At 62.5% G+C, this 228,480-nt stretch carries 209 protein-coding genes, 1 tRNA gene, 6 rRNA genes and 1 pseudogene (2 of these 217 cut by a window edge); 129 read left to right on the plus strand and 88 right to left on the minus strand.

Features of this window, described 5'->3' with window-relative positions; translation table 11 throughout:
• A protein-coding gene (locus QEH68_RS00845; protein ID WP_207595709.1) for a GAF and ANTAR domain-containing protein crosses the window boundary here: on the minus strand, positions 1-363 show its 5' end (the start). It extends 378 nt beyond the left edge of the window; the window shows 363 of its 741 coding nt (coding positions 1-363); the start codon lies at positions 361-363; its stop codon lies beyond the left edge, outside the window.
• A 133-nt stretch (positions 364-496) separates the two neighbouring features.
• Here QEH68_RS00845 and QEH68_RS00850 point away from each other — a divergent pair, with 133 nt between their 5' ends.
• Positions 497-1,273, plus strand: a complete 777-nt coding sequence (locus QEH68_RS00850; RefSeq protein ID WP_207595710.1) for a sigma-70 family RNA polymerase sigma factor — start codon at positions 497-499, stop codon at positions 1,271-1,273.
• Positions 1,274-1,315: 42 nt separating this feature from the next.
• Here QEH68_RS00850 and QEH68_RS00855 read toward each other — a convergent pair whose 3' ends face one another.
• On the minus strand, positions 1,316-2,266 hold the full coding sequence (locus tag QEH68_RS00855) for a glycosyltransferase family 9 protein (RefSeq protein ID WP_280625706.1): 951 nt from the start codon (positions 2,264-2,266) through the stop codon (positions 1,316-1,318).
• An 86-nt stretch (positions 2,267-2,352) separates the two neighbouring features.
• Here QEH68_RS00855 and QEH68_RS00860 point away from each other — a divergent pair, with 86 nt between their 5' ends.
• The 7 genes from QEH68_RS00860 to QEH68_RS00890 all read left to right on the plus strand — a co-directional run bounded on the left by QEH68_RS00860 (position 2,353) and on the right by QEH68_RS00890 (position 9,166).
• Positions 2,353-2,907, plus strand: a complete 555-nt coding sequence (locus tag QEH68_RS00860) for an HAD-IIIA family hydrolase (protein ID WP_280625708.1) — start codon at positions 2,353-2,355, stop codon at positions 2,905-2,907.
• Positions 2,904-3,992 carry a glycosyltransferase family 9 protein gene (locus tag QEH68_RS00865; protein ID WP_280625710.1) on the plus strand — a complete coding sequence of 363 codons (1,089 nt, stop codon included), beginning with the start codon at positions 2,904-2,906 and terminating at the stop codon, positions 3,990-3,992. The genes QEH68_RS00860 and QEH68_RS00865 overlap by 4 nt, the downstream gene beginning before the upstream one ends.
• Positions 3,989-5,056: a glycosyltransferase gene (locus QEH68_RS00870; protein WP_280625712.1), complete on the plus strand. Its 1,068-nt coding sequence runs from the start codon at positions 3,989-3,991 to the stop codon at positions 5,054-5,056. Before QEH68_RS00865 ends, QEH68_RS00870 begins: the two co-directional genes overlap by 4 nt.
• Entirely contained in the window at positions 5,053-6,321 is a 1,269-nt protein-coding gene (locus QEH68_RS00875; protein WP_207595715.1) for a glycosyltransferase, read from the plus strand. The genes QEH68_RS00870 and QEH68_RS00875 overlap by 4 nt, the downstream gene beginning before the upstream one ends.
• A complete protein-coding gene (locus QEH68_RS00880) occupies positions 6,321-7,004 on the plus strand; it encodes an SIS domain-containing protein (protein WP_207595716.1) in 684 nt (227 codons plus the stop codon). The genes QEH68_RS00875 and QEH68_RS00880 overlap by 1 nt, the downstream gene beginning before the upstream one ends.
• Entirely contained in the window at positions 7,001-8,404 is a 1,404-nt protein-coding gene (locus tag QEH68_RS00885) for a PfkB family carbohydrate kinase (RefSeq protein WP_280625715.1), read from the plus strand. The genes QEH68_RS00880 and QEH68_RS00885 overlap by 4 nt, the downstream gene beginning before the upstream one ends.
• A gap of 66 nt (positions 8,405-8,470) precedes the next feature.
• A complete protein-coding gene (locus QEH68_RS00890; RefSeq protein ID WP_207595718.1) occupies positions 8,471-9,166 on the plus strand; it encodes an SDR family oxidoreductase in 696 nt (231 codons plus the stop codon).
• Here QEH68_RS00890 and QEH68_RS00895 read toward each other — a convergent pair.
• A complete protein-coding gene (locus QEH68_RS00895) occupies positions 9,132-10,298 on the minus strand; it encodes a glycosyltransferase family 9 protein (RefSeq protein ID WP_280625718.1) in 1,167 nt (388 codons plus the stop codon). The two genes, QEH68_RS00890 and QEH68_RS00895, sit on opposite strands and share 35 nt — an antisense overlap.
• 110 nt (positions 10,299-10,408) lie before the next feature.
• Here QEH68_RS00895 and rfaE2 point away from each other — a divergent pair, with 110 nt between their 5' ends.
• On the plus strand, positions 10,409-11,977 hold the full coding sequence (gene rfaE2, locus QEH68_RS00900; RefSeq protein ID WP_280625720.1) for a D-glycero-beta-D-manno-heptose 1-phosphate adenylyltransferase: 1,569 nt from the start codon (positions 10,409-10,411) through the stop codon (positions 11,975-11,977).
• 11 nt (positions 11,978-11,988) lie between these two features.
• Positions 11,989-13,023, plus strand: a complete 1,035-nt coding sequence (locus QEH68_RS00905) for an NAD-dependent epimerase/dehydratase family protein (protein ID WP_280625721.1) — start codon at positions 11,989-11,991, stop codon at positions 13,021-13,023.
• Between the two features lie 3 nt (positions 13,024-13,026).
• Here QEH68_RS00905 and QEH68_RS00910 read toward each other — a convergent pair whose 3' ends face one another.
• Complete coding sequence (locus QEH68_RS00910) at positions 13,027-14,109, minus strand: FUSC family protein (RefSeq protein ID WP_280625723.1); 1,083 nt, start codon at positions 14,107-14,109, stop codon at positions 13,027-13,029.
• 184 nt (positions 14,110-14,293) lie between these two features.
• Between QEH68_RS00910 and QEH68_RS00915 the strand changes: the two genes are divergently transcribed.
• From QEH68_RS00915 to QEH68_RS00925, 3 genes are read left to right on the plus strand one after another with little or no spacing between them, the layout of a single operon-like run.
• Positions 14,294-15,226, plus strand: coding sequence for a hypothetical protein (locus tag QEH68_RS00915; protein WP_207595722.1), 933 nt, complete (start codon positions 14,294-14,296; stop codon positions 15,224-15,226).
• Complete coding sequence (locus tag QEH68_RS00920; RefSeq protein ID WP_207595723.1) at positions 15,223-15,654, plus strand: phage holin family protein; 432 nt, start codon at positions 15,223-15,225, stop codon at positions 15,652-15,654. Before QEH68_RS00915 ends, QEH68_RS00920 begins: the two co-directional genes overlap by 4 nt.
• The gene (locus tag QEH68_RS00925) at positions 15,651-16,247 is read left to right on the plus strand and encodes a DUF3618 domain-containing protein (RefSeq protein ID WP_207595724.1); all 597 of its coding nucleotides are present in this window, start codon (positions 15,651-15,653) and stop codon (positions 16,245-16,247) included. The genes QEH68_RS00920 and QEH68_RS00925 overlap by 4 nt, the downstream gene beginning before the upstream one ends.
• A gap of 120 nt (positions 16,248-16,367) precedes the next feature.
• On the opposite strand, the gene QEH68_RS00930 is transcribed toward QEH68_RS00925, so the two are convergent.
• From QEH68_RS00930 to QEH68_RS00955, 6 genes are all read right to left on the minus strand, one after another.
• Positions 16,368-16,967, minus strand: a complete 600-nt coding sequence (locus QEH68_RS00930; protein WP_207595725.1) for a hypothetical protein — start codon at positions 16,965-16,967, stop codon at positions 16,368-16,370.
• 71 nt (positions 16,968-17,038) lie between these two features.
• On the minus strand, positions 17,039-17,674 hold the full coding sequence (locus QEH68_RS00935; RefSeq protein WP_280625727.1) for a hypothetical protein: 636 nt from the start codon (positions 17,672-17,674) through the stop codon (positions 17,039-17,041).
• Positions 17,661-18,296, minus strand: coding sequence for a hypothetical protein (locus QEH68_RS00940; RefSeq protein ID WP_280625729.1), 636 nt, complete (start codon positions 18,294-18,296; stop codon positions 17,661-17,663). Before QEH68_RS00940 ends, QEH68_RS00935 begins: the two co-directional genes overlap by 14 nt.
• 46 nt (positions 18,297-18,342) lie before the next feature.
• Positions 18,343-19,146: a hypothetical protein gene (locus tag QEH68_RS00945; RefSeq protein ID WP_280625731.1), complete on the minus strand. Its 804-nt coding sequence runs from the start codon at positions 19,144-19,146 to the stop codon at positions 18,343-18,345.
• Positions 19,143-20,123 carry a hypothetical protein gene (locus QEH68_RS00950; RefSeq protein WP_280625733.1) on the minus strand — a complete coding sequence of 327 codons (981 nt, stop codon included), beginning with the start codon at positions 20,121-20,123 and terminating at the stop codon, positions 19,143-19,145. The genes QEH68_RS00945 and QEH68_RS00950 overlap by 4 nt, the downstream gene beginning before the upstream one ends.
• 213 nt (positions 20,124-20,336) lie before the next feature.
• Positions 20,337-20,825, minus strand: coding sequence for an inorganic diphosphatase (locus QEH68_RS00955; RefSeq protein ID WP_024818962.1), 489 nt, complete (start codon positions 20,823-20,825; stop codon positions 20,337-20,339).
• Positions 20,826-21,037: 212 nt separating this feature from the next.
• Here QEH68_RS00955 and dacB point away from each other — a divergent pair, with 212 nt between their 5' ends.
• The 19 genes from dacB (at position 21,038) to rrf (QEH68_RS01050) (ending at position 43,599) form a co-directional block, all read left to right on the plus strand.
• Positions 21,038-22,480 carry a D-alanyl-D-alanine carboxypeptidase/D-alanyl-D-alanine-endopeptidase gene (dacB, locus tag QEH68_RS00960; RefSeq protein ID WP_280628063.1) on the plus strand — a complete coding sequence of 481 codons (1,443 nt, stop codon included), beginning with the start codon at positions 21,038-21,040 and terminating at the stop codon, positions 22,478-22,480.
• Between the two features lie 61 nt (positions 22,481-22,541).
• Entirely contained in the window at positions 22,542-23,663 is a 1,122-nt protein-coding gene (locus QEH68_RS00965; RefSeq protein WP_207595730.1) for a zinc-dependent metalloprotease, read from the plus strand.
• A gap of 119 nt (positions 23,664-23,782) precedes the next feature.
• A complete protein-coding gene (gene tilS / locus QEH68_RS00970) occupies positions 23,783-24,853 on the plus strand; it encodes a tRNA lysidine(34) synthetase TilS (RefSeq protein WP_207597417.1) in 1,071 nt (356 codons plus the stop codon).
• 31 nt (positions 24,854-24,884) lie between these two features.
• Positions 24,885-25,436, plus strand: a complete 552-nt coding sequence (gene hpt / locus QEH68_RS00975; protein ID WP_011772910.1) for a hypoxanthine phosphoribosyltransferase — start codon at positions 24,885-24,887, stop codon at positions 25,434-25,436.
• A 159-nt stretch (positions 25,437-25,595) separates the two neighbouring features.
• Entirely contained in the window at positions 25,596-26,426 is an 831-nt protein-coding gene (locus QEH68_RS00980) for a hypothetical protein (RefSeq protein ID WP_280625750.1), read from the plus strand.
• 239 nt (positions 26,427-26,665) lie between these two features.
• Positions 26,666-28,735, plus strand: a complete 2,070-nt coding sequence (gene ftsH / locus QEH68_RS00985) for an ATP-dependent zinc metalloprotease FtsH (RefSeq protein WP_280625752.1) — start codon at positions 26,666-26,668, stop codon at positions 28,733-28,735.
• Between the two features lie 10 nt (positions 28,736-28,745).
• Complete coding sequence (gene folE / locus QEH68_RS00990) at positions 28,746-29,381, plus strand: GTP cyclohydrolase I FolE (RefSeq protein WP_089593195.1); 636 nt, start codon at positions 28,746-28,748, stop codon at positions 29,379-29,381.
• 5 nt (positions 29,382-29,386) lie between these two features.
• A complete protein-coding gene (gene folP, locus QEH68_RS00995; RefSeq protein WP_280625755.1) occupies positions 29,387-30,292 on the plus strand; it encodes a dihydropteroate synthase in 906 nt (301 codons plus the stop codon).
• A gap of 11 nt (positions 30,293-30,303) precedes the next feature.
• The gene (gene folB, locus QEH68_RS01000; RefSeq protein ID WP_207595733.1) at positions 30,304-30,663 is read left to right on the plus strand and encodes a dihydroneopterin aldolase; all 360 of its coding nucleotides are present in this window, start codon (positions 30,304-30,306) and stop codon (positions 30,661-30,663) included.
• Positions 30,660-31,205, plus strand: a complete 546-nt coding sequence (gene folK, locus QEH68_RS01005; RefSeq protein WP_280625757.1) for a 2-amino-4-hydroxy-6-hydroxymethyldihydropteridine diphosphokinase — start codon at positions 30,660-30,662, stop codon at positions 31,203-31,205. Before folB ends, folK begins: the two co-directional genes overlap by 4 nt.
• Positions 31,202-31,723, plus strand: coding sequence for a DUF3180 domain-containing protein (locus QEH68_RS01010; protein WP_280625759.1), 522 nt, complete (start codon positions 31,202-31,204; stop codon positions 31,721-31,723). Before folK ends, QEH68_RS01010 begins: the two co-directional genes overlap by 4 nt.
• Positions 31,704-32,216, plus strand: a complete 513-nt coding sequence (locus QEH68_RS01015) for a PH domain-containing protein (RefSeq protein ID WP_207595736.1) — start codon at positions 31,704-31,706, stop codon at positions 32,214-32,216. Before QEH68_RS01010 ends, QEH68_RS01015 begins: the two co-directional genes overlap by 20 nt.
• Positions 32,213-33,835: a PH domain-containing protein gene (locus QEH68_RS01020; RefSeq protein WP_280625762.1), complete on the plus strand. Its 1,623-nt coding sequence runs from the start codon at positions 32,213-32,215 to the stop codon at positions 33,833-33,835. The genes QEH68_RS01015 and QEH68_RS01020 overlap by 4 nt, the downstream gene beginning before the upstream one ends.
• Positions 33,828-34,736, plus strand: a complete 909-nt coding sequence (locus tag QEH68_RS01025) for a DUF2520 domain-containing protein (RefSeq protein ID WP_280625764.1) — start codon at positions 33,828-33,830, stop codon at positions 34,734-34,736. Before QEH68_RS01020 ends, QEH68_RS01025 begins: the two co-directional genes overlap by 8 nt.
• 5 nt (positions 34,737-34,741) lie before the next feature.
• Entirely contained in the window at positions 34,742-35,644 is a 903-nt protein-coding gene (gene panC / locus QEH68_RS01030; protein ID WP_280625766.1) for a pantoate--beta-alanine ligase, read from the plus strand.
• 105 nt (positions 35,645-35,749) lie between these two features.
• On the plus strand, positions 35,750-37,261 hold the full coding sequence (locus QEH68_RS01035) for a DHA2 family efflux MFS transporter permease subunit (protein WP_207595740.1): 1,512 nt from the start codon (positions 35,750-35,752) through the stop codon (positions 37,259-37,261).
• Between the two features lie 849 nt (positions 37,262-38,110).
• A 16S ribosomal RNA gene (locus QEH68_RS01040) occupies positions 38,111-39,630 on the plus strand.
• Positions 39,631-40,170: 540 nt separating this feature from the next.
• Positions 40,171-43,328 (plus strand): 23S ribosomal RNA (locus tag QEH68_RS01045).
• Positions 43,329-43,482: 154 nt separating this feature from the next.
• A 5S ribosomal RNA gene (gene rrf, locus QEH68_RS01050) occupies positions 43,483-43,599 on the plus strand.
• The 16S, 23S and 5S rRNA genes sit together here, the layout of an rRNA operon.
• A 467-nt stretch (positions 43,600-44,066) precedes the next feature.
• On the opposite strand, the gene QEH68_RS01055 is transcribed toward rrf (QEH68_RS01050), so the two are convergent.
• Positions 44,067-44,420: a hypothetical protein gene (locus QEH68_RS01055; RefSeq protein WP_280625769.1), complete on the minus strand. Its 354-nt coding sequence runs from the start codon at positions 44,418-44,420 to the stop codon at positions 44,067-44,069.
• A 188-nt stretch (positions 44,421-44,608) separates the two neighbouring features.
• A complete protein-coding gene (locus QEH68_RS01060; protein WP_280625771.1) occupies positions 44,609-45,202 on the minus strand; it encodes an HhH-GPD-type base excision DNA repair protein in 594 nt (197 codons plus the stop codon).
• 556 nt (positions 45,203-45,758) lie between these two features.
• On the opposite strand from QEH68_RS01060, the gene QEH68_RS01065 reads away from it, so the two are divergent.
• From QEH68_RS01065 to rrf (QEH68_RS01075), 3 genes are all read left to right on the plus strand, one after another.
• A 16S ribosomal RNA gene (locus QEH68_RS01065) occupies positions 45,759-47,278 on the plus strand.
• A 540-nt stretch (positions 47,279-47,818) separates the two neighbouring features.
• A 23S ribosomal RNA gene (locus QEH68_RS01070) occupies positions 47,819-50,976 on the plus strand.
• Positions 50,977-51,130: 154 nt separating this feature from the next.
• Positions 51,131-51,247: ribosomal RNA gene (rrf, locus tag QEH68_RS01075) — 5S ribosomal RNA — on the plus strand.
• A gap of 61 nt (positions 51,248-51,308) precedes the next feature.
• Here rrf (QEH68_RS01075) and QEH68_RS01080 read toward each other — a convergent pair.
• A complete protein-coding gene (locus tag QEH68_RS01080) occupies positions 51,309-52,172 on the minus strand; it encodes a LysR substrate-binding domain-containing protein (protein ID WP_242703474.1) in 864 nt (287 codons plus the stop codon).
• Between the two features lie 71 nt (positions 52,173-52,243).
• Between QEH68_RS01080 and QEH68_RS01085 the strand changes: the two genes are divergently transcribed.
• Together QEH68_RS01085 and QEH68_RS01090 are read left to right on the plus strand one after the other, a co-directional pair.
• On the plus strand, positions 52,244-53,122 hold the full coding sequence (locus tag QEH68_RS01085) for an alkaline phosphatase family protein (RefSeq protein WP_280625774.1): 879 nt from the start codon (positions 52,244-52,246) through the stop codon (positions 53,120-53,122).
• A gap of 8 nt (positions 53,123-53,130) precedes the next feature.
• A complete protein-coding gene (locus tag QEH68_RS01090) occupies positions 53,131-53,976 on the plus strand; it encodes an EamA family transporter (protein WP_280625776.1) in 846 nt (281 codons plus the stop codon).
• Here the strand turns inward: QEH68_RS01090 and QEH68_RS01095 are convergent.
• From QEH68_RS01095 to QEH68_RS01105, 3 genes are all read right to left on the minus strand, one after another.
• Entirely contained in the window at positions 53,973-54,806 is an 834-nt protein-coding gene (locus tag QEH68_RS01095) for an alpha/beta hydrolase (protein ID WP_207595744.1), read from the minus strand. The two genes, QEH68_RS01090 and QEH68_RS01095, sit on opposite strands and share 4 nt — an antisense overlap.
• A gap of 80 nt (positions 54,807-54,886) precedes the next feature.
• Positions 54,887-55,741, minus strand: a complete 855-nt coding sequence (locus QEH68_RS01100) for an alpha/beta hydrolase (protein ID WP_207595745.1) — start codon at positions 55,739-55,741, stop codon at positions 54,887-54,889.
• Between the two features lie 9 nt (positions 55,742-55,750).
• Positions 55,751-56,647, minus strand: coding sequence for an alpha/beta hydrolase (locus QEH68_RS01105; protein ID WP_207595746.1), 897 nt, complete (start codon positions 56,645-56,647; stop codon positions 55,751-55,753).
• Positions 56,648-56,723: 76 nt separating this feature from the next.
• Here QEH68_RS01105 and lysS point away from each other — a divergent pair, with 76 nt between their 5' ends.
• The 15 genes from lysS (at position 56,724) to QEH68_RS01180 (ending at position 71,280) form a co-directional block, all read left to right on the plus strand.
• Positions 56,724-58,253 (plus strand): lysine--tRNA ligase, encoded by a 1,530-nt coding sequence (lysS, locus tag QEH68_RS01110; RefSeq protein WP_089593211.1) that lies wholly within the window; start codon positions 56,724-56,726, stop codon positions 58,251-58,253.
• Positions 58,254-58,255: 2 nt separating this feature from the next.
• Positions 58,256-58,429, plus strand: a complete 174-nt coding sequence (locus QEH68_RS01115) for a hypothetical protein (protein WP_280625780.1) — start codon at positions 58,256-58,258, stop codon at positions 58,427-58,429.
• Positions 58,430-58,558: 129 nt separating this feature from the next.
• Entirely contained in the window at positions 58,559-58,885 is a 327-nt protein-coding gene (locus QEH68_RS01120) for an Lsr2 family protein (RefSeq protein WP_172326157.1), read from the plus strand.
• 370 nt (positions 58,886-59,255) lie between these two features.
• The gene (locus QEH68_RS01125; protein ID WP_089593213.1) at positions 59,256-61,748 is read left to right on the plus strand and encodes an ATP-dependent Clp protease ATP-binding subunit; all 2,493 of its coding nucleotides are present in this window, start codon (positions 59,256-59,258) and stop codon (positions 61,746-61,748) included.
• 156 nt (positions 61,749-61,904) lie between these two features.
• Positions 61,905-63,122 (plus strand): glycosyltransferase, encoded by a 1,218-nt coding sequence (locus QEH68_RS01130; RefSeq protein WP_280625783.1) that lies wholly within the window; start codon positions 61,905-61,907, stop codon positions 63,120-63,122.
• A gap of 117 nt (positions 63,123-63,239) precedes the next feature.
• Positions 63,240-65,357, plus strand: a complete 2,118-nt coding sequence (locus tag QEH68_RS01135) for a prolyl oligopeptidase family serine peptidase (RefSeq protein WP_280625785.1) — start codon at positions 63,240-63,242, stop codon at positions 65,355-65,357.
• An 83-nt stretch (positions 65,358-65,440) separates the two neighbouring features.
• Positions 65,441-65,950: an amino-acid N-acetyltransferase gene (locus tag QEH68_RS01140; RefSeq protein WP_207595750.1), complete on the plus strand. Its 510-nt coding sequence runs from the start codon at positions 65,441-65,443 to the stop codon at positions 65,948-65,950.
• 166 nt (positions 65,951-66,116) lie between these two features.
• Positions 66,117-67,565 carry an FAD-binding oxidoreductase gene (locus tag QEH68_RS01145; protein WP_207595751.1) on the plus strand — a complete coding sequence of 483 codons (1,449 nt, stop codon included), beginning with the start codon at positions 66,117-66,119 and terminating at the stop codon, positions 67,563-67,565.
• A 12-nt stretch (positions 67,566-67,577) separates the two neighbouring features.
• Complete coding sequence (locus QEH68_RS01150; RefSeq protein WP_207595752.1) at positions 67,578-67,766, plus strand: hypothetical protein; 189 nt, start codon at positions 67,578-67,580, stop codon at positions 67,764-67,766.
• Positions 67,767-67,949: 183 nt separating this feature from the next.
• Positions 67,950-68,951: a dihydroxyacetone kinase subunit DhaK gene (dhaK, locus tag QEH68_RS01155; RefSeq protein ID WP_207595753.1), complete on the plus strand. Its 1,002-nt coding sequence runs from the start codon at positions 67,950-67,952 to the stop codon at positions 68,949-68,951.
• A gap of 2 nt (positions 68,952-68,953) precedes the next feature.
• Positions 68,954-69,616 carry a dihydroxyacetone kinase subunit DhaL gene (gene dhaL / locus QEH68_RS01160; protein WP_280625790.1) on the plus strand — a complete coding sequence of 221 codons (663 nt, stop codon included), beginning with the start codon at positions 68,954-68,956 and terminating at the stop codon, positions 69,614-69,616.
• Positions 69,613-70,287 (plus strand): dihydroxyacetone kinase phosphoryl donor subunit DhaM, encoded by a 675-nt coding sequence (gene dhaM, locus QEH68_RS01165; protein WP_280625792.1) that lies wholly within the window; start codon positions 69,613-69,615, stop codon positions 70,285-70,287. Before dhaL ends, dhaM begins: the two co-directional genes overlap by 4 nt.
• Before the next feature lie 90 nt (positions 70,288-70,377).
• On the plus strand, positions 70,378-70,554 hold the full coding sequence (locus QEH68_RS01170; RefSeq protein ID WP_035760998.1) for a CsbD family protein: 177 nt from the start codon (positions 70,378-70,380) through the stop codon (positions 70,552-70,554).
• A 101-nt stretch (positions 70,555-70,655) separates the two neighbouring features.
• A complete protein-coding gene (locus tag QEH68_RS01175) occupies positions 70,656-70,916 on the plus strand; it encodes a DUF4235 domain-containing protein (protein WP_280625794.1) in 261 nt (86 codons plus the stop codon).
• 4 nt (positions 70,917-70,920) lie between these two features.
• On the plus strand, positions 70,921-71,280 hold the full coding sequence (locus tag QEH68_RS01180) for a VOC family protein (RefSeq protein ID WP_089593224.1): 360 nt from the start codon (positions 70,921-70,923) through the stop codon (positions 71,278-71,280).
• Between the two features lie 45 nt (positions 71,281-71,325).
• Here QEH68_RS01180 and QEH68_RS01185 read toward each other — a convergent pair whose 3' ends face one another.
• Positions 71,326-71,838 carry a VOC family protein gene (locus tag QEH68_RS01185; RefSeq protein WP_280625797.1) on the minus strand — a complete coding sequence of 171 codons (513 nt, stop codon included), beginning with the start codon at positions 71,836-71,838 and terminating at the stop codon, positions 71,326-71,328.
• A 77-nt stretch (positions 71,839-71,915) separates the two neighbouring features.
• Here QEH68_RS01185 and QEH68_RS01190 point away from each other — a divergent pair, with 77 nt between their 5' ends.
• Positions 71,916-72,740, plus strand: coding sequence for a helix-turn-helix domain-containing protein (locus QEH68_RS01190; RefSeq protein WP_280625799.1), 825 nt, complete (start codon positions 71,916-71,918; stop codon positions 72,738-72,740).
• On the opposite strand, the gene QEH68_RS01195 is transcribed toward QEH68_RS01190, so the two are convergent.
• The 3 genes from QEH68_RS01195 to QEH68_RS01205 all read right to left on the minus strand — a co-directional run bounded on the left by QEH68_RS01195 (position 72,700) and on the right by QEH68_RS01205 (position 75,775).
• Entirely contained in the window at positions 72,700-74,085 is a 1,386-nt protein-coding gene (locus QEH68_RS01195; RefSeq protein WP_242703477.1) for a cation:dicarboxylase symporter family transporter, read from the minus strand. The two genes, QEH68_RS01190 and QEH68_RS01195, sit on opposite strands and share 41 nt — an antisense overlap.
• 143 nt (positions 74,086-74,228) lie before the next feature.
• Positions 74,229-74,711, minus strand: coding sequence for a hypothetical protein (locus QEH68_RS01200; RefSeq protein ID WP_207595759.1), 483 nt, complete (start codon positions 74,709-74,711; stop codon positions 74,229-74,231).
• 113 nt (positions 74,712-74,824) lie between these two features.
• The gene (locus QEH68_RS01205) at positions 74,825-75,775 is read right to left on the minus strand and encodes an A/G-specific adenine glycosylase (protein ID WP_280625802.1); all 951 of its coding nucleotides are present in this window, start codon (positions 75,773-75,775) and stop codon (positions 74,825-74,827) included.
• 114 nt (positions 75,776-75,889) lie between these two features.
• Between QEH68_RS01205 and QEH68_RS01210 the strand changes: the two genes are divergently transcribed.
• Positions 75,890-76,612, plus strand: coding sequence for a hypothetical protein (locus QEH68_RS01210; protein ID WP_280625803.1), 723 nt, complete (start codon positions 75,890-75,892; stop codon positions 76,610-76,612).
• Positions 76,613-76,649: 37 nt separating this feature from the next.
• On the opposite strand, the gene disA is transcribed toward QEH68_RS01210, so the two are convergent.
• The 6 genes from disA to QEH68_RS01240 all read right to left on the minus strand — a co-directional run bounded on the left by disA (position 76,650) and on the right by QEH68_RS01240 (position 86,712).
• Entirely contained in the window at positions 76,650-77,726 is a 1,077-nt protein-coding gene (gene disA / locus QEH68_RS01215; RefSeq protein WP_024819020.1) for a DNA integrity scanning diadenylate cyclase DisA, read from the minus strand.
• Between the two features lie 235 nt (positions 77,727-77,961).
• On the minus strand, positions 77,962-79,869 hold the full coding sequence (gene atzF, locus QEH68_RS01220; RefSeq protein ID WP_280625808.1) for an allophanate hydrolase: 1,908 nt from the start codon (positions 79,867-79,869) through the stop codon (positions 77,962-77,964).
• Positions 79,866-83,582, minus strand: a complete 3,717-nt coding sequence (uca, locus tag QEH68_RS01225; protein ID WP_280625810.1) for an urea carboxylase — start codon at positions 83,580-83,582, stop codon at positions 79,866-79,868. The genes atzF and uca overlap by 4 nt, the downstream gene beginning before the upstream one ends.
• Entirely contained in the window at positions 83,579-84,235 is a 657-nt protein-coding gene (locus tag QEH68_RS01230) for an urea amidolyase associated protein UAAP2 (protein WP_280625812.1), read from the minus strand. The genes uca and QEH68_RS01230 overlap by 4 nt, the downstream gene beginning before the upstream one ends.
• Positions 84,232-85,119: an urea amidolyase associated protein UAAP1 gene (locus QEH68_RS01235; RefSeq protein ID WP_280625814.1), complete on the minus strand. Its 888-nt coding sequence runs from the start codon at positions 85,117-85,119 to the stop codon at positions 84,232-84,234. The genes QEH68_RS01230 and QEH68_RS01235 overlap by 4 nt, the downstream gene beginning before the upstream one ends.
• Positions 85,120-85,170: 51 nt before the next feature.
• Positions 85,171-86,712 (minus strand): amino acid permease, encoded by a 1,542-nt coding sequence (locus QEH68_RS01240; RefSeq protein WP_280625815.1) that lies wholly within the window; start codon positions 86,710-86,712, stop codon positions 85,171-85,173.
• Positions 86,713-86,939: 227 nt separating this feature from the next.
• Between QEH68_RS01240 and QEH68_RS01245 the strand changes: the two genes are divergently transcribed.
• Positions 86,940-87,665: a helix-turn-helix domain-containing protein gene (locus QEH68_RS01245; RefSeq protein ID WP_280625818.1), complete on the plus strand. Its 726-nt coding sequence runs from the start codon at positions 86,940-86,942 to the stop codon at positions 87,663-87,665.
• Here QEH68_RS01245 and QEH68_RS01250 read toward each other — a convergent pair.
• Genes QEH68_RS01250 through QEH68_RS01265 form a run of 4 tightly spaced genes read right to left on the minus strand, consistent with a single transcriptional unit; the run spans position 87,662 to position 91,596 of the window.
• Positions 87,662-88,285 carry a Pr6Pr family membrane protein gene (locus QEH68_RS01250; protein ID WP_207595769.1) on the minus strand — a complete coding sequence of 208 codons (624 nt, stop codon included), beginning with the start codon at positions 88,283-88,285 and terminating at the stop codon, positions 87,662-87,664. The genes QEH68_RS01245 and QEH68_RS01250 overlap by 4 nt on opposite strands.
• Positions 88,286-88,339: 54 nt before the next feature.
• Positions 88,340-89,713, minus strand: coding sequence for a DNA repair protein RadA (gene radA / locus QEH68_RS01255; protein ID WP_207595770.1), 1,374 nt, complete (start codon positions 89,711-89,713; stop codon positions 88,340-88,342).
• A 32-nt stretch (positions 89,714-89,745) separates the two neighbouring features.
• Positions 89,746-90,444, minus strand: coding sequence for a phosphatase PAP2 family protein (locus QEH68_RS01260; RefSeq protein ID WP_280625820.1), 699 nt, complete (start codon positions 90,442-90,444; stop codon positions 89,746-89,748).
• 24 nt (positions 90,445-90,468) lie between these two features.
• Entirely contained in the window at positions 90,469-91,596 is a 1,128-nt protein-coding gene (locus QEH68_RS01265) for an FUSC family protein (protein ID WP_280625822.1), read from the minus strand.
• Between the two features lie 247 nt (positions 91,597-91,843).
• Here QEH68_RS01265 and pstS point away from each other — a divergent pair, with 247 nt between their 5' ends.
• From pstS to pstB, 4 genes are all read left to right on the plus strand, one after another.
• A complete protein-coding gene (gene pstS, locus QEH68_RS01270) occupies positions 91,844-92,965 on the plus strand; it encodes a phosphate ABC transporter substrate-binding protein PstS (RefSeq protein ID WP_207595772.1) in 1,122 nt (373 codons plus the stop codon).
• Between the two features lie 136 nt (positions 92,966-93,101).
• Positions 93,102-94,034, plus strand: coding sequence for a phosphate ABC transporter permease subunit PstC (pstC, locus tag QEH68_RS01275; protein ID WP_089593240.1), 933 nt, complete (start codon positions 93,102-93,104; stop codon positions 94,032-94,034).
• Positions 94,035-95,138: a phosphate ABC transporter permease PstA gene (gene pstA, locus QEH68_RS01280; protein WP_280625826.1), complete on the plus strand. Its 1,104-nt coding sequence runs from the start codon at positions 94,035-94,037 to the stop codon at positions 95,136-95,138.
• Positions 95,139-95,196: 58 nt separating this feature from the next.
• The gene (gene pstB / locus QEH68_RS01285; protein ID WP_011772968.1) at positions 95,197-95,976 is read left to right on the plus strand and encodes a phosphate ABC transporter ATP-binding protein PstB; all 780 of its coding nucleotides are present in this window, start codon (positions 95,197-95,199) and stop codon (positions 95,974-95,976) included.
• 159 nt (positions 95,977-96,135) lie between these two features.
• Here the strand turns inward: pstB and QEH68_RS01290 are convergent, their stop codons facing one another.
• Together QEH68_RS01290 and QEH68_RS01295 are read right to left on the minus strand one after the other, a co-directional pair.
• Positions 96,136-97,152 carry an inorganic phosphate transporter gene (locus QEH68_RS01290; protein ID WP_207595774.1) on the minus strand — a complete coding sequence of 339 codons (1,017 nt, stop codon included), beginning with the start codon at positions 97,150-97,152 and terminating at the stop codon, positions 96,136-96,138.
• 1 nt (position 97,153) lies between these two features.
• Positions 97,154-97,771: a nuclease PIN gene (locus QEH68_RS01295; protein ID WP_089593243.1), complete on the minus strand. Its 618-nt coding sequence runs from the start codon at positions 97,769-97,771 to the stop codon at positions 97,154-97,156.
• Positions 97,772-97,966: 195 nt separating this feature from the next.
• Here QEH68_RS01295 and QEH68_RS01300 point away from each other — a divergent pair, with 195 nt between their 5' ends.
• Positions 97,967-98,701 (plus strand): hypothetical protein, encoded by a 735-nt coding sequence (locus QEH68_RS01300; protein WP_207595775.1) that lies wholly within the window; start codon positions 97,967-97,969, stop codon positions 98,699-98,701.
• Positions 98,702-98,935: 234 nt separating this feature from the next.
• Here QEH68_RS01300 and QEH68_RS01305 read toward each other — a convergent pair whose 3' ends face one another.
• A complete protein-coding gene (locus QEH68_RS01305) occupies positions 98,936-99,595 on the minus strand; it encodes a hypothetical protein (protein ID WP_207595776.1) in 660 nt (219 codons plus the stop codon).
• Between the two features lie 239 nt (positions 99,596-99,834).
• Between QEH68_RS01305 and QEH68_RS01310 the strand changes: the two genes are divergently transcribed.
• A tRNA-Lys gene (locus QEH68_RS01310) sits at positions 99,835-99,907 on the plus strand.
• A gap of 74 nt (positions 99,908-99,981) precedes the next feature.
• Here QEH68_RS01310 and QEH68_RS01315 read toward each other — a convergent pair.
• The 3 genes from QEH68_RS01315 to QEH68_RS01325 all read right to left on the minus strand — a co-directional run bounded on the left by QEH68_RS01315 (position 99,982) and on the right by QEH68_RS01325 (position 102,533).
• On the minus strand, positions 99,982-100,752 hold the full coding sequence (locus QEH68_RS01315; RefSeq protein WP_280625831.1) for a hypothetical protein: 771 nt from the start codon (positions 100,750-100,752) through the stop codon (positions 99,982-99,984).
• Positions 100,753-100,888: 136 nt separating this feature from the next.
• Positions 100,889-101,932 carry a tyrosine-type recombinase/integrase gene (locus QEH68_RS01320; RefSeq protein WP_280625832.1) on the minus strand — a complete coding sequence of 348 codons (1,044 nt, stop codon included), beginning with the start codon at positions 101,930-101,932 and terminating at the stop codon, positions 100,889-100,891.
• Positions 101,925-102,533, minus strand: a complete 609-nt coding sequence (locus QEH68_RS01325; protein ID WP_280625834.1) for a helix-turn-helix transcriptional regulator — start codon at positions 102,531-102,533, stop codon at positions 101,925-101,927. Before QEH68_RS01325 ends, QEH68_RS01320 begins: the two co-directional genes overlap by 8 nt.
• A 324-nt stretch (positions 102,534-102,857) precedes the next feature.
• Between QEH68_RS01325 and QEH68_RS01330 the strand changes: the two genes are divergently transcribed.
• A complete protein-coding gene (locus tag QEH68_RS01330; protein WP_280625836.1) occupies positions 102,858-103,451 on the plus strand; it encodes a hypothetical protein in 594 nt (197 codons plus the stop codon).
• A gap of 1,050 nt (positions 103,452-104,501) precedes the next feature.
• Here the strand turns inward: QEH68_RS01330 and QEH68_RS01335 are convergent.
• Positions 104,502-104,759, minus strand: a complete 258-nt coding sequence (locus QEH68_RS01335; RefSeq protein ID WP_280625839.1) for a hypothetical protein — start codon at positions 104,757-104,759, stop codon at positions 104,502-104,504.
• Positions 104,760-105,383: 624 nt separating this feature from the next.
• On the opposite strand from QEH68_RS01335, the gene QEH68_RS01340 reads away from it, so the two are divergent.
• From QEH68_RS01340 to QEH68_RS01350, 3 genes are all read left to right on the plus strand, one after another.
• Positions 105,384-106,646: a choice-of-anchor P family protein gene (locus QEH68_RS01340; protein WP_280625841.1), complete on the plus strand. Its 1,263-nt coding sequence runs from the start codon at positions 105,384-105,386 to the stop codon at positions 106,644-106,646.
• Positions 106,647-106,831: 185 nt separating this feature from the next.
• Positions 106,832-106,975: a hypothetical protein gene (locus QEH68_RS01345; RefSeq protein WP_280625843.1), complete on the plus strand. Its 144-nt coding sequence runs from the start codon at positions 106,832-106,834 to the stop codon at positions 106,973-106,975.
• Positions 106,976-107,123: 148 nt separating this feature from the next.
• Entirely contained in the window at positions 107,124-107,957 is an 834-nt protein-coding gene (locus QEH68_RS01350) for a hypothetical protein (RefSeq protein WP_280625844.1), read from the plus strand.
• Between the two features lie 450 nt (positions 107,958-108,407).
• Here the strand turns inward: QEH68_RS01350 and QEH68_RS01355 are convergent, their stop codons facing one another.
• A complete protein-coding gene (locus QEH68_RS01355) occupies positions 108,408-108,731 on the minus strand; it encodes a hypothetical protein (protein WP_280625846.1) in 324 nt (107 codons plus the stop codon).
• A gap of 377 nt (positions 108,732-109,108) precedes the next feature.
• Between QEH68_RS01355 and QEH68_RS01360 the strand changes: the two genes are divergently transcribed.
• The 5 genes from QEH68_RS01360 to QEH68_RS01380 all read left to right on the plus strand — a co-directional run bounded on the left by QEH68_RS01360 (position 109,109) and on the right by QEH68_RS01380 (position 113,709).
• Positions 109,109-109,675 carry an alpha/beta hydrolase gene (locus tag QEH68_RS01360; protein ID WP_280625848.1) on the plus strand — a complete coding sequence of 189 codons (567 nt, stop codon included), beginning with the start codon at positions 109,109-109,111 and terminating at the stop codon, positions 109,673-109,675.
• A 23-nt stretch (positions 109,676-109,698) separates the two neighbouring features.
• Complete coding sequence (locus QEH68_RS01365; protein ID WP_280625850.1) at positions 109,699-110,295, plus strand: hypothetical protein; 597 nt, start codon at positions 109,699-109,701, stop codon at positions 110,293-110,295.
• Between the two features lie 201 nt (positions 110,296-110,496).
• Entirely contained in the window at positions 110,497-111,318 is an 822-nt protein-coding gene (locus QEH68_RS01370) for a hypothetical protein (RefSeq protein ID WP_280625852.1), read from the plus strand.
• Positions 111,319-112,024: 706 nt separating this feature from the next.
• Positions 112,025-113,038: a hypothetical protein gene (locus QEH68_RS01375; protein WP_280625854.1), complete on the plus strand. Its 1,014-nt coding sequence runs from the start codon at positions 112,025-112,027 to the stop codon at positions 113,036-113,038.
• A gap of 185 nt (positions 113,039-113,223) precedes the next feature.
• Positions 113,224-113,709 (plus strand): hypothetical protein, encoded by a 486-nt coding sequence (locus tag QEH68_RS01380; protein WP_280625856.1) that lies wholly within the window; start codon positions 113,224-113,226, stop codon positions 113,707-113,709.
• Positions 113,710-113,776: 67 nt separating this feature from the next.
• On the opposite strand, the gene QEH68_RS01385 is transcribed toward QEH68_RS01380, so the two are convergent.
• Positions 113,777-114,397, minus strand: a complete 621-nt coding sequence (locus QEH68_RS01385) for a class I SAM-dependent methyltransferase (RefSeq protein ID WP_280625858.1) — start codon at positions 114,395-114,397, stop codon at positions 113,777-113,779.
• 135 nt (positions 114,398-114,532) lie between these two features.
• Between QEH68_RS01385 and QEH68_RS01390 the strand changes: the two genes are divergently transcribed.
• Positions 114,533-116,068, plus strand: a complete 1,536-nt coding sequence (locus QEH68_RS01390; protein ID WP_280625860.1) for an alpha-N-arabinofuranosidase — start codon at positions 114,533-114,535, stop codon at positions 116,066-116,068.
• A 3-nt stretch (positions 116,069-116,071) separates the two neighbouring features.
• Here the strand turns inward: QEH68_RS01390 and QEH68_RS01395 are convergent, their stop codons facing one another.
• Both QEH68_RS01395 and QEH68_RS01400 read right to left on the minus strand, forming a co-directional pair.
• A complete protein-coding gene (locus QEH68_RS01395; RefSeq protein WP_280625862.1) occupies positions 116,072-116,446 on the minus strand; it encodes a hypothetical protein in 375 nt (124 codons plus the stop codon).
• Between the two features lie 114 nt (positions 116,447-116,560).
• The gene (locus tag QEH68_RS01400) at positions 116,561-117,118 is read right to left on the minus strand and encodes a GAF and ANTAR domain-containing protein (protein ID WP_242703604.1); all 558 of its coding nucleotides are present in this window, start codon (positions 117,116-117,118) and stop codon (positions 116,561-116,563) included.
• Here QEH68_RS01400 and QEH68_RS01405 point away from each other — a divergent pair.
• The 5 genes from QEH68_RS01405 to QEH68_RS01425 all read left to right on the plus strand — a co-directional run bounded on the left by QEH68_RS01405 (position 117,002) and on the right by QEH68_RS01425 (position 120,364).
• Positions 117,002-117,307 (plus strand): hypothetical protein, encoded by a 306-nt coding sequence (locus tag QEH68_RS01405; RefSeq protein ID WP_280628066.1) that lies wholly within the window; start codon positions 117,002-117,004, stop codon positions 117,305-117,307. The genes QEH68_RS01400 and QEH68_RS01405 overlap by 117 nt on opposite strands.
• Before the next feature lie 237 nt (positions 117,308-117,544).
• Positions 117,545-117,952: a RidA family protein gene (locus tag QEH68_RS01410; protein WP_207595832.1), complete on the plus strand. Its 408-nt coding sequence runs from the start codon at positions 117,545-117,547 to the stop codon at positions 117,950-117,952.
• A 57-nt stretch (positions 117,953-118,009) separates the two neighbouring features.
• Positions 118,010-119,014 (plus strand): LacI family DNA-binding transcriptional regulator, encoded by a 1,005-nt coding sequence (locus QEH68_RS01415; RefSeq protein ID WP_280625864.1) that lies wholly within the window; start codon positions 118,010-118,012, stop codon positions 119,012-119,014.
• An 18-nt stretch (positions 119,015-119,032) separates the two neighbouring features.
• Positions 119,033-120,133 carry a D-TA family PLP-dependent enzyme gene (locus QEH68_RS01420; RefSeq protein ID WP_280625866.1) on the plus strand — a complete coding sequence of 367 codons (1,101 nt, stop codon included), beginning with the start codon at positions 119,033-119,035 and terminating at the stop codon, positions 120,131-120,133.
• Positions 120,134-120,157: 24 nt separating this feature from the next.
• The gene (locus tag QEH68_RS01425; protein ID WP_223941739.1) at positions 120,158-120,364 is read left to right on the plus strand and encodes a ribbon-helix-helix protein, CopG family; all 207 of its coding nucleotides are present in this window, start codon (positions 120,158-120,160) and stop codon (positions 120,362-120,364) included.
• 148 nt (positions 120,365-120,512) lie between these two features.
• Here the strand turns inward: QEH68_RS01425 and QEH68_RS01430 are convergent, their stop codons facing one another.
• On the minus strand, positions 120,513-121,034 hold the full coding sequence (locus QEH68_RS01430) for a flavin reductase family protein (protein ID WP_207595836.1): 522 nt from the start codon (positions 121,032-121,034) through the stop codon (positions 120,513-120,515).
• A 201-nt stretch (positions 121,035-121,235) separates the two neighbouring features.
• On the opposite strand from QEH68_RS01430, the gene QEH68_RS01435 reads away from it, so the two are divergent.
• From QEH68_RS01435 to QEH68_RS01470, 8 genes are all read left to right on the plus strand, one after another.
• A complete protein-coding gene (locus tag QEH68_RS01435) occupies positions 121,236-121,538 on the plus strand; it encodes an urease subunit gamma (RefSeq protein ID WP_089593256.1) in 303 nt (100 codons plus the stop codon).
• A 9-nt stretch (positions 121,539-121,547) separates the two neighbouring features.
• Complete coding sequence (locus tag QEH68_RS01440) at positions 121,548-121,901, plus strand: urease subunit beta (RefSeq protein ID WP_207595838.1); 354 nt, start codon at positions 121,548-121,550, stop codon at positions 121,899-121,901.
• Positions 121,898-123,628, plus strand: coding sequence for an urease subunit alpha (ureC, locus tag QEH68_RS01445; RefSeq protein WP_280625879.1), 1,731 nt, complete (start codon positions 121,898-121,900; stop codon positions 123,626-123,628). The genes QEH68_RS01440 and ureC overlap by 4 nt, the downstream gene beginning before the upstream one ends.
• Positions 123,629-123,645: 17 nt before the next feature.
• Entirely contained in the window at positions 123,646-124,119 is a 474-nt protein-coding gene (gene ureE, locus QEH68_RS01450; RefSeq protein WP_207595840.1) for an urease accessory protein UreE, read from the plus strand.
• 141 nt (positions 124,120-124,260) lie between these two features.
• Positions 124,261-124,932: an urease accessory protein UreF gene (locus tag QEH68_RS01455; protein WP_280625882.1), complete on the plus strand. Its 672-nt coding sequence runs from the start codon at positions 124,261-124,263 to the stop codon at positions 124,930-124,932.
• Positions 124,933-124,953: 21 nt separating this feature from the next.
• Positions 124,954-125,571: an urease accessory protein UreG gene (gene ureG / locus QEH68_RS01460; protein ID WP_207595842.1), complete on the plus strand. Its 618-nt coding sequence runs from the start codon at positions 124,954-124,956 to the stop codon at positions 125,569-125,571.
• Between the two features lie 218 nt (positions 125,572-125,789).
• On the plus strand, positions 125,790-126,662 hold the full coding sequence (locus QEH68_RS01465; RefSeq protein WP_348537387.1) for an urease accessory protein UreD: 873 nt from the start codon (positions 125,790-125,792) through the stop codon (positions 126,660-126,662).
• On the plus strand, positions 126,662-127,717 hold the full coding sequence (locus QEH68_RS01470; RefSeq protein WP_207595843.1) for a nickel transporter: 1,056 nt from the start codon (positions 126,662-126,664) through the stop codon (positions 127,715-127,717). The genes QEH68_RS01465 and QEH68_RS01470 overlap by 1 nt, the downstream gene beginning before the upstream one ends.
• Here QEH68_RS01470 and QEH68_RS01475 read toward each other — a convergent pair.
• The gene (locus QEH68_RS01475) at positions 127,695-128,672 is read right to left on the minus strand and encodes a serine hydrolase domain-containing protein (protein ID WP_280625888.1); all 978 of its coding nucleotides are present in this window, start codon (positions 128,670-128,672) and stop codon (positions 127,695-127,697) included. The genes QEH68_RS01470 and QEH68_RS01475 overlap by 23 nt on opposite strands.
• Positions 128,673-128,820: 148 nt before the next feature.
• Here QEH68_RS01475 and QEH68_RS01480 point away from each other — a divergent pair, with 148 nt between their 5' ends.
• Together QEH68_RS01480 and QEH68_RS01485 are read left to right on the plus strand one after the other, a co-directional pair.
• The gene (locus tag QEH68_RS01480) at positions 128,821-129,330 is read left to right on the plus strand and encodes a sigma-70 family RNA polymerase sigma factor (RefSeq protein ID WP_280625890.1); all 510 of its coding nucleotides are present in this window, start codon (positions 128,821-128,823) and stop codon (positions 129,328-129,330) included.
• 5 nt (positions 129,331-129,335) lie between these two features.
• Entirely contained in the window at positions 129,336-130,370 is a 1,035-nt protein-coding gene (locus QEH68_RS01485) for a hypothetical protein (RefSeq protein WP_280625892.1), read from the plus strand.
• A gap of 66 nt (positions 130,371-130,436) precedes the next feature.
• On the opposite strand, the gene QEH68_RS01490 is transcribed toward QEH68_RS01485, so the two are convergent.
• Positions 130,437-133,181 carry an alpha-amylase family glycosyl hydrolase gene (locus QEH68_RS01490; RefSeq protein WP_280625896.1) on the minus strand — a complete coding sequence of 915 codons (2,745 nt, stop codon included), beginning with the start codon at positions 133,179-133,181 and terminating at the stop codon, positions 130,437-130,439.
• 380 nt (positions 133,182-133,561) lie between these two features.
• Between QEH68_RS01490 and QEH68_RS01495 the strand changes: the two genes are divergently transcribed.
• Positions 133,562-133,759, plus strand: a complete 198-nt coding sequence (locus QEH68_RS01495) for a hypothetical protein (protein ID WP_207595847.1) — start codon at positions 133,562-133,564, stop codon at positions 133,757-133,759.
• Complete coding sequence (locus tag QEH68_RS01500) at positions 133,756-133,986, plus strand: hypothetical protein (protein ID WP_207595848.1); 231 nt, start codon at positions 133,756-133,758, stop codon at positions 133,984-133,986. The genes QEH68_RS01495 and QEH68_RS01500 overlap by 4 nt, the downstream gene beginning before the upstream one ends.
• Before the next feature lie 74 nt (positions 133,987-134,060).
• Here QEH68_RS01500 and QEH68_RS01505 read toward each other — a convergent pair whose 3' ends face one another.
• The 5 genes from QEH68_RS01505 to QEH68_RS01525 are packed head-to-tail and all read right to left on the minus strand — an operon-like array spanning position 134,061 to position 138,878.
• Positions 134,061-135,110 (minus strand): beta-propeller fold lactonase family protein, encoded by a 1,050-nt coding sequence (locus tag QEH68_RS01505; protein WP_280625899.1) that lies wholly within the window; start codon positions 135,108-135,110, stop codon positions 134,061-134,063.
• Positions 135,111-135,112: 2 nt separating this feature from the next.
• The gene (locus QEH68_RS01510) at positions 135,113-135,943 is read right to left on the minus strand and encodes an aldo/keto reductase (protein WP_280625901.1); all 831 of its coding nucleotides are present in this window, start codon (positions 135,941-135,943) and stop codon (positions 135,113-135,115) included.
• A 30-nt stretch (positions 135,944-135,973) separates the two neighbouring features.
• On the minus strand, positions 135,974-137,053 hold the full coding sequence (locus tag QEH68_RS01515; protein ID WP_280625903.1) for an NAD-dependent epimerase/dehydratase family protein: 1,080 nt from the start codon (positions 137,051-137,053) through the stop codon (positions 135,974-135,976).
• Complete coding sequence (locus QEH68_RS01520) at positions 137,050-138,021, minus strand: aldo/keto reductase (RefSeq protein ID WP_207595852.1); 972 nt, start codon at positions 138,019-138,021, stop codon at positions 137,050-137,052. The genes QEH68_RS01515 and QEH68_RS01520 overlap by 4 nt, the downstream gene beginning before the upstream one ends.
• A 35-nt stretch (positions 138,022-138,056) precedes the next feature.
• Positions 138,057-138,878, minus strand: a complete 822-nt coding sequence (locus QEH68_RS01525) for an aldo/keto reductase (protein WP_207595853.1) — start codon at positions 138,876-138,878, stop codon at positions 138,057-138,059.
• A gap of 216 nt (positions 138,879-139,094) precedes the next feature.
• On the opposite strand from QEH68_RS01525, the gene QEH68_RS01530 reads away from it, so the two are divergent.
• Entirely contained in the window at positions 139,095-139,979 is an 885-nt protein-coding gene (locus QEH68_RS01530) for a helix-turn-helix transcriptional regulator (protein ID WP_280625907.1), read from the plus strand.
• A gap of 59 nt (positions 139,980-140,038) precedes the next feature.
• On the opposite strand, the gene QEH68_RS01535 is transcribed toward QEH68_RS01530, so the two are convergent.
• Positions 140,039-140,248 (minus strand): dodecin, encoded by a 210-nt coding sequence (locus QEH68_RS01535; protein ID WP_011773002.1) that lies wholly within the window; start codon positions 140,246-140,248, stop codon positions 140,039-140,041.
• A 108-nt stretch (positions 140,249-140,356) separates the two neighbouring features.
• Positions 140,357-141,163, minus strand: coding sequence for an SDR family oxidoreductase (locus QEH68_RS01540; protein WP_207595855.1), 807 nt, complete (start codon positions 141,161-141,163; stop codon positions 140,357-140,359).
• Between the two features lie 160 nt (positions 141,164-141,323).
• On the opposite strand from QEH68_RS01540, the gene QEH68_RS01545 reads away from it, so the two are divergent.
• The gene (locus tag QEH68_RS01545) at positions 141,324-141,755 is read left to right on the plus strand and encodes a universal stress protein (RefSeq protein WP_024819067.1); all 432 of its coding nucleotides are present in this window, start codon (positions 141,324-141,326) and stop codon (positions 141,753-141,755) included.
• An 80-nt stretch (positions 141,756-141,835) separates the two neighbouring features.
• Here the strand turns inward: QEH68_RS01545 and QEH68_RS01550 are convergent, their stop codons facing one another.
• The 7 genes from QEH68_RS01550 to QEH68_RS01580 form a co-directional block, all read right to left on the minus strand.
• Positions 141,836-143,512 (minus strand): thiamine pyrophosphate-binding protein, encoded by a 1,677-nt coding sequence (locus QEH68_RS01550; protein WP_280625919.1) that lies wholly within the window; start codon positions 143,510-143,512, stop codon positions 141,836-141,838.
• Complete coding sequence (locus QEH68_RS01555) at positions 143,509-144,300, minus strand: cyclase family protein (protein ID WP_280625921.1); 792 nt, start codon at positions 144,298-144,300, stop codon at positions 143,509-143,511. Before QEH68_RS01555 ends, QEH68_RS01550 begins: the two co-directional genes overlap by 4 nt.
• Before the next feature lie 7 nt (positions 144,301-144,307).
• Positions 144,308-145,945, minus strand: a complete 1,638-nt coding sequence (locus QEH68_RS01560) for an NAD(P)/FAD-dependent oxidoreductase (protein ID WP_280625923.1) — start codon at positions 145,943-145,945, stop codon at positions 144,308-144,310.
• A gap of 32 nt (positions 145,946-145,977) precedes the next feature.
• Positions 145,978-147,735 (minus strand): flavin reductase, encoded by a 1,758-nt coding sequence (locus tag QEH68_RS01565; protein ID WP_280625925.1) that lies wholly within the window; start codon positions 147,733-147,735, stop codon positions 145,978-145,980.
• 30 nt (positions 147,736-147,765) lie between these two features.
• A complete protein-coding gene (locus QEH68_RS01570) occupies positions 147,766-149,004 on the minus strand; it encodes a styrene monooxygenase/indole monooxygenase family protein (RefSeq protein ID WP_207595860.1) in 1,239 nt (412 codons plus the stop codon).
• A gap of 39 nt (positions 149,005-149,043) precedes the next feature.
• Positions 149,044-149,832, minus strand: coding sequence for an SDR family oxidoreductase (locus QEH68_RS01575; protein ID WP_280625927.1), 789 nt, complete (start codon positions 149,830-149,832; stop codon positions 149,044-149,046).
• Between the two features lie 124 nt (positions 149,833-149,956).
• Positions 149,957-150,106 carry a hypothetical protein gene (locus QEH68_RS01580; protein WP_207595862.1) on the minus strand — a complete coding sequence of 50 codons (150 nt, stop codon included), beginning with the start codon at positions 150,104-150,106 and terminating at the stop codon, positions 149,957-149,959.
• Between the two features lie 212 nt (positions 150,107-150,318).
• Between QEH68_RS01580 and QEH68_RS01585 the strand changes: the two genes are divergently transcribed.
• Positions 150,319-151,242, plus strand: a complete 924-nt coding sequence (locus QEH68_RS01585; protein ID WP_280625930.1) for an AraC family transcriptional regulator — start codon at positions 150,319-150,321, stop codon at positions 151,240-151,242.
• Positions 151,243-151,256: 14 nt separating this feature from the next.
• On the opposite strand, the gene QEH68_RS01590 is transcribed toward QEH68_RS01585, so the two are convergent.
• The 4 genes from QEH68_RS01590 to QEH68_RS01605 all read right to left on the minus strand — a co-directional run bounded on the left by QEH68_RS01590 (position 151,257) and on the right by QEH68_RS01605 (position 153,983).
• Positions 151,257-152,045 (minus strand): Fic family protein, encoded by a 789-nt coding sequence (locus QEH68_RS01590; protein ID WP_280625932.1) that lies wholly within the window; start codon positions 152,043-152,045, stop codon positions 151,257-151,259.
• A 35-nt stretch (positions 152,046-152,080) separates the two neighbouring features.
• The gene (locus QEH68_RS01595) at positions 152,081-152,269 is read right to left on the minus strand and encodes a hypothetical protein (RefSeq protein WP_280625934.1); all 189 of its coding nucleotides are present in this window, start codon (positions 152,267-152,269) and stop codon (positions 152,081-152,083) included.
• A 136-nt stretch (positions 152,270-152,405) separates the two neighbouring features.
• Entirely contained in the window at positions 152,406-153,107 is a 702-nt protein-coding gene (locus QEH68_RS01600) for a FadR/GntR family transcriptional regulator (RefSeq protein ID WP_207595865.1), read from the minus strand.
• A 72-nt stretch (positions 153,108-153,179) separates the two neighbouring features.
• Positions 153,180-153,983, minus strand: a complete 804-nt coding sequence (locus QEH68_RS01605) for an alpha/beta hydrolase (protein ID WP_280625936.1) — start codon at positions 153,981-153,983, stop codon at positions 153,180-153,182.
• Between the two features lie 129 nt (positions 153,984-154,112).
• On the opposite strand from QEH68_RS01605, the gene QEH68_RS01610 reads away from it, so the two are divergent.
• The 5 genes from QEH68_RS01610 (at position 154,113) to QEH68_RS01630 (ending at position 159,454) form a co-directional block, all read left to right on the plus strand.
• Positions 154,113-155,636, plus strand: coding sequence for a four-carbon acid sugar kinase family protein (locus QEH68_RS01610; protein ID WP_280625938.1), 1,524 nt, complete (start codon positions 154,113-154,115; stop codon positions 155,634-155,636).
• A gap of 26 nt (positions 155,637-155,662) precedes the next feature.
• Entirely contained in the window at positions 155,663-156,565 is a 903-nt protein-coding gene (locus tag QEH68_RS01615; RefSeq protein ID WP_207595868.1) for an NAD(P)-dependent oxidoreductase, read from the plus strand.
• A gap of 102 nt (positions 156,566-156,667) precedes the next feature.
• A complete protein-coding gene (locus QEH68_RS01620) occupies positions 156,668-158,134 on the plus strand; it encodes a GntP family transporter (RefSeq protein WP_280625941.1) in 1,467 nt (488 codons plus the stop codon).
• Positions 158,134-159,009, plus strand: coding sequence for a class II fructose-bisphosphate aldolase (locus tag QEH68_RS01625; protein WP_280625943.1), 876 nt, complete (start codon positions 158,134-158,136; stop codon positions 159,007-159,009). The genes QEH68_RS01620 and QEH68_RS01625 overlap by 1 nt, the downstream gene beginning before the upstream one ends.
• Before the next feature lie 52 nt (positions 159,010-159,061).
• Positions 159,062-159,454, plus strand: a complete 393-nt coding sequence (locus QEH68_RS01630) for a DUF1304 domain-containing protein (protein ID WP_207595871.1) — start codon at positions 159,062-159,064, stop codon at positions 159,452-159,454.
• Positions 159,455-159,469: 15 nt separating this feature from the next.
• Here the strand turns inward: QEH68_RS01630 and QEH68_RS01635 are convergent, their stop codons facing one another.
• The gene (locus QEH68_RS01635) at positions 159,470-159,889 is read right to left on the minus strand and encodes a VOC family protein (RefSeq protein ID WP_207595872.1); all 420 of its coding nucleotides are present in this window, start codon (positions 159,887-159,889) and stop codon (positions 159,470-159,472) included.
• A 159-nt stretch (positions 159,890-160,048) separates the two neighbouring features.
• Here QEH68_RS01635 and QEH68_RS01640 point away from each other — a divergent pair, with 159 nt between their 5' ends.
• A complete protein-coding gene (locus QEH68_RS01640; protein WP_280625946.1) occupies positions 160,049-161,413 on the plus strand; it encodes an acyltransferase in 1,365 nt (454 codons plus the stop codon).
• Complete coding sequence (locus tag QEH68_RS01645) at positions 161,410-161,766, plus strand: GNAT family N-acetyltransferase (protein WP_280625948.1); 357 nt, start codon at positions 161,410-161,412, stop codon at positions 161,764-161,766. The genes QEH68_RS01640 and QEH68_RS01645 overlap by 4 nt, the downstream gene beginning before the upstream one ends.
• A 3-nt stretch (positions 161,767-161,769) precedes the next feature.
• On the opposite strand, the gene QEH68_RS01650 is transcribed toward QEH68_RS01645, so the two are convergent.
• Positions 161,770-162,387: a hypothetical protein gene (locus QEH68_RS01650; protein WP_280625950.1), complete on the minus strand. Its 618-nt coding sequence runs from the start codon at positions 162,385-162,387 to the stop codon at positions 161,770-161,772.
• A 108-nt stretch (positions 162,388-162,495) separates the two neighbouring features.
• On the opposite strand from QEH68_RS01650, the gene QEH68_RS01655 reads away from it, so the two are divergent.
• The 3 genes from QEH68_RS01655 to QEH68_RS01665 all read left to right on the plus strand — a co-directional run bounded on the left by QEH68_RS01655 (position 162,496) and on the right by QEH68_RS01665 (position 175,475).
• The gene (locus QEH68_RS01655; RefSeq protein WP_280625952.1) at positions 162,496-164,148 is read left to right on the plus strand and encodes a sigma-70 family RNA polymerase sigma factor; all 1,653 of its coding nucleotides are present in this window, start codon (positions 162,496-162,498) and stop codon (positions 164,146-164,148) included.
• A gap of 244 nt (positions 164,149-164,392) precedes the next feature.
• The gene (locus tag QEH68_RS01660) at positions 164,393-174,955 is read left to right on the plus strand and encodes a hypothetical protein (RefSeq protein ID WP_280625955.1); all 10,563 of its coding nucleotides are present in this window, start codon (positions 164,393-164,395) and stop codon (positions 174,953-174,955) included.
• Between the two features lie 91 nt (positions 174,956-175,046).
• Positions 175,047-175,475, plus strand: a complete 429-nt coding sequence (locus QEH68_RS01665; protein WP_026541746.1) for a hypothetical protein — start codon at positions 175,047-175,049, stop codon at positions 175,473-175,475.
• 49 nt (positions 175,476-175,524) lie between these two features.
• On the opposite strand, the gene QEH68_RS01670 is transcribed toward QEH68_RS01665, so the two are convergent.
• Positions 175,525-175,902: a hypothetical protein gene (locus QEH68_RS01670; RefSeq protein WP_280625959.1), complete on the minus strand. Its 378-nt coding sequence runs from the start codon at positions 175,900-175,902 to the stop codon at positions 175,525-175,527.
• Positions 175,903-176,198: 296 nt separating this feature from the next.
• Between QEH68_RS01670 and QEH68_RS01675 the strand changes: the two genes are divergently transcribed.
• From QEH68_RS01675 to QEH68_RS01690, 4 genes are read left to right on the plus strand one after another with little or no spacing between them, the layout of a single operon-like run.
• The gene (locus tag QEH68_RS01675) at positions 176,199-177,761 is read left to right on the plus strand and encodes an aspartate aminotransferase family protein (protein ID WP_280625962.1); all 1,563 of its coding nucleotides are present in this window, start codon (positions 176,199-176,201) and stop codon (positions 177,759-177,761) included.
• Positions 177,758-179,113, plus strand: coding sequence for a lysine N(6)-hydroxylase/L-ornithine N(5)-oxygenase family protein (locus QEH68_RS01680; RefSeq protein ID WP_280625965.1), 1,356 nt, complete (start codon positions 177,758-177,760; stop codon positions 179,111-179,113). The genes QEH68_RS01675 and QEH68_RS01680 overlap by 4 nt, the downstream gene beginning before the upstream one ends.
• Positions 179,110-179,700 carry a GNAT family N-acetyltransferase gene (locus QEH68_RS01685; RefSeq protein ID WP_207595879.1) on the plus strand — a complete coding sequence of 197 codons (591 nt, stop codon included), beginning with the start codon at positions 179,110-179,112 and terminating at the stop codon, positions 179,698-179,700. The genes QEH68_RS01680 and QEH68_RS01685 overlap by 4 nt, the downstream gene beginning before the upstream one ends.
• Positions 179,697-181,535, plus strand: coding sequence for an IucA/IucC family siderophore biosynthesis protein (locus tag QEH68_RS01690; RefSeq protein WP_280625968.1), 1,839 nt, complete (start codon positions 179,697-179,699; stop codon positions 181,533-181,535). Before QEH68_RS01685 ends, QEH68_RS01690 begins: the two co-directional genes overlap by 4 nt.
• A 56-nt stretch (positions 181,536-181,591) precedes the next feature.
• Here the strand turns inward: QEH68_RS01690 and QEH68_RS01695 are convergent, their stop codons facing one another.
• Complete coding sequence (locus tag QEH68_RS01695) at positions 181,592-182,629, minus strand: hypothetical protein (RefSeq protein WP_280625971.1); 1,038 nt, start codon at positions 182,627-182,629, stop codon at positions 181,592-181,594.
• Positions 182,630-182,649: 20 nt separating this feature from the next.
• Positions 182,650-182,886 carry a hypothetical protein gene (locus QEH68_RS01700; RefSeq protein ID WP_280625973.1) on the minus strand — a complete coding sequence of 79 codons (237 nt, stop codon included), beginning with the start codon at positions 182,884-182,886 and terminating at the stop codon, positions 182,650-182,652.
• Positions 182,887-182,944: 58 nt separating this feature from the next.
• On the opposite strand from QEH68_RS01700, the gene QEH68_RS01705 reads away from it, so the two are divergent.
• The 7 genes and pseudogenes from QEH68_RS01705 to QEH68_RS01735 all read left to right on the plus strand — a co-directional run bounded on the left by QEH68_RS01705 (position 182,945) and on the right by QEH68_RS01735 (position 189,063).
• Positions 182,945-183,724, plus strand: coding sequence for an SDR family NAD(P)-dependent oxidoreductase (locus tag QEH68_RS01705; protein ID WP_280625975.1), 780 nt, complete (start codon positions 182,945-182,947; stop codon positions 183,722-183,724).
• Between the two features lie 170 nt (positions 183,725-183,894).
• Positions 183,895-185,637, plus strand: a complete 1,743-nt coding sequence (locus QEH68_RS01710) for a sigma-70 family RNA polymerase sigma factor (protein ID WP_280625981.1) — start codon at positions 183,895-183,897, stop codon at positions 185,635-185,637.
• Positions 185,638-185,849: 212 nt separating this feature from the next.
• Complete coding sequence (locus tag QEH68_RS01715) at positions 185,850-186,695, plus strand: DEAD/DEAH box helicase family protein (RefSeq protein ID WP_280625984.1); 846 nt, start codon at positions 185,850-185,852, stop codon at positions 186,693-186,695.
• A 924-nt stretch (positions 186,696-187,619) separates the two neighbouring features.
• Positions 187,620-188,009: a hypothetical protein gene (locus QEH68_RS01720; RefSeq protein ID WP_280625986.1), complete on the plus strand. Its 390-nt coding sequence runs from the start codon at positions 187,620-187,622 to the stop codon at positions 188,007-188,009.
• Entirely contained in the window at positions 187,979-188,518 is a 540-nt protein-coding gene (locus QEH68_RS01725) for a DNA-processing protein DprA (RefSeq protein WP_280627951.1), read from the plus strand. Before QEH68_RS01720 ends, QEH68_RS01725 begins: the two co-directional genes overlap by 31 nt.
• Positions 188,484-188,747, plus strand: a pseudogene (locus QEH68_RS01730) (single-stranded DNA-binding protein); the annotation flags it as partial. The gene QEH68_RS01725 and the pseudogene QEH68_RS01730, both read left to right, overlap by 35 nt.
• A gap of 10 nt (positions 188,748-188,757) precedes the next feature.
• Complete coding sequence (locus tag QEH68_RS01735) at positions 188,758-189,063, plus strand: hypothetical protein (RefSeq protein WP_280625988.1); 306 nt, start codon at positions 188,758-188,760, stop codon at positions 189,061-189,063.
• A 122-nt stretch (positions 189,064-189,185) separates the two neighbouring features.
• On the opposite strand, the gene QEH68_RS01740 is transcribed toward QEH68_RS01735, so the two are convergent.
• Positions 189,186-189,488, minus strand: coding sequence for a hypothetical protein (locus tag QEH68_RS01740; protein ID WP_280625990.1), 303 nt, complete (start codon positions 189,486-189,488; stop codon positions 189,186-189,188).
• A 1,136-nt stretch (positions 189,489-190,624) separates the two neighbouring features.
• On the minus strand, positions 190,625-191,101 hold the full coding sequence (locus tag QEH68_RS01745; protein WP_280625992.1) for a hypothetical protein: 477 nt from the start codon (positions 191,099-191,101) through the stop codon (positions 190,625-190,627).
• Between the two features lie 78 nt (positions 191,102-191,179).
• On the opposite strand from QEH68_RS01745, the gene QEH68_RS01750 reads away from it, so the two are divergent.
• The 3 genes from QEH68_RS01750 (at position 191,180) to QEH68_RS01760 (ending at position 192,949) form a co-directional block, all read left to right on the plus strand.
• The gene (locus tag QEH68_RS01750) at positions 191,180-191,704 is read left to right on the plus strand and encodes a recombinase family protein (RefSeq protein ID WP_280625994.1); all 525 of its coding nucleotides are present in this window, start codon (positions 191,180-191,182) and stop codon (positions 191,702-191,704) included.
• A 61-nt stretch (positions 191,705-191,765) separates the two neighbouring features.
• A complete protein-coding gene (locus QEH68_RS01755; RefSeq protein ID WP_280625996.1) occupies positions 191,766-192,359 on the plus strand; it encodes a hypothetical protein in 594 nt (197 codons plus the stop codon).
• A gap of 365 nt (positions 192,360-192,724) precedes the next feature.
• On the plus strand, positions 192,725-192,949 hold the full coding sequence (locus QEH68_RS01760) for a hypothetical protein (RefSeq protein WP_280625999.1): 225 nt from the start codon (positions 192,725-192,727) through the stop codon (positions 192,947-192,949).
• 196 nt (positions 192,950-193,145) lie between these two features.
• Here QEH68_RS01760 and QEH68_RS01765 read toward each other — a convergent pair whose 3' ends face one another.
• Positions 193,146-194,219, minus strand: coding sequence for an FUSC family protein (locus tag QEH68_RS01765; protein WP_207595883.1), 1,074 nt, complete (start codon positions 194,217-194,219; stop codon positions 193,146-193,148).
• A 133-nt stretch (positions 194,220-194,352) separates the two neighbouring features.
• Here QEH68_RS01765 and QEH68_RS01770 point away from each other — a divergent pair, with 133 nt between their 5' ends.
• On the plus strand, positions 194,353-194,823 hold the full coding sequence (locus QEH68_RS01770; protein WP_207595884.1) for an SRPBCC family protein: 471 nt from the start codon (positions 194,353-194,355) through the stop codon (positions 194,821-194,823).
• Positions 194,820-195,335 (plus strand): GNAT family N-acetyltransferase, encoded by a 516-nt coding sequence (locus tag QEH68_RS01775; RefSeq protein ID WP_280626003.1) that lies wholly within the window; start codon positions 194,820-194,822, stop codon positions 195,333-195,335. The genes QEH68_RS01770 and QEH68_RS01775 overlap by 4 nt, the downstream gene beginning before the upstream one ends.
• Positions 195,336-195,346: 11 nt before the next feature.
• Here the strand turns inward: QEH68_RS01775 and QEH68_RS01780 are convergent, their stop codons facing one another.
• The 3 genes from QEH68_RS01780 to QEH68_RS01790 are packed head-to-tail and all read right to left on the minus strand — an operon-like array spanning position 195,347 to position 197,327.
• Positions 195,347-195,766: a VOC family protein gene (locus tag QEH68_RS01780; RefSeq protein ID WP_280626006.1), complete on the minus strand. Its 420-nt coding sequence runs from the start codon at positions 195,764-195,766 to the stop codon at positions 195,347-195,349.
• A gap of 9 nt (positions 195,767-195,775) precedes the next feature.
• Complete coding sequence (locus QEH68_RS01785) at positions 195,776-196,399, minus strand: FMN-binding negative transcriptional regulator (protein ID WP_207595887.1); 624 nt, start codon at positions 196,397-196,399, stop codon at positions 195,776-195,778.
• Between the two features lie 7 nt (positions 196,400-196,406).
• On the minus strand, positions 196,407-197,327 hold the full coding sequence (locus QEH68_RS01790) for a DMT family transporter (protein WP_280626008.1): 921 nt from the start codon (positions 197,325-197,327) through the stop codon (positions 196,407-196,409).
• Here QEH68_RS01790 and QEH68_RS01795 point away from each other — a divergent pair.
• A complete protein-coding gene (locus QEH68_RS01795; RefSeq protein WP_207595889.1) occupies positions 197,326-198,741 on the plus strand; it encodes a PLP-dependent aminotransferase family protein in 1,416 nt (471 codons plus the stop codon). The genes QEH68_RS01790 and QEH68_RS01795 overlap by 2 nt on opposite strands.
• A 156-nt stretch (positions 198,742-198,897) precedes the next feature.
• Here the strand turns inward: QEH68_RS01795 and QEH68_RS01800 are convergent, their stop codons facing one another.
• From QEH68_RS01800 to QEH68_RS01820, 5 genes are all read right to left on the minus strand, one after another.
• Positions 198,898-200,532, minus strand: a complete 1,635-nt coding sequence (locus QEH68_RS01800; RefSeq protein WP_280626011.1) for an MFS transporter — start codon at positions 200,530-200,532, stop codon at positions 198,898-198,900.
• Positions 200,533-201,310: 778 nt separating this feature from the next.
• Positions 201,311-204,538 (minus strand): type I restriction endonuclease subunit R, encoded by a 3,228-nt coding sequence (locus QEH68_RS01805; RefSeq protein WP_280626013.1) that lies wholly within the window; start codon positions 204,536-204,538, stop codon positions 201,311-201,313.
• Between the two features lie 64 nt (positions 204,539-204,602).
• The gene (locus tag QEH68_RS01810; RefSeq protein WP_280626015.1) at positions 204,603-205,814 is read right to left on the minus strand and encodes a restriction endonuclease subunit S; all 1,212 of its coding nucleotides are present in this window, start codon (positions 205,812-205,814) and stop codon (positions 204,603-204,605) included.
• Entirely contained in the window at positions 205,811-207,439 is a 1,629-nt protein-coding gene (locus QEH68_RS01815) for a class I SAM-dependent DNA methyltransferase (protein ID WP_280626017.1), read from the minus strand. Before QEH68_RS01815 ends, QEH68_RS01810 begins: the two co-directional genes overlap by 4 nt.
• Entirely contained in the window at positions 207,439-209,490 is a 2,052-nt protein-coding gene (locus QEH68_RS01820) for a hypothetical protein (protein ID WP_280626020.1), read from the minus strand. The genes QEH68_RS01815 and QEH68_RS01820 overlap by 1 nt, the downstream gene beginning before the upstream one ends.
• A 286-nt stretch (positions 209,491-209,776) precedes the next feature.
• On the opposite strand from QEH68_RS01820, the gene QEH68_RS01825 reads away from it, so the two are divergent.
• Positions 209,777-211,192 carry a DUF2130 domain-containing protein gene (locus tag QEH68_RS01825; protein WP_280626023.1) on the plus strand — a complete coding sequence of 472 codons (1,416 nt, stop codon included), beginning with the start codon at positions 209,777-209,779 and terminating at the stop codon, positions 211,190-211,192.
• A gap of 56 nt (positions 211,193-211,248) precedes the next feature.
• Here QEH68_RS01825 and QEH68_RS01830 read toward each other — a convergent pair whose 3' ends face one another.
• Complete coding sequence (locus QEH68_RS01830; protein ID WP_280626025.1) at positions 211,249-212,025, minus strand: putative protein N(5)-glutamine methyltransferase; 777 nt, start codon at positions 212,023-212,025, stop codon at positions 211,249-211,251.
• A 303-nt stretch (positions 212,026-212,328) separates the two neighbouring features.
• On the opposite strand from QEH68_RS01830, the gene QEH68_RS01835 reads away from it, so the two are divergent.
• A complete protein-coding gene (locus QEH68_RS01835) occupies positions 212,329-212,562 on the plus strand; it encodes a hypothetical protein (RefSeq protein ID WP_207595895.1) in 234 nt (77 codons plus the stop codon).
• Positions 212,563-212,596: 34 nt separating this feature from the next.
• Complete coding sequence (locus QEH68_RS01840; RefSeq protein WP_207595896.1) at positions 212,597-212,857, plus strand: hypothetical protein; 261 nt, start codon at positions 212,597-212,599, stop codon at positions 212,855-212,857.
• A gap of 91 nt (positions 212,858-212,948) precedes the next feature.
• On the opposite strand, the gene QEH68_RS01845 is transcribed toward QEH68_RS01840, so the two are convergent.
• Positions 212,949-215,504 (minus strand): ATP-dependent DNA ligase, encoded by a 2,556-nt coding sequence (locus QEH68_RS01845; RefSeq protein ID WP_280626028.1) that lies wholly within the window; start codon positions 215,502-215,504, stop codon positions 212,949-212,951.
• 38 nt (positions 215,505-215,542) lie between these two features.
• Between QEH68_RS01845 and QEH68_RS01850 the strand changes: the two genes are divergently transcribed.
• The gene (locus QEH68_RS01850; protein ID WP_280626030.1) at positions 215,543-216,409 is read left to right on the plus strand and encodes a Ku protein; all 867 of its coding nucleotides are present in this window, start codon (positions 215,543-215,545) and stop codon (positions 216,407-216,409) included.
• A gap of 161 nt (positions 216,410-216,570) precedes the next feature.
• Here the strand turns inward: QEH68_RS01850 and QEH68_RS01855 are convergent, their stop codons facing one another.
• Both QEH68_RS01855 and QEH68_RS01860 read right to left on the minus strand, forming a co-directional pair.
• Positions 216,571-217,284, minus strand: a complete 714-nt coding sequence (locus tag QEH68_RS01855) for a DUF6766 family protein (RefSeq protein ID WP_207595906.1) — start codon at positions 217,282-217,284, stop codon at positions 216,571-216,573.
• Positions 217,285-217,289: 5 nt separating this feature from the next.
• Entirely contained in the window at positions 217,290-217,814 is a 525-nt protein-coding gene (locus QEH68_RS01860; protein WP_207595908.1) for a DUF6328 family protein, read from the minus strand.
• 116 nt (positions 217,815-217,930) lie between these two features.
• On the opposite strand from QEH68_RS01860, the gene QEH68_RS01865 reads away from it, so the two are divergent.
• Positions 217,931-218,152 carry a hypothetical protein gene (locus tag QEH68_RS01865; RefSeq protein WP_280626038.1) on the plus strand — a complete coding sequence of 74 codons (222 nt, stop codon included), beginning with the start codon at positions 217,931-217,933 and terminating at the stop codon, positions 218,150-218,152.
• A 109-nt stretch (positions 218,153-218,261) separates the two neighbouring features.
• Here the strand turns inward: QEH68_RS01865 and QEH68_RS01870 are convergent, their stop codons facing one another.
• On the minus strand, positions 218,262-218,432 hold the full coding sequence (locus tag QEH68_RS01870) for a hypothetical protein (protein WP_207595912.1): 171 nt from the start codon (positions 218,430-218,432) through the stop codon (positions 218,262-218,264).
• 311 nt (positions 218,433-218,743) lie between these two features.
• Here QEH68_RS01870 and QEH68_RS01875 point away from each other — a divergent pair, with 311 nt between their 5' ends.
• From QEH68_RS01875 to QEH68_RS01890, 4 genes are all read left to right on the plus strand, one after another.
• On the plus strand, positions 218,744-219,223 hold the full coding sequence (locus QEH68_RS01875) for a DNA starvation/stationary phase protection protein (protein ID WP_024819119.1): 480 nt from the start codon (positions 218,744-218,746) through the stop codon (positions 219,221-219,223).
• Positions 219,224-219,265: 42 nt separating this feature from the next.
• Positions 219,266-220,252 carry a DNA topoisomerase IB gene (locus QEH68_RS01880; protein ID WP_280626044.1) on the plus strand — a complete coding sequence of 329 codons (987 nt, stop codon included), beginning with the start codon at positions 219,266-219,268 and terminating at the stop codon, positions 220,250-220,252.
• 77 nt (positions 220,253-220,329) lie between these two features.
• Entirely contained in the window at positions 220,330-220,890 is a 561-nt protein-coding gene (locus tag QEH68_RS01885) for a hypothetical protein (protein WP_207595915.1), read from the plus strand.
• Between the two features lie 6 nt (positions 220,891-220,896).
• A complete protein-coding gene (locus QEH68_RS01890) occupies positions 220,897-221,484 on the plus strand; it encodes a TetR family transcriptional regulator C-terminal domain-containing protein (RefSeq protein WP_207595917.1) in 588 nt (195 codons plus the stop codon).
• A 100-nt stretch (positions 221,485-221,584) separates the two neighbouring features.
• Here QEH68_RS01890 and QEH68_RS01895 read toward each other — a convergent pair whose 3' ends face one another.
• The 5 genes from QEH68_RS01895 to QEH68_RS01915 all read right to left on the minus strand — a co-directional run bounded on the left by QEH68_RS01895 (position 221,585) and on the right by QEH68_RS01915 (position 226,905).
• The gene (locus QEH68_RS01895; RefSeq protein ID WP_017197107.1) at positions 221,585-221,863 is read right to left on the minus strand and encodes an HPr family phosphocarrier protein; all 279 of its coding nucleotides are present in this window, start codon (positions 221,861-221,863) and stop codon (positions 221,585-221,587) included.
• Positions 221,864-221,963: 100 nt separating this feature from the next.
• On the minus strand, positions 221,964-223,973 hold the full coding sequence (locus tag QEH68_RS01900) for a fructose-specific PTS transporter subunit EIIC (RefSeq protein WP_280626052.1): 2,010 nt from the start codon (positions 223,971-223,973) through the stop codon (positions 221,964-221,966).
• Positions 223,970-224,962 (minus strand): hexose kinase, encoded by a 993-nt coding sequence (locus QEH68_RS01905; protein WP_207595921.1) that lies wholly within the window; start codon positions 224,960-224,962, stop codon positions 223,970-223,972. The genes QEH68_RS01900 and QEH68_RS01905 overlap by 4 nt, the downstream gene beginning before the upstream one ends.
• The gene (locus tag QEH68_RS01910) at positions 224,959-225,750 is read right to left on the minus strand and encodes a DeoR/GlpR family DNA-binding transcription regulator (RefSeq protein WP_280626056.1); all 792 of its coding nucleotides are present in this window, start codon (positions 225,748-225,750) and stop codon (positions 224,959-224,961) included. The genes QEH68_RS01905 and QEH68_RS01910 overlap by 4 nt, the downstream gene beginning before the upstream one ends.
• A gap of 723 nt (positions 225,751-226,473) precedes the next feature.
• The gene (locus QEH68_RS01915) at positions 226,474-226,905 is read right to left on the minus strand and encodes a hypothetical protein (RefSeq protein ID WP_207595923.1); all 432 of its coding nucleotides are present in this window, start codon (positions 226,903-226,905) and stop codon (positions 226,474-226,476) included.
• 175 nt (positions 226,906-227,080) lie between these two features.
• On the opposite strand from QEH68_RS01915, the gene QEH68_RS01920 reads away from it, so the two are divergent.
• The gene (locus QEH68_RS01920) at positions 227,081-227,854 is read left to right on the plus strand and encodes a GAF and ANTAR domain-containing protein (protein WP_280626058.1); all 774 of its coding nucleotides are present in this window, start codon (positions 227,081-227,083) and stop codon (positions 227,852-227,854) included.
• Between the two features lie 215 nt (positions 227,855-228,069).
• Positions 228,070-228,480 carry the 5' portion of a hypothetical protein gene (locus QEH68_RS01925; protein ID WP_207595925.1) on the plus strand. The gene runs 45 nt beyond the window's last position, so 411 of the gene's 456 nt are visible here — the first part of the coding sequence; its start codon is at positions 228,070-228,072; the stop codon falls past the right edge of the window.

Consider the following 228,480-nt stretch of genomic DNA (forward strand, 5'->3'; position numbering starts at 1 on the left):
CACGGAACGAAGGCCATGGTCGGTGATGGCCTCGTTATATTCCGGCCAGGTGTCGTCTTTTTCAAAGTCGGGAATATGGACCTGGGTGCCCTCGCGGCAGGCATGCAGGCAGGGCCCGTCGGCAAACGCGTATTGGACCTCATCCAGTTGCCGTGCACGTTCGCTGCTGCTGGCCACTGTGCCGGCTGTGCGGTGACGCATCAGCGTGATTCCGCAGTAAACCTCGTGGTCAGGGCTGCTGAAGATACTTGCTGAGTGCCGGGCCAACTCCTCAAGGAACGCCTCGACGTCAGGCGTGCCCAGCAACAAATCCTGAATATCGGACAGGACCGTACTCGGCTCTGCGAGTTGTGGTTCTTCCATGTAAATCTCCGATTCGGTGGACGCGGCTACCTTTTGAGCCTAACCCCGTTGAAAGCTAATAGTAAGTGTGCTTCTCTTTTTAAAGAGTCTTGCCGTGGGCTCACCTAACCAGCAGGTAGAGGATTGAAGCCCCATGCGACAGATCCCACGCTTTGACGTCCCCTCACGTCCCCCCGCCAACGCACCGCAAGGGAGCATCCAGCAAAGCTTTCAGGACAGCCTGATCCTGGACCACCTCAATCTGGCCAAGTCCATTGCCTCCAGGTACTCGGCCCACACCCACGACCTCGACGACGTCAGGCAGGTCGCGTACATGGGCCTCATCAAGGCTTCGCGGGGTTATGACGAATCAAAAGGCGTTAGTTTCCCTGCCTACGCCGCGCCCACGATCGCCGGCGAGGTCAAACGTTACCTCCGCGATCATTGCTGGGTGGTGCGCCCTCCGCGAACCATTCAGGATGTCCGCCGCCAAGTGCTGGCGCGGACGGAGGAAATGACCCAAACTCTGCAACGAACGCCAACGCCCGAGGAAGTGGCCCAGGACCTGGCCCTGGAGCCGTGCCAGGTGCGCGAAGCACTGATGGCCGGCACCAGCAAACGCCCGGATTCCCTGGATGCTCCAGTATCCGAGGGCCGCGAGGGCCTCCAAGGCTCGCTTTCGGCTTTCGGGTGCCCCACGGACCGCCTCGAGGACGTGCTGGCTCTCCGCAACGCCATCCGCGGACTGAGCGCCGAGGACCGGCACTTGCTCTACCGCCGCTACTACCGCGAGGAAACGCAGTCCACCATCGCCGAGGCCCTGGGGATGTCGCAAATGCAGGTATCGCGCAAGCTGTCCAAGATCCTCGTTTCCCTTCAAACCCAACTGCTGGACGAACAAGCCCATTTGCAGGACGGGACTGCCCCCTAGAATCCGATGATCACAACCCGCGTTACCGCCGGAAGAGGGTCCCTATGTGCCCAGCCTCTCCACGGCGTCCACAACGTCGCGGACGCTGACGGCCAAAAGCGCCGGATCAGGATCGGCTGAGAACACATCACCGCGGCGGAGTTCGACGGCGGTCAGCACCTTGTGCGGTCCGGGCGGCGGTCCCCATTCTTCCGCGGGGGCGGGGCCGAACAGCACCACGGACGGGCGCCCATAGGCGGACGCCAAGTGCGCTGCACCGGTATCGGCGGATACCACCAACCGCGCTTCGGCGATGGTGGCCGCGAACTCGGCAAGGCCTTGCCGCCCGGCCAGCAGGCCGTCGTCGAGGTTTGCTCCTTTGAGTTTCGCCAACGCGGCTGTCTGCTCAGCGCGCCCGCGCTCCGACGCGCCACCAGTGAGCACTACGTCGTGCCCGGCTGCCGCGAGTTCCACCGCCACGTCCGCGAACCGATCCACGGGCCACAGCCGGCTGCCGTAAGCCGCGCCCACGTGGATCACGGTGGCTCCCGGGCGCGACGAAGGGACAGCGGGGAGGTTCAACCGGTAGTCCAGGGGGTCGGCTTCGATGCCGTGCCAGTTGAGCAGTCGGGTCCAGCGCTCGCGTTCAGGCAAGCCCGAGGTCCAGGCCGGTCCATCGATCCCGGGTGCCTCGTGCGCGACCACCCGGTTGGCCCCCAGTTCCTCGATCCGGAGGCGGCTCTCGGCGCCGTTTCCGTGCAGGTTCACGGCAATGTCCACGGCCCCGTGCGGGACGGTCAGGGGGTCGTCGAGGCCCGGGGTAGGCAAATGATGGATGCCGCCCACCAGTTCCAGGGCCTCGGCGATCCAGGCCGGTGCAGCGTACAGAATGCGGTGTTCGGGAAAGGCCCGCCGCAGGCCTCGAAGCGCCGGAACTGCGACCAAAAGGTCACCGAGCTTCAAGGCGCGCAGGGCAAGCAAAAGAGGTTGATCGTTGCGTTCAGCTGTATTCATGGTGGCCTCCCGCTAGGAGTCTAGCGGCACGAAACTTCTCACCGCCGCACTGTTTAGCGTCCGGAGAACCGGGGAACGTTGCGGGTATGGGAGGAACCGGAACGTTGAAGGCGGTCCTGTTTGACCGCGATGGAACGCTGGTGGTTGACGTGCCTTACAACGGCGACCCGCAGCTGGTGCGGCCCATGGACGGCGCCCTTGCGGCGCTGGAAGAAGTGCGCAGGGCAGGGCTTGCCACAGGGGTCCTCAGCAACCAGTCGGGCGTTGCCCGTGGGCTGCTGTCGATGGACCAGGTGGATGCCGTCAACCAGCGGGTGGAACAGTTGTTGGGCCCGTTCGACGTGTGGCAAGTATGTCCGCACGGGCCCGAGGACAGCTGCGAATGCCGTAAACCTGCGCCGGGCATGATCTTGGCTGCCTGCCATGCCCTGGGCATCGAACCGTCCGAGGCTGCCTATGTTGGCGACATCGGTACTGACATGGACGCAGCCGCGGCAGCTGGTGCCCGCAGTGTGTTGGTGCCCACGGAGATCACCCTGCACGAGGAGATTGAGGCTGCGGCCAATGTGGCCGTGGATCTTGGCCACGCGGTGGAGATCCTTCTCTCCGGGGTACCGGAAGAACAGGACACCCCTGTATGAGCCGGATCCTGGTAGCCCGCCTGGACAGCATGGGCGACGTCCTCCTTTCAGGACCCGCCCTGCGTGCTGTGGCCAACGGAAACAGGCCGGATGGCAGCCGCCCAAACGACGTGGTCCTGCTTTGCGGTCCCGAAGGGTCAAGCGCGGCGGAGATGCTGCCCGGAGTCACCGAGGTTTACACCTGGGCCTGCCCCTGGATCGTGAACCCCGCACCCCCTGCAACCGAAGCGACGGCCCGCCGGCTGATCGACTTTGTCCGCAATTCCCGCATCGAGGAAGCCTTGATCCTCACGTCCTTCCACCAATCCCCCCTCCCGCTCGCACTGCTCCTGCGCTTGGCAGGCGTCAAGAAGATCACGGGTGCGTCCACGGACTATGCAGGCTCCCTGCTGGACGTCCGGCTCAAACCCGGCGAAGACTTCCCCGAGGACCAGCCGGAAGCGGTCCGTGCCCTCACCATCGCTGAGGCCGGTGGCTACGTTCTTCCCGACGGCGACGACGGGAAACTGCGCATCACTCCGGGGGCGGACCCGGGCGGAGTGGCGGACGAACTGGCTGAAGGTGGCCCGTACATCGTGGTCCACCCGGGAGCCGCAGCACCCGCCAGGGCGTGGCCGGCCCTCCACCACGCCGCCACCGTGGAACTGCTCGAAGCATACGGGCATCGTGTGGTGGTCACGGGAGGTCCCGGGGAAACGTCCCTCACCGCAACGGTGGCAGGACCTTCGGCCAGGAACCTCGGCGGCGGAACCAACCTGCGGACGCTGGCAGCGGTACTTGCCGGTGCCGCCGTCGTGGTGACCGGAAATACAGGTCCCGCCCATCTGGCTGCAGCGGTGGGTACGCCGGTGGTCTGCCTGTTCGCACCCGTTGTCCCTGCGATCCGCTGGGCACCTTACGGCGTTCCGCTGGAGCTGCTCGGCGACCAGGAAGCGGGTTGCAGGAACAGCCGCGCACGCATTTGTCCTGTTCCCGGGCATCCCTGCCTGAGCTCGGTATCCCCGGAACAGGTTGTCGAAGCTGTTGAAAGGCTCCTGGGAGGCGTGTCGTCACTGTCCACTCGTCGGAAGGTGTGGAAACCATGAGGATCCTGGTGTGGCATGTGCACGGCGGATGGATGGAGGCATTCGTCCGTGGCCGGCATGAGTACCTGCTGCCAACATCGTCCGACGGCGGCGCGTGGGGTTTGGGGCGTGGGGGCCGTGAGTTGCCCGCTGCCGCCCGGGAAGTTGACCTGGAGACGCTCGATCCGGACAGCGTCGATGCCGTCGTCCTCCAACGGCCCGAGGAGATCACTGCGGTGGCCCGCACGCTGGGCCGGCGCCCGGGCCACGACCTCCCAGCCGTCTACCTCGAACACAACACCCCCAAGGGCGACGTCCCGTTCACGCTTCATCCCTTGGCGGACCAGGGCAGCATCCCGGTGGTCCATGTGACCCATTTCAACCAGCTCTTCTGGGACACGGGCTCGGCGGCCACCACGGTGATCGAGCACGGCATCCCCGACCCCGGGCACCTGTACACGGGCGAACAGGTAGAGATGGGCGTGGTGATCAACGAACCCGTCAGGCGTGGCCGTGTCACGGGAACCGACCTCCTGCCCGGATTCGCCGGCGTGGGTCCGCTGCGGGTGTTCGGCATGGGGACGGAGGCGTTGCCGGAAGCACTGAATCTCAAGGGATTTGGTCTTAGCGAAAAACGGCTCCACATTGCCGGTGACGTGCAGGCGCCCAAACTCCATCAGGAACTGGCACGCTGCCGCCTGTACCTGCATCCGTTGCGGTGGACGTCGTTGGGGTTGGCCCTGCTGGAAGCCATGCATCTTGGCATGCCGGTGCTGGCACTGGACACCACCGAGGCGGGCCGCGCCGTACCGCATGGCGCAGGCCTCGTCTCCAACGACGTCGACGACCTCCAAAAGTTCGCCCGGCGGCTGCTGGACGACCCCGACGACGCGTACGCCATGGGGATCATCGCCCGTGAGGCCGCCTTGCAGCGCTACGGACTCGGTAGGTTTCTTCGGGCTTGGGACGAACTCCTGGCCGACCTGCCCCAGCACACCCACGGAGGAAGCCGTCCGCAACCCGGCACGGCTTTCGCCAGCCATGACACAGAAGCCAGCCATGATACTGAGAGGACGCACCCATGAAAATCTCCATGGTCTCCGAACACGCCAGCCCACTGGCTGCATTGGGAGGCGTTGATGCCGGCGGGCAGAACGTCCATGTGGCCGCGCTTTCGTCAAGCCTTGCTGATCGCGGCCACCAGGTCACGGTGTACACGCGGCGCGACGATCCGGACCTGCCCGCAAAGGTGCAGGTTGGTCCGGGACTCACCGTGGTCCACGTCGACGCCGGCCCTGCCCGCCGCATTCCCAAGGACGGGTTGCTGCCGTATATGGGTGCGCTGGCGGACGGGATCTGCGCGGACTGGGCCGGCCAGTTGCCGGACGTGGTCCATGCGCACTTCTGGATGTCCGGCCTTGCAGCCATTCAGGCCTCCCGGCGCGCCGGAGCACCAGACCCCGTGCCTGTAGTGCAGACCTTCCACGCCCTGGGTTCGGTGAAGCGCCGCCATCAAGGGTCCGCAGACACCAGCCCGCCGGCCAGGGAGTGGCTGGAACCCTGGGTTGGCCGCACGGCTGACTGGATCATCGCCACGTGCCCCGACGAGGTCTTCGAGCTCAAAGCCCTGGGCATCAGCCGGTCCAAGGTCTCCATTGCCCCCTGCGGCGTGGACCTCACGCTGTTCCCGGGAACCTCCGACGCCGAACCCAAGTCACGGACGCATCGCATCCTGAGCGTAGGGCGCCTCGTGCAACGGAAGGGCGTGGACACGGTGATCCAGGCCCTCCCGATCCTCGCTGAGGCAGGCTTCAAGGACGTGGAGCTGTTGATCGTTGGTGGCTCCGGCGACGCCCTGACACTTGAGGAAGACCCGGAAGCCCAACGGCTCCATGCGTTGGCGAAGGAACTCGGGGTGGAGGACAAAGTGACCATGCGTGGGCAGGTTCCACGCGATGCGATGCCCGGCATTTTCCGCAGCGCCGACGCCGTGGTCTGTGCGCCTTGGTACGAGCCGTTCGGCATTGTGCCGTTGGAGGCCATGGCCTGCGGAGTGCCAGTGGTTGCGGCTGCAGTGGGCGGACTCCGGGAGACCGTCGTCGACCAAAAGACCGGGCTGCATGTCCCGCCGCGTGATCCGGAAGCCCTCGCCGAGGCACTCGGCAAGCTGCTGGCCGACCCGGAGCTGCGCGCCGACATGGGCCGGGCGGGCGCTCGCCGGGCACGCTCCCGCTACTCCTGGGAACGCGTTGCCGCCGACACCGAGAAAGCCTACCGATCCGTCCTGGCGGCCGGGCTGTCCCGGCAATCCGAGCAAGTCCTGGAACCATTGGAAGGAACGGCGCTGTGATGATCAAAGGCCTTGCGACCACCGGGTCCAGCACCTCGACCACTGTCCAGGCGCGCTGGGTACCCAACGTCACCGACCCTACCCACACCGCCGAAGTCACCACACACCTGGACAACGTCCTGCCAGCGCTGGAGTCGCTGCGCTCGCAGTCCGGGCGCCTGTCCGCATGGGGAACCGAACTCGCCACCAGGCTGCTCTCCGGACAACGACTGCTGGCGGCAGGCAACGGCGGCTCAGCTGCTGAGGCGCAACACCTGACAGCTGAACTGGTGGGCAGGTTCGACGAAGAACGCGCGCCCTTCTCCGCCATCTCCCTGCACGCAGAGTCCTCCGCCGTCACCGCATTGTCCAACGACTACGGCTACGAGGAAGTCTTCGCCCGGCAAGTCAGGGCACATGGACGGGCGGGCGATGTGCTTCTCCTTCTCTCCACCAGCGGACGCAGCCCCAATCTGCTCAAAGCCGCCCGTGCGGCAAGGGAACGCGGCATCGCAACGTGGGCTCTCACCGGTCCGGGCCCCAACCCCCTTTCCGATGCCTGCGATCAAGCCATCACCGTGGACGCCATCGCCGCCAACGCCCAGGAAGGCCACCTCATCGCAATCCATGCAGTGTGCCGGGCCTTCGATGCCGAGGTCGCCCAGCGCGCAGGTTCAAGCTCCTTCGGGGCGGGGCAACCATGAGGATCACAGTCGTAGGCGACGTCCTTCTGGACGTTGACATCAACGGGGCAGCCACCCGGCTCAGCCCCGACGCGCCGGTACCGGTGGTGGACGTCGGAGACATCCGGCGTCGTGCAGGAGGCGCCGGGCTCGTGGCCACCGTGTTGGCCCAGGACGGCCACAGCGTTTCGCTGGTCACCGCACTATCGGACGACGACGGCGCCAGCCACCTCAAGCGCGCCCTGTCCGGGGTGTCTGTGCTCACCGGAGTCCCGCTCGCCCCCACGCCCACCAAGACACGGGTACGGATCGGGACACACCCGATGGTCCGGTTCGACGAAGGGTGCGCCCCCGCCCCTGTTCCCGCCAGCACGGGGGAGATGCTCGCAGCCATCGCCTCGGCGGAAGCCATTGTGGTGGCCGACTACGGCCGGGGAATGACCGCCAACACCGAGATCCGTGCCGCGCTCGCCGATGCTGTGCGCCGCGTCCCCGTGGTGTGGGATCCGCATCCTGCCGGTTCCGAGCCCGTGCAAGGCGTCGCCGTCGTGACGCCGAACCTTGCCGAGGCCATCGCGGCGGCGAAAGCGGCCGGGCTGGAACCGTCCACGGGTGCCGGGGAAGCAGGCCGGTACCTGCTCGAAAGATGGGGAAGCAGCGCCGTTTTGGTGACCAGGGGTGCGGACGGGGCGCTCTTGATGTCAGCCGGAGCCGCGCAGGGTATCCCCGCCCCCAGAACCAACGTCAGCGACCCCTGTGGAGCCGGCGACCGACTGGCCGGTAGCCTTGCCGTGCACTTGGGGTCAGGGATGGACCTCGCACAGGCCGCCGCCCGGGCAGTGGAGGATGCGTCCGCCTTCCTGGCCGGGGGTGGAGCGGCGGCGTTGGCGGTGGTGACCGAAGCGTCCGACGCCGGCCCCGTCGTCGAGCTTAAAGGTCTGGAACTCGTGGGAGCCGACGACCTTGACCCGGATGGTGTCCAGCTGGCTCGGGCGGTGCGGGCCGGAGGAGGCACTGTGGTGGCCACGGGCGGATGCTTCGATCTCCTCCACGCCGGTCACGCCCGGACGCTGGCCGCCGCGCGTGGCATGGGCGACTGCCTTATCGTTTGCCTGAATTCCGATGAATCGGTCAGGCGGCTCAAGGGTCCACATCGGCCAATCGTCAGCGTGGAGGACCGCGCGGAGTTGCTGCTGGCACTCGAATGCGTCAACGCCGTGGTGGTTTTCGGCGAGGACACTCCCGAAGCCTGCCTCACCGAACTGCGGCCCGATATTTGGGTCAAGGGTGGCGACTACACCCCCGAAGAATTGCCGGAAGCCCGCTTGGTGGCGGGTTGGGGAGGGCGCTGCGTCACTGTGCCCTTCCATCCGGCACGCTCCACCAGCGGCCTGGCTGCAGCCCTGGCCAAGGTCAGCTGACAACAACACCGTCAGCTGAGAACAAGCACCCAAGCACCAAGCAACCGATCAACCGAGAGGAACCGCATGAACACGCAAACACCTGGTCGCGTCATCGTCACTGGAGGCGGCTCCGGCCTTGGCGCTGCGATCGTGGAAGCCATCCGCGACGCCGGTGGCACGCCCTTCGTCTTCGACCGCGATGTCAGCAACGTCTCCGGGGCCAAAGCCCTGGAAGTGGACGTCTCCAACCGGGAAGCAGTGGAAGCCGCCGTCAAGGAGGCCGCCGACACCCTGGGCGGGCTCGATGGCGTGGTGACCGCGGCAGGCATCGACCGCTGCGGCAAGCTGGGCGATGTCCCTGCCGCCGAATGGGAAAAGGTCATTGGCGTGAACCTCCTGGGCACGGTGTCCGTAGTCCGGGCGGCCTTGCCGTACCTCAAGGAATCCCGCGGACGGGCCATCACCATTGCGTCCACGCTGGGTTTGAGGGCACTGCCGGATGCGACTGCCTACTGCGCCTCGAAGTTCGGTGTGATCGGCTTCAGCCGCGCATTGGCTGCCGAAACCGGGGGAGTCATCGGCGTCACCACCATCATCCCGGGCGGTATGAAGACCCACTTCTTCGATGATCGGGATGAGCAGTACAAGCCGCAGGACGATTCCAAACTGAACGATCCCGCCAATGTGGCGCAGGCAGTGGTGTTCGCGCTCTCGCAGCCGTTCGGCAGCGAAGTCCGCGAGCTGCTTATCTGCCCCGCAGAAGAAGGCTCGTGGCCGTAAGGTCCAGCACGTCCTGAACAACGTCGGCCACGGCGATGCCCTCGATGAGGGTGTCGTCGTGGCCGCAGTGCGGTGCCGTCCATCCCACCTGGGTCACGTCCGCTCCGCAGCGCGGGCACTGCGTAGCCCACGACATATGGACGCGGTGCAAGGCCCGCCCTCGAGGGCCCGCATTGAACGCGTTCCCCACCCAATAGATCCCTACCGTCGGGGTCCCCACTGCCTGGGCAAGGTGCCGGGGACCGCTGTCACTGGCGAGCATCACCGTGGCTTCACCCAGGAGTGCCGCCAAGTCTCCGATCTCCAGTTCGCCGGCCACGGAGCGCACGGCCTGCCGCTGGTTCTCCGCCAGTTGCCTGCCCGCGAGCTCGGACACTTCCTGCGTCAGCGCCTTCTCCGAACGGTCGCCCACAATCAACACTTGCGCACCTTCCCGCACTAAGGTTGCCGCCGCTTCAGCAAAATACGATGCCGGCCACCGCCTCCGCGGATCGGTGGCACCCGGATGGAGCACCACCAACGATGTCCGCTGATGGTCCTTGAAACCCGCAATGTTCCGTTGATGTTCCAGCGTCGGGAGCAGGGGAGGGGCGACGATCGACGGAGCGCCGGCCAGGCCTGCGACCTCCAACCAGCGGTCCGGTTCATTCTGGTAGTAGACGTAATCAAGGTTCCGCTCCAGCCGTTCCGCGTCCCGGGTGCGCGTGCCCACGGTATGCCGGGCGCCCAGGCGGAGCAGGAAAGGGTTGGAGAAGCGCCCTCCGCCGTGCATCTGCAACGCGATGTCGAATTTCCTGGCACGCATGGCCTCGAAAAAGGCCTCTTGCGCCGCGATGTCCCCAGCATCATCCTCGAAGCGCTCGCCGTTGCGCGGACCGTCGTGGACGCCCCGCGTCACTGGCAGCATTTCGACGTCGTCTACCGGACCTTCCGTCGCGGCAACCACTGCCGCGTGGATCGGTGTGCCCAGGACGGTGATGGTGGCAGCAGGGTAGGCCTCCTTGAGGGCGTGGAGGGCAGGGAAGGTGTAGATCAGGTCGCCCAAGCCGCCACCCCTGAGGACCGCAATCCGCTTCACGTCGCTGAACATTTCCAGCACGGGTCCGACGCCGGGCTTGGGAGGAAGATTCATGAGCAATTCCTTCTTCAGGGTGGCGGAAACTCCCGGGCCGGGCGTGTGAAGCGCCTGCCGCGGGGTACCTGAGGGGAACAGGAAACTGTCGCCCAACCGGAAGGTACCCCATGGCACGCCTATCCAATCAAGAAGGCCTGGCCAATCAAGAAGGCCTGGCTGACTGGTTGCCGGGCCGCTTGGCCGAGGAACGTCCTGTTGTGACGGTCATCGGCGATTCCATACTGGACGGCTGGTGGGATGGGACCATTGAGCGGTTCTGCCGCGAAGCTCCGGCTCCCGTTGTCCAGGTCCAGCGCCGCGACTTCGCCCCGGGAGGAGCCGCCAACACGGCGATGAACCTCGCTGCGATGGGGGCGGAGGTTCGTTTCATTTCGCTGATCGGAGAGGACCCGGCGGGCCGCACGCTCCTTGACCAGCTCCGCTCGGCAGGGGTGGACGTTTCGCATGTGGTCTCGCACCCCGCGATGACCACCACCACCAAATTCCGGGTGAGCAGTGGCGGGCAGGTCATGCTGCGGCTGGACGACTCGGCAACCGACCTTCCGGCCGAAGGCCTCCGCCACATGGCCGATGCCATTCCCGAAGCACTTCCCGGCTCGTCGGCCGTGGTCCTCTGCGACTACGGGGCGGGTGCTTTGGAAGGAGCTGTGCGCGAGGCCATTCTTGAAAATTTGGGGCCGGGGAGTGAGGGCGGGCAATCCACCCCAGCAGTGGTTCGGCAGGACATCCTGGTGGTAGTGGACGCCCACTATCCCGGACAGTGGGCCGACCTCAAACCTGACCTCGCAACCCCAAACGCCCAGGAAGCGGCCAGATTGCTTGGGACCGAGTTGCCCGGAGGCGCTGCCAGGTGCCCCTTCGTGGAAGCCCACGCAGACCAGCTCCTTCGCGCCTCAGGTGCGGGCGCCGTCGTCGTGACGTTGGACCGGGAGGGCACGCTGACGGTTCGCCCCGGCGGCACCTCCCAGGAGCCGGCCACCCACCGAACGTGGGCGCGACCCCAGGCGGAAAAACAGGCCTCGGGCGCCGGGGATACCTTCGTGGCCGCGTTGACCATTGCCCGTGCTGCCGGATTGCCGCTGACCACCAGCGTGGATCTGGCCCAGGCTGCAGCAGATGTTGTCGTCCACCGGCCAGGCACCTCCGTCTGCACCACCGACGAACTCGCCAAGCACCTCCGGGGCTTTGCGGATACAGCACTGACGGACGCCGAGTTGGCGCGGCAGGTGGAGGAGCACCGCAGGGAGGGTAAGCGGATTGTGCTCACCAACGGGTGCTTCGATGTCCTTCACCGCGGCCACACCCGATACCTCAACCAGGCCAAGCAGTTGGGTGATGTACTGGTGGTCGCACTGAACAGCGATTCTTCGGTGCGGAAGCTCAAGGGCCCGGACCGGCCGGTCAACCATGAAGCTGACCGTGCGGCAGTCATCGCTGCCCTGAGTTGCGTGGACCATGTCATCGTTTTTGATACCCCCACTCCCATACCGCTCATAGACCTCCTGCAGCCCGACATTTACGCCAAAGGCGGCGACTACACGCCGGAGATGCTCCAGGAAACCGTGGCCGTGGAGCGCTATGGCGGCACCGTGACCATCCTGGACTACGTGGCCGAGCACTCCACAACAGCCGTGCTGGAGCGCATCCGCGCTACGGGCGACGGTCCGCAAACCTAAGGAACGATGCCATGCGTATTGTGATCACCGGTGCCACCGGGCACGTTGGCACCGAAGTCCTGAAGCGGCTCCAGGCTGCGCGCTCGGAAGAAGGAGCAGACCTTGACCTTGTGGGCATTGTCCGTCGGCAGCCCGACCAGGATGCGCCTCCCTACCAAGGGGTCGAGTGGCACACTGTGGACATCGGCGATCGCAAGGACCAGCCTGCGCTGGAAGCTGCCCTGGCCGGAGCCGACGCCGTGGTGCACCTTGCCTGGTTGATCCAGCCGAACCACAACCGCGAACTGCTTCGCCGGACCAACGTGGCGGGAACGGCCCACGTGTTGGCCGCAGCCCGGAAAGCCGGGGTTGGGCACGTTGTGTGTGCTTCGTCCGTGGGTGGCTATTCACCAGCACCCAAGGACCAGCGGACCAAGGAGGGTTGGCCGGCGGCGGGTATCCGCACGTCCCACTACAGTGCGGACAAAGCCGCGCAGGAGAGGATCCTGGACAGCTTCGCGAAGGAGAACCCGGAGATCGTGGTGGCCCGTCTTCGTCCTGCGTTGACGTTCAGCGACGGGGCAGGCAGCGAAGTAGGCCGGTACTTCCTGGGCCGGGTGCTACCGCGGCTGGTTCCCCGCAAGCCCTGGTTGCCGCTGCTGGCTCTTCCCAAGGAACTGGTGTTTCAGGCTGTACACGCCGCCGACGTCGCCGACGCCTATTGGCGCGCGCTGGAGCGCAAGGCCGAAGGTGCCTTCAACATCGCCGCAGAACCCGTGATCGACCCCAACGCCTTGGCGTGGATTTTCAAGGCCCGGCGGTTGCTGCCGTTCCCGCTTCCGGTGCTTCGCGCCGCCGTCGAGGTCAGTTGGCGTCTCCGTTTGCAGGCGACGGACGGCGGGTGGGTGGATATGGCAGCCAATGCGCCCATCATGGACACTTCCCGGGCACATGGTCTCCTGGGCTGGTCGCCGAAGCATTCCTCGCTGGAATCACTGGCGGAAATGCTCGACGGGATCGGTGCAGGAAAGGGCCGCAAAGCCTCGCCGCCACTGCATCCGCGCTAGCCCTTACTCGGCCGTCAGCACTACCGTGAGGATCCGGCGGAGGCTCATGGCGACGGACGCCGGTGCGTTCACCGGTGCATGATCGGCGGCAGCGCCGGCTACAGCATCGCTGAGGGCAGAGATGCTGTCCTTCGCTGCGGCCAGGCGGTTGGCGAGTTCCCCGGACTCTGCATCCCGCCAGCGATCGATCACTGCGGCTACCGCTTCCAAGGATTCAGCCAGGTTTCCCACTACTGAGTCGGGGATGACCGTCCCTGCACCTTCTTCCCAGATGGCGCTTGCCAGGACATCGGTAATGTCCTGGACGTGGAACGTGAGCCGCTCAAGGGTCCTTAATCCGGCGAGGTCGCCGGGGATCCGGGTTGCCCGACGGCGGGACCTGGGGTTTGCTTTGGCGCTCAGCTCTGCCTGGTGAACGGCAGTCCGCACGGCTGCGGCGGTGAGCGAAAGGTCGTCACTGCGGCTGGCCCAGGCCTCGTGGTCGGGTGGCCAGGACTCCTGCATGGCTGCGGCCATGTCCTTCAGTTGACGGGACAAAGCTCCCTGGTGTCCGGCGATCGCGGGATCAATGTCGTCAAGGTGCAGGGGTGGAAACACGAGCCAGTTCACGGCGAAGCCGACAGCAACCCCCAACCCCATTTGAAGAACGTAGGCAAACGAGAATCCTTCAGCGTTGGAATCACCCAGCACCAGCACGAACAACGCCGCCATGGGGATCCATTCGGACGCTGTCCCCAGCCGTGGGAGACCGCCAATGAGAACGCCAAGTCCAACCACCAGGGCAACGGCCAAGGCGGTCGGTGCGGCCACGGTGGTGATGGCGAAGGCCATGCCGATGCCCAACACCAGCCCGGCCAGGCTTTGGAGCCCATGTTTGGCGGAGTCGGCAACAGTGGGGTGCATGCTGACCAGGGCGCCCAGGGGCGCGTAGTACGGGTACGCAGCGGCGGAGCCGGGCATGAAGGGCGCGAGGTACCAGGCGAGGCCTGCTGCAGCGGCCGTTTTGGCAGCGAACAGGAGTCGGTGGCGGGTGACAGTTTTTCGAAGCGCGGGAATCAGCCGTCGCCTCGCGGGCAGTTGGCTCATCACCCCAACATTCGCAGGTATGGTCCCGGCTGTCGAGCCGAAAGCGCAGAACGTGAGCAGGGACATCAATTCGTTCGATTGGGTGATTAGAACCCCCGCAAACGGGTACACACCCATTGATAGTAACGATACTTACTATCCCGGCTGCTGTCCGCAGCCTGCCAACTGTGGAAAGAGAGCGATAATGACTGAGAGCAAATCGCCGCAGGACGGAAGCTTCGCGGCGCCAACCACCGGTGCCCATGCAGGCACCGAACCGTTCACGGGAAATTACCTGGATTCAGCCGACGTTGAGACCCAAACGGCTGGTACCACCGGCATCAGTGGTACCCCCACTGGCTCCGGAACAGGCTCCGCCAGTTCCGGCAAGGTGGATACTGCCAAGGAAGAAGCCGCAGGTGTGGCCGGTGCCGTAGGCGACGCCGCCGGCGGAGTTGTAGACACCGCCAAGACCGAAGCCGGGCATGTTGCCCACGAGGTTAAGGTGAATGCCCGCCAACTGCTCACGCAGACCAAGGGCGAGCTGGCCGATCAGGCCCAAGCACAGCAGCAGCGTGTGGCCGAAGGGTTGCGGTCTATCTCGGACGAACTCTCCACCATGGCCAACTCGACTGAAAACGGTGGTGTGGCGACGGACCTGGTCCAGCAGGCAGCCCAGCGTTCCTCCTCTGTTGCCCAGTGGTTGGAAGGCCGGGATCCCGGTTCCCTGTTGGATGAAGTCAAGGGCTTCGCCCGCCGTAAGCCAGGAACGTTCCTGCTGCTGGCTGCAGGAGCCGGCGTCCTCGCCGGCCGTCTGGGCCGGGGCATGGCAGGCAACGCCTCCGACGCAGCCTCAGCAAACGCTACCCCAGCCACCACTGAGACGCCTCGAGCTGTCTACTACCCGACGCAGGGCGGTGCCGTGACTCCTCCCGCCGTGGACCTTCCCGGACCGACGGCCACCACCGCTGGATACGGTTCAGCCACCACCACCGGATACGACGCCGGTACCACCGGTGGTTACGACGGATCCACCCTCCCTTACCCGGAGACTGAAGCCGGCGGAGTTAAGGCCCAGGGCGACCCGCTTGCCGGACCGCTTGATCCCGATGACCCGCAGTACGGAGGACCCCGATGAGCAGTCCCGCCGATCTGCCCCCCACAGAAGCCCACGTGAAGGCGGAAACCCTTCCCCTCGGCGAGATCCTGAGCGACCTGACGCGTGATGTTTCCACGTTGATGCGCCAGGAAGTGGAGCTGGCCAAGGCGGAGCTGAAAGAGTCCGCCACCAAGGCAGGCAAGGGCGCAGGGATGCTGGGCGGAGCTGCATACGCCGGCCACATCACCGTGCTGTTCTTGTCCATTGCTCTTTGGTGGGCCTTGGGCCAACTTGTTGGACTCGGATGGTCCGCTGTAATTGTCGCGGTCATCTGGGGAATCGTCGCAGCCGTTTTGGCTGCCAAGGGCCGCAAGGAACTGAACACCATCAAGGGCATGCCCCAGACCGCTGAGACGGTCAAAGAAATACCCCCCGCTTTGAAACCGAACACTGAGGAGACACGATGACGCAGAACCCCGACGCCCTGCGCGCCGATATCGAAGAAACTCGCCGGCGGCTCAGTACCAACGTTGACGCCGTGGCTGACAAGGTCACGCCTTCGCACATCGTCAACCGCAGGGTGGACAAGATCAAGACCGCTGTGTTCGGCGCCCGCGACGACGTCAGTGACGCTGCAGGCAACGCTGCCCACCGGGCCGGGGACGCTGTCTCCGGTATGGCCGGCACCGTTTCCGGGGCCGTATCGGACATCGGTGACGCGCCGCAGGCAATCACCCGCAAGGCCCAGGGCAGCCCTATCGCCGCTGGCCTGATCGCGTTCGGAGCAGGCTTGTTGGTGTCCTCGCTGTTCCCGGCCTCTGAAAAGGAGCGCGAAGCAGCCCAGGCCGTCAAGGAAGCAGCCCAGCCACTGACCGATGAGCTGAGCCACGCTGCCCAGGAAGTCGCCGAGCACCTGCGCGAGCCAGCGCAGGACGCAATGCAGAACGTCAAGGACAGCGCCACGGAAGCCGCCGCCAACGTCAAGGACGAAGGCCAGGCAGCAGCCGCCGATGTCCAGGACCGCGCGCAGACGGCCAAGGACAACGTCAGCAACCAGTAAGTTCCACCGCTGACCCAACTGAGTCGCAGCAGATGCCCTTTTGAGCTTTCAAAACGGCATCATCTGCGACTCAGTTGGTTTAACGCTGCGTTCCTGGGATGTGTCGGGCTGGGTCTTGGATCAGCGCACTTCCAGGATCATCTGCAGTAAGCGGGCTGCGGCAGGCCGGGCTGCGTGTTCCTCGGACCACTGCGCACGGGCCAGGGCCTTGCTGACGGCCTGCGTGGTGATGCCCAGCTCCTGGGCCACGGCTTTTTGCTGGCCTCGGACGCCCGGTGTGAGCAGGTCAAGGACCCGCCATTCCGCTGCGCTGCGGTGTTGGACGATGTGTCCCAAGAGTCGCAGCACAGCTTCGGCTTCTGAAGCCAACGCGGTCAAAGGTCCGTCCACTGCCACCGGGATCCGCTCTTTGCCGTTGCGCAGCCTGTCGACGGCCCGCCGCGCGTAGACCAGGCCGTGGCCCGACGCGTCCTTCACCAGGTTGGGCAGCGGCTCATTGATGGGTCCGACGCCGATCCCTACATACCATTGGCTGGACCGGAGCGCGATCAAGGCAGTCTCCACGGCCTGGTGGCCCGATTCGACGATGCCCTGCACCTCGTCCTCAACCGAGCGGTCAAAGTCGAGCCGCGCAGGAATGTGCCGCAGGTCCTTGAGCAGCTGCGGCACGAGGTCGCCGTCGCGCCGGCTGTCGCGTTGGTTGATAGTGAGAGTGAACATAGTGGATCACATGCTACCGGCTGGTAGACGGTCTGCAAGGGCAAAATTCGCCCATTGTTCAGTCCAGCCGTTCAGTCGAGCGCCGTCCGCCCGGTAAGGACGACGGCGGGCAGCGCACCTGCCGCTGCCCGTGCCGCGCCGGGCGTTCCTGCATCATTCATCGCCCCGTGGATAGCGAGGACCAATGGGGCGGGATCCTGGTTCGAAGCGAAGACCCAGAACGTGTCGCGGGCTTGGAAAACCACGGCACTCCGGCCTCCAGCACCCAGGGAAACCTTCCGGCGTGCCACCAATCGGCGGTCGGGATCGGTGCCGTCGGAGGTGGTCACGGCCTTGATGGTTCCGGGCGTAATGTCGGCCCAGGGAATCACCACGCGGGTGTGTTTCTGCGAGTACTTGGCGACCATCCCGCCGTCGAAGACCAGCAACTTCCGGAAGCTGCCCAGAAGCGTCATGGACCACAGCACCACACCCGTGAGAATGCTGGTCAGCACAAAGAAGGCGGGATCGTTGAAGTGCCCGGCTTCCCGGGTGGATCGGATGGGGCTGACGAACTCTGCGATGGTCCCAAAAATGAACCCCACCACGAGGCAAGGGATGAGGACCTTCCAGTAGATGTGCCGGGACGACGCTACGCAGCGGAGCTGTCCCAGGCCGGGGGCGAGCTCGCGCTCAACACGGCGGACCAGCCAGTTACGGCCGTGCATCCGGGCGCTGGCCGTAGAGGTTGGGCAGGTCCTGCCGATCGGCCGCAGCGGCTTGTTCGGCGGCGGGGACCTTGGGGTCCGGAACCGGTGCCTGGCCCTGCGCAATGCCGGAGCGGCGGTCGATGGCGGCGAACTTCGGATCCCAGGTGTCGTCTCCGCCACCACTGATGGCGGAAGCGATGAGCATCACCACGAAGAACGGAAAGAAGGACCAGCAGATGGCGCGCCATCCGCCCAGCCAGGCGCCCGCCGTCGTGCCGTTCTTGATCCGCACCGAGCGCATGCCCGCAGCGGCGTCGCCTACGCTGCCCACGGTTCCCCAGATCATTCCGTAGACCAACAGGCCCACGAACCACAGGACAACGTAGAGGGTCAGCCACAAACCGTCGTTGTAACCGATTGCCGAGCCGCTGTTCATCATGGACTCACGGACCACCGCGGCAATCGCGGCCAGGATCACGTAGCCCACCAGGAAGACGACGGCATCCAGGACGCGACCCCAGAAGTGGGCACTACCCGAAGCCTTGACGAAGTATGCGCCGGTGTCAGGATGGCGGCGAACGGGGCGGCCGTTGACAGGATCAAGCAGCCCAGTGAGGGTGGTGGACTTGGAAGTGCTCATGAGGGACTTTCAGCTCGACGGCGGTGTGCAGCTTGGGTGCGGAACGTCAGGCCAGTCCGGCCAGTCCGCCCAGGACGCGGGCCAACGATGCCGCAGAGGTTTCCTGCAGCTCGAACGTTACTGATTCCGCCTGCTCCGGGCCGGATTCTGGCGAGCCCTCCACGCGGGGGGTGAGAACGTGGACGCCGGACGGACCGGTGTACACGGTGACAGTGGGGAATTCGTTGGTATTGGAATTGAAGGCCACAACGTTGCTTGCGGCCTGGGTGTCGGCCAAGGCGGTAGCGGCGTGTGCCTCGAACTGGGCTTCAGTGTAAAGGGCAGGCTCAGTATCGCGGGCGGCAGCCTGCTGGGGGTCGACGAATTCGGCCAAACGCGGAACCAGTTGGTCACGGGTGACCACGGTGAAGCCGTGCAAGCCGCTTTCGTCTACTTCCTCGAGCAGAACACCTTCGTCGTGAAGGTAGCCGTAGAGCCAACGTTTGCCGGTGGACACCGTGCGTTCCACGGAGACAACGCTGCTGCCGCTGCGGCGCAGGGTGAGGGCGCCGGTGATTTCTTCCGTGGCGTGCAGGCGGGAAGGCTCGGTCTCGCCCTCGAAGACCACCGGATACACGAGTTCCTTGGCGAGCAGGCCGCGCAAGGCGATGGCGCACATCAGCTCCTTGCTGGCGTCCTGGGCCGAAAGCCACGGCAGCGCCACCAGCTGTTCGTGCTGAACGCCGTCCAGGGCTACAACTTCTTCATCGGTCAGCGTAGGCAAGGGCGCACCGACGGCGCTGGCCGTGGCCAGGACCTTGGCTGCGGCCTCGATGTCCCTCTGGGTCCATTTCATGGTGCTGGTGGTCATCCGAATATCCCTCCGACAAAGTTTCCGACTGACTTGGCGGCGTCACTGACCCCGTCTGCCACCTTACTGCCTGCGTCCTTGACGAAGCCCGCCACCTCCTTGGCGCCGTCGGCGATGTAGCTGCCAGGGTTGCGTGCGAAGTTGCTGATGGAGTCCCAGTTGTCGGCTACGAGGTTGCCCAGCGCCCACGCGCCGGCGACGATGCCCGCACCGATCACGATCGGAGCACCGATCGGCCCCAGCAAGGCGGCCCCGCCGGCCGTCATGAGCATGATGCTGCCAACGCCACCCACCACGGACAAGCCGCCGGCAACGCGGTCGCCGGTGCCGCGCCAGCCATCGTGCTCGGGGTTGATCATGTCGCTGATGCCGCCCACGATGTTCAGCGGTGCCGCCAGCGCCCCGGCCACACGGAGGCCCTTGGAGAACTTGCTGGCATCCTGGAACGCCTGGCTGTAAGGGATGTTGGCTTTGAGGTCGGTGAGGACGTCAGTGACTTTCTCGCCGTTCCTCAGCGCGGTCATGGCGTCGCGGACAACCGTTCCGCCGGCCCGCCAGTTGGTCAGGACCTCGCGGGTCTTCACCCATTCCGCGTTGCCCAGCTTGAGGTATTTGTAGGCCGTCCACAGCGGGGCAGCCAAACCCTTGACGCCCATCGCGGTGTCATAGACGTCCTTGAGGACACCCACCGACGAGCCCGAGCCATCATTGTGGCTGGCGAACTCCTGCTGGTTGGCGTGCTTCTTCAGCTGGCTGGCATTCTCGCGCAGCATGGTGGCGGCCTTGACCAGGCTCTGCCGGTGCTGGGAGTTCCAATCGCCCTTGAACACCGTAGCGTCCCGGCCCTGCCACGCTGTTGTGGAATTGATGGCGTTGGACAACTGCGTGCTTTGCAGGCTGATGGCGTCGGCAGCTTTGCCCATCACGCCGGCCAGACTGCGTAGCTGCGTGATGTCCGCGCCGTAGAACCCAGCCATATGAACCCCCTGTGTAAGGCATCGAAAAGTCTCGTCCCAGCCTAAGCGGACCCGGGAGCTACCGCGATGGGGAGACATGCCCATGTGTACAGTCCGGGCAAAAGACGTTAAAGAACGACGGCGGCTGGTGCGGTTCGCAGGGAACCGCACCAGCCGCCGTCGAGCATCACGTGCAAGTACGCGACGCGGAAGCGTAACGCGAAGGACTAAGCCCTAGTGTGCTGCCGGAACGTAGCGCTTGATGGAAGCTTCCAGCTCGGCTTCGGCAGCGGCGCGGTCGCCCCAGCCCTCGGCCTTGACCCACTTGCCGGGCTCCAGGTCCTTGTAGCGCGTGAAGAAGTGCTCGATTTCCTTGATCAGGAACTCGCTGACGTCGCTGACTTCCTGGATGTGGTCGAAGCGTGCGTCAACGGGGACGCAGAGGACCTTGGCGTCTCCGCCGCCGTCGTCGGTCATGTTGAAGACGCCGATGGGGCGGGATTCAACGATGACGCCCGGGTGGAGGTCGAAGTCCTGCAGGAGCACCAGTGCGTCCAGCGGATCGCCGTCTTCGCCCAGGGTGTTCTCGAAGAAACCGTAGTGCGTGGGGTACTGCATGGAGGTGAAAAGGACGCGGTCCAGGCGGACACGGCCGGTTTCGTGGTCAACTTCGTACTTGACGCGCGATCCCTTGGGGATCTCGATGGTCACGTCGTGCTTCATGGAATGCTCCTTGACGGGTGTGGGTGGGGCGTCGCTCCGCCGAAGCGGCCGTCACGGGTGACGGTGCCTCAGGCAGGCTGCTCAGCCCGGGGCTGGCGGCAGGCAAAAGGACAGCCGGTGCCGCCGACTACTATTGAGGATATAGCGAGAGGCCCGGGTTTCTTGAACCGGCGGGGACATTTCAGGACTGACAGGACCAAGCAACTTCCATGATGGGCGTTAAAAACGGGGATACCCGCTGGGTATCTGCGGCGTGGGGGCGCTTGAAATGGCCGTTGCTGTTGGCCGGAGTCCTGCTGTGCCTCGGTGCCGTGGTGGTGGCCGGTATGGTGCCGGGCCTGCTGACCATGCCCAAGCCGTCGCCTTCGGTTCCCGCTTGGCACCAGGAGCCGGACCGCTTGGCTGACGTCAGCGGAGTGCTTCCCCTGGACGCCAATGCCCCCGTTCCCACGCCCGCTGAGGTTGCCCGGCAGCTTGACGCCACCCTGAAACCGGCCGGCGGGGGCAGTATCAGTGGCATGGTGATGGACGCGTCCACCGGCAAGGTCCTCTTTGACCGTGACGCCAACGCCAACCGGATCCCGGCCTCCAATATGAAGTTGCTGACCGCCGTGGCTGCGCTGAAAGCCCTCGGTCCGGAGGCGCGTTTTACCACCCGGGTGCTCGCAGCCGAGGATCCCTCCACCGTGGTGCTGACCGGCGGAGGGGACGTACTGCTGGGTGCTTCAGCATCGGATCCGTCGGCGGTTCTTGGACGCGCCGGTTTGGCTTCGCTGGCCTCGGATACTGCGGCGGCTTTGGCTGCGGCAGGCGTCAAGGGACCTGTCACCGTGCGAGTGGACGATTCACTCTTCGCCGGCGCACCCCTTAACCCTGCGTGGAGCCTGGACGACGTCGCCGCCGGCGAGACAGCACCGTTGTTTTCCCTCGCGTTGAACTCAGGCCGCTATGCTCCGGATGTCGTGACCGGTCCACGCCCCCAGGATTCCGCCGTCACCAGCGCCGAGGCGTTCGCCGAGCAGTTGGCGGCTGCCGGCGTTGCGGTGGGTCCCGGCGTCGAACGCGGCAAAGGCCTCCCCGCCAAGGTGCTGGCGGCCGCCGAATCAGCCACAGTCAGCGATCAGGTGGACCTCATGCTTGAGTCCTCGGACAACTTCCTCGCCGAGGCGCTGGGGCGGATGACCGCCTTGGCTTCCGGTCAAAAGGCCACGTACGACGGCGCCACCGCGGCCGTGCGCCAACGGTTGGGGGAGCTGGGGATCGCCACCGGTTCGATGCAATTGGCCGACGTCTCCGGACTGGCCTTGGAAAACCAGGTCAGTGCCCGCCAGTTCGCCGAGGTGGTCCGTGCCATCACCAGCGGACCGGACCTCTCCCTGCGCACCGCGCTGGACGGGTTCCCGGTGGCCGGCCTGACCGGAACCCTGGATGACAGATATGTGGACGCCTCTACCGCGGAGGGCGCCGGGCTGGTCCGGGCCAAGACGGGGACGCTCAATACGGTGATCGCCCTGAGTGGTTACGTGGTGGACGCCGACGGGCGGTTGTTGGTGTTCTCCTTCATCGGCAACGACCTTGAACCGGGGGCTGCTGCCAACAAGGTGGCCATGGACCGGTCGGCGTCGGTGTTGGCCTCGTGCGGTTGCCGGGGCTGAATGCTCCGCGTGGAGCGAACTTAAGAGCCCGCTGTCAGTCTCGTGTGGTGTGATGGTCCGTATGGTGTCATCTGCCCGCGATTCGTCAGCAGGGGCCCCGTCCCTGATCAATTGGGACCTGGCCGCCTCTACGGCTGCCCGGCTTGCCCCTCCCGGTCCGGAGCTTAGCGCCGGGGAGATTGGCAAGGCGGTGGAGAACCTGCGCTTCAACGCGGACATCTCCGTCCCGCACGTCCACGACATCACCGGGTTGGACGCTGCCCGGGATCTGCGTGACTCGCACGTCCTGGTGGTGGACCGCGCTTCCTGGTCCAAGGCCAACACGCAGAGCTTCGCGGTGATGCTCCAACCCGCGTTGAAAACGATGCTGGACAGCCGCAGCGGAGTGTCCATGACCCCAGCCGCAGCCGCAGCCAGCGGTGCCATCACCGGCACCCAGCTTGGCGCTGTGCTGGCCTTCCTTTCCAGCAAGGTCCTTGGCCAGTACGATCCCTTTGCTGCCCTGGCCCCTGAATCCAACGTTCCGCCCGGTGGCCGGCTCCTGCTCGTAGCGCCGAACATCATCTCCGTGGAGCGCGAACTCAACGTCCACCCGGACGACTTCCGCCTCTGGGTCTGCCTGCATGAACAAACACACCGCGTGCAATTCGCTGCCGCGCCGTGGCTCCGGCACCACATGCTCGACGAAATCGAGAAGCTCAGCGGCAACCTCCTGGGCAACATGGACTCCCTGGTGGAGCGCGCTGGTGCGGTGGCCAAGTCCCTGCGTGACCGCACTCCCTCAGACAAGACTCCGGGCCGCGGCGCCATCCTGGACCTCCTCCAGAACCCTGAGGAGAAGGCGTCCCTGTCCCACATCACGGCCGTCATGAGCCTCCTCGAGGGCCACGCCAACGTGGTGATGGACGCTGTGGATTCGAGCATCGTTCCTTCGGTGAAGACCATCCGCCAGCGCTTCAACGAGCGCGGCAAGGACCGCGGGGTAGTGGAGAAGTTCATCCGCAACCTCCTCGGCCTGGACGCCAAGATGCGCCAGTACACCGATGGCGCCAAGTTCGTCCGCGAAGTCGTAGCCGTGGCAGGCATGGACGGCTTCAACAGGGTGTGGGAATCTGCCGACTTCCTCCCCACCGAAGAAGAGATCCACAACTCCAAGCTGTGGCTTGAGCGGATGGGCCTTTGAGCATTCCTTCCGGTTCCGCCGCCGCTGGCTCCGGCGTCGATTCCGCTGCCGGTCGCGGCGGTAAGGGTCGACGGCGGCCCGGGCGCCTTGCGCCGGTGGTCGGCAAGGCGCGGAAACAGTTGCAGAACGCCTTGGCCTCCGCGGGTCATCCCCAGCGGGTGCTCGTAGCCTGCAGCGGTGGGCCGGATTCGTTGGCTTTGGCAGCCATAGCCGCGTACTTCGGCCGGCGTGGCCACGTCGATGGACATCCGGTAACGGTTGCCGGTGTGGTGGTGGATCATCAGCTGCAGCCGGGCTCTGCAGAGGTCGCCTCCCGGACTGCCGCGGTGTTGCGCGAGCTGGGTCTGTCTCCGGTGGAGGTGCGCACTGTGGAAGTCGCGGCCACTGGGTTCGGCCCTGAGGCCGCGGCCAGGGATGCCCGCCATGCTGCGTTGGAATCTGCTGCCGCGGACCTGGCGTGTGATGTGATCCTTCTTGGCCACACCCTGGACGACCAAGCCGAGCAGGTGTTGCTGGGCTTGGCCCGTGGTTCAGGGACTCGGTCTTTGGCGGGGATGAGGCCTGCCCGCGGTCGCCTTCTCCGCCCTTTCCTGGGCCTTCGCCGAGCCGAGACTCTGGAAATTTGCGAGGTCGAGGAACTTTCGCCTTGGCACGATCCCAGCAACGCCGACCCTTCCTTTGCCCGGTCCCGGACCCGCGTGGAAGTCATGCCTGTCCTGGAAGAGAAGCTGGGGCCGGGGGTCGCCGAGTCGCTTGCCCGGACCGCCGCAATACTGCAGCAGGATGCCGATTTCCTCGAAGATCTGGCCAACGAGACCTATCTCTCACTTGTCCAGCGTGAAGACGGCGGGGCATGGCTTCCGGAAGACGCCGTACGTGAGCTGCCCGCAGCGCTGAGGTTCCGGGTCATCGCGAAGGCTGCCGCCGACGTCGGGGGTCAACAACCTGGCTACGGACGGCTCCAAGCCGCGGAAGCGCTGCTGCGGCGACAAGGGTCGGCTGGACCCGTGGAGCTTCCCGGCCACGTCAGTGTTTACCGGTTGTCCCTGAGCGATTTGGAGCAGGAGCGTTCGGTTTCCGCCGGTGCTCCGGCTGCCAGTAGTCCGCGCGATTCGGCCGGCGCCGGTCCCCGCGAAGCCGCGCGCTGTGGGAAGCTAGTATTCCGGCATCAGAAACCGTCCCAACAGTAGCCGCACCCGAGCATCAAAACAGGAGCCATTGGTGGATTCAAACGACGTCCAGGCAGATCTCAAGCACGTTCTTTACACCAAAGAGCAGATCCAAACGCGCATCGCGGAACTCGCAGCGCAGATCGACAAGGACTACGAGGGCCGCGACATCTTGATCGTCGGTGTCCTCAAGGGTGCGGTCATGGTCATGGCTGACCTGGCGCGCGCCCTGCACAGCCACGTCAGCATGGACTGGATGGCTGTCTCGTCCTACGGTTCCGGTACCCAGTCTTCCGGCGTGGTCCGGATCCTCAAGGACCTTGACACCGACCTCATGGGCAAGGATGTTCTGATTGTTGAGGACATCATCGATTCCGGACTGACCCTTTCCTGGCTCAAGTCCAACCTCGAATCCCGTGGCACGGCCAGCGTCGAGATCTGCACGGCCTTCCGCAAGCCGACCGCCGCCAAGGTGGAGATCGACGTCAAGTACGTTGGCTACGACATCCCCAACGAGTTCGTGGTGGGCTACGGCCTCGACTACGCCGAAAAGTACCGCAACCTGGACTTCGTGGGCACCTTGGCCCCGCACGTTTACGAGTAAATACCCCGTCGCCTTCCGCCGCATCACGTTCCGCCAACGTATCTGTCATCTCTGGGTGCGTTGGGCAGGGCGGGTGCGGCGTTCGCGTTAACGGCTTCATCCTTTGGATGGCCGCATTCAAGGGGTGCCCCGGGGGAGGTCCCGGAGCTACACTGAACCATGACCGGTGCCCCTGCCCGTCTCCTGGCATGGCTCGTCGTCTTGTCGACGTTTCTCACGGCCTGCACTCCTGCGGTAGACGTCAACGGGACAGCTGCCGCCCAGTCCAGTGCGGCCGCGTCGGCCCCGCCAATCGCCGGGGACGTCGCAACTCCTGCGCCCGCCACCGTCCCCACACTGCCTCCTGCGCCTGCTCCGCCTCCCGTGCCTGCACCTCCACCGCCGGTACCCCAGGCTTTCGCGCTGAACCTCTACCAAGAGGGTGACTTCGTGCCGCAGTACACGTTTGATTGGTGCGTAGCCGCGAGCATCCAGATGGCACACAACCTCATTGACGATACGGGCGGCGCGTCTTGGGCAGCCCCCGCACAGCAAAGCGAGCTGTGGGAGATGGCCCGCGTCCGGTCATCGAATTCATTCAACGGTGCCAACCCCCGGGGCTGGGCGCAGGTGCTGACTGAGGTTGGAATGGGCCCGTACTCGGTGGTCAGCGTCGCGACCTACGAGGACACGCTGCAGACGGCGGCGCGTGCCATAGCGGAAACTGGCCGGCCAGTGGGGTTGGTCATGTGGAGCGGCCGGCATGCTTGGGTGATGAGCGGCTTTGAGTCCATGGGTGATCCCGCGCAGTTCCCCGAGTTTCAGGTAACGGGGATTCGCGTCCTGGATCCGCTTTATCCCCACGGCAGCGGGCAGTGGGGTCCCTCTCCGGAGCCCAACAGCCTGCTTACTCCGGAGCAGTTGGCCACACAGTTTGTGGTCCGTGAACCCCGGCGCTGGAGTACGGACCTGCCCGCTGGTTATTTGCTGGTGCTTCCGGTCGCAGCCTGACCAAGCAGCATCGAGACCACTCGGAAGCAACCAAGGTGGTGCACTGCCCACCAAGCCTAAACCCCTGTCCCAGCGCCCTCGAGGCGAGTATCCTGTGTACGCCCAGAGGGAACTTTTGGACTTTCCGGTGCGTGAATTACTGGGAACGGTGTATAGCTTGAAACTGAAGCAGCACCACTCGCGCGCAGAAGTTGCGCCTTGCAGCACTACCAGGAGGGACGGGGCAAAACCCCGATCAGATGAAAGCTAAGAGTTTCTTCAAGGGCCCGGGCATCTGGATTGTTGTCGTCGTTGGCTTGCTCCTGGTGGCATTCGCAACACTGGCTCCGGGCGGTTCAACGCGCATTGACACCAAGGAAGGCCTGGAGCTCCTTTCCCAAAGCGGGAAGGTTGAGCAGGCCAAGATCTTCGACGCCGAAAACCGCGTTGACCTGGTGCTCAAGGACAACCTGAACCTGGACGGCCAGGACAAGGGCAAGAACGTTCAGTTCTTCTACGTCACGGATCGTGGTCCGGATGTGGTGAAGGCAGTCACCAACGCCAACCCGGAAAAGGGCTTCACGGACCAGCCGATCGAGAACAACTGGTTCTCCGGCCTGTTCTCGCTGCTCATCCCGGTGCTGCTCCTCGGTGTGCTGTTCTGGTTCCTGCTTTCCCGTATGCAGGGCGGCGGCTCCAAGGTGATGCAGTTCGGCAAGTCCAAGGCCAAGCTGGTCAACAAGGACATGCCGCAGGTGACCTTCTCCGACGTAGCCGGTGCGGACGAAGCTGTGGAAGAGCTCCAGGAAATCAAGGAGTTCCTCCAGGAACCGGCCAAGTTCCAGGCTGTTGGCGCCAAGATCCCCAAGGGTGTGCTGCTTTACGGCCCTCCAGGTACCGGTAAGACGCTGCTTGCCCGCGCTGTTGCAGGCGAAGCCGGCGTTCCCTTCTTCTCCATCTCCGGCTCGGACTTTGTTGAAATGTTCGTCGGCGTTGGTGCTTCCCGCGTCCGTGACTTGTTTGAGCAGGCCAAGGCCAGCTCTCCGGCCATCATCTTCGTGGATGAGATCGACGCCGTTGGTCGTCACCGTGGTGCCGGCATCGGCGGCGGCAACGACGAACGCGAGCAGACGCTGAACCAGCTCCTCGTGGAGATGGACGGCTTCGACGTCAAGACCAACGTCATCCTCATCGCTGCCACCAACCGCCCGGACGTCCTGGACCCCGCGTTGCTGCGCCCGGGCCGCTTCGACCGCCAGATCACCGTGGAAGCCCCGGATATGATCGGCCGCGAGCAGATCCTGAACGTTCACGCCAAGGGCAAGCCCATGGCGCAGGGCATCGACCTCAAGGCTGTTGCCAAGAAGACCCCGGGTTACACGGGCGCTGACCTGGCCAACGTCCTGAACGAGGCCGCACTTCTGACCGCGCGTTCCAACGCCAACCTGATTGACGACCGCGCACTGGATGAGGCAATCGACCGTGTCATGGCCGGCCCGCAGAAGCGCAGCCGCGTCATGAAGGAACTCGAACGCAAGATCACCGCGTATCACGAAGGTGGGCACGCTTTGGTTGCCGCTGCCCTTCGTAATTCGGCACCGGTCACCAAGATCACCATCCTTCCCCGTGGCCGCGCACTCGGCTACACCATGGTGATTCCTGAGGACGACAAGTACTCGATCACCCGTAACGAACTGCTGGACCAGATGGCCTACGCCATGGGTGGCCGCGTTGCTGAGGAAATCGTGTTCCACGACCCCTCCACCGGTGCTTCCAATGACATCGAGAAGGCAACCTCCACAGCCCGCAAGATGGTCACGCAGTACGGCATGAGCGAACGCGTTGGCGCTGTGAAGCTGGGCCAGGGCGGCGGCGAGCCGTTCCTCGGCCGCGACGCCGCACAGGAACGCAATTTCTCCGACCAGATCGCCTACGTGGTGGACGAAGAAGTGCGTCGACTCATCGACCAGGCGCACGACGAGGCCTATGCCATCCTCACGGAAAACCGGGACGTCCTGGACCGTCTGGCACTGGAACTCCTTGAACGGGAAACCTTGAACCAGGCTGAGATTGCCGAGATCTTCCATGACATCCGGAAGCGTGATTTCCGTGAGATCTGGCTGTCCAAGGAATCCCGTCCGGTCCAGTCCATCCCGCCCGTGGAAAGCCGGGCAGAAAAGGCTGAACGCGAAGCCCAGGAGGAAGCCAAGCAGGCGCGTCTGGACGAACCCCTGGACGTCGTCGCTCCGCACCCGCAGGGGGTCAGCAGCCAGGACTCCTTCCAGGCACCGCGACCTGACGGCGGCAACGACTCCACGCATCACGGCTAAGCTATCTGCCGTGACTCATTTCGACGACGACGACGACCTCGCCGCCGCCCACGGCTCCGCCGCGGGCTCCAAGCACGCCCATAAAGTAGACCGTCCGCGCATTGAAGCGGCGGTCCGCGAGATCCTCTTGGCTATTGGTGAAGACCCTGACCGTGGCGGCCTCCAGGACACGCCCAAGCGCGTGGCCAAGGCGTACGCCGAGGTTTTTGCCGGGCTCCACCAGCATCCGGCGGATGTCCTTTCCACCACGTTCGACCTCGATCATGAAGAGCTCGTCCTGGTGAAGGACATTCCGTTCTATTCGACCTGCGAGCACCACCTGGTGCCGTTCCACGGAGTGGCGCATGTCGGTTACATCCCGTCACATGACGGGAAGGTGACAGGCCTCAGCAAGCTGGCGCGGTTGGTCGACATCTACGCGCGCCGGCCGCAGGTGCAGGAGCGCCTCACGACGCAGATCGTTGAGGCGTTGGTGAAGCACCTCAACCCGCGTGGTGCCATTGTGGTCGTCGAATGTGAACACATGTGTATGTCCATGCGCGGCATCCGCAAGCCCGGCGCGAAGACCGTCACCAGTGCGGTGCGCGGTCAGCTCCATGACCCGGCCACCCGCGCCGAGGCCATGAGCCTCATACTCGGAAGGTAATCTCTATGGACTCCCTCGCTGCAGCACCCGGAACCGGCCCGGCCACAAGCCCGTTGCCGGTTCTCCGTAAGCCGCGGCCCGCGGCCAGGTTCGAGGACCTGCCGACGGACCGCACGCTCGTCATGGGAATCCTCAATGTCACCCCGGATTCCTTCAGCGACGGCGGCACCCACCGGACGCCGGACACGGCCATCGCGCTTGGTTTGCGCATGTTTTACGCCGGCGCGGACATTATCGACGTCGGTGGCGAGTCCACGCGCTCTGGCGCCGAGCCGGTTTCCCCGGAAGAAGAACAGCGCCGTGTCATTCCGGTGATTCAGGCGTTGGTCAAGGCTGGCGCGCTGGTCAGCATCGACACGATGCACACGTCCACGGCCGCCGCGGCAGTGGAGGCTGGTGCGGCCATCATCAACGATGTTTCCGGCCTCACCATCGAGCCCGGTATGCCGGAGCTCGTAGCCCGGACCAAGGTCCCGTACATCCTTACGCACCGCCGCGGCGATGCCATGACCATGGACAGCCTGACGGACTACCACAACGTGACCCAGGACGTGGTGGCTGAAATCAGCGGCGTCCGCGACAAGTTGTACGCAGCGGGCGTTGCCCCGGAGCAGATCATCATTGATCCCGGAGTCGGTTTCTCCAAGAACGAGGACCAGAACTGGGAAATCCTCAAGAACCTTGATCAGCTCTTCGGGTTGGGCCACAAGGTGATGGTGGCTGCTTCCCGCAAGCGGTTCCTCGGTTCGCTGCTCACTGTTGCGGGCAAGTCGGCTGCTCCGCTGGAACGCGACGCCGCCACCGCTGCAATCACCGCTTTGAGCGCCGCCAAGGGCGCCTGGGCTGTCCGCGTCCACGACGTCGGACCCAGCCTTGACGCCGTCAAGGTCGCCGCCCGCATCGCACGCTGATAGGAAACGCTGTGGACAGGATCACGCTGACGGGCGTCACCGCCGTGGGTTATCACGGGGTGTTCGATTTTGAGCGCCGTGACGGCCAGCCTTTCGTGGTGGATGCAGTGCTCCACACGGATTTCACCAAGGCCGCGGAGACAGATGACCTGCAGTACACAGCGCACTATGGTGAAGTTGCCGAGCTGATCACCCGGCACATCGAGGGCGAGCCCTTGAACCTGATCGAGGGTCTGGCCGTCAGGATCGCGGAGGGCATCCTCGCGAACTACAGCGTGGCCGCCGTCGACGTCACCGTCCACAAGCCCAAGGCTCCCATTGAGGTGCCGTTCGGCGACGTTACGGTCAGTGTGCACCGGGAGCGATCATGACATCCGGCTACACCAAGGCCATCCTGGCCCTCGGCAGTAACCTGGGGGAGCGCAACGACACCCTTTCCACTGCGGTTGCGGCCTTGGTGGATCCGCCGGAGGTGCGGCTCCTTGGAGTTTCCCCGGTGGTGCAGACCAAGGCAGTCGGTGGTCCGGAAGGGCAGCCGGACTTCCTGAACATGGTCATGGCCGTGGAAACCACGTTGACCCCGCTGGAACTCTTGAGGCATTGCCACGACGTCGAACAGCAGCACCACCGTACGCGCGAGGTTCGCTGGGGTCCCAGGACGCTGGATGTGGACATCGTCGTGTTCGGCGACGTCGTCAGTGACGATCCCATTCTTACTCTTCCCCATCCGCGGGCAGCTGAGCGTGCATTCGTGCTCTATCCGTGGTCGTTGTTGGAACCGCACGCACAGTTGAACGGGCGCAGTGTTGCTGAGTTGGCTGCCGACGCCGCTGACATGCCGGATATCCGGCGCTTCGATGGTTATGGCGACGTAGCCGGCGTGCCTGCGACGGGAGCAGTGGAACAGCCATGAAAGCATTGCGCCCGGTGGTTCTGGTGCTCATCGCCGTCATCGCTGCGGTCATTGGCTGGTTGGCAACCGCCACCACCAACCGCTTCAGCATGCCCACCCCGGTCCTGCCGGTATCCGCGCTGGTGACCATGGCCGTTATTGCCGGCCTCACACTCATCATGGGCATTCGTGTGCTGCGCTGGCGCAACGGCAAGAAGAAGAACCTGCTCAATCCGATTCTGGCGGCCAGGACATTGATCCTTGCCCAGGCCTGCGCCTATGCGGGAACCTTGCTTCTTGGCTGGCATGCCGGAATCTCGATGGACCTTCTCCGGATCGGCAGCTTGCGCGGCGGCGAGGGAATACTGTGGAACGCCTTGCTGATGGGCGGCGGTGGCGTGGTCATGGTGGTGGTTGGGCTCGTGGTGGAGCGTTTCTGCCGGATCCCACCCGAGGATCTTGAAGGTGGCACTGCCGGACCGGGGCCCCGTCGCGGCGAAACCAAAGGCGAAGGCGAGTATGCATACCGAGGCGATTGATCCTCCCGGCGTCCAGTGGCTTCGGGTTTCCCCGAAGTACGTCACCGTGCGGTTGGTGGAGTGGGCCATCGGCAATGTCCTGATGCTGACAGTCCTCAGTTTGCCGCTCATATTCGTGCTGCTGGGTTGGTGGCGTTGGCCTCCTTTGTGGCTCGCCATCACGGTTCCCGCAGTGATGCTGGTCCTGGCGCTGTGGCGGCTGGTGTTGATTCCCCGCCAGGTACGCGCCATCGGCTATGCAGAACGCGACGACGACCTCCTCATCCGCCGCGGCATCTTCTTCCAACGCACCATGGTGGTTCCCTACGGCCGGATGCAGTACGTGGACGTTGCGGTTGGTCCGGTTGAACGCAGCTTGGGACTGTGCACGCTCAAACTCCACACGGCATCGACCGGAACCAACGCGCACCTGCCTGGTCTTCCGGCAGAGGAAGGCGCACGGCTGCGCGAACAGCTTTCGGCCCGTGGAGAAGCCAGGCTGGCCGGGCTGTGAGCCCGGAAGGCAACGCGGCGGTGAGCCTGCCGGATCAACCGGAAACAAAGGTCGACGGCGGCTGGAACCGCGTCCACCCGGCATCACCTTTCGTTCGTGGCTGGGTGGCGCTGGCCGCCGTCGGGTTCTTCTTTGGCCGTGACGCATTCGAACGCATGTTGCAGGGCAGGGATTTTCTGGATCCAAACCTGAACGGCCGTGTGCCGTGGCTTTTGGCCGGCGGCGCCGTGGTGCTGCTGTTGACGGTGGGCAGTTTCATCCTGAGCTGGTACTTCACGCGTTACCAGGTGGCCGAAGGGTACGTGCGCGTCAACACTGGTTTCCTGTTCAAGCAGCAGCGGCAGGCCAGATTGGACCGTGTCCAGGCCATCGACATTGTTCAGCCGCTCTTGGCGAGGATATTTGGCCTCGCTGAACTCAAATTTGAAGTGGCCGACGCCGGCGAGTCGGCGGTGCGGCTCGCTTACCTTCCGCTCGCCCAGGCGAAGCAATTGCGCGCCACCATCCTTGCGCGGGCGGCCGGCGTTGTCAGCGAGCCCGGTAAGGAAGAGGAAATTCCTGAGGCACCCGAGCATGTGGTGCTGTCTGTGCCTCCGGCACGGCTCATTGGATCCCTCGTGTTGAGCGAGCAAACCGTCGGAATCCTGGTCGGTGCCGCTGTGGTGGTAGCTGTCTCTGTTTTCACAGAGAACCAGACGCTGTTCTTGGCGCTCATCCCCGGCATCCTGGGCATCGGCGCAGCCTACTGGAATTCCTTCAACAAGGGCTACAACTTCACGGCAGCCATTTCGCCGGACGGTATCCGCCTTCGATACGGTCTCCTGGACACCCAGGCGCAGACCCTGCCTCCCGGACGCATCCAGGCAGTCATGGTGACGCAGCCGCCTCTCTGGAGGATCTTTGGCTGGTACCGGATGCACGTCAACGTGGCGGGTTATGGGGTATCGGGCAGTACCGAGGGTGCCGCCCGGACCATGCTGCTGCCCGTCGGAATGAAGCCCGATGTCCTGCGGATGATGTCCTTGGTGCTGCCGGACCCGGGGGTTGAGGACCCGGAGCGCGTCTTCACGGCCGGACTGGATGGGTTGGCTCCGGCCGCGCCCGACGCCGCCCCGACAGATGAATTTGTCACCACACCCCGCCGCGCACGGTTGCTTGCTCCACTTGGCCGGCGCCGCAACGGATTCCTTGCCACGCGCACGGCGTTGTTGATCCGATCCGGCCGTTGGTGGCACACGCTGGTCCTTGTGCCGCATCAGCGGACGCAGTCCATGGCGCTCCACCAGGGGCCGCTGGCTCGCCGCTTCGGAGTGGCCGACCTTGTCCTCCACACCACCGCCGGACCTGTTTCTCCCAGGGTCTTCCAAGCTGATGCGGCCCAGGCCGTGGAACTCTTCGACCAACAGGCTGCCCGCGCCCGGGAAGCCCGGAAACGGCAGACGAGCGAGCAGTGGCTGGCGCAGGTGGCACCGCAGGCCCCGGAGGTTGCAGCCGCAGCGGAGGTTGCGACCACAGCGGAACAGCCGCCCCCGCCGGCACAATCCGCACAGCCGGCCCGGCCAATCCAGCCGGAACACCCCCACACTTCACCGCAACAGGAGGACCGCCACGATGGCTAGGCCAGGACGACTCGGAGTCGGAATCATCGGCGCCGGCAAGGTGGGTGCCGTGTTGGGTGCCGCTTTGCGCGCGGCCGAGCACGCCGTCGTCGGGGTTTCTGCTGTGTCGGAGGCGAGCCGTGAGCGTGCCGAAAACCTGCTGCCCGGTGTTCCGGTCCTGGAGATCCAGGACATCGTGGAGCGTTCGGAACTGGTGCTGTTGGCCGTCCCGGACGACGCCCTCGGGGAGTTGGTGGCGGGGCTCGCCAAGCTGGGCGCCTGGCAGCCGGGCCAACTGGTGGCACACACGTCCGGCCGGTTCGGCGTGGGAATCCTCAACCCTGTCCGTGCGGTGGGCGCGATCCCGCTGGCGCTGCACCCGGCCATGACTTTCACGGGCATGAGCTTGGACCTGACCCGGCTCATGGATTGCACTTTTGGTGTTACCGCGGATGCGGCCATGCTGCCGATCGCTCAAGCCCTCGTGGTGGAGATGGGTGCCGAACCGGTGGCCATTGCCGAAGCCGACCGCACCCTCTACCACGCGTCCCTTGCGCATAGCTCGAACCACATGGTCACGCTGGTGGCCCAGGCATCCCAGATGCTGCGGGAGATCGGCGTCGAAAACCCGGAGTCCATGCTGGGTCCGCTGTTGCGCGCCACACTGGAGAACGCCCTTGCATCCGGCGAATCGGCGCTGACCGGTCCGGTGGCGCGTGGAGATGTGGGTACCGTTTCCGCGCATGCCCAGGCACTGAAAGAGTACGACGGCGGTGCGGGCGGCGATGTTCTCGCGGCCTACCAGGCCATGGCGCGGGCCACCGCACGCAGGGCGGAAAACCGCGGGCTCCTGCGGCCCGAACAACTGAATGAGATCGACGAAGCCTTGGGTGCCGACCCCAAGTCGCCGGAAGGACACTGAACAGCATGGCCATCAAACTCGTGACCACCGCGGCGGAACTGCGTGCTGAAAGTGCACGCTTGCTGGCATCGAAGGGCGGGAATTCGCAGGGATTGGTCCCCACCATGGGTGCCCTGCACTCAGGCCACGCGGCACTGGCACGGACCGCCGCGGCCGAGAACGACGTGGTGGTGGCCACCATCTTCGTCAACCCGCTGCAGTTCGGCGACGCCGTTGACCTGGACCGCTACCCGCGCACGCTCGACGCCGACATGGCCCTGCTGGACGCCGAAGGCGTTGACCTGGTGTTCGCGCCGTCCGTTGACGAGGTGTATCCCGGCGGACAGCCCCTGGTGCGGGTAACCTCCGGACCGTTGGGTGAAAAATGGGAAGGTGCTTCGCGCCCCGGTCACTTTGACGGCGCCCTGACCGTAGTGGCCAAGCTGCTGCACTACGGACTTCCCGGAGGTGCTGCCGTTGACGGCACGACGGCGGCCTACCGGGCTTACTTTGGCCAGAAGGACGCGCAGCAGTTGGCTTTGGTGAAGCGGATGGTCTCGGACCTGAACTTCCCGGTGGAGATCGTTCCTGTGCCCATCGTTCGCAGTGAGGACGGCCTGGCGCTTTCAAGCCGAAACAGGTTCCTTTCCGATGAGGAACGAGAGGCCGCCCTTGTGTTGTCGCGGGCTTTGCGCCTTATTGAGTCCCGGGCAACCGCGCACGAACCACTGGACCTGGACTCCGCCGTCGCGCTTGTTGAATCCCAACCGTTGGTGGAACTGGACTATTTCGACGTCGTCGACCCCAACACCTTGGAACCGCTCGCCGAAAACTGCAAGGAGACACCGTTCCGCGGGGAAGGGCTGGCGATCATCGCGGCGAAGGTGGGGCCTGTGCGGCTCATCGACAACGCTCCTTTGTTCTCCTAGCGTTAGGAATTTTTCTACTGACGGGAATTGGATAGGCCTTTAGACTGTTCTAGTCTTCACCGGCATCGATCGCCGGACACCAAATCCAACCCTTGGGGAACCCTCATGTCTACCGACGTCACGTCCGACGCCAACGGCAAGCCTGAATCCGGAGCATCCGGTTCGGTCGCCTCTGTAGAGGCAACGCCTTACCAGGCCCCGCCGGCTCCGGCGTCGCAGGCGCCGGTTTCCGGGAAGATGTCCCGTGAATCCGTGACGGTCATCGTCACCCTTTTGGTGGCAACCTTCGTGGTGATCCTCAACGAGACCATCATGAACGTCGCCCTCCAGCGCCTCATGACGGACCTCCAGGTGAGTGCGTCCACTGTGCAGTGGCTGGCTACCGGCTTCATGCTGACCATGGCCGTCGTCATTCCCACGACAGGGTTCATCCTTCAGCGGATGAGCACCCGCGGGGCGTTCATGCTGGCCATGGGTCTCTTCAGCGGTGGTACTTTGCTGGCCGCCTTGGCGCCGGGTTTCCTGGTGCTTTTGCTGGCGCGCATCGTTCAAGCCGGCGGCACTGCCATCATGCTGCCGCTGTTGATGACCACCATCCTGACGCTGGTACCCATGTCCAAACGCGGAGCCGTCATGGGCAACGTCAGCATTGCCATCTCGGTTGCTCCGGCTATGGGCCCCACCGTTTCCGGCATCATCCTGGACCACTTCTCCTGGCGCTTCATGTTCGTATTCGTGCTGCCTGTTGCCTTGGCGGCTTTCGCGATAGGTGCCAAGTACCTCACCAACGTGGGGGAGCGCGAGAAGACCACGCTTGACGTGCCTTCCGTTATCCTCACTGTTCCCGCTTTCGGTGGCCTGGTCTACGGTCTGAGCCAGATTGGTGGCGCCGAGGCCGGCGTTGTTCCCGTTATCGCGCTGGTGGTTGGTGTCCTCTGCCTGGCACTTTTTGTCTTCCGGCAGCTCAAGCTCCAGAAGTCCGACGCCCCGCTGCTGGATCTTCGTGCCTTCAAGTTCCGCATGTTCACGGTGTCCACGCTGCTGATGGTGGTAGCCATGATGGCCCTGTTCGGCGGTGTGATTCTGTTGCCGCTGTACCTGCAGAACACCTTGCACCTGCAGCCGTTGGAGACTGGACTCGCACTGCTGCCGGGCGGTTTGGCCATGGGCCTGCTGGGTCCGGTCATTGGACGGATTTTCGACAAGGTTGGCCCCCTGCCGCTCACCGTCACCGGTTCTGTGCTCATGGTCCTGACGCTGTGGCAGTTCTCCCGCCTGGATGAGGGAAGCTCGCTTGGCTGGGTCATTGCCCTGCACGTCACCCTGAGCCTTGGCCTTGCCCTGCTCTTCACGCCGGCGTTCACCACTGGCTTGAACCCGCTGCCGCCGCACCTCTACTCGCACGGATCGGCGATCATCAGCACCGCGCAGCAGGTAGCCGGTGCAGCCGGTACGGCGCTGCTGGTGTCCATCTATGCGGTGGTTTCTGCATCTTCGAACCAGGTCGCCGGCATGCAGGCGGCGTTCATGGCCGCCACTGTTATCGCGGTTGCTGCTGTGGTGCTCGGCGCCATGATGCGCAAGACCGACGGTGCCGCAGGACACGGCGGCCACTGACCCCGCGGTTGCTGACGACCGGTTTCCCGCAAAGCTCTCCCACCGTGGTGGGGGAGCTTTGTTGGTTAACGGGGTGGCGCCGTTGGTAGGGGGTGGCGCCCTTGGTTAGGGGTGGCGGTCGGTCGTGCAGCGTCCACCTTCCGACGCTCGCTCACATCCCGCGGGTTTGATGGCGTCGCTCGCTCACATCCCGCGGGTTTGATGGCGTCGCTCGCTCACATCCCGCGGGTTTGATGGCGTCGCTCTCTCATGTCCCGCGGGTTTGGTTGGGGTTCGACGGCGGTGGTGGCGTGGTGTGGTGTCGGTGGTTGTTGTGGGGCGGGGTTGTGTGACGGGCTTCACTTGGGCTGGTTTGGGGTGTGGTGGGGTGGTTTTGGGGGTGTTTTCCTTGTGTTGGCGGGGTTTTTGGGTGGTGTTGGGGTGGATTTGGTGTGGGGGTGGGGCGCGTGTAAAGTTATTCGAGTCGCCGCCGCTGATGCGGAAAGATGGCGACCGACTCCCTTCAAATTGCCGGTTTCGGTGGTGCTTTTGTGTGCTGCTGGTTGGTGTGGGAGGCCCGGGTTCTGGTTTGCTTTGTGCGGCTGGTTCGGGTAAGTTTGAAAAGTTGCTCCGGAGCGATCCTGGACCCTTGTGGGTGTGGGTGGTGCCGGTAGTGTCTGTTGTTTGAGAACTCAATAGTGTGCCAAGTTTGTTGATGCCGATTGTTTTATTGATTGGTTGAAATTATGGCTGGATCATTGCGCACCCCCGTGTGTGGTGGTCTGGTTTTCAGCTGGTTTCGAATTTTGTGCAGCCGTGCCGGCCGTTATTTCCGGTGGGTGTGGTTGTGTCTGTTTGATTTGTTTTTCTTCAACGGAGAGTTTGATCCTGGCTCAGGATGAACGCTGGCGGCGTGCTTAACACATGCAAGTCGAACGATGATCCCAGCTTGCTGGGGGATTAGTGGCGAACGGGTGAGTAACACGTGAGTAACCTGCCCTTGACTCTGGGATAAGCCTGGGAAACTGGGTCTAATACCGGATATGACCGTCTGACGCATGTCAGGTGGTGGAAAGCTTTTGTGGTTTTGGATGGACTCGCGGCCTATCAGCTTGTTGGTGGGGTAATGGCCTACCAAGGCGACGACGGGTAGCCGGCCTGAGAGGGTGACCGGCCACACTGGGACTGAGACACGGCCCAGACTCCTACGGGAGGCAGCAGTGGGGAATATTGCACAATGGGCGCAAGCCTGATGCAGCGACGCCGCGTGAGGGATGACGGCCTTCGGGTTGTAAACCTCTTTCAGTAGGGAAGAAGCGAAAGTGACGGTACCTGCAGAAGAAGCGCCGGCTAACTACGTGCCAGCAGCCGCGGTAATACGTAGGGCGCAAGCGTTATCCGGAATTATTGGGCGTAAAGAGCTCGTAGGCGGTTTGTCGCGTCTGCTGTGAAAGACCGGGGCTCAACTCCGGTTCTGCAGTGGGTACGGGCAGACTAGAGTGCAGTAGGGGAGACTGGAATTCCTGGTGTAGCGGTGAAATGCGCAGATATCAGGAGGAACACCGATGGCGAAGGCAGGTCTCTGGGCTGTAACTGACGCTGAGGAGCGAAAGCATGGGGAGCGAACAGGATTAGATACCCTGGTAGTCCATGCCGTAAACGTTGGGCACTAGGTGTGGGGGACATTCCACGTTTTCCGCGCCGTAGCTAACGCATTAAGTGCCCCGCCTGGGGAGTACGGCCGCAAGGCTAAAACTCAAAGGAATTGACGGGGGCCCGCACAAGCGGCGGAGCATGCGGATTAATTCGATGCAACGCGAAGAACCTTACCAAGGCTTGACATGAACCGGTAATACCTGGAAACAGGTGCCCCGCTTGCGGTCGGTTTACAGGTGGTGCATGGTTGTCGTCAGCTCGTGTCGTGAGATGTTGGGTTAAGTCCCGCAACGAGCGCAACCCTCGTTCTATGTTGCCAGCGCGTTATGGCGGGGACTCATAGGAGACTGCCGGGGTCAACTCGGAGGAAGGTGGGGACGACGTCAAATCATCATGCCCCTTATGTCTTGGGCTTCACGCATGCTACAATGGCCGGTACAAAGGGTTGCGATACTGTGAGGTGGAGCTAATCCCAAAAAGCCGGTCTCAGTTCGGATTGGGGTCTGCAACTCGACCCCATGAAGTCGGAGTCGCTAGTAATCGCAGATCAGCAACGCTGCGGTGAATACGTTCCCGGGCCTTGTACACACCGCCCGTCAAGTCACGAAAGTTGGTAACACCCGAAGCCGGTGGCCTAACCCTTGTGGGGGGAGCCGTCGAAGGTGGGACCGGCGATTGGGACTAAGTCGTAACAAGGTAGCCGTACCGGAAGGTGCGGCTGGATCACCTCCTTTCTAAGGAGCTGCTAGCAGCTGTTCCGTGTTCTGTGTATGCAGTTCGTGGTGGTTGTCAGTGTTGCCCATTGCGCAGGCGTCTGTTCTGCGGTGGGTGCTCATGGGTGGAATATCAACGAATCAAACTTGTTTGGCATGGCCTTTACCGGTTGTGTCCTGGTGCCAGTACGGCAGCATGTGTCTCTGCTTTTTGTGGGGGTGGGTGTTGTTGGGAACGCTGCCGGGGTGCATGGTTTGTGGGGGTTGTGTTTGGCGCACTGTTGGGTCCTGAGGCAACAGGACCTTTTTGCAGCAATGCAGAGGGCATCGTTCTGGTGTTTCTTTTGTTCCTGCTTCCGGTTCTGCCGCGTGTCCCTGTGTGGGGTGGTGGTGGTCTGGTTGATGGGGTTGTTGTTTGAGAACTACATAGTGGACGCGAGCATCTGAGACATGCATGGCTGGCCTTTCGGGGTTGGTGTGTGTGTTTCTACAGCAATTTCTTATGAATGAACCTGGCCCTTGTGGTCGTGGTTCTCTCGAGTAAGTTTTTGATCTTTGTGTGGTCAAGTTTTTAAGGGCACACGGTGGATGCCTTGGCATTAGGAGCCGAAGAAGGACGTAGGAATCTGCGATAAGCCTGGGGGAGTTGATAACCGAGCGTTGATCCCAGGATGTCCGAATGGGGAAACCCCGCACAACGCTGCAAGGTGATTGTGTGACCCGCATCTGAACACATAGGGTGCGTGGGGGGAACGCGGGGAAGTGAAACATCTCAGTACCCGCAGGAAGAGAAAACAATAGTGATTCCGTTAGTAGTGGCGAGCGAACGCGGATCAGGCTAAACCGTTCCATGTGTGATAGCCGGCGGGCGTTGCATGGGCGGGGTTGTGGGACTTTCCGTGATGGTTCTGCCGGACCGTTGGGGTGATGTGCAGGCATAGGTGAACGGTCTTGAAAGGCCGGCCAGAGAGGGTGGGAGCCCCGTAACCGTAATGTTGTGTGCAGCCTGGAGAGTATCCCAAGTAGCACGGGGCCCGAGAAATCCCGTGCGAATCTGTCAGGACCACCTGATAAGCCTAAATACTTCCTAATGACCGATAGCGGACCAGTACCGTGAGGGAAAGGTGAAAAGTACCCCGGGAGGGGAGTGAAACAGTACCTGAAACCGTGTGCTTACAATCCGTCGGAGCAACCGCGAGTGATCGCATAGTAGTTGTGACGGCGTGCCTTTTGAAGAATGAGCCTGCGAGTTAGTGTTACGTCGCGAGGTTAACCCGTGTGGGGTAGCCGTAGCGAAAGCGAGTCTGAACAGGGCGAGTGTAGTGGCGTGATCTAGACCCGAAGCGGAGTGATCTACCCATGGCCAGGTTGAAGCGACGGTAAGACGTCGTGGAGGACCGAACCCACTTCAGTTGAAAATGGAGGGGATGAGCTGTGGGTAGGGGTGAAAGGCCAATCAAACTCCGTGATAGCTGGTTCTCCCCGAAATGCATTTAGGTGCAGCGTTGCGTGTTTCTTGCCGGAGGTAGAGCTACTGGATGGCCGATGGGCCCTACAAGGTTACTGACGTCAGCCAAACTCCGAATGCCGGTAAGTGAGAGCGCAGCAGTGAGACTGTGGGGGATAAGCTTCATAGTCGAGAGGGAAACAGCCCAGACCACCAACTAAGGCCCCTAAGCGTGTGCTAAGTGGGAAAGGATGTGGAGTTGCGAAGACAACCAGGAGGTTGGCTTAGAAGCAGCCATCCTTGAAAGAGTGCGTAATAGCTCACTGGTCAAGTGATTCCGCGCCGACAATGTAGCGGGGCTCAAGTACACCGCCGAAGTTGTGGATTTCACACATTGCCCTAGCCTTCGTGGTTCAGGGGTGTGGAGTGGTAGGGGAGCGTCGTGTGGGCAGTGAAGTCGCGGTGGAAACCAGCGGTGGAGCCTACACGAGTGAGAATGCAGGCATGAGTAGCGAAAGACGGGTGAGAAACCCGTCCGCCGAATGATCAAGGGTTCCAGGGTCAAGCTAATCTGCCCTGGGTAAGTCGGGACCTAAGGCGAGGCCGACAGGCGTAGTCGATGGACAACGGGTTGATATTCCCGTACCGGCGAAAAACCGCCCATGCCAAGCGGGGGATACTAACCGCCCGGAGCCTGCCCGCTCACCCTTGTGGTGTTGTGGGTTTTGGCCGAGCGCGGGACCTGATCCCGGGAGGTAAGCGTATTAACAGGTGTGACGCAGGAAGGTAGCCGGGCCGGGCGATGGTTGCCCCGGTCTAAGGATGTAGGGTCAGGGATAGGCAAATCCGTTCCTGTGTGCTTCGAGCACGTTCCTGAGATCTGATGGGACTCCCGTATGGGGGGATCCGGTGATCCTATGCTGCCTAGAAAAGCATCGACGCGAGGTTTTAGCCGCCCGTACCCCAAACCGACACAGGTGATCAGGTAGAGAATACCAAGGCGATCGAGAGAATTATGGTTAAGGAACTCGGCAAAATGCCCCCGTAACTTCGGGAGAAGGGGGGCCTGCCCCGTGATGGAGACTTGCTCTCCGTGAGCGGGTGTGGGCCGCAGAGACCAGGGGGAAGCGACTGTTTACTAAAAACACAGGTCCGTGCGAAGTCGCAAGACGATGTATACGGACTGACTCCTGCCCGGTGCTGGAAGGTTAAGAGGACCGGTTAGCCACCTTGTGTGGCGAAGCTGAGAATTTAAGCCCCAGTAAACGGCGGTGGTAACTATAACCATCCTAAGGTAGCGAAATTCCTTGTCGGGTAAGTTCCGACCTGCACGAATGGAGTAACGACTTCCCCGCTGTCTCAACCATAAACTCGGCGAAATTGCAGTACGAGTAAAGATGCTCGTTACGCGCAGCAGGACGGAAAGACCCCGAGACCTTTACTATAGTTTGGTATTGGTGTTCGGAGTGGCTTGTGTAGGATAGGTGGGAGACGTTGAAACCCGGACGCCAGTTCGGGTGGAGTCATCGTTGAAATACCACTCTGGTCACTTTGGACATCTAACTTCGGCCCGTGATCCGGGTCAGGGACAGTGCCTGATGGGTAGTTTAACTGGGGCGGTTGCCTCCTAAAAAGTAACGGAGGCGCCCAAAGGTTCCCTCAGCCTGGTTGGCAATCAGGTGTCGAGTGTAAGTGCACAAGGGAGCTTGACTGTGAGAGAGACATCTCAAGCAGGGACGAAAGTCGGGACTAGTGATCCGGCGGTACATTGTGGAATGGCCGTCGCTCAACGGATAAAAGGTACCTCGGGGATAACAGGCTGATCTTGCCCAAGAGTCCATATCGACGGCATGGTTTGGCACCTCGATGTCGGCTCGTCGCATCCTGGGGCTGGAGTAGGTCCCAAGGGTTGGGCTGTTCGCCCATTAAAGCGGTACGCGAGCTGGGTTTAGAACGTCGTGAGACAGTTCGGTCCCTATCCGCTGCGCGCGCAGGAAATTTGAGAAGGGCTGTCCTTAGTACGAGAGGACCGGGACGGACGAACCTCTGGTGTGTCAGTTGTACTGCCAAGTGCATCGCTGATTAGCTACGTTCGGATGGGATAACCGCTGAAAGCATCTAAGCGGGAAGCTCGCTTCAAGATGAGATTTCCATACACATTTATGTGTGAGAGGCCCCCAGCCAGACCACTGGGTTGATAGGCCGGATGTGGAAGCGAGGACTAAAGACTCGTGAAGCTGACCGGTACTAATAGGCCAACAACTTACACCACACAACACACTGCACGCGTCCACTATGTGGTTCCCGAACAACAACCCGCACCAAGGGTTGCCGGAACCAACAACTAAATAACAACACCACAGTTGTAACCACAAAGTCTTCCCACCCACCCCCACCAAAAAGGGGGCCGGGACGGGTAACAGAGTTACGGCGGTCATAGCGTGGGGGAAACGCCCGGTCCCATTCCGAACCCGGAAGCTAAGACCCACAGCGCCGATGGTACTGCACCCGGGAGGGTGTGGGAGAGTAGGACACCGCCGGACAACCATTAAGGCAAGAGCCCCGACCACAGGTCGGGGCTCTTCCCCTTTAACCACCCAACCCCTAACCACCCACACACCCCAGCACCGCCACTCTCGGGCGGAACTGCCTTCCCCGTCTAAAGCCATGCCTGGCGGGCTTACTCCTTGGTACCTCGAACTGGAAGAGAACTCGGGGCTCAACTTCGGCGGTGGCGGCAACGCTCAATTCGATCCGGAATCCGCTACGTTCGACTGGGCCTGCTGATAGCGCAATCAGGGGTATCTGGCCGTAGCCGTCTATGCGCTTAGACAAGGCCAAGACCAGTCCACGTCATGTCACGTAAGCCGATCCCCTACCGAACGCTCTGGTGCTCTCCTTTGAGAGCCTGGGCGTTAGGTCAGCCGCACCCTTAGGGCACCGGCATCTCATCGGTGGGTCCCACAAAGCCCGGGCGTGAACAGCGCCTAAGAAGAATCAACTCCTGCGTTCAGCGGCGGCTTCCATGCGTCTTGTGCCAGTACTCGGCGCCCTTGCTGCTGGAACGCAGGATGGCGTCCGGCTGCGAAGCTGGCCACATCTCCAGCAGGTAGTAATCGATAACCTCTTCGGAGAACTCTCCGTCTTCTCCTGCATCGCGGGCCTTCGCACTGACCCGCAAACGGTAGCTTCCGGGCGGCACATCCCTTAGTTCACCGCTCGCATCCGCTGCGGCGACAGCATATTCTTGGGCAGCGAAATGTAGTGGCGTGAAACCAGCTTTGTCATGGGCATCGGGGGAAGCCCCCTCAGCCAGCAGCGCCTCCAGGGTGGCAACATCGTTTTCCAAGGCGGTGCGGTTCATTCTGTCCATAAGTGCCGTCGGCGGGCTTTCGCTTCAGCGATGAACTTTCTGTCTCAAGCCCCGTCGAACGTTCCAGTGCCATTCATCGTGCTTGAGCCACGACCTGCCTGAGTTCAAACAGAGGTGTGGCCGATGATGGCAATCCAGGAGAGCCGTGCACAAACGTCAGAAGGTAGAGTCGGCGCGAACTAGGCGTTGGACGACTTCGCGGCCTTCGCCGCTGCCTTTGCTGCCTGTTTGCTGGCACGGACCTTGACCAAGGACTGTGGATCCACGATGTCGGCAACGGACAAGTACGATCCTTCCTCGCCGTAGTGGCCGGCGGCTTCCCGCCATCCATCGGCTTGAAGGCCGCATTGCTTGCCAAGCAGGGCCAGGAAGATCTTCGCCTTCTGCTCGCCGAAGCCTGGCAACGCTTTAAGTCGGCGCAGTACCTCGGGACCGTCGGGGTTGCCGCGGGTCCAGATCGAGGCAGCATCACCATTCCAGTCGCTGTGGACCGTTTCCGCCAGTGCCTGGACCCTGCCGGCCATGGAACCGGGGAAGCGATGGACGGCCGGCTTCTCCTTGAATACTTCGACGAAACCAACGGGATCGTGCTCAGCGATGGTGGCTGGATCCAAGGACCCGAGGCGGGCACGAATCTTCTCGGGGCCAGCAAAGGCAGATTCCATGGTGACCTGTTGATCGAGCAACATACCCGTGAGCAACGCAAAAGCGTCGTCACTGAGCAGTCTGTCGGCGGCGGCATCTCCCGTGATGTGCAGTTCCATGCGTTCCATCCTCCCACCAGGCGGCGTCAACGTCATTGGCCCGCTGATTGCGACCCATAACTGTGCAGTGCGCTGCAGCCACGCTGCATATCTTCCCTGCCGTGCGGCGGAGCTGATGCCCTGACGTTCGGCGCTTTCGAAGGCGGTTGGTGGGGTTTTGGGGGTGGGTTTGGTGTGGGTGGTTTGGGGGTGTGGGGGTGGATTTGCGTTGGGGGTTGGGGGCGTGTATTGTTTTCTGAGTCGCCGGGTGCGAAACGGAAAGCCGGAAGGTGTGTACGGTTCGGTAGGCGGCCAAAAATAACTCTTCTTTTCCAATGGCCCTGTTTGGGTGCGCTGCTTTGTGTGGTGTGCTGTGGGTGATGTTTTGGGGGGTCTGTTGTTTGAGAACTCAATAGTGTGCCAAGTTTGTTGATACCGATTGTTTTATTGATTGGTTGAAATTATGGCTGGATCATTGCGCACCCCCGTGTGTGGTGGTCTGGTTTTCAGCTGGTTTCGAATTTTGTGCAGCCGTGCCGGCCGTTATTTCCGGTGGGTGTGGTTGTGTCTGTTTGATTTGTTTTTTTCAACGGAGAGTTTGATCCTGGCTCAGGATGAACGCTGGCGGCGTGCTTAACACATGCAAGTCGAACGATGATCCCAGCTTGCTGGGGGATTAGTGGCGAACGGGTGAGTAACACGTGAGTAACCTGCCCTTGACTCTGGGATAAGCCTGGGAAACTGGGTCTAATACCGGATATGACCGTCTGACGCATGTCAGGTGGTGGAAAGCTTTTGTGGTTTTGGATGGACTCGCGGCCTATCAGCTTGTTGGTGGGGTAATGGCCTACCAAGGCGACGACGGGTAGCCGGCCTGAGAGGGTGACCGGCCACACTGGGACTGAGACACGGCCCAGACTCCTACGGGAGGCAGCAGTGGGGAATATTGCACAATGGGCGCAAGCCTGATGCAGCGACGCCGCGTGAGGGATGACGGCCTTCGGGTTGTAAACCTCTTTCAGTAGGGAAGAAGCGAAAGTGACGGTACCTGCAGAAGAAGCGCCGGCTAACTACGTGCCAGCAGCCGCGGTAATACGTAGGGCGCAAGCGTTATCCGGAATTATTGGGCGTAAAGAGCTCGTAGGCGGTTTGTCGCGTCTGCTGTGAAAGACCGGGGCTCAACTCCGGTTCTGCAGTGGGTACGGGCAGACTAGAGTGCAGTAGGGGAGACTGGAATTCCTGGTGTAGCGGTGAAATGCGCAGATATCAGGAGGAACACCGATGGCGAAGGCAGGTCTCTGGGCTGTAACTGACGCTGAGGAGCGAAAGCATGGGGAGCGAACAGGATTAGATACCCTGGTAGTCCATGCCGTAAACGTTGGGCACTAGGTGTGGGGGACATTCCACGTTTTCCGCGCCGTAGCTAACGCATTAAGTGCCCCGCCTGGGGAGTACGGCCGCAAGGCTAAAACTCAAAGGAATTGACGGGGGCCCGCACAAGCGGCGGAGCATGCGGATTAATTCGATGCAACGCGAAGAACCTTACCAAGGCTTGACATGAACCGGTAATACCTGGAAACAGGTGCCCCGCTTGCGGTCGGTTTACAGGTGGTGCATGGTTGTCGTCAGCTCGTGTCGTGAGATGTTGGGTTAAGTCCCGCAACGAGCGCAACCCTCGTTCTATGTTGCCAGCGCGTTATGGCGGGGACTCATAGGAGACTGCCGGGGTCAACTCGGAGGAAGGTGGGGACGACGTCAAATCATCATGCCCCTTATGTCTTGGGCTTCACGCATGCTACAATGGCCGGTACAAAGGGTTGCGATACTGTGAGGTGGAGCTAATCCCAAAAAGCCGGTCTCAGTTCGGATTGGGGTCTGCAACTCGACCCCATGAAGTCGGAGTCGCTAGTAATCGCAGATCAGCAACGCTGCGGTGAATACGTTCCCGGGCCTTGTACACACCGCCCGTCAAGTCACGAAAGTTGGTAACACCCGAAGCCGGTGGCCTAACCCTTGTGGGGGGAGCCGTCGAAGGTGGGACCGGCGATTGGGACTAAGTCGTAACAAGGTAGCCGTACCGGAAGGTGCGGCTGGATCACCTCCTTTCTAAGGAGCTGCTAGCAGCTGTTCCGTGTTCTGTGTATGCAGTTCGTGGTGGTTGTCAGTGTTGCCCATTGCGCAGGCGTCTGTTCTGCGGTGGGTGCTCATGGGTGGAATATCAACGAATCAAACTTGTTTGGCATGGCCTTTACCGGTTGTGTCCTGGTGCCAGTACGGCAGCATGTGTCTCTGCTTTTTGTGGGGGTGGGTGTTGTTGGGAACGCTGCCGGGGTGCATGGTTTGTGGGGGTTGTGTTTGGCGCACTGTTGGGTCCTGAGGCAACAGGACCTTTTTGCAGCAATGCAGAGGGCATCGTTCTGGTGTTTCTTTTGTTCCTGCTTCCGGTTCTGCCGCGTGTCCCTGTGTGGGGTGGTGGTGGTCTGGTTGATGGGGTTGTTGTTTGAGAACTACATAGTGGACGCGAGCATCTGAGACATGCATGGCTGGCCTTTCGGGGTTGGTGTGTGTGTTTCTACAGCAATTTCTTATGAATGAACCTGGCCCTTGTGGTCGTGGTTCTCTCGAGTAAGTTTTTGATCTTTGTGTGGTCAAGTTTTTAAGGGCACACGGTGGATGCCTTGGCATTAGGAGCCGAAGAAGGACGTAGGAATCTGCGATAAGCCTGGGGGAGTTGATAACCGAGCGTTGATCCCAGGATGTCCGAATGGGGAAACCCCGCACAACGCTGCAAGGTGATTGTGTGACCCGCATCTGAACACATAGGGTGCGTGGGGGGAACGCGGGGAAGTGAAACATCTCAGTACCCGCAGGAAGAGAAAACAATAGTGATTCCGTTAGTAGTGGCGAGCGAACGCGGATCAGGCTAAACCGTTCCATGTGTGATAGCCGGCGGGCGTTGCATGGGCGGGGTTGTGGGACTTTCCGTGATGGTTCTGCCGGACCGTTGGGGTGATGTGCAGGCATAGGTGAACGGTCTTGAAAGGCCGGCCAGAGAGGGTGGGAGCCCCGTAACCGTAATGTTGTGTGCAGCCTGGAGAGTATCCCAAGTAGCACGGGGCCCGAGAAATCCCGTGCGAATCTGTCAGGACCACCTGATAAGCCTAAATACTTCCTAATGACCGATAGCGGACCAGTACCGTGAGGGAAAGGTGAAAAGTACCCCGGGAGGGGAGTGAAACAGTACCTGAAACCGTGTGCTTACAATCCGTCGGAGCAACCGCGAGTGATCGCATAGTAGTTGTGACGGCGTGCCTTTTGAAGAATGAGCCTGCGAGTTAGTGTTACGTCGCGAGGTTAACCCGTGTGGGGTAGCCGTAGCGAAAGCGAGTCTGAACAGGGCGAGTGTAGTGGCGTGATCTAGACCCGAAGCGGAGTGATCTACCCATGGCCAGGTTGAAGCGACGGTAAGACGTCGTGGAGGACCGAACCCACTTCAGTTGAAAATGGAGGGGATGAGCTGTGGGTAGGGGTGAAAGGCCAATCAAACTCCGTGATAGCTGGTTCTCCCCGAAATGCATTTAGGTGCAGCGTTGCGTGTTTCTTGCCGGAGGTAGAGCTACTGGATGGCCGATGGGCCCTACAAGGTTACTGACGTCAGCCAAACTCCGAATGCCGGTAAGTGAGAGCGCAGCAGTGAGACTGTGGGGGATAAGCTTCATAGTCGAGAGGGAAACAGCCCAGACCACCAACTAAGGCCCCTAAGCGTGTGCTAAGTGGGAAAGGATGTGGAGTTGCGAAGACAACCAGGAGGTTGGCTTAGAAGCAGCCATCCTTGAAAGAGTGCGTAATAGCTCACTGGTCAAGTGATTCCGCGCCGACAATGTAGCGGGGCTCAAGTACACCGCCGAAGTTGTGGATTTCACACATTGCCCTAGCCTTCGTGGTTCAGGGGTGTGGAGTGGTAGGGGAGCGTCGTGTGGGCAGTGAAGTCGCGGTGGAAACCAGCGGTGGAGCCTACACGAGTGAGAATGCAGGCATGAGTAGCGAAAGACGGGTGAGAAACCCGTCCGCCGAATGATCAAGGGTTCCAGGGTCAAGCTAATCTGCCCTGGGTAAGTCGGGACCTAAGGCGAGGCCGACAGGCGTAGTCGATGGACAACGGGTTGATATTCCCGTACCGGCGAAAAACCGCCCATGCCAAGCGGGGGATACTAACCGCCCGGAGCCTGCCCGCTCACCCTTGTGGTGTTGTGGGTTTTGGCCGAGCGCGGGACCTGATCCCGGGAGGTAAGCGTATTAACAGGTGTGACGCAGGAAGGTAGCCGGGCCGGGCGATGGTTGCCCCGGTCTAAGGATGTAGGGTCAGGGATAGGCAAATCCGTTCCTGTGTGCTTCGAGCACGTTCCTGAGATCTGATGGGACTCCCGTATGGGGGGATCCGGTGATCCTATGCTGCCTAGAAAAGCATCGACGCGAGGTTTTAGCCGCCCGTACCCCAAACCGACACAGGTGATCAGGTAGAGAATACCAAGGCGATCGAGAGAATTATGGTTAAGGAACTCGGCAAAATGCCCCCGTAACTTCGGGAGAAGGGGGGCCTGCCCCGTGATGGAGACTTGCTCTCCGTGAGCGGGTGTGGGCCGCAGAGACCAGGGGGAAGCGACTGTTTACTAAAAACACAGGTCCGTGCGAAGTCGCAAGACGATGTATACGGACTGACTCCTGCCCGGTGCTGGAAGGTTAAGAGGACCGGTTAGCCACCTTGTGTGGCGAAGCTGAGAATTTAAGCCCCAGTAAACGGCGGTGGTAACTATAACCATCCTAAGGTAGCGAAATTCCTTGTCGGGTAAGTTCCGACCTGCACGAATGGAGTAACGACTTCCCCGCTGTCTCAACCATAAACTCGGCGAAATTGCAGTACGAGTAAAGATGCTCGTTACGCGCAGCAGGACGGAAAGACCCCGAGACCTTTACTATAGTTTGGTATTGGTGTTCGGAGTGGCTTGTGTAGGATAGGTGGGAGACGTTGAAACCCGGACGCCAGTTCGGGTGGAGTCATCGTTGAAATACCACTCTGGTCACTTTGGACATCTAACTTCGGCCCGTGATCCGGGTCAGGGACAGTGCCTGATGGGTAGTTTAACTGGGGCGGTTGCCTCCTAAAAAGTAACGGAGGCGCCCAAAGGTTCCCTCAGCCTGGTTGGCAATCAGGTGTCGAGTGTAAGTGCACAAGGGAGCTTGACTGTGAGAGAGACATCTCAAGCAGGGACGAAAGTCGGGACTAGTGATCCGGCGGTACATTGTGGAATGGCCGTCGCTCAACGGATAAAAGGTACCTCGGGGATAACAGGCTGATCTTGCCCAAGAGTCCATATCGACGGCATGGTTTGGCACCTCGATGTCGGCTCGTCGCATCCTGGGGCTGGAGTAGGTCCCAAGGGTTGGGCTGTTCGCCCATTAAAGCGGTACGCGAGCTGGGTTTAGAACGTCGTGAGACAGTTCGGTCCCTATCCGCTGCGCGCGCAGGAAATTTGAGAAGGGCTGTCCTTAGTACGAGAGGACCGGGACGGACGAACCTCTGGTGTGTCAGTTGTACTGCCAAGTGCATCGCTGATTAGCTACGTTCGGATGGGATAACCGCTGAAAGCATCTAAGCGGGAAGCTCGCTTCAAGATGAGATTTCCATACACATTTATGTGTGAGAGGCCCCCAGCCAGACCACTGGGTTGATAGGCCGGATGTGGAAGCGAGGACTAAAGACTCGTGAAGCTGACCGGTACTAATAGGCCAACAACTTACACCACACAACACACTGCACGCGTCCACTATGTGGTTCCCGAACAACAACCCGCACCAAGGGTTGCCGGAACCAACAACTAAATAACAACACCACAGTTGTAACCACAAAGTCTTCCCACCCACCCCCACCAAAAAGGGGGCCGGGACGGGTAACAGAGTTACGGCGGTCATAGCGTGGGGGAAACGCCCGGTCCCATTCCGAACCCGGAAGCTAAGACCCACAGCGCCGATGGTACTGCACCCGGGAGGGTGTGGGAGAGTAGGACACCGCCGGACAACCATTAAGGCAAGAGCCCCGACCACAGGTCGGGGCTCTTCCCCTTTAACCACCCAACCCCTAACCACCCACACACCCCAGCACCGCATCCACCACATGGCTCCGCTGCTTGTCCCGTCGAAATACCAGGTACTCCGTTATCGGCGGTATCGAATCAACGAAGTCAAGCAGCACCAACCGGGGATCGTCGTTGAATTCATCCTCTGCGATGACCCCAACGCCCAGGCCGGCGATCACTGCCGCGTGAACTGCCTCCCGGCTATCGGTCTCGAGTACTTCCGCTGGTTGCAGCTGGGCTGCGGAGAGCGCTGTTTCGATGGACCTACGGGTGACGGAACCGATCTCCCTGATGATCAGCGGGTGGTCTACGAGGTCCCGGAGCCGGATCACCTTGCTGCCGGCCAACAGGTGGTCCTGCCGAACAAAGGCCACAAGGTCCTGCGTACCGAGGCGGCGCGCCATCAAGTCCGGATGTGGCGTTTCATCGGCGATGATGCCGACATCAACAGTCCCGGCCAGGACTCTTCTGCGTACCTCAGCGGAGTTTCCGCTGACGAGTTGGATACTGACTCCCGGGTTCAGCCGACGGAAGGTGCTGAGCACGCCCACGGCGTTGATGGGAGCGTCGGTGCCGAAGCGGAGCTCTCCTTGCATGGCGTTGCGAGCCCTGGCCAGGACGGTCTCGGCTTCGAGCTCGGCGGCGAACAACCTGGCTGTGACTGCCAGGAGCTCTCTTCCCAAAGGCGTCAGCTCCACGGACCGTCCAGCCCGCTGCAGGAGCTGGACCTCATGGAGCCGTTCCAAAAGGCGGACCTGCTCGGACAGGGTTGGTTGGCTCACTTTCGCCGCTGCAGCCGCAGCGACGTAACTGCCGTGGGTAGCTACGAGGTGGAACGCCCGCAGGTGCGTGAGATTCATAGGCATGGCCTAAGTCTCCTATAGGCGTGAGTGGCGTCCCCTATGTGTCGCCTCAGAAGCCACGTACCGTCATTGCTGTGAAGAATGATCCCCACGTCCTGGTAGTAGGAATTGACGGTGTCCGTTACGACCGCCTCCTGTCCGCGGTGACACCCGCCCTGGACCAGATTGCCCGGAACGGCTTCCTGCTCCCCGTCAGCGTTCACGGGAAGAATGCCACTATTTCCGGGCCAGTGTGGGCCACGGTGGCCACCGGGGTTTATGCGGACCGGCACAAGGTCACCGGGAACAGTGACCATCCACCGGAGCTCGATGCCTACCAGGACTTCACCGCGGTGCTGCGTGGGCCCCGGCCGGAACTGCGCACGATGGTTGCCGCGAGCTGGTTTCCTGTGGCGGCACCCACAGCGTGCGGGCCTCTATTCTCTTCCCGTGGTTGGGTGCCGGAGGAGGACCCTGAAGAAGCGAACGACGCCGGCAGCTGGGCCGCTGCCGACAACGCCGTCGCAGACTATGCAGCCGGACGGTTGGAACACGAGGACCTTGCGGCATCCTTTGTGTACTTTGGCGAGGCTGACGTCGAAGCCCATAACAACGGCACGGGTATCGGCTACCTTTCAGCCATTCAACGCTGCGACTCCCGCGTCAAAAGCCTGTTGGAAGCTATTGAGTCGAGGCCTCGTCGTGGTGACGAACACTGGACCGTAATAGTGGTGACTGACCACGGACACGTCGATGCCGGTGGTCACGGGGGAGAGACCGAGGACGAGCGTACAGCCTGGATCGCTGCCTGCGGCGCAAGCGTTCCCCGGAACGTCATGGCAGTGGACCATGCCGACATCTTCGCCCAAGTACTGGCAACCTTTGGTGTTGCAACAGGGGACACTGAAGGGCTCGCCTTCGGTGCCAGGACTGACCCGCAGGAGCGACCCGCAACAACGGCAGCTTCCCGTTGACCCTTACGGTGACAGCGGCAGTTCTCCTGGCGGCGGTCCTCCACAGCGCGTGGAATGCGTTGGCCAAGGCGATTCCGGACCGGCTTGCCTCGTCCACCATGATTGCCTTGGCCTATCTCGTGTCCGGCCTGGTGGGGGCAGCGGTTTTCGGAGTTCCCCCACAGCAGTCGTGGCCCTATGTCGTGGCGTCGGCGGCCTTGCAGACCTGCTATCTCATCCTGCTGACCACGTCCTACAAGCACGGCGAATTCTCCCAGGTTTATCCGCTGGCCCGCGGCCTTGCCGTCCTGTTGGTCACGGGGGTCGCCACCACTTTCCTGGCAGAGAAACTGAGTTTCTGGCAACTGGCGGGGGTCGCGGTCGTCGCTGGTTCCTTGCTGAGCCTGGCCCACACAAAACACAGTGCAACGGCCCGCGCCGGCAGGAACCGTCAGGGCACCTTCTTCGCTGTGCTCACGGGGGCAGCCATCGCGGCTTATACCGTGGTGGACGGTGTGGGAGTCCGGGTTTCCGGGCAACCGATGGCCTATGTCTCGTGGCTCTTCCTGCTGCAGGGCATGGTGATTCCCTTGATCTGCTGGCGCATGGCCTCCGAACGCCGTTCTTTCCCACGACGAGTGGCGCGGTACTGGAAGCCGGGATTCATCGGAGGGCTGGTGTCCATGCTGGCCTACGGAATTGTGGTCTGCGCACAGAGCCTGGCGCCGCTCGCCTTGGTGTCGGCGCTGCGCGAGACCAGTGTCCTGTTGGCTGGCGTCATCGGCGCGGTGTTCTTCAACGAAAAGTTCAGCCGGCTCCGCTTGGTCTTGACGGCCATCGCGGTGGCCGGCATCGCCGCCATCCAGCTCGGCTAGCCAGAGAAGAACTCCGACAACTCCGAGATCAGCTTCTCCGGAGCCTTGATGGGACCGTCGTGTCCCGAGCCAGGGAGGATGCTGTAGCTGGATCCGGAGAGGACGTCATGGATTTGGCCGCACGCAACACCGAAGTAGGCGGGGCTCTTTTCGCCCACGACGATCAGCGTCTCCAGTGGAAGGGCAAGGAAGGGCTCGGCGGGCATGTCGGCAGCGATGACGGCCTTAATTTCCCGGACACCGCAGGTCATCAGTTCGCGCATCTGCTTGCCCAAAGGCGTACCGGCGGCCAGCTTGTTGGCCAGGGTCAGCATGGACAATGGCATGCGTGCGAAGGCGCCGCCGGTCTCCACGCCCTTGATCAGGACGGCGAGGGCGCGGTCATAGTCTCCCGCCGCCGTCGCGCGTTCATAATCCGGCGTCCAGTCGGCCTTGACGCTGTGGTTGACCGACACGGCAGGATCGTAGACGGCAAGCCGCTCCACGGGCAGGGTCCGCGCAGCGTGCAGCGCTACTGCGCCGCCAAAGCTGTGCCCAAAGACATCGGTGCTGGAGGTGTGTTTCATGACGGCGTCCAGGTCCCGGATGTCCGCCTCAAGCGTGTAATCCTCAGCCTGCGGGGATGAGTCGCCGCGTCCACGTCGGTTGAAAGTATGAACGGGCCGGCCCAGGGCTTCGCTGAGTTTCTGCGCAAAACGCGAGTAATCGGCAGCCGTCACCATTGAGGCAGGAACGACGACGACGCCGGAGCCCGCCGCTTCCAGCCCACCGCCCGTGGTGAGTACTTCGAGGTGTCCGCCGTCGTGGGTCATGATGATGTCGCGCGTCATGACTTGAGCCTAACCGAGCCACCTGAATGCAGGCAGCATGCCGCCCCATATGTGGAAAAGCAGTCAGTGTGGAGAAGCAGTCAGCGTTTGAAGTAGTCCGAGATATCCGAGACGAGTTCGTTCACTGCGGCAGGAATGGACCCATGGAATCCCTTGGGCGAAACCTCCAACGTGCTGCCGGGAACGGCCCTGTTCAGCCGAGCAGCGGTGACCTTGTAGAACTGGGGGCTCTTCTTGCCCACCATGAAGTGCGTGCTGGGAGGCAGGACGGAGAAGTCGCGCGGAGAATCAGCGGCTTCGAAGGCAGCCTTGAGCTCACCAACACCTGAGGGCATGAGCTCGCGGAAAAGCTTGTTCACTTTGGTCCGCGAAACCACAGCCATGAGTCCCGCCAGAATCGGCTCGGGTACCCGTGCAAGGGCAGTTCCGGGGTGCATGCCCCTTTTCATCCGGGCCATCGCGCGGTTGAGGTCGCCTTTGTCCACCGAATCCGCGAAGCCGGCCAGCCAATCTGTGTCCATGCTGCCGTCGATGTTCACCGCGGCGTCGTAGACAGCGAGCTTGTCCGGCTCGTGGTGCGTGCCCGCAAAGGCCTGGGCTGCATTCAAGGCCACGGACCCACCCAGGCTGTGGCCAAAGATGTTCCGGGCGCCGGTGGCGTCCATGATGGTGCGGACATCGGCGATCTCCGTAGCCATGGAGTAGCAGTGCGGCTGCTCGGTGGATTTGCCCCGGCCCCGGCGGTCGTATACGTCCACAGCCCAGCCATCACCGAGGCCCTTGGCCAAAGCGACGGAAAAGGGCCGATAAATGAGTGCCGTGAGGAACGCGCCACCGATGAGGACCACCCGGCGCTCCCCGGGCGCGTCTTCGGTGCCGTAACTGTACAAGGCGAGCCGTCCGCCGTCGTGCGTCTGAATATCGCGTTCCCTCACCGGAACATCCTAGGTGGCATCGGGAAGTTCGCCGTGGAACCGGGTCCCGGAGAGGAACCGCGCTATGCGGGCGGCGAGCCGCTTGCCCGGCCGCAACGGCCCTTCGTGGAACTGCAGCGGCACCACAGCAAAGTCGATCACCGGCACGGCCCCGGCAAGGGTGCGGCCGGTCTCTGCGAAATACGACGGACTCCAACCGCCGCTGAGCATCAACGTGGGCGTGGAGAGTTCCATGAAGTCGTGAAGGTGGGCATCGGCGTCCAGGACTGCGCGCATTTCGGTGACTGCCGTGGGCAGCAAGGAGCGCATCTCCAAGCCCAGGCGGGTCCGGGCCGACAGGACACTGAGCGTGCGCAGCGCCCCCATGGGCAGATAGGAAATCGGCCCGGCAGTCCCCAGGCCCTGCACCAGATGCGCCCACGCGTGATCCAGCTGACCTGCAGTGACCGCTTCCTCAAGCTCGGGCCGCCACCGGCTGCTGAGATTGCCTGACAGCGACACTGCAGCGTCATAAGTGACCAGTTTGTTGATCCTGGCCCGCCTCGCGGCTTGCAGCGCCACGAAGCCGCCATAACTGTGCGCCACAACGTCAGAGGAGCCGGTCTTCTCCATCACCACGAGGAGGTCCGCGATCTCGGTTTCCACCGAATAGCCCGACGGCTGCGGCGCAGACCGCCCCCGGCCGCGCCGGTTATAGCTGTGAACCGGGCGCCCCAGCATGACGCTGAGCGTCCGCGCGAACGGCCAGTACAGCGAGTCCGTCACCAAAGTGCCATGAACTAGCACGACGCCGGCCGGTTCAGCGGATTCCTTTGAGCCGGGAATTGACGCTGCTGACGCGGGCCGGAAGGTGTGCACCTCGAGCTGCCCGCCGCCGTCGACCGTTTCAACTGTCCATGTCTCCACAGCTCCGAGTCTATGCGTTTGCTTGATCCTGGGGCCCGGAAGTGAAGGTCCGCAATGACCGGTAAACTTAAGGACTGTGACTTCCGCAAACACCCCAGCCCTGAACACCTCCGCAGAGCCCATCGATGCCAGCGAGCAGATGCGCATCCGTATGGAAAAGCGCGCCAAGCTGATCGAGCGAGGCACGGAGGCTTATCCCGTGGGTGTTGAACGGACCCATTCCCTCGGCGAGATCCGCGAGAAGTACGCACACTTGGAAGCAGATGAAACCACCGGCGACACCGTTGGTGTCACCGGGCGTGTCGTGTTCGTGCGCAACACCGGCAAGCTGTGCTTCGCCACCCTCCAAGAGGGCGGCGTGGACGGCAAGGGCGTCCGGCTGCAGGCCATGCTGAGCCTTGCCAACGTCGGCGAGGAAGCGCTCGCTGAATGGAAGGCCCTGGTTGACCTGGGCGACCACGTGTTCATCAAGGGCGAGGTCATCTCCTCCCGCCGCGGTGAGTTGTCCGTCATGGCCGACTCCTGGTCCATGGCGTCAAAGGCGCTGCGCCCCCTCCCGGTACTGCACGCAGAACTGAACGAGGAAACCCGCGTACGCCAGCGCTACGTGGACCTCATGGTCCGCGATGAAGCCCGTGAGATGGTCTACAAGCGCGCAGCAATCACCCGCTCGGTGCGCGACACCCTGGACCGCCATGGCTACGTGGAGGTGGAAACCCCCATCCTGCAGCTGGTCCACGGCGGCGCTACCGCGCGCCCGTTTGAAACGCACATGAATGCGTTCGACCAGAAGATGACACTGCGTATCGCTACCGAGCTCTTCCTCAAGCGCGCCGTTGTGGGTGGCATCGATCGCGTTTACGACATGGGCCGTGTTTTCCGCAATGAAGGCGTGGACTCCACGCACAGCCCCGAATTCACCACCCTGGAATGCTACGAAGCCTGGGCGGACCAGTTCGTTATGGCCGAGCGCATGAAGGAAATCATCCTTAATGTGGCTGACGTTGTAGGGACGCGCACCATCCAGACGGATGCCGGCGAAATCAACCTCGACGGCGAATGGGCCTGGGTTTCGGTTTACCCGGGTATTTCCGAAGCCGTGGGTGTGGAAATTACTCCGGACACCACGGTGGAGGAACTGCTGGCAATTGCGGCCAAGCACGAAGTCAAGGTGGACCCCAAGTGGGACGCCGAGAAGATTGTGGTTGAGCTGTTTGGCGAGATCGTGGAACCCACCCTGCTGAACCCGACCTTTGTTTATGACTACCCGCCGTCGGCACAGCCGCTGGCCCGACCACACCGTGAAGACGGGCGCCTCATCGAGGCCTGGGACCTGATCATCGGCGGCATGGAGCGCGGCACGGCCTTTTCCGAACTCATTGACCCCGTCATCCAGCGCGAACGCCTGACGGAGCAGTCCCGCCGCTCCGCCGCCGGTGATGAGGAAGCCATGCAACTGGACGAGGACTTCCTCCGTGCCCTCGAATACGGCGCGCCGCCCATGGGCGGCATCGGGCTCGGCATTGACCGTTTGGTCATGCTCTTCACCGGGGCCGGCATTCGCGAAACCATTCTGTTCCCCTTGCTGAAGCCTGAAGGACACTGACCATGGAGTACATCGCAGTTCTTGCGCCGTCCATAGTTGTAGGTTTGATCTTCTGGTTTGCCATGAAGTCGATCTTCAATGCAGACAAATCCGAGCGTCAGGCAGAAGCCCGCGCCCAGGCCGAAGCGAATTCAAAAAATACCGGCCCGGCGCCCGAAGGTCCAGCCGCTAAATAGGCTCCTAAATGGGTTCCACTTTCACGTGAATCCATTTGTGCTTTGACGTGCGTGCTTGCCGTGAACGATAATCGAGAAAGGAACCCGGGGAATTTCTGATTATCCATCCCTCCAAAAGAGAGGCAACTCATGGCACAGAAAGTAAAAATCATCCTCGTCGATGACCTGGATGAAGGGGCTGCGGACGAAACTGTCCGCTTCGGCCTGGACGGTGTGAGCTACGAAATGGACCTGTCCACAGCAAACGCAGCGTCGCTGCGGAAGGCCCTGGAACCGTTTGTCGCGAAGGCCCGGAAGACCTCTTCCGGCCGCGGGACGCGGGGTCGCGCTACTCCGGCCCGCAACCAGGATTCCGCACAGATCCGTCAGTGGGCCCGGGATAACGGTTACACGGTCAACAGCCGCGGACGTATTCAGGCTGAAATTCAGGAAGCCTACCAAAAGGCCAATTCCTGATTCACCACTTCAATGCCCCGGCAGTCACTGCCGGGGCATTGGTTGTTTAAGGAGCTGGGTTTCTTGGGTTCCGCCGGGGCCCGTCGGAGGAATGATCCGTGAATCTGCCCAGTGCTGGACGGCCCGTTTACCGGAGCTATTGGGGGAGTGGCAAACCGTCCCGATTACTCCTCTGTGGAATACTCCCGGGGTGGCCCGGCGGCAGGTTGCCCGGGCCGGCTGGCAGGATGTCACCGTCGCCTGCCCCGGTCAAGGGGAAGTGCCCGTTTTATTCCTCCACGGCGTCATGTTTCCCCTGTGGCGAACACGCCCCAAAAGTGTTGCTCCGGCACGTAGCATCAAAGTACGTCGTAGCTAGGAGTGTGGCGAAATGTTTGAGAGATTTACGGACCGTGCCCGTCGCGTGGTCGTCCTTGCCCAAGAAGAGGCACGGATGCTCAACCACAATTACATCGGTACCGAGCACATCCTCTTGGGTCTGATCCACGAGGGTGAAGGCGTTGCTGCCAAGGCGCTCGAGTCCCTGAGCATTTCGCTCGATGGCGTTCGCGAGCAAGTACAGGAGATCATCGGCCAGGGCCAGCAAGCCCCGTCCGGTCACATCCCCTTTACGCCGCGCGCCAAGAAGGTGCTTGAGCTTTCCCTTCGTGAAGCACTGCAGCTCGGCCACAACTACATCGGTACTGAGCACATCCTGCTCGGCCTCATTCGCGAAGGCGAAGGCGTGGCCGCACAGGTGCTGGTGAAGCTTGGCGCAGACCTGAACCGGGTCCGCCAGCAAGTCATCCAGCTGCTCTCCGGGTACCAGGGCAAGGAGACCGCAGGCAGCGGCTCCGGCCAGGGCCAGCCGGAAGGAACCCCTGCCGGCTCGGTGGTGCTTGACCAGTTCGGACGCAACCTCACCCAGGCTGCCCGCGAAAACAAGCTCGATCCTGTGATCGGCCGCGAGCAGGAGATGGAACGCGTCATGCAGGTCCTCTCCCGCCGTACCAAGAACAACCCGGTGCTGATCGGTGAGCCCGGCGTTGGTAAGACTGCCGTCGTCGAAGGCCTCGCCCAGGCGATTGTCCGCGGCGATGTCCCGGAGACCATCAAGGACAAGCAGCTGTATACGCTTGACCTCGGATCCCTGGTTGCCGGCTCCCGTTACCGCGGTGACTTCGAAGAGCGCCTGAAGAAGGTCCTCAAGGAAATCCGCACCCGCGGCGACATCATCCTCTTCATTGACGAGATCCACACCCTCGTCGGTGCAGGTGCTGCCGAAGGCGCCATTGATGCTGCGTCCATCCTGAAGCCGATGCTCGCCCGTGGGGAACTCCAGACCATCGGGGCCACCACTCTTGACGAGTACCGCAAGCACATCGAAAAGGACGCCGCGCTGGAGCGCCGCTTCCAGCCGATCCAGGTCAAGGAACCCTCGGTTGCGCACGCGATCGAGATCCTCAAGGGACTGCGCGATCGTTACGAGGCACACCACCGCGTGACGATTACCGACGGCGCCCTCGCCTCAGCTGCGCAGCTGGCCGAACGCTACATCTCGGACCGCTTCCTGCCGGACAAGGCGATCGACCTCATCGATGAAGCAGGCGCACGCCTGCGCATCCGCCGCATGACCGCTCCGCCGGAGCTCAAGGCCATGGACGAGCGCATTGCCGACGTGAAGATGGAGAAGGAATCCGCCATCGACGCCCAGGACTTTGAGGGTGCTGCCTCGCTGCGCGACAAGGAGCAGAAGCTCATTGCCGAACGCGCGGAGAAGGAGCGCACCTGGAAGTCCGGCGGCATGGACGACATCTCCGAGGTTGACGAGGACCTGATCGCTGAAGTTCTCGCGAACTCCACGGGTATCCCGGTCTTCAAGCTCACCGAGGAAGAATCTTCCCGCCTGCTCAAGATGGAAGACGAACTGCACAAGCGCGTCGTCGGCCAGGACGAAGCCATCAAGGCACTGTCCCAGGCCATCCGCCGCACCCGTGCAGGCCTGAAGGACCCCAAGCGTCCCGGTGGCTCGTTCATCTTTGCCGGCCCCACGGGCGTCGGTAAGACCGAGCTTGCCAAGGCACTTGCCGAGTTCCTGTTCGGTGAAGAGGACGCCCTCATCACGCTGGACATGTCCGAGTACTCCGAGAAGCACACGGTTTCGCGTCTCTTCGGTGCACCTCCGGGCTACGTCGGCTACGAAGAAGGCGGCCAGCTGACGGAGAAGGTCCGTCGTCGTCCGTTCTCCGTGGTTCTGTTCGATGAAGTGGAGAAGGCCCACGCCGATCTCTTCAACTCGCTGCTGCAGATTTTGGAAGACGGCCGCCTGACCGACTCCCAGGGCCGCGTGGTGGACTTCAAGAACACCGTGATCATCATGACCACCAACCTTGGTACCCGCGATATTTCCAAGAGCGTGGCTACGGGCTTCCAGTCCGGCACGGACACCCAGACCGGCTACAACCGGATGCGGGCCCGGGTTACCGAAGAGCTCAAGCAGCACTTCCGCCCCGAGTTCCTCAACCGCGTTGACGACGTCGTGGTATTCCCGCAGCTGACGCAGGACGAGATCATCGAGATTGTGGACCTGTTCGTGAACCGTCTGGAGCGCCGCCTCAAGGACAAGGACATGGGCATCGAACTCACCCCCGCTGCCAAGGTTCTCCTGGCCACGCGTGGTTACGATCCCGCCATGGGTGCCCGGCCGTTGCGCCGCACCATCCAGCGCGAGATCGAGGACCAGCTGTCCGAGAAGATCCTGTTCGGCGAGATCCACTCCGGTGACATCGTCGTGGTGGACGTTGACGGCGAAGGTGACGACGCCAAGTTCACGTTCGAAGGCAACGCCAAACCGCGTATTCCGGAGATCGCTCCGACCGCGTAAGGCCAACGCTTTATCCCGGAAGCCCCACCCGCTCCGCAAGGAGCAGGTGGGGCTTCTGCGTTGGGCGGCCCGGAGTTTTTGTCCAGGCAGAGACTTTAAGGTGGCTTCTGGAGGGCGTTATCTGTACAAAACTTCACGAACCGGATCGGGGATTAAATGCGGGTACTTATGGTGGCTCCGGGGACGCGCGGGGATGTGGCGCCCATGGCCGGGCTGGGAGGTCGCCTGCAAGGGCTGGGGTACGAGGTTGCCGTTGCCGCGAACCCTCCCTATGCCCCTCTGGTTGTTGAGTCGGGATGCGAGTTCAGGCCGCTGCCGGGGAACCTGACGGAACTCATCAAGCAGCCGGCCCCGGGTGCGAAAGCCTCAGCTGACAGCGTGTTGACGTTCTGGCGGAAGCTTGGCGAGTACATGGACAACGCAGCCAAGGGAACCCTGGCTGCCGCCGAGGCCGGGGCCGATGTCATCATGGCCAACTCGGTGGCACCCTATGCCTATGACATTGCCGAGGCTTTCGGCGTCCCGGCCATAGGCGCACACTTGCAGCCGACCGAACCGAGTGCGGCCTACCCGCCTGTGCTGATGAATTCGGCTCGAAGCCTGGGTGCGCTGGGGAACAGGATCATTGGCGAGCGGGCAGCAGCGGGGCCGGCCCCCTACGATGCTCCCAGCGCCCGCTTGCGCAAGCAGCTCGGCCTGCGCAAGGAGAGTCGAGCAGCGGGCGAACGTCGTCGGAGGAAGGCTCGGGCGACCATTCTTCATGGCATCAGTCCTACCGTCCTGCCGCGTCCGGCCGATTGGCACGCGGGATTGGTGATGGCCGGATATTGGTGGCCCCCGGAACACAGCGGCTGGGAGCCATCCGCCGACCTTGTGGACTTTCTCGCCGACGGTCCAGCGCCCGTCTTCGTTGGTTTCGGCAGCAGTGCACACATTGACCCCGGCTTCATCCTCGAGGCCACGCGTCGTGCCGGAGTTCGGGCTGTTGTGCAGGGTGCCGAGGGGGTGTTGGGCGATGATGCCATGGGTGTTGGAAGTGTCCCGCACAAATGGCTGTTCCCCCGCATGGCTGCCGTTGTCCACCATTCCGGCGCTGGAACCACTGCCGCCGGCTTGCGCGCCGGCGTGCCGTCGGTAGGTGTTCCCGTGTATACGGACCAGCCACTCTGGGCCTCGCGGATCGCGGCGCTGGGCGCCGGTCCCCAACCGCTTCCGTACAAGAAGCTGTCCCCGGAGCGCCTTGGTGACGCGATCGCGGAAGCCGTAAGAACGCCGTCGTATGCGCAGCAAGCGCTGGTCCTGGCGGCCGCCATAGGCAAGGAAGACGGGACTGTGCCCGTGGTCGAGACCTTGCGGAAACTTCCCTCCAAGTAGCAGCAGGGCGCGTTGGGAGCACGCATGACGGGCCGCGCTGGGAAGCAAGGCGGAACGGGATATGTGAAAGTACTGTTTCACTGTGAGTGAACCACCCTGTGATCGGGGGCACAATGCATGTTGAATCGGATCATGGACTCTGCAGACACTCTGACTCCGGGCGAGCAGCCCGAAACTCCCTTCCACCATATGGACCACTACCTCGCCATCCCGCGGATCAGCGGCCTCACCCTCAGCCCCGATGGCAAGCGTTTGGTCACCACCGTGTCAACGCTGAACGGGAAGGGAACCGAGTTCGCTTCGGCCCTCTGGGAGATCGACCCCACCGGCGGGAAGCGCGCACGCCGAATCACCCGCAGTTCCAAGGGTGAGGCCGGGGCGGCGTTCGCGGCATCCGGCGACCTCTACTTCACCTCGGCGCGCCCGGACCCGGACAGTCCGGACGCTGACCCGGTAAACGCCCTGTGGCTCCTCCCCGCCGACGGTGGAGAAGCCCGCGTGGTGCATTCACGCCCAGGCGGCATCGGTTCCGTCATGACCGCGAAGGACGTAGACGCCACGTTCGTCATGGCAGAGGTCCTGGCAGGATCCGCCGACGAGGATAACGACGAGGAGCGCCGAAAGGCCCGCAAAGACAACAAGGTTTCGGCCATCCTGCACAGCGGCTACCCGGTCCGCTATTGGGACGCCGACCTCGGCCCCGCAGAGCCGCGGATCTTTGCCGTTGAGCAGGGTGACGAGCAGGAACCCGGCAAGCCGTCAACGGTGGACGCCTCGGCGCCGCTCAAGCTCCGCAACCTGACAGCCGGCGTCGGCGGCTCGCTGCGTGAGTCAAAAACAGTGGTGAGCCCGGACGGGAAGACCATTTACACCAGCATGTCCAAGGCGCTCGCCAAGGCCGACAGCCGCGAGGTGCTGGCCGCCATCGACGTCGCCACCGGGAACGTCAAGGTGCTGCTGGACCACGAGGGCATGAGCTATTTCCCTGGACCCGTCAGTCCGGACAACGGCACGCTCGTTGTGGAAAGCGAAAGCGACACCACACCCACGCAGGCGCCCCAGGTGAAGCTGCACCTGCTCAACGTCGCCGGCGGCGAAACCACGGACCTCGAGCCGCTGGCACACCACTGGGATCGCTGGGCCACTGTCCTTGCCTGGCTTCCGGATGGCAGCGCCGTCCTGGCCAAAGCGGACGACGACGGCGCGTCGCCGGTTTTCCGGATCAGCGTCGCTGACGGTGAAGTCACCCGGGTGACGCAGGACGCTTCCGCCTATTCCGACGTCGTGCTTTCTCCCGACGGGGCCTCGGCGTATGCCCTGCGGAGCTCGTACGAATTCCCGGCCGAAGCTGTTCGGATAAACCTCGCCACCGGAGAAGTGACCAGGCTGCAGGCACCCGCTGAGCGGCCTGTGTACAAGGGTCGCCTGGAGCGTGTTGAAACGACAGCGGACGACGGTTCACGAGTCCCTGCCTACCTCGCCCTCCCTGAAGGGGCATCGGCCGGGAAGCCTGCGCCGCTCCTGCTGTGGATCCACGGCGGCCCGCTGGGTTCGTGGAACGCCTGGACGTGGCGCTGGAACCCTTGGCTGCTCGTCGCCAAGGGCTACGCCGTGCTGCTGCCCGATCCGGCGCTCTCCACAGGCTACGGCCAGGAATTCATCCAGCGTGGCTGGGGCGAGTGGGGCAAGAAGCCCTTCACGGACCTCATGGCCATCACCGACGCGGTGGTGGGGCGCCCGGACATTGATGAGTCGCGGACAGCTGCGATGGGGGGATCGTTCGGCGGCTACATGGCCAACTGGGTGGCCGGCCAAACCGACCGGTTCAAGGCGATTGTTACCCACGCGAGTTTGTGGGCGCTGGACCAGTTCGGTCCCACCACGGATGCCGCCCAGTACTGGCTGAAGGAAATGACCGTGGAAATGGCCATGGAGAACTCTCCGCACCTGAACGTGGGAAACATCAAGACACCCATGCTGGTGATCCATGGCGACAAGGACTACCGGGTTCCGATCGGCGAGGGACTGCGTCTCTGGTACGAACTCCTGTCCTCCTCGCAATTGCCTGCCGACGACAACGGCCAGAGCCCACACCGCTTCCTCTACTTCCCTGACGAAAACCACTGGGTGCTCCAGCCGCAGCACGCGAAGATCTGGTACGGAGTGGTGGAGCACTTCCTGGCCAAGCAGGTGCTGGGCGAGGACGTTGCTTTGCCGGAGGAGCTGGGGGTCTAGGCGATTCGTTCGGCCCAGCCCCGCATTCAGTCATGCGCGGGGCTGGGGCGTCCGGCACCTGTTTGCCTCGCTAGGATGGGGGAGTGAATTCGACCTTCAGCCTCCGCCCTGCCCGCACCAGTGATGTGGCTGCGATCAAGAGGCTGGTGGCGCCCTTGGCCGAGGAGCGGATCCTCATGGCCAAGGAGACTGTGGCTTATTACGAGAGCCTGCAGGAATTCCGGATCGCCGAGTCTGACGACGGGGAAGTCATTGGCTGCGGCGCTCTCCATGTGATGTGGGAGGACCTGGCCGAGATCCGCACTCTTGCGGCTGCCGATTCCTGGCGGGGGCGGGGCGTGGGGCACGTCCTGGTGGAGAATCTCCTTGAGGAAGCGCGCGCCCTTGGCGTGAGCCGTGTATTCTGCCTGACGTTCGAAGTGGACTTCTTTAAGCGCCACGGATTTGAAGTCATGGCTGACCAGTCGGCCGTCGATCCCCAGGTGTACTCCGAGCTGCTGCGCTCACATGACGAAGGCGTGGCGGAGTTCCTGGACCTGGCCCGGGTGAAGCCGAACACCTTGGGCAATACCCGCATGATCAAGCAGCTCTAGGCCTGCTTCCCCTTCCCCCCGCGTCGCAATCTGCAGGAAATGGCGCGTTTTCAAGAGTGCCCGATTATGAGTGATTTAATCCTCTTTTCTTATCTAAAATTGATGGATAAACTGATCAAGGCTTGCTGGGGAAGCTTCCACCACATCGGTCAATTGAGAGAAGATCATGCAGTCCCACGCGTCCCTTTCAGATGTTTCAGAACTCCAACTCAGCGTGCGCGGTCCAGTGTTCACGCCTGCCGATCCCGGCTTCGCCGCTGAAGTAGCGGCCTTCAATTTATCCACACAGCACCAGCCCGATCTCGCCTTCGGAGCCCTCGACGCAGAGGATGTCTCGGCGGCGATACGCTGGGCAGCGGAACGCGGCGTGCCCGTGTCTGTCCAGTCAACCGGGCACGGCGCCACGAACGCGATCGAGGGTGGCCTGCTGATCAGCACCCGACGAATGCTCGAGCTCAGTATTGATCCCCTGGAGAAGACAGCCCGCGTGGGTGCGGGCGTCCGCTGGAAGGCCGTGGTGGATCTCGCCGGGACCTTCGGCCTCATGGGGCTCTGCGGTTCAACCACTGATGTAGGCGTGGTGGGTTACACGCTGGGTGGTGGGCTGCCGATCCTGGGCCGCAAATACGGATTCGCTTCCGACCACGTGATTGCGTTTGAAATAGTCACGGCAGACGGAACCCTGCGCAGGGTAACCAAGGACGAGGATTCGGAGTTGTTCTTCCTCCTGCGCGGCGGCAAGGGCAACCTGGGAATCGTCACGGCCATGGAGTTCCACCTCTTCCCCGGCTCCGACCTCTACGCCGGCGGAATCTACTTTGACGGTGAGCAAGCTCCTGAAGTATTGCAGGCGTTCAGGGATTGGGCGCCTGCCCTGCCGGTAGAGGCCTCGGCGTCACTGGCCTTCCTGCGGCTGCCGGACATGGAAATGGTGCCGGAACCTCTGCGCGGAAAGTTCGTGATCCACCTCCGTTATGCCTACCAAGGTGACCTGGCGGCGGCGGCAGAACTCCTGGAGCCGATGCGCCGGAGTGCACCGTTCATGATGGATGCCACCGGCCCCCTTGACGCTACTGCCTTCGACTCCATCCACCAGGACCCGGACCAACCGGTTCCCGTGATGGAACACGGGTTCCTCTTGGACAGGCTGGATGCGCCTGAAACCGAAACACTTCTGCGGCACTTTGGCCCCGGCGTCGAAAGTCCCGTGCTGTTGGCCGAGCTCCGGTTGCTCGGCGGTGCTTTGGCGAAAAGCGCAGACGGCGATGACATTGTGGGTGGCCGCGATGCTGCGTTCAGCTTCTTCATGGGTGCCATTGCCGTCCCGCCGGTGGTTGCGATGTTGCCCGCGGTTTTCAATGCTGTCCATGAAGACCTTCGGCCCGCCGCCAATGCCGGAACCTTCGTGAACCTGCACGGCCACTTTGTGGATGCCGAAGACAGGGAACGGCCCTGGCGGGCAACTGCATTGGAACGGCTCCGCAAGGCAAAGGCTGAGTTGGACCCGCAAAACATGTTCAGCTTCGGGCATGTAGTGGGGCTCCCGGTCATTGACCAGACAGTGCTGCTTGAAGACGTTGTGACTGCCGGCGGCGACGCCGTGCTGAACAACTAGGGGCTGAGGGCGATGAACAACCGCGTCACATTCCCCGACTTCTCCGCCTTCCAGATCGACATTCCGCACGGATCATGGCCGCACGAAGCGTCATGGTCCGGGGACAGGCACTCCGACCCGGATCTGTACTCTGCCTTCTGGCCCGAGTTTCACGCCAGGCAGGAATCCGAGGCGGTGACGGCACCGCAGGCTGAGGAATAGCAGGCACAGAACCGGCCCGCGGAGGCGGGCAGGGCGGAAGGGGCAGTTCGGCAGTGGCCAGGGCCTCGCGCTGAAAAGCCCCCAGCGGGATAACTCCGCACCAAGGGCGCCCAAGGCCTACCGTGGGCCGGGCCGCCGGTAGTAGGGTCAGAGCACCAGCCGCAGCACGCCCAGGAGCATCCCATGAAAAAGCTCATAAATGATCCACGCGCAGTGGTGGACGAGTCCGTCGAAGGGTTCGGCATGGCCCATGCCGACATTGTGGACGTCCATCCCGAGCCCAAGTACGTCATCCGAAAGGGTGCTCCAGTGGAGGGCAAGGTTGCCTTGGTCTCCGGTGGAGGGAGCGGTCACGAGCCCCTGCACGCAGGTTTCGTGGGGCTCGGCATGCTCGATGCCGCTGTGCCCGGCGCCGTCTTCACCTCGCCAACCCCTGACCAGATCATTCCAGCCACGGTCGCCGTCGACTCAGGAGCCGGCGTCGTTCATATCGTGAAGAACTACACCGGCGACGTCCTGAACTTTGAAACCGCCGCCGAGATGGCGCAGGCCGAAGGCGTGCACGTGCGTTCGGTCCTGGTGAACGACGACGTCGCGGTGGAAGATTCGCTGTACACGGCAGGCCGGCGCGGGGTAGGCGGTACGGTCCTGGTGGAAAAGATCGCAGGGGCATCAGCTCAGCGTGGTGACGATCTTGACACCGTCACGGCCATCGCCGAACGGGTGGTGGCCAACGTTCGGACGATGGGTGTGGCACTGTCCGGCTGCACAGTGCCACACGCAGGCACGCCGAGCTTCGAGCTGGAAGACAACGAGATCGAGATCGGTATAGGCATTCACGGCGAACCGGGCCGGCACAAGATCGCCATGGAAAGCGCTGACGCGATCACGGACCGCCTGCTGGAGCCTGTGCTGGAGGATCTTGCCCTGGCATCCGGGGACAAGGTGCTGCTGTTCGTGAACGGCATGGGTGGAACCCCGCAAAGCGAGCTCTACATCGTCTACCGGCGTGCCGCCCAGGTCCTGGCCGAACGTGGTGCCACCGTGGAGCGTTCGCTGGTGGGCAACTACGTGACCTCCTTGGAGATGCAGGGCTGTTCGGTCTCGGTCTTGCGCCTTGATGACGAGATGACCCGGCTCTGGGATGCCCCTGTCCACACTGCAGCACTGCGCTGGGGTGCCTGAATATGGGGTTGACTGTTGACTGGGCCACGGACTGGTTGAAACTTTCCGCTAAGGCCATGGAAGAGCACCGCGTGGAACTGATCGAACTGGACCGGGCGATCGGCGACTCGGACCACGGCGAAAACATGGACCGCGGGTTCCAAGCCGTCCTCCAGAAGCTCGACGAGGCGCCATCCCCAACTCCCGGAGCCGCGCTCAAAGCCGCCGCGATGGCCCTCATGTCCAAGGTGGGTGGCGCTGCCGGACCGTTGTACGGGACGGCCTATCTGCGGGCAGCTACCTCGCTGGGCGATGCCGCCGAGATCGACGCTGAAACCCTGGCGGCCGCTCTCACCGCCGCACGTGATGGCGTGGTGGCGCGCGGCAAAGCCGAGCTTGGGGACAAGACCATGATCGACGCGTGGACACCTGCCGTGGAAGCGGCCCAAAAAGCAGCAGCGGGCGGCGCGGATCCGGTGGGCGTCCTGGAGGCAGCTGCCGAAGCAGCTGAGACCGGGGCGATGGCAACGGATCCCTTGGTGGCGCGTAAAGGGCGGGCCAGCTATTTGGGGGAGCGCAGCGCAGGGCACCGCGACCCCGGGGCGGCCTCAACGGCGCTGCTCCTCCGTGCGGCCGCCGCGGCTGCTGCCGGTTCCACGGCTGAGACAGGAACCGACGCCGTATGACGGTTGGGATCGTGGTGGTTTCACACAGCAGCAAGATAGCCGAGGGAGCGGTGGAGCTCGCCGCGCAAATGGCGCCCGACGTCGAATTGGTCGCCGCCGGGGGCACTGACGACGATCGGATCGGAACCAGCCTGGAGAAGGTGCTGGCCGCCGTCGAGCAGTCCCTGGTTGATTCCGGTGGTGACGGCGTGGTGGTACTGACCGATCTGGGCTCGGCGGTGATGACGGCCGAGTCGGCCATGGAGTTTGCCAGCGACCCTGATGCCGTGCTCCTCGCGGATGCGCCGTTGGTTGAGGGGCTGGTGGCGGCCGCCGTCGCGGCCCAAGGAGGTTCCGGCGTCGCGGATGTCCGCAAGGCCGCGGAAGCCGCGGGGTACCGGCCTGCGGAGCCTGCTGAAGCCGGCGCCATTGCGCCGGACGCCATCGGCGACTTCGAGCTCATCAACCCTTTGGGCATGCACGCCCGGCCCGCCGCGAAGATCGCAGGCGGCCTGTCCGGGTTGGACGCCGAGGTGACCGTGAACGGCGTCGATGGCATGTCCATCATGGCGCTCATGGCGCTCGCGGCCGGCCAGGGTTCCACGCTTCGTGTCGAAGCCCGCGGCAAGGACGCGCAGAGAGCTGTTGACTATGTTCGCCGGTTGGTGGAAGAGGGGTTCGGGGAGCTCTAGTTCGGACGGATTTGCTGACAAATATTGCTAAGTATGCTGATTAGTGATGTTGTAGAGGTACAGGTTCACTACAAGGAAGAGGTGCGAATCATGGGTGCTGACGACAAGATGGAGAACGCTGGCGAGAAGCTTGGTGGCAAGGCCAAGGAAGCTGCCGGAAAGCTGACGGACAACGAGCGTCTTGAAGCAGAAGGCAAGGGCGACCAGACGAAGGCCGACCTCAAGGGCGCCGGCGAGAAGCTGAAGGACGCCTTCAAGAAAGACTAGGTATCCGGACAGGGCCGCTGCGGTTGCAGCGGCCCTGCCTTGTTTTGTGAGGCGATTGTTGTGGCGTCGTCCGCTGGCGCCAAACTTGATGGAGGATCTACGTGAACATACTGGTGAAAATTTTCGGCCTGGCAATCGGTCTTGGCGCCGGTGCGCTGGCAAACAAGACGCTGGAGGGCCTCTGGGAGAAGCAGACCGGCAAACCTGCCCCCAAGGACAGCACAAACCTCAATGATTCACTTCCGGGCGTGCTGGTCTTCGCGGTTGTCTCGGCCGCCGTCGCCGCCGTGGTTCACGTCCTCACCCAGCGGGGCACCAAGAGCGCCCTGGTCCGCATGAAGAAATCGGCTGACGAGGTCTAACACCATGGCTATTGCTAAGTTCCCAAGTGTCGTCATCGATTGTCCCGACGCGGCTGTCTTGGCTGCCTTCTATGGCGAGCTCTTCGGCTGGGACGTCGAGGACAAGGGCGACTGGTTCGATATCCGCCCAAGCGACGGCAGTAACTGCATCTCCTTCCAGCAGGTGGAGGTTTACCAAGCGCCGGTGTGGCCCGGGCAGACCATTCCGCAGCAAATGCATTTGGACATGGTGGTGGAAGACCTGGACAAGGGCGAAGAAGTTGCGCTCTCGCTGGGAGCCACCAAGGCCGACCATCAGCCCGGTGAGACGTTCCGGGTGTTCCTTGATCCGGCCGGGCACCCGTTTTGTCTCTGCCTTAGCTAGGGCTTGGCCGCCGCAGGGCCCGAACCCTGTGGCGGCTCCCGGTCCTTAGCCCTGCTGTGCCGCCCATTCCTCGACGCGGCGGTTGCTCTCTTCCTCGGAGAGGTCCTCGACACGCGTCATGATGGACCAGCGGACGCCGAACGGATCGCGGATGCTCGCGTAGCGGTCACCTGAGACGAAGGTGGTCAACGGCTCCCGGATGGCGGCGCCGGCTTGCTCCGCTTTGTGGACCAGGCTGTCCGCGTCGGAGCAGTAGAGGCCCAGCGAATAGCAGTCGTCTTCGCCGGACGGTGCTTGGACCAAGTGATATTCGGGGTTGGGCTCACCCAGCTGGAGGTGGCCGTTTCCGAAGTCGAGTTCGGCGTGGACAACCACCCCTCCCATCTCGGTCTCGCCCACAACCCTGGCCCCGAACACATCACGGTAGAAAGCAATGGCCTCCTTGGCGTTGGGCACCGAGAGGAACGGCGTGAGGCTGGTGAGACCGTTGGGAATGCCGTGGGTGGTGTGCTCCCCGTGGGCGGCCGTGGTCGATTCTGTGCTTGTAGTATCTGTCATGGATACGACGCTACGTGCCTCCGGGTGCCGGGCGCTTGGAGATTCGCGACAGGTTCACGCCGACCCGGGAGGGGCTTATGGAGGGTTCCTTCAAGGGCATCCTGTACCCCGCGCGACTACCCACCTTCAACCGCGTTCCCCCGCCGGCATTGGTAGCCGGGCTGGTGCAGTGGTTCTGGATCCCCGAGTGGGACATCGAACCCGGGCGGACCTCCCGGCAACACCTCATCGCCTACCCTGCGTCCAACTTGGTGGTGCAGCCTGCGGATGTCATCTTTTCGGGACCAACCACCCGTGCCGCACACCGCGACCTGACCGGCTCTGGCTGGGCCGTGGGTGCGCTGCTCCGCCCGGCGGCCGTGCCATTGTTTACCGACGACCCCGGCGCCTTGCGGGACAGGGAACTGGCTCTGGAAATGATGGAGCTGCACACTGCGGTTTCGGCCGCGATGGCCCCGCCTCGCAGCGCCATGCAGCCCCGCAGTGCCACAACGCGCGACGACGGCACTCACCGCAAGCGGGCAGTCGAGGCCTTTGTTGCGTGGCTGGTTTCACTCGACGCAGTGCTCTCGGAGGAAGCCCTGCTCGCGAACCGGATGATGGATGTGATCGCTTCCGACCCAGAGGTGCTTTTGCTCGAGGACGCTGCCGCCCGGCTGGCGGTTTCACCGCGAACGCTGCAGAGGTTGGCCAGGAAGTACATAGGACTCAGCCCCGCAGCACTCATACGTCGCCGGAGGCTTCAGGATGCCGCCGAGCGTACCCGGTCCGATCCAACAGCGGACCTTGCGGCGATCGCCGTCGAACTCGGCTATGCCGATCATGCGCATCTGACGAACGACTTCCAGAAGTACTTGGGCTTTACCCCGAGTACGTACCGGAGGTCAGCTGGGGAGTTTTGAGTGCCGGCGCCGAAAGCTCGGTTGCCGCGTCGGTGTCCTCTTGCATCGTGTCCTCCCCGCGGAAAGCTGCCAGCATTGCCTCGCGGTCGAATTGACCTTCCCATTTGGACACCACGAACGTGGCGACGCAGTTGCCCAGCAAGTTGACCACAACCCGCATGGAGTCCATCAAACGGTCCGCTCCAAGCAGGAGTGCAACTCCTGCCACCGGGAAGATTCCCAGCGCCCCGGCCGTCGCGGAGAGGGCGAGGAAGGCGGAACCGGGAACGCCGGCCATGCCCTTGGAGGTGAGCATCAGGATGCCGAGCGCTGCCAGTTGCTGACCCAGGTCCAGGTTGTGGCCAAAGGCCTGGGCAAGGAAAAGAAGGGAGATGGAAAGGTAAAGGGCGGCTCCGTCCAGATTGAACGAGTATCCCGTGGGCACCACCAGGCCTGTGGTTGCCCGGGAACAACCGGCGTTGGTCAGCTTGGTCATGATGCGGGGGAGGACGGATTCAGTGGAGGCCGTGCCCAGGGCAAGCATAAATTCTTCGCGGGAGTACTTGATGAACTGCCACAGGGGAACGCGCGGGTAGACCCAAGCCACCACAAACAGGAGGCCAATGAAGACCAGCGCTGAGCCGTAGCATGCAGCAACCAAGAGGGCGTAGGTGCTCAACGAGCTCAGTCCATACTGGCCGATGATGAAGGCCATGGCGCCGAAGGCTCCAATGGGGGCGACCCGCATGACCCACGCCATGATTTTGAAGAAGAGCTCCAGTGTCGTTTCCATGAGGTCCATCACGGGCTTGCACTTCTCGCGGCCCACCACCACGATGGCTGCGCCAAAGAAGATGGCGAAGCACAGGACCTGGAGCAGCGAGTTGGACGCGAAGGCTCCTATGACGCTGGTGGGGATGATGCCCAGCAGGAACTGACCCGCATCTTTGGGTGGAGCGGTGGTGGTCTTGGCGTTCACTGCATCCTCGGACAAGGACGCCGGGTCAATGTTCAGGCCTGCGCCCGGCTGCACAAGATTGGCAACCACCAGCCCAAATGCCAAGGCGAAGAGTGTGGCGCCGGTGAAATAGACCAGTGCCTTAACACCTACGCGGCCTACGGACTTGACGTCCCCCACGGCAGAGATCCCCGTGACGATGACCAGGAAAATCAGTGGAGCGATGATCATTTTGATGAGCTGAATGAAGCCGTCGCCCAGTGGGCGAAGGGCAGCCCCTATGTTTGGCCATAGGTACCCTATGGCGATGCCCAGCACCACGGCCACCAAAATCTGGAAGAACAAGGATTTGTACAGTGGCTTCTTCGCTGCTGGAGTCACGGAAGCCGTGGGTGTGGGAATTTTCAAGGGGGGTGCCTGTCTGTGCGGGGGCCGCGCTGCGGTCGCGGCTGGGATCACACAAGACGCTATGAGGGCCTTGTTTCCGAATTGCTAATTCCTGAAGCCTGTTGTGTTTAATATCGGAACAAGATTTTCACGATGTGGAAAGTTTAGGTCTGACTTAGCCCGTCTTCATCCAAGCTCACCGCGGCGGAAATGACGCGGCCGCATTGCTCGCCGTACGGATAATCGCCCTTGGGCGTGAAGGTCAATGTCCGCGTGGGCAGCGCTGTGCCGGAGGGAGAGGTGCCGCTGACGGTCGCTTCAAGGGGGCTTTCGCTGAGGGTCGGAAGCTCGATGGAACCCAGAAGAGTCCCGTCAGGAGATGACGTCGCCGAGCACACGCCGTCCGGCGTGCAGCCTTGGTCCACGGCTACGGCACCAGGGTGCAGGTCCAGGTCCTTTTCGGTGCAGGTACCGTCCTGGCAGGCCTTGAGCCGCAGCGTCCCCACCTGGTCTGCGTAACTCGCTGCAACACTCAGGGACACCCCTGCAATGTGCCCAATGGCCGGGCAGGCTGCGGCTTCGGGATAGCAGCCCGGAAGCAAAGCCGCCGTTCCAGCAAGGGTCAACGCCACTCCGATTTTGCCCATGCTTCAGGGTAGGACCGCGTGGGGCCGGCGTCTCCCGTGCGTCCCAAAGAGGCACCTGCATTGTTACGGCTCACCCGGTACCGTTGCCGAACCGATACCGCGCCTGCCAAACGCTAGGCCGGAAGCCGCAGCCCGCCGTCGTGCATCTCTGCCAAGCCGTCCACCAACAGGCCATCCAGTGCGCGCTCAAGTTGCTCCGGCGCCGAGTTGAGCCGGTGCAACGCAGCGAGGGGGATCCCGATGCCCGACGGCGCGAATCCGAGATCCGCCGGCGCCTGCTCGAACATCTGGCGCGGGACGGGGGTGGCGGCCTCGCGGAGGACGGCCATCACGGCACCGCGGACCTGGCGGTCGGTGCCGTGCCAGGACTGGCCCTTGGGCGTGTACGACGGCGGCGGCTCACCCGCGGCGAGCCAGGCGCAGCTTGAGCGGACAGGACAGTCCGCGCACTTGGGGCTGCGGGCCGTGCACACCATGGCTCCCAGTTCCATGACGGACGCGTTCCAGCGCACGGACAGTTCCTGTTCGACGGGAAGGAGGGCCTCAGCCAACCGCATTTCGCCTGCGGTCAGCGCCGGCGCAGGAAGTGCGTTCCCGGAAATAAGGCGTGCGTGGACCCGCCTGATGTTGGTGTCCACCACGGTTTCGCGTCGACCAAAAGCGAAGGCGGCGACGGCGGCAGCCGTGTAACTCCCCACGCCAGGCAAACCCAAAAGTTCTGCGTACGTGTCAGGAACGTTGCCGCCGTGCTGCTCACGGATGGCGACGGCGGCCGCGTGCAGTCGCAGGGCGCGGCGTGGGTATCCGAGTCGGCCCCAATGGCGGACGGCTTCGCCCGACGGCTCGTCGGCAAGGTGGCCCGGGGTAGGCCAGCGGTCCATCCAGTCCCGCCACACGGGCAGAACCCGAACCACGGGAGTCTGCTGGAGCATGACTTCGCTGACCAGGATTCCCCAGGCGCTGCAGTCCGGCTCGCGCCACGGAAGGTCCCGGGCGGCGTCGGCAAACCACTGATCCAAGGCGCTGTGGAGCGCGGTCAGTTGGTGGGCATCGGGAAGAGTCATACTGCCCTCAACTGTAATGGAACCCCGGGCCATGGCCGACGTCACACAGTCCCGGATTAGGGCCCTGCGGCGTGTAGGTTAGGGCCCCGAGGGCCACGAGCCTAGCCTAGAACCATGGCCACCAACGGAAAGCAGCAGTCGACCGCGCGCTCATCAGCGCCGGCAAAGGGTGCTGCCCGTGGCTCATCCCGGAGCGGGACAACAAGCCGCGGTACCCCGGCGAAAAAGCGACGCCCGAGCCCTGCCGTGTACCGCCGTCGTCGGCAGGTGGTTTTCGGCGCCCTGCTGCTGGTGATCGCCTTGCTGGTGGGAGGCGCGGTGGCCCTTACGGGTGCGCTCGCCGGAAGGAATGAGCCCCAAGCCGCCAGCACCCCGGAAGCCTCGCAGGTGCCGACGCAGGGAATTGCGCCGTCAGGGACACCGTCGCCGTCTGCTTCGCCGACGCCTGTGTGCGACTTCAACCTCATGACTGTCGCGGCCAAGACCGACAAGCCAGCCTACGGTGCGGAAGAAAAGCCGCTGCTCACCATGACCATCACCAACGGAGGCAACGCTCCGTGCGAGGTCAACGTGGGAACCTCCCAAATGGAGTATCTGGTGATGAGCGGCGCGGACCGCATCTTCTCCTCCAAGGACTGCCAGACCGGCGGCGAAGACCTCATCAAAACCATCCAGCCCGGCAAGAGCGAAACCGCGAACTTCCCGTGGCAGCGCAACCGGACACTGGAAGGCTGTGGCGCGATCAACGCGAAGCCGGGTGGCGGCGGCGCGTACTACACCTTCGAGGCGCGGCTGGGAAACAAGGCAAGCCCCAAGGCTGTCTTCCAGCTGAAGTAAGCTCCTGCTGAGCCGGCGTTCGACGGCGGCAGGCGGCTTAGAGGAACCGGTCCAGCAGGCTGGCCTCGGCCATGCGGCTCAGGCCCTCGCGCACTGTGCGGGCGCGCTGATCGCCGATGCCGTCCACGGTCATCAGGTCATCAATGGTGGCTGCCATCAGGTTCTGGAGCCCGCCGAAGTAGTCCACCAAGCGGTCGGCCACGGCTTTAGGCACTGACTTGAGGCCCGAAAGGAGCCGGTAGCCGCGCGGCTGGACCACTGCGTCCAACTGCTCAACACCGCCGGCGAAACCGATGATGTGCGCGATGCGGCTGAGATCGATCAGTTCGGTGGGGCCCAGGTTCAGGAGTGCCTGGACGGCTTCCTCGATCTCCTCAGGCGTGGCGTCGGGATCCGAGTAGTCGCGGATGATGACGTCGCTGCCCGGCCCGCGGCCCATGGTCAGTTCCTCCACCTGGAGGGATAGCAGACGGCCGTCTTCGCCCAGTTCCAGGACGTACTGGGCGATTTCCTCCGAGATGCGACGGACCATTTCCTGCCGCTGCAAGGTGACGGCAACGTCCCTGACAGTGACCAGGGCCTCGATTTCCAGGGCGGAGAGGGAACTGGTGACCTGGTCCAGCCTGGCGCTGTACCGTTCCAACGTTGCCAGGGCCTGGTTGGCGCGGGCGAGGACCTTTTCGGAGCCCTCCAGCACGTGGCGCAAACCGTTCACGTACAGCGCGATGATCTGCATCGACTGGCTGACGGAGATCACGGGAACGCCGGTCTGGATGGCCACCCGCTCAGCGGTGCGGTGCCTGGTGCCCGATTCCTGGGTTTCAATGCTCGAATCCGGGACCAGTTGGACTGCGGCGCGGACAATGTTGCTGGCGTCCTTGTCGCAGATAATGGCGCCGTCCATTTTGGCCAGCTCACGCAGGCGCGTGGGGGAGAAATCGATGCCGATATCGAACCCGCCGGAACAGATGGAGTCGATGGTGCGGTCGTAGCCCAAGACAATCAGGGCTCCGGTCCGTCCGCGGAGGATGCGTTCCAGGCCATCTCGCAACGGGGTTCCGGGTGCGACTCTGGCCAGGGTCGCCTTAAGCGACTCTTCCGGGCTCCGGGCCATAGGTTTTCCCTTCGAAGGTGCAAGCCTCGGCTCACAGACAAGCTGAATCCGGCGTCAGTGGGCACTCACAAAAAATGCCCCAATGACGACAAGCACAATGATAGGGCTTCCGGGGACCGTTAACCGCACCAGCAAGCCCCAAAGTGGGTCATTTCGTGATGTTCGGCGGTGCCCGCAAAGTGGTTTGGCGGCTGATTGGCGGAAACCCTATTTCCCCCAACCAGCCGCCTGCCAGCTAGTGCTGGCCCCGCCCAAGCCCGGTCAGCAAAGCGCCACCGGCCTCGCGCCACAAGCCGTTGCTTCCTGCTGCAGCAGCGTTTTCCTCCAGGTATTTAATCCAATCGTGGTACTCGGTAATGTCCCGTCCCTCTGCCGCGGCCACAGCGTCGCAGGCAAAACCCACCGCCCTGCTGCCATCGTCCAGCGTGATGGACCCCAGCAACATGGGTTCGGGCAGCTCGGCCAGGAAGGATCCGAGCGCAGCCTCTGAGAGCAGCCACCTCTCAGCAACCAGCCCGGCTCCGCGCTCCGAACGAACCACTCCGGGCTTGGGCGGCGTGGTCTCCAAAGCCACCATCCGGTACTGCGCCGCGGTGGTCACCGGGCCGGCCCAGAAAGCTCCACGCCCTTCGAGCTCCGCCGCCAGCGGCTGCCCCTTCCGATGCGCCCCCACCACTACGAGGGGAACGACGACGGCTCCCGCAGCAACGGGCCACGGGGCCTTGGGAGCCGAGGACTGGGCGGCTGCGGGCCCTGCCGCGGCACCCGCGGCGAACAGTTCCGGCAGCTCCGGGGTGAGCTCGATCCGACGCGCGATATCCGCAGCCACCCCGTCCTCGAAGGTCCGGGCAACCACCGTCAGGCCGAACTGGGAGGTACTGCCTGTTTCAACGCCGTCTGTTTCGGTGACGGTGCCCGCCGGTACGGCAACAGCGCTGAGATCGAAGAGGTTGCAGAAATTGGTATAGGTGCCCATTCGGGAGTTGACCCCCACCGGATCGGCCGACACCTCTGCCAACGTCGGATGGAACGGTGCCGTGGGGACAACCAAGGCGTCGAATCCGTCCAGGCGCTCCATGGCTTGGCGCTTGAGTTGCTCCAACGCCGCGGTGTCCGCGACGTACCGGTGTGCGGGAACCTGGCCTGCGGCGCTGATGATGCCGGCGACTGTGGGGTCCAGTGCTGCGGGCACGCCGCCGGACTGGCCTGCCCCGTCCGAAGCACCTACCCCGCCCAACGTCGCCGAATCAATGAAGCTGCCGACGGCGGCGTAGCGTTCGGCAACCAATCCGCCGTCGTACAGCAGCCGGGCTGCCTGGAGGAAGACGTCCAGGTCGATGGGTTCCGCTACCACTCCTGTGGACCGCAGCCGCTCAACCTGCGCCTGGAATTCCGACGCCCACGCTGCCAGGAGCGCCGGTAGAGCAGCGGGATAGGCCACCCGAGGGGTGGACGGTGCCGCAACTTTCACGTCGGTGGGCCAAGTGCGGCCCTGCCCGGCCATGATGCCCATGGCGAGCTCGGCAGTGGCGAGATCGCGGGCGAAGATCGTGGCGGTGTCCCAGGAACGGCATGCCGGGACCACACCTTCGGTGGACACAACGCCCAAGGTCGGTTTGATCCCCACGATTCCCTGCAGCGCGGCGGGAATCCTGCCGGAACCCGCGGTGTCCGTGCCGATGGCAAGGTCCACAAGGCCCAACGCCACCGCCACGGCAGATCCCGAACTGGAGCCTCCCGAGATCCTCTCGGGACGCCTCGAATCACGGACAGCACCATACGGGCTGCGGGTACCCACCAGGCCCGTGGCGAACTGGTCCAGATTGGTGGCCCCGAGCACCAGAGCGCCCGCAGCGCGCAGTCGGGCGACCGGTACCGCATCCCGGGCGGGTACGTCACCAAAGCCGGGGCAGGCCGCCGTCGTGGTTATACCGGCAACATCCACGTTGTTCTTCACGGCGAGCAGGAGACCGGCTAGCGGCAGGTCCCCACCGGCCGCCACGGCGGCATCAATCCGGGCCGCCTCCGCGAGCAGTTCGTCCCGCCCGCGCAGGTGGATCCAGATTTCGGGACGGTCGACGGCGTCAATCGCCTCGAGCGCCGAAAGTACCCGAGCAACTGTGGTTCCGGTGGGACTGGTCATGATGCGCTTCCCTCCAAGACGAGTGCGGGTTCCCGGACGTCCACTGGTTCCAGGACCACCAGCGCCTCACCAGCCACCACTTGAGCACCGGCAGCGGGCAGGACCTGTTGGACCAGGCCATCCACCGGAGCCTGGATGACCGTCTCCATCTTCATCGCCTCAAGGGAAACCAGCGATTGGCCGGCCACCACCAGGTCTCCGGGTTCCACGTCCACTTTCCAGACGCTTGCCGCGAACGGCGACGTCACCAGGGTGCCGCCGTCGGGAACAACAACGTCGTCGGCCGGCGGGGCCAGCGAAACGGCCTGCTCGGCACGATCGAACTCGCCGGCGTCTTCCCAGGCCTGGCGCTCCACGGCGAAAGCCGCCGACTGGGTCTCGCGGAATTCCGCGATGGAGACGCTGTTGCGTTCCAGGAATTCCTCATGTTCTGCAAGTGAGAACGTGCCGTCCTGGATCTCCACACCACGGCCACGGCCAGCAGCCATGTCGGCGCGGAGGTCCAACAGTTCCTCGGGACTGACGGGGTACCAGGAAATACGGTCGAAGAACCGGAGCAGCCAAGGCGAACCCGGCTCAAACGGCGCCGAATCCGCGTAGCGCGACCAAACCTGGGTGGTACGTCCCACGAACTGGTATCCACCGGGACCTTCCATGCCGTAAATGCACATGTAGGCTCCGCCGATGCCCACGGCGTTCTCCGGCGTCCAAGTGCGGGCAGGGTTGTACTTGGTGGTCACCAGCCTGTGCCGCGGATCCAACGGTGTTGCCACCGGTGCTCCTAGGTACACATCACCCAGTCCCAGGACGAGGTACTCCGCGTTGAACACCGTATCGAAGACATCGTTGACGGAGTCCAAACCGTTGATGCGCCGGATGAACTCGATGTTCCACGGGCACCACGGGGCGTCGTCGCGGACACCGGCCATGTAGCGCTCGATTGCCTCACGGGTAGCGGGATCGTCCCAGGACAAGGGCAGGCGAACGCTGCGGCTGGGCACCACCAGCTCCGAGCTTGCAGGGAGTGCGGCCTCTATTTCCTGCACCAGGCCCAACAGCTTTGAGGTGGGAAGGACGGAGGGATCGGCTTTGATCTGCAGGGAACGGATACCTGGCGTCAGATCCACGATGCCCCTGACTGCGAGACGCTCGAGTTCCTGGTGCAGGGCGTGGACACGGGCGCGGAGGCCAAGATCCAGCACCATGTCTCCGTACTCCACCAAAAGGTTGTCGTCACCGGAGCGGCGGTAGGTGACAGCAGGCCGTCCGTCGCCTTCGGGCACCCGGCCCAGCACGCCGTCGTCGCCGTCTCCGCGGAGCAACTCGGCCGTGCCTGATGCGGTGCCTGATGCGGCGCCGGAAGCCGAGCCGGTGCCCATGGTGAAACCGGTGCTACCCGGCAGAATCAGCTGCCTCGCAGCACCGAGTTCTTTGACGGAAGGCGCCTCAGCCGAGCGGATGGGCACAAAGCGGACCTTATCGCCTGGACGGAGTTGGCCCAGCTTCCAGCGCTCGCCGGTTACTACGGTGACGGGGCAGACGAAACCGCCCAGGCTGGGACCATCAGGGCCCAGGAGAATGGGGGTGTCGCCGGTGAAGTCCAAGGCACCTACCGAATAGGCGGTGTCGTGGATGTTGGAGGGGTGAAGTCCGGCCTCTCCGCCGTCATTGCGTGCCCAGCGCGGTTTGGGGCCGACCAGGCGGACGCCGGTTCGGGCGGAGTTGAAGTGGACCTCGTATTCGGCGGCGTACAGCTCCTCGATGTCTTCGCGTTGGAAGAATTCCGGTGCACCGTGTGGCCCCTCCACTACCTTCAGCTCCCATTCCGTGGTGAGGGCCGGGCGGCTCTCCACGGGAACCGGGCCGGGAACGGTCTCGGGGAGGTGCCCGGTGACGGTGCGGAGCACATCGCCGGCCCGCAGGACCCGGCCGCCATGGCCGCCGAACTGGCCCAAAGTGAAGGTTGATGCGCTGCCCAGATACCGGGGAACATCAAGCCCACCTTCGAACAGGATGTATCCCCTCAGCCCGGATCCGTCGGCTGATCCGACGTCCAGGAGGCCGTTCTCCGGGACAGTGATGGGCTCCCACGCAGCGGCTGGCTTGCCGTCGACTGTTACCGTGACGTCCGCGCCGGTGACGCACACCGTGGTGGCGTGAGTGAAACGGAGCGCAGGGCCGGCCATGGTGAATTCCAGGCCAGGTGCGCCCTCCGGATTGCCCAGCGCGGTGTTGCCCAGCCGGAACGACAAATCATCCATGGGTCCACTCGGCGGCACTCCGATCTGCCAGAGCCCGGTCCTGCCCGGCCAATCCTGCACGCTGGTCTGGAGGCCCGGCCGTTCAACGGTGATCCGCGGTTCCGGATCGCCCACGGTGTTCAGGGTTCCGGTGGAATGCTGCGCGGCACGGACCACATCCATCCCGGCCACGGCACGCAGCATGCCCAGGTTGGTCTCGATGCCATCAATGCGGGTTTCCGCCAACGCGGCAGCCAGTGCGTCGAAGGCGGCGTCGCGGGTTGAACCGGACGTGATGACCTTGCCCAGCAGGGGATCGTAACTGGTGGAGACTTCGCTGCCGGTCTCCACCCAGGCGTCAATGCGCACGACGTCGGAGGCCGGGTACTGCGCGTTGGTGACCGTTCCGGCGCTGGGCTGGAAGTTGCGGGCCGGGTCTTCTGCGTAGATACGGGCTTCCACGGCATGACCTGCAACGGGCACACTGTCCGGCACGCCATCAAGCACCGGCTCATTCCGGGCAAGGTTCAGCATCCACTCCACCAAGTCAACGCCGGTGATGGCTTCCGTGACGGGGTGCTCCACCTGCAGCCGGGCGTTGACTTCCAAGAAAGATGCCTCCTGGCGGACGGGGTCGTAGACGAACTCCACTGTCCCCGCAGAGCGGTAGCCCACGGATGCGCAGAGCGCGCGGGAGCTTCGGTGCAGTTCTTCCCGCAAAGCCTCGGGGAGATCAGGTGCGGGTGCCTCCTCAAGTACTTTCTGGTGTCGGCGCTGCAGCGAGCAGTCACGGTCTCCAAGGCTCACCACGCGGCCCGCACCGTCGCCGAACACCTGGACTTCCACGTGGCGGGCGTGCTCGATGTAGCGTTCAGCGAAGACGCCCGCCGTTCCAAAGCTGGAGCTGGCCAGACGCGCAACCCGGGAGTAGTTGTCGCGGAGTTCGGCTTCGTCGCGGCAGACGGCCATGCCGATGCCACCGCCACCCCCGGTTGCCTTGAGCATGAGTGGGTAGCCGATGATCTCCGCTGCTGCGACGGCTTCGTCCAGGTCCTCCAAGAGGCCGGATCCCGCGATCATGGGAACGCCGGCGCGTTGGGCGGCATCACGGGCGGTGTGCTTGGTGCCGAAGATCCGGAGCTGTTCCGGGGTGGGCCCCACAAAGACCAAACCGGCTGCCTCCACGGCTTCGGCGAAGGCCGCGTCCTCGGATAGGAATCCGTAGCCGGGGTGAATGGCGCCGACCCCGGTGGCAGCCGCCGCCTTGAGGATGGCGTCAACCTTAAGATACGACTCCTTGGCGGGTGCAGGTCCCAGCAGGACTGCCTCGTCAGCGAGCTTCACATGCTTGGCGCCGCGATCAGCTTCGGAGAAGACGGCCACCGTGCGCAGCCCGGCCTTGCGGGCGGATTCGATGATCCGGCAGGCGATCTCGCCACGGTTGGCAATGAGCAGGGTGTCGAAGCGGTTCATGAGCGGTCCTCCGGACGTGTGACGATCATGCGCACCGGCGTGGGGTTGAAGCCGTTGCAGGGGTTATTGATTTGGGGGCAGTTGGACACCAGCACCAGTGTGTCCACCTCGGCGCGGAGGGCCACACGCTTTCCGGGTGCGGACAGCCCGTCCACGATGCCCAGGGCGCCGTCGGGATCCACCGGCACGTTCATGAACCAGTTGATGTTGGACACGAGGTCCTTCTTGCCGAGGTCCCACTTGGCACCTTCAATGAGGAAGTTCTCCACGCACGCATGCTGTTCATGGGTGTGTTGGCCGTAGCGGAGTGTGTTGGATTCCTGGGAGCAGGCGCCGCCGATGGTGTCGTGGACGCCAACCTCGTCCGCCACCACCGTCATGAGTTCCTGGCCGCTGTCGGCGCGGAGAACTGAGCCAGTGGTGAGAAAGATCGAGCCCTGGCTCGCAATGGTCACGGCGGCGGAGTAACGCGTACTGGTGTCCTGTGCCGCGTAGAGAATGCAGTCAACGGCTTGGTTGCCGTCGAGGTCCACAATGGTGAGCACGTCGCCGGCAGCAATCACGGCGGACCACGGACCACGGGCTTCCACCAGCTCGTCCACTACGACCCGGCCAGCGACCAGTGCGGGGCTCATTTCTGCGATGGCGTTCATGCGGAGGTCCTTGCGTTGTAGTCGAGTTCGGTGTTGTGGAGGGCCAGACGTCCCTCTGGGCCCAGGTCTACGTTGAGGGTTCCGCTTTTGAGGGCTTCAAGGTCCTGCGGAGCCTGCCAGGCCACGATGTCCACGGCGCTTCCCGTGAATTCCGGACGCGGGTCCAGCGGGTGGGCGGTATTGGCCAGTACCAGCACTGCGTCCATGTGGAGGAGAAGTTCGACGGCGGCTCCGGCACCGGCGCTGCCGGCGAACGTGATGCTGCCGTCCCGCTCCACGGTGACGCCCTTGAAGAACGACACCGACGGAGGGAGTTCTTTCTGGCTGATGCCATGCTTCATGCCGCCCAGGGTCAGCAATTCACGGCCGGCCGGTGACAGGCTGTGGGCTGATCCGGCACCGTACTTGGCGGTGTTTCCGGCCAGGTGGGTGGTGCCGGTGAGGGCATCATGCTGACCTGAGGAATCGGCCACTACGGTGGCCATGAGACGGCCGGCGTCGGAGAGAAGCGGGTGGCCTGTGGTCATGTAGGCCTGCCAGGGGACTTTGACCGTATCCGCGACGTTGAGCCGCTCGTGCTGGGCACCACTTCGGATGAGGACAGCGTGAACGCAGGCATCGCCGTTGGGGTCTGTGATCCTGAGGCGCGTCCCGCGGGCCAGTTCCAGATGGGTGTAGCGGCCGAAGGAAAGTGTCTCCACCCACGTCAGGGAGTCCTTTGCCTCCGCCGGGAGGCCCTCGATCAAACGTGTCGGGGCCGTAGCCGGCGGGACATGGATCATGGTCTCGGCCGTGCGCCCGTGCTGGGCCCGTGCGTGCAGTTTGGCGCCGGCAGTTGTGGCTGTGCCGTTTTCAGAGGTGTGTGTTTCAAGAGTCTGGGTCATGGCAGTCATTTCTGTACTGGTGCTGGTTCTGGACGGTCTGGTGCTGGCGGGTCAGGCGGCGTTGGTGGATTCCGCGGCGATTGCGGCTTTGGTGTCCCGAACCCGGATGTTCCTGCGGACCCAGAGGCCCAGGAGCAGGACGGCGCCCACCATGATGGGAGCGGAGAAGAGCAGGATCCCGTGTTCGCCGGAGGGGTCGTACACCTCGGGGCGGGGCCAGGAGAGGTTGATGACCATCAGGGCGCCGTAGAGCACGGCCAGGATGTTGACTGGCAAGCCCCACCGGCCCAGTGAGAAGAGTCCGGCCGGCATGGTCTGGCCCACCTGGTCCCAGTCACCCCGGAAGCGGCTGAGCAGTTGCGGGACAGTGACCATCAGGTACGCCAGGTACACCATCACGATGCACACGCTGCAGAGGGTGGTGAAGAGCGCGGAGTTGCCGATGTTGATGGCGAGGATGCCCACAGCCAGGGCGCCGATCGCGATGGAAGGCCACATGGGGGTCCCGCGCTTGGGGTGGACTTTCGAGAGCCGGGCCGAGGCTGGCAGCTTGCCGTCGCGGGCCATGGAGAACACCAGGCGTGAACCGGCCGTTTGGATGGCCAGGGTGCAGACAAAGATGGCGATTGCCACGTCCACCAGCAGCACCTTGCCCCAGAACGTACCCAACACGGCTGTCAGCACGTAGGGGAGTCCCTCGGTGGCGAGCCTGCCGTCGTCGAGGCTTGGCGCTGCCATCAGTGCCGCGATAATCATGAGTCCGCCGCCAACGCCCGAGATGATCAGCGCCGAGAGGATGGTGCGCGGTGCGGTCTTGCGGGGGTTCTTGGTTTCCTCCGAGAGTTCGCCGGCGGAGTTGAAGCCGACCATCACATACGCGGCCATCAAACCGGAGACCAGGAAGGCACCCACGGCACCAAGGTCCGAGGTAGTGACCACACTGACGTCCGCTACCACCTCCGGGCCGCGCTGCGCGGCTGAGAACAGCGCAAGGATTACTGCGGCGACGCCCACAATCTCACAGGTGACGCCGATGGAGTTCACATGGGACATGAGCTTCACGCCAAGGCAGTTAATCACAGTGGTGATCACCAGGAGGACAGCACCGAGGATTACTGCGTTGGCTGCGCCTGTGGGAGATGTCAGCATGGGGTCGCCTCCCACCAGCTGGAATCCGACCCACAGCTGGGGGAGTACCACTTGGAGCGCAATGGCTGCTGCGGCAGCAGTGATGACCTGGGCGATGGACATGAACCAGCCGGCGAACCAGCCCACCACTTCGCCGCCCATACGGCGCGACCACTGGTAGACAGCACCGGACAACGGGTATCTGGCGGCGAGTTCAGCGAAGTTCAGGGCTACCAGAAGTTGGCCGACCAGGACCACGGGCCACGTCCAAAAGAAGGCCGGGCCGGCAAAGGAGTAGCCGAAGGCGAAGAGCTGGAAGATGGTGGTGAGGATGGAGACGAACGAAAAACCTGCGGCGAACGACGCGTAGCGGCCCAGCTTGCGGTGCAGCGTGGGCTCGTAGCCAAGTGCTGTCAGGTCTGCATCGTCGGTGCGGTGGGTCGCCGTCGAAAGGGTTGAAGTCATCGGGTTTCTCCGTGTCTGGAACGGGATGTGGAACCAGCCCGGAGAGGTTTTGACTGCCTGTCCGGAATATCGGTCACTTGATAGTTTTCCAGCGGGGTGTCCCCATGGCGTTTCGGCAATGTAAAGCCTTGGTTACCGCTCGTTTCAAGCGTGTAAAGGAAATCTCACCACCCCGGCAGTACGCCGTGAACAGGCTCTTTGGTGTTGCGGCGATGCAAGAATGAGGTGTGACTACAACCGGACCGGGACGCCCCCGCAAGCAGCAAGCTGTACGCCCGGGAGCCACTGCACGCGACGAAATCCTGGATGCCGCAGCCGAACTCTTTACCAGCCAAGGATTCGCCAATACGTCCACACGGGCCATTGCCGACGCCGTCGGAATCCGGCAATCGTCGCTGTATCACCACTTCTCCACCAAGGACGAGATCCTGGGCGAACTACTCGGCGGGACAGTGTCCACCAGCCTGGCGTTCGCCCGCGCTGTGAAAGACGGTTCCGAAGAAACCGGGCAGGAGTTGGATCCCGCGGCACGACTGCACGCAGTGGTCCTGTTCGACGGCTTGCAGCTCTGCACTTCCCGTTGGAACCTCGGGGTGCTCTACCATCTGCCGGAGGCCAGGGCGGAAGTTTTCCAACCATTCATGGCAGCACGGCAGGAACTCCGGAACATTTACGGAGACTTGGGACGGGAGCTGACGGCGCTCTCCGACGCAGACCCGGGCCTGGGCGACACCGCCTTTCGGCTGGTCGAGTCACTGATCAACCTCCGCGCGGACGGGCTGATCGCAACGGACTCGGCGTCCACTACGGCCGATACGGTGATGATCCTGGCCGGCCTCAGGCAAAAGATTCAGGCGGTGAGGGATGCCAGCAGCGAGCTCATCAGCCGGTATGGCGAGGCAAACCGTCGTGGAGAAGCCTCTGAGTCGGCGCTCGCAGCGGAAAGTGCCTAGTAATCCACCTGGCGCTTGAGTTTGTTACCCAGCCACAGCATCGCCAGGCTCACCACCAGGAAGCCAACGGAGATGGCGAGTGCGAACACCACCACACCGCCCCAACCGCCGGCTCGGGCCGGGTCGATGAACCAGTAGGGGTACCAGTTCACCAGGGCGCCACGGACCAGGCTGTAGACCAGGTAGCCAACGGGGTAGAGCAGCCAGTACCAAACGTGTTTGAGCTGCAGAGTTGCCCGGGGCGGCTGGAAGAGCCAATCAGCCACCATCACCACGGGGATCAAGTAATGGACCACAAAGTTGACCCACGGCAACAGCGAGCCGAGGTCCTCGCCGGCCAGCAAAGCACCAAAAACCAGGCCCACCACGGCCATGGCGATGGTGGCTGTGCCGCGAGTGACATCGTCAGCTTCTGTAGGCCGCTTCCGGATCAGCACCCGGTATCCGCTGATCAGCAGCACCAGTGCGGCGAAGATGTTGGACAGGTTGGTGAAATAGCTGAAGAAGTTCCAGAGGTCATAGCCCATGCCCAAATGGACCGTCAGCTGGGTTCCCACCGCCACCAACGTCAAAAGCCCAAAGAAAAAGCGTCCCCCAATAAGCACATTCCGTTTGGTCATGCTTCCCATCCTTGCCGACCGTATGCCCCGAACGGCCCCGACACCCCGGAATGGCTACGTGATCAGCAATTCCAGTGCCTCGGCAAGATGGCCAACCTCCCGCACCGAGAAGCCGTCCGGAATCACACCGGCACCCGCAGGGCTGGCCGGAACAATAGCGTGCGTGAACCCGAGCCGGTGTGCTTCCTGGATGCGCTGGTTGATACCGGGAACAGGGCGGACTTCACCAGCCAGGCCCACCTCGCCGAAGGCAATCAGACGCTGGGGGAGAGCCTTCCGGGCCTTGGCCGACGCTACGGCCAGGGCAACAGCGAGGTCCGTCGCCGGTTCCGTGAGCTTCACACCGCCCACCGTTGCCACGTAGGAATCGTCCTTGTGCAGCATGCAGCCGGCGCGCTGCTGCAGGACCGCCAGAAGCATGGCAACGCGTGAGCTCTCCAGGCCGCTGGTGGCACGGCGTGGTTGCGAATTGGCGCTCTCGGCAAGAAGGGATTGAACCTCTGCCAGCAGCGGCCTGCGACCCTCCATGGTCACCGTAATACAGGTGCCTGAAACGGGCTCACGGGTCCGCGAAACGAACAGCCCGCTGGGATCAGCCAATCCCTCGATGCCGGCCTCGTTCAGGTCAAAGCAGCCGACGTCGTCCGTGGCGCCATAGCGGTTCTTCACAGCCCGGAGCAGGCGCAGGCGCGAATGGCGCTCGCCTTCGAATTGGCACACGACGTCCACCAGGTGTTCCAGCAGCCGCGGCCCGGCGATGGTCCCTTCCTTGGTCACATGCCCCACCAAGAGCGTGGTCATGTTGCGCCGCTTGGCTGCGGCAATGATCGACGCAGCAACTTCACGCACCTGCGAAACTCCGCCGGCGCTGCCCTCCACGTCGGCACTGCTCAAGGTCTGCACGGAGTCCACGATCAGCAGCTTGGGCTCAAGCTTCTCCACCTGTCCCAGTGCCTGCCCAAGATCAGTTTCGGCAGAAAGATAAAGGGTGTGCGCTACAGCGTCGATCCGCTCCGCGCGGAGCTTGACCTGCGCCGCAGACTCTTCTCCGGTGATGTAGAGGACGTCCTGGCCGGTGCGCGCGAACTTCGCCGCCACGTCCAACAGCAGCGTGGACTTCCCGACGCCGGGTTCCCCAGCGAGCAGAATGACGGCACCCGGCACGAGCCCTCCTCCGAGGACGCGGTCCAGCTCATCCACGCCCGTGGGCAGGAAGGCTGCGGTGGTGCCATCCACCTCAGCGATACGGCGGGCCGGCGCCAAAACTGTAGCGGCCGCCGTCGTGCGCGCTACCGTGGCGCCGTACTCCTCAACGGTTCCCCACGCCTGGCACTCGCCGCAGCGGCCCACCCATTTGATGGCGGTCCAGCCGCATTCGGCACACTTGTAGGCGGGTGTTTTTGATGCGCGGGACGTCTTGGAAGCCATGGGTTCAAGCGTAGTGGCGGGGACTGACAGTATTAGCCGCGCCGGCCGCCGTGACGGGCCGCGTCCACAAACACCGCAATGCCCGTCACCCCAAGCGCAAGCCCAAGGGAAGCGACCACGTCCGTGAGCCAGTGGTAGCCAAGGTAGATCCGGCTGCAGGCAACCAACAGCGTCAAGAGAGCGGCACCGCAGAAGGCGAGGACCGCCGTCGCACGTGAGCCGGAACGCGAGACGAACAGGTAAGTGAGGACAAGCGCGAAGATCCCGGCGCCGAGCGTGTGGCCGGAGGGGAATGACAGTGCGTCGTCGGGGCCCAGGAGAACATCGGACGACGGCGGACCGGAGCGCCCCACATCCTGTTTCACTACCGCGGACAGGATGGCGGCAAACGCCATGGCGCCCAACAGGACAGCCGGCCGCCAGAGTTCCTTCTTCCATACCGTCCATACTGCGGCCACCGCCACACCAATGATGGTGATCCACAAGGGTGAGGTCACGGTGGTGACTGCCGTAAGGAGGGCGGTGAGCAAGGGGTTGCGCGAATCAACCATGAAGCTGTGGACCGCGCCGTCTATCGTGGCAAGCCCGGTCTCGGACAGCACGGCGGCGAACATGAGCCAGAAGATGGCGTCCCCGGCCACCAGCAAAATGCCTGCCCACAGGAACAAGGGCCGCTGCCGGAGCTTGAGCGCCGGTGCAGCCTGGAAGTGCACGGAAAAGGCAGGGGTCATCGGTTCATTCTTCCTCGGCGGAGGCTACAGTGCCGGAAGCATCGCGCGGGCTTCTTCCGGTTCCATGCCGCTCGCTTCCAGCAGGTCCACCATGAGGGGACGGAACAGCATCACCACGGTTTCGCCTTCGAGCCTTTGGACATCCAGCATCTTGGGGTGCAGGCGCGCGGCGATATCCGAGAGGTCGTTCCGGGCGCGGCGCAGATGAACCCGCCGCGTCCCTTCGCTTTGCTCCGACAATCCGATGGTCATCTCGTCGATCGCGGCGGCGGTTTCCTGCAGGACTTCGGAGATACTGTCGATCGCTTCATCGGACAGCGCGGCATGGTTGATGGCGCTGGTGAGCCGCCGCGCAAACACCCGGCTGTTACGCAGAGCCAGGTCGATGTACTCCAGGGAGTGCTCCAGGCCGGCCAGTTCGTCGCGGTGCCTCCGGTGCGCGGGAGCCAGGGTTGCCACTTCGCCCGAGGCGCGCAGCGTCTGCCGCATCCGGTCCACCAAAGGCTGGCAGTTGCGGCCGCGGATCAGGGCATGCCAGGCGATGGTGGAATCGCTTTCGGTCAGGGCCTTGCCGCATTCGCGCAGCACTTCGGCGAGTTCATGCAGGATCTTCTGGACATCCTTGCGGGGCTCCCGCCGCGGGTCTTTCGGTACCAGGATGGTCACCAGCAGCGCAAAAACGCCACCGATTACAGCGTCCAGACTGCGCGTAAAGGGCCCACCGGCCGGTGCCGGCAGCAGCACCACCAGCAAGGACTGCAGGCCCAGTTGAGTGGTGAAAATGGTTCCACTGTCCAGGAACCTGGCAAGGAGGATGGAGAAAAGAAGCACGACGGCGGCCTGCCAGATCCCAGCGCCCAGCCAGTGGAGCAGCAGGTCACCAACAACGATGCCCAGGGTGCAGCCGAGGCCCACCTCGATCACCCGGCGCAGGCGCGGATCACGGGAAAAGCCAAGGGCAATCAACGAGGAAGTAGCCGCGAACAGTGGGCCCTGGTGGCCCAGCACATATTCGGCGAAAGCGTAGGCACCCACGGCGCACACGGTCATCTGGATGGCCGGCGTCAACGAATTCCGGCTGCGGACCAAACCCGTCCGGACTCTGGCACGCAGGAACCTCTTGCTTGCAGAAAATCCTTTCGCGGCAGCCATGTCGTCCAGTCTATTTGCCCGGCCCGGGTTCCGACGAAGGCGCAAACCGCATCCCGGGTGCCGCTCAAGGTGGCGCGCGCCACATAACCCAATGGTCCGCCGTCGTTCACCTTCTGTTCACCTTTCACTGCAGATCCCGTTACCTGCGCTCCTTACCTTCAGTAAAGGAACAAAAGGTCCTCAGCTCGCGCACGCCGAAATCTCCGTTCGGCCCGCATCGAAGAATCCCTGGAAGGGGCACATCCAAGTGAAGGCAACTCACTTCGGCCGCAACGCGGCAATCGCGGTCATCGCAGCCGGCGCTCTCGCGCTCACTGCTTGCGGTTCAGACAACGCAACGAACACGCCTGCTGGTACCCAGTCGGCAGCGTCCGGCCCCAAGGTCACCGGCACCCTGACCGGCATTGGCGCTTCCTCCACCGGCGCAGCCATGGACGCATGGAAGGCCGGCTTCTCTGCCGCCAACTCCGGTGCCACTGTGCAGTACTCCCCGGACGGTTCCGGCGCAGGCCGCAAGGCCATCATCGACGGCTCGGCACAGTTCGCCGGCTCGGACGCGTACCTGAAGGACGAGGAGCTTGAGAGCTCCAAGGCCAAGTGCGGCCCCGACGGCGCCATCAACATCCCGGTGTACATCTCCCCGATCGCTGTTGCCTTCAACATTCCGGACGTCAAGGAATTGAAGCTCGACGCCGCCACGGTTGCCAAGATCTTCCGCGGCGAAATCGCCAACTGGAACGATCCCGCCATCGCCGCCCTCAACGAAGGCGTCACCCTGCCGGACCTCAAGGTCACCCCGGTCAACCGCTCTGACGACTCCGGCACCACCACCAACTTCACCGACTACCTCGCAGCTGCTGCTCCCGAGGTTTGGACGGACAAGGCTGCCGGCATCTGGCCCGCAACCCTGGCCGGCGAAAACGCCAAGGGCACCTCCGGCGTCGTCAAGACCGTCACCGACACCCCGGGTGCCGTGACCTACGCTGATGACTCCGCCGTTTCCGGCAAGCTGGGCACCGCCTCCATCAAGGTGGGCGAGGAATTCGTCAAGATCTCCGCCGAAGCTGCTGCCAAGGCTGTCGAAGCCGGCAAGCCCGTTGACGGCCGCGCCGCAAACGACGTCGCCATCAAGCTGGACCGCAAGACCACCGAATCGGGCGCCTACCCTGTAGTCCTCGTTTCGTACCACGTAGTTTGCACCACCTACGAGACCAAGGAAGTTGCTGACCTGGTCAAGGCCTTCGAAAGCTACGTCGTTTCCGACGAAGGACAGAAGACCGCTGCTGACGCCGCCAAGTCCGCGCCGCTGTCCAAGACGCTGCAGGAAAAGGCCACGGCCGCTATCGAAACCATCAAGGCCAAGTCCTAAGGTTTCCCGGCGGGTTTGCTGACCCGGCTGAACACTGAAGTTCCCTGTCCCGCGCGACGTGGCCGCAGAGCCGCTGGCGCGGGACAGGGAACTTAGCCATGTAAGACCAGTTCACTCCAGACTGAAGGAACGTGAAGTGACCACCAACTCCCTGACAACCTCCCAAGGCGCAGGACGCGCCGGGGACAAGGTTTTCTCCGGGGCCGCCATGGCCGCAGGGTGCCTGATTCTCGCGGTTCTCTTCGGAGTCGCGTTGTTCCTCGTGGTGCAGGCAATCCCCGCGCTCACCGCCCCTGCTGAAGACATCCAGGGCGGGAACGGCTTCTTCGCCTACATCGCCCCAATCGTGGTGGGCACCCTCATTGCCGCGATCATCGCACTCGTCATCGCCACCCCCGTGGCCATTGGTGTGGCACTGTTCATCTCGCACTACGCCCCCCGCCGGCTCGCATCGGGCCTCGGCTACGTAGTGGACCTGCTCGCTGCCATCCCCTCCGTTGTCTACGGCGCCTGGGGTGCTGCCTTCCTGGCCAAGGAAATCTCCCCGGCGTACGACTGGCTGGCCACCTACCTCGGATGGATCCCCATCTTCGAAGGCCCGGCCTCCGCTACCGGCAAGACCATTCTGACCGCCGGCATTGTCCTGTCCGTCATGGTCCTTCCCATCATCACCTCCCTGTCCCGTGAAATCTTCCTGCAGACCCCCAAGCTGCACGAGGAAGCAGCGCTTGCACTGGGAGCCACCCGCTGGGAAATGATCAAGATGGCTGTTCTGCCCTTCGGCCGCCCTGGCATTATCAGCGCCATCATGCTGGGCCTCGGCCGGGCCCTCGGCGAGACCATGGCCGTTGCCCTGGTGCTCTCCTCCGGTGTCCTGACGGCCAGCCTCATCCAGTCCGGCAACCAGACCATCGCCGCGGAAATTGCCTTGAACTTCCCAGAAGCCAGCGGCCTCAAGGTCAACACGTTGATCGCGGCCGGCCTGGTGCTGTTCGTCATCACCCTGGGCGTGAACATGATCGCCCGCTGGATCATCACCCGGCACAAAGAATTCTCGGGAGCCAACTAAATGTCCGCCACAGTAGTACGCAAGCGCTCAGCGCTCACCAAGGGCCAGCTGCCCAAGTTCGCGCCCTACATTGTCTTGGCCGTCGCACTCGTTGTGGGCGCAGCCATCATGGCGCTCATCGGCTTCAACGCCTTGGGCTGGGGCATCGTCTCCGCCATTCTGTTCGCCGTGGGCCTGGTCTCATGGAGCGGCGCCGTTGAAGGTGCCCGCAAAGCCAAGGACAAGCTCGCCACGTGCTTGGTGGTCGGCGCCTTCCTGATTGCGCTGCTGCCGCTGATCTCGGTCATCGTCACAGTGCTGGTCAACGGCATCCCCGGGCTCATTACCCCCGGCTTCCTGGGCACGTCCATGAATGGCGTAACCGGCGCCTTCGACAACAAGGCAGTAGAGGAGGGCGCGCCGGTCCTCGGCGGCATCTACCACGCACTGCTGGGCACCCTCCAGATCACGCTCCTTGCCACAGTTATCTCCGTTCCCGTGGGTCTCCTCACCTCCATCTACCTGGTGGAATACGGCAACGACCGTCCGCTGGCCCGCGCCATCACGTTCTTCGTGGATGTCATGACCGGCATCCCGTCGATCGTGGCCGGCCTCTTCGCGGCAGCGTTCTTCTTCGCCATTGTTGGCCCCGGCACCAAGACCGGTGCTGTAGCCGCCGTCGCGCTTTCCGTCCTGATGATCCCTGTTGTGGTTCGCTCCAGCGAGGAAATGCTGAAGATCGTCCCGAACGAGCTCCGCGAGGCTTCCTATGCGCTGGGCGTCCGTAAGTGGCGCACCATCACCAAAGTGGTCATCCCGACGGCGATCTCCGGCATCGCGTCCGGCGTCACCTTGGCGATCGCCCGCGTTATCGGCGAAACCGCACCCATCCTGGTGACCGCAGGTTTCGCCACCACCATCAACAACAACGTGTTCGGTGGCTGGATGGCCTCGCTGCCCACGTTCATCTACACACAGATCCTCAACCCGACGTCGCCGTCCAACCCGGAGCCGTCGGACCAGCGTGCCTGGGGCGCCGCGTTGGTGCTGATCATCCTGGTGATGCTCCTGAACCTCGGAGCCCGCCTCATCGCCCGTCTGTTCGCTCCCAAGACGGGGCGGTAGGCTGCCCTTCTGCGGCCTCATCCAAAACTTCCACACCCCCAAGGAACAAAGGAACACCATGTCCAAGCGCATCGACGTCAAAGACCTCAATGTCTACTACGGCAACTTCCTGGCCGTCGAGGACGTCAACATCAACATCCAGGCCAAATCCGTTACAGCCTTCATCGGCCCGTCCGGCTGCGGCAAGTCCACCTTCCTCCGCACGCTGAACCGCATGCACGAGGTCCTTCCAGGCGCCCGCGTCGAGGGCGAGGTCCTCCTGGACGGCGACAACCTCTACGGCCCCGGCGTGGACCCCGTAACCGTCCGCACCCAGGTGGGCATGGTCTTCCAGCGCCCCAACCCGTTCCCCACAATGTCCATCCGCGACAACGTGCTGGCCGGCGTGAAGCTGAACAACAAGAAGATCTCCAAGGGCGCTGCAGATGCCCTGGTGGAGAAGTCCTTGGTGGGCGCCAACCTGTGGAACGAGGTCAAGGACCGCCTGGACAAGCCTGGCTCCGGCCTTTCCGGTGGTCAGCAGCAGCGTCTTTGCATCGCCCGCGCCATCGCGGTTGAGCCCCAGGTGATCCTGATGGATGAGCCCTGCTCCGCCCTTGACCCCATCTCCACCTTGGCCGTTGAGGACCTCATCAACGAGCTCAAGGACCAGTACACCGTGGTGATCGTGACCCACAACATGCAGCAGGCTGCGCGTGTGTCGGACAAGACCGCGTTCTTCAACATCGCAGGCACCGGCAAGCCGGGCAAGCTGATCGAGTTCGCCGACACCACCAGCATCTTCAACAACCCTGGCCAGAAGGCCACGGAAGACTACGTCTCCGGCCGCTTCGGATAAGGGTTCTTGCAGGTTCCGGCTTCTTGGGGGGAGTCGGCACAGAACGACGGCGACCGTCGCCTTGGGGGTACGGTCGCCGTCGTTTTTTCTTACCCAACTAAGTAACAGCAAACGTCGCAATGAGGGCTCATTGCGACGTTTGCTGTTACTTAGTTGGGTTTACAGGTCCGCGAGGGGCGAGAACGCCAGCTCCAAGACGAAGGCAGCTGCGGCTGTGACCAGCGGCGTGGCCACCCAGAACAGCAGGATCCTCCGCACCAAGCGCCTGTTGACGGTGTGGAAGCGCTGATTGACCCCCGCACCCAGCACGGACGCCGTCAGTGTATGGGTGGTGGAGAGCGGCAGGTGGAAGGCGATGGCGCCGATGAACAGCATTACGGAGGTCAGTGTTTGCGAGACAAACCCTCGCAGCGGATCCACCCTGATGAGCTTGTGGCCAAGAGTGTGGGAGATCCGCCAGCCGCCGAACATGGTGCCCGCGGTAAGCATGATGGCTGTAACCAACAGGATCCAGAGTGGCACATCGTTGCCGCCGGACAATCCCGCAGCCACCATGGCCAGCAGAATGACCGCAGCTGTGCGCTGGCCGTCCTGGAGCCCGTGGCCGAAAGCCACGGCGGCGGCGGAGATGGCCTGCGCCCGGCGGAACCGCCGGTTGACCACGTTCGGCTGCGTGTAGCGGGCAGCCCATGTCACCGGCCACACCAGCAGGTACGCCGCCACGAACGCGATGACAGGCGACAAGACCAACGGCAGCGCCACTTGGGTGAGCAGGACGTTGTCCATTCCCCCTACCGCGTTGCCGCCCACCAGGACGCTCGCTGCACCTGCGCCAATCAGGCCGCCCACCAGTGAGTTAGTGGAGGACAACGGGATGCCGCGCCACCACGCGTACACACCCCATAGGATGGCTGCCGTAAGGGCCGAAGCGAGGATGGTCAGGCCGCTGGTGCCGCTCGGCAGTGTGATCCAGGACTGGGTGAAGGCCAGGATGAAGGTGCCGCTGAGCATGGCGCCCACAAAGTTGAAGATGGCGGCCAGGAGCACCGCAATTGAGGGAGTAAGTGCGCGGGTCCGCGTGGAAAGAGCGACGGCGTTGGAGACGTCGCGGAAGCCGTTCAGGAATGCGAAACCGGAAGCCAGGCCAACTACCAGGACCAGGATGGCGATGGTCACGTCATGATTCCTTGACGATGATGCTGCCTACCTGGGTGGCGACCTTCCGCATGTCCTTGGTAACTTCCACCAACTGGTTGGCGATGTCCCGGTGCCGCGCGTATTGCGTGGATTTCATGTCCTTGAGCATCTCGGCCACCCAGATCCGGTGGGTCCGTTCTGCGCGCTTGGCCAGCCGGAGGATCTCGATCCAGTAGTCCTCAAGCTCGTCCAGGTCTTCGAGTTTCCGCATGGCGTCCACGGTGAGCTCGGCCTGCCGGCTGATGATCTCCAGTTGGTCGGCTGCCCGTTTGGGAAGTCGGTCCAGCTTGTAGATGGCTACAAGGTCACCGGCGGCGTCGAGTTTCTCCATGGCCTCGGTGAGGTGGCGGGACAGCGTGTACATGTCCTCGCGGGGGAGCGGGTTCACAAAGCTGGTGCGCATGTGGGTCAGCAGGGCGAAGTGCAGGTCCAAGGACTTGGACTCGTGCTCGTGCAGTTCTTCGGCGAGGCGCTCGTGCTCGCTGGCGGGGGCTCCAAGAATTTCGGAGAGCGTCCCGGTGCCGGCCACGATCACACTGGCCATCTGCGCGAGGAGGACGAGCCCGGCAGGTTCCTGGGGGAAAAGGCGCAGCTTCATATCGCTTTCCGGGCTGGGGACGGATGGGCGTGGGCAGCTTGACTTGACGCCGCCCATTTCGATCCCAACTTTACCGGTCCGTTGGGTGCGTCCGCTCAGTACACGGGACGCCCCGGGGAGAAGTCCCCATCGCTTCGCCTCCCGCACTGTGAAAGACTGGGCAAGCTCCGGATTAATCCACTCAATGGGGGAATTATGCGACTCAATAATGTTGTGAAAGTCACCAGCCTCGCGGCAGCTGGAATGCTCGCGCTCAGTGCCTGCGGCACCACCACGGCGGGCTCGACGACGGGTGGTTCCGAATCGTCGTCGTCCTCGTCTCCTTCTTCGTCCACCTCGGCGTCAACGTCGGCCTCGCCGTCCGCTTCCTCCTCCGAAGGAGCCGGGACTTCGTCCGGTGCTTACACCGCGGCGGCCTGGGCGCTCCCCATTTCAGATGCAGGTGACAAGCTCGGCACTCTCAAGGGCGATAGCTTCAGTGTGGACATCTATCAGGTGGCCACCGACGTGGCTTCCAAGGACAGCATGTTCGTGGACAAGGAAACCAAGGAGAACCTGCTGAAGAAGGGGGCGCCGGTGGTTTACCTGAACTACGTAGTCACCAACACCTCGTCGGCGGATATTCCCCTGAGCCACTCCCTGGTTACCCCTTCGGCCAAGTACACGGACTGGAAGTACCTCGGCGGGATGCCTTCGGACTCCAGCAGCGATGGCTATAAGAAACATGGGCTGAGCAGCTCCGGCGTGAAGCTGAAGGAAAAGGACCCGTTCATCCTGAAGCCCGGAGAGTCGTTCAATATTGCGGAGAACTTCGCCTACACGGCCGGTAAGGAAACGGAGATCAAGGCGACCTTGACGCCTCAGGACGCTTCCGGCGACCTCGATCACGACAAAAAGGAAACGGCGGACACCACGGTCACGCTGAAGTAATTCCGACGGTATTTGCCCGGGTCCGCCTCAACGCGGACCCGGGCATTCTGCATCCGGGCATAAAAATGGTGCCGAACCGGATACGCCTCTCGGCGGTAGGCCGCTCGAAGCGGCTATAAGTTGAAGCCCGGGGGTTTCGCGGTTCGACACCAGTTTTAGTTTTCACCGTCCGGCGGGCTAAGTCAACATTGACAGTCCGGGGCCGACGTGGGTACGTTTCGCCCTGTTTGCTGGCTAGTCCAGCTCGCCCAGGCGCCATGCATTGGCGGCGTGCTCAAGGTCCTCGGCCGTTTTGACGAGCTGGTGCGAGTTGCGGGTCAGCTTGCTCGCATGGCTTTCATTGCTGTGCTCTGCGCCGTCGGCAAGAGTGGCTTGGCCGAGTGCCACCACGCGGCAGAAAGCGGCGGAACGTTCCAGCGCGACGTCGAACTCGCCGTCGAAAGCGCCGGACAAAATGGCGTCAGCCATGGTCTTCATTTCATCGGCTCCGGGCGGCTCCGCAGCGCCGGCCACCACGTTGGAAACCTGCGCGGTATCGCGTCCGGCCCGGAAGTAGACGGAGATCTTCTCGGGGTTCTGGATGGTGGCGGCGCGGAGGGCGTAGAGCCGCCACAGCGCGCCGGGAAGGCTACGGGCGGGGCTTTCTGCCCACATCTCGGCGATGGCTTCCAAGCCCTGCTCATCGGCCAGTTTCACCAAGCGGCGGGTGACTTTGGGGTCGTCGCTGTCGCGGCCACGCCTGACCAAGGCCTGCGCAGCAAGGTGGGCTGCCTCGGAAACCCGCGCGGGGTCTGCCCCGCCGGCGAACGGTTCGAAATCGATCGGGGCAAAAGGCTTGGGCTTGTGGTGCCTGTTTGCTCCGCCGTACGCGCGTGGTCCTGGCTGTTCGCTCATGAGTTCACCGTACTCCTGTGCTCTGGCGGGGTCGAGTAACGGTTGCCGGGGCTGCGCCGTTGCCGGGGGCGTGCCTTCACCACCTAGTTTGGCGCCGCCCCGTGCCCGACACGCCGCTGCCGCCGCGCGCCGCCGTCGAACGTTGGTCCAAAGAAGGTGACGACGGCGCACGTCACCTTGAGTTCCTCGTCTGCCCTGACGTTGGGGTACAGTATTCATGGCTGTTTCTACAGCTGGAGGGGCCTTTAGCTCAGTTGGTAGAGCATCGGACTTTTAATCCGTGGGTCGTGGGTTCGATCCCCACAGGGCCCACCCTTTCCGCAGGTCAGAGGCGTTTCGCCTCTGGCCTGCTTCTGTTTGCAGGCTCAAATCCAACGGAAACCCAACTATTTGGATTGCTCTTCAACCCCCGCGACAGAGAGTCTGGCAAATAATTGAGCCCCAAGGGTTGTTGCCTTGACCGGCTGCCCAAACGCGTCAGGTACTTTGTAGATGCCTATCTCCGGATTCATTGCTTCTGATCCTGGGTGCATTACCAGCCCCGCTCTCGTGAGATCCTCTATTAGAGGAGGCACTGCTTCTTGAAGGCCGACGGCGTCCCCGATCTCGGAAACCTTGAGTATCGTTCCTACACCGAACAGCATGGACCCGCTGCCGTGGGTTGCGGTGTGGTCCAACGGCAAGCGCAGTATGCGGGCATGCGGAGGCTCCACCGAACTTAGGATTCTGATCCACACGCTCTCTGGATCAATCAACGCGTCATCCGACAGCATGGCGCCTAAGGCATAACCGAGAGCTGGTGGCTTCTCGCGTAGCCTGGTCCGCCGAGCAGCATCCATGGCTTCTGCGGCCAGGAGGGCTAAGTCCTCTCCCTCCAGGAGATGCCTAACAACGTCCTCTGGAGAGATGCCAGCTTTTTGGCCAGCTGCTACAGCCACGCGGTTGATTTGCTTGTCCTGGACTTCCTGCAGCTTCCCGCCAAAGGTGTGCAGCGCCTCCACCATTCCGGCGACCGGGATCGCGATAGGTGGGAATGCGGCGCCAATGGCAGCTCCCGCGGCTGCGGAGATTCCTTTGCCTACGGGCCCGAGACCTAGTTGGTCGGGCAAGGGTTGAATTGCCAGGTCCGGTTCTTGGCTGCTCTTCTCCCAATTCATTGGACAATTCTGTTCAGCGCGTCAGCAACCTCGGTGTGGACTGTCTTCCTGCCCATGTAGACGTCCTGGGTCATAGAGATCTGAGCGTGGCCGAGCTGGTCCGCGCCAACACGGGCGGAGAGACCCTGTTCATCAATTAGCGTGGCGACGGTCTTCCTGAATGTATGGAAGTGACCCATTCAAGCTTGAGAGCCGTCCGTACCCGCCGCCATTGCTTGCTCACGGCCGAGGGGTCGCGCAGCACGCCTGTAGTGGACGGGAAGACCACATCGTAGATATTTGTAGGAGCTGCCACTCTGCGAGCCATGAGCATGGATAGTGCGAAGTCGGGCAGTGGCAGTGTCCTTGCGCCTGACTTCGTTTTGGTGAAACTCTCGCGGAGCATGCCACCGCCTGGCATGCGGTTCACCTTGCCCGAGATTGTCGCGGTTTTGGTATCGAAGTCGATGTCTGAGCAACGAAGCCCCAAGATTTCTGAGATTCGGGCACCGGTGGCGGCAAACATAATCACGACGTCGGTGAGGTCGGCAATGGCACAGTACTCGCTGATGGTCTGTTTAGGTGTGACCTTGTTCTCTGCATTGAGCACCTTTTCAGAGCTTCTCAGAGCATCGATAACGCCGCGGAGCTCGTCAACACTGAGTGAACGCGCCGGCTTTGATTCCATTTTGATGGTTCCAACATCCCGTACAGGGTTGGAGGGGGCGGCGCCGAAACGGACGGCGAGTCCAAACATGCCACTGAGGATCACCCGGGCGGACTTCGCAACTGATACTCCATGCTTGTTCTTCACGGTCTTCACGAACGCGTCAAGGCGCTGCGTGGAAGCCTCGCGAATCTTGTACCCGCCGACACCCTCGATGACGTACGTGAAGGCATACCGGTACCGCTCCATTGTGCGAATAGCCCGCCCTTCCTCCAGCAGGTGAGCCTCGTAGGCATCCCAGAGATCCGTCAGCCGGCTCTCTGGAGTCAGATCCTCTATTGACGGGGCAGTCCGCTCGGCAAGGTGGGCGGAGAGGTTCCGCTCTGCCTCTGCGCCGGTGCGGCCGTTGCGCTCCACGAGACGCGTGACTCCGTCCAGGTCCCGTACCCGTGCCTTGGCCACCCAGCGGCCCTTACCAAGCTCAGTGCGCTTGATCTTCCCCCATGAACCGATGGGCAACGGCGGCCTAGGCATCAGCAGCGTTCCGCTCGGGTGAGGTCATGACTGCACCTAGGTCGTGGGTGAGCTCGGGAGAAGTTTGAGGCGGCTGCAAGCCTGCTTCTATGAGGTAGTCGTAGGATCGCCTCATCTCATCCTCAAGCTTACTGAGGCTGTCCCTCATAGACTGAGCGACCTCGGACTGTCCTCCGTTGAGGACAAGCTGATTAATTCTCTTTGTTGAATGGCGCATGAGGGACCAGGTGTTAATCAGTTCTGCGAGCTTCAACTGAACGGCCATGATCTCTACAGACTCATCGAAGGCTCTCCCTTGGGATAGCTGACGAGGCAAATAGGTGTTGTGGACCCAGGAGTTCCCCGCGAACCAAGCCCACGCCTCAAAAGGGTTGAGTGTAACTATCGGCAATATCGGAACTTGGTCAGCCTCATCCAAGGGGAAGAGGATTGATGCGGGAGCCGTCTCCAGCCCTGCAGCAATAGCGGCCACCTCGTGGACAGGAATCGCTTCTTTGCGGCCAGATTCATTGTTGGCGATCGTGCTTCGGGGAATGGCGAAGCCCAGTTCCTCGCAACGGTCGCTCAGCTTCTGCGCGGACAGACCTGCCCGGTCCCGCAATGTCCTGATTCGCGTGCCTATCTGAGTTGACCAGTTCGACGGCCATTGAGCCTGCTCGTTTTGTCCCGTGGTGAATCAGTTTGCAAGAAGAGCGATGGCCAGCGGAACGAGAAGACGTCTCATAGATACCCCCAGAAATGACGTGATATCAATGACCCTAGCTCGTCGTTGCATAACTCAACTAGAAAACGCCGCAAAACGCCTGCTTCAGCAGACTACGACTCGACGCCTAGGCCGGCGTCCGAGCCTCCGACCTGACTATTGGAAAGAATCCTCAACGCTTACATACGGAGAGCAAGGGGCCATTTCGTCTACATTGGTCCGGTGGATGCAGAGACTTTGAGGTTATTGATCACTGGAACAACCGGCGTGAGTGGTGCCGTGTTCGGTTCCCTCGTTGTTGGGCTTCTAAATAGGGCAACGGCAAGAGAAACCCGAAAGGCTTCAGAGGACTCAGAGTCGCTGGCATGGACCAGGGCGCAAGACGCAAACCGAGAAACTTGGTTGCGGGATGAGCGCAAGAGAACCCACATGGCCTTTTTTGAGGTGGTCGCTGACCTAATGGTTGTCGCAGCCTCACACCCTGGTCAGGCCAGGGCATCTGAGTGGCCCCAAGAGTACTGGGTTCAGAACACTGAGGTTTACTCACGCGGGTCGCGGCTGCTGACAGAAATGCAGTTGCTATGCGAACCAGCAACGTACAACGCCGCGGGCCGCATGTTTGGAGCGAAGATAAGGCTTGCCGAGATGATTTCCCAAAACCCGAAAAGCGTTTCGCCGCCAGGAACGTTCGATCCTGAAACGGACATGATCATGCTCAATGTGGAGCTTACTGAGGCTGGGTATCTTGCCCAAATCCGTAAGGAGCTCGCAATCCCCGGGGAAGTTCCTAGCGTTCCGTCTCCTGCGGCACCTTGATAGCTGTTTGACTTGCCCAGGATGGCGAATCGGCAGGCTTGGAAGGGATCCCACAGTTACTTTCGTACGGACTTAAAAAGGGCCCTTAATGATGGTCCTAGAAATCAACCCCGGCCGCAGGAGATACATGTGCTTCTCAACTAGCCGGTTCAACTCAACGACTTCTTGCACTGCCGAATCCGAATTGACTGATACCCCGAAGACGGAAACCACTCTGGTGTCGGTGTTGAAGTGTCGACCATAGACGGTGCCGGGATCCTCGGAGATGCCATCGTTTCCCGTAATGCACAGGTCGATGAAGTTTTTACTTCGGACTGCACATGCCAGCGGTCTACGCGTTCATCAAAGTGTGCGAAGCCGTTGCGGACGTCGTGAAGGGCCAGGACGCTCTCATCGGAAAGACCTAGCTCATCCCTTAGTAGGGTTGCCCTTTCCTTTGAGCTGGACCGCATATCGCCAGCCCCGAGATGCTTCCGATCCTGTGATGGCCAGAGGACGTTCCCGATGGCTGCCATCGCATTTAGCGCCGAGTTCATGCTGAACCAGAAGCCCTCCGTGTCTGTTACTTCGCTGGCAAAGTCGAGGACGGCTTTCATGGATTCGACCGCGTGAGCACTTGCCGAGTCTGAAACAAGAGCTCTTGCTCGAAGATCCAAAGGAGTTGGCTCTCCGTTTTTCCAAGGGTCACTTGGCCGACGTCATCCCCCCGAATCTTCTCGGTCAGGAAGATCGGAGTCAGATGTTCACTTTCGGGCATGCGCGTAACGCTACCAAGGACAAGAGAACTAGCGGACCGAAACTGCACCGCTCACTTACCGGGAGGGGGCGCTTTTTGTCGTCCCTGAAGGATTCTGCTTGGCGGTTATCCCGGAGAAAATGGCTGGCAACGCTCGGAAGATGTGCCACTCGGGGTGACCTCCACAGTTAGCGCAGAACCGACCGGGGCCCGCCCCTGCATCAAGGTGGGTTACGGTGAGCAGGGCTTTTACTTGAGCCCGGCTCATCGGTGATCTTCGGCCCCGAGGTCTTGGCACCTTAAACCGACCCAAGCTATACGCTGTCCTCTACGACTTCATCTACAGGGCTGACTCCCCACTCGATAGCGTCGTGCACCTGAGTTTGAAGCTGCGCGTCGTGGTGTTCATCGGTTGTGTCAATGATTTCCGCGTCCTCTGGGTCTACCGGTACTGGCTCTGTCGCTGCGTCAATCCCGAGCTTGTCCCCCTTCTCCTTCAGCAGAGAGTCGAGATGGTCCTTGGAGTCTTTCTCAGCAGCGAACAAGCGATCGTGCACGGGGTCACTAGTCATGGCAAGATGCTAACCCGGACGAGCAGGCTTTCGGCGAGTTGTGCCGGCGGAAGTTGCGTTCCTAGTGCGACGCCTCCACATGAATGAAGTTTGCCTCCGCCCCGACAAGCGGACCGATTGTGCTAAGTGCTTGTGCGAAATGCTCCGGGCCGTTTCCTTGACACGCCGTTGTTTGTGGTCGAGGGCGGTCAGCATAGTAAGAACCAGTCCTATCCATAGGATTGCCGCCAGAAGGACTGTACCTATTAGGACGAGGGGCTGCATGTGGGAAGTGTAACTCTCGTCCGTTGGCCGGATAAGAGGAACGGCCCAGGGAATTTCCGCACCACAGAATTGGGTTCTAAAAGGCACTTCTCCTTGTCTGATGCCTCGTTATCGTCGGAAACATCAGTTTCCGGGAGAATCTGGAACACGTCGGCGGGGCAAAGACCTCTCAGCCCAACATATGGTCGGACCCACAAATGTCAGTGCACGTCCCTTGCTTGCTCTGGTTGTGCGAAGAAATATTGGGGGAAAGCCATACCGCATACAGCGGATCTCTTGCTGGGGGCTCTTTACGGACTGTACGGTTAGCAACGTCGCAAGCATCCTTGCGACCTCGCATCACATTCTGGGGAGTATTACATGAAACGCTCGCATGTTGCGTTAATAGGGGCATTAACGCTTGCGCTTGCAGGGTCGGCGACACCGGCCTTTGCTGCAACCACACCCTCGCAGGTAACGACCGGGTTCTCCGGTTCAGCGTACGGTTCGTACATTTTCAACACTGACAAATCACTAACGTCTGGTCCTACGGCGAGTTCCAGCATTAGCTGTACCGGCGCGACCGGAAAGACCGCCACGAACACCGCTGCAGCACTGACTGTGCCCGCAGTCGGAAACGTTGGTGCTGCTTCCACCAGCGTCAAAACCCTGCTGACGACTACGGGCAAACGGATTGAAAGCAAGTCCACGATTGCTGGCGCTAACCTCTTGGGCGGGCTGGTCACTGCTGGTGCCATCACGTCTGAAAGCTCCGCGGATAAGAACACCGCAGGTGCCTTCTCGGGCGCGAACGCCACGAACATCGCGGATTTGAAGGTCCTCGGTCTCCCGGTCAGTGCCACTCCGGGTGCCAACACCGTGCTCGACCTCAAGGCACCGATTGTTGGTTCCGTTGGCAAAATCACCCTGAACGGACAGGAAAAGCGCCTCGTCAACGGCGTCTACCAGGTTTCGACCACAGCTCTGCGAGTTGAAGTTTTGAAGGCCGGCCTTGTTGGCATAGCCGCTGGAACGGACATCCGTCTCGGCGTCAGCACCGCCAATCTTGTCGCCCCTCAGACCGGTTACCTGTCCGGCACCGGCTACAGCACCAGGGCTACCGTGGCTAGTGGTCTCCTCAACTCGGGCCCCACTGCACTGGCCTATGTCAGGTGCGCTGGCGGAACCACAACAGCTAACGTCGCGGGAGTAAACATCCCGGGCCTAGCCACCGCAGGAGCAGCGACAACGACCACCAACGGTGTCCTCACTCCGCAACCTAAGAGCACCGTGACCAACACCCTCGCGGGGCTCAATGTGCTCAACGGTCTGATCCAGGCTGACGCCATCAAGGCCGAGACAAGCGCAACACGGGCGGCAGGTGCCACCACGGCAACGCTCACGGACACCTCCACCTTCACCAACCTCAGGATCAAGGGACTTCCGGCTATAAACGCCTCAGTCGCCCCAAACACCGTCGTGCAGGTCCCGGGCCTCGGTCAGGTAACCCTGCACAAGGTCAGCAAGTCGTCCACGACAATCATCGTCACGATGATTGAAGTGGTCCTCAACCAGCCCATCGGAGCGCTGCCCACCGGGTCAAAAATCCAGATCGGCTACTCCAACACAGCAGTGGGCCTCTAGGGTCCCAGAGCTAGCCTCGGGCCTTCTCAAGACCCGCCAGTAACAAAGGAACGGTCCGTCACCGCACTCGGTGGCGGACCGTTCCTTGATTCCGTGCCGATTTATAATCACAGCATGTGAGGGCTCACGACAAACGCCCCGGGTTTGAACAGCAATCCTTCAGCATGCGGGGTCAGCATGTTTACATGACCGTTGAACTCCGCCCAGGATCGGGCGACAAACTCGCCGACATCCACCAGTTCGCCGAAGACCTCAAAGCCTCGGACGACCCCCATGAGGCTTCAATTGGGCTGAACCTAGTGCTGATACTGAAGGGTAAAAATAGGTAGCCGCTGGTCCGAGCTACTCCGCAACGATCTCGGCTGTTAGATTCCACCCATGGTCAAGCACCCATCGGAACTGCCCGTCAACTCACGTTGGGCCTATCGTGCTCGAAAGGGACAGCCTCTAAAACAGGTGCGAGTCGTCAAGCTTGGCGTGAAGCATCCGAAACGTGCCTACATCGCGTTGGTGGACGTCGAAGAAGAAGGCGAAGAGATGTGGACGCCCATCGGCCGGCTCAAGTGCCGTTGGGAAGACGTCGATCGCTTCAACGAAGTCGAAGCGAAGTGGGTGGCCATTGCGGCGGCATCGGGGCATGCTTCTGACGTCGAGGCCGAAGTGGTAGAGCTGGTATTCGGTTGCTTTGACGAGGCGGGTTCCTTGAATTACTGGGTGGGGAACCACCATGGCGTGACTGCCGTGGAAAACCCGGCGTCGTTTCAGGTGCGGCACTCAATTCCCTTGGAAGAGTTCCTCGGTAGCCTGTGTTTCGAGGACAACGGTGCAATCATCATTTCCCTTCAGGACACTCTGGAGCTGGCCCGTCGGCTAGCCGTCAGTGACCCGGAGAAGATCCAATATGCCCTTGACGTGGAGCTGGGCAAAGCCTCCGAAGAGCATCTAGAGGACGTCTCTTTCGGCAAGGTTGGCAAGAAGAGATGGACATGGAATGGAACCTCCACCCGCCCCCGTATTGACGACCTCACCGAAGCGGCAGCCATCATCAGGGGGTGGATCGGCGCTTCACAAGTTCAAGATTGGGACGAACTACTAGCTCTGCGTGCAGAGGTTGCCCGGCTCAGCTCCATCATCAGCAAAGCATCAGGGGTTCTCCACGCCCACGGGCTCATCCGCGACACGGCCAGCATCCGCCGGCTCCACGGTCCAACCCGATTCCCTGTTCCCAGACTCAAATCGTATTTCGAGATGAGCAAGGAAATGAATGAGGGCCTGAAAGCGCATTCGAATGTCGAGAATGCGGAGGACTAGGTGTGCAAGTCGGTCCAACCTACCAGCACCGTCCGAGCTGAAGCGCTATGAGTACTCAAGTAGTGAGCGCACAATCGTGTTCCTAACGTAGTCGTGGATGGCTCGGATTGCCTTCATGACATCGTGGCCGGCCAGGATTGGACCTGACCCAAAGGCGATTCGAATGTCGAAGTTGGCTTGGGCGTGACCATTGTTCGAAATTGCCGCACGCATGAATTCCTGAGGCTCTTCAGTGAGGCTTTCCACGGAGCGGGCTTTTACGTGGTCCACCCGACCCCAAGCAAACTCCAAACTGGACATGGCCGCGCCGGACTGCACGACTGCGGCGGCAGCGAGTCGTCTCGCGAACCGCGCTTCCTCTTGGCCCTCTAATCTTTTAGCACGCCTCTGGTGTTCGCGTTCTGTTCTCGATGCACGCCCAGCCTTAGATCCACGTTGGCCAAGATGATCTCATTCCCACGGCTTGGGGGATTGACCGGCTTTCATAGCGTCGATGCGCTCTACGGTATCCTGCCACTGTTGCTCGCCTCCGTAGTGTGGAACGGGCGCCCACACTATACGCAGCTTGTTGGCCAGGCGTTGAGCCACGGCCTCAGCCGGCTTTGTCTGCAGCGACTTGCGCAGGCTTGAAGGCTCCTGAATATGGAAGATGGCACGGCTGTTCTCGTCGTCGTAGTCGTACTCCCACTCCACCTCGCCGTTCGCCTGCAGGAAATTAAGCATTTGGGCCAGATGCCAGGTTCGGTGAAGTCGGTAGGGCTTTATGTTGGGCATTGGAGGTCCTCATTTGGGTGGGCATAGGCAATACATCCATCCTGCCGCAAGCCGCCATACGTTGTGGGTGGGATCAGGCTAAGCACTGAGCGCGTACCCCCTAGGTGCCCTCGGTGAGCATCCGTAGCGCCTCGTTGATCCTGTCCTTGTCGTACGCAGGCGGCTTCTCGCCGGCGATACTCTGGGCTATCTCATCCTGCTGCGCTGGTGAGAAGCGGTAGAGGCGCCCAATACGGTCACAGGGCCACGCCCCAGAGCGGCTTCAATGACTGGGCAAGAAACGCCGCGAACCTCCAGCGGCACCAGCAGTTGCTTTCCGAGAACGAGACCTTCGCTGTGGTGGCGTGGATCAACATGAACCGCCCACGGTTCCGACTGTGAACAGCGGCGACGCAGCACGGGCCGGCGCCGAACGCTTCGTCACAGACCTCCAGGGGTTCAACGCCGTCAGAGAGGGTTTGGGTAGCAGGACCACGGAGACCCTGCACGTACTGGCCCATTCCTACGGCACCACCGTGACGTCCAACGCCCTTGCCGCCGCGGAATTGAACGTCGCTTCCTTCACGATGCTCGGCTCCGCCGGGATAGAGAAAGAGATCCGGAACGCCGGAGATCTCCACGTGCCCGCCGGGCAGGTCTACACCACCGAAGCCAGCGGTGACGGACTGGCTGATTTGGGTCGCTTCCAACGCCAGGATCCGCGGCTGGAGTCCTTCGGTGCGAAAGTGTTCTCCTCGGAAGAGGCCACAATCGAGGGGACCCGTTATGAAGGCACGACCGAACACAACACACTGGTGAACGAAAAGGGCGGTGGCGGTTACGGGTACCTAGACAAGGGAACCACCGCCCTGTATGAAGCTGCCCTAACAACAACCGGCAACGGAGACCGAATCCTGCCAGGCGCACGACCGGTATCGCCACCGGCTGGATTTGCGGGCCGTTGAACAACTCAGGAAGAGTGAACCACATGCCCCATGAACCCAAGGCCCGGCTCAAGGCCCGCCGCATACTCGCCGGATTGTTCTGCGCGACTCTTGCACTGACCGCCTGCACGCCCCCTACCACGGAGAACCCCATGACCGGCTCAAGCAATCCCAGCGACCCCGCAACCGTCAAAGCCCAGGTAGAAGAACTAAAACAAGCCCTCAAGGATCTCCACGCCTTCAAAACCGAAACCCAAAAAGTCATCGGAACCCAGAAATGGGCGGATACAGACAACCCTGTCAACAGCGCCTGCAGCACATCCGACCGGCAAGACGGAGTGAACTACAGTATCCTGAGCCAAACTTCCGACCCCGTCGATCTGGAAGCGTCAGTAAACGTCGTCAGAACGTTCTGGGAATCCAAGGGCTTCACGACCCGAACCGAAACCAACCCCCGGGACCCAGGTCTCATCCGCCTCTACGCTGACGAGAACGGCGGACACCTTCTGTCCTACTACGCAAACATCAAAGGCTCCAGTCTGGAGATGGACACCGTCTGCATCGCCGGAGACCAAACCGCAATCTACAAGGAATTGGACAGGCAGGAAGCGAGCCCCAGCCCCTCGCCGACCACAAAGTAGAGCCGTTACAGCACGCTCCTTCTGCCGGCATTACGACCATAGGCACTTGAAGCTAGCCGATGACCTCCCTTCCGAGGCAATGGACTCTATCTCGCGAACGTTTCCTGCTGATAAGTTCCACCAATGGTCAAGCAAGCCTCAGAACTAGCGATCAACTCCCACTGGGCATACCGAGCACGTAAGAACGACAGCCTTCAAGAAGTGCGCGTTGTCAAACTGGGAATCAAGCATCCCCATCGCGCCTACATCGCCTTCGTAGCGATCGAGGAAGAAGGCGAAGAGACCTGGGCTCCCATCGGCCGGCTCAAATGCCCATGGGGGGACCTTGCCCGATTCCAGGAGACAGAAGCGAAATGGGAGGCGATAGCCAGCGCCTCAGCCCGCGCATCTGACGTAGACGCCGAAGTCGTTGAACTTACATTCGGGTGTTTCGACAAGACAAACTCGCTCAACTACTGGGCTGGGAATTATGCGGGAGTAACAGCGGTGAGCGACCCCGAGGCCTTCCGTAAACTCCACTCCATTCGGTGGGAAGAGTTCGTAGACAGCTTGTGCTTCGAGGATGACGGAGAGTTGATCCTGGCCTTGGACGCGTCCATGGAACTGGCTCGACGGCTGGCCATGAATGATCCGTCTAAAGTTCAGTCGGAGCTCGCGAAGGTGCTGAATGAGGCCCGGGAAGAGCACTTTGAACTGGTCTCCCTAGGCAGGTTGGGTAAGAAGAGATGGACCATCAGCGGATCATCAACCCGGCCGCGTATAGAAGATCTCACCGAAGCGGCGGCCATCATCGAAGGCTGGCTTGGTGCAGCCAAGGTCCAGGAATGGAATGAGATACAAGCCCTGCGCTCTGAAGTTGCCCGGCTCAGCTCAATCATCAGCAAGGCTTCCGGGGTTCTCAAAGCGAACGGGCTCACCCGCGGCGCGGCCACCATCCGTCGGCTCCACGGGCTGACCAGCTACCCCGTCCCGCGGCTCAAGTCCTACTACGAGATGACGCGAGAGATGAAGAAGAACATGTGACCATCCCATGCCTTCAAGGTTCTAACATCGGGGCGATCTGTCTACGACCAGAGCTTCCTAAACGCTTCCCTGAGGCGGTCCTTGTGATAGGTGGGCACATTCGCCAGCGATGATCTGGGGTGTGTCATCTTGCTGTACCGGCGAGAAGCGGTACATCCGGAGGATGCGATCGCCGGGCCACCAGCGCTAGTCATAAACCCACCGTTGCTGTTCATCAACGGACTGAACGACGTGGCCGACAAGGCTGAGAAGCTAAGCGAGGTCAAAATCACGCCCGCGCCAACGGACACTCTGGACAGCGTAGTGGAAAACTCCGGGAGGAAGTAAGACGCCGCGGCGCGCTTGAACTTGATGAGTCAACCCTGCGAGACATCGCGCAAACGACGCCCGGCGCTGTTCTAGTAGCAGTGCCATTCATTCAGACTAGTGCGGCATAAAGGCCGTGGAGAAGCCGCTCCATGCGTTCTGCGCCTGCATTGCTCAGCCATTCGGAGTTCGGCAACGGGAATGTTGACCCGTCCACCAATGTCAGTGTTACCTCGTGGTGCTTAGAGGGAACCCCGTCGCCATGAGGTTCACCCGGCCTCAAGCTTACAAGAATGCCTGACAAGTTCTTGAGCGCAATCAACTGCGTGGGCTCCCGCACACTCTGGCTCCTTCAGTTATGCTATTCGATGGATTAATTATTCAAGTGAGGGGGCTCGGCGTGCGGATCTTTGATACGGCGGTGGAGATTGCGTTCGACGACGGCGCCGCCGACGCTTTGACCAGCGCTGCTGATTCCGCGGATCAGACCCTGCGCTCCGAAGGTAGCTTCCTGGGTGTCGCCACGGGTTATGCGATGGAGGACTTTAAGGGCGGCTATGCGACCTTGTTCAACCACGCTTTGGCTGTCCGGGCCGATGACCGGGGCCGGCTTGCCTGGCAGCAACGCGCCGATGTCCGTGAACAACACTTTCAGACTTTCCAGAGCGTGGCGATCGATCCGATGCCCATGGAATGGCCGGTCGCTGCACCGACGATTTCTGCGGTGTTTGCCGCGAGCGACCGGGTTCGATTCGCCGGCGCAGCGGGAGGCGCAACCAGCTCAGCTGATCCTGGCAAGCTGCGCGAATTTGTGTCCCAATCCCGCGCCTTCCGTCTAAAGACCAGCCGCATACTCGCCGCGTTAGTCTGCGCGGCCGTTGCACCGAGCGCCTGCACACCCACCACGGAGAACCCTATGACCGGCTCAGCCAATCCCAGCGACCCTGCGACCGTCAAAGCCCAAGTCGACGAGCTCAAACAAGCCCTCGCGGATCTTCACGCCTTCAAAACCGAAACCCAACAAGCCATCGGACCCCAGAAATGGGTCGATAAGGGCACTCGTAACATGGACTGCAGAACCTCCGACGGGGAAGACGGCGTGAACTACAGCATCCTGACCCAAACGCCTGACCCCGTGGACCTGGAAGCATCAGTAAGCGTGGTCAGAGCGTTTTGGGAATCCAAGGGCTTCACCACCCGTACCGAAACCAACCCCAGGGAACCGGGCCTCATCCGCCTCTACGCCAACGAGAACGGCGGACACCTTTTGTCCTACTTCGCAAACATCAAAGGCTCCGGCCTGGAGATGAACAGCGCCTGCGTCGCCGGAGACCAGACCGCAATCTACAAGGAGCTGTACCCCGAAATTTACGGGATCCCTTTTAGCCCCGGCTCCTCTCCGTCTGCTAATTAGGCTGTCTGGTGCGCCAAAGGAGCTGCCTATGTCGCCTCGTGCTGGCTTGTGGCCTGTGGAACGGCTTCAGGAAGAGTGAACCACATGCCCTTTGAACCCAAAGCCCGGCTCGCGGGCCGCCGCCTACTCGCGACGTTGGTCGGCGCGGCCCTTGCACTGAGCGCCTGCACACCCTGGAGATCCCCATGACCGGCTCAAGCGACCCCAGCGACCCCGCAACCGTCAAAGCCCAGGTCGAACAACTCAAACAAGCCCTCGCGGACCTCCACGCCTTCAAAGTCGAAACCCAAAAAGCCATCGGACCCCAGAAATGGGTCGATAAAGGCACCCGAAACAGCGCCTACAATGCAGGTGATGGAAGGGAGGGCGTGAACTACAGCGTCATGAGCCAAACCATGGAAACCCTCGACTTGGAAGCTTCAACGGACGTGGTCAAAACGTTCTGGGAATCGAAGGGTTATAACACCCGCGTCGAAACCAACCTGTTGGACCCTGGCCTCGTCCGCCTCTACGCCAATCAGAACGGCGGAAACCTCATATCCTTCACCGCGAATGTCAAAGGCTCCGGCCTGGAAATGGATACTGTCTGCGTCGCCGGAGACCAGACCGCAATCTACAAGGAGCTGGACAGGCAGGAAGCAAGCGACAGCCCCTCACCAATCACGAAGTAGAGCTGAAGAGCCTCGGCCCCTTGTTGACTCTGGGCTGGTGCACAGTTATCAATGCGCGTAGGTGCATTCAGCCAACGCGACCGGGAGTGAGCAGCCGTTGCGCGACGATGGCCCCGTGGGGACGCACTCCGGGGTCGGCGCGGGAGTGTGTGCCAATCACGCTGAAACCGGCTTCCTGCAACCGTCCCGACATCTCCTCCAGAGACCAGAAATAGGCGGGAGTCACTGCATGCGGGAATGACTCGCCCGCCGGGCCAGCGAAGAAGCCGAGCAGGAGGCTCCCGCCAGGTTTGAGGCACCGGGCAAACTCGTTCAGAACCCGGGTGATCCCAGCCGGGGGAGTGTGAATCAGTGAGTACCAGGCGAATATTCCCGCCAATGAGTGATCCGGGGTGGGCAGCCGTTCAAGTGACCCGACAGAGAACTGAGCATCCGGGCAGAATTGCTTGGCTGTCTCAATAAACTCCGGTACCAAGTCCACGCCTTGGACGTCCACCCCGTCGGAGTGCAGAAAGGCTGTCCATTGCCCAGGCCCGCAGCCGGCATCGAGGACTTTCCCGGACAATCCCTGGGCCCATGACAACACGAGCTCCCTGTCGGCCGGATGGGTACTGCTGATGGCTCCGAACAACGAGGTGTACTCGGCTGCACGGGCCGAATAGGCGGCTCTCACAACTCCCGACGTCATGGAACTCAGCCTAAGAGCCGGAACGCCCGGCAAGAAATCTCTTGACTCCCACACCAAGGCCACGTCAGCATAGTTTCTATAACGTTGTAAATCGGCAAGCAGAACCAGCAAAACCAGCAGACAAGGACCCACCCTTTGGGAAACCCAGAAAACCCCACGGCCAAAATCACCATCGACCCCGCGTTCGTCGTAGGCCCCGTCAGGAGGAAGACATTCGGCGCCTTCGTTGAGCACCTCGGCCGCTGCGTCTACACGGGCATTTTCGAGCCTGAGCACCCGAAAGCCGACGACGACGGTTTCCGCACCGATGTCCTCGACCTCACCAAGGAACTCGGCGTCTCCACGGTCAGGTACCCGGGCGGAAACTTCGTCTCGGGGTACCGCTGGGAAGACGGAGTGGGGCCCAAAGAAGACCGCCCAACAAGGCTGGACCTCGCCTGGCACTCCAGCGATCCCAACCTGGTGGGCGTGGACGAGTTCGCAAAGTGGTCGGAGAAGGCCGGCGTGGAACCCATGATGGCGGTCAACCTGGGTACCAGGGGCCCGCAGGAAGCCCTGGACCTGCTGGAGTACTCCAACATCAAGGGTGGAACGGCCTTGTCCGAACAGCGCAAGGCGAATGGCGCCGTCGAGCCTCACAACATCACGATGTGGTGCCTCGGGAACGAGATGGACGGCTTCTGGCAGATCGGCCACAAGAAGGCGGACGAGTACGCGCGGGTTGCCGCCGAGACGGCGCGGGCGATGCGCATGGTCAACCCGGACCTGGAACTGGTGGCTTGTGGAAGTTCGGGACCAACCATGCCCACGTTCGGCGAATGGGAGCGCGTGGTCCTCAATGAGACGTACGAGTTGGTGGACCTGATCTCGGCGCACCAGTACTTTGAGGACTTCGGCGATCTGCAGGAGCACCTGTCAGCCGGACACCGGATGGAGGCGTTCATCAAGGACCTGGTCTCGCACATCGACCATGTGAAGTCGGCCAACAAGTCCGGGAAGCAGGTCAATATTTCGTTCGATGAGTGGAACGTCTGGCACATGTCCCGCGACGAGTCCAAGGTGCCCACCGGAGACGACTGGCCCGTGGCGCCAGTGCTCCTCGAGGACCGGTACACGGTTGCCGACGCCGTGGTGGTGGGAGACCTTCTCATCACGCTGCTGCGCAACACGGACCGCGTCCACTCCGCGAGCCTGGCTCAGCTGGTCAACGTGATCGCACCCATCATGACTGAGCCGGGCGGCCGGGCCTGGAGGCAGACCACGTTCCACCCGTTTGCGCTCACTTCGCAGAATGCCTCGGGCACTGTGTTGAACCTCGCCGTCGAATCCCCGCTGCTGGAGACCGAAGAGACGTCGGGCTTCACCGCCCTGTCAGCCGTGGCGACCTTTGATGCAGAAGCCAAGGAGGCCGTGGTGTTCGCAGTAAACCGCTCGGCGACGGACGCGCTGACGCTGGATGCCGCCGTCGGAAGCCTCAACGCAAGCAAAGTCGTTGAGGCCGTCACCTACTCGAATAAGGACCCGTACTGGCAGGCCACTGCCGACGATTCGACATCGGTCCTGCCGTCCGAGAACGTCAGTGTGAAGCTCGACGGCGGTCGCCTCACCGCCGCGCTTCCGGCCGTGAGCTGGACCATGATCCGGCTGTCGCTGGAGGACCAGGTCAACTGAAAGCTAGGCGATCTGCTGCGTGCCGTCGTGGAACATGGGGTACGCGGAGATCGGTGTGACCGTAGCTGACGGAGTTGGGTCCGGCGCCTGCGATGCGGGTGCCGGAGTCGGCTCGTCAACGGTGACGATTTCCATGGACTCCATGTCCAGGAGCCGGCGGCTTCCGGTATCGTCCGTTAGCCAGAAAAGGTCGGTGCCCGCAACGGTTTTGACCACGGTGCCCCGGTGATAGAGTCGGCCGTTATGCCAGGCCTCGATGTAGTCACCCGGGCTCAGCGGATGCGGTTCTTCCTTGCTGCCCGGCATGCTGCCGAACGCCTGCGCGAGGCTGGCCTGCGTCTTAAGGGCTTGGAAAAGATCCCTGTTTGCAATGCTCATGTCTGCTCCCCTCACTCTTCGCCGTCCATGTGACCCCAGCATTCCGCATGTTTGTTGCGGGCGCGTTGCAAGGGGATGAGCGATGTGTGACGGCTAAGGGGAGAAGCTAAAAGGTCATTCTTCGAAGTTCGCTGTGATCCTTTGGTCCCCGCCAACTTTGGCGATGATGCCGGCTGCCACGGTCCTGAGCTTGACGTTCCGATGGCTCGAGGCCTTGGCGAGGATTTGGAAAGCTGCGTCGCGGCAACACCTGTTCTGGGCCATGATGATACCGACGGCGGTATCGATGGTCGCGCGGGACTCCAACGCGGCCGTAAGGTTGTCGCGTGCGTCCCGCAGTTGTGCCATTTTCACTGCGAGGTGAAGCGCCTTGGCCCCAGTAGCCGTAACCCGCTCAGCGGCCATGATGTCTTCTTCCGAGAAGCCGTGCTGGCGTGTGGAGTAGAGGTTCACCACGGCCTCCGCAGTCCTGTTCAGTTCCATGGGCAGGGCCAAAATCGAGCCGACGTTGGTTGCGGCGGCCGCTGTCATGTAATCCGGCCAACGCTGCTCACTATGAACGTCCGGGACATGGGCAATGGTCCGGGTCCGGAGGGCCGTGAGGCACGGTCCATCGTCGAAACTATTCTGAATTTGGTCAAGTCTCCGGGCGAGGGTATCGCTTTCCGCCACGGCCACCGGCTTTTTCTGCCGAATGACCGTTACGCCGCAAGCTATGGTATTCCCGTTTTTGGTCAGCTTGGTTGCGGTCATGCAAGCGAAGTCTTCAAGAAACGCGCGCATATCCGCGTTATCCACCAAAAGATCCTGAAGTCGCACCAGAAAATCTGTCAGGTCCCCATCGGCCTGTTTTTGTGCTGATGGGGCTGTGTTGTGCTGGGCCACGGGGCCTCGCTTCATGCAATGCCGGAGTCAAAGCAACTCCAACTGGGCGGCAGAGCGCTCGTAATCGCGCAAAGCCCGAATATCAACCCCGGTCCCGTCAGCACCCGAAATCTCTTACTTGTGACACTACGCCGTTGCCCATCAACATGACAGGGCAAAGGACCGTGATGGGATGGACTCACATGGAACCAACCCGACAAACGAAGGAATCCCATGCCTAATGCAGTCACCCTCATTCGCTCCGACCGGCTCACGTCAGCAGCTCAGTACGCGTATGCGGCGACCGCCCCGGCTGAAGCCCGGCTTGTCTTCCTGGCGGGATCCTGCCCGCTGAACGAGGACGGGACCACGGCAGGTATTGGGGACTACAAAGCCCAAGCGGAAAAGTCGGTCGAAAACATGCTGCTGGCTTTGGACGCCGCCGGAGCGGGAATCGGGGACGTCATTTCCACCCGGGTCCTGGTTGCCTCGACCCAGCAGGCCGATCTCGTCACCGCTTGGAACGTGGTCCGTGCCGCCTTCGCCGACCATGACGTCCCGAGCACCCTCATGGGCGTCACCGTCCTTGGCTACGACCATCAGTTGGTGGAGATCGAGGCCGTCGCTGCAGTCATGGACTGACTCCATCAAGGCCTGATCTGCAACGATGTATGCCAACAGTACAAAAGGAGCACTTTGATGGCCGTCACCATGAACGACGTTGCGCGCGTTGCCGGGGTCTCGTTGAAGACGGTTTCCAACGTGATCAACAACTACGAGTTCATCCGCCCCGCCACCAAACAGCGCGTCCTGGACGCGATCGATGAGCTGGGTTACGAGACCAACCTGACGGCCCGCAGCCTCCGCTCGGGCAAGACCAGCATGCTCGGATTGGTCCTCGCCGACCTTTCCATCCCGTATTACGCCGAGTTGGCGTCGGACATCATGAAGGCGGCCTGGGCGCGGGGCTACCGTGTCCTCGTGGAGCAGTCCGGAAATGAGCCTGAGCACGAAAAGGCGGCGCTCCAGGGCCAGTTCCGCACTCTCACTGATGGCCTCCTCTTTATTCCACTCGCCCTGGACGCTGAACAGATCATCGCTGCCGCGGGCAAGAAGCCGTTGGTCCTGCTGGGTGAATTCGTGCAGGATCCGCGGCTGGACATGGTCCTCATTCAAAATCATCAAGCCGCCGCTGCGGTCACCACGCACCTGCTGGCTGGCGGCCGCCGTCGTATAGCCGTTTTAGGGGCGCGCGACGGCGACACCACCGGCAGTAACGGCCTGCGCCTTGAGGGGTACAAGACTGCGCTCGCTGACGCTGGGGTGCCTTACGATCCTGCCTTGGTGGTGCCGTGCGATTGGCGGCGGGATGGCGGCGCTGCCGCCACGGCCAGGCTCCTGGACAGCGGAGTGGAGTTCGACGCTGTCTTCGGACTCAACGATGCCCTCGCTTTGGGGGCGCTGCATGAGCTTCTGGTCCGTGGCAGGAGAGTCCCGGAGGAGATCGCCGTTGCTGGTTTTGATGATATTGACGAGGCGCGGTTCGCCTCGCCGTCTTTGACCACAGTGGCGCCGGGGCGTACGGAAATTGCGGAGCGCGCCGTCGAACTTCTCATCGAGCGGATTGAAGCCAAGAACGCGGCGCCCACTGTCCAGCAGCCGGAAGCGAAGTTCGAATTGCGGGTCAGGCAGTCGGCGCCGTAGGCCGTTAGTGTTTGTGGAATGAACGTGATCCCCGCTGAAGTTGTTACCCCTGCTGTCATGATCGACCTCGATGTCCTTGACCGAAACATCGAACGCATGGCGGCAAGCATGCTCAGCAGGGGACTCAAGCTTCGGCCGCACGTCAAGACGCACAAGACCCTGGAGATCGCGCGAAAGCAGCTGTCAGCCGGGGCCGTAGGGATCACCGTTGCCACGATCGGCGAGGCCGAAGTCTTCGCAGCGGACGGCGTGAAGGACATCTTCATCGCGTACCCACTCTGGGTTGAAGCGACGCACGCTGATCGCCTGCGGGCTTTGACAGCAACGTGCCGCCTGGCTGTTGGCGTCGATTCGGCGGACAGCGCGACGGCGATGGGTCGCCAACTCGGAGCCGAGGCAGCCAGCGTTGAGGTGCTGATCGAAGTGGACAGCGGACACCATCGCAGCGGCGTGCTGCCGGATGAAGTGGTGGCTGTTGCCGACGCGGCGGCTGCTGCAGGACTGAGCGTGCAGGGCGTCTTCACGTTCCCCGGCCACAGCTACAAGCCCGGCATGCCGACTGGTGCGGCAAGCAACGAGAATGAGGCACTTGGCTTGGCTGCGACGTCACTGTCCGAGGCCGGCTTCGAGGTGACCACCATCAGCGGAGGATCCACGCCTACCGCCTTGATTGACGGCGAAACGGTGGCCACGGAGCTCCGTCCGGGAGTCTACGTGTTCGGCGATGCCCAGCAACTGGAGCTTGAACGGTGCACGTGGGACGACATTGCACTGACTGTCGCTGCCACCGTTGTCAGCAGGCACGAAGCCGCAGGCGGAAACGTGCGCCGGGTGGTGGTGGACGCTGGCAGTAAGATCCTGGGCAGCGACCGCCCGGATTGGGCCACCGGATACGCACGGCTTCCCGAATACCCCGAAGCAAGGGTCACTGCGCTGTCTGAGCACCACGCCACGGTTGTCTGGCCGGACTCGTCCGAACTTCCGGCGCTTGGCACCCGGCTCCGGGTGATCCCCAACCACGTGTGCCTGACCATGAATCTGGTGGACGAAGTTACTGTGGTGCGGGATGGGGCTGTGGTGGAGCAGTGGGCCGTGGCCGCCAGGGGCCGGAACAACTAGGTACCGTTTTAGTACCACCGAAACATGGCTATGAATCTGCGCGTCCCTGAGGACCTTGATCGACGACTGGAGAAATTGGCTGCAGAGGAGCACACCTCAAAGTCCGCGCTCCTGTTGCAGGGCGCAGAGTTGGTTCTGCAGCGTCATGCGCGACGACGTGAAATCAGCGAGGGACTGGATTTCGTGATGAGTCATGATGCGGAGCTGCTGACGCGCCTTGAGGACGCGTGACGGCGTACCTGGACATCGAAGATGCCCTTCAACACCTCCGACGAGGGCTTTGAGCTTGTGGCCGGAGTTGCCGCGGGTGCCATCGAATTGCGGGATTCCGCCGCCAAGATTTCCCGGCACCTTGTGACCCGCTAGCCCAAGGGCGCGGTCAGCCAACCGCCTGCTCGCTGCGGAAAAGGGTGTGGAACTCCCGGTTGTGGTAGACCAGCGGGGCCGAATCGGCGGGGCTGAATCGGATATCCACAACGGTTGCGGCCAACAGCACGGAGCCACCCAGTGGTGCCCGATGAACGATTTCGCACCGCAGCGCCCATGGAGCTTCCCTGAGCAGGGGCTCGCCTGTGGGCAGCAGTTCCCAGTCCATGTCGCTGGTGAAGCGCGGGGCTAGTGGGTCCGCGAAAGTGCGAACGAGGTCCACTTGGTCCGCGCCCAAAAGGTGCACGACGATCGTTTGCGCGGCAGCGATATGCGAAGCTGATCGGCCGCCTGTGACGGAGAATGCCAGCGTCGGCGGATCCACCGCCACCGATGCCACCGAGGACGCCGTGAGCCCTACGGCTCCTTCCGGTCCTGACGCGGTGATGATGGCAACTCCTGCTGGATGAGAGCGGAAGGCGGACTTGAAGAGCTCGCCGACCGGCTCTGCCGGCAAGGGGGTGTGATGGGACATTCATGAACCTTCGTGGGACTGGGAGGGGTTGGCGCCGCTCTGCGGAAGCGCACCTGAACGATGCTAAGACCTCAACTTAAGTTGAGGTCAATTCGGGAAAAATTCGACCCCCCGTTGAGACGATTTGGAAACGTAGCTGAAACTTCCGGTCCCTACGCTGGTCACAACTGTCACGGTCGTGCCCACGTACAAGGAGATTCGATGCATCTTTTGCCCCGCGAGCAGGAGAAACTCATGATCGTGGTGGCTGCCGACCTGGCGCGCCGCCGCCAAGCGCGGGGGCTGAAATTGAACTACCCCGAGGCTGTGGCAATCATCAGCTACGAACTCATCGAAGGTGCCCGTGACGGCAGGACCGTTGCTGATCTCATGAGCTATGGAACCACCCTGCTCCGCCGCGAAGACGTGATGGAAGGCGTGCCGGAGATGATCCACGACGTCCAGATCGAAGCCACCTTCCCTGACGGCACCAAGCTCGTCACAGTCCACCACCCCATCCGCTAGGAGCCCCCCATGATTCCCGGTGAATACAGACTCCAGCCCGGTTCCATCGCGTGCAACAGTGGCCGTGAGGCAATCGCTGTCGAGGTGGTGAACCGCGGCGACCGCCCCGTCCAGATCGGTTCGCACTACCACTTTGCCGAGGCGAACGGCGCCCTGGAGTTCGACCGCGACGTTGCCTACGGCCGCCGCCTGGATATCCCGGCCGGAACGGCTGCCCGCTTCGAACCCGGTGATCGGAAAACCATCCAGTTGATCGAGATTGCCGGGGCGCGTGAGGTTTATGGGCTCAGTAACGCTGTGAACGGAACGCTCGACGGCGGCCCCCGCTTGAGTGCGTCGGATCCAGAAGGAGTCGCCAAGTGAGCTTCGAGATTTCCCGCAAGCAATACTCCGAGCTGTACGGCCCGACGACGGGCGACGCCATCCGCCTGGCCGACACCGAACTGTTCCTGGAGATCGAGAAGGACTACACGGTTTACGGCGAGGAAGTAGTGTTCGGCGGCGGAAAAGTGATCCGCGACGGCATGGGCCAGAACGGCCAGTTGACCCGCTCGGAGGACATCCCTGACACCGTGATCACCAATGTGATCGTGCTGGACTACACCGGTATCTACAAGGCGGACGTTGCCCTCAAGGACGGGCACATCTTCAAAATCGGCAAAGCCGGCAACCCGCAGATTGCCGACGGCGTGGACATCCTGATCGGGGCCAGCACGGAGATCATCGCCGGCGAGCGGAAGATCCTCACCGCCGGCGGCATCGACACCCACATCCACTTCATCTCCCCCGAACAGGTTCCGGCAGCCCTGTGCAACGGCATCACCACCATGGTGGGCGGCGGCACAGGACCGGCTGAAGGCACCAAAGCCACCACCATCACGCCCGGCGCCTGGCACATCTCGCGAATGCTGCAGGCCGCCGAGGGACTCCCCGTTAACATCGGCCTGTTCGGGAAGGGCCACGCATCCGCCGTCGAGCCACTCGCCGAGCAGATCCGCGCCGGTGCGGTCGGGCTTAAAGTGCACGAGGACTGGGGCTCAACCACCTCGTCCATCGACATGTCCCTGCGCGTTGCCGACGAATACGACGTCCAAGTGGCCATCCACACCGACACCCTCAACGAGTGCGGCTTCGTGGAAGACACCATCCGGGCAATCGACGGCCGCGTGATCCACACCTTCCACACCGAAGGAGCCGGCGGTGGGCACGCCCCGGACATCATTAAGATCGCCGGACTTCCCAACGTGCTCCCGGCCTCCACCAACCCCACGCTGCCGTACACGCGAAACACCATCGAAGAGCACCTGGACATGCTCATGGTCTGCCACCACCTCAACCCGGACATCCCGGAAGACGTGGCCTTTGCAGACTCCCGTATCCGGGCCGAAACCATCGCCGCTGAGGATGTCCTGCACGACCTCGGCATCTTCGCGATCACGTCGTCGGACTCCCAGGCGATGGGACGCGTTGGCGAAGTGGTCACTCGGACGTGGCAGGTAGCGGACGCCATGAAACGGCAGCGCGGCGTGCTGAAGGACCCGTCCGGGACAGCTCACGGTTCTGCCGACGCGGACAATTTCCGACTCAAGCGCTACGTCGCCAAATACACCATCAACGCGGCCATCGCGCAGGGAATGGCAGATGTGATCGGCTCCGTGGAAGAAGGCAAATTCGCGGACCTCGTCCTCTGGGACCCCGCCTTCTTTGGCGTGAAACCCGAGCTCGTCATCAAAGGGGGCCAGATCGCCTACGCACTCATGGGCGACGCCAACGCCTCCATCCCCACGCCCCAACCCCGCACCATGCGGCCCATGTTCGCAACGTACGGCAAGGCATTGCAGCAGACGTCCATCACCTTCCTGTCCAAAGCAGCGATCGACGCCGGGGTCCCCGCCGAACTCGGCCTTGAACGCATCATCAAACCCGTCACCGGCATCCGCAACCTCACCAAAGCGGATCTCAAATACAACGGCGAAACCCCGGACATCGCCGTCGACCCCGAAACCTACAAAGTGAGCGTCGACGGCGTCGAAGTCACCTCCCAGCCCTCCGACGTGCTGCCCATGGCGCAGCGCTACTTCCTCTTCTAAGCCGTTTAGGAAACCACATGATCATCGAAAAAATCCTGGGCAACCTCCACGAACAGCCCAACGCCTACGCCGGGCATCACAAAGAAAAGGTAGTCCTCCCCAGCGCACTGCTGGTCAAACGCATCCAACGCGTCACCACCGACCACGGCAAAGAACTCGGCATCCGCCTCCCCACCGGAACCGGCGACCTCCGCGACGGCGACATCCTCGCCATCAGCGACGCCAACCTCATCGTCATCTCCGTACTGCCCACCGACGTCCTGGTGATCGGGCCCCGAAGCATCCACGAAATGGGGGTGGTGGCGCACTCGCTCGGCAACCGGCATCTGCAGGCACAATTCTTCGACTCTGCGTCCGAGTACGGGGCCGAGGTCATGGTTTGTCAGTATGACCACACGGTCGAAGACTTTCTGAAGAGCGTCGGCGTCCCCTACGACAGGCAAGAGCGGGTCATGCCGGTGCCCTTCCGCCATGCTGAGCACTCGCACTAAAGCTGTGCGCCGGGTGAGGTTGGGTGCGCACGCTTGCGCTCCGCTGGGAAGGGGGCCGTGCCCGCTTCGCGATGCCCGCCACGCCGCGGCCCCCTTCCCAGCTCCGCTCAAGCGCGCCGTCCACACCTCGGGCGACGGGCTGTGAGTGCTACCTATCAGCTGGCTCTTCAACAGTTGACTGACTCCGCTTTGCCTACGGGGGCGTTTGCTCATTCTTTGGGATTTGAGAGCTACATCCACCGTGGGCTCGTGGGCGATGAGGGGTCTTTTGGGGGTTGGATGAGCGCTTTTGTGGGGCAGCAACTGACCTATTCGGATGGGTTGGCTCTGCGCTTCCTTTATGAGGGCGTGGACGTGGGCCTGTTGGATTCTGTTCTTTCCGGGCAGTTGTTGGCTCGGGAAGTGAGGGAGGCGTCGTTGAAGATGGGGGGACGGCTGTTGGAGATCGGTGGGGAGGTGTTCCCGTCGGAGGAGTTGGAAGCGTATCGGGAGTTGGTTCGTGGGGGTGGGGCCGGGGGGCATCAGCCCTTGGCTTTTGGTGTCATCGCGCGGTCATTGGGTGTTCCTTTTGAGGCGGCGCTTTCCGCCTACTTGTTCGCCACGGTGACTTCGCTGACGCAGAATGCCGTGCGCGCCATACCGCTCGGACAGAACGCGGGGCAGCGGGTGCTCCGCCACGCGCACGACGCCGTTGCTGCCGCCGTCGAGGATGTAGCACAGCTGTGCTGGGACGACTTTGGGGCCGTCAGCCCCGGACTTGAAATTTCACAAATGCGGCACGAACGGCAACGCGCCCGCATGTTCATGAGCTAGCTAGTGCAAAGGACAGAAAACATGACAGAACCCATCAAAATCGGTGTCGGCGGACCCGTCGGAGCAGGCAAAACCCAGCTCGTGGAACGCATCACCCGGCACATGAGCGGCGACATCTCCATGGCTGCCATCACCAACGACATCTACACCATCGAAGACGCCAAAATCCTCGCCGCCAACGGCATCCTTCCCGAGGACCGCATCATCGGCGTCGAAACCGGCGGCTGCCCCCACACTGCCATCCGTGAAGACACCTCAATGAACACCGCAGCCATCGAAGAACTTAAGGCCCGGCACCCCGACCTGCAGGTCATCTTTGTCGAATCCGGCGGCGACAACCTCTCTGCCACCTTCAGCCCCGAACTCGTCGACTTCTCCATCTACATCATCGACGTCGCCCAAGGCGAAAAAATCCCCCGCAAAGCCGGGCAAGGCATGATCAAGTCCGACCTCTTCATCATCAACAAAACGGACCTGGCACCCCATGTCGGAGCCGACCTGGCCATCATGGAGAGGGATTCCAAGGAATTCCGGGGCAACAAGCCGTTCTGCTTCACCAATCTCAAGACCGATGAAGGGCTGGAGGAGGTCCTCAACTGGATTCGCCGCGACGTCCTGATGCTTGATCTGGCATCGTGATCGGCGGGGCTGCGGCGGCTACGCCGGATTTTGGGCCGCGCCCGTCCCCAGCCGCTCCCAACTCTCGCAAGCTCGAGTCGGGTCCCTCGCGGCAGTGGGCCCCCCACGATGCCCGCGACGCCGCGGCCCAAAAATCCGGCTCCGCCGCCGCAGCGGTCGGCTCACGTCGCGGCAGCGAGCAGCGGACGTTGCAGGCCGCACCGAGCCCTACGGGAAAGCTGGGGCCGCACGCTGGGTTGGCTTTCCCGGCGCGCCCCGTGCGGGGGCGGTTGGAGTTGGGCATCAGTGTGCGGGGTGGGCGGTCTGTTGCTTCGCGGCAGTTTCATGAGGGCGCTTTGAGGGTGCTGAGGCCGCATTATCTCGATGGGTCCGGGCAGGTTTGTTATGTCATGGTCAATCCTGGCGGGGCGTACCTGGGGGCCGATCTGTTTGTTGTTGAAGTGGAGGTTGATGCGGGGGCGGAGCTATTGCTGACCACGCAGTCTGCCACGAAGATTTATCGGACTCCGGGGTCGTTTGCTGAGCAACGGATGACTGTCCGGCTGGGGGAAAGCTCGCGGTTGGAGCTGATGCCCGATCAGTTGATTGCGTACCGGGAGGCAAGCTATCGGCAGAATTCGCACCTCAGTCTCCACCCGACGTCGAGCCTTGTCATGGCAGAGGTCATCACGCCGGGGTGGTCGCCCGACGGCGCATCCTTCAGATTCGAAGAGGTCCGACTGCGGAATGAGATCTGGATCGAAGACGGAAAGGGGTCGAAGCTGTTGGCCCTCGATAACCTGCTGATCAGGCCACCGTTGGGGGACGTGACGGGGATGGGGTTCATGGAGGGCTTCAGCCATCTGGGGTCGTTGGTGGTGGTGGACCCGCGGGTTGATCAGGGGCTTGCTGATGACCTGGACCGCCTATCCCGTGATTTTGCGGCGTACACGGGCGTTTCCTTGACGGCGACTATTGCCGGGACTACTGGGCTTGTGCTGCGATCGTTGTCCAACAGCACTGAGGAACTCAACACATTGCTGGGTGTTTGCTCCGGCGTCCTGCGGGAACGTTGGTACGGGCAGGGACCCTTGAACCTGAGGAAGTATTAATGACTGCGCTGACCGAGTTCGCCACCATGTACCGGGAGCGGGAGACGTTGTCCCTGCGGACCAGGCTGCTGTTCACGTTTGGTGCCGTCGCCGCGTTGCACGTTGCCGCCGTCGTGCTGTTGCTAGCGGGTACGGCAGGAGGTGCGCAGCCGCTGGCGCTGGGACTGGTGGTCACCGCGTATGTGGCCGGCATCAAGCACAGCTACGACTGGGACCACATCGCCGCGATCGACAACTCCACGCGCAAATTCGTGGCGCAGCACAAGGATCCAGTGAGCGTGGGGTTTGCGTTCAGCCTGGGCCACAGCTCCGTGGTGATCCTGGCGGGCTTGCTGGTGGTGGCCGGTGCGACGCTGATCGGGCAGTTCATGCAGGACGGCACTACGGGTAACAAAGTGCTGGGCCTGATCGGCAGCGGCGTTTCCGGGCTGTTCCTGTTGGCGATGGGTCTGTTCAACGGTTCCGCATTCGTCCGCGCAACGCAGGTTTACCGGAACGTTCAGGCCGGCGGCGAGGTGCGGCCCGACGACCTTGAGGCCAAGGGTTTTGTGGCCCGCCTCCTCGCCAAGCCCCTGTCCAAGGTGGAGCGGCCACGGAACATCTATGTCATCGGTTTCCTGTTCGGGCTCGGGTTCGACACCGCCACCACCATCGGGCTGCTGGTGATCACCACGACGGCGTCGCTCGCCGGGGTTTCGCCGCTCGCCTTAATGGCGCTCCCGCTCGCGTTCACCGCCGCTATGACCCTGTGCGATTCAGTCAATGGCGTGGCCATGATGAAGATGTACAAGTCGGCCATCCACAACCCGCAGCGCAAGCTCGGCTTCAACGCCGTGATCACTGGCATCTCGGCCGTCTCGGCATTGTTCATCGCCGTGATCACGCTCGGCGGATTCATCAACGCCGCCTTCGGGTTGGAGGACCCGTTGACAACCTGGCTTGGTGAGGTAGACCTTGGCGACGCAGGCCTGATCCTGGTGGGCCTGTTCGTGCTGGTGTGGGCCGTGTCCTCAACTGCGCGACCTACTTGGGTCAGGAAGCTGCCACCGCGTTGAACAGCTCGGTAGTGTCCACGCCGAGGTCCGGAGTGTCCAGGACGTTGGTCAGGAACACCACGCAGCGGTCCTGTTCGGGGAGCATCCACCATTCTGTTCCCGCCCAGCCGGGGTGGCCATAGATTCCCTGCGCCAGCAGCTCAGACTGGTTGGCGGGCAGCTGGAACCCAAGTCCGGTATGGCGCAGGGGCTTTGGCCGGGTGGTGATGTGGGAAACCTCGGTGGTCCGGGGTCGACGCATGGCAGCAAGGGTTGCCGGTTGCACAGCCGTGCCGGAATCCCTCAGCAATTCCGAGCCCAGGTTGAGCAGGTCCGTGGCTGTGCCGAACAGTCCGGCGCCGGGATGCTTTTTCCGATACATTCCCTCCACGTCAAGACCTGGTCCCTCGGTGCCGTGGACCGTGTGCGGATTGCAGGTGGTGTCGAAGGTGAGGCCTTGAGCTTCTGTGTCCGCTGCCAGGGTCAGGAGCTGTTCCTCGAACGGGCGCCCGTCAGCCCACTCTGCCATCGCGGCGGCCCCTTCGAAAGCGATGTTGCAGTACTGGACCAGTGAACCCGCATAGAAGGCCTGCTCCGCGGAGGTGAGGTCCTCACGAAGGGGAGTGCCGCCGTCGAGCGCCGGGTCCGCAATACCGGAACGGTGACTCAGCAGCTGCTCCAAGGTCACCGTGTCCGTGCGCCGGGCACCGAATCCGGGCACGGCCGCGTCAAGGGTGGAGCCCAGCGACAACTTGCCCTGCTCCACCTGGCGCATCACGGTCAAGGCGCTGATGGGTTTGGAAACAGAGAACAGTGCAAAGTGGTCGTCGGCCGCGGCCTGCCTGCCGCCATCGGTACCGAACGCCACAACGTCCTCGATGCCGTGGCTGGATGCGATCCCCAGCACAGCAACCGGCACTCGCCCGAGGTCTACCTGCTTGCGGGCCCAGTCTGCGGAGGGTCCTGTGTCCACCATGGTTGTTCCACGCTCTCGTTGGGGGTCTGTGAGTCGAATCTATCGCGGGTGGCTGAAGAAACTTGCCAGCGCCTGTAACCGTGGCGGCCCGGCCGGAAACTATACAAGTATCCTGCAGTTCAGGGCTCTATATCAGGGGGAAACAATCGTGCTTTCCGAGCGCGAATTGGCGTTCATCGCCATTCACAAAGACAGCTACCCATCCGTCTTCAAATTCGTCTGCCGACGTGTTGAATCCGCCGAGGCCGCGGAAGAGATCGCAGCAGACGTGTTCCGCGTCGTCTGGCAAAAGTGGACCGACGACTCACGCCCCGAGCTCCCGTATTTATTGACGGTTGCGCGGAACCTGGTGGGGAACGCGTACAGGAGCCGTGACCGGCGGCTGGCACTCCAGGAAAAGCTGCGGACGACGGCGGTGGAGCGGTATGGCGATGAGTCCGAAAACGTCGCGGTACAGGATGCCATGATGCGGCTGCGTGAACAGGACCGGGACATCCTGCAGCTGGCCTACTGGGACGGCTTGAGCGCCGCAGAAATAGCAGGGGTGCTGCAGTGCAGTGAATCTGCGGCCAAAGTCCGTCTCCACCGGGCCCGAACGGCGTTCCGGAAACAGATGCCTGCAGGGGCCGAAACCACCACACACAAGATGGGGGTCTGAAGACAATGGATCCGATCAAGAACCAGATTTCAGCGATTGACCCGCTCACTGTCGATCCAGTTGCCGAGCCCAACGGAGAAGAAGCGCTGCACAGGATACTCTCGGGCTCTACGGTGTTCAGCGACGGCCACCCGGTGGCGGCTGTGGCGTCCCTGGAACAGCGCAGGCGACGTAAGGCACAAATTGCGGGCGGGCTGTTGCTCGCAGCTGCGGCCGTCACGGCGGGAGTGCTGGTAGCCGCGAACCTAGGCTCCGTGAACACCGCGCCGGCGCCTGCCGTCACGGTCACGACGACAGAAGCGAGCCCGTCACCGAGCGCATCGGCGTCAGCAACGCCGACACCCACGGCCACGCCCTCGGCGACGCCCACGGCGGCTGCACCGGTAACCACCCCGCCCGCTTCTCCGCCGGCTCCAACCGTTCCCGTGGTGGCACCTACCCCCGTTTCCACCACGACATTGCCGCACGCTTCCCTTTCGCAGACCTTTACCTTCCCCGACGGGCACCTCTCCTTCACGCTTCCGGTTGGTTGGAGCGCATATACAGAGCAGGGGCCGTATCTTTCCGAGGAAACGAAGGCTGCATCCCAAGGGGCCACCATCCTGGACAGTGCAGGCACCAAGGTAGCAATGGTGGCCAGCGGGTTCTACGGAGACGGCACTGCGGGCGAGGTAACCCGGACTGTCTATGACCGGGCTGCCGTCCCAGGGCTTAGGGATATTGCCGGCAATCCTGTGGAGTTTGGTTTCGCGGCCAATCAGTCCAGGTACGTTCCGTACGGAGCGCCGGAGGGCAGCGCCAAAGTCCTGGGTGATATGAACTATTTCATGGACGTTCGCCTGGCCTCGGAGCTCCAGGCCGGGGAGACGGACTCGGGAACCAACTTGATCAGGATGCCCAACGGATTCATGAACGCCTACGTGCTGTTCGACTTCGACAAGCAGCCAACCTTCGCAACCCCTGAAGCTGCCAAGGCCTATATGGCCACCACGCAGTACGCCCAGCTGAAGTCCATGCTCCTCAGCCTGAGCTACAAGTAACCCATCTGAGTAACAGCAAACGTCGCTCTGACAGTCCAGAGCGACGTTTGCTGTTACCTAGTTGGGCTAGCGGGTGGTGACCAGGTGGCTGGCGGGGTCGTACCGGAAGGTGACCGGTCCGCCGTCGTGCTTCACCGCGATGTTGCTGCCGTTCGGGGCTCCGCCGAGGCCATAATTCTCAGCCCAGGAGTTGTTGATGGCGGCCTTGAACTCGTAGCTCCCGGCGGCGAGGTTGGGCACGGAGAGCTTCCAGAGCCCATCAACGGTGTCCAGGGACAGCTGCGCCTGGGCGCAATCCGGCATCCAATCGCCGGCGCAACCGAGCTCGGAATTCAGGCTTCCCGGCACCGACACGGCGGCGGGTTGCTGGCCGGCAACCGCTGCGCTGATCACGTTGGTTGCGTGGTCGTACAGAAAAGTGACGGCTCCGCCTGAATGCTGGAAGACCACGTTGGCACCGTCCAACTCTCCGCCGGCACCGTAGTTTTCGTCCCAGGTGCCATTGAGCGCGGCCTTGAATTCATAGCTTCCGGCCGGGAGGTTGGGGACGTTGAGGTTCCACAGCCGATGCGTCGGCTCATAGGTCATCAATGCCTGCTCACAGGACGGCTGCCAGTCCTCGGCGCAGCCCAGTTCGGTGTTGAGGCTGCCGGCCACGGTAACGGACTCGGGCTGGGTCGGTTCACCCACCACACCGCTGCGCGGCTCACTGGCCGATGTCTGCCCCCGGTTGTCCAGCACCACGGCGCGGTACTCCACCGACGTTCCCGCCTCCAGCGAGGACACGTCATGGAACACCTGGTACGGCGCGTTGTCGTCGGTGCCGATCGCTTGCCACTCGCCGCCAGTCGTACGCGACTGGAAGGTGACCTCATAGAATGAGCTGCCGTCGACGTCGGCCGTCACCTTCACACGGGACGCATCACCGGCCGCGGTGACAGGCTTCTTAAGCACGACGCCGGGAGCCGCCTTGGACTTCGCGAGTCGCCCCGCTGCTTCGTACACCACGGCGGAAAGCGGCGGCACAGTGACGTTCAGCTTTGCCTGCGGATCGGTTTTCACGTCCGCTTCGGCGTCACCATAGACCAGCTTGAACGGCTGCTTCCCTTCATACGTTGGGATAGCCGCTGTCTGGGCAGTCTCACTGTTGTTCACTGCCACGACGTATTCGCGCTGGTCCTTGGCGTCGATACGTGAGAAGGCGTAGATCCCGGCACCATCGGCGGCGTAACGGTTTTGCTGGGCCCCGGTGCGGAGCGTGGGGTGCTCAGTGGTGAGCCCGGCGAGTTCGCTGATCTTCCGGTACAGCGGGTGCTTGGTGTCGAAGTTGTCCGTGGCGTGGGTAGAGCTGGTGCCCAGGAGATCGTCGTCCAGGTATTCCTGGACCTTGCTGGCGAACATCGTCTGCCGCGAATCCTGATCCCCGCCTGCGCCCGTGAAGCCTTGTTCGTCTCCGTAGTAGATCACTGGGTTGCCGCGCGAGAAGTACATCAGCTCATGGGCCAGCTCGTCGCGTTCCAGCAGTTCGGCGTCGGACGCTCCTGCGTTGTCCTGGGCGATGAAGGTGCCGATGCGGCCCATGTCGTGGTTACCCAGGAAGGTGGGCAGTTGGTAGACGTTGGAGTCGGCGTCCGTGTACCAGTCATCCCCGTTGAAGAAGTCCGCCAAGCCGGTGGCTTTGCTGCTCTGGGATGCGAAGCTGCGGGCCGCGCCCTGGAAGCCGAAGTCCAGCACAGCCTGCATCTTGTTCCTGGTGGTGAACGTGGAGGTGATGCTCTTTGAGGTGTCGAAGACCTCCCCGAACATGAAGAACTCGTCCTTGCCCTGTTCCTTGGCATAGCTCAGAACTTGGGGTCCGAACTGCTGCCAGAATTCGTCGTTGACGTGTTTCATGGTGTCGATGCGGAATCCGTCGATGCCGAAGTCGCGGATCCAGGTTTTGTAAACGTCCATCATCCCGTTGACCACCGTGGGGTTTTCCGTGAAGAGGTCATCCAGTCCGAAGAAGTCGCCGTACAGGGAGTCCTCGCCGGCAAAGTTGGTGTTGCCGCGGTTGTGATAGAGCGTGGGGTCGTTCAGCCAGGACGGAACCTTGACGTCCTTCTCGGCGGCCGGCACCACGGGCGTGTACGGGAACGACGTCGCCGGGTCCAAGGCCGGGAAGTCCTGCGTTCCGGCGTAATCGCGGTCGTCGAAAACCTCGCCCGCAGCTGTCCGGTAGGGCTCGGTTTCCTTGGAGATATAGGGCGCGGACTGCGTCTCCTGGTACTGGATGACATCCGCCGTGTGGTTGGTAATGATGTCGAAGTACACCTTCATGCCCCGCGCGTGGGCGGCATCGATGAGGGTCTTCAACTCGGCATTGGTGCCTAAGTGCGGGTCGATCTGCGTGAAGTCCGTGACCCAGTAACCGTGGTATCCGGCGGAACTGTTCGCCAGGGTTCCGTCACCCTGGACTGCTTTGTTCTTAAAGCTCGGCGTGAGCCAGAGGGCGTTGGTTCCCAACCCTTGGATGTAGTCCAGCTGGTCTTGGAGACCCTTCAAGTCCCCGCCGTTGAAGAACCCCTTGCGGGTGGGGTCATAGCCGGACACCATCGGATCGGCACCGAGCCCGCCGTCGTCGTTGGCCTTGGTGCCGTTGTTGAAGCGGTCCGCCATGACGAAGTAGAAATTCTGATCGCTGACTCCTCCCCGGATGGAGTGCTGGGCTGCGGGATCCGGTGTCTTGGTGACCGGAGCGGCGCCCGCGGGGAGGACAGCTGTGGCAGTGAGGGCCGCCGTCGTCAGGACGACGGCGGCGAGGCGGCCCAAGGGGCGGCGTTGTTGGGGGAGGTCGGGTCTATGGCTGCGAGCTAACAAGTGATGGAACCTTCCGCTAAGCGACAGTGCTGTGGGACACGTCACAACTGTAAGCGCTTGCTTACCCATAATCCAGAGAATTTCAGAGTTACGGGATGTGAAGAAAAGTGGGTTGCGCTAATTTATGGAAGCGTTTGCAGCCGGTATAGCTTGATCTTCGCAGAATCGGCACTGTGCACCTGCATCAGCGTCGGTTGGAATGCTATGCATTTGGCCATAACGGAGCTCGTGTGACTTGCATAGGGTTGAAGAGATCTGCTTCACACTACGTTGAAGAGATCTGCTTCACACTACGCAGTGCCCCGATCTATCCCCAAGGATGAGTTTCAACGATGAAGAGCATCGCCCTCCTGCGCGAACGAGCCACCCGCACCATGCCTACCGGTTCCCATTGCCCGGCGTCGGGCCTGTGGAGCCCGGACTCCGATCCGGACGCCGTCCAGGTGTTCCCCGAGGGCCACGTGCTTCCTGCCCACAACGGAGTGGCGACTGTCTGGCGGCGCCGCACTGCTGCTGAAGTGTCAGCGTGACCAGCTCCATCCTGAACCGGCCCGCAGGCTACCGGCACGTTCCTGCCGCGGAGTGGTCCGAGCTTAGTTCCGGCGATCCTGTGTGGATTTACGACGTCGCATGGGGCGCCGGTACGGGCCGCGTTGACGATGTCTCCAAGCACCAGGAACTGCTCTGGGTGGTACTTGAGCCGACGGGCCGCAAGCTGCTCTGCGGCACGGACGACGTCCAGGTCTGGTCCGTCTAGAAAGACTCGCCGAGGTGGCATTTAATACCAATGTCTGAGCGGATCATACGTATTGGGTGCCACCTCGGCGGTAGTTAGACGGCGGCTATCAGCATGCTGGGTGAGCCGGTCTCCACGCGGCTGACGGGGCCGTCCGGCAACCCGGTGGCTGGGTCCAGCCTGAAACTCACGACGTCATCCGAGCCTTCGTTGGCGACGTACAGCCAGCCTTCGCGGACCAAGTGATGGCGGGGCCAGTCGCCGCCACAGGGAACGTCGGCGAGGGGCTCAAGTTCTTTGCCGTCGTGGGTTACCTTCAGGACGCAGATACGGTTGGATCCCCGAACACCCACATACGCGAACCGGCCATCCGGTGACAGCGCGATCTCGGCCCCGGAGTCGCCGTCGAATGGCTTGTTGATGCTGGCCGGAACAACTGCGGTGAGCTCGTACGTGCCGTCCGGTTCCATCCTGACAATGGCCACCTCCACCGAATACTCGGTGTCCACGAACACGGATCCGCTGTGATGCCGTGCCATATGCCGCGGCCCCGAGCCCTTGGGCAGCACCACCTCGTGATCGGGCTGCAGGCCTTCGCCAGGAGCGTACGTCCACACGCGGACCAGGTCATGCCCAAGATCGGTGGTCATCACCCGTCCGTCGGGGAGCATCAGGCTCGAATGCGCGCGACTGGGACGTCCGCCGTCAGTGGCTGCCGTGAAGTGGGGATCGACGGCGGCTGCCGCGCTGGTGCGCGAGGTGATGGCGCCGTCGTGGTCCAGTTCGTAAAGGATGACCTGGCCATCGCCCCAACAGGTGGCCACTATGAAACGGCCGTGGGGATCCACCGCAACGTGGCAGGTGGCGTCTCCGGCCGGCCACGGCTCACCGAAAGCTTCCAGCTCTGCCGCGCCCGTCCGGCGGTAGGCCCGGACCGTTCTACCTTCCTCGGCGACTGCGTAAACCAGCGGAAGCGTGGGGTGCAGCGCAAGGAACGACGGCGAATTGGCGGCGACCGCCAGGCCAGTGGACGTTAGTTGCCCGTGGTCGTCTGCCGAGAGCACGGAGATGCCCTTGCCGTTGCCGCTCCGGTCTGCCGTGTAGGACCCTGCCCAGATCAGCGTTTCAGTGCTTTTCGGTTCCATTCTTAGTGCCCCTGTACGTCCGAGTCGACGCCTGCGTCAGGTCCGGCGTCGAGGGTTTGCAGTTTGGAAAGGTCCTCCTGGTCCAGTTCGAAATCGAACACGTCCAGGTTCTCCTGCATGCGTTCCGGATTGGCGGTCTTGGGAATGGCAACCAGCCCTTGCTGGACATGCCAGCGCAGCACCACCTGGCCCGGAGTCTTCGCGTACTTTCCACCAATGGCGGCCAGCACCGGGGCGTTGAGCAGGTCGCTGCTGGCACCCAACGGGCTGTAGGACTCGGTGATGATGCCATGCCGATCGTTGTAGGCCCGGGCGGCCGGACGGGGAATGGAGGGGTTGACCTGGATCTGGTTCACCGCCGGTACAACCTCCGTTTCCCGGAATAACTGGTCAAGGTGCGCCGGCTTGAAGTTGGAGACGCCGATGGAACGGACTTTGCCGGAGGCCTGCAGTTCCTCGAAGGTCTTCCACGTGGAGACGAACTCTCCACGACGGGGGAGCGGCCAGTGGATCAGGAGCAGGTCGACATACTCGAGGCCGAGGCGCTCCAAGGATCCCTCAAGCCCGTCGAGGGCCTTGCCGGAGCCTTGGAATTCGCCATCCAGCTTGGTGGTGATGAACAGTTCTTCACGACCCACTCCGCAGTCGCGGATGCCCTTGCCCACACCCGTCTCATTCCCGTACTTCTTTGCCGTGTCCACATGCCGGTAGCCATGTGACACCGCCTCCACTACGGCGTCGGCAACCTGGGCATCATTCAAAGGCCACGTGCCGAGTCCCAGCTGCGGGATCTTGAAACCGTCGTTCAGTTCGATCAGTGGGGCAAGTGCCATGGGCTGGGTCTCCTCTGGGTTTCTCTGTTTCTACGCTGGCCGCTGGCTGCTTGGCAACAGTGATCGTCGTGACCAGTCATGGAGCCGGTCGCTCAACTCCATGAAATCTTCCTTCACAACCTGCAGCTCCGGGTGGGCATCGTGCCACTCCACGATCTCCCGGGCGCCGTCCGCGAACGGAATAGTGGCCCGGTAATCAGGAACCAGCGCCTTGATCTTCGAATTATCGAAGACCACCGAGTGCGAGCGGTCGCCCAGCAAGTTGGGGCCCAGCTCCGGGCTGTGGGCGGCGATGGTTTGTGAGGAAACGTGGAATAGTTCTGGTTCCGCGACGCCGGCTGCCCTTGCGAAAAGACGATAGACCTGGTTCCACGGCAGGAACTCGTCCGAGGTAATGGTGTAGCTCTCGCCAATGGCCTGCGGCCTGCCCAGCAGCCCGACGAAGGCCTTGGCGAAATCCCTGCTGTGGGTCAAAGTCCAGAGCGAGGTTCCATCTCCGTGAACCAGGATGGGCATCCCCGCGCGCATGCGGTGAATGTCGGTCCACCCGCCCACCATGGCGATCTTGGTGCGGTCGTAGGTGTGGGATGGCCGCACCACCGTCACCGGAAAGTCCTGTTCGCGGTAGGCCTCGAACAGCAGTTCCTCACAGGCGATTTTGTCCCGGGAGTACTGCCAGAACGGGTTCTTCAGCGGGGTGGATTCCCGGATAGGCAGTGTTGTTGGCGGTTTTTGGTACGCCGAAGCAGAACTGATGAACACGTACTGACCCGTCCGCCCACGGAACAATTCGATCCCGGCCAGCGCCTGGTCCGGGGTGAAGGAGATAAAGTCCGCAACGGCGTCGAACTCTCTTCTCCCCAGTACTTCCTGCACAGCGAGCGGGTCGCGGATGTCCGCATGGAGGACCTCCGCACCGTCGGGAACCGGTCGCCCGGCTGACCGTCCCCTGTTGAGGATGGTCAGCCGGTGGCCCAGTGCGACGGCGCGTTCAGCCGCCGCCGCACTGATGACGCCGGTTCCGCCGATGAACAGGATGTTCCGCGGCGAAACGGTGTCCGCCGCCGCTCCGAGGACGTCGGGGAAGCCGTGGGCGCGGAGGCTGCTCACCAGGCGTAGTCTTCGGGGGCAGGGCGATGGCCCGGGAAGATGTCATCCAGCCGCTTAAGGGCGTCTTCGTTCAGTGTGACGTCCAGCGCCCGAATGGCTGCATCCAGTTGTTCCTGCGTGCGTGGACCCACGATCGGTGCTGTGACGGCCGGTTGGTGAAGCAGCCAAGCCAAGGCTACGTCGCCGGGCGCGTGGCCCAGCTCGTCCGCGAAATCCTCGTACTGGCGGATCTGGTCCTCGTGCTGCTTGAGGGTTTCCAAGGCCCGGCCCTCAGCGCGGCGAACTCCCTGCTCCTCCTTCTTGAGAACGCCACCCAGCAGCCCGCCCTGCAGCGGCGACCACGGAATCAGGCCCAGGCCGTACTGTTGGGCCGCCGGAATGACCTCAAGCTCCAGCTCGCGCCGGAAGAGGTTGTAAATGGACTGCTCGCTGACCAAGCCGGTGTAGTTCCGCCTCCTGGCCGCTTCCTGCGCCTGGGCAATGTGCCAACCCGCAAAGTTGCTGCTGCCCGAGTAGATGATCTTGCCCTGCTGAACGGCGACGTCAATGGCCTGCCAGATCTCGTCCCAGGGAGTATCGCGGTCAATGTGGTGGAACTGGTAGATATCGATGTAGTCCGTCTGCAAACGCTTCAGGCTCGCGTCCAGGGCCCGCCGGATGTTCAGTGCCGACAACTTGGACTCGTTGGGCCGGTCCGTCATGGTGCCGTACAGCTTGGTGGCCAGAACGGTCCGTTCGCGGCGCTCGCCGCCCTTCGCGAACCAGCGGCCAATGATTTCCTCGGTCCAGCCGCGGTGCCCGGCTCCGCCGTATACGTTGGCGGTGTCAAAGAAGTTGATGCCGGAATCCAGTGCGGAGTCCATGATCGAGTGGGCCGTTGCTTCGTCGGTCTGGGGACCGAAGTTCATGGTGCCCAGGCAGAGGCGGGAGACTTTCAGGCCGGAGCGGCCAAGGTGGGTGTACTGCATGGTTGATGAGGTCCTTTGTTTTGTACAGTCAGGGCTTAGAGCTGGGTGAAAGCTGCGACGGCGGGATCGGAGCCGATGCGTGCGCCCGCCTCCAGTGCCGTAATGGCTGCCAGCTCGGATTCGGTGAGGGAGAGGTCGGCTGCTCCGAAGTTCTCCCGCATTCTGGTGGAGTCCGCTGACTTGGGGATGACGATGGTTCCCTGCGCCAGGTGCCAGGCCAGGATTACCTGTGCAGGAGTAGTGCCGTGTGCTGCTGCGACGAGGGCCACCTGCTCGGCGTTCAGGTCCTTGCCCTGGCCCAGCGGGCTGTAGGCCTCAACGGCAATGCCCAGGTCGCGGCACTTGTTGGCCAGTTCGCCCTGCTGGAACGTCGGGTGGACTTCGATCTGGTTCACGGCCGGAACCACTTCTGCTTCCTTGAGCAGTGTGTCCACGTGGTCGGAGAGGAAGTTGGAAATGCCGATGGCCCGGATCTGCTTGTCTTGGTACAGCTTTTCCATGTCCTTCCACGCCTGCGTGAAGAGGCCCTGCGATGGGACTGGCCAGTGGATCAAGTAGAGATCGATGACTTCCAGGCCCAGGGCATCGCGGCTTCGCTGGAAGGCGTCATAAGCCTCGCCCTGCTCCCCATTGCGAAGCTTGGTGGTGATGAAAAGTTCTTCCCGGGGGATTCCCGATGCAGCGACAGCGGCACCAACGCCGGCTTCGTTGCGGTAGGCGGCTGCTGTGTCGATGTGACGGTAGCCGGCGTCCAGGGCATCTTCCACGACCTTCTGGGTTTCGTCCGCAGGTACTTGGAAGACACCAAATCCGAGCTGGGGGATGGTGACGCCGTTATTCAATGTCAGCTCTGGCATGACGGTCTCCTTCGACGGATGGTTATGGCGGTGACGCTCCGGCATTCTGGGTCCGTAATTTCCCGGGTTCCAGAAAGCGTTTTCGGAGGCTCTGTACTGAGCCTATGCAGTTTTGCCGGCAGAGTCAGCAGTCCAACCTGATCCTGTTTTTCCTAGGTCTGTCAGTCCTACCCACAATGGTGGTGTTTCACACGTCCGCAACGGCAGAATGGACGGATGGGTCAAAGCGCCGAGTTCGGTAAATTCCTCAAAGTCATGCGTGCCCGCCTCTCACCCGACGACGCCGGGGCGCAGGAGTCCGGCGGTGCCAGACGGGTGCCCGGACTCCGCCGCGAGGAGGTTGCACGCCTTTCCGGTGTGAGCACTGACTACTACACACGCCTGGAACAGGGCCGGAACATCCACCCCTCCAAGGCGGTCCTCGATTCCGTGGCCCGCGCACTCCGCCTGGACGCGGGGGAGCAGGCACACATGATGGACCTGCTGGAGCACTGTGCCAGCTCTGCAGGAAGTCCCGGCCCCGTGCAAAAGGTGCGGCCGGCCCTTCGGCAGCTGCTGGACGCCGTCGGAGATGTTCCCGCCCTGGTGCTGGGCAGGCGCGCGGATGTGCTGGCCGGAAACCGGCTGGCCCACCTGCTGTTCGCCGATTTCGCGGCTTTGCCTGCAGCCGAGCGGAACCTGACGCGCTGGATCATCCTGGATCCAGCGGCCGGAGCGTTGTTCAGGGATTGGAAGACCGTGGCCGCTGAGGCTGTCGGGGCGCTGCGCATGGACGTGGGCCGGCACCCCAACGATCCCCAAACCAACCATTTGGTGGGCGAACTTGCTGTCCACAGCGAGCATTTCCGTCAGTGGTGGGCCGGCCACAGGGTTGCCACGCGCTCCGCGGGAACGGTCCGGTTGCACCACCCGGTTGTAGGCGACCTGGAACTGAACTTTGAAACCCTGAGTCTCCCGGACGACCCCGACCAGCTCCTGCGGGTCTATTCGGCGAAGGCAGGTTCGCCGTCGTCGGACGCTCTGACGCTCTTGAACTTTGGCGACATGGGCACCCAAGCTGAAGTCTCGACACCCGAACCCGCCCGCCGAGATGGCAGTTAATGACAATCCGGAGCTCCGGAACTGTCATCAACTGCCATCTCGTGTGGGTAGAGGGGGAGTCAGCGCTCCAGGCGGAAACCGAGCTTGATGGTGACCTGCCAGTCGGCCACTGCGCCGTCCTCGAGGTGGCCGCGGATTTCCTTGACCTCAAACCAGTCCAGGTTCCGCAGCGTCTGGGAGGCTGTTGCGATGCCGTTTTTGATCGCGTCGTCAACGCCTTCGGTGGAAGTTCCTACAATTTCGGAAACGCTATATGTGTGGCCAGCCATGGTGCTCCTCATCAACGTCTTACGAATCTCTGGAAAATCCGACCCGCCAGGCAGGCCGTCCAAGCAGACTAGCCCACGGATCTCCCTGCGGCCAGAGCCTGCGCTGGCTTAGCTTTCGCGCCAATCATTGCTGGTGATGTGCGAACCGGCCTGCGGTCCCATCTGCAGCATTCCGCCGTCCACGGGCCAGGACGCTCCATTGACGTAGCTCGACGCCGGGGATGCGAGGAAGGCGATGACGGCGGCGATTTCCCGTGCGTCACCGGGGCGTCCCAACGGAACCCCGGGCCTTTCCTTCTGCGTGGGATCCTCGTCTTCCTGGCCGGTCATGGGCGTCGCAATCTCGCCCGGTGCCACGTTGTTGGCGGTGATTCCGTACTCGGCGAGTTCCAAGGCCATGGTTTTGATGAGGCCGCCCAATCCGTGTTTGGAAGCATCGTAGGCGGAGGCCCCTACCCGCGGCTGGAATTCGTGCACGCTGGTGACGGCGATGATGCGCCCGCCGCGGCCTGCCCTCACCATGCGCTTGGCCGCTGTTTGCATGGCTACGAACGCACCGTTGAGGTTGGTGTCCAAGGTGGACATCCAGGTTTGGTAGTCGAGGTCCAGGAACTTGGTGCCGTCGCCGGTTCCGGAGTTGTTGACGAAGACGTCCACGCCACCGAGTTCCTCAGCGAGTTTGTCGATTGCGTCCACCGTGCCTTGGACGTCTGTGGTGTCGAGTTGATGGACTACGGCTTTACGGCCGAGGCCACGGACTTCTTCCGCGGTTTCCTCGGCGCCCTTCTGGTCCGTGTGCCAGGTGATGCCTACGTCCATGCCCGCCTTGGCCAGAGCCACCGCCGTGGCCCGTCCGATGCCTGAATCCGACCCCGTGACAATGGCTGTCTGCGGGGAAAATGATGCGTCGCTCATGGTCCTGCCTTTCGCTCGGGTGATCATTTCGATAGATGTACCCCTACCCAGTGATACTGGGCATAAACACTCCCGGCGCAAAGGGTCATCCCGGCAGATGATGATGGAGTGTAGATTTTCTTGCAGCAGCACCCAGTGATCCCCACAACCAGGAGTCCTCATGTCAGAAGTTATTGTGGTCGGCGTCGACAACAGTGAGACCGCCAAGCGCGCAGCAGTGGCAGCAGCGAAGTTCGCCACCGCTCTCGGCGCCGAACTGCACGTGATCAGCGGCTTCTCCGATGACCGCATCGAAGAATTCGGCAGCGGCAGCGACCGCATCACCGTCTCCTCCGCCGACTCAGCGGAATACGTTGCCCGCAAGGTCTCCGAAGAACTGGACGTTCCTGCCGGAAACATCAAGTACTTCGCGGCGCGCGGTACTCCCGCCAACGCCCTCATCAATTACGCCGAAACCAACAACGCCTCGCTGATCGTGGTCGGCAACAAGCGCATGAAGGGCCTGGGCCGCGTCCTGGGCAGCATCGCCAACAGCGTTGCCCACGGTGCGCCGTGCGACGTGTACATCGTGAACACGGACGTCGACGCGTAACCACCCAAGTAAGTAACAGCAAACGTCGCTATGACCGCTCATAGCGACGTTTGCTGTTACCCAGTTGGGCGCCCCCGCGCTTAGTGTCCCTGGAACGCTTCCGCCAGCCACCACGAACCACCGTCGGACGCGATCTTGGCGTCGATCACCAGGGGCCGGTCTTGTGTCCCGGCTTCATAGGCCGCGATCCACGGGCGCACAGCATCGAGGTCGCCCACGGTCCGCACGGTCACCCCTTCGGCACCGAACCCACGGGCTATGGCGGCGATGTCCGTTTCCGGGAACACTACGCTGGAGAGCTCGGCCTCCGAGTGCTCCGACGCGAAGTGGTGGACCTCGGCCCCGTAGGCAGCGTCGTTGTAAACGATGCACACCAGGGGTAGTTTCAGCCTCGCGGCGGTCTCCAACTCGCTGATGCCCATGAGGAACCCACCGTCGCCCGCGCCCAGCACCGGCAGGCGCTGAGGCTGGGCAAGCGCGGCGCCAATAGCTGTGTAAAGCCCCAGCCCGATCGCCTGAAATGCCTGCGTGAAGCAGAACCCGAACTCGTCCGGAACAGCGAGGTACTGGCTGGGGTAGCCCATGAAGTTGCCGGAATCCACGGCCACGATCCGCTGGGATGGGAGCATCGAATCGAGTTCCCGGGTGAGGACGCGGGGATCCATGGAGGTCGCCGTGGACAGGTCCGCCGTGGAAACGTCCCGCCACCGCGAGCCCCGCTTGATGGCCAGGGCGTTGGTTTCGGTGCGGTACTTCCCAGCGGGCTCGGATTGCACGGTCCGCAGCGCCGTCAGGGTGTCCACAGCAGTCAGCGCCGAATCACCCAGCAGCCCCAGGGTGATGGGTCGGTTGGCGCCGAGCGCGGAGTCTTCGACGTCGATCTGCACCACGTTGGTGCCTGTGGAAATGAGTCGCCCGTGCCGCATGGTCCACATGTTCAGCGCGCAACCCCACCCCACAATCAGGTCCGCACCGCTGATGAGTTCCGCCGTGGTGGGCGACGAAAAACCACCCGAGATGCCCAGGTTGTGTGAGTCGCCGTTGAACAGTCCGCTCGCCACTGCCGACGTTGCCACCAGCGCACCGGCATGCCGTGCCAATTCCAGGATCTCGTCCCGGGCGCCCCGTCCGCCGCGTCCCGCGACGAACACGGGCCGTTCCGCGGCGGAAATCAGGGCCACCAACTGCTCCACTGCGGCAGCGTCCGGGCGGGTCTTTAGCGGCTCAGGCACGACGACGGCACTCACCTCATCCGCGGCGCTGGCACTTTGGACGTCCAACGGCAAGCTCAGGACCACCGTTCGGCGCTCGTTCACCGCGGTCCGGAAGGCCCGGACAGTGTCTGCCACAGCTGTGGCGGGGGAGTGGATCCGTTCGGCCACGGCGCCGACGCTTCGGGCCAACGCGTCTTGGTCGATCTTGAAGTTGGACCGGATCGCTGCAGCCTGGGTGTCGGCGGTCAGCACGATCATGGGAGTGCGGCTCTTCGCGGCTTCACCGATTCCCGTAATGGCATTGCTGAGCCCGCAGCCCTGGTGCGTGGTGACCACTCCCACCTTGCCGGACATCCGCGAGTAGGCGTCGGCCATGGTCGCAGCACCGCCTTCGTGCCGGGTGGCGGTGAAAGGGATTCCTTCGGCCATGAGGGTGCCGGTGACATCGAAGTTGCCGCTGCCCACCACTCCGAAAACATGCCCGACGCCAAGCTTCGCCAACGTCCTGCCCACAAGGGTGGAAACCCGGACCTGTTCACTCATGCTGTTACCCCGGCGTCTTTTTCAATCAGCGCGTACACGCGGCTCGGGCTGCCGGTGCCACCCACAATGGGCAACGGAGCAACCACCAAGGTGGCGCCCGTAGTGGGAAGCCGGTCCACGTTCCGCAGCGAGGTGACGCCATACTTATCCGCACCGAGGAGGAACGAATGCACGGGGAACATCGGATCCAGCCCGCCGGCCTGCCCGGCATCGATCCCCACGGTTTCAACACCGAAACCGCTGATCGAGGCGTTACCGGCAAGCCACTTGGCACCTGCCGCAGAGACACCGGGAGTGTGGGGTCCGGAGTCGTCCGCGTTGACGAAAGCCGCAGCGTCAGCGCCACGCGCCGCCCAACCCGTCCGGACGATGACCCAGCAGTTCTCCGGAAAAGCGCCGTGCTGTTCCTGCCATTGCTCAAAATGCTCAGGTTCCAGCAGGAAGTCAGGGTCCTCGGAGACCTCTGCGGTCTTGTCGATCACCGCGATGGGCCCCACCAGGCGGTGGGGTTCGATCTGGTCCACGGACTTGCCATCCTTGCCGGTGATCCAATGGACGGGCGCGTCCAGGTGCGTCCCGGCGTGCTCACCCACGGTGACGTCGTTCCACGCCCAAGCCGGTCCGGCGTCGTCGAAATTGCTCACCGGCGAGACGGACAATCCCACCGTGTTCGCAAAGGGCTGCGGCAGGTTCAGGATGGGGGTTTCGGAGCTGAGGGGCGTCGTGAGGTCGATGATCTCCACCGAGCCATTCGAAAGGGCTGCAGTGAGCCCGGCCAGAACAGACATTGTTCTCCTATCGCTTGCTTGGTTTAAGTGCTGCTTGAAGACGCGAAAATCGTGAAGTTTTGGTCGTTAGTTTTTGGGCCACCAAATGTCCCGAGCCACCGGAAAGGCCGGGACCGGGGTGGGTTGACGCGCCGATATGCCAGAGACCTTCGACGGCGGTTTGGTGGCCTGCCGCCTCGGGGAAAGGCCGCCAGAGGAGGTTTTGGAAGAGCTCAGCGGAGCCTCCGTAGGGGTCACCGTTGACGGCATTGGGATTGGCGGCGGCCAGGTCCGTGGGAGCGATGATGTCTGACGCCAGAACCGTAGCCTGGGTTCCCGGTGCGAACTGCTCCAGCCGGGCAAGGGCCCGCTCCAGATAGCCCTGTTTCAGCTCCTCGGTCCAGCCTTCCTCCACTGACAGTTCGCCGGCCGCATCATCTACGGGAGAGAACGGAATCTCCTGCAGTTGCAGCCACAGCGTGGCTTTGCCCTCTGGAGCGCGGGACGGATCCAGCACGCACTGCTGCCCGACCACCACCGTGGGTTCGCTGGGCAGCAGGCCGGCTTCGGCCTGGGCGCAGGCGATTCCCGTGCTGTCCGAGCCGTTGCTGATGTGCACCAGCGGAACTTCGTTGAGTCGCGGATCGAGCCACTCCACGGGTTTGTCCAGGGCGAGGTGGATATGCAGGGCGCCGCGGCCGTTCTGGTAGCGTTCGGCCGCCGCCGCGGTCGCGGCCGGTGGCCGGCTGAGCAGCCGGGTATACAGTGCCTGCGGCGAGACGTTGGCCAACACGGTGCTTGCAGCGACCACGCCCTGCGCAGTGCGAACACCGGTGACTCTGCCTGAACCGCTGTCCACCAGGATCTCTTCCGCCTCAGCGCCCAGCATGATCTGAACCCCGTTGTCCCGCAGCAACGACTCAAACGCCGCCACGAACCTCGACGCCCCACCTTTCACCACCGGGAGCCCAAAGCCGTGCATGGTCATGGCCATCACCGGCAACATCACCCCACCTGTTGCCTGGTCCGGGCCAAGCCCTGCGTGCAGGAGCCACGGAGACCACAGCTGGTCCGTTTCCCACCCATCAAAGCGGCTGCGGGTGTAGTTCCGGCCGCTCATCACCGCGTCCCGGACGAAAGACTCTGTCCCGGAGAAACGTCCACGCCGGACGGCTCCGAAGGCAATCTTCGCAACCTCCCTGAACGATCGAAGCTCCGCCCCGAACGCCCCAAAAACCGTGCCGGCATTCCGCTCAAGGTCATTCAACATGGCCAGGTAGGCGGACTGGTCGCCGGTGACCTTGAAAGCGGCAGCTGTCTCGCCCGGATCCCGCTGCGCAATGACAACGCGGTGGGCGCCCGTGGCCGGATCTGCGGCGACGCTCGCGGTCACCGGGCCGGTGGTGTTGCAGTACTCCAGACCCCTGGCATGCAGTTCCTTGCCCAAAGCCGCGTACGCACCACCTGACACGAACAACGGGTGCCAGGAAGAGAAGGAGTCGTGCACGAAGCCCGGCAGGGTCCGCTCGGAGGAATGAATGAAACCTCCCAGCCGGTCCGAACGCTCGATGATGCAGACGCGCTTCCCGTCCATGGCGAGCTCAGCTGCCGCGACCAGGGAATTGATACCCGAGCCAATGATCGCGACGTCAACGGAATCGACCATCTCCGCTCCTTTCAGAAGTGCTCAGAATGTGGCTAGAAGTCCGGGTGGCTGGCGGTTGCGTGGTATTTGCCGCCGTGGAACACCAAGGGAGCGCCGCCGTCGTAGTCGTATCTCTCCACTTCCCCCACATAGATGACATGGTCGCCGGCGTCGTGCCGTGAGACCGTACGGCATTGGAAGGAGGCCACCGCGCCGTCCAGCAGCGGAACACCGGCGATGCCCTCGGTGGTGTCCGTGCCGGCGAACTTGTCGATGGCGGGAGTTGCGAACTGGCGGGACAGGACATGCTGGTCGCTGGCCAGGATATTGATGGCGAAATGCGTGGCGTTCTCAAAGTCACCCAGGCTGGGCGACCGTTTGCTGGGACACCACAGCACCAAAGGCGGTTCCATGGAAACTGACGTGAATGAATTCGCGGTCATCCCCACCTTCCGGCCGTCGGCAGCAACAGTGGTCACCACGGTAACGCCTGTGGCGAATTGCCCCAACGCGCCCCTGAAATCCCGGACATCAAAAACCGAGGAGTCTTCCTCTTTGCGCGCCTGCATGAAATCGGCTGCGGCAGTGGGATCGAACCACCACGGGTAGGACGTCCGGGGATCATCGAACCCGGCCACGATGCCCGCTGCCAGGGCCGGGTGTTCAGCGGCTTCGCTGAGGAGGGTTTTCTGGTGGTCCCTGCGGGGCTTAAGGAGGTCGTTGGTCCATTCAACCGCCCACTGGCCCCATCCACGCCAGAACTCATCGAACGTCCGCTCCATCCAGCGGCGGTCGAACGGCTGCCGGCCCCTGCGAACTATCGCATCGAGGTAGTATTTGGCCGCCAGCGTCGCATTGTTTGAGCCCTGCCCGGTGAGGGGATCGTTGAGGACCACTGCGTCACCCAAGCCGAACACCAGCTTGCCGTTGGCCAACTCCCCGACGGCGGACCTCACCGTTGGCGTGATGCGCCCCAGAAGCGTGGCGCCGCTGTCGGTCAGTTCCGCGGTGGCAAAGTTCTCTGCCTCGTGCGGAAAGTGCTCCCTCAGGATCTCCAGCGATCGCGCAAGGTGCTCTTGCGGGGTCCCGACGTCGGTCCACCGGTCCATGGGGCCGCCCACCACGCCTTCGAACACCATCATGCGGCACGGCCCGGAGACGGTCAGGCCCGGGAACGTAAAGAACTCGCCGACGCCGGGGACCATGGACATGCGGATGGCCGCGCCGCTGCTGGAGGTGCTGTCCGGTGACGCGTCGCCCGCGACAGCACAGCTGTCGGCCGTGACGTAGGTGAGCGCCAGGACCCGCTGCGGCCGGTCGAAGGGCGACTTTGCCTTGTCGCGCGGGAAAATCTGGCCGATCTCGCCCTTGCCGGTGCTGACAATCACCAGCTCGTACTCGCGGGCGAGCTCTTCGAGCATGCGCGGAGTGACCTTCTCAATGCGGAAGTCGCCCCCGGCGGCCACGAACGTCTCGATCCAGAGTGCGCTCTTGATCCGTTGGTCGATGGAGCGGGCCGGCCCATCCAAGGGGGCCTCCCATTCGATGGGTTCTTCCGCTTCCACACGCAGCCGGATGGAGGTGATGCCCGGGACGGAGCCGGACTCGTAGAATTCCGTGAGCGCTGTCCCCATCTGGGCTTCGGCGTCGAGGGCTGTGGAGAACATGCACTGGCTGGACATGACTTTGCCGGAGCGGATCTGGGCCGCGGAGCGGTCGGACAGGAGCGTCACGGCGTAGCCATCCCGCTGCAGGCCCAAAGCCAGTTGGGCACCGGATTCCCCGGCCCCGACGATTGCAATTTTTCGCATGGTTAAGTCCTTGCTGGCAGGGGTGTGCTATTAAACCTTGGCGGCGGAGAGGCCGGCCAGGTAGTCGGCAGCTTTGTCCGGGTACATGAACCAGTCCTGGAATTCCGGAGGGTGGTTGAAGCCGTTGGCGAAGCGGTGGGCAATGGCCGGCTCGTTGTTCGCGGCGCCCAGGAGTTCAAGGACGTGGGGCGGCGGTGGGGCCAGGAGGGCATTTGTCCAGTGTGCAACGTGCTGGGCGTAATCCCAATAGCGCTCGAAGGTGGCCTGCATGAACGGAGCGTCAAACGGCTGCGCCTCGTGTTCAATAATGCTGGCCAGATACGACGCCGCGCACTTGCTTGCGTTGTTGGACCCCTGGCCCGTGATGGGATCGTTCAAGACCACGACGTCGGCCAGCCCCAGTACCTGCCTGCCGCTGGGCAACGTGGCGATGGGGTGGCGGACGGTGGGCGCGAACCGGCCTTGGAGGACGCCGTTGGGATCGGTCAGCTCGACGTCCGTGGCCCGCTCTGCTTCCCACGGCAGGAAGGTGCGCAGGATGTTCTTGGAGTTCTCCAGATGTTCCTCCGGTGTGAGGCCCTTCCAGGTGTCCATAGGCCCGCCCGGCACTCCTTCGAAGACCATGATTTCGCAGGGGCCGGTGGTGGTGAGGGCTGGGAAGACGAAGTACTCGCCAACTCCGGGGATGAGGTTGAACGAGACCGCCGAGTACTCTTCGCGGGGCTTCAGGCCCTTCACGTAGGTCAAGGCAAGGGCGCGCTGCGGGGCGTCGTAGGTGCTGCGTTCGGCGTCGCGGGTGAAGAGTTGAGCGATCTCGCCTTTACCAGCCGCCACGATCACCAAGTCCGAGTTCTGCGTGTATTTCTCCAGCTGGTCCATCCCGGCGTCGTCAAAGATCAGCTCACCACCGCGCGCAACAAACTCCTCCATGAACCGCGGAAATTTCACCCGCTGATCGATGGACTTGGCGTGGTTATCCAGGCGGGATGCCCAGCTGATGGCCTTCTGACCTGGCAGTTCAGGGTGGGGAATGGTGAAGGAGATGCCGTCCACCGTGGGGGCGTCGGGCCAGAAGTCCAGCCCTAATGCGCGTTCGTGCTCCAGCGCGTTATGGAAGATGCACTGGCTTGAGGCCACTTTGCCTTCCTGGATTTCCTGCGGGGTGCGGTTGGAAATGGTGGTCACATGGAAGCCCGCGTCCAAAAGCCCGATGCCGAGCTGCAGCCCGGACTGTCCTGCTCCGACGATGGTGATGTGGCGTTGCGTCATGGTGTTTGTCCTTGTCTGTCGAGTTGCTGTGAGGCCGTGTCAGTTGGCGGCGAGCAAGGGAATGGTTTCTTCGGCCCGCTCCGGGCCCAAAGCGGAGTAGCCGCCGTCGACAGCCCAATCGGCGCCGGTCACGAAGCTGGCTTGGTCGCTGGCGAGGAACGCGACGACGTCACCCACCTCGTGCGGGCGGCCGACGCGCTTGAGTGCGTGGAACGGTGCCGCCACGGAGTCCGTCTTCTCCAGGTTCCCGTTGCTGAGGGAGTCCATGATGTTGCTCCACACCCAGCCCGGGCTGACCGAGTTGACCCGGATCCCATCCGATGCGAAGTCCACTGCCATGCTGCGGGTCACCTGCACCAAAGCAGCCTTGCTGGCGGGGTACAACCATCGGCCTGTCTGGGCAACGGAGCTGGAAATGGAGGTGAAGTTGATGATGGCGCCGCGCCCCGAAGCCTTGAGGTACGGGCGGCCCGCGTTGCTTGCCACGACGGCGCTCACGAGGTTGACGTTGAGCGCCTCGAGCCAGTCGGCACGACCGGAAGCCGCGCCGTCGTCCTTGTAGGTACAGGCAAGGTTCACCAAGATGTCGAGCCCGCCGTAGAGGGCCACGGTTTCCTCAACGAGTTCGCTGACTGCGGCGTCGTCGGTGATGTCCGAGTGGGAAAAGTGGACCCCTTCCCCGAGTGCTTTGGTGAGCGTGTCGCCGTCGGGAGCTATATCGGCCACCACCACTGTGGCCCCGGCGTCCCGCAAAGCCATGACCACGCCCTGGCCCACCTTGGTGGCTCCACCGGTGACGATCGCTGTCCTGCCCTTGAGTGCTGACATGTGCCGAACCCTTTCCCGCGATGATGATGTTACGCAAATATGACGTGCGTCATATTTGTCCTGTAAGGGACTCTAGGCAGCCGCCGTCGTCCGGAATATCCACGTGGCGCGAGGATTATCCGAATTACGCAGGGTCTTCCTCTTCTTCATGCCAGCCGACCCAAGCCGCGGAAATGAGGCGGGGTTCCCCGGCCCGAAGCTCTGCCGTCCAGAGTTCGAAGTGACTCCGGTCCCATTCGTCCCGGCGGTCATGAACAGCCTTGATGTTCTTCACTTGTCCTCACCTCGCTTCCGTCACTGTTGTGGTTCCGTGAGCTGCGTCATACTTGTCCTGAAAGCGACTCTAGGCAGTAGCTGCACTCCGGAATATCCGCTCGGCGCGGGGATCATCCGAAAAGCGAAAAGACCCTGTGTAGTGGAAAACGGTGAAGTAGGTGGCGGATGGTGAGGATTCTTCCTCGTGACGTTCTGCGGGGGCGGCCCACCGTGACCACCACCGACGTGGACCAAGCGCACGCCAAAATTGCTGAGCTTTTTTGCAGTCACGAGCTGTCGCCGCGGACGCGCCAGTCCTCGGTGGACATGAAGTTGCGTTCCCTCCACCGTGGCGATGTGGGAATCGAGTTCCTGGACTACGGCGCGGACGTTCGGATTGAGCCGGAGGGTCTCCATGACTTCCATTTAGTGCAGATCCCGTTGGCGGGGCACGCATCCATGAAGGTGGGCGCGAGCACTGTGGAATCGAGTCCTGCGATGGCCACCGTTCCCCCGCTCGACAGGCCCTTCTCCATGAGCTGGGACAGCGGCAGCCCGCACCTCATTGTGTACGTGCGGCGAGCAGCGCTGGAGCGGGTGGCGTGGCATCTCAACGGCGCGGCACTTGGTGGGCTGGGCTACGGCATGGACCTTTCAGGTGGCGCCGGGCGCGCGTTCTTGAGGGCCGTCGTCGAACTTCATGACGACATGATCAGCCAGCCGCAGTCCGCGGCTCCCGCCTTTGTTCAGGGGTTGTTGGCGGACAGCATGATCTCGCGCTTGCTGATGGCGATGGAGCCGCCAGGCGTGGAGGCCCGGGACGCGGCCTCGGAGGGCCGGCTGGTCCGCGAATGCCGCGAGTTGTTGGAGCGTCACGCGGCCGAAGAACTCACTGTCCCTGACATCGCCGAGTGCCTGGGAGTTTCGGTCCGGACCCTACAGACCGCGCTCAGGGCGGAAACGGGCGCGACGCCGTCCGAGTTGCTGCGCAGTATCCGGCTGGACCGGGCCCGGGAGATGCTGCTGGAAGCGAGCCCGCGGGAGCAGAGTGTCACGGCGGTGGCGGAGTTGTGTGGTTTCACTCACCAAGGGCGCTTCTCTGCGCTCTACTTGAAGGCCTTCGGCGAATTACCAAGCGAGAGCTTGCGCCGCTAGGCAGGAGGCGAAGACTATTCTGAATCGCGCAGAATGCGGGGCAGGAATCCCAATTGATCCAATTCCCGAACCAGAAGTGGCGTTAGTTCACTCGGGGCCAGCCGAAGCCGGTAGGATCTCTTCCCCTTGGCGATCGGTTCAATGACGCCGCGGTCCAGGAGCTTTCGAATGTCTTGACTTCGTGTCGCAGCTGAACCTGTGAATGCTGAACTGAGGTCTGCGGCCTTCACGTCAACTTTCCGCGCGATGATGGTCAAAGCCAGGGCTTCGTCCGCCGTGAAGCGCGACGAGGCGAGGCCTCTTGCGATTGCGGGAACCAACAGGCCTTCCGTAACGAAGTCCTTGTCACCGAGTTTCGCCAATCTTCTGAGGTCTGTCAGTAGTCCTTCGAGGACATACGTCGACCAGCGAATCAGGGACTCGGGTTCGAGGGAATCGGCGTCTTCGAGTCGTTCGTAGTAGAGGGCGCGGTTCTCCCCAAATACGGCCGTTGGGTTCAGCGCCCAGTATCCGGCGGTGTCGGAGAACCCTTGCCGCCGCATGGCGGCGTAAGTCATGAGTCTCCCGACGCGACCATTGCCATTGCCGAAAGGATGAATCCAGACGAACCGATGGTGGGCGAGCGCAATCTTGAGGAGCTCGTAGTTTTGATCTACGTCCGCATTGATGAAGTCGAGGAGTGCCGTCATGTCTCCGTGCACGCTCCCTGGCGAGGGTGGTCGGTCCGATGAGCCGCTGATGGTGACATCGGCGAGCCTGTAGGCACCAGGTGTGTGGTCCCCTTCACGTTCCAAACCGGCCACGGAGATGCGGTGCAGCTCCCGGACAAACCCGTGCGTCAGTATCGTCCCCCGGCCGACGGCGGAGTCGACGAAAGCCGTTGCTTCTTGGAGCTGGTTCGCAACTGTGTGAAGACCTCGGGAGCGGTGGTTCCTTCACCTAAATCTGCGCGAACCCGTTCAAGTTCGATGATGGCTTTCGCCAGTGGAGAGCTAAAGGGGAACTCGGGAAAATCGAGTGGGTTCACGGGGAGAATGTTCCAGAGAGGTTTCCAACAATTAAGAGCATGGCCGGATTATTCCCTGGAAATCAATGATTTCGCTAGACCCGGCCCGTGCAGGAATTAAATTATCCGAGTCCAACAATTAAGGCGCCTGTGCCAGTTACGCCTCCAGCACGTACGTCTTCAGGTCGTCCAGCGTCTGCTGCATGTGCGCGTCCATCGCGAGTCGGGCCTCGTTGGGGTTGCGGGATTCCAGCGCCGAGGCAATCTTCCGATGGTGGCCAATAGCGTGTTCCTGAATCTCCGGGAAAGCCGATGTTTCGGTGCGGCGCGCTTCGAGGACCCGGTGCAGCGGCTCAAAGAGCACAGCCACAAACACGTTGCCGGAGGCGTGAAGAATCACGTCGTGGAAGGCGAGGTCGGCTTCCACGAAGGCCGCCAGATCGTTGACTTCGTGGGCGGCCTGCATCTTGTCGACGTGTTCGCTGAGTGCCGTGAGTTCCTCGTCGGAGATACGTTCGGCGGCGAGTTCGCAGGCGCCGGTTTCCAGCATGCGGCGGAGCTCAATGAGCTGGATCGCGGCGGCCGCGTCCTTGGTGCCCTCAGATGCCGCCCGCAGCACGGCTTCCAGCGATGCCCACTGATTCAGGGGGTTCACGAACGTGCCGCGGCCGCGCTCTACGCTGAGAATCCGTTGCGCTTCGAGGGTCTTCATGGCCTCACGCACGGTCATGCGGCTCACCTCGTGCTTGGCGCTGAGCTCAAGCTCACCGGGGACCACCGTTCCGGGCGGAAATTCACCCGCGATGATGCGGTCCAGCAACTCATCAGCGACGACGCCGACCAGCGACTTGCGTGCCATGTATCCCCATTTCCTGTACTCCGACCACCCTTGGTCCCGCGTCTTCCCGGGGTGGGATGGTTGTCAGACATCTTACGCTGGCGGTGGCCAGCTTGTTTCCCAAAATTCATGCAGCGCCTCGGCACATTCCTGCGGCTTCTCCCAGTGGACACTGTGGCCCGCGCCGGGAATGGCCTTCAGTCGACGCTGGGTGCTTTCGGCCACGAACGCGCGCAGGTGCTCTATGGGCCGAACCCGGTCTTCAGTTCCGGCGAGCACCAGCAACGGCGCGTGGACGCGCCCGGGTACTGAAGGTTCGACGCCGGTCATGGCCGCCAAGGCGCTGGCGGACAGAACGGGGAAGGGGACATTGAATCCGGTGCTGAGCCGCACCATGTCTGCTGCCGGCAACACCCCGTACCAGGCGTTCATGAGCTTCGCGATGGTTCCGGAATCGAAGAAACCTTGGTCCAGCTGTGACCTGAGCACATCCTTGAACCCCTGATTTTGCGGCACCGGCGCCATGCCCACCAGGGTCAGTGAAGCCACCAGCTCCGGGCGGGCCGCCGCCAGCGTCAGTGAAACACTGCCACCCATCGAGTGCCCCACGATGTGCACGGGACCTTGGGCCCGTGCTTCAAGGATTGCCCCCACCGAAGCCGCTGCCGAGTCCAGGTTCCATTCGAAATCCGACGGCAGGAAATCTCCCGAATGGTAGCCGGGGAGGTCGAGAATCCAGACTTCGCGGCCGGCGTCGAGCAGCTTCCTGGCGAGAGGCTCCCAGTACACCGAGCCGGATGCCCAGCCGTGGATCAGCACTGCGGGCAACGGCTGACCTGCGGGAATGGCAGGGGTGAGGACGTTCACGTGCGGGAGCGGAACCACGCTGTCAGCCATGACCCCAGCCTAGTGACGTGGAGCATCTTGCGCGGTGAGGAGCCGTGTGTCACACTAATTTAAATGTTAGATGTCTGACATCTTACATTCACTAAACCGCTACACAGATTTCCCACGATGGAGTGCACAGTGACCCTTGAAGCAGACGTTCTGGCCGCTTTCCCGCCGGAAGTCCGGATTCCCGCTCAGCTGGTAGCCGACGCCGTTGCCGCGTCCGCCGCCACCACCCCGCGCGTTTTGGTTGTCCTCGACGACGACCCCACAGGCACGCAGTCCGTTGCGGATCTCGCTGTGCTCACCCGCTGGGAGATTGAAGACTTCACCTGGGCCTTCACCCACATCCGTGAGAACCAGACCCAGGCCGCCGTTTACGTCCTCACCAACACCCGCAGCCTGGACCCCGCCGAAGCCGCTGCCCGCAACGAGGAGATTGTCCGCAACGCCCTCGCTGCGGCGTCGGGCAACGGTGGTGGTCCTCGGCTGCGCCTCGGCTTCGTCAGCCGCAGCGACTCCACCCTCCGTGGTCACTACCCGCTGGAGCCGGACGTCATCGCCGCTACCGTCGCCGCGGAAACCGGCGAACCCACCGACGGCGTCGTGATCGTTCCGGCGTTCCCCGACGCCGGCCGCGTCACTATCGGCGGTGTCCACTTCATGCGCGGCACGGGAGAAAACCTCGGCACACTTACCCCTGTGGCCGAGACGGAATTCGCCAAGGATGCGAGCTTCGGCTTCAAGAACTCTGAGATGGCCAAATATGTGGAGGAGAAGTCGCAGGGCCGCTTCCCTGCCAGCGACGTGATCGTCCTTGACCTGAACATCATCCGCGCCGGCGCGTCTGCCCAGGACCCCACCATCTCCGCCAAGGCCATCGCCGACGCTCTGGAGTCCGCCACCAACTCCACTCCGATCGTGGCCGATATCGTCACCGAGAACGACTTCCGCGCCCTTGCCCTGGGCCTCGAAGAAGCCGAACGGCGCGGCAAGAGACTCCTTTACCGCGTGGGCCCGCCGTTTGTCCGCGGCCGGATCGGCCAGGAAATCCGTACCGCTCTGACCTCCGAAGAGGCGTTCGCGGGCAATACTCCCTCTGCAGCCGGCGGCTTGATCGTGGTCGGCTCCCACGTTGGTGTCACGACCCGCCAGCTCAACGACCTCACAGCCGAGCACAGCTCGGCCAAGACTATTGAGATCGACGTCGAGAAACTCATCGCCGGTACCGAAACCGCGGGTGAAGCAGAGGCCGACGCCTACATCGGAACCGTGGTGTCCGACGTCGTGGACGCTCTCCACTCCGGTGACGTCATCGTCCACACCAGCCGCCTGCTCATCAAGACCGACGACGCCGCCGCGAGCCTGAAGATCGCCCGCACCGTCTCTGCCGCCGTCGTCGCTGTGGTGAACCGGACCCTGAAGACCTTCCCGCCGCGCTTCGTCATCGCCAAGGGCGGTATCACCTCCTCCGATGTGGCAGCGCATGGTTTGGAAATCCGCCACGCGATCGTCCGCGGGCCCATGCTGCCAGGCATCGTCTCGCTGTGGGAGCCGGTGGACGGTCCCGCAAAGGGCATCCCGTACATCGTGTTTGCCGGCAACGTCGGAGACGACCAGTCCCTGACCCAGGTCACCCGCAAGCTCAGCAACACTTTCTAGAATCCCGAAATTCAATGGAGAACACCATGACCAGCAGCAACTACACCATCACCGTCCTGGGCCTTGGGGCCATGGGCCTGCCCATGGCTACCCGCCTCGCATCCGAGCTCACGGTTCACGGCTTCGACATTGCCGAGCCGCGCCTTGAACTCGCCGCAGAAGCCGGCATCAAGACCTTCGCCTCAGCCCGCGAGGCTTCCCAGGACGCGGACGCGTTGCTCCTGGCCGTGCGCAACGGCGAGCAGCTCAACGATGTCCTGTTCGGTGAGAATGGCGTCGCCTCGGTATTGAAGCCGGGCGCCGTCGTGATCCTCGGCAGCACCGTTGGCACCGAAGCCATCCCCGCCACGGTCGCCAAACTCGCTGAGTACGGCGTCGCACTGGTGGACGCTCCGCTGTCCGGCGGTCCGAAGCGTGCCGGTGAAGGCGACCTGCTGATCGTCGTCGGTGCCGAGCCGGAGGCTCTTGAAAAGGCACGCCCCGCACTCGAGCTGCTGGCCTCCACCCTGAGCATCGTGGGCGACAAGCCCGGCGACGGCCAAGCCCTCAAGACCGTCAACCAGCTGCTCTGCGGCGTGCACATCGCCGCCGCTGCCGAGGCCATGGCCCTTGCCGACGCCCTCGGCCTGGACCAGGCGAAGACCCTTGCCGCCCTCGAAGCCGGAGCCGCCGGTTCCTTCATGCTGTCCAACCGTGGTCCGCGCATCCTCGAGGCCTACTCCGAAGACGGCGCCGAAGTCCTCAGCCGCCTCGATATCTTCGTCAAGGACATGGGCATCGTGGGCAAAGCGACCCGCGCCGCCGGCCTCGCAGCACCCGTTGCCGCCGCAGCCGAACAGCTTTACCTTCTCGGCCAGGCCCAAGGCCTCGCCGCTGCCGACGACTCCGCCGTCATCAAGGTTGTCGCGCCCGCAAAGCGCACCGCCTAACCACCCCCATAAGAACCCGCGACGACGGCGATCCCCCCTTCGCCGTCGCCGCCACCTCCCGCCGGTCTTGCCTAGACTGGTATGTCAAAGGAGACACCCCCCATGAATCCCCTCGTTAACTCGTTGATGGTTCAGGCGGCCGACGCCCCCGCCATCAAACCCGCAGTGGAACTGGGAACGCCCCTTCTGCTGACCATCGCCGCAGCCGGAATCGCTTTGCTGCTGGTGCTGATCATCCGCTTCAAGATCCAGGCTTTCGTTGCGCTGCTGGCAGTCAGCATCGTGGTGGGTGTTGCCGCCCAGATTCCGCTCAAGGACATCTTCACCGTTGTAACCACGGGCGTTGGCAGCACCATGGGCAAGGTCGCCTTGTTGATTGCCCTCGGCGCCATCCTCGGCCGCATGATCGAGGTTTCCGGGGGCGTGCAGTCCCTGGCTACCCACTTCACTGAGAAGCTTGGCGCGAAACGCGTCGCTATCGCACTGACCGCCGTGGGTTTCCTTGTGGCGATCCCCGTGTTCTTCGAGGTGGGCGTGATCGTCCTGGTCCCGATCGTCTATGCCTTCGCCAAAATCGCGAACGTCCACCCCATCAAGTTCGGCCTGCCCATGGCGGGCATCATGCTGTCCATCCACGTCGCCGTACCGCCGCACCCGGGCATCGTCGCCGGCGCCGGTGTCTTCGGCGCCGACATTGGGCTGATTACCCTCATCTCCCTGATCATCTGTGTTCCACTCGGTTTCCTGTCCTACTGGGTTGCCAGCATCATGAACCGCAAGGAGTACGAGCTGCTCCCCGGCGTCAAGCAGCAGGTGGACGAGTTCGGTTCTGAATCCCTGGTCCACGTCGGCCACGACGGTCCGGGTGCCCGCGCCATCGCTCCTCCGCGTCCCGGCCTGATCATGTTCCTGATCGCCGCTCCGATCGTCCAGATCCTCCTTGGCACGGTCGGCACGCTGACTATCCCCAAGGACAACTACTGGTACGGCGTGGCCGCGTTCATTGGCAACCCGTTCTTCGCCCTGCTCGTCGCCGTTGCGCTGTCCTTCTTCCTGCTCGCTGTCCGCCGTCATTGGTCCCTCAAGGAAACCGGCGAGATCTTCGAAGGCGCACTCCCTCCCATTGCTTCCATCCTCATGGTGGTCGCAGCCGGCGGCGTGTTCGGTGAAGTGCTCCGCACGTCCGGCATCGGCGCAGCCCTGTCGCATACCCTGGACAGCCTTGGCCTGCCGGTCATCGTGCTCGGCTTCATCATCTCGCTCGCCCTCCGCGCCGCGCAGGGTTCTGCAACCGTCGCCATCGTGACCACCACCGGCCTGCTGACCTCCGCCGTGATGGAAGGCGGCTACACCCCTGCGCAGATCGCCGTGATCGTGATCGCCATCGGATTTGGCTCGCTCGGCCTCTCACACGTCACCGACGCAGGCTTCTGGACCGTGGTCCGTTACTACGGCCTCACCGTGTCCGACGGCCTCAAGACCTGGACCGTCCTCACCACGATCCTTGGCCTGGCCGGCTTCGCGCTGACGTACGTCGCCTGGATCCTGGTAGGGGGCTTGGCCCACTGATGCGCACCACACTCGATGACCTGGTCACCTCTGCGCTGGCCGATGGCTCCGCAGTTCCGGCATTCACCTGCTACGACTTCACTACAGCCCTTGCCGTGGTTGCGGCCGCTGAGGATGCCCGTCTTGGCGTGATCCTGCTGGTCGCTCCGAAGACTGCGTCCACTGCCAACGGCCTGAGGCTCATCACGGCCCTGCGTGGCCTGGCTGACTCCGCGAGTGTTCCCGTCTCTGTCCAGCTTGACCACGCGTCGGATCTGCAGGTCATTCGTGATTCCGTGGCTGCCGGTGCTGACACGGTGCTCGCCGACGGTTCGTCCTTGCCCTACGAGGACAACATCGCCCTGGTCTGCGAAGTCCGAGCCGCGCTGGACGCGCTAGGTGCTGCCGACGTCGTGATCGAAGCAGAACTCGGCGGCCTTGCCGGCGACGAGGACAGGGCGTTCGGTACTGACGATTCAGCGCACGACGCCGCAACGTCAGTTGCGGGGCTCACTGACCCGGCGCAGGTGGCTGACTTCGTTGAACGAACAGGGGCGCAGCTCCTGGCCGTTGCAGTGGGCAACGTGCACGGCAAGTACAAGGGCGAGCCCACCATCCGCTGGGACGTGCTGCAGGACGTCGCAGCACGGACCGACGTTCCGCTGGTGCTCCACGGTGCTTCCGGCATCCCCGCCGATGAGCTCGCGAAAGCCCCTTCGTTGCGGGTTGGCAAGGTGAACTTCAACACTGAACTGCGCACCGGAATCCTGTCCACGCTGGAATCTGAAACCGCAGCGCACAGGGCCGATGGCGAGAATCTGCAAGGCCTGCTGTCCAAGTGGAACGTCTCTGCGGCGACCTTCGCCGGTGCCACACTGGAGTTGCTCAGCGCCTGACGGGCAGCGCGGCACCCCGATACCGGCATGACAGGGAGGCTAGGATCAAACCATGATCCTGGCCTCCCTGATTTTTGCGTCGATAGCTGCCCTGCTCCACGTTTACATCTTCACCATGGAGTCCATTACCTGGACCAAGCCCAAGACATGGAAAACGTTCAGCATCACCTCCCAGGCTGACGCGGAAACCACCAAACCGCTCGCCTACAACCAGGGCTTCTACAATCTCTTCCTGGCCATCGGAGCCTTGATCGGAATCGTCGCAGTGGCCATGGGCGCCCCGCAGGTGGGCTGGACCCTCGTCTTCAGCAGTTGCGGTTCCATGCTTCTGGCAGCTTTGGTCCTCGCCGCAAGCGGCAAGAAGTACCTCCGCGCAGCGACCCTCCAAGGAACCACGCCGCTGCTCGCCGTCGTGCTTGGTGTCCTGGCGCTGACTCTTGGCTAGGACCCAGGCTCCCGGCTAGGACTCCGGCGGTCCGTCCTGGGCTGCGGCTTCGTCCATCCAGACCACTTCCCAGTGGTGCCCATCCAAGTCACGGAACGCCCGGCTGTACATGAATCCCATGTCCATGGGGTCGTAGGTTTCGGAACCTCCGGCGTCAAGGGCCTTGGTGGCCAAGGCGTCCACCTCTTCACGGCTGTCGGCCGAAATGGCGACTATTGCCGCCGTCGAGTTTTGGGTGTCCGCGATGGGCTGCTTGGTGAACTCGGCAAACTTGGCGTGGGTCAGGAGCATGGCGAAAATGGTGTCGCTGAAGACCACGCAAGCGGCGGTTTCATCGGTGAAGTTTGGATTGATGGAGTAGCCAAGGGCCGTATAGAAGGCCTTGGACGCCTCGAGGTCGCTGACGGGGAGGTTCACGAATATGGACGTAGTCATGGCTTCGATCCTGCCGGTGTTTCGCCGTCCCGTCCAGACCCCAAAAACCAGTGGTGGATGACCCGCCGATACCCAGCCATATCCAGCCTGCTGGCTCCGCCCCTTCGACGGGCGGACAATGGAGTCAACACGCAGGTGCGTGGGTTCCAAGGGAGAGCCATGGAGCGGGAATCGGAAGCGAACCACCGCGCAGGCCGGGACGCGGTGGCGCAGAGGGATCCGGCGATCGACCTTGTCCGGTTCACCTGCCTGCTCCTGGTGGTTGCTGCGCATTGCATGATGGCCAACCCTGTTCTGCAGAAGGACGGGACGGTCACCACGGAGAACGTACTCATGGAGCAAAGCTGGTTCACACCTGTGGCCTGGGCCCTCATGATCGTTCCACTGTTCTTCGTGCTGGGTGGTGTGACGGGCTTGCAGTCGTGGCGGCGCCTGAGAGCCCGCGGCGGTACCGGACTCGACTTCGCCCAACTCCGGCTCCTCCGACTGGTCCGCCCCGCCATGGCATTGCTCGCCGTCATGTGGGGAGGGCTGTGGGTCGCGCTGCTGCTGGGTGTCCACCCCCAGGTCATCCAGCTCATGGCCACCGGCGCCGCCATGCCGCTGTGGTTCCTGGCCGCCTATCTCACGGCGCAGCTCAGCGTTCCACTCCTGGCCAGGTTCCACGAACGCGCACCACTGCTGACCTTCGCCATGTTGGTGGCGCTGATCATCACGGTTGACTCCCTTCGAGGAGCGCTTCCCGTGCTCGCGTTCACCAATCTGATCTTTGTGTGGTGTGCGGTCCAGCAGTTGGGTTTCCTCATAGCGGATGGATTCTTGGAACAGCGCAGCCGTACCTGGTTGGTGGGTGTCATTGTCTCCAGCAACCTGTTGTTGGGGCTGGTCACAGGAGTGGCTGTTTATCCGGGCAACATGGTGGTCAATATCAACCCGCCCAACCTGTGCTTGCTGCTGTTGGGCATCTCACAGGCCGCAACGCTTCAGCTCCTCCGCAACGGAATTGAATGGCTCGCGGGAGTCCGCTGGATCCAGGCAGTCATTGCCGTAGCCGGCCGCAGGTCCATGACGGTTTATCTGTGGCATCTTCCGCTGCTGGTGGGCATGTCAGGTTTGTTGTTGCTCACCGACGTGCCCAAGCCCGCAGGTGGCACGCCCGAATGGTGGTGGGCCCGGATCCCTGTTTTCCTTGCCGTGGTCGCCTTGCTGGTGCCGGTGGTGTGGCTTTGTGGCTGGTTGGAGGACCGTCCGACGGCGGCAAGCCACGCCCGGGGTCCTTCGCGTACCGCTGTGGTGACGGCCGCCGTCGTCGTTTTGATCCCGCTTGCGGACGCCGCGTTAAACGGCCTGACGCTTGCCTTGTTGGGTGGGGGAGCGGCGTGCTTTGCCCTTTCAGTCCTGTTGCTGGGCAGGGTTCCGACGCCGGTGCTGCCGCTATCGCCCGACGTTGGGATCCATGAGCGGCGCGGCTATCAGGTCCCCACGTTGCGGGAGCCGGGTTTAAGTGCCAATCTCGAACCATGACCGAGTACACGGATTCACTGGCAGAGTCGTTCCGCCCTGGCGTCACTACGGTGCGCAACGACAAATTCCACCGCTATGAGCTGTACGTAGACGGCGATTTGGCCGTGATTTCCCAGTTCCTTGATCGGCCCGGTCACATTGATTTCATCCATACGGAAACCAAGCCCGGGTTCAACGGCCAGGGCTTGGCTAAAGTCCTGGCGCACTTTGCTCTGGACGATGTTGTGGCGTCCGGTAAGCGCATCATCCCGCATTGCCCGTATATCGCCGCGTACCTGAAAAAGCACGAAGGCTATGAGCAGGATGTTGACTGGCCCGCCGAGAAGCCCTCGGGCGAACCGGGCAACGAATAAGGCCTAAGCGGGCACTGGCTGCTCTGAGTTCTTCCTTCTCTTCAGTGGCAGGCCTGCCCTGTCCGCAGGGAAGGGCCAGTCTTTCCGTGCGCCGCTGAGGGAGACGATTGCGTCATTTTCATCGAAAACGACTTGGCCGCGGCAGCTGGCATGGACCTGCATGGCGCTGACCAGGCTGCCCCCGTGGATATGGTCGGCGTCGGTCACTAAATAGGTAAAACTCCGCATCACGGACTCCCCAGGGGCCAGCAGCCGGATCCGGAGGTCGCGCTCAACCGGTTCCGAGGTATAGCGCAGCACTTCCATGCCCTCGTTGGTGAAGGACCGGGGTACCAGCGTCACGTCCCGCAAATGGCTTGCGGAGCGGTTGATGATCCATGCCGTAAAGATGACGGTATCTCCTGGAATGGCCACCGGCCGGTCCGCTCCGTAGACCAGGGTGGCGCGGCCCGCATTCTTCTTGCGGGTGAGTGGACCTGATCTGTGCGGCGGCAATCCACGGACAATGGCGCTCGGTTGCTGCGTTCCGTCCTTATGGAGAGCACGCATCAGTTTCAGGAAGGGGCGGGGGCGGCGGACGTCCATGGTTCCTCGATTCGCGCCAGGGTTCAGGAGGGTCATGTTTATTAGTGCGGCCAAGGTTGGGATCGTGACGCGAAAGTTGGAGTTCTCTACAGGCCCGCGACGCCCGGTTCAAGTCACACGGTTTCTGGTGTCACACTATTGTTTATGGATCAAGTAGTTGCGGTCGGCGCCGATGGGGCGTCACCACTTTCGGTGACGGCCTCTGCCAGCGATCCGCAGATCATTGCTTTGGTGCGTGAAGGCGCCACGGAGGCCTTCGACGTTCTCTATCAGCGGCACATGAAAGTGGCACAGTTCGTTGCCCGGTCCCAAACGGACAACCCGAGCGACGCGGATGACGTGGTGGCCGAGTCTTTCGCCACAATTTTTCAGCTGCTGACGGAAGGCAAGGGACCCAAGGAGTTTTTCCGGTCCTACCTCCTCACCGTGGTGAGGCGTACCGCACACGATCGAAACCGCAAAGCCCGCCGGATGCCCACTGCGGAGAATGACGCCATCCTCGATGCTCCGGTCCTGGACACCGATCAAGTAGTCAGCGAACTTGAGTCGAGCATGATGGCCAAGGCTTTCAAGTCCCTGCCGGAGCGCTGGCAGGCTGTTCTGTGGCACCTTGATATCGAGGGTCTGAAGCCTGCAGCAGCCGCTCCCTTCGTGGGCCTGACCCCCAATGGTGTCTCGGCGTTGGCGCTCAGGGCCAGGGAAGGTCTGCGCCAGGCTTATCTTCAGCAGCACATCAGCCGGACAGTGGATCAGGCCTGTGACGAATATGCCAGCCAGCTGGGTAAGTACGCCCGCAATGCGTTGAAGCGCACTTCCGCCGAGAAGGTAGGCGCACATCTGGAAGGCTGCGCGAAATGTACGGCCTTGCTGATTGAACTCAATGACATCCAGGGCGGCATGCGCTCCATCCTCTTCCCCCTGCTGACAGGGATCACCTTCACTCCGGCGGCAGCAGGGGCGATCGGCTTCGGTGGCACGTCTACGGGTGCGGCCAACGGTGTTGCCGGGAGTACCGCTGCACCCGGAAATGTCGCTGCCCAGGGTATCCGTGGCCTCAGCAACGCGTGGAAGTTGACGGCCGCCGTGATAGTGGGCGTCATGGCATTGGCAGGGACCCTCATGTGGTTCCTTCAGCCCAGCCCGGCGTCGCAGTCCACTGCGTCCGAGGCCGTCTCCAACCTCCCGCCAGCCCAGGAGACTTCGTTGGCCACGGCGACCCCACTCCCGGCCGCATCCTTGCCCGAAGTGGTGGAACCTCCGGCCGTCGAGGCTCCACGGGCAAATCCCTCTCCCGACAGTCCGGTGGCACTGCTGCCGGAACCACCCGCCGTCGTGATTCCACCAGCCCCGGCCCCGCAGCGGAAGGCAGTTGTAGTGGACTCCGGTACGGTGACGTCGACGCCGGCACCCGGCGGTGTGCCTCCTGCGGCACCCGCTACCCAAACGGTTGACGCCAAGTTCGCGGCTACGCAAGGGGCGAACCCGACGGAACGGACCCTCAAAGTGGACTTCTCGCTTCAGGGACAAGGCAGCCCGACTGCCGGCCAAGTGGACTTCACCCTGCCGGATGGGGCAACGTTCCTGGCTGGAAGAACTGTCGCTCCCGCAGGGTGGACCTGCGTCGGTGTCTCTGGGGAAGAACGCCAGATCCGGTGCAGCACCGACTCCGTGGATGGTACCGACCTCGCATTCACCGTGGGAGTTGCCCTGCCAGCTGCCGCCGTGTCTGGAACGCTGGATTACCGGTTTGCCGCGCAGGGTGTCATCACCAAGAACTTCACCAATACGTTCAGCTAGGCACTCGGACCCAGCCCCATGGCCTGCAGCCAGGGCTAGCCCGGGCGGCTCTGTCTTTCGGCGCGCCGGCTGCCTTCTTTGCCCTGTCTTTCCGGGGCCTTTAAAGATTTCTGGATTCTCTACCTTTTTTCGCGTCACGAAGAGATGCCTCCATCCACTGGAGTACTGGCGAGTAGCCTAGCTCGACGCCGATTCGCTTCTGTGGGTCGGCCTCGTGCGTGACAACGAAAAGCGAGAGAGAACCGTGAAACACACACGTCCACAAAAGCTGTTGGCGGCCGTCGTCGCCACAGCGATCATGTCGCTGGGGGTGGGTGGCGCCTTAGCGCCACCGGCCTTGGCGACAGTCCCGGGGTCCCCGGGTGTTGCCCAACCAGGAACGCCGGTCTACACCGAGGACTTCTCCAACCAAAATGCCACCAGCGGTGCCATCAGCATCCTCAACTACACCGGCGGCGCCGAGGCTGCCAATGAAACATACTTTGCAGACACCCCTTACACTCCGGCCGGCGGACAGTGCGATGGCTGGATACTGAATTCCTCCACGCCGTTGCCAACCTCTGACGCCGGGTGTACCAACAACCAGCCTGATGGTTGGAACCAAATCCGGCAAATGGCTGCCGCCCTTGGATTGGCCCAAGGCCAGACAGCTGCGGAATCCTCCACCAACCAGGTGCTGTCCGAATACACGAACAGCCCCACCGGGCGCATCACACCCGGAGTCCAGTTCCGGACTGAAGACAACACTATTCCTGCGACCGAGGGCCACTACTACGCAGTATCGGCCTACTTCGCACAGGTGAACTGCCACTCGACCCACGCAAAGGAGACCTTCAGCCTGCTGATCAACGGCACGCGCCAGGTCCTCAGCACCGGGCTTGATCCTTGTGGATCAAACACCACCAACGGCGCCGCCATAGAGATCCAGAAGCTCCAGTCTGCTGCCTACCAGGTGCCGATGGGCACCTCCCCTTCACTCGGTCTTGAGCTGAGGAACGAAGCCACCAGCGGTGCCGGTAACGACGTCGCTTTTGACCTTCCGCAGATCGTGGACGTTACCCCCCAGGTGGATAAGTCCTTCACCCCGTCCCTCATCGGCCCCGGCGGAACGTCCAAAGTTACCTTGACGGTGACAAACACAGACGATTTGATGGCCAAGAATGACTGGTTCATCACGGATACCCTCCCTGCCGGCGTAGTTGTTGCCGGTACCCCCAATATTGGTGGCACCTGTGTACAAGCCGCCGGAACCAATCCCCTGGTGCGCACGGCCGTTGCCGGCAGCAACACCATCGCGGTGACCGGCGGGGACCTCGCCCTGGGCATGACCTCCTGCACCATCGAAGTTGACGTCACGGCAGCAGCCGAGGGCACCTATGTCAACGGTCCGGCCAACATTGCCACCAACCTGAACCCGCCGGCTGACGCAACCTTGGTAGTCAAGGCCCCTCGCCTCGAACTGAGCAAGGCACTGGATGCCACCCGCCTGATGGATTCGGATCAGTTCACCACTGAGATCCGCACCGGCTCGGCTACGGGACCTGTTGTCAGCAACACTGCCAACGCCACCACCACCGGTACGGGTTCCACCGTCACTGCGGGTACAGGTGTCACTGGCGAATACATCGCTGACGCCGGGGCAACGTACTACCTGACGGAGTCGGGTACCAACCTGTCCGGCTACAGCAAGGTAATCACCTGTGTTGACGCCAACGGTCTTCAGGCTGGACTGCCCGTCGGAGCGGTAGTAGATGCTGCTTACTCCCTGGTGCCTGTTGCCGGCGCCGATATCAGCTGTGTTCTCACCAACACGGCCGTTCCGGCACCGGAATTGGAATTCACCAAGTCCGCTGACTCTTCAGACATCCAGGATCCGTCTGCTGTGGGTGACCAGATCACCTACACGTTCACGTCCACCAACACGGGCAACGTACCCCTGACGGGTGTCACCATCAACGACCCCTTGGATGGTTTGTCTGCCCTCACCTACACCTGGCCAGGGACTCCGGGCACCTTGCTCCCCGGTGAAACTGTGACGGCTATGGCCACCTACGCCATCACCCAGGCTGACATTGATGCAGGACACGTGGCCAACCTTGCCACCACCACGGGTAATCCTCCGACAGGTCCTCCTGTCACCCCGCCTCCGGCTGGTACGGATACCCCGCTGACTCCGGCTCCGGCCATGGAGTTCAGCAAGTCCGCTGATGCTTCGGCAATTCAGGATCCGTCGGTTGTGGGTGACCAGATCACCTACACGTTCACTTCCACGAACACGGGCAATGTCTCCCTGACCAACGTGTCCATCAACGATCCGCTGGCTGGCCTGTCAGCCCTGACCTACACCTGGCCCGGTGTTGCAGGAACGCTCCTGCCCGGCCAGACGGTCACCGCTACGGCAACGTACGCCATTACGCAGGCCGACATCAACGCCGGCCACGTCGCCAACACGGCGACTACCACTGGCACTCCGCCCACCGGTCCTGCGGTAACGCCGCCTCCGGCTGGTACGGATACCCCGCTGACTCCGGCTCCGGCCATGGAGTTCAGCAAATCCGCGGATGCTTCGGGCATTCAGGATCCGTCGGTTGTTGGTGACCAGATCACCTACACGTTCACTTCCACGAACACCGGCAACGTTCCGCTGACCAACGTGTCCATCAACGATCCGCTGGCTGGCCTGTCTGCCCTGACTTACACCTGGCCGGGAACTCCGGGCGAGCTGCTTCCGGGCCAGACGGTGACGGCTACGGCAACGTACGCCATCACGCAGGCTGATATCACGGCCGGTCATGTGGCAAACTCGGCAACCACGACGGGCACCCCGCCTGTTGGTCCTCCGGTGACGCCTCCTCCGGGCACCACCGACACTCCGCTGACGTCAACTCCGGCCATGGAGTTCACCAAGTCCGCTGACGCGTCCGCCATTCAGGATCCGTCCGTTGTGGGTGACCAGATCACCTACACGTTCACATCCAAAAACACCGGCAACGTCACGCTGACCAACGTGTCCATCAATGATCCCTTGGTTGGTCTCTCGGCACTGGAATACACCTGGCCGGGCACTCCCGGCGAGTTGCTTCCGGGCCAGACCGTGACGGCTACGGCAACGTACGCCATTACCCAGGCTGATATCGACGCCGGTCACGTCGCCAATGCAGCGACCACCACGGGCACCCCGCCTGTTGGCCCGCCGGTAACCCCTCCTCCGGGAACCACAGATACTCCGCTGACCAGGGCTCCAGCCATGGAGTTCACCAAGTCGGCTGATGCTTCGGACATCCAGGATCCGTCCGTCGTGGGTGACCAGATCACCTACACGTTCACGTCCAAGAACACGGGCAACGTGAAGCTCACCGGCGTGGTCATTGATGACCCGCTGGCGGGTCTGTCGCCGTTGGTTTACACGTGGCCGGGCACTCCTGGTGAACTGCTCCCGGGTCAATCGGTGACGGCTACGGCAACGTATGCCATTACGCAGGCTGATATCGACGCCGGTCACGTTGCGAACGTTGCGACCACTACGGGTACTCCGCCCACCGGTCCTGCGGTGACGCCGCCTCCGGCTGGTACTGACACTCCGTTGACGGCTGGTCCGGCCATGGAGTTGACCAAGTCCGCTGATGCTTCGGCAATTCAGGATCCGTCGGTCGTGGGTGACCAGATCACCTACACGTTCACGTCCACCAACACAGGCAACGTGAAGCTGACTGGTGTGGTCATCAATGATCCGCTCGCGGGTCTTTCGGCTCTGACCTACACCTGGCCGGGTACCCCCGGCGAGCTGCTCCCGGGTCAGTCTGTAACGGCTACGGCAACGTACGCCATTACGCAGGCTGATATCGACGCCGGTCACGTTGCGAACGTTGCGACCACTACGGGTACTCCGCCCACCGGTCCCGCGGTCACGCCGCCTCCGGCTGGTACGGATACCCCGCTGACTCCTGGCCCCGCCTTGGAGTTCAGCAAGTCCGCTGATGCTTCGGCAATTCAGGATCCGTCGGTTGTGGGTGACCAGATCACTTACACGTTCACGTCCAAGAACACTGGCAATGTGAAGCTCACCAACGTGTCCATCACGGATCCGCTGGCTGGCCTGTCTGCCCTGACTTACACCTGGCCGGGTACCCCGGGCGAGTTGCTGCCAGGTCAGACGGTGACCGCTACGGCGACGTACGCCATCACGCAGGCTGATATCGATGCAGGTCATGTCGCCAACTCGGCAACCACTACCGGCACCCCGCCTGTTGGACCCCCTGTTACGCCTCCGCCGGGAACGACGGATACTCCGTTGACCCCGGCTCCGGCGATGGAGTTCAGCAAGTCTGCGGATACTTCGGCAATCCAGGATCCTTCGGTTGTGGGTGACGTCATTACCTACACCTTCACCTCGAAGAACACGGGCAACGTGAAGCTCACCAACGTGTCCATCACGGACCCGCTGGCTGGTCTTTCGGCTCTGTCGTACACCTGGCCCGGCACTCCGGGCGAGTTGCTTCCGGGTCAGACGGTGACGGCTACGGCAACGTACGCCATTACCCAGGCTGATATCGACGCCGGTCATGTCGCCAATGCGGCGACCACCACGGGCACCCCGCCTGTTGGGCCGCCGGTGACGCCTCCTCCGGGAACGACGGATACCCCGCTGACTCCGGCTCCGGCCATGGAGTTCAGCAAGTCCGCTGATGCTTCAGCAATCCAGGATCCGTCGGTTGTGGGCGATCAGATCACCTACACGTTCACCTCGAAGAACACGGGCAACGTCAAGCTCACTGGTGTGGTCATCAATGACCCGCTGCCGGGTCTCTCGGCGCTGGAATACACCTGGCCTGGTACTCCGGGCGAGTTGCTTCCGGGTCAGACGGTGACTGCAACGGCAACGTATGCCATCACCCAGGCTGACATCAATGCAGGCCACGTCGCGAACACGGCAACCACCGTGGGCACTCCGCCCACCGGTCCCGCTGTAACGCCTCCTCCGGCCGGTACTGATACCCCGTTGACCCCGGCTCCGGCCATGGAATTCAGCAAATCGGCTGATGCCTCCGGTGTCCAGGATCCGTCTGTTGTGGGCGATCGCATCGTCTACACGTTCACGGCGAAGAACAGCGGCAACGTGACCCTGACCAACGTTTCCATTACGGATCCGCTGGCCGGTCTCTCGGCTCTGACGTACACGTGGCCCGGCGCGGCAGGAACCCTCCTGCCCGGCCAGACGGTGACGGCTACGGCAACGTACGCCATCACGCAGGCTGATATCGACGCCGGTCATGTCGCGAACAGCGCCACGACCACTGGTACTCCGCCGGTTGGTCCTCCTGTCACGCCTCCTCCGGGAACGACGGATACTCCGTTGACCCCGGGCCCGGCCATGGAGTTCACCAAGTCCTCGGATGCCTCCGCTATTCAGAACCCGGCAGTTGTAGGTGACGTGATCACCTACACGTTCACGGCGAAGAACAGCGGCAACGTGACCCTGACCAACGTTTCCATCACGGATCCGCTGGCTGGCCTCTCGGCTCTGACGTACACGTGGCCCGGCGCGGCAGGAACCCTCCTGCCCGGCCAGACGGTGACGGCTACGGCAACGTACGCCATCACCCAGGCTGATATCGACGCCGGTCATGTCGCGAACAGCGCCACGACCACTGGTACTCCGCCGGTTGGTCCTCCTGTCACGCCTCCTCCGGGAACGACGGATACTCCGTTGACCCCGGCTCCGGCGATGCAGTTCACCAAGTCGGCCGACGCCTCCGCTATCCAGAACCCGTCCGTTGCAGGTGACCTGATCACCTACACGTTCACGGCGAAGAACAGCGGCAACGTCAAGCTGACCGGTGTGGTCATCAATGATCCCCTGGCTGGCCTGTCTGCCCTTGAGTACGTCTGGCCGGGTACCCCCGGCGAACTGCTTCCGGGCCAGTCCGTGACGGCTACGGCAACGTACGCCATCACCCAGGCTGACATCGACGCCGGTCATGTTGCGAACAGCGCCACGACCACCGGCACTCCGCCCACCGGTCCGCCGGTGACGCCTCCTCCGGGAACGACGGATACTCCGTTGACCCCGGCTCCGGCGATGGAGTTCAGCAAGTCGGCGGATGCTTCGGCAATCCAGGATCCTTCGGTTGTGGGTGACGTCATTACCTACACCTTCACCTCGAAGAACACGGGCAACGTGAAGCTCACTGGTGTGGTCATTAATGACCCGCTGGCTGGCCTCTCCGCGCTCAGCTACACCTGGCCGGGAACCCCCGGCGAGCTGCTTCCGGGTCAGACCGTGACGGCTACGGCAACGTACGCCATCACGCAGGCTGATATCGACGCCGGTCATGTCGCGAACAGCGCCACGACCACTGGTACTCCGCCCACCGGTCCTCCGGTGACGCCTCCTCCGGGAACAACGGATACTCCGTTGACCCCGGCACCGGCGATGGAGTTCAGCAAGTCCGCTGACGCCTCGGCAATCCAGGATCCGTCTGTTGTGGGCGACCAGATCACCTACACGTTCACGTCCAAGAACACCGGAAACGTGACGCTGAAGAACGTATCCATCACGGATCCGCTCGCCGGCTTGTCTGCCCTTGAGTACACCTGGCCGGGTACCCCGGGCGAGTTGCTTCCGGGTCAGTCCGTGACGGCTACGGCGACGTATGCGATCACCCAGGCTGATATCGACGCCGGTCATGTTGCGAACAGCGCCACGACCACCGGCACCCCGCCTGTTGGTCCGCCGGTGACGCCTCCTCCGGGAACAACGGATACTCCGTTGACCCCGGCTCCGGCCATGGAGTTCACCAAGACGGCAGACGCTTCGGCTGTCCAGGACCCTTCGAAGGTGGGTGACGTTATGACGTACACCTTTACCTCGAAGAACACGGGCAATGTGAAGCTGACCGGTGTGGTCATCAATGATCCCCTGGCTGGCCTGTCTGCCCTTGAGTACGTCTGGCCGGGTACCCCCGGCGAACTGCTTCCGGGCCAGTCCGTGACGGCTACGGCAACGTACGCCATCACCCAGGCTGATATCGATGCGGGTCATGTCGACAACTCGGCAACCACTACCGGCACCCCGCCGGTTGGACCCCCGGTTACGCCTCCTCCGGGAACCACGGATACCCCGTTGACCCCGGCTCCGGCAATGGAGTTCAGCAAGTCGGCTGATGCCTCGGCGATCCAGGATCCTTCACAGGTTGGTGACGTTATGACGTACACCTTCTCTGCGAAGAACACCGGCAACGTGAAGCTCACTGGTGTGGTCATTAATGACCCGCTGGCTGGCCTCTCCGCGCTCAGCTACACCTGGCCGGGAACCCCCGGCGAGCTGCTTCCGGGTCAGACCGTGACGGCTACGGCGACGTACGCCATCACGCAGGCTGATATAGATGCGGGTCATGTCGCCAACTCGGCAACCACTACCGGCACCCCGCCTGTTGGGCCGCCGGTGACGCCTCCTCCGGGAACGACGGATACCCCGTTGACCCCGGCTCCGGCCATGGAGTTCACCAAGACGGCAGACGCTTCCGGTGTTCAGGACCCATCGGTTGTGGGCGATCGTATCGTCTACACCTTCACGGCCAAGAACACCGGCAACGTCACGCTGACCAACGTGTCCATTACGGATCCGCTGGCTGGTCTCTCGGCACTGGCTTACACCTGGCCGGGTACTCCGGGCGAGTTGCTTCCGGGCCAGACGGTGACGGCTTCGGCATCGTATGGCATTACACAGGCAGATATCGATGCCGGTCATGTCGCGAACAGCGCCACGACTACGGGCACTCCGCCTGTTGGTCCTCCTGTTACGCCTCCTCCGGGAACGACGGATACTCCGTTGACCCCGGCTCCGGCGATGGAGTTCACCAAGAGTTCGGATGCCTCCGCCATTCAGAAACCTGCAGTTGTTGGTGACCAGATCACTTACACCTTCACGGCGAAGAACTCCGGCAACGTCACGCTGAAGAACGTCACTATTGACGATCCTTTGGCTGGTCTCTCGGCACTGGAATACACCTGGCCGGGTACTCCCGGCGAGTTGCTTCCGGGCCAGACGGTGACCGCTACGGCAACGTATGCGATTACCCAAGCTGACATCAATGCAGGCCATGTAGTGAACGCGGCGACCACTACGGGCACTCCGCCCGTTGGTCCTCCGGTGACGCCTCCTCCGGGAACGACGGATACTCCGTTGACTCCGGCTCCGGCGATGCAGTTCACCAAGACGGCTGACGCTTCCGCTGTTCAGGACCCGTCCGTTGCAGGTGACAAGATCACCTACACGTTCACGGCGAAGAACAGCGGCAACGTCAACCTCACCAACGTGTCCATTACGGATCCGCTGGCTGGCCTGTCCGCCCTCGAGTACACCTGGCCGGGCACCCCCGGTGAGCTGCTTCCGGGTCAGACGGTGACGGCTACGGCAACGTACGCCATCACCCAGGCTGATATCGACGCCGGTCATGTTGCGAACAGCGCCACGACCACTGGCACTCCGCCCACCGGTCCGCCGGTAACGCCTCCTCCGGGAACCACGGACACCCCGTTGACCCCGAAGCCGGCAATGGAGTTCAGCAAGTCTGCGGATGACTCGGCCGTACAGGATCCTTCCAAGGTTGGCGACGTCATTACGTATGCCTTCTCTGCTAAGAACACGGGCAACGTCACGCTGAAGAACGTCACGATCACCGACCCGCTGGCTGGTCTTTCGGCTCTGACGTACACGTGGCCGGGCACTCCGGGTGAGCTGCTTCCGGGTCAGACGGTGACGGCTACGGCAACGTACGCCATTACGCAGGCTGATATCGATGCGGGTCATGTTGCTAACAGCGCCACGACCACTGGTACTCCGCCCACCGGTCCTCCGGTGACGCCTCCTCCGGGAACGACGGATACTCCGTTGACCCCGGCTCCGGCGATGGAGTTCAGTAAGTCCGCTGATGCCTCGGCTGTCCAGGATCCTTCCAAGGCCGGTGACGTCATCACGTACACCTTCGCTGCGAAGAACACGGGCAACGTCACGCTGAAGAACGTTTCCATCAGCGATCCACTGGCAGGCTTGTCTGCCCTTGAGTACACCTGGCCGGGCACCCCCGGCGAGTTGCTGCCCGGTCAGACGGTGACGGCTACGGCAACGTATGCCATCACCCAGGCAGATATCGACGCCGGTCATGTCGCGAACAGCGCCACGACCACCGGCACCCCGCCTGTTGGTCCTCCTGTCACGCCTCCTCCAGGAACCACGGATACTCCGTTGGTCCCGAAGCCGGCGATGGAGTTCACTAAGTCGGCTGATGCCTCGGCAGTTCAGGATCCTTCCGTTGCAGGTGACCTGATCACCTACACGTTCACGGCGAAGAACACCGGCAACGTGACGCTGAAGAACGTGTCCATCAGCGATCCACTGGCAGGCCTGTCTGCCCTGGCATACACCTGGCCGGGCACCCCCGGCGAGCTGCTGCCCGGTCAGACCGTGACGGCTACGGCAACGTACGCCATCACCGTGGCTGATATCGACGCCGGTCACGTCGCCAACTCGGCGACCACTACCGGTACCCCGCCTGTTGGTCCTCCTGTCACGCCTCCTCCGGGAACGACGGATACTCCGTTGACCCCGGCTCCGGCAATGGAGTTCACCAAGTCCGCGGACGTCTCGGCTGTTCAGGACCCCACAGTTGCAGGGGACAAGATCACCTACAACTTCACGGCCAAGAACACCGGCAACGTGACCCTGACCAACGTGTCCATCACGGATCCGCTGGCTGGCCTCTCGGCACTGACATACGCCTGGCCCGGAGCTGCAGGAACACTGCTGCCCGGTGAGACAGTGACGGCGACGGCAACGTACGCCATCACCCAGGCTGATATCGACGCCGGTCACGTGGCGAACTCGGCAACCACCACGGGTACCCCGCCCGTTGGTCCGCCGGTAACGCCTCCTCCGGGTGAAACGGACACTCCGTTGACTCCGGCTCCGGCCATGGACTTCAGCAAGACCGCCGTGGCTCCGGCAACGGATGGTCCATCGAAGGTGGGTGACGTGATCACCTACAACTTCACGGCCAAGAACACCGGCAACGTGAAGCTCACCGACGTGTCCATCACGGATCCGCTGGCTGGCCTGTCCGCCCTCGAGTACACCTGGCCGGGCACCCCCGGTGAGTTGCTGCCCGGTCAGACGGTGACGGCGACGGCAACGTACGCCATCACGCAGGCTGACATCAACGCCGGTCACGTCGCCAACTCGGCGACCACCACCGGCACTCCGCCCATCGGTACTCCGGTGACGCCTCCTCCGGGTGAAACGGACACACCGTTGACCCCAGCGGCAGGTTTGGAGTTCACCAAGACGGCCGATGCCTCGGCCGTGGGAGACCCCACCCAGGTGGGTGACGTGATCACGTACACGTTCACCGCGAAGAACACCGGGAACGTGCCGTTGACGGACGTCTCCATCAACGATCCGATGCCGGGCCTCTCGGCTCTGGCTTACACCTGGCCCGGCGTTGCAGGAACCCTGCTGCCCGGTGAGACCGTGACCGCGACAGCAACGTATGCGATCACCCAGGCGGATATCAATGCCGGTGAGGTCGCTAATACTGCGACTGCAACGGGCACACCTCCGACGGGACCGCCGGTCACCACACCACCTGCAAGTGCTGTTGTGACCTTCCCGCCGGTAGTTCCGAGCCAGCCTTCAGGTCCGTTGGCCAACACGGGAGCTGTGCTCACTGTGTTGCCCATCAGCCTGCTGGTAGTTTCCGCGGGGCTGTTCCTGTTCCTCGTTGGACGCCGCAAGCGTTCCGAGGCATAGGACAAAAAGTGCGCGGCAATCGGGGCCCCAACCCCGGTTGCCGCGCATTTTCAACAAACGTACAACCCAGAAAGAACCAGGTAGCCACACCATGAAGAAGACTGTTGCGTGCATTGCGGGAGTGCTGGTTTCGGCAGCCGCACTGGCCGGTTGTTCATCGTCCCCGAGCAACGAGGCGGGGACATCGCCGTCGTCAACTACAACCCAGGCCGCCACCACCGGTGAGGCAAAACCTGCCAACCCGGGCACCGGCATCATCGAGGCCACCAAAATGACGTCCTGCGATACTGCGCAGGGAAAGGTGACGGCAAAGGGGACCGTGACTCCTCCCGAGGGAACCAAGGGCACGGTCAAGATCACCGTCAGTTGGGTGGATCCGAAAACCTCGGCCGTCCTCGCCCGCGGAGAGCAAACCTTCAAGGACGCCGCAGCGGGCAAAGCCCTTGACTGGGTAGCCAACGCAGAGGTGACCAAGCCTGCCACGGAGATCAAGTGCGTCCTGGGGGCCACGGTTTTGTAACCAGTCAGCTCAAGCAAATACCACGCTGAAGCGGTCGGTCAGGTATCCACTACCTGGTCGGCCGCTTTTTTTGCCACTGAACCGCGTGCCAGAACAGCAGGCCCGCAGTGATCAGCAAGGCGGCCAGCAGTACGTAGGGCGCGTTGGAAAGCAGGATGAACTTCATTTGGGCTGCTTCGGCGGATTCGGCGGGCTGGACGAATTGCGGAGAGCTCACTAACGCACCGACTGACGTAGCCAGCGCCCAGACTCCAAGCCAGGCCAAGCCGGCGTCCATGACCCACAACGCAATGATGAACGGGTTGAATGGAGTCCGCTTGCGTTCCCGGTCCGCAGGCTCCGGCACATGGGGGCTGACGGCCTGCACAGCGTTGCCTTGCTCGTCGATTTCGCGGAAGCCGATGCGCTCGTGGACGTGGTCCTTCATAGGTCCCCCAACCGTTGACTGCGGATAGTCCTTGCACTCTACTCCTGTAGTCGCGATGCCCGACAAGGAAGAGCGACGCCCAGGCATGGCCCATTGCCGACACTCCATGGCCGAAAAGAGTGCCACATTTTGCACCCAATGCAGTCTGAAAGAAAGTCAATGACGTGCAACTGGGCGGTACATAGGCGAGAAAGCGCCTTCTGAGCGAAATAGGTCACAAAAGTTTGACGGAAAGGCTTACCTAAGTAAGGCTTACCTTGCTAACAAGCGCCCCAACGCAATGGAAGGAAGCTGACGTGACGTCACCCAGTGTCGAAGAGCGGATCGCTCAGGAGCAGGATTTTGGCTCCAAAGTGGAACTGGCCCTCGCTGCCACCAACCAGCTGTTCAACGCACGAAATTCGCCCAGCTACGTCGCGCAGGTTCTCCAGGGAGTCAATGCTGTCTCCACCAAGGTCCAGCGGACCACCCAGCCGTTTACCGGCGTCGGGCACGCTGAACTGAAAGCCAAGGTTGGCGCTGTGGACCTTGAACGTCCGCTGCCGGACACGGCTGCGGCCCTGGAAGAGCTCGATGAGCTCTACCTTAAGGACGCCATCTACTTCCATGATTCCCGCTACGCTGCGCACCTCAACTGCCCGGTGGTTATCCCTGCGCTGGTAGGAGAAGCCGTGCTTTCGGCCGTGAATTCCTCCATGGACACCTGGGACCAGAGCGCGGGAGCCACCATGATCGAGCGCCGCCTCATTGACTGGACCGCCGAGCGCATCGGGTTCAGCGCCGAAGCTGATGGCGTGTTCACGTCCGGCGGCAGCCAGTCCAACTTCCAGGCGCTGCTGATTGCCCGCAACCACGCTGTCGCCAAACTGCGCGTGACGAATGGGGACGCGCGCCTGCCCCACCTTCTTGACCGCCTCCGGATCTTTACGTCCGCGGACAGTCACTTCAGCATCCAAAAGTCCGCTTCCATGCTGGGCCTGGGCTTCGACGCCGTCATCGCGGTCCCCACCACCGAAGACCACCGCATGGACCCCACCGCTCTGGCGGCTGCTTTGGCGGAAGCGCACGACGCCGGCCTGGTGCCGATGGCTGTCGTGGCCACTGCCGGGACCACCGACTTCGGTTCGGTTGACCCCTTGTCCGAAATGGCCGCGTTGGTTCGCGCCTATGATTCCTGGCTGCACGTGGACGGCGCCTACGGTGGCGGGCTCATCGTGTCCGGCCGCCACCGGCACCTCCTGGACGGTATCCACCTGGCGGATTCCGTCACTGTGGACTTCCACAAGACGTTCTTCCAGCCCGTCAGCTCCAGCGCAGTCCTGGTTCGCAACGGCTCCATGATGGGACACGTGACCTACTACGCGGACTATCTGAACCCGGAAAGCGCCGCAAAGGCCGAGATCCCCAACCAGGTGGACAAGAGCATCCAGACAACGCGCCGCTTCGATGCCCTGAAGCTATGGCTGACCCTCCGCATCATGGGTGCCGACGCCATTGGTGCGCTCTTCGACGAAGCGATCGACCTCGCCGCCCGGGTGGGCACCCTGCTGGCTGATGACGCCGAGTTCGAGCTCGCTGCCGCACCGCAGCTGAGCACCTTGGTGTTCCGCTACCGCCCAATGGTTGATGGTGCACCCCTCGATGACGACACTGCAGATGTACTCAACCCCGCCATCCGCGCAGCCATCTTCGCTTCAGGCGAGGCCGTGGTTGCCGGCACCAAAGTTGCTGGCCGCCATTACCTCAAATTCACCCTCCTCAACGCCGAGGCGAGCCTGAGGGACATCCAGGAAATCATCGAACTTATCCGCCGGACGGGCGACAGCCTGCTGGCGAACACCACGGAGGCTGCAGCGTGAGCACCCAAGACAACGGCAAGATCTACGACGTCGCAGGCATCGGCGTCGGGCCTTTCAACTTGGGCCTGGCCGCGCTGAGTGAGCCGGTCGACAACCTGGACTGTGTTTTTCTGGACCGTCGCGAGTCCTTCGACTGGCACCCGGGCATGATGCTCGAGCCGGCCCACCTGCAGGTGCCGTTCATGGCCGACCTCGTAACGCTGGCCGATCCGACATCGCCGTTCTCGTTCCTGAACTTCCTGAAACAGACGGGGCGCCTCTACCGCTTCTATATCCGCGAGAACTTCTACCCGCTGCGTGCCGAGTACAACCAGTACTGCCAGTGGGTGGCCGGGCAGCTGGATTCCGTCCGTTTTAGCACGGATGTGCTGGATGTGACGTACGACGACGGCGTGTACCGCCTTTCAGTGCAGGGTCCGGATGGCGCTGAGGTGCTTCGCGCCCGCAAGCTGGTTCTGGGCACGGGCACATCCCCGTATATCCCGGACTCCTGTGCAGGCATAGTGGAGGCTGGCGGACTTGTCCTCCACAACGCCGACTACCTGTCGAGGAAGAGTGAGCTGCAGTCCAAGCGCAGCATCACCATCGTGGGCAGTGGCCAGAGCGCTGCGGAGTTGTACTACGAATTGCTTCAGGAAATCGACGTCTATGGCTACCAGCTCAATTGGGTGACGCGCTCGGGCCGTTTCTTCCCGCTGGAGTACACCAAGCTCACGCTGGAGATGACGTCGCCGGAGTACGTTGACTACTTCCACTCGCTCCCGGGCGAGCAGCGCGATTCCCTGATCAAGAGCCAGAAGAACCTGTACAAGGGCATCAACTCGGACCTGATCGACGACATCTACGATCTCCTCTATACCAAGAGCCTCTCCGGCATGGTGGACACCCAGCTGCACACCCATTCCTCGCTCACTGCCGCAGAGTGGGATGCCACCACCGGCACGCACACACTCCAGTTGCACCACGAGGAACACGGCCAGGGCTACTCGTTGGAATCCGAAGCCGTGGTTCTGGCCACCGGCTACACCTACAAGGAGCCCACCTTCCTGGCAGGCATCCAGGACCGGATCCGCCGCGACGCCAAAGGCCGGTTCGACGTCGAGCGCAACTACGGCACCGGGGTGGAACCCGGCGAGATCTTCGTCCAGAACGCCGAGCTGCACACGCACGGATTTGTGACGCCTGACCTTGGCATGGCCGCCTACCGCAACTCGTGCATCCTGAGGGAAATCACCGGCCGTGAGGTCTACCCGATCGAGCGCAGCATCGCGTTCCAGCAGTTCGGTGCACCCGCTCCGGCGGCTGCCGCAGAACCTGCCGCCGTCCCCGAAACCGCTGGGGCCACCGTATGAGCTTCACGTTCCGTCCCGTCGATCCGGTAACGGACGCACCTGTCCTCCACAGCTGGGTCAGCAAAGAATACGCCCGGTTCTGGGGCATGGTTTCAGCCACCGAGCAGGACGTGGTGGAGGAGTACTCGAAGATCGCTGAGTCCGGCCACCACCAGGCGTTCCTGGGGCTCGACGACGGCGCCCCTGCCTTCCTGATGGAACGGTACCGGCCGGAGTCTTCGCCGTTGGCGGACGTCTACGAGGTCCGTCAAGGCGATGTCGGCATGCACCTCCTGGTGTCACCTCCCACCGGCGAGCCCCAGCCTGGTTTCACCACCGCCGTCATGCAGTCCGTCATGGCCGAACTGTTCGCGGACCCCGCAACCCGGCGGGTCGTCGTCGAACCTGACGCCCGCAACCACAAGATCCATGTTCTCAACGAGAAGGTGGGGTTCCGGCCGCACGGTGTGGTGACCCTTCCCGCCGTCGATCCTGCCGAAGACCATAAGCAGGGCCTGCTGAGCTTCTGCACGCGCGAGGATTTCCTCGCCACCCTCACCCCGATTCTGGCCGCGCCTGCCGCGGCGACCAGAGGAGAATCCCTATGACCACAACAGCCGATACCATGACCACTGCGGTTGATTCCGTATCCCACCTGACCCCTGAACGGTGGGCGATTGCCAACCGGCACCTGGTCCGGAAGGCCATCGCCGAGTTCTCGCATGAACGCATCCTGGTTCCGGAGCTGATCCGGGAGGAGGGCAACGGCGTCGGGCTTTACAAGGTAGTGAGCGATGACGACGCTACGGAATATCGCTTCCGTGCCCGGGTGCTCCAACTGGAGCACTGGTCCGTTTCCGGAGACTCCATCTCGCGGCTGCGGGACGGTGAAGAGCTTCCGGTGGACGCCTTGGACTTCATTGCCGAATTCCACGAGGCGTTGGCCATCCGCCAGGAAATGCTGCCCGTGTACTTGGAGGAGATCAGCAGCACGTTGGCCAGCAACGCCTACAAGCAGGGCAAGCCGTTCAGTGCCGCGCAGTTGGCTGCCGGCGTCACCGGCGGCACTGACCGGGCCGCGGATTTCCAAGCCATTGAACACAGCATGACTGAGGGCCACCCGTGCTTTGTGGCCAACAACGGCCGTTTAGGCTTCGGGATTACCGACTACCACGCGTTCGCGCCGGAAACGGGTGCCACGGTGAAACTGCAGTGGATCGCGGTGCATCGCAGTAAAGCTGTGTTTACGTCCAGCGCCGGGTTGGATTACCGGACGCATTTTGAGGCCGAACTCGGGCCCGCGACGCTTGCGTGGTTCAACGCGGAACTGTCCGCTTCCGGCTTGGATCCCGAGGACTACCTCCTCATGCCGGTCCACCCGTGGCAGTGGGACAACAAGCTCACGGTGACGTTCGCGGCAGAAATCGCCCAGCGCCACATCGTGAACCTGGGCACCGGTGAAGACTCGTACCAGGCCCAGCAGTCCATCCGTACGTTCTTCAACACCGACTACCCGGAGAAGGCCTATGTGAAGACGGCCATGTCCGTGTTGAACATGGGCTTCATGCGGGGACTGTCCCCGCAGTACATGAAGGCGACGCCGGCCATCAATGACTGGCTGCAGGAACTGATCGGCAATGACCAGGAGCTCCAGAACCGGGGCCTGGCCATGATCCGTGAAACCGCGGCCATCGGCTACCACAACCACTATTACGAGGCTGCTTCCGCCAAGGGGTCCCCCTACCGGAAGATGCTCTCGGCCCTGTGGAGGGAAAGTCCGTTGCCGTTGCTCAAGGACGGGCAGCAGCTGGCCACCATGGCTTCCCTGCTGCATGTGGATGCCGCAGGGGAATCTGTGGTTTCATCGCTGATTCAACGCTCCGGCCTGGCTCCCACGGAGTGGCTTCGCCGCTACTTTGAGGCTTATCTCGTGCCGCTGGTCCATTGCCTCTTCGAGTACGAGCTCGCGTTCATGCCGCATGGCGAGAATGTGATCCTGATCCTCGAGGACGGTGTGCCCGTCCGTGCGATCATGAAGGACATCGCCGAGGAAATCGTGGTGATGGGGGAGCGGCTGGAACTGCCGGAGGAAGTCTCGCGCATCAAGGCCGAGATCCCCGCAGAGGAAATGGTCCTGGCCATCTTCACGGACGTGTTCGACTGCATCTTCCGTTTCCTCGGAGCAATCCTTGTGGAGGACGGGACACTGCGCGAGGACGAGTTCTGGGGGACTGCCGCCGCCGTCCTGCGGGAGTACCAGCAGCGTCACCCGGAACTTGCAGACCAGTTCGCCATGCATGATCTGTTTGCCCCGGACTTCGAGCTCTCCTGCCTCAACAGGCTGCAGCTCCGTAATAACCAGCAGATGCTCGACATCTCTGATCCCTCCGGTGGGCTCCAGATGGCAGGCCGCCTGGCGAACCCGCTGGCGAAGTTCGCCTAATCAGGTCCCGCGAGGGGTTGGCTTTCGGCACTTTCAAGTGTTGAGAGAGTCGAGAGCTAACCCCTCGGCGAGGAAATTAGCGCCATGATCTCCGTTTGGTAAGCCTGCGAGGACGTCATCGATCCCCGGAACCAGCACAGAGCGTGAACTGACGGATCGCCCGGGACCACCATGGGCCTGAGATTGTCCACCGTGGATCCCTCCGTGATGGCTTCCCACGTCCAACTCGCACCGGAATCGGCCGTGGTGCCCCGGTAGATCTCGTAGTGCGGTGTGGTTGCACCCGTTCCAGGATCCACGGGCGTCGAGATGTAGACGCGGTCCAGGTCGTTGGGGTCCACCGCGCCCAGTCCCGTGTAGTCCTGTTCGTGGGGCAGCAGGCCGGGGCCAGCGATGGCGAGGGGGTGCAGCTCCCAGCCCGCGCCATCGAAGCGCGCGTACAGCAGGCGGTGATCGTCGACGTCGAGCATTTGCTCCCGCTGCAGCGGACCGTTCACGTCGTTGGCCCGGCAGGTGACGATCGCGGCAAGTTGGTTGCCTTGCCGGCGAAGGTCAGTAGTCCAGCCGTGGGTGAGGACGTCGCCGTCGAGCGTTGTTCCGGCTTCGAAAACTGTGGTGAGGACTGACTGGTTGATGCCCGCCGAGCCGGTCAACGGCTTGCTGACCACGTTCCCAGCGGCGTCGTGGAGAGCGTCGTTCTGGAGATAGCCGTGGTAGATGCTGTTGTTGAAATCGCGTGGATGGTGGTCCGTGGTGATGAGGTCGATCCGGTCCGTGCCGTTGCCGACGTAGCGCGTGTACCCGTTGACGTAGCCGATCTTGGGGCGGGTGAAGAGCTTGCCGCCGAAGGTCCAGGTGCTGCCGTGGTCATCCGAAATCATCAGCGTGGGATCGTCGTTGATGGCCCGGACAAAGTTGTAGACCCGGTCCTCCTCGCGCAGATGATGCAGGTTGGAGTAGGTGGCGCCACGGCCGTCAGCCAGTTCGGTCCAATCGAAGTGTTGCTCCGGCTCCCATTCAGAGGCGTCGTGAGGGCGTGTAGAAATCCGCCAACGTGAGTAATTGTCCGTCTTGTGCTTGGCGTACATCGCCACGTAGTGACCATCCGGCCGGATCAGGAGGGCCGGGGCATTGTGGTCATCGGACTCCAGCCGGTGGCGAGGTCCAAGACCGCCACCTCGATGTTCCCGCCACGTTCGGCACCCCCTGGACCTTCCGGAGCGGCGACCGAACCCACCAGCATGGTGTTGTTCGCGGGGTCTATCAGTGCACGTTCGTCCTGGAACCAGCACCAAGCGCCGTTGTTGTTGAGGAGTAGTGGCACGTGCAGTGATGGGACGGTGTTGACCATGGGAATCCTTTGCGGCTTTGCATCGTTTCAATTCCAGTGTGGGTACTAGTCTAGGCGCATGACGACTCGAGCCAACGAACTCACTGCCCTGGTGACAGGTGCCACCGCCGGGCTCGGTGCGGAATTCGCCCGACAACTTGCTGAAGCCGGACACCACTTGGTCCTGGTAGCCCGCGACGAACAGGGCCTGAAAGAAACGGCCGAAGCGCTCGAACGCGACTTCAGTATCTCGGCGGAGGTCCTTTCCGCTGACCTGACCACCGATGTCGGCGTAGCAGCGGTGGCGGACCGCTTGCGGGATGCTGCGCGGCCCGTGGATGTCCTGGTCAACAACGCCGGCATCGGGCTGTTGAAGTCGTTCGAAAGGAATGACCTGGACGAAGAAAAACGCCATCTGCGGCTCCACGTCCAGACGCCCATGGAACTGTGCCACGCGGCGCTGGAGGTCATGCTTGCCCGCGGGAAGGGCCGCATCATTAACGTCGCCAGCGTGGCAGCGTTTGCCAACAGGGGCACCTACTCGGCGGCCAAGGCGTGGCAGGTGACATTCAGCCGGTGGGCGAACATCACCTACGCCAAGTCCGGCGTCCAGGTCACTGCCGTATGCCCGGGTTTCACGCATACCGAATTCCATGACCGTATGGGAATGGACAAGTCAGTGGCTCCCCGTTTCCTGTGGCTCACAGCCGAGCGCGTGGTGCGTGAAGGGCTGGAGGACAACGCCAAGGGCAAAGGTGTTTCCATTCCGACGCGCAGGTACAAAGTGGTCAGCTTCTTCGCACGTGTCCTGCCGGCAAAACTGACGTCGGGCCCGCCTCGGCGTCCGCTGGAGCCGTAAGGCTGCCAAAGTGTTCACTTGGGGGGGGCTTCCGGATTTAGGCTGGGGCTGGAGTGTGGCACCGGGCGCGGCTGCCGCACGGGGGCTACAGCAGCGTGGCCCCGCAAACAGGGCCTTACGAAGGTCTCGTTGATCCGTGTACGAATGCCGTGTCCGAAACGGGCAGCAGCATGGGCGGAACAGCACCGGCGGACAGCAACGGGCGCCACGGAACAGGCTTCGGCGGTGACGGCAATGGTGCCGTGGCTGACAGCGACATGGATTTGGTCCTTCAGGTTCGCGCAGGCCATCGGACTGCGTTCGAGGTGCTCTTCGAGAGGCACCAAGGGGTGGCGCGGAAGGTAGCAGCGGCGCAGGTGAACAACTTTGCAGACGTTGACGACGTCGTGGCTGACGCTTTCACGTCCGTTTACCAAAGCATCACCGCAGGGAAGGGGCCCGAGACTTTCTTCCGCGCCTACCTGCTGACAGCCGTGCGGCGTTTTGCCTATCAAACTAATCGGGGGGCGTCGCGTACCCGCCCTACTGCTGAGTCGTTCGTGTTGGATTCAGCGGTGTTCCATGATGATCCTGCCGTGGCCCACTTCGAATCCAAGGCCGTTACCCAAGCGTTTCGTTCCCTCCCTGAACGGTGGCAGGAAGTCCTTTGGTATGTAGACATTGAGGGGCTGAAACCCGCTGCGGTTTCGCCGCTGATTGGCTTGACCCCCAATGGGGTTTCCGCCTTGGCGCTCCGTGCGAGGGAACGCCTGCGCCAGGTGTACCTGCAGAACCACATCACGTCATCCACTGGAGATAGCTGCGAAGAATACTCAACACAGTTGGGTGCGTACTCCCGCGATGGACTGAGGAGGCGCAGCCAGGACAGGGTGCGGGCACATCTTGAGGGCTGTCCCAAGTGCACTGCCTTGCTGCTTGACCTCAACGATGTGCAATCGGCCATGCGGGCTGTGGTCTTCCCGTTGGTAGCAGGAGCAGCGTTTACCTCCGTCTTCCCTGCGCTTGCGGCCGTGGGCGCCGGAACAGGGGTGGGCGCCGGCTTGGTGCATGGCATGCCGCACAAGGAGATGGCCTTCTTCTTGAAGGTAGGCGCAGGAGTGATGGCCGTGGCAGCAGTGTCGGTGGGCGCAGCCGTAGCGTTGAGTGGCGCAGGGTCAAACACAGCTGAGGTACCAGTGGCGGAGGTATCTCCTACTCCTCGAGGGCAAGTTTCTTACGGTCCTGATCCAGCCGCCCCGGGAGCCGGGGAGCAGGATCAGCCTCAATTTCCGGCCCCCAATGAGCCTTCGAGCGGAGCGGTAGAGAAGCCTGCCGTGTTTCCGTTTCCCGTACCAACGAAACCAGCGCCCAGGGGGTTTCCAGCCCCCTCGCTGTCCTGGAAGAACCCACTGTTTCCGACGTTCGCACCGACGGGGCCGCCAACCCTCCCGGCACTGGTTCCGCTCCCGGGCGCAACCCCGACCCCAAGCCCAACTTCGACACAAACGCCCACGGCCACGCCAAGTCCAACTTCCACGGCCACGCCCAGCCCTAGTTCCACCGCCACGCCATCACCGGCGCCCGCTGTGACAGCCACGTTCCGTGCTGTACCAGGGACCACGGCCTCGGACACCAACATCACCATCACCTTCACACTTCAGCCCGGGCCGGTGCCCTCCAATGCGGAAGTTGTGTTCGCAATTTCTGCCGGCGCGGACATGATCCCGGGAAAACTGATCGAACCGGCAGGCTGGAACTGTTCGTCGGATGACGCTGCCACCAGGCAATTCCGGTGCAGCAGCAATGCTGTTGACCCTGATGCGTTGGAATTCTTGCTGGGCGTCTCCAAACAGGACGAAGGGGAAACAACCACCCTTGATTACCAATTCAGCGGCACCGGTATTGAGACGGCCACATTCTCCAACACATTCTAGGGAACATTGACTGGACTCCAGTGCGGGGAACCGGGTGAGGAAACTGGGGCAGCAAGCGGATGCCCGCCTCCGACATCCTCAAACAGGTCCTCGAACAAAGGCCGGTGCGCGTCACGGACGAAAACGAAGACTAACGCCGGATCCTGAACCCCACCGAAACCGCAGCAGCGCAGGAAAAGGCCCAGCTGCTGCAGGAACGGTTCAGCGAATGGGTGTGGGAGGAACCCGAACGGGCCAACCGCCTCATCGACGAATACAACCGCCGCTTCAACTCCATCGTGCTCCGGGACGACAGCACCGAAGGGGAGCGGCTGACCCTGCCCGGCATGGCCAAAGACTTCTCCCCACGCCCGCACCGGTGCGCAGCCGTCGCACGGATGCTCTCCGAACCAGCCGTCGGTCTGTTCCACCAGGTAGGTGCCGGAAAGACCGCAGAAATGGTCATGGGCGTGATGGAACTGCGCCGACTAGGCATGGTCAACAAGCCCGCCGTCATCGTCCCGAACCACATGCTCGAACAATTCGCCCGGGAATGGCTGCAGATCTACCCGCAGGCGCGCATCCTCGCCGCCTCATCGGCCGACCTCGCAGGTGACAAACGCCGGCAGTTCGTTGCCCGTGCGGCAGCAAACCAGTGGGACGCCGTGATCATGACCCGCACCGCCTTCCAACGCGTCAGCCTCAGCCCGGAAGCCGAAGCCGCCTACATCAATGCTGAAGTCATTCAGATGCGGGCCGAGCTTGAAGCGGTCAAGGACAGCGGCGAGGACAACGGACGAGCCAACGCCAGCATCATCAAACGGCTGGAAAAGGCAGTGTTGGCCCAGGAAGAAACGCTCAAAGCCAAACTCGACACCCCGGCCGACCCCGGGATCAGCTTCGAGGAAACCGGCATCGACTACCTCGTTGTGGACGAGCTGCACGACTACAAGAACCTCCGCACGCCGTCAAACATCCTGGGAGCGGCAATCCAGGGCTCCAACAGGGCGTCGGATCTGCACATGAAGACCGAGTTCCTGCGCACCGCCAGGAAGCGGAACCACCTTAGACCGCGATGAGCCCGGCCGGTTCCGGGCAGAGGTGCCGGATCAGTCATGCCTCAGTTTCCCGGTTTATACCCGGCCCCGCTACCTCCAGTGGCCCGTGTTGTCCAGCCCGACGTAATGAGAGTGACCGAGGGTCTTTCCACGGTGGAAATCCCGGAGTGCACGTTCCGACTCCGGATCTGAATCTGCTGGCCTCTGCTTCGTCCGCCTCAACAGGTAAAGCGCGATTGACGCAACGATCAACAATCCTGCCGCAATGACTACACCTAACAACTCCATGGCTCCCCCTTTTATGAGCACAACTATAGATTCCCCTCGTCGGCTGACCCAGGTTCCTGGGCCATCACGGCCCTAGAACTTAGTGCATGCTCGAAGAGCTCGCACCCGTCTGGGCGTCCACTCCGCTTCGCTCCGTGGTCGGCTGTTGGGGCCAGGGCATGACGTCGCAGAGCTCCTGCACGCCCTGGCCCTGTCCTCGTCTGCGACGTTTTGGCTGCTGTCCTTCGGATTGTACGTGCCCGCTCCACCCGGTCTAGCCCCTCCTTCGTCGGGGCCTGCGTGCCGGGAATTTCCCTGCGGCGCTGATTTCCTTCGGGAATTTCCCGTCCCTTGCCCCCTGGGTAGACAGGCCTCCGTCGGGCACAGCTCCGCAAGCTTCGCCAGCAGCCAAAACAACGGCGGGGGAGAGGGGAGCTGGCCACTCACCACGAGCGCCCCACCCACCGACAAAACAACGGCGGGGGAGAGGGGAGCTGGCCACTCACCACGAGCGCCCCACCCACCGACAAAACAACGAGGCGACGGGCAATCCGTCGGTCAGCCACACCCTTTTCCGACGCTTGACAAGACATAGAAGCATCGGGGGAGCGGGGACGTTGGCCTGTCACCATTGGTCGCCCCACCCACCCAACTTCTCGGACAAGAAGGAGCAACACCATGAACGACGAAAACCGCATTGCACGCGCGGCCCTGACCCGCATGTTCACCCCGGGCGATGACGTAGCCCGTAAGCTCGTAGCCCGTCACGGCGCACACCCCGCCTACCGCATGGCCCTCCGTGCCCGGCCCCTGTTTCCGTTCTGGGACGTCACCGCTGATGAACTTTCGAAAGGGCTGGACCGCTGGGCACCGGCACCCCGCGACCTCGACACCGACACAATCGAGGCCGAGCTGGAGACCATTGAACGCCTTGGCGGCGGGTTCCTGGTCCCCGGTGACGAGCACTGGCCCGAGGGGTTGGACGACCTGCCCAACCCCCCTACGGGCTCTGGTACGTCGGGAACATCGCCCAGGGAATCCCGGCCCCGCAGCGCACAGCGGCATTGACCGGATCCCGTGATTCCACCAGCTACGGTGCTGCCGTCACCGCCGAAATGGCCCATGGACTGGCACGGCGTGGCATCTGCGTAATCTCCGGTCTTGCCTACGGCATCGACGCCCACGCCCACCGTGGCGCACTTGCTGGCAGCGCCGGGACGGGACCGGCGACGATCGCCGTCGCCGCTGGCGGCCTTGACCGGGTTTACCCGTCCGGTAACGCCGACCTCGCGGCAGCGATCAAAACCACCGGCCTGATCGTCTCCGAACAGCCCATCGGTACCGCACCCACGCGGGCACGCTTCCTGGACCGGAACCGGATCATCGCCGCTCTGGCCGGAGTGACTTGTGTCGTCGAAGCCCGGTGGCGCTCAGGTGCGCTGAACACCGCGCACCACGCCGAAACCATCTCCCGGCACGTCGCGGCAGTACCCGGAAGCGTGCACAGCGCGAACTCCGCAGGCTGCCACCGGCTCCTGAAAGTCGACTCCCCGAGCCTTCGATTCCGCCTCAAATGAGTGGAAAGACGGTGAGACATTGTTCCTTCGGGCTACCGCGTGGCGGGAGATGGCCGAGAACGTCGCTGCCTCCCTGACCAAGGGGTCCAGGGTTATCGCCTCAGGGCGGCTGAAGTCCCGTTCCTTCGAGACTAAGGAAGGTGAGAAACGCACCGTGATCGAGCTCGAGGTGGATGAGATCGGCGCCAGCCTGCGCTTCGCCGAAGCCAGAATCAGCAGGACGCAGCGAGGCAGTCAAGATGCTCCTTACGCGCAGCCGGAAGACTCTCGTGTTGCGGGCTAAACGTGATGACAGCTCCATCAGTGCCAAATTCACCCGCGATGATGCGGAGCAGATACGTGCGGCCCTAAAGGCTGTCGGTATGGAGGAGGGATACGCCTCGGTCAACGACTTCGTCGAAGCAGCCGTCAGGCGGGAGCTTCGGAGAGTCCAACGAAAATATAACGGCGGAAAGAAATGGCCTGGCGTGCCTTTAGGTGGGCTGCGGCCCGGACGCCGAACCAGGGAGGAAACGGCTCGCTATGAGGACGGTCGTAGTTCGTGAGTGCGCTGCTCCGGTATTCGTTCACAGCAACGGCGTGCTTCCCCGCACGGAGTCGTACAACAGGACACCGCCGGACGGCAAAGCGCCAGGACCATTGCTGACGGTCCCGGCGCTCCACCACTTCAATCGACGTCTCGGCCCAAGTCAGCCTCATGCTGGAGGGTACTGGCTGTGCGCTCTGGCGACGTACCGTTGCCCATCCAATGGAGTGCAAAGCCGATCGCTGTCAGTGCTGCCCCAAAAGGCGCAATTCCGAACTGCACCATCGAGATAATAACTTTTGCAAACCAAACTCCAGAAACTAGGTTTCGATCGATCGAGGCTTCAACCCATCCAGTGACGTAGACGGCTGAAACCGCGATTACCGAACCGATGAGACTAACAATGATTCCCGTAAGAATGAATTTCTTCGCGCGGTTATCCATTGCCGAGACCCTTCCTATGGCTAGCTATATATTCCCCCACCGTAGTACCCATACTGGGACCGTGACAGGACTTTAGGGTAGGCGGAAACGTTGTCCCACGGGACTGTGTAGCCGCCGGTTGCGCCGCATCCTAACGAATACCAAGCCGCCCATAGGCCAAATGAGCCACCGTTGTATCCGGTGTAATAGCCTTGGCCTTGCAGGCACGCTTGGGTACTAAATGCCCCATCGACATACCAGGTGTAGGTGTGGCTGCAGCATCCTGACAGCGAGGTGAGTCGCTGAAATGGGCCAAACCATGCAAGGCCCGGTCCGTACGTGAATCTTGTGTCGTTTACGCCCATCGTTGTGAAACCGCCGTCCGCGCTCCTCGACGATTCCTCCCGCCCGGCTACTTCTGTTTGGGCGACCTTCGCCGACACCTCTTGAACATCTGCTGCCGCCACAGGCCCTGGCGGCAGGTCCAGATCAGCAGCGACCTCAGGAGTGACAAGCAACGCGTCCCGATATTCCTCCGGCACGGCGAAGAACTCGTTGCCGGCATCTGTGGTGTCGGATGGCGCACCCAAGACGTAAATTCCTTGGCCCGAAGCGGGTGGTGCGTCCTCGTTCGCCGAAGAAGTAGCGGAAGCCGGAAGAGCCACCCCTGAAACGAGCACAAGGGTAGCTGATACAGCTGAAATGATGGTTCTGATTTTCACTCAATCCCCCCAGATTGGTTTGAAGAGGCAGGCGCATCATTGCGAAACCCTGTACCTCTGGGGCCATCCTAAAGACGCAGATGGATCTTTGCAAGGCAACTCATCGACATACAACACAACTTTAAGAAGCACTCATACAAAACGACAAACTATTTTTACTACATTGTTATGTTCTGGTTTTCTATGGGTCACTATTTGCGGTTCATGGGCACCATAGTGCTCCACTAGGCTGCTCTGGAGACCTGAGCGAAGTCGATGGCAGACCCAACGCAGTGGCGCGCGGCATCTTGGCGTGCTGGTAACACCGCAGTCGATTCGAGTGCGGAGGCTCCGAGCATGCTTAAGTGTCTGCCGATATGGCCGCTACAGAGCGGGACAGCCGCATATTACGCGGCTGCACGAGTTTAAGTCTCTGGGGAATAGACGCGCTGCCTCTTATGCGCCGTTGATGGACCTGTATTGGCCGCCGAGTTGTTCCGCGAGGTTCTTTAGGTCCCTGCCGCTGGCTGGTTCTTGAAGGGCCTTGGACAGGTCTACAACCATCCAATTCTTGCCCTCGACCAGGGCTAACGGTTGCGAGCTGTCCGCGTACAGTTGCTGCTCAGCGTTTCGCGCATCTTCAGTCTGGAACCACTCGACCTGCACCCTGTCAGCGCAGACGCTGTATTCAGCCGTGTGGCCGGCCAGATCAGGGTTGACGATAGGTTCAGTCGTTGGTGTCTCATCGCAGCCTATGACCTTATGAACGGCCTGGCGGGCTGCCTCGAGAGACGCGAATTCGGTGGCGGTTGAAGCATCGGAGGCCTGACTATTTGAAGCCGGTTTTACCTCCCCGTCACAAGCTGCAAGCGATGCCACCAAAGCTACTGCTGCCGCTGCGGTAGCCAACGTTATTTTGTCTGTGTTCCTCATCGGACACCCCCCATGTCAGTAATTCATACTTGCACAATGAGGGGCGGAACGTAACAGGCGCGCAAGAGTTCTTCCCCAGTGCTGTACCGGCCCGGTGACACTGGCTGGGAGTATGTCGCTACTTTTACCGATTACGCCTCCGGTTCCACGCGGGACCGCCCCGAATGGCAGCGGTGTTTAGACTTCCTCCAACCCGGAAACGTGCTGGTGGTTTGGAAGCTGGACCGCGTGGGGCGATCCACCGCAGACCTCGCCCGTATCGTGACCGAACTGGACCAACGAGGCATCCAGTTCAAGTCCCTCACCGAGAGCTTCCTGGACACCACCACCGCCGACGGCCGACTGATCTTTCACATCTTCTCCGCACTGGCGGAGCATGAGCGAAGCAGGATGCTTGAACGAACCCGGGCCGGGCTTGAAGCGGCCCGTGCTCGCGGACGTGTTGGTGGCCGGCCTTCAACCATGACCCCGGCCCAAGTCACCGCCGCACGCACCATGCACGCGAAGAAGACACCCATCACAGAAATCGCTCAGGTGCTCGGCGTCGCACGGATGAGTGTAAGCCGCGCCCTACGGAAACAGCAGGCCGAACAATCAGCTTGAACTGATCCCCTCCAGGCAGTGGCGAGAATTATCTTGACATTGTTCGAAGGGGACTCTCACCATGGACGTACTCGCAACGGGACTCGCCATCCTCGGCGGCGTAACAGGCCTGTCCGGCTTCATCGTCTCCATACGGGCAGAGCGCCGCGCAACGCGGGCCGACAGGCGCGCGGCCGCAGCCGACGTGCGTGCCGTCCGAGCCGAAGAAGAAGGCAAACGAGCAAGGCAGCGCGAACTGTGGACAGAAGTCATTGGCGCCGCCCAAGACCTTACCGGAGCCGTCGTTGTGTACCAAGACCTCAGGCCCCTTCTAGTGCGGCTACGGATTGCGAGAACTGAACTCGTGGACGGAATCCAGGACGCTCACTGCAAGCAGTTGGGTGAGTGGATGGCCGTCGATCATGTTGTGCTTGCCAAGTTGTTCGACAGCACAATGAGAAAGATCGAAGGACAAGATTGCACGCTTGAGCAGTTGGAACAAGCCCACCGTCCTGCCCATGGCTGGGTGGCCGCATTTGTCGTCAACTTGAGGATCATGCGGCAGTTAGAGCCGGGCCCGGAGGCTGAACGTCAAATAGAGGAGCTCCTCGCCGCTGCGCACCAAGCCCATGAACATCTAGATGGCGACAATCTGAGAATGCAGGACGTCGTCTAAAAGTCGCTTCAACCAGTTTCTTCGTGGTGGCCCGAACATCAAGAAGGGTAGAAGAATGCTGAGGATTCCTTCCCAGCCCCTCGCCCACATGGGCACGGCAAAAGCTAAATCCTTCGGGCTTTTCCCGCACATGTGGACGACGGGACCCAGCTGACCGCCTGCACACAACCACCACATCACCACCGGGATAAACCTCACCAGAGCGAGCAGTGGCCGTGCACAGCCTCCTCCCAGCGCGGCCGGGTTTGGAGGCGATTCGATGATCCACCTTCTGTTGGCTCGACGCTGCGGCTGCTCTAGAGCTCAAACTCGCTAGCTTGCTGGATGAACGGATCGAGGACCTTCCCAAACCACAGCGTAGGGGCATGGCACGTGCAACACTGGGCCGGTACATCGACATCGCGGAAGCCTCGGGCTTCGAGTTCGATGCGACCTTCGAGGAACTGAGGCGCATGAACCTGGCACGTAACGACGCCATCCACCGCGCGCAAGCACCCGACTATGTTGAGACCTTTAGCTTGCTTCATGTGGTCGGTAACTTTCTGAGATCTCCCGTCCGTACCAAGGAAGCATCGGCCGGTACAGATTGAGGAGCGACCCCTGGCCCCAGCCATGTTTCGGTAGCGGCGAAAAATGCTGAACTGTGTCAGCGTGGTGACCGCCCGGCGTGCCAGCTCTCCGAGCTGGGTGCGGGGTGCTTTGTGGCGTGACTGTGAGGTCTTTGACTGTAGCTATTTTGGGGCCCAGATAGGATGACACTTCAACCTGGTCGTCCAGAACTGACAGCTACTGCAGCACGCGACTCCGTGGAGCCCGCACCAGCACCGCCACCGCGATGCCCACCACCGCTCCCACGAAAGTCTCGATGGCACGCTCCATCACCAGTACGCCCGGATCCACGGGGGCCGCGAGTTGGGCGATCAGCAGGATCACGGGAGTGAAGAACACCATGGCCCACCCGTAGTGCCGCGCCATGAAGAGCTCGGTAGGGAACTGGCACAGGACCACCAGCACTGCCAACACCACGGCGGTGTGGCCCGGGAAGTACTGGAGCGGCGACAGCGGGCTGGGGAAAAGTACGACGGCGACCACCGCCAACCCGAGGAACGTCCCCACGATGCGGTGGATGCCCCGGTGGACGCGGCTGGGGAGATCGGCGCCAGCGAGGGGTACGGCCGCGGCGGCCATGGCCCAGTGCGGATGGCCGCTGCCGCTGAGGATTCCGATGGCCCCGGCCACGCTGACAGCGAGGGCATACCGCGCAGCATGAACCATGGCCGCCTGGACCAATGGTCCCTGCCGGAGGGGGCCGCGGAGAACGGGAACGTCGCGGACGGCGCCGGACTCCCACCCACGGTGCCGGAACCACCCGGCGAAGCCAACCAGCAGCGACAAGGCGGCGGACGCAGCCCCGATGAGCACCGCCGTCGTGAGTGGGACGTTGGTTGGCACCGAAGCGCAGGCGCCCAGCGCGAGGATGCCAAAGAACGGGCCGATGGGCTTGAGGCGGACGGCATCCGCATACAGGGATCCAGCTCCGGCGAACAGGGTGGCCACCAGCACCAGCCACCACGAGTGGATGTGGTGGACGGAAAGGAACACCCCGATGGTCAGCCCACCCACCAGGAACAGGGCGGCCTGGGCTTGGTGCTTGAGCCTGAGCTGATGCGTTTCGTTGCGTCCGTACATCCCTGTCAGCGCACCGAACACGGCGTACATCATGAGGTCCGGGCGGCCGATGAGAATGAGGAACAGTCCCGGGACTGCGACGCTCAGGGCAACACGGACGGCGGAGAGGCGATCGTTGTTGGCCGGGCCCAGCCGATGGAGTTCACGGGCATGGGCGATGATTGCGGGCACGGGGGAACACCACCAATCATCGAGGGACTCCCTTGAAAATTATCAGGATGGCCAACTGTGCCGCCATAAGCCCGGTCACAAGCCGTAGCGAGATGGGGCACACGCAGCCGGGAAGGTCTGGGAAGATCGAGGTATGCCCGTCGCTTTCGTCTGCCGCACCCGGTCCTCCATGCCGCCGCAGGAGTTGTTCGATCTCTCCCGCAACATCGATGCCCATGTGGGGTCGATGACCAAGAGCCGCGAGAAGGCAGTGGACGGGGTCACCACTGGTTTGATCTCCGAAGGCGAGACCGTCACCTGGCAGGCCTGGCACCTCGGAGTCCGGTTCCGCATGACCAGCCGCATCACGCAGATGGAGGCGCCGGCGTCGTTCTCGGATGAACAGGTGAAGGGCCCCTTCAAGTACCTCCGCCACACGCATGAGTTTCGGCCGGACGGCAGCGGGACGCTCATGGTGGACACCATCGAATTCGCTGCCCCCTTCGGACCGTTGGGCCGCTTGGTGGAGAAGCTGGTCCTGGGCCGCTACATGCAAAACCTGATCGAGAAGCGTAACGAATTCCTGGTGGCCCAGGCACCCCCGGCACTGGACGCCCGGCAATGATCAGGCTCGCGCATGCGGACGATCTCCTGATTCTGCAGGACATCGAGCGTGCCGCGGGCCAGGCGTTCCGGTCGTTGGGAATGGATTCAGTCGCGGACGACGAGCCACTCTCCACCAATGAGCTGCAGGGTTACGCCGCAGCGGGCCGGGCCTGGGTTTCCGTCGACGGACTCGACTACCCGGTGGCGTACCTCTTGGCGGATGTCGTTGACGAGGCCGGGCATGTGGAACAGGTCAGCGTCCATCCGGACTACGCGCACCAAGGCCTGGGCCGCGAGCTCCTGCATGCCGCCCGCGTATGGACCCGCGGCCATGGAATGCAGCGCCAAACCCTGAGCACCTTCCGGGATGTGCCATGGAACGCTCCGTACTACCGCCGCCTTGGCTTCGAGGTGCTCGACGCCGGCAGCTGGGGTCCGCAGTTGACCCGCCTGATGGAGCACGAGGCTGGACTGGGCCTGACCCGTTGGCCGCGGGTAGCGATGTGGCGTCCAGCTGTCCCGCCCAGGTAGCCCCGGCACCGTCAGTCCGCTACCAGCTCCACCTCATAGCTGTCCGTGTTGAGCAGGTAGGCAGCGTAGTGGTCCGGGCCGCCGGCGTGCGGGTATTTGGACTCGAACATTTCGTACCAGCCTGCATCCGCGCCGAGCGCCCTGATCCGGTCCACATTTTCGCGTGTGCCTGCGTGGAAGGCCACATGATTGACCCCCGGATCAGTGCGGCGGTGGGTTGTTGCAGTGGCGTCATCCGTCTGCTCCACCACAACGTAGGTGCCGCCAAGCTTCCAACTGCACCCCGTGGGCCACTCCTGGAAGGGCTCGTAGCCGAGCTCGCCCAGCAACCAGCCCCACTCTTCCCTTGCCCTCTCAAGGAACGGCACCCAGATCTCCAGGTGGTGGATGGACCCCTTGGGTTTTGGGGATTCCGAAGCAACCTCACGCATGCGCCGAGTCTACGAGGTCCGCGCGCGTTCCACATCGGCTGCGCTCGCCGAGTCGCCACGGGCCCGGAGTCCCGCGATGACTCCGTCAACATCAGCCGGAGTACGGTTCTGGCTGAGTTTCGTCTTCGCTTCCACCCGGGTGATGACGAGTTCGACGCCGACAATCGCCTTTAGCTGACCGGCAATGAACCGTTCGGGTGCTTCGTCAACGGTCCAGGGTTTGGGCATGCCGGCCTCATGCTGGTTCGACAGGCGCCGCACGTGCCGGCCCAACCATTCGGCGTCGTCGTGGATCACCAGTTCACCGTAGACGTGGGCCGTGGAGTAGTTCCAGGTGGGCACCACCCGTCCGTGCGCCGCTTTGGAGGCGTACCAGGACGGAGAAATGTAGGCATCGTTGCCTTGCACGATCATGAGAGCCTCACCGACAGCAGCTGAAGACCACTGGGTGTTGTTGCGGGCCATGTGCGCGTGCAGTGCACCGTGTTCACCGATCGAGGGTTCGTAGACGAACGGCAGGAGGGTGGCGAGCAACCCGTCCTCCGTCATGGTCACGAGGTTGGCTGCTCCGGCGTGCCGGAGCAGCGACTCGACGGTGTCGGGGGAGGGGGCAAAGTGTGCTGGTGTGTACATGGTTTTCCTACTTCCTTAGCCTGACGCGGACAGCGGCTCCGGCGCAAAGGATCACTGCGAGGCCACCCACCACGGTGGTCCACGTCAGCGGTTCGCCCAGGAGAAGGCCGGCCCACGCGATGGTCATCACGGGTTGGACGAGTTGGATCTGGCTGACCTGCGCCATGGGCCCGATGGCCAGGCCGCGGTACCAGGCGAAGAAGCCGAGGAACATGCTCACCACACCGAGGTAGGCGAAGGACAACCACTGGAGCGGTGTGGCTTGTGGCATGCCGGAGCCCAGGGAAACGAGGGTCAACAGGATCATGGCGGGAGCAGCCACCACCAGCGCCCACGAGATGGTTTTCCAGGAGCCGAGCTCCCGGGCCAGCAATCCACCTTCCGCATAGCCAATGGCTGCAGCAACCACGGCTCCGAGCAGCAGGAGGTCGGCCCAATGAAGCGAGCCAAAACCACCGGATTGAACCAAGGCAAACACGAGGGCAGCAACGACGCCCACGGCCGTGAGGATCCAGAAGAGGAGCCGTGGACGCTCGCGCCCGCGCAGTACCGCCACGGTGGCCGTGGCCGCAGGCAGCAGGGCGATGACGATTGCCCCGTGGCTCGCGGAGGTACTGGTCAGAGCGAAGGTAGTCAGCAGGGGGAACCCCGCCACAATTCCGCCGGCTACCACCGCCAGGCGGATCCACTGCGTGCCGCGCGGAAACCGTTGCCGGGTGAAGGCCAGGGCGAGTGCGGCAAGAAGGGCGGCAACCACGGCCCGGCCCGCTCCGATGAACAAGGGGGACATGCCTTCCACAGCTACCCGGGTGAGCGGAACGGTGAAAGAGAAGGCGACGACGCCGAGGAGGCCCCACCAGATTCCGGTCGAAGTCCGGGTGGATACCACTGGCCGCGAAAGTGTAGTAGCGCTACTATTAGGACTCATGAACAACGATAGCAGTTCTCGGATTGTCTCGCGAGTAAAAGAATGGATCGCAAGCGCTGCCCCGGGGGCCAAACTGCCATCAACGCGCCAACTCGTGGCCGAGTATCAGGCCAGTCCGGTCACTGTGCAGAAAGCGCTGCGGACACTCACGGCGCAGGGTCTGATTGAAAGCCGTCCCGGGGTCGGAACTTTCGTGCGGGCCTACCGCACTGCGAGGCCCTCCGACTACGGCTGGCAAACAGCTGCCTTGCGGTCAGCCCAGGCCGCGCGGCCCCTGAACTCTGCCGCGATGCGGAGCGCTACCAATGACGTCATCGCGTTCCACTCCGGTTACCCTTCCCGCGAACTGTTGCCCGAGAGGCTTGTTCGAGCCGCGCTGACAAGGGCCGCCAGGGGAGATGCCGCCCTGTCCCGGCCGCCGGCGCAGGGCTTGCCCGAACTCCAGACCTGGTTCGCGCAGGAACTCAGTACCTCAACCCCGGTGGGCGTGACTCCGCCCCAGCCGAGCGACGTCGTGATTCTGCCCGGCAGCCAAAGCGGGCTCAGCTCCATTTTCCGGGGACTGGTGGGACACGGACAGCCGCTGCTGGTGGAGTCGCCCAGTTACTGGGGCGCGCTGCTGGCAGCGGGCCAGGCAGGCGTCAATGTCATCCCTGTCCCCAGCGGCCCGGAGGGGCCTGACCCGGATGAGCTGGAGAGGGCCTTTGAAGAATCCGGAGCGCGGATGTTCTACGCGCAACCCAACTTCGCGAATCCCACGGGAGCGCAATGGTCGGCGGAACGGGGCGAGGAAGTCCTGCGGATCGTCCAGCGGCACGGAGCTTTCCTCGTGGAGGATGACTGGGCGCACGACTTCGGCATCACCGCACCGTCGGTCCCGCTCGCAGCCAAGGACGACTCCGGCCACGTGGTCTACATCCGTTCCCTGACCAAGAGCGTTTCCCCGTCCATCCGCGTCGCAGCGATCATCGCCCGGGGACCGGCGCGCGAACGAATCATGGGCGCGCAGGCCGCCGAATCCATGTACGTCAGTGGGGTGCTTCAGGCGGCAGCGCTCGACGTCGTCACCCAGCCCGGGTGGCAAACGCACCTTCGCGGACTCAGCCACCAGCTGCAGTCACGCCGCGACCTCTTGGTCACCAGCCTCCGCGAGCACGTCCCGCAAGCGCACCTCAGCCACCTGCCCAAGGGCGGCTTGAATCTGTGGCTGCGAATGCCGGACGGGTTCGACGTCGAACGTCTCACCAAGGATTGTGAGGCATCCGGGGTGCTCATTGCCGCCGGCACGGAGTGGTTCCCTGCGGAACCGGAGGGACCCTACATTCGGCTCAACTACGCCGGCCCCAACCCGGGTGGTTTCCCTGAAGGTGCCAGGATCATCGGCGAGGCCGTCAAAGGCTTGCTGCAATCCTGAGGCGGGCACCGCCGTCGTGCCCTCTTAACAGCCGTAGCCACCAACCTCAAGGAGAGCGCCTTGGGGGTGGTGGCTACGGTGGGCGGCAAGCTGCCGCGAACTATCTGAATCGCTTGCAGTAGTCGTCACTGCGCAGAAGTTGCAGGCAAAGAGTTCCTAAGCGGGGGTCAGGTCCTTGTTGCCTTTGCCGAACACTGCGTCATCAATGGGCTGGCCGTCGAACGGCATCTCGTCCAGGTTGATGAGCGGGTTGGTGTCCTGGGTTGCTACAAGCTCGCGTGCTTCAGCCTGGGTGTCCACGCTGGGCATGGAGCCCGGCAGGGGACGCTGGGCGGATTCACGGAGGAAGTAGATGGCGATGGCGCCCACGATGGACGTGGCCATCAGGTAGTACGCCGGCATCATGTCATCGCCGGTGCCCTCGATCAGGCCCTGGACGATGAACGGCGTGGTTCCGCCGAAGATCGCCACCGAGAAGTTGTACGCGATGCCCATTCCGCCATAGCGGCTGGACGTCGGGAACAGTGCCGGCAGGGCCGAGGCCAGGTTGGCGATGTAGAACGTCACAGGGAAAGCGATCAGGGCAAGGCCGGCCAGCGTGGACCAGATCTCGCCAATGCCGATCAGCATGAACGCAGGTACCGAGAAGACGATGGTGCTGCCTGCGCCTACCCACAGCACCGGACGGCGTCCGATGCGGTCAGAGAGCTTACCGGTCAGTGGAATACAAACAGCCATGATCACCAGGACCGGGATGGTCAGCAGCGTGCCGTGGACGGGGTCGTAGCCCTTGGAATCCGTGAGGTACGTGGGCATGTAGGAGGTCAGTGCGTAGCCAACAGTGTTGGCAGCTGCGGCCAGGATCATGGCCAGCACGATCTGGCGCCAGTAGGCCTTGACGATTCCGATGGGTCCCTTGGCGACTGCAGCGTCCTGTGATGCTGCATCCTTGGCAGAGGCCTCCTGGGCGTCCAAGGTGGCCTGGAACTGGGGGGATTCCTCGATCTTGCTACGGAAGTACACCGCGATGAGGCCCAGCGGACCAGCGATCAGGAACGGAATCCTCCAGCCCCACTCCTCCATGGCGGCCTGTCCCAGCGTGAGCTGCAGGACCGAAACCAGGGCGGCGCCGAGGGCGAAGCCAATGTAGCTGCCCATATCAAGGAAGCTGGCAAAGTAGCCGCGGCGCTTGTCCGGGGCGTACTCGCTGACAAAGGTGGTGGCACCGGCGTACTCGCCACCGGTGGAGAAGCCCTGGATGAGCTTCAGGATGACCAGCAACGCGGCGGCCCAGATGCCGATCTGCGCATAGCCGGGAAGGAGGCCGACGGCGAACGTACTTGCCGCCATCAGCATCAGTGTTGCTGCGAGCACCTTCTGTCGGCCAACCTTGTCGCCAAGCCAACCGAACACCACGCCACCGAGGGGGCGTGCGATGAAGGTTGCGGCGAAGGTGCCCAGAAGGAAGAGTGTTTGGACGGACTTGTCTGCTTCCGGCAGGAAGACAGGGCCCATGGTGGTGATGAGGTAGCCGAACACGCCGACGTCGTACCATTCCATGGTGTTGCCGACGATCGTGCCGCCGAGTGCTTTGCGCAGCATCGGCTTGTTCACCACGTTGACGTCGGACTCTTTGAGCCGGCGCTTCGGGCGAAGCTTCGTTTTCTTCGTTGCGTTCTTTACTGCATGTGCTGCGTTTGTGGCGGCCGGGGTGGGGCCTGCCATTACCTGGGTCCCGGTGGCGTTCCTTGCGCCATCCGGAGAGACGGTGTTGCTTTGGTCTGTGGGCATTTGGGCTTCTCCTAGGGAGGTCATTTGCTTGCGACTTCTGCTGCCCCGCTCTGGGCAGGGTTTCAATTTTACGCGTTTTGGACCAAAAACCCGAGTTGAGATCCGATTTTTGGCCCCAAAGAGGGTGCAAATTGCCTAGGTGTGTTGCATCTCATTACCCGCTGTTGCCCCGTCGTCACGCGGATCCGGCCCCGTTTTTGCCCTCCGGAGCACGTTGTTACCAAATTGTTTAGCTGAGCCAACTTAACGTGCCGGATTCGGGCCCAAAAGCTGACTGTTTGGGACTCGTCGCTCCGATCATCGGCCCACTAATACGGGCCGGGCAGTTGCCCGAGTAGAACCAGTCGATGGCACATTGACGGTGGCCACCAGCATTGCGCCGGTGGCCACCGCTCCCGGTTAGGGGATGTTGTGCCAGAACAGGCGGACGACATCAACGACGAGTCGGATGATGTTGACCACCAGGTTCCAGGCGCCCCATGGTTCTTCACGTTTCCGTTTGGATTCCATGCCGGCACCTCCTCCCGGAGGAACAGGGCACGGCCAGCACGTGTCTGTGGGCACAACAACGTTGCGCCCTACGTGCGCAGGGCCATAGACTCAAAGTGTTCGGATTTGAGGATATGACCCTCTGACCGCACCAATGAGCGCACCGCGCTGAACAAAGACTCGATTGCACTCGGGTCTTTGTTCGTTAACGGCACAGCAGGCTCTTGCCTGATGATTCCAGCGTATCGGCCAGAAGGCACCTCAACGACCACGCCGGTGTAGCTTCCAGCTAAAGCCGTGCCTCCGCAAACCGAGGAGCCATAGACTCCATCTGCTCCATCACCAGTTTGATCGCTTCAGGCTGCTTGTCCGGCGGGTACCCGAAACGGACCAGAAGCCTCTTGATCGAGGAACGAAGTTTTGCCCTGACGTCATCACGCACCGTCCAATCGGTCCGAACGTCCCGGCGCATCACTGACAGCAGCTCGCGGGCGATATCGGCGAGCACGCCTTCGCCCTGTATCTCCACGGCAGACTCGTTGGAGGCCACAGCGTCATAGAAAGCCAGCTCGTCCGAGTTCAGAGGGGGCGTGAAATGAGCGCCTCGGTTGCCCTCGGCCGCGACTTCGCGTGCCAGCTCCACCAACTCCGCGATGATCTCCGCCGAGGTCAGCTGCTGATTGGTGTACTTCCGCATCAGCTCAGTAATGCGTTCGGAAAAAGCTCGCTGGCGAATCACGTTGTTTCGTGTCGCGACGGCAGACTCATCAGCAATGAGCTTCCGCAGCGCTTCTATTGCTAGCTGAGGGTTGCGGGCATTCTGGGTCTTGGCCATGAATTCCGGCGTCAGGTCGTCCAGCGACGGCTTCGGCATGCCGGCTGCCTCGTAGATGTCCAGTACCTCGCCGGAAGAGGTTGCGGACGCCACTAGGTTGCCCAGCAGTCGATGGATCTCCTCGGGCACCGGCTCGCCGCTGGCCTGTCGGTCTGCGGCGTCGAACTTGGCCATGTAGACCCGGGTCTCCTCGTAGACCTGGATTTCGGGCCGAAGTTCAGCCAAGGTATCCGAGCCGGAACACAGCGCCCACGCCCGTGACAACTGGCCGGAGTACCGACGGTACTTTGAGGCCAGAGTTTCTTCGCCCTCGGCCGGCTTGTTACCCGATGTCTCCGGGCTTCGCAGATAGTTAGCCGCACCCGTCGCAGCGCTGACAAAAGCCCGCGGGCCGCCCTTCTTCAACACGGATTTCCAGTCGTATCCGGAGACCATCCCACGCAGTTCTTCGACCAGCAGAACCGTCTGCCCAACCGCTTCATCTAGGTTCTTGCCGACTGGCTTGTTCGCCTGATCATCTTTCGTGTACTCGCCCAACGCCTGGGTTAGATTCTCAGCCAGCGGAGCGTAGGCCACAAGCAGGCCGTCTTGTTTGCCGCGGAAGGTGCGGTTTACACGGGCCAGGGTCTGCATCAACAGCGCACCCTTCAAGGGCCGGTCCAGGTACAGCGTGTGCAGGGGCGGTGAGTCGTAGCCGGTGAGCATCATGTCCTTGACGATGACGAGCTCCAGTTCGTCGTCAATGTCCTTAAGCCGCTCTTTTACCGTCGCATTCGCCGAATCGCGGCGCACGTGATCGGACACCGGGGGAACATCGGTGGCGTTACCGGAGTACACCACCTTGATCTTTCCCTTGGCAAGGTCATCCGAATGCCAGTCAGGCCTCAGCGCCACGATGGCGGCGTAGAGGTTCGCGCAAATCTCACGTGTGCTGCCCACGATCATCGCCTTGCCTGGCGCTTCAATGAACTTGCGCATGCGTTCGCGACGGTTCTCCCAATGCGCCACCAAGTCTTCCGCCAACGCAGCGATACGCTGCGGCGCACCGTACACGGCGTTCACGACGGCGACGCTCGCCTCTAGACGCGCTCGTTCAGTATCGTCCAGGCCCAGGGTGGCCTCATCGGCTGCCTGGTCAAGGACTTCTTCTGTCACGTCGGACGCGAGTCCCACCTTGATGAGCCGCGGCTCAAAGTACACCGGCACCGTGGCGCCGTCCTCCACCGCCCGGGTGAGGTCGTACACGTCGATGTAATCGCCGAAGACTTCCTGCGTGTTCCGGTCATCAAAGGAGATGGGCGTTCCGGTAAAGGCGATCAACGTGGCATGGGGGAGTGCGTCGCGCAGGTGCCGAGCGTATCCGTCCAAGTCGTCGTAGTGCGAGCGGTGCGCCTCATCCACCACCACAATGATGTTGCGCCGGGCGGACAGTAGGGGGTGGTCGGCACCGGAATCCTTTTCGGCTTTGCTGCGGCCGAACTTTTGCAGGGTAGTGAAGTAGATACCGCCGGTCGCCCGGTTACTCAGTTCGTCGCGGAGTTCGGAGCGCTTCCGGATCTGCTTCGGCGACTCGGCCAGCAGTAGGCTCCTATCAAAGCCCCCGAACAACTGGCCATCCAGCTCATTCCGGTCCGTGATCACCACGACCGTCGGGTTTTTCAACTTCGGATGCCGTGCCACCAGGTTGGCGTAGAGCTCCATCTCCATTGACTTGCCGGACCCTTGCGTATGCCAGACGACGCCCGCTTTGCCGTTGCTTTCCACTGCTTGAACGGTGCTGCCGACGGCCTTAGTGACCGCGAAGTACTGGTGTGGCTTCGCAATGCGCTTCAATAGCCCTTCTGGGCCACCGTCGAAGGCAGTGAAATTGCGGACTAACTGCAGAAAGCGCTCCTGGTTATACAAACCGTAAAGGGCGGTTTCCAAGGCCGTGACGGCGACGCCGGCCTCCATGTAGCCTGGTGCGACCGGTCTACCATCATCGTCCACATTCCATGGCGAGAAGTGGTTGAGGGGAGTGAACGGGGTACCGTATTTTGCTTGGATTCCATCTGATGCGAGCGTGAACACACAGAAGCGGAATGCCATGGGAAATTCCCGCAGGTACGTCTGTAGCTGCGCATGCGCCGCGGCCACGTCGGCCGTGGCGCTACCTGCCTTCTTCAGTTCAATAACACTTACCGGCATACCGTTGCAGTACAGGACGACGTCGAAGCGGCGCTTGTAGTCGCCCTGCACCAGAGTGACCTGGTTGACGGCGAGCCAGTCGTTCTGGTCGGGGTCCTGGCTCAACAGGTGGATGGTGGGGTTGGCTTCGTTACCGTCCGAGTCGATGTAACTGAGGCGATAGCCGTTCACGAGGTAGTTGTGGATACGGTGGTTTTCGGCAATAGCGTCGATCGATTCCGGAGAGGCGATCTCGGCGACTGCCTGCTGCAGATACTGGGCGGGAACAGTCGGGTTGAACCGCTGCAGGGCGGCGAGCAGCCGCGGCCGGATCAGCAGTTCATCCCACGTTTCCCGCTCGTCCGTACCGGGAGCGATGTCTTGCCCAGACAAGGGCCGCCATCCGAGTGGCTCGGCCAGTAGCTCTAGCGCCATGCCCTCCCAGTCGGCTTCGGAAAAGGCTACTGCTGGTGTTCCTGCTGTCACGGTGGTTCCCCCTATTGGACCGGTGGTCATTCGGACGTGTTGTGTACATCTTGCTTATAGCTCGGAGCCGCTGGTCGGGCTGGCTCGTCCAACCTCACACGCCCGCGTCCACCAGCACTTTCTGTGCGTCCTTGACACGTAACTTGCCGGACATGAGTTGTGGGAGAAGTGTGTCGCGGGCCTGGGCAAGCATGGTGTTTTCGCGTAGCACGGTTTTAGCAACGGCATGAAGTCTGCCTGCGGTTTGACCGAACTCTTCCATGACCTTAGGTTCAGCCAGCCTTACTTTGAGCTTTTTGAAGTTACCTCGACTGAGTTCAAGGAAGGTTGCGCCGTTTGCCAGCGAAATGAACTCGTCAACACGGCTGCGCATTTCATGGAAGACCCAGAAGTTGAGTGTGGGATCGGTCGGTTGCACCACTATGAAACCCTGATTTACGGCCATCGGTGTCTGGGCTATCGCAAAGGCACCAATTGTTGCCCTCGAGGTCATGAGAATGGAACCGGCCGGATAAAGCGGGGAGGCGCAGGCAGACAAACCAGTCTGTGAGATCATTCTTTTCGTCGATTCAAGAAATGGTCCCTGCAGCGGCGTGACGTCGGTAGGGGTTGCCCAAGGGATGTCACCATCCCAGTACTCAAGAACCTTCGTGCTTGGTGTACCGCCGCCGGAGACGGTGGCGAGGTCGCCAAAGGTCTGGTCGGAGAGTGCGACACCGTGCATGGCTTTATGGAATTCTGTAGTTGCCAGATCATCGGCCGCCAGGGCGAGTTTGGTGTTGGCGGCGATCTTGTCGTCGAGAGCGCCCAAGACTTCCGCGATGCACCGTTGTTCAGAGATGTCCGGCACGGCCAACTTGAGCGAGCGAATGTCGGCGAGGTTGATGTAGGCAGCCATATCGGTGTTGTTCATGCGGTCCGCAGCTTGGTGCCAGAACTCCGCGCTGCTGAACCAGTAACGCAAAAACGCTGGGTCGATTACTTCCGAATCCAGCACTCGAAAAAAACAGAGCTGGGGGCTGTAGACAACATGCTCGCTCGTATCGGGCAAGACTGCAACGCGGCCGACGGTGCCCTTAGTAGTCAAGAGGATGTCACCTGGTTGTCCTGCCTTCGTTCCGATGGCTTTGGCGTACTTCGCCGACACGAAATCTGGGCCGGTGAAGCTAACGGCGTTTTCCATGACGTCGGCTACCCGAATAATCCGGAAGCCCTGCTGAGCGTGTTCGCTTCGTTTGGTGCGATAGCCGTCGCCAATTTGAAGGACACCTGCAGCGGCCAGCTCTCCGATGGTCAGGAAACTCACGAGACCCTCCCCAACTGCTCGCGTACAACCGCCGCCAGCCGCTCGGACTCTTCGAACTGTTCAAACAGCTCCTTCGAAAGCCGTGCAATCTTCTCCTCGATCGGCTCGCCGTCGTCCTCGACGTCCGCAGCCCCGACGTACCGTCCGGGCGTCAGCGCGTAGTCCGCAGCCTTGATCTCGGCAAGTGAAGCCGAGTAGCAGAAGCCCGCCTCGTCGTCGTACGTCAGTCCGGCCTCAACCGCCGAAGCTGTGCCGCGCCACGCGTGGTAAGTGTTGGCAATCTTTGCGATGTCCTCTTCGGACAGCGCGCGCTCGGCTCGGTCCACCATGTAGCCCAGGTTCCGGGCGTCGATGAACAGCACTTGCCCGGTTCTGTCCACAGTGCCGCGGGGGCCGGCCGTCTTATCCTTGGCGAAGAACCACGTGCAGACCGGGATGCCGGTGCTGCGGAAGAGTTGGGTGGGCAGCGCCACCATGCAGGAGACGAGGTCGGCTTCCACCAGCTGGGCGCGGATATCGCCCTCGCCGCCGGAATTGGAGGACATGGAGCCGTTGGCCATGACCACGCCGGCGCTGCCGCCTGGGGCGAGCTTCGAGATGATGTGCTGAATCCATGCGTAGTTCGCATTGCCAGCTGGAGGGACGCCGTACTTCCAGCGTGGGTCCGACTCGAGTCGGGCCCAGTCCTTGATGTTGAACGGCGGGTTGGCCATGATGAAGTCCGCGCCGTTGTTGCCGGTGAGCTCCGGGTGCTGGTCGCGGGCAAAGGTGTCACCCCAGCGGGAGGCCAGGTTGGCATTGAGGCCGTGGATGGCGAGGTTCATCTTTGCCATCCGCCACGTGCGCTCGTTGAGCTCCTGGCCGTAGACGGAGATGTCGGAGCCCTCCATATTGTGGGCCTCGAGGAACTTCTCGGCCTGCACGAACATGCCGCCGGACCCGCAGCAGGGATCATAGACGCGACCACGATGGGGTTCCAGAACCTCCACCAAGACGCGAACCACGCCGGCCGGAGTGTAGAACTCGCCGCCGCGCTTGCCCTCAGCTTTGGCGAACTTTTCCAGGAAGTACTCGTAGACCTCACCCAGCAGGTCTCGGGCTTTGCTCGCGCCCTGGCCCGTGAACCGTGCGGAGTTGAACAGGTCCAGCAACTCGCCCAGGCGACGCTGGTCCACGTTGTCTCTGTTGTAGATGCGGGGGAGCGTGGCGGCCAGGGACTTGTTGTCCATCATGATCATGTCCATGGCTTCGTCGATGAGCTGGCCCACTAACTTCGGGTGTTCGCCCATGGCTGCAGGCAAGCCTTTGGCGTTCTCCGCCAGATAGGTCCACCGTGCCCGGGGGGCTACCCAGAAGACGCCGCGGCCGGTGTACTCGTCGACGTCGTCGATCAGCTGGGCAATCTGGTCCTCGTTGAGACCGTCCGCCTCCAGCTCGGCTTGGATCTGCTCACGTCGTTCGTCGAAAGCGTCGGAGACGTACTTCAGGAACACCAGGCCCAAGATCACGTCCTTGTACTGTGAGGCATCCATAGAGCCGCGCAGCTTGTCTGCTGCTTTCCAGAGGGTGTCCTTGAGTTCCTTCATGGTGGACGGGGCGAGGTCCACCTTCAATTTCGGGGGCATTACTGGGTTCCTTTTGTCTGTGGTTCGGCGAGATTACTGCTGGGATCTATTAGGGTGAGACTTCCGCTCGCCACGCCGTCCGTAATCAGCGTAGCGACTTCGTGGAGTTGCCCGAGCCGTTCTAGGGCTTGCTGCTGCTCGTGCTGCAGCCGGGCAAGAGTATCGCCGAGTTTCCTCCGCTGGGCCTCAGGTACGCGACGCAGGCGCCACCTGCGCCAGGCCTTGTCAGTTGGGGAAAGACTGTTGATGTCGGAGGCAACGACGAACGGCAACAGCCCGCCCGGGTCAGCGGCGTCGACCCGTAGTACCTTCGCCGGGAATATGACAACGGAACCACCGTGAGCGTCAACCGTGGCAGCAGGCCGGGGGCTAGTGCAGAAGACGACGTCGTCCGGCTGAGTGAGCCGGCTTGCAGGATAGTTGGCTGCAAGATCCAGGAGGCTGATGTACCGGTGCGGTGCGTTGTGCGGGTCAAGCAGCTCCGCCGGGCCCAAGGCCCGGGTTCCCTTCTGCGGGTTCAGGTCCGCCTCCGCAATCCTGTTTCCCTTGATGTGCTTGAGGACACCGTAGGTCATGAGTTTCTGAATAGAATCGGCCTGATTCGCCATGTTGTCGTGTGTGGTCACAACCTGCGGAGGAGGCGACTCACCGGAATGCAGCAGACGTCCTAGTTCCTCTATCCGAAGTGCTGCCTCGGCGCCAGTTAGCATTCCAACCGAACTATGAGGCGGTGCTGGTACCAAGGACTTGCTGGCCAGCAGCTGCTGGGTTGGCATCAGTCGAGCGAATCGGAACGCGTGGGCGCGGACCATTGCTCCGGTTCCCATCGAGGCAATAATGTCGCTGACCAAATCCTGCTTCACGTCTTCAGTGAGATCTTGGGTGCTGACGTCCGCCACCATGGTCCAGCGTCCAGCATTGGGATTGTCAGTTAGAGACGGACCCATCACCCAGAGGGCTTGAGCTTCGCGGGGTTTGGTGCGCAGCAAACCTTGGGGCAGCCGCACAATGGCGCGGACCCGGCCGATTCGCAGCAAATCTCCACGGAGCGCCGCTAGGCTAACGTCCATCGGTGGATCGCAGAGAACCCGTGCTGGGGCAATGATGACAGCCCGCTGCTGATCATCCATCTGCAAGAGAAGCTGTTCCACTGCCGCAAGGATTTGCGCTCCGCCCATGCCGGATTCGCCTGGGGACGGGTACTGAGCCACGTGAACTACGTGACCTTGGACGGCGAACTCCCCGCTCGGATCGAGATGGATCTGCCCGCAGTCCACGCCGTGCACCCGCAGTCGGCGACGCACCAGGCGACTTGAACCGCCGTCGTCGTCCGCTGTCAGAAACGTGACCGGCGCTTCTTCCCCAGCGGCATGGACGACGCCCATCAGAAGATCACTACCGCCTCGTGTGGAATCAGCAAAAACGGAGTCGCCGCCAAGAGTCGCCGACAATTCAACGGCCGCAGCCGCCACTAACCCCACGGCAGAGTCGGTGAGGGCCGTGGCGGAGTGCTCCTTCAACCCATCGCGGAACCTCGCGGCAAGCAAATGCTCGAAGGCCCCTGCCACGTTGTAGGCACTGTCCACCAGTCGGTCGGTGAACGCCGCGCTAGAGACAAGCGACGCTCCCGCGGCTTCCATCTCGGAGTACAGGAATGTGTCATCTGGATCGCACTCGTCTGCAGCGTCCAGCAGTTCTTCCCTAGTCAGCTGTGTCAACGAGTTTCCAGTAATTGCCTTGAGCGTCAGCAGTGCCGTGAGAGTTTCGAAGGTGTTTCCGCGGGTTCCATCGGCAGTCATGCCAGGAATGCGGGTGAAGGCAACGACGTCGTTGGCTGCCTCTCGGTTGTTGCCTCGTGCAGTATCGGTCAGCCAAGCGGCGATGTGGCCGGAGTCGAAGAGTTCCAACCTGCCGTTGAGCGCTACAGGCTTCGGAAATGGGTGGGCGGATCCGGCACTGCGCTTCCGCCACATGGACACAACGGGGCGCTGGACCTGTGCGAGGGCGGCAACGTCCGAGAGAGTCATGCGCATGGATTCTGTTTGGTTCATGACCGCCTCCTTTCGTCGTCGACCTCAGCTTATCGCCGAGGAGTGCCCAAGATATTAAGACTGTCGATAAGGAGGGTTATCAGCACATTCGATTATGAAATTGCCACATTGCCGTAGCTTCGTTCTCAAGCAACGAGGGGAGGTCTCCGGAGTTGCGACTACTGCAGGAAACCACGCATTGGGGGACTGGTTTCCGCGTATTTCGACAATCCCTCTCCTTCCGACAGATCGGAGGGTCTACCAGTGCGGCCGTACGAGGCCGACGTAAATGATTGAGGTTCCAGACATGCATGACATCAAGTGCCCGCACTGCGGAGAGACATTTACTATCGACGAAGCCGGCTACGCCGACATCGCCAAGCAGGTTCGCGATGCTGAGTTCGAACAGCAGCTCAACGAACGGCTTGAACTGGCGGAGCAGGGCAAGGCCACTGCTCTCGAGCTCGCGGAGACGAAGTCCGCCAGCGAACGTCAGAAGATCGCGACGGCCAAGGATGCTGAGATCCAGGACCTGAAGTCGAAGCTCGATGCTGGTGAGGTTGCACAGAAGCTCGCCGTAGCAGAGGCGCTTGGAGCCGTCGAGAAGGAGCGCGATGGGCTGATGAAGGAGCTCGAGCAGGCGAAGCAGGAGAAACAGGCATCAGTTGAACTGGCCGAGGCGAAGCTCGCTAACGAACTTCAGAAGACTGCATCGGAGAAAGACTCCGATATCCAGGACCTCAAAGCGAAGCTCGAAGCCATCGAAACCGCGCAGAAGCTTGAGATCTCCGAAGCAGTCAACACAGTCGAAAAGGAGCGAGACAAACTCAAGAGCAGCCTTGAACGGGCCGATCTCGAGAAGCAGCTCGGTGAGAAGGCTCTGAAAGACAAGTACGAAACCCAGATCAAGGACCGTGAAGAACAGATCGAGCGGCTGCGGGACCTGAAAGCGAAGCTGTCGACCAAGATGGTCGGAGAAACTCTTGAACAGCACTGCGAGACCGAGTTCAACCGCATTCGTGCCACAGCCTTTCCCCTCGCCTATTTCGAGAAGGACAACGATGCGCGGGCCGGGAGCAAGGGTGATTACATCTTCCGCGACTCCGATAGTGCCGGTACTGAGATTGTGTCGATCATGTTTGAGATGAAGAACGAGAACGACGGAACCGCCACCAAGCATAAGAACGAAGACTTCCTGAAAGAGCTGGATAAGGATCGCACGGAGAAGGGGTGCGAGTACGCCGTGCTGGTCTCTTTGCTCGAGCCGGATAGCGAGCTCTACAACACCGGGATTGTCGATGTCTCTCACCGCTATCCGAAGATGTACGTCATCCGGCCGCAGTTCTTCATCCAGTTGATCGCGCTGCTGCGGAATGCCGCGATGAATTCGCTCGAATACAAGACCGAACTTGCGATGGTCAAGGCGCAGAACTTGGACATCACTAATTTCGAACAGCAGATCAGCGATTTCAAGGACGCGTTCGGTCGGAACTGGAGGCTCGCTTCCGACGGTTTCGTGGAGGCGATCAAGCGCATCGACGAAGCGATCAAGGACCTGGAAAAAACGAAAGTGGCGCTGCAGAAGTCTGCCGACAACCTGCGGCGTGCAAACGCCAAAGCCGACGATCTCACCATTAGGAAGCTCACGCGAGGCAACTCGACAATGACCACCAAATTTGCCGAGTTGGAGGCGGCGAAGACGGCAGGGTGGGACGTCAACTGAAACAGAGAAGGCCGGCAACTGAAAAGGTGCCGGCCTTCGCTTTTCTCCCTCGGTACTCACTCCCTGATTCGTGATCCGATCACCACGGTTGCCTCCAATTCCTCGTCCGAGGCCACCTTCGCGATGAACCCCGCCTCGCCTAGAATCCGAGCGGTCTCCAGCGCCTGTTGTCCCGAGGTTTCCATCACCACGGACCCTCCCGGCCCAAGCCACTGGGCCGCCCCCAGCGCTATCCGACGCTGCACCTCCAAACCGTCAGCGCCGCCGTCGAGCGCCAGCCGCGGCTCGTGGAGACGCGCCTCCGGCGGCATCATCCCGATTGACTCCGTGGGCACATACGGCGCGTTCGCCAGCAGGATGTCCACCTTCCCTCGCAGTTCCCGGGGAAGGGCGCCATAGAGATCGCCGTGGTGCACAGTGCCGCCCCGGGGCTCAACGTTGCGGCGCGCGCACTGGACCGCGACGGGGTCGATGTCCGCCGCGTGCAGCTCGCAGCTCCCCAGAAGATCGTTGAGCGCTGCACCTATGGCGCCGGAACCGCAGCAAAGGTCCACGACGACGGCACCGGGCTTGGCGATCATCGCCGCTTCCCGCACCAGGAACTCCGTGCGACGCCGCGGCACAAACACGCCAGGTCCCACGGACATGCGCTTCCCGCAGAAATTCGCCCAACCGACGATGTGTTCCAAGGGCTGTCCGCTGAGACGTTGGTCCACCATGCGGTTTAGCTCGTCCGGATGGTTGGCGGCCTCCAGGAGGAGGCGGGCCTCGTCCTCCGCGAAAACGCAGCCCGCTGCACGAAGTGTGGTGGCGATGGATGCTCTCCGGGTCACGTTTGCCATGCTAGCCGAGGAAGACTGGTGGGCCGGAAGGTGGATTGGACGTCGGATTGGAAGTCGCTGCAGGTGAGGGGTTCACAAATCCGCCGGGACTTGGTTAGGGTATGAAGCATGGGAACACTGATTTTTGAGTAGACCGGCCTCTGCCCGTAACGGCACAGCCGCGTTTCATCTGACAAAAATCCACGCCTGTTGAGGCCCTGCCTCCATGCCGTTCCCGTTCTCGACGCCTTTTTCCCGAACCGCAACGACATGGGATACGTGTCTCTTCAGGACTCAGACTTAAGGAGTCCACGAATGACTGCCAACCCTTCCGAAAACAACACCCCCGAGACCCCATCACCGGGAAGCTCAGCCAAAACTCCGGTATCCGGCGGCATCAAGTCCAAGCTGACCGATGCCCAGAAGGCCATGCTGGCCAGCAAATCCGGGGGCGGTGCACCGGCCGGCTGGCAGAGCACCGGCAAGGGGCACAAGCCCACCTCGGCCAGCGGCAAGCAGGCTAAGACCGAGAAGAAGGTCCGCTGGTAAAACCTGCGGACAGGCACACTGGAAAGGAAGAACCATGACTGCGAACTACGATTCCGAACGCATCAATCCTGAGGTTGCAAGCCACTTGGTGGAGTCCATGGACATGGCCCCGATGCCCGAGCCGACCACCATCGCCGTTGCACTTGGCGGTGACCAGGGCAGGCAGTGGCCGGACGGTAACGGTAAACGCCGCCACCCGAAGGAGCGCGACCAAGCCCACGGCCGCATGGGCCAAGGGGCAGCTGTTACGGCCATCCACAGGACCAGCCGCCCGCAAATGCCGCACTCCTCCTAGCGTTACCCGCACGGCACCACCCCTGCGTAGCCAGCCCAACTGAGTAACAGCAAACGTTCTACTGAACCTTCAATAGAGCGTTATCTGCGACTCAGTTGGGCTGGCTGACGTCTGAAGGGGACTTGTCCGGGCGCCAGCCGCGCCACACTGGGTGCCGTAGCCGGCCGGGTCCCGTCCATTCTCCGAAGGTCACCTCAGCCACCAGCCCAGGGCTGACCCACGTGGCACCTGCCGCGTCCTCACGGGGGATGTCGGCAAAGGGAGAGGCGCTCACCACGTGGGGCTCCAGCTTCTCCATAATGTCCCGCAGCTGCCAATCCTTGAACCCGCTTCCAACCCTGCCCACATAGTGCAGCTTGTCGCCGTCCGGGATGCCCAACAAGAGGGAACCGAACGTTCCGCTTCGGGCACCTGCGCCGGGACGCCAGCCACCCACCACCACCTCTTGGCTCTGCTCCAGCTTGAGCTTGAGCCAGGACCTGCTGCGGCGCCCAATGACGTAGCGGCTGTCAGCCTTCTTCGCCATCACACCTTCCAGGCCAAGCTCAGCGGCGCTGGCCATGAGGTCGTCCACGTCGTGATCCAGGACGGCAGACAAATGCAGCGGGCAGCCTTTGCGCAGGCGCGCCGCAAACCCCGAAAGCCTCTCGCGGCGATCACGGAACGGCAGCCCGCTCAGGTCCGTGCCGCCGTCGTAAAGAAGGTCGAACAGCATGAGCTGAACCGGCACAGCTGCCCGTGCCCGCTCAATGTCTGCGGTTTTGACCAGGTTCATCCGCTGCTGCAGCCGCCCGAAATCCGGCCTGTTCCCTTTGCCGAGCGCCACGATTTCGCCGTCAGCCACGAAGTTTCCGTCGGGCCAACAGCTGCGGTCAGTGAGCTCCGGGTAAGTTGCGGTGAGGTTGTTTCCGTTCCGGCTCATGAGCCGGATTTCCCCCTCGGTGCCCGTGATGATGGCGCGGATCCCGTCCCATTTCAGCTCATACAGCCAACCGTCGCCGCGGAGATCGTCCGTGGTCCCCGAGGTGGCTAGCATGGGGGCGTAGTTCGGTACGGGTTGGGGTGCGGCCGGCCCGGCAGGCGGTTGGGCCGGTGAGGGCTTCGCATGGCTGGCCGGTACGCCCTTCCGCGCTCCAGGCTGCTCCTTCATCAGGTGAATCAGCCAGTTCTGACCCGTGTTGATCAGTGCGAACCGTTTGGTACCGCCGAGGCCGCCGCCAGGCTCGCCAGTCAGTGTGGCAATGACTTCCTTGCCGTCACGCCATTTCTCGCACGTATACTCGCCGCGGTCCCAAATGGTCATGGTCCCTGCCCCGTACTCGCCCTTGGGGATGACGCCGGAGAAGGTCGCGTACTCCATGGGGTGGTCTTCCGTATGCACGGCCAGATTGTTCCGGTCGGGCGTTTCCGGCACGCCGCGGGGCAGGGCCCACGACGCCAGGACGCCGTTGCGCTCCAACCGCAGGTCCAGATGGTAGCGGCGCGCGTGGTGCTCCTGGATCACAAAGATACCGCCGGGTGGCGGCGGGTCGCCTGGTTTTGGCTGGTCAGATGACGAGGTGCCGGTTTGTTGGGAGGCGTTGGCAGCCGACGACGAGGGAAACGGCTCCGGGGTCCTGCCCGGATCGCGCATCCCAACGTACTTGGCGAGACGGCTCTCCACTGTCACCACGCGTTCCCTGGCGGCGACGCTGCCCGAACCGCCTGCGGCAGCACCGTCGTCGTCCTTCTCATCCTCGCCGTGGGGCGGAAGGTGCCGCCCGGAAATCGGCGCGAAGTGGTCTTTGCCCGTCTTGACGCGCTTCATCACGGCCAGAAAGTCCAAGTGCTCCAGCGACGCGGAGGTGAGTTCACGCCACGTACGCGGTGCTGCCACGGTAGGGCGCGCCTTGCCGCGGAGTGAGTAGGGAACGATGGTGGTTTTGTTCCCGCTGTTCTGGCTCCAGTCCACCAGCACCTTGCCGTGGCGGAGGGACTTTTTCATGTCGCTGACCACCAGTTCGGGGTGGTCGGACTCCAGTGCGCGGGCAAGCTCTTTGGCGAAGGCGGACACCTGCTCGGACTTCAGGGTCCCATCGAGGCCAGTGTAGAGGTGGATGCCTTTACTGCCGCTGGTGACGGGGACAGGGTCCATGCCCATGTCCTGCAGGATGGAACGGGCCAGCTTGGCCACCTCAACGCACTCGGGCAGTCCCGCCCCGGGACCGGGGTCAAGGTCCAGGACCAAGCGGTCGGGGCGGAGCGGTTTCCCTGAAGGATTCACTTGCCACTGCGGAACGTGGATTTCCAGCGAGGCGATCTGGGCCATCCACGTCAGCGTGGCCAGGTTGTTGACCATGGGGTAAACGTTGGCGTGGTCCGAATGCTGAATGGCGGCACGGGGAATCCACCGGGGTGCGGAGTCCTCAAGGTTTTTCTGGAAGAACACCTGCCCGGGATCCTCGGCAGTGCCCACTCCGTTGACCCACCGCTTCCGGGTCACCGGCCTGTTGGCCGCCGCGGGAATGAGGAAAGGAGCGACGGCGGCGTAGTACTCCAGCACTTCGGCCTTGGTGGTCCCGGTTTCCGGGTAGATGATTTTCCCCAGGTTGGTGAGGGTGAGCTCGTGGCCTTCCACGTTCACGCGCTCCTGTTGTTTGCCTGCCACCTCTTCTCCTCTGCTGTGTTGTGCTGTTGACTGGGTGCATGAGGGCCATCTGGAAGGGATCTATCGCGTTCGGTCTGGTCAACGTACCAGTGAAGCTCTACAGTGCCACGGAGGATCACGATATTAGCCTGCACCAAGTCCACAACAAGGACGGCGGGCGTATTCGGTACCAGCGCAAATGCGAAATTTGTGGCGACGTTGTGGCGTACGAGGACATTGACAAGGCCTACGAAGAAGAGGGCCGCACCGTTGTCCTGACGTCCGCGGAATTGAAGTCGTTGCCGGAGGAGAACAGCCGCGAAATTGAGGTGGTGGAGTTCATCCCCGCAGAGCAACTGGACCCCATCATGTATGAACGCAGCTATTTCCTGGAGCCGGATTCCAAATCGCCCAAGGCTTACATGTTGCTGAGGCAGACGTTGGAGGACACGGACAGGATTGCCATTGTCCAGTACGCGCTGCGGCAGAAGACCCGTTTGGGTGCGCTGCGGGTTCGGGGTGATGTGCTGCTGCTGCAGGCTTTGCTGTGGGGCGACGAAGTCCGTGAAGCCAAATTCCCCTCCCTTGAGAGCGACATCAAGATTTCGGACAAGGAACTGGAGATGTCTTCCGCCCTGGTGGAATCCATGGCTCATGACTTTGATCCCGATGAATACACCGATGACTACCAAGTGCAGTTGAAGACGTTGATCGAGGCCAAGCTGGACAAGGGTGAGGCGCTGGACACTGAGGCCACGTTCGGCGTTGTTGAGGGCGAAGGAGAAGGCGGCGACGTCATCGACCTCATGGAGGCCCTCAAGCGCAGCCTGGACAAGAAGCGCGGCAAGGAAAAAGCGGACGACGACGGCGCTGCCGCCGCCAAAACTGCCAGCAAGCCAAAGTCGCGGGCCAAGAAAAAGGCCTGAACCGGCGTCGTCATCTGTTTTCTCTTGGCTTTAGTGATTCCGCAACGTGGAAATGAACTTGGTTTTCTTCTTGTGTGAACAGCGTTTGGGGAAAAGTTCCTCGGCGGGCTTTCAACCGCTGGAATTCTTCTTTCCTGGCATGGTTCCGTTGTCCTTATCGGCTAGGTGCCCGTCTCGTAGTGCGGCTCTGCCACGGGCTTTGATTCCGGCGAGCCCCTCTCTCGAAGGTACACAGAAGCGCCCACCAAAACGGCTACGGCCAGGAACTCGCTTTGCCAGTTTTGGAAGGACTCAAACCAGAATTGGCTGGAACCGATGTACTCCCAAGTGGAGACCTCCGGGAGACCATGGCTGAGCTGTTCGTCGTTGTAAGCGGCCGCACCGCCTACGGCGTGCAGGGTGAAGGAGAGCAGGAAAAGAAGGCCCAGCAGGCCAGACAACGAGTGCTCGTAGACCTTCAGAACCCAACCGCCCCGCCTGACCGGCCACGGGGTCTTGGCGGACATTTTGGCATCGCGGGGATCCTCGTCCTGGGGTGCGTCCTTATCCACAGGTTTGGATTCCGAGGAGCCGCGCTGGAACAGGAAAACCGTCAGGACCACATACATGGCCATCTGAAGGAACTCCGATTCCCAGTTCTCAAAAATCGCTTCCCAGAAGCTGCCTGATGTCAGAAAATCCGATACACCGGTTGCCGGCCCACCGTGTGCTTGCTGTTCCTCGCTGTGATTGGCAGCTCCTGAGAGGATCATTCCTCCGAGGAAGACGACGAACAGGCCTGCATTGACCAGCAGCAAGCCGTGGTCCTTGACCCAGTGACGCGGGGGCTTGGTGTCGTTGCCGGAACTGTGGTTGTGCTTGGCGGGTCGCAGCATCCCACTCACTCTTCCTTTGCCGTCCCGTTGTTGCCGCTGCCGTTCCGGACGGCCCGGCGGTGCAGCCACAGCGGCGTTCCCACCACCAGGAGCAGCAGCACCAGGACGATGAATCCGGCTGCAACAAGCCCGGCGGTCCGTCCAGCGGTAAAGTCGAAAACCAGGGTGGCGGAGCCAACAATCAACAAGGCCACGCCGGCCAGCGCCCACTTGGTCACAACGTCGGCGCTGGAGACCAAGGTGGCCTTGAGTCCCCTGCGGAACAGGCGGCGATGAACACTGACGGGCAGCACAATCAGGACGGTGGTCAGCGCTGCCACCATCACGTTGAACAGGTACAGGCTCCGCTGCCAGTCGTCCAGGAGTTCGAATCGTTCCTGAAAGGGGAGCGTGAGCAGGAAGCCGCCAAGGATTTGCACCCCCGTTTGGAGAACCCGTAACTCCTGGATCAATTCCATCCAGTTGCGGTCCATCCGTTCCTCGGTGGACTCGTTCCTGCCGATTCTGGGAGCCTGCTCCGGCTCAACCATCTATGCACCTCCGTGGTGGTTTCTGTGGACGCCGACCAAGCACCGGACTACGGTCGGAACTGTCAGCATTCCTCGATTTCTTTATCGGGGCCTCGCCGGATTTTCAAGGAGGAACAATGAGTCAGGACGATCACCGGGTAGACCCGGACAACGAACCCGGGGGTTACGGAACGCCTACCCCCGAACAGGAAGTGCCTGGCCAGGGAGATCAACGCGAGACTCCGGAGCGGCCCGCTCAGGGGGTGCCTGACGCTCCCGGCGACGAGTTCCCGACGCCAAAGGACCCTGATGCTGCCCCGCCGCCCCCGGCCACCGGTGATGGCCCGGTCCGGGAGTAGTCCAGGGCGGGCGTTGCTGCGGCGTGGGACCGGCTCGGCGCTGGGAATGGTTCGGCGTGGAGAGCAGGAACGCCGGAGGCAGTGCCTCCGGCGTTCGACCCTGTCCCGTCTAGACCGTATGTCCCCTGCGGCCCGACATAAAGCTCAGCAGCCAGCCAATGGCTGCGACGACGAGGAGGACGACGCCTACCCACAGAAGCCAGCTCAGTGCTTCGGTAAAGCCGCCTACCAAGAGAAGAACAATTGCTACTACACCAGCAATGATCAGAAGTGTATTCATGGTCAGCACATTCCTTTCTGGGGGAATCTTTGACTAATGTCGCCGGTTCCCAACTATGCATTCCGATTACTTCGATTGAGTTATGCCGGTACTTGGAGGCGTTCCGTCGCCTCAAAGTGCCTTTGCCGTTATTGCCTGCCGGCGGTCCTCCGGAGTGCGGGTTCGCCAGTCGTGAACACTAACTGTTCCCATTGTACTACTAAGCTTCCTTATGAAAGGCTTATTGAAGTCGTCACCTGATGATTGGGCAGTTGCCACAGATAACTTTGTGGCACGTTTTAGGCTCACATGAACGTCTATGAGAGGAACACATGAAAGCGTCACAGCAGCTTGCAGACAACCTTCAGATCGTCCTGACAGACCTTATTGAGCTACAGCTTCAAGGCAAGCAGGCGCACTGGAACATAGTGGGGCCAAACTTCCGCGACCTTCACCTCCAGCTGGACGAGCTGGTAGTTGCCACGCGCGAATTCGCTGACGACACCGCCGAGCGTATGAGGGCCCTCCACGCCCTGCCTGATGGCCGTAGTGCGACCATCGCCAAGGGCACGCGTCTGGAGGAGTTCCCGGCAGGCCTGGTCAACACCAAGAATGCGGTCAAGCTGGTCACTGACCGTGTGGAGCGTGCTGTCCAGACAATGCGCGATGTCCATGACGAAGTGGATGAGGAAGACCCCACGACGGCGGACCTGCTGCACGCATTCATCTCCCGCCTTGAGCAGCTGGTGTGGATGATCAACGCGGAAATCATGAACGCCGGCGCTGCAGTGACGGATCCGGACGAGGCCTAGAACTCAACGGGCCGGGCCGATCACGAGTAGGGCGGAAGAACTGTGCCACGACTTAAGCGCACTGACCTGTCCAAGCCCGGCATCGTCCGCCGTAAGGTGGGAAAAGGGTTCAGCTACCGGCACCCCGACGGGAGCCTGGTCAGCAAAGAGGATCGCCAGCGCATCAATGCGTTGGCGATCCCGCCTGCATGGACCGATGTGTGGATCAGTCCTTTCGAGAATGGGCACATCCTTGCCACGGGCGTCGATGATGCAGGGCGCAGCCAGTACATTTACCACCCCACGTGGCGGGAGCGGAAGGACACCGAGAAGTTCATTCGGGCCGCCAAGCTGGGACTGGTCCTGCCGGCGATCCGGCGCAACGTCACCGTCCACCTGCAGAACACCGAAGATCCGCGGCAACAGACCCTCGCCGCGGCAGTGCGGCTGATGGACCTCGGCGCCCTTCGGGTTGGCTCCGAGGTCTACATGAAGCAAAACGGCTCCTATGGGCTCACCACGCTTCGATGCCGTCATGCCCGGGTGGAAGGGCATGATGTCTTCCTGAAGTTCCCGGGCAAAAGCGGACAACTGTGGGACAAGTCAATCCGCGACCCCGCCTTGGCCGCCTTTTTGGAACCGCTGGCCGAGCGCCCCGGCAAGGAACGCCTGCTGGCTTACCTCTCGGAGGGAACGTGGGTCTCCGTGGACGCGTCCATGATCAATGAGTATCTCCGGGGTATCTCAGGGGAGGCGTACACCTCCAAGGATTTCAGGACATGGAAGGGCACTGCTGCCGCTGCCCTCTGCCTCATCAAGTCCGGACACAAGGGAACCCCCAGGCAAGCCATTGTGCGGGCCATCAAGGAGGCCTCGGAACTCCTGGGCAACACGCCCTCGGTGGCGCGCTCATCCTATGTGGATCCGCGGATTATCGAGGCCTACCTCTCCGGAGAACTGAAGGACGTGAAGCCCACGGAAGCATCGATCGCGGCCTACCTGAATGGCGAAACGCCGAAGATGCAGCCAGAGGTGGCCGCCAAGTCCTGACGTCGGCCGCTCGAGCGCATTCTATGAGTACACTCGTACTAATAAAGCTCGGCCGGAAAAACGTTGAGGAGCGGTAAATGATCCTGATCGCGATCGTGGTGTGCGAAGTTGCGTTCTGGGTGGCGATCATCGCCGGGCTCGCAGCGCGGTATCTGCTGCGGAAACCCCGCCTTGGCAGCGCTCTCCTGATCCTTGCTCCGGTGATCGATGCTGTCCTGCTTGCCCTGGTGGCAGTCGATCTCCTGGGCGGGGGAACAGCCTCATGGCAGCACGGACTGGCGGCGATCTACATTGGCGTTTCCATCGCGTACGGCAAACGCATGGTGGCATGGGCCGATGCGCACTTCCAACACCGGTTCTCCGGCGGCCCCGCGCCGGAAAAACTCACAGGAACCCGCTACACGGCCAAATGCTGGCGGGATGTCATCCTTACGGCGTTGGCAGTGGTCATCGCCGCTGCCACGCTGGGAGCGATCATTCTGCTGGTCAACGACGCGGAACGAACCTCAGCGCTCTCGGAATTCTTTCGCATTCTGGGAATCATCTTCGCCATCGACTTCCTTTGGGCAGTGAGTTACACGATCTGGCCGAAGAAGGCCGCCCGAGCCGTGCCCGCTGCTGCTTCTTCTTCGCGGTGAAACGCCATGCCCCGGAGAATCGACGCAGAGGCACGCACCGCAGCGATTGCGGAGGCTTCATTACGTGTCCTTGAACGTGATGGGCTCCAGGGCCTGTCTGTGCGCGGGGTTGCAGCGGAAGCGGGCATTGCCGCCGCTTCGTTGCGGCGGGCCTTTGCCACGCAGCATGCCCTCAGGGAGTACTGCCTGCAACTCATTGAGGACCGGGTCACCGCCAGGGTCTCCGCGCTGGAGCTGACCGGCCGCGCGCTGGTTGATGGGTTGCTGCTGCAGTTGCTCCCTCTCGACCAAGAGCGACGCTTGGAACTGGTTGCGCAAGTCCAACTCGGCGTTCTCTCCCTTACCGACAGCGAGCTTCGTCCTGCTGCAACCAGGCTAAGCGACGCAGTAGGGCGCGCATGCCACGCAGCGGTACAAATACTGGCTGAAGCGGGTCAGTTCAACAGCGAGCGTGATCCAGAGTATGAAGCGCAGCGGCTACGTGCCCTTCTTGACGGAATCGCGATGCATGGGCTGTGGAGCGGGGAACTGCCGGAGTCGAGTCAGATGCCCGGCGTGCTCGCTCGCCATCTCGACGAGCTCGCCGATCCATAACCCGTTGTGGCTGCGGACGCCGACAGCACAAAAAGAGCCTGGCGACACCCGAATCCGGGTGTCGCCAGGCTCTTTGCGCAGCGCTGAGGGTTGCGTGTCCCTACTCGGCGTCGTGGTCCGTTTCCAGGATCTTCACCAGGCTGTCCAGGGCGGCGTCCGCACCTTCACCTTCGGCGCGCAGCACCACCACGTCACCGTGGGAGGCGCCCAGGCTCATCAGGGACAGGATGCTGGCCGCGTCCATGGCGTCATCTGCGGGTTCACCCTGGCGGGCGATGGTGACATCGAGGTCCAGGTCCCCTGCTGCCTCGGCAAAGATGGCTGCAGGGCGGGCGTGGAGGCCGACGCGGCTTGCGATGGTGGCTGTACGTTCTGGCATTGGTGCTCCTTTTGTGAAGGCTGGCGGTTGTGGGAGGTGGCGTTGTGGGAAGTCTAGACCGCTGATGGGTTGAGACGCTTGGGTTTTGGACGCCGGAGTTTTAGACGCTGGCGGTTGCCGGGGTGGCTTCCACTTCCACCGGCTTTTTGACGGCAAAGCGCTTGAGGGCGATGACGGCCAACGCGCTGACCACCATTCCAGCCACGATGGCGATGATGAACATCGGCAGGTTGCCAATGGCGAAGAAGACGAAGAAACCGCCGTGGGGAGCCTGGGAAGTTACTCCCGTGGCCATGCAGAGTGCACCGGTCAGGGCGCCGCCCACCATGCTGGCGGGAATGACCCGCAGGGGGTCTGCTGCAGCGAAGGGAATGGCACCTTCGGAGATGAAGGATGCACCCAGCAGCCAGGCCGCCTTGCCGTTTTCACGCTCGTTGAGGGTGAAGAGCTTCTTGTTCAGGACCGTGGCAAGGGCCATGGCCAGCGGCGGAACCATGCCGGCCGCCATCACTGTGCCCATGATCAGCCACGGAGCCTGGTTGTCTGCGCTGCCCGCGCTCAGGCCGGCAACTGCGAAGGCGTAGGCAACCTTGTTGACCGGACCGCCGAGGTCGAAGCACATCATGAGTCCAAGGATGATGCCGAGAACTACAGCGGAGGCGCCACTCATGCCGGTGAGCCAGTTGTTGAGAGCCACCGTAAGGCCGGCAATGGGACCACCGAGGACCAGGAACATCAATCCGGACGCGACGATGGAAGCAAGCAGCGGGATGATGACGACGGGCATGAGGCCACGGAGCCAGCGGGGTACCTGCCAGGTTCCGATCAGATGCGCGACGTAGCCGGCCAGGAGGCCGCCGACGATGCCGCCGAGGAACCCTGCGCCCATGAAGCCTGATACAGCACCGGCGACGAAGCCGGGTGCAATACCGGGCCGGTCGGCGATGGCGTAGGCGATGTATCCAGCCAATGCCGGGACCAGGAAGCCCATGGACAGGGCGCCGATCTTGAACAGGACCGCACCAAGGTAGATGGCGAGTCCGCCTTCCGGCAGATTGCCGAAGTTGTTCTCCAGCACCACCTTGTCCGCTACCTCAGTGATGTCGTAGCCGCCCAGCAGGAAGCCGAGGGCAATCAGCAAACCACCGCCGGCCACGAACGGAATCATGTAGCTGACGCCGGTGAGAAGTGCTCGCTTCAGCTTCTGGCCAATGTGTTCACCCTTCTCCTCCTCGGCACGCTCAGCCTGCTCTTCGGCCCCGGCATGGGGAACGCGGCGTGCGCGGGGGTCCTCGGCAGCTGCAAGTGCTTCCTGGACCATCTTGGTGGGTTCGTCGATGCCACGTTTGACTGGAGCGTTGATGACCGGCTTGCCAGCGAAGCGCTCCTTGCCGCGAACATCAACGTCGACGGCGAAGATCACCGCGTCGGCTGCTGCAATCACGGCCGGGTCCAGCGGCTTGGCGCCTGAGGAACCCTGGGTCTCCACCTGCAGGTCCACGCCCATTTCCTTGGCCGCGGCAACCAGCGAGTCAGCAGCCATGTACGTGTGTGCAATACCCGTGGGGCAAGCGGTCACCGCCACAATGCGCTTGGGTGCGGCAGTCGTCGTCGAGCTTTCTGTAGGAGCAGCGGCAGCGGCTGGTGCAGCAGCCGGCTTGTCTGCCAAGGCGCCATCAACCAGTTCAACGATCTCTTCAGGGGAAGACGCCGCACGCAGTGCTGCCGTGAAGTCTTTTTTGATGAGGGACCGGGCCAGCTTGGACAGCAGCTTCAAGTGTTCCTGGTCTGCGCCGTCCGGGGCTGCGATGAAGAAGATCAGGTCTGCCGGGCCGTCCTTGGCGCCGAAGTCCACCTTGTGGGACAGCCGGGCCATGGCCAAAGCAGGTTCCTGGACCGCAGCAGAGCGGCAGTGCGGGATGGCGATGCCGCCGGGGACGCCGGTTGCGGTCTTCTGCTCGCGGGCGAAGGCGTCGGCAAAGAGCCCTTCAACCTCGGAAGCACGGCCGGTGGCGGCAACTTTGCCGGCCAGGACGCGGATGACGTCGGCAGGGGAGTCGCCCAGGTTTTGGTCGAGGGTGACCAATTGGGTTGTGATCAGCTGGGTCACTGTGAGTCCTTCTGGAGGGCCGTGATGGTTACGGCATTGGGGGTTGTCTGGTGGACTGCCGGGACAGTGGAGCCCGGCAGGGAGGCAGCAGCGGCACCATGTGCCACGGCTTGACGAAGGCAGTCCTGCGCGGAGCCGCCTTGGGTTGCAGCCAGCAAGTAGCCGGCCAGTGCAGAGTCCCCGGCGCCTACCGTGCTGACGGCTTTAATGGGCGGATGCGTGGCCAACCACGCTCCGTCCGCCGTCACCAGGATTGCTCCTTTGGACCCGAGTGTTGCGAGAACGGCGGCTACACCGCTGGCGACGACGGCGGCTGCAGCTTCAGCGGCTTTGGCCGGATCCGCTTCCAGTTCGTCAGCAGTGGAGACGCTGGTGAAACCGGCGGCGGCGGCAAGCTCTGCGAGCTCTTCCGCGTTCGGCTTCAGGAGGTCCGGCTTCCCGGAGGCATCGCCCACCAAAGCCGCCGCAAGCGGCGCCCCGGAGGAGTCAATGGCGATGCTTGGGGAGGCCGTTCCATCCGGGATCGACCGGAGCCGACGGGCGATGGTGGCGTAAAAATCCGCGGGAACTCCTGGTGGGAGCGAACCTGCGAGTACCACCCAGCTGGCGCCGCGGGAGCGTTCCAGCAGCAGCCCGATCAGGGCTTCCTGCTGTTCCTCGCTCAGCTCCGGGCCGGGTTCATTGATCTTGGTGGTGACGCCGTCCGGTTCGGTGAGCGTGACGTTGCTGCGCAGCGCCTGGCCGATGGGCAGCGCCGCGAATGGCACACCGCCGTCGTGCAGTCCGGAAAGGACCGGGTCCGAATCCGCGCCTGGAAGGACTGCCACGGTGTCGAGGCCGGAGGCCACGAGGGCCCGTGAAACGTTGACGCCCTTTCCGCCCGATTCCTGATGGACGGCCACGGCGCGCTGCACCTCGCCGCGGGCCAGGGCGCCGGGGAGTTCCACCGTGCGGTCCAGGCTGGGGTTGGCGGTCAAGGTGACGATCATGCGATCACCACGTCTACGCCGGCGTCGGCCAAGGCCGCGGCGAGTTCTGCGGATGGTTGGCTGTCTGTAATCAAGGTGTCGACATCCTTCAAGGTGGCGAACTGGACCAGCGTTTCGGAGTCCAGCTTGGAAGAATCGGCCAGGGCCACCACGCGGCGGGCTGAGGTGACGAAAGCGGCTTTTACAGCTGCTTCCTCAGGATCGGGGGTGCTGAGGCCGAAGGTTGCGTGGATGCCGTTGGCGCCCACAAAAGCGATGTCCGGGCGAAGTTTGTACGCGGCTTCCACCGTGGACTGCCCGACGGCGGCTTGCGTCAACCCGCGGACCCGGCCGCCAAGGATCTGCAGTGCTATACCCGGGGTGGAGGAGAGTTTTCCTGCGATGGGAATGGCGTGGGTAATCACCACGAGTTCATCGTTTCCGTTGGCCGCGGGTGTCCGCTGCGCCAGCAGGTCTGCAAGGGTTTCCGTGGTGGAACCTGCGTCCAGCAGGATGCTGCCTGTTGTCAGCTCCGGGATCAGCGCGAGGGCGGCGTTTGCGATGCGGAGTTTCTCCACCTGCCGCTGTACCGCCCGTTCGAGGATGCTTTCCTCGCGGGTGCTCAGGCGGTCGGAAGGTACCGCGCCACCATGGACGCGGCGCAGGTTCCCGGAGACTTCGAGGGCCGCGAGGTCGCGGCGGATTGTCTCAGTGGTGATGCTGAAACGGTCGGCAAGGTCCGTGACGCTCACCCGTCCGCGCTCTGCGACGAGTGCGGAGATCAGTTGCTGGCGTTCTTCGGCGAACACTTACCCTCCATTGCGGTCAAGCCAGGTCTTCAGGACGGCCACTTCAGTGACTGCTGTCACAACGATGTGGAATTGCTTGACTCTATCTTTGTTTGTGTTGGTTAGTCAAGGGAAATCAACATAAACAAAGATCGTTGGAGGTATCCGTTTCGTCCCCGGGCACGGCAAAGGGCATGCCGCGCTCCCTGTAGCGCGACATGCCCTCGTGCGGATCCTGACTGGGGGATTTTGCCAGGATCCGGTCTGTGGACGTGACCGGTTGTTGCCTGCGCGTGCGGAGGTGTGTCCAGCACCCCTTACGTCAGGGGAGCGGGCGGTTCCCCGTGCCCGGGCGGGGATGGCACCGCGGGTCCCGGTGTGGGCTCAGGAACCGGCGGTGGTCCAGGCTCCGGCAGGGGAACGGGCTCGGGTGTAGGTCCGGGTTCGCGGGTGGGGTCCGGGTGCGAAGGGTCCGGTGGGAATTCGCTCACGGTCAGGAGCTCCTTTGACGCGACGAGCGATGCGGTCTGCGGCTTTCCGGGAGGGACGAGGGGTACCAGGTGGTGTCCCATCCGGAATTCCGGTAGTCGATGGGCAAATTATCTGGATCCGGCGGGTCGGGAAGCTTCCGCCTGCTGGCCGGCCTGAGCTGCGAGCCGGTTGTCGAAGTGTCTTTCCTCTGTGGTTCTGTGTGCATGCTGTCCCTCCCGGTAGCTCCAGAACTGGTGTTGCGGCTGCGGATCCTCATTCCGGGATCTCCATGCGGAAGCCGCAGTGGCATCCGAGGATGCGGGTGTTGATCAGGACCTCGTACATCCTCAACTGGCCGCCGGGCCTCAGGACCAAGGGGGCTTGGATCCGGCGAAGCTCGCAGCTCTTGGTCTTCATGGGCTCGCCGCAATGCAGATACTGGCCGCCGAACTGCAGCACACCTTGGGAGACGCCTGGACGGTTCAGTACCAGCGCAACCCTTTGGACAGACGCAACCTGTTGATAGGCGTACCTGCAGGCGTGGCACTCGTAGGCGACATCAACCATGTTGGGCGCGGGTGGATAGTGCGACTGGATGGAGTTCACCAGAAGGTGCTTGTCTGTATTGCAGCGCTTGCACCAAAGGGGCTCGTCAGGCGGTTGATGGGCTTCGTCAGGGATTCTGGACGCTGGCTGGGCCGGCATGGTCTGCACCTCTGCATGGAAAAATGCGGGACGCCCGTCTGCATGAGCTGGGAAAGCCTGGTCCTCGTGGGGACTGTAGCTAGATTGTGCACATAGCTGCACCGTAGATGCAAGGATTCTGCCACCATTCCTGACGGGGGTGACAAGCCCGGCCCGGACGATCGTAAACTAAGGCATGAGCGAAATGAACGTTGACTTGGTGCTGCCTGATGCCGCCTCAGCGTCTGACGACGATTCGGTACCTGACCGTCTCCAGGACCTTGTCATCGACAGCGAGGACGTGGGCGGATTCCTGGAAGAACTAGCGGTCTTTTCGGCAGCGGCTGTGTCCCAGGCCGTTGGCATGCCTGTGCACTGCGGCATCACCCTTAGCCGGCGACGCCGTACGGCAACGGTGGCCGGGAGTACCCCCGAAGCCAGGTTGATCGACGAAATTCAGCAGGCGTACGGTGATGGGCCGTGTCTGGAGGCGATGCGAAGCCGTACCACCGTGCACGTTCCGGACACTTCCACCGAAGTGCGGTGGTCGGAATACTGTGCTGTCATCGCCGCGCGAGGCCATCTTTCAGCCCTCTGCGTCCCTCTGGAGCTGGACGAAGGAGCCACTGCTGCACTGAACTTCTTCGCTCCCCATGCCGGAGTCTACGACGAAGCCACCATCCGAAGCTGTGAGCTGTACGCAAGCCAGGCCGAACGCTCGCTGCGGTTGGCCGTGCGCATAGGAGTAAAGCAGCAGCACGCTGACGATCTCCAGGATGCCATGCAATCCCGGACCGTCATTGACCTCGCCAGCGGGATCATCATGGGGCAGAACCGCTGCACCCAGGAAGAGGCATTCCAGATTCTGAAGAAGGCCTCCAGCACCCGGAACCAGAAGCTGCGGGAGGTCGCAGAGTCACTGGTCCAGAGTGTGTCCAAGCAGGCTCCTGTGGCCCATTTCGAGCCCTGAGCCAGGCAGGCGGACTCCCGGCCGCAAGGCCGTGACTTGTGACGCGCACCACTGGTGAACTACATTTTAGGTGGGTTAAGCAGATAGCCCTTGGAACCTCATGTCACCTGGTGCCATCACGGATGGTCCAAGAACTGCACTCTTAGCCGTGGCCGCTTTCGGCCGGCTCTCCGTGCATGCATGCGGCTCCTTGGAGAAGTAAAAGGAGAATGGCAATGACGCTTGGATCCCTGCCCGTCCCGAAGCCTGCCAGAGGGACGGATCCCGCAACCGGTGAGACCGGAGCGCGGCCCTGGTGCACAGTATGCGGCACTGATTCGTACATTTTTGTTGAAACCGTGGTTGAAGCCCAGCCGAATCAGTCCGAGGTAGTAGAAGTCAGCTACACCTGCAGCGAGTGCGATACGTTCTACGCCCACGCTGTCCGGCTGGAGGCCTTGGTGCCTGAGATCCAACGGGAATTCCTCTCCACTTCCGCAGCGGGACTCTGGTTCAGTTGCACCCATTGCGGCGATCCCATGACCTTGGGACGTCCCACCGAGCGGGTGATTGAGGCGCCCCGGACCACGGATGATCCGGAAAGCCCCAGCCTCCTGGAGGTGTACTTGCAGACGCAGGTGCTGCAT

Source organism: Paenarthrobacter sp. OM7, from assembly GCF_029873575.1.
Lineage (GTDB): Bacteria > Actinomycetota > Actinomycetes > Actinomycetales > Micrococcaceae > Arthrobacter.

What these genes read in the sequence shown, in the direction of transcription:
- QEH68_RS00850 (WP_207595710.1), top strand. Translation starts at nt 497, where the DNA reads ATGCGACAGATCCCACGCTTTGACGTCCCCTCACGTCCCCCCGCCAAC.
- QEH68_RS00855 (WP_280625706.1), bottom strand. Translation starts at nt 2,266, where the DNA reads ATGAATACAGCTGAACGCAACGATCAACCTCTTTTGCTTGCCCTGCGC.
- QEH68_RS00860 (WP_280625708.1), top strand. Translation starts at nt 2,353, where the DNA reads ATGGGAGGAACCGGAACGTTGAAGGCGGTCCTGTTTGACCGCGATGGA.
- QEH68_RS00865 (WP_280625710.1), top strand. Translation starts at nt 2,904, where the DNA reads ATGAGCCGGATCCTGGTAGCCCGCCTGGACAGCATGGGCGACGTCCTC.
- QEH68_RS00870 (WP_280625712.1), top strand. Translation starts at nt 3,989, where the DNA reads ATGAGGATCCTGGTGTGGCATGTGCACGGCGGATGGATGGAGGCATTC.
- QEH68_RS00875 (WP_207595715.1), top strand. Translation starts at nt 5,053, where the DNA reads ATGAAAATCTCCATGGTCTCCGAACACGCCAGCCCACTGGCTGCATTG.
- QEH68_RS00880 (WP_207595716.1), top strand. Translation starts at nt 6,321, where the DNA reads ATGATCAAAGGCCTTGCGACCACCGGGTCCAGCACCTCGACCACTGTC.
- QEH68_RS00885 (WP_280625715.1), top strand. Translation starts at nt 7,001, where the DNA reads ATGAGGATCACAGTCGTAGGCGACGTCCTTCTGGACGTTGACATCAAC.
- QEH68_RS00890 (WP_207595718.1), top strand. Translation starts at nt 8,471, where the DNA reads ATGAACACGCAAACACCTGGTCGCGTCATCGTCACTGGAGGCGGCTCC.
- QEH68_RS00895 (WP_280625718.1), bottom strand. Translation starts at nt 10,298, where the DNA reads ATGAATCTTCCTCCCAAGCCCGGCGTCGGACCCGTGCTGGAAATGTTC.
- rfaE2 (WP_280625720.1), top strand. Translation starts at nt 10,409, where the DNA reads ATGGCACGCCTATCCAATCAAGAAGGCCTGGCCAATCAAGAAGGCCTG.
- QEH68_RS00905 (WP_280625721.1), top strand. Translation starts at nt 11,989, where the DNA reads ATGCGTATTGTGATCACCGGTGCCACCGGGCACGTTGGCACCGAAGTC.
- QEH68_RS00910 (WP_280625723.1), bottom strand. Translation starts at nt 14,109, where the DNA reads ATGAGCCAACTGCCCGCGAGGCGACGGCTGATTCCCGCGCTTCGAAAA.
- QEH68_RS00915 (WP_207595722.1), top strand. Translation starts at nt 14,294, where the DNA reads ATGACTGAGAGCAAATCGCCGCAGGACGGAAGCTTCGCGGCGCCAACC.
- QEH68_RS00920 (WP_207595723.1), top strand. Translation starts at nt 15,223, where the DNA reads ATGAGCAGTCCCGCCGATCTGCCCCCCACAGAAGCCCACGTGAAGGCG.
- QEH68_RS00925 (WP_207595724.1), top strand. Translation starts at nt 15,651, where the DNA reads ATGACGCAGAACCCCGACGCCCTGCGCGCCGATATCGAAGAAACTCGC.
- QEH68_RS00930 (WP_207595725.1), bottom strand. Translation starts at nt 16,967, where the DNA reads ATGTTCACTCTCACTATCAACCAACGCGACAGCCGGCGCGACGGCGAC.
- QEH68_RS00935 (WP_280625727.1), bottom strand. Translation starts at nt 17,674, where the DNA reads ATGCACGGCCGTAACTGGCTGGTCCGCCGTGTTGAGCGCGAGCTCGCC.
- QEH68_RS00940 (WP_280625729.1), bottom strand. Translation starts at nt 18,296, where the DNA reads ATGAGCACTTCCAAGTCCACCACCCTCACTGGGCTGCTTGATCCTGTC.
- QEH68_RS00945 (WP_280625731.1), bottom strand. Translation starts at nt 19,146, where the DNA reads ATGACCACCAGCACCATGAAATGGACCCAGAGGGACATCGAGGCCGCA.
- QEH68_RS00950 (WP_280625733.1), bottom strand. Translation starts at nt 20,123, where the DNA reads ATGGCTGGGTTCTACGGCGCGGACATCACGCAGCTACGCAGTCTGGCC.
- QEH68_RS00955 (WP_024818962.1), bottom strand. Translation starts at nt 20,825, where the DNA reads ATGAAGCACGACGTGACCATCGAGATCCCCAAGGGATCGCGCGTCAAG.
- dacB (WP_280628063.1), top strand. Translation starts at nt 21,038, where the DNA reads ATGGGCGTTAAAAACGGGGATACCCGCTGGGTATCTGCGGCGTGGGGG.
- QEH68_RS00965 (WP_207595730.1), top strand. Translation starts at nt 22,542, where the DNA reads ATGGTGTCATCTGCCCGCGATTCGTCAGCAGGGGCCCCGTCCCTGATC.
- QEH68_RS00980 (WP_280625750.1), top strand. Translation starts at nt 25,596, where the DNA reads ATGACCGGTGCCCCTGCCCGTCTCCTGGCATGGCTCGTCGTCTTGTCG.
- ftsH (WP_280625752.1), top strand. Translation starts at nt 26,666, where the DNA reads ATGAAAGCTAAGAGTTTCTTCAAGGGCCCGGGCATCTGGATTGTTGTC.
- folP (WP_280625755.1), top strand. Translation starts at nt 29,387, where the DNA reads ATGGACTCCCTCGCTGCAGCACCCGGAACCGGCCCGGCCACAAGCCCG.
- folK (WP_280625757.1), top strand. Translation starts at nt 30,660, where the DNA reads ATGACATCCGGCTACACCAAGGCCATCCTGGCCCTCGGCAGTAACCTG.
- QEH68_RS01010 (WP_280625759.1), top strand. Translation starts at nt 31,202, where the DNA reads ATGAAAGCATTGCGCCCGGTGGTTCTGGTGCTCATCGCCGTCATCGCT.
- QEH68_RS01015 (WP_207595736.1), top strand. Translation starts at nt 31,704, where the DNA reads ATGCATACCGAGGCGATTGATCCTCCCGGCGTCCAGTGGCTTCGGGTT.
- QEH68_RS01025 (WP_280625764.1), top strand. Translation starts at nt 33,828, where the DNA reads ATGGCTAGGCCAGGACGACTCGGAGTCGGAATCATCGGCGCCGGCAAG.
- panC (WP_280625766.1), top strand. Translation starts at nt 34,742, where the DNA reads ATGGCCATCAAACTCGTGACCACCGCGGCGGAACTGCGTGCTGAAAGT.
- QEH68_RS01035 (WP_207595740.1), top strand. Translation starts at nt 35,750, where the DNA reads ATGTCTACCGACGTCACGTCCGACGCCAACGGCAAGCCTGAATCCGGA.
- QEH68_RS01055 (WP_280625769.1), bottom strand. Translation starts at nt 44,420, where the DNA reads ATGAACCGCACCGCCTTGGAAAACGATGTTGCCACCCTGGAGGCGCTG.
- QEH68_RS01060 (WP_280625771.1), bottom strand. Translation starts at nt 45,202, where the DNA reads ATGGAACGCATGGAACTGCACATCACGGGAGATGCCGCCGCCGACAGA.
- QEH68_RS01080 (WP_242703474.1), bottom strand. Translation starts at nt 52,172, where the DNA reads ATGCCTATGAATCTCACGCACCTGCGGGCGTTCCACCTCGTAGCTACC.
- QEH68_RS01095 (WP_207595744.1), bottom strand. Translation starts at nt 54,806, where the DNA reads ATGACGCGCGACATCATCATGACCCACGACGGCGGACACCTCGAAGTA.
- QEH68_RS01115 (WP_280625780.1), top strand. Translation starts at nt 58,256, where the DNA reads ATGGAGTACATCGCAGTTCTTGCGCCGTCCATAGTTGTAGGTTTGATC.
- QEH68_RS01120 (WP_172326157.1), top strand. Translation starts at nt 58,559, where the DNA reads ATGGCACAGAAAGTAAAAATCATCCTCGTCGATGACCTGGATGAAGGG.
- QEH68_RS01125 (WP_089593213.1), top strand. Translation starts at nt 59,256, where the DNA reads ATGTTTGAGAGATTTACGGACCGTGCCCGTCGCGTGGTCGTCCTTGCC.
- QEH68_RS01130 (WP_280625783.1), top strand. Translation starts at nt 61,905, where the DNA reads ATGCGGGTACTTATGGTGGCTCCGGGGACGCGCGGGGATGTGGCGCCC.
- QEH68_RS01135 (WP_280625785.1), top strand. Translation starts at nt 63,240, where the DNA reads ATGTTGAATCGGATCATGGACTCTGCAGACACTCTGACTCCGGGCGAG.
- QEH68_RS01145 (WP_207595751.1), top strand. Translation starts at nt 66,117, where the DNA reads ATGCAGTCCCACGCGTCCCTTTCAGATGTTTCAGAACTCCAACTCAGC.
- QEH68_RS01150 (WP_207595752.1), top strand. Translation starts at nt 67,578, where the DNA reads ATGAACAACCGCGTCACATTCCCCGACTTCTCCGCCTTCCAGATCGAC.
- dhaK (WP_207595753.1), top strand. Translation starts at nt 67,950, where the DNA reads ATGAAAAAGCTCATAAATGATCCACGCGCAGTGGTGGACGAGTCCGTC.
- dhaL (WP_280625790.1), top strand. Translation starts at nt 68,954, where the DNA reads ATGGGGTTGACTGTTGACTGGGCCACGGACTGGTTGAAACTTTCCGCT.
- dhaM (WP_280625792.1), top strand. Translation starts at nt 69,613, where the DNA reads ATGACGGTTGGGATCGTGGTGGTTTCACACAGCAGCAAGATAGCCGAG.
- QEH68_RS01170 (WP_035760998.1), top strand. Translation starts at nt 70,378, where the DNA reads ATGGGTGCTGACGACAAGATGGAGAACGCTGGCGAGAAGCTTGGTGGC.
- QEH68_RS01180 (WP_089593224.1), top strand. Translation starts at nt 70,921, where the DNA reads ATGGCTATTGCTAAGTTCCCAAGTGTCGTCATCGATTGTCCCGACGCG.
- QEH68_RS01185 (WP_280625797.1), bottom strand. Translation starts at nt 71,838, where the DNA reads ATGACAGATACTACAAGCACAGAATCGACCACGGCCGCCCACGGGGAG.
- QEH68_RS01190 (WP_280625799.1), top strand. Translation starts at nt 71,916, where the DNA reads ATGGAGGGTTCCTTCAAGGGCATCCTGTACCCCGCGCGACTACCCACC.
- QEH68_RS01200 (WP_207595759.1), bottom strand. Translation starts at nt 74,711, where the DNA reads ATGGGCAAAATCGGAGTGGCGTTGACCCTTGCTGGAACGGCGGCTTTG.
- QEH68_RS01205 (WP_280625802.1), bottom strand. Translation starts at nt 75,775, where the DNA reads ATGACTCTTCCCGATGCCCACCAACTGACCGCGCTCCACAGCGCCTTG.
- QEH68_RS01210 (WP_280625803.1), top strand. Translation starts at nt 75,890, where the DNA reads ATGGCCACCAACGGAAAGCAGCAGTCGACCGCGCGCTCATCAGCGCCG.
- disA (WP_024819020.1), bottom strand. Translation starts at nt 77,726, where the DNA reads ATGGCCCGGAGCCCGGAAGAGTCGCTTAAGGCGACCCTGGCCAGAGTC.
- atzF (WP_280625808.1), bottom strand. Translation starts at nt 79,869, where the DNA reads ATGACCAGTCCCACCGGAACCACAGTTGCTCGGGTACTTTCGGCGCTC.
- uca (WP_280625810.1), bottom strand. Translation starts at nt 83,582, where the DNA reads ATGAACCGCTTCGACACCCTGCTCATTGCCAACCGTGGCGAGATCGCC.
- QEH68_RS01230 (WP_280625812.1), bottom strand. Translation starts at nt 84,235, where the DNA reads ATGAACGCCATCGCAGAAATGAGCCCCGCACTGGTCGCTGGCCGGGTC.
- QEH68_RS01235 (WP_280625814.1), bottom strand. Translation starts at nt 85,119, where the DNA reads ATGACCCAGACTCTTGAAACACACACCTCTGAAAACGGCACAGCCACA.
- QEH68_RS01240 (WP_280625815.1), bottom strand. Translation starts at nt 86,712, where the DNA reads ATGACTTCAACCCTTTCGACGGCGACCCACCGCACCGACGATGCAGAC.
- QEH68_RS01250 (WP_207595769.1), bottom strand. Translation starts at nt 88,285, where the DNA reads ATGACCAAACGGAATGTGCTTATTGGGGGACGCTTTTTCTTTGGGCTT.
- radA (WP_207595770.1), bottom strand. Translation starts at nt 89,713, where the DNA reads ATGGCTTCCAAGACGTCCCGCGCATCAAAAACACCCGCCTACAAGTGT.
- QEH68_RS01260 (WP_280625820.1), bottom strand. Translation starts at nt 90,444, where the DNA reads ATGACCCCTGCCTTTTCCGTGCACTTCCAGGCTGCACCGGCGCTCAAG.
- QEH68_RS01265 (WP_280625822.1), bottom strand. Translation starts at nt 91,596, where the DNA reads ATGGCTGCCGCGAAAGGATTTTCTGCAAGCAAGAGGTTCCTGCGTGCC.
- pstA (WP_280625826.1), top strand. Translation starts at nt 94,035, where the DNA reads ATGTCCGCCACAGTAGTACGCAAGCGCTCAGCGCTCACCAAGGGCCAG.
- pstB (WP_011772968.1), top strand. Translation starts at nt 95,197, where the DNA reads ATGTCCAAGCGCATCGACGTCAAAGACCTCAATGTCTACTACGGCAAC.
- QEH68_RS01295 (WP_089593243.1), bottom strand. Translation starts at nt 97,771, where the DNA reads ATGAAGCTGCGCCTTTTCCCCCAGGAACCTGCCGGGCTCGTCCTCCTC.
- QEH68_RS01300 (WP_207595775.1), top strand. Translation starts at nt 97,967, where the DNA reads ATGCGACTCAATAATGTTGTGAAAGTCACCAGCCTCGCGGCAGCTGGA.
- QEH68_RS01305 (WP_207595776.1), bottom strand. Translation starts at nt 99,595, where the DNA reads ATGAGCGAACAGCCAGGACCACGCGCGTACGGCGGAGCAAACAGGCAC.
- QEH68_RS01315 (WP_280625831.1), bottom strand. Translation starts at nt 100,752, where the DNA reads ATGAATTGGGAGAAGAGCAGCCAAGAACCGGACCTGGCAATTCAACCC.
- QEH68_RS01320 (WP_280625832.1), bottom strand. Translation starts at nt 101,932, where the DNA reads ATGCCTAGGCCGCCGTTGCCCATCGGTTCATGGGGGAAGATCAAGCGC.
- QEH68_RS01335 (WP_280625839.1), bottom strand. Translation starts at nt 104,759, where the DNA reads ATGACTAGTGACCCCGTGCACGATCGCTTGTTCGCTGCTGAGAAAGAC.
- QEH68_RS01340 (WP_280625841.1), top strand. Translation starts at nt 105,384, where the DNA reads ATGAAACGCTCGCATGTTGCGTTAATAGGGGCATTAACGCTTGCGCTT.
- QEH68_RS01345 (WP_280625843.1), top strand. Translation starts at nt 106,832, where the DNA reads ATGACCGTTGAACTCCGCCCAGGATCGGGCGACAAACTCGCCGACATC.
- QEH68_RS01355 (WP_280625846.1), bottom strand. Translation starts at nt 108,731, where the DNA reads ATGCCCAACATAAAGCCCTACCGACTTCACCGAACCTGGCATCTGGCC.
- QEH68_RS01365 (WP_280625850.1), top strand. Translation starts at nt 109,699, where the DNA reads ATGCCCCATGAACCCAAGGCCCGGCTCAAGGCCCGCCGCATACTCGCC.
- QEH68_RS01380 (WP_280625856.1), top strand. Translation starts at nt 113,224, where the DNA reads ATGACCGGCTCAAGCGACCCCAGCGACCCCGCAACCGTCAAAGCCCAG.
- QEH68_RS01385 (WP_280625858.1), bottom strand. Translation starts at nt 114,397, where the DNA reads ATGACGTCGGGAGTTGTGAGAGCCGCCTATTCGGCCCGTGCAGCCGAG.
- QEH68_RS01395 (WP_280625862.1), bottom strand. Translation starts at nt 116,446, where the DNA reads ATGAGCATTGCAAACAGGGATCTTTTCCAAGCCCTTAAGACGCAGGCC.
- QEH68_RS01405 (WP_280628066.1), top strand. Translation starts at nt 117,002, where the DNA reads ATGAACGTCCGGGACATGGGCAATGGTCCGGGTCCGGAGGGCCGTGAG.
- QEH68_RS01410 (WP_207595832.1), top strand. Translation starts at nt 117,545, where the DNA reads ATGCCTAATGCAGTCACCCTCATTCGCTCCGACCGGCTCACGTCAGCA.
- QEH68_RS01415 (WP_280625864.1), top strand. Translation starts at nt 118,010, where the DNA reads ATGGCCGTCACCATGAACGACGTTGCGCGCGTTGCCGGGGTCTCGTTG.
- QEH68_RS01420 (WP_280625866.1), top strand. Translation starts at nt 119,033, where the DNA reads ATGAACGTGATCCCCGCTGAAGTTGTTACCCCTGCTGTCATGATCGAC.
- QEH68_RS01425 (WP_223941739.1), top strand. Translation starts at nt 120,158, where the DNA reads ATGGCTATGAATCTGCGCGTCCCTGAGGACCTTGATCGACGACTGGAG.
- QEH68_RS01430 (WP_207595836.1), bottom strand. Translation starts at nt 121,034, where the DNA reads ATGTCCCATCACACCCCCTTGCCGGCAGAGCCGGTCGGCGAGCTCTTC.
- QEH68_RS01435 (WP_089593256.1), top strand. Translation starts at nt 121,236, where the DNA reads ATGCATCTTTTGCCCCGCGAGCAGGAGAAACTCATGATCGTGGTGGCT.
- QEH68_RS01440 (WP_207595838.1), top strand. Translation starts at nt 121,548, where the DNA reads ATGATTCCCGGTGAATACAGACTCCAGCCCGGTTCCATCGCGTGCAAC.
- ureE (WP_207595840.1), top strand. Translation starts at nt 123,646, where the DNA reads ATGATCATCGAAAAAATCCTGGGCAACCTCCACGAACAGCCCAACGCC.
- ureG (WP_207595842.1), top strand. Translation starts at nt 124,954, where the DNA reads ATGACAGAACCCATCAAAATCGGTGTCGGCGGACCCGTCGGAGCAGGC.
- QEH68_RS01470 (WP_207595843.1), top strand. Translation starts at nt 126,662, where the DNA reads ATGACTGCGCTGACCGAGTTCGCCACCATGTACCGGGAGCGGGAGACG.
- QEH68_RS01475 (WP_280625888.1), bottom strand. Translation starts at nt 128,672, where the DNA reads ATGGTGGACACAGGACCCTCCGCAGACTGGGCCCGCAAGCAGGTAGAC.
- QEH68_RS01485 (WP_280625892.1), top strand. Translation starts at nt 129,336, where the DNA reads ATGGATCCGATCAAGAACCAGATTTCAGCGATTGACCCGCTCACTGTC.
- QEH68_RS01495 (WP_207595847.1), top strand. Translation starts at nt 133,562, where the DNA reads ATGAAGAGCATCGCCCTCCTGCGCGAACGAGCCACCCGCACCATGCCT.
- QEH68_RS01505 (WP_280625899.1), bottom strand. Translation starts at nt 135,110, where the DNA reads ATGGAACCGAAAAGCACTGAAACGCTGATCTGGGCAGGGTCCTACACG.
- QEH68_RS01510 (WP_280625901.1), bottom strand. Translation starts at nt 135,943, where the DNA reads ATGGCACTTGCCCCACTGATCGAACTGAACGACGGTTTCAAGATCCCG.
- QEH68_RS01520 (WP_207595852.1), bottom strand. Translation starts at nt 138,021, where the DNA reads ATGCAGTACACCCACCTTGGCCGCTCCGGCCTGAAAGTCTCCCGCCTC.
- QEH68_RS01525 (WP_207595853.1), bottom strand. Translation starts at nt 138,878, where the DNA reads ATGCCAGAGCTGACATTGAATAACGGCGTCACCATCCCCCAGCTCGGA.
- QEH68_RS01530 (WP_280625907.1), top strand. Translation starts at nt 139,095, where the DNA reads ATGGGTCAAAGCGCCGAGTTCGGTAAATTCCTCAAAGTCATGCGTGCC.
- QEH68_RS01535 (WP_011773002.1), bottom strand. Translation starts at nt 140,248, where the DNA reads ATGGCTGGCCACACATATAGCGTTTCCGAAATTGTAGGAACTTCCACC.
- QEH68_RS01540 (WP_207595855.1), bottom strand. Translation starts at nt 141,163, where the DNA reads ATGAGCGACGCATCATTTTCCCCGCAGACAGCCATTGTCACGGGGTCG.
- QEH68_RS01545 (WP_024819067.1), top strand. Translation starts at nt 141,324, where the DNA reads ATGTCAGAAGTTATTGTGGTCGGCGTCGACAACAGTGAGACCGCCAAG.
- QEH68_RS01550 (WP_280625919.1), bottom strand. Translation starts at nt 143,512, where the DNA reads ATGAGTGAACAGGTCCGGGTTTCCACCCTTGTGGGCAGGACGTTGGCG.
- QEH68_RS01555 (WP_280625921.1), bottom strand. Translation starts at nt 144,300, where the DNA reads ATGTCTGTTCTGGCCGGGCTCACTGCAGCCCTTTCGAATGGCTCGGTG.
- QEH68_RS01560 (WP_280625923.1), bottom strand. Translation starts at nt 145,945, where the DNA reads ATGGTCGATTCCGTTGACGTCGCGATCATTGGCTCGGGTATCAATTCC.
- QEH68_RS01565 (WP_280625925.1), bottom strand. Translation starts at nt 147,735, where the DNA reads ATGCGAAAAATTGCAATCGTCGGGGCCGGGGAATCCGGTGCCCAACTG.
- QEH68_RS01570 (WP_207595860.1), bottom strand. Translation starts at nt 149,004, where the DNA reads ATGACGCAACGCCACATCACCATCGTCGGAGCAGGACAGTCCGGGCTG.
- QEH68_RS01575 (WP_280625927.1), bottom strand. Translation starts at nt 149,832, where the DNA reads ATGTCAGCACTCAAGGGCAGGACAGCGATCGTCACCGGTGGAGCCACC.
- QEH68_RS01600 (WP_207595865.1), bottom strand. Translation starts at nt 153,107, where the DNA reads ATGGCACGCAAGTCGCTGGTCGGCGTCGTCGCTGATGAGTTGCTGGAC.
- QEH68_RS01605 (WP_280625936.1), bottom strand. Translation starts at nt 153,983, where the DNA reads ATGGCTGACAGCGTGGTTCCGCTCCCGCACGTGAACGTCCTCACCCCT.
- QEH68_RS01615 (WP_207595868.1), top strand. Translation starts at nt 155,663, where the DNA reads ATGACCAGCAGCAACTACACCATCACCGTCCTGGGCCTTGGGGCCATG.
- QEH68_RS01620 (WP_280625941.1), top strand. Translation starts at nt 156,668, where the DNA reads ATGAATCCCCTCGTTAACTCGTTGATGGTTCAGGCGGCCGACGCCCCC.
- QEH68_RS01625 (WP_280625943.1), top strand. Translation starts at nt 158,134, where the DNA reads ATGCGCACCACACTCGATGACCTGGTCACCTCTGCGCTGGCCGATGGC.
- QEH68_RS01630 (WP_207595871.1), top strand. Translation starts at nt 159,062, where the DNA reads ATGATCCTGGCCTCCCTGATTTTTGCGTCGATAGCTGCCCTGCTCCAC.
- QEH68_RS01635 (WP_207595872.1), bottom strand. Translation starts at nt 159,889, where the DNA reads ATGACTACGTCCATATTCGTGAACCTCCCCGTCAGCGACCTCGAGGCG.
- QEH68_RS01640 (WP_280625946.1), top strand. Translation starts at nt 160,049, where the DNA reads ATGGAGCGGGAATCGGAAGCGAACCACCGCGCAGGCCGGGACGCGGTG.
- QEH68_RS01645 (WP_280625948.1), top strand. Translation starts at nt 161,410, where the DNA reads ATGACCGAGTACACGGATTCACTGGCAGAGTCGTTCCGCCCTGGCGTC.
- QEH68_RS01650 (WP_280625950.1), bottom strand. Translation starts at nt 162,387, where the DNA reads ATGACCCTCCTGAACCCTGGCGCGAATCGAGGAACCATGGACGTCCGC.
- QEH68_RS01655 (WP_280625952.1), top strand. Translation starts at nt 162,496, where the DNA reads ATGGATCAAGTAGTTGCGGTCGGCGCCGATGGGGCGTCACCACTTTCG.
- QEH68_RS01665 (WP_026541746.1), top strand. Translation starts at nt 175,047, where the DNA reads ATGAAGAAGACTGTTGCGTGCATTGCGGGAGTGCTGGTTTCGGCAGCC.
- QEH68_RS01670 (WP_280625959.1), bottom strand. Translation starts at nt 175,902, where the DNA reads ATGAAGGACCACGTCCACGAGCGCATCGGCTTCCGCGAAATCGACGAG.
- QEH68_RS01685 (WP_207595879.1), top strand. Translation starts at nt 179,110, where the DNA reads ATGAGCTTCACGTTCCGTCCCGTCGATCCGGTAACGGACGCACCTGTC.
- QEH68_RS01690 (WP_280625968.1), top strand. Translation starts at nt 179,697, where the DNA reads ATGACCACAACAGCCGATACCATGACCACTGCGGTTGATTCCGTATCC.
- QEH68_RS01700 (WP_280625973.1), bottom strand. Translation starts at nt 182,886, where the DNA reads ATGGTCAACACCGTCCCATCACTGCACGTGCCACTACTCCTCAACAAC.
- QEH68_RS01705 (WP_280625975.1), top strand. Translation starts at nt 182,945, where the DNA reads ATGACGACTCGAGCCAACGAACTCACTGCCCTGGTGACAGGTGCCACC.
- QEH68_RS01710 (WP_280625981.1), top strand. Translation starts at nt 183,895, where the DNA reads ATGGGCGGAACAGCACCGGCGGACAGCAACGGGCGCCACGGAACAGGC.
- QEH68_RS01720 (WP_280625986.1), top strand. Translation starts at nt 187,620, where the DNA reads ATGAACGACGAAAACCGCATTGCACGCGCGGCCCTGACCCGCATGTTC.
- QEH68_RS01735 (WP_280625988.1), top strand. Translation starts at nt 188,758, where the DNA reads ATGCTCCTTACGCGCAGCCGGAAGACTCTCGTGTTGCGGGCTAAACGT.
- QEH68_RS01740 (WP_280625990.1), bottom strand. Translation starts at nt 189,488, where the DNA reads ATGGATAACCGCGCGAAGAAATTCATTCTTACGGGAATCATTGTTAGT.
- QEH68_RS01745 (WP_280625992.1), bottom strand. Translation starts at nt 191,101, where the DNA reads ATGAGGAACACAGACAAAATAACGTTGGCTACCGCAGCGGCAGCAGTA.
- QEH68_RS01755 (WP_280625996.1), top strand. Translation starts at nt 191,766, where the DNA reads ATGGACGTACTCGCAACGGGACTCGCCATCCTCGGCGGCGTAACAGGC.
- QEH68_RS01760 (WP_280625999.1), top strand. Translation starts at nt 192,725, where the DNA reads ATGGCACGTGCAACACTGGGCCGGTACATCGACATCGCGGAAGCCTCG.
- QEH68_RS01770 (WP_207595884.1), top strand. Translation starts at nt 194,353, where the DNA reads ATGCCCGTCGCTTTCGTCTGCCGCACCCGGTCCTCCATGCCGCCGCAG.
- QEH68_RS01775 (WP_280626003.1), top strand. Translation starts at nt 194,820, where the DNA reads ATGATCAGGCTCGCGCATGCGGACGATCTCCTGATTCTGCAGGACATC.
- QEH68_RS01780 (WP_280626006.1), bottom strand. Translation starts at nt 195,766, where the DNA reads ATGCGTGAGGTTGCTTCGGAATCCCCAAAACCCAAGGGGTCCATCCAC.
- QEH68_RS01785 (WP_207595887.1), bottom strand. Translation starts at nt 196,399, where the DNA reads ATGTACACACCAGCACACTTTGCCCCCTCCCCCGACACCGTCGAGTCG.
- QEH68_RS01795 (WP_207595889.1), top strand. Translation starts at nt 197,326, where the DNA reads ATGAACAACGATAGCAGTTCTCGGATTGTCTCGCGAGTAAAAGAATGG.
- QEH68_RS01790 (WP_280626008.1), bottom strand. Translation starts at nt 197,327, where the DNA reads ATGAGTCCTAATAGTAGCGCTACTACACTTTCGCGGCCAGTGGTATCC.
- QEH68_RS01800 (WP_280626011.1), bottom strand. Translation starts at nt 200,532, where the DNA reads ATGCCCACAGACCAAAGCAACACCGTCTCTCCGGATGGCGCAAGGAAC.
- QEH68_RS01805 (WP_280626013.1), bottom strand. Translation starts at nt 204,538, where the DNA reads ATGACCACCGGTCCAATAGGGGGAACCACCGTGACAGCAGGAACACCA.
- QEH68_RS01815 (WP_280626017.1), bottom strand. Translation starts at nt 207,439, where the DNA reads ATGCCCCCGAAATTGAAGGTGGACCTCGCCCCGTCCACCATGAAGGAA.
- QEH68_RS01820 (WP_280626020.1), bottom strand. Translation starts at nt 209,490, where the DNA reads ATGAACCAAACAGAATCCATGCGCATGACTCTCTCGGACGTTGCCGCC.
- QEH68_RS01825 (WP_280626023.1), top strand. Translation starts at nt 209,777, where the DNA reads ATGCATGACATCAAGTGCCCGCACTGCGGAGAGACATTTACTATCGAC.
- QEH68_RS01835 (WP_207595895.1), top strand. Translation starts at nt 212,329, where the DNA reads ATGACTGCCAACCCTTCCGAAAACAACACCCCCGAGACCCCATCACCG.
- QEH68_RS01840 (WP_207595896.1), top strand. Translation starts at nt 212,597, where the DNA reads ATGACTGCGAACTACGATTCCGAACGCATCAATCCTGAGGTTGCAAGC.
- QEH68_RS01850 (WP_280626030.1), top strand. Translation starts at nt 215,543, where the DNA reads ATGAGGGCCATCTGGAAGGGATCTATCGCGTTCGGTCTGGTCAACGTA.
- QEH68_RS01855 (WP_207595906.1), bottom strand. Translation starts at nt 217,284, where the DNA reads ATGCTGCGACCCGCCAAGCACAACCACAGTTCCGGCAACGACACCAAG.
- QEH68_RS01860 (WP_207595908.1), bottom strand. Translation starts at nt 217,814, where the DNA reads ATGGTTGAGCCGGAGCAGGCTCCCAGAATCGGCAGGAACGAGTCCACC.
- QEH68_RS01865 (WP_280626038.1), top strand. Translation starts at nt 217,931, where the DNA reads ATGAGTCAGGACGATCACCGGGTAGACCCGGACAACGAACCCGGGGGT.
- QEH68_RS01870 (WP_207595912.1), bottom strand. Translation starts at nt 218,432, where the DNA reads ATGAATACACTTCTGATCATTGCTGGTGTAGTAGCAATTGTTCTTCTC.
- QEH68_RS01875 (WP_024819119.1), top strand. Translation starts at nt 218,744, where the DNA reads ATGAAAGCGTCACAGCAGCTTGCAGACAACCTTCAGATCGTCCTGACA.
- QEH68_RS01885 (WP_207595915.1), top strand. Translation starts at nt 220,330, where the DNA reads ATGATCCTGATCGCGATCGTGGTGTGCGAAGTTGCGTTCTGGGTGGCG.
- QEH68_RS01890 (WP_207595917.1), top strand. Translation starts at nt 220,897, where the DNA reads ATGCCCCGGAGAATCGACGCAGAGGCACGCACCGCAGCGATTGCGGAG.
- QEH68_RS01895 (WP_017197107.1), bottom strand. Translation starts at nt 221,863, where the DNA reads ATGCCAGAACGTACAGCCACCATCGCAAGCCGCGTCGGCCTCCACGCC.
- QEH68_RS01905 (WP_207595921.1), bottom strand. Translation starts at nt 224,962, where the DNA reads ATGATCGTCACCTTGACCGCCAACCCCAGCCTGGACCGCACGGTGGAA.
- QEH68_RS01915 (WP_207595923.1), bottom strand. Translation starts at nt 226,905, where the DNA reads ATGCCGGCCCAGCCAGCGTCCAGAATCCCTGACGAAGCCCATCAACCG.
- QEH68_RS01920 (WP_280626058.1), top strand. Translation starts at nt 227,081, where the DNA reads ATGAGCGAAATGAACGTTGACTTGGTGCTGCCTGATGCCGCCTCAGCG.